The 195,850-nt window shown below is 63.6% G+C and carries 183 protein-coding genes and 3 tRNA genes; 99 read left to right on the plus strand and 87 right to left on the minus strand.

Annotation, left to right across the window (positions count from 1 at the left end; all coding sequences use genetic code 11):
- Window positions 1–244: 244 nt before the first annotated feature.
- The 3 genes from J3E64_RS14025 to J3E64_RS14035 all read right to left on the minus strand — a co-directional run bounded on the left by J3E64_RS14025 (window position 245) and on the right by J3E64_RS14035 (window position 1,548).
- Window positions 245–436, minus strand: coding sequence for a helix-turn-helix transcriptional regulator (locus J3E64_RS14025; RefSeq protein WP_253343649.1), 192 nt, complete (start codon window positions 434–436; stop codon window positions 245–247).
- Window positions 433–1,023 carry a hypothetical protein gene (locus J3E64_RS14030; RefSeq protein WP_253343650.1) on the minus strand — a complete coding sequence of 197 codons (591 nt, stop codon included), beginning with the start codon at window positions 1,021–1,023 and terminating at the stop codon, window positions 433–435. Before J3E64_RS14030 ends, J3E64_RS14025 begins: the two co-directional genes overlap by 4 nt.
- Before the next feature lie 90 nt (window positions 1,024–1,113).
- The gene (locus tag J3E64_RS14035; RefSeq protein WP_253343651.1) at window positions 1,114–1,548 is read right to left on the minus strand and encodes a biopolymer transporter ExbD; all 435 of its coding nucleotides are present in this window, start codon (window positions 1,546–1,548) and stop codon (window positions 1,114–1,116) included.
- Window positions 1,549–1,716: 168 nt separating this feature from the next.
- Between J3E64_RS14035 and thrS the strand changes: the two genes are divergently transcribed.
- From thrS to J3E64_RS14050, 3 genes are all read left to right on the plus strand, one after another.
- Window positions 1,717–3,705, plus strand: coding sequence for a threonine--tRNA ligase (thrS, locus tag J3E64_RS14040; protein WP_253343820.1), 1,989 nt, complete (start codon window positions 1,717–1,719; stop codon window positions 3,703–3,705).
- Window positions 3,706–3,835: 130 nt separating this feature from the next.
- Entirely contained in the window at window positions 3,836–4,369 is a 534-nt protein-coding gene (infC, locus tag J3E64_RS14045; protein WP_253343652.1) for a translation initiation factor IF-3, read from the plus strand.
- A 139-nt stretch (window positions 4,370–4,508) separates the two neighbouring features.
- Window positions 4,509–4,802, plus strand: coding sequence for a hypothetical protein (locus tag J3E64_RS14050; RefSeq protein ID WP_253343653.1), 294 nt, complete (start codon window positions 4,509–4,511; stop codon window positions 4,800–4,802).
- A gap of 16 nt (window positions 4,803–4,818) precedes the next feature.
- On the opposite strand, the gene msrA is transcribed toward J3E64_RS14050, so the two are convergent.
- From msrA to pabB, 5 genes are all read right to left on the minus strand, one after another.
- Window positions 4,819–5,490 carry a peptide-methionine (S)-S-oxide reductase MsrA gene (gene msrA, locus J3E64_RS14055; RefSeq protein WP_253343654.1) on the minus strand — a complete coding sequence of 224 codons (672 nt, stop codon included), beginning with the start codon at window positions 5,488–5,490 and terminating at the stop codon, window positions 4,819–4,821.
- On the minus strand, window positions 5,477–5,629 hold the full coding sequence (locus J3E64_RS14060; RefSeq protein ID WP_253343655.1) for a hypothetical protein: 153 nt from the start codon (window positions 5,627–5,629) through the stop codon (window positions 5,477–5,479). The genes msrA and J3E64_RS14060 overlap by 14 nt, the downstream gene beginning before the upstream one ends.
- Window positions 5,630–5,899: 270 nt before the next feature.
- On the minus strand, window positions 5,900–7,102 hold the full coding sequence (locus J3E64_RS14065; RefSeq protein ID WP_253343656.1) for a pyridoxal phosphate-dependent aminotransferase: 1,203 nt from the start codon (window positions 7,100–7,102) through the stop codon (window positions 5,900–5,902).
- Window positions 7,103–7,206: 104 nt separating this feature from the next.
- Window positions 7,207–7,830: an aminotransferase class IV gene (locus J3E64_RS14070; protein WP_253343821.1), complete on the minus strand. Its 624-nt coding sequence runs from the start codon at window positions 7,828–7,830 to the stop codon at window positions 7,207–7,209.
- A gap of 33 nt (window positions 7,831–7,863) precedes the next feature.
- Entirely contained in the window at window positions 7,864–9,033 is a 1,170-nt protein-coding gene (gene pabB, locus J3E64_RS14075; RefSeq protein WP_253343657.1) for an aminodeoxychorismate synthase component I, read from the minus strand.
- Between the two features lie 93 nt (window positions 9,034–9,126).
- On the opposite strand from pabB, the gene J3E64_RS14080 reads away from it, so the two are divergent.
- Window positions 9,127–9,510, plus strand: coding sequence for a DUF983 domain-containing protein (locus J3E64_RS14080; protein WP_253343658.1), 384 nt, complete (start codon window positions 9,127–9,129; stop codon window positions 9,508–9,510).
- A gap of 4 nt (window positions 9,511–9,514) precedes the next feature.
- Here J3E64_RS14080 and J3E64_RS14085 read toward each other — a convergent pair whose 3' ends face one another.
- Window positions 9,515–9,952: a thioesterase family protein gene (locus tag J3E64_RS14085; RefSeq protein WP_253343659.1), complete on the minus strand. Its 438-nt coding sequence runs from the start codon at window positions 9,950–9,952 to the stop codon at window positions 9,515–9,517.
- A 262-nt stretch (window positions 9,953–10,214) separates the two neighbouring features.
- On the opposite strand from J3E64_RS14085, the gene J3E64_RS14090 reads away from it, so the two are divergent.
- The 3 genes from J3E64_RS14090 to J3E64_RS14100 all read left to right on the plus strand — a co-directional run bounded on the left by J3E64_RS14090 (window position 10,215) and on the right by J3E64_RS14100 (window position 15,230).
- Window positions 10,215–12,524, plus strand: coding sequence for a TonB-dependent receptor (locus J3E64_RS14090; protein ID WP_253343660.1), 2,310 nt, complete (start codon window positions 10,215–10,217; stop codon window positions 12,522–12,524).
- A 3-nt stretch (window positions 12,525–12,527) separates the two neighbouring features.
- Window positions 12,528–13,862 carry an alkaline phosphatase family protein gene (locus J3E64_RS14095; protein WP_253343661.1) on the plus strand — a complete coding sequence of 445 codons (1,335 nt, stop codon included), beginning with the start codon at window positions 12,528–12,530 and terminating at the stop codon, window positions 13,860–13,862.
- Window positions 13,863–13,967: 105 nt separating this feature from the next.
- The gene (locus J3E64_RS14100; RefSeq protein ID WP_253343822.1) at window positions 13,968–15,230 is read left to right on the plus strand and encodes a YceI family protein; all 1,263 of its coding nucleotides are present in this window, start codon (window positions 13,968–13,970) and stop codon (window positions 15,228–15,230) included.
- Between the two features lie 62 nt (window positions 15,231–15,292).
- Here J3E64_RS14100 and J3E64_RS14105 read toward each other — a convergent pair whose 3' ends face one another.
- On the minus strand, window positions 15,293–15,955 hold the full coding sequence (locus J3E64_RS14105) for an OmpW family protein (RefSeq protein WP_253343662.1): 663 nt from the start codon (window positions 15,953–15,955) through the stop codon (window positions 15,293–15,295).
- Window positions 15,956–16,083: 128 nt separating this feature from the next.
- On the opposite strand from J3E64_RS14105, the gene hemN reads away from it, so the two are divergent.
- The 4 genes from hemN (at window position 16,084) to J3E64_RS14125 (ending at window position 19,566) form a co-directional block, all read left to right on the plus strand.
- Window positions 16,084–17,391 carry an oxygen-independent coproporphyrinogen III oxidase gene (gene hemN / locus J3E64_RS14110; protein WP_253343823.1) on the plus strand — a complete coding sequence of 436 codons (1,308 nt, stop codon included), beginning with the start codon at window positions 16,084–16,086 and terminating at the stop codon, window positions 17,389–17,391.
- On the plus strand, window positions 17,381–17,596 hold the full coding sequence (locus J3E64_RS14115; protein WP_253343663.1) for a hypothetical protein: 216 nt from the start codon (window positions 17,381–17,383) through the stop codon (window positions 17,594–17,596). The genes hemN and J3E64_RS14115 overlap by 11 nt, the downstream gene beginning before the upstream one ends.
- An 87-nt stretch (window positions 17,597–17,683) precedes the next feature.
- The gene (locus tag J3E64_RS14120) at window positions 17,684–18,067 is read left to right on the plus strand and encodes a Rap1a/Tai family immunity protein (protein WP_253343664.1); all 384 of its coding nucleotides are present in this window, start codon (window positions 17,684–17,686) and stop codon (window positions 18,065–18,067) included.
- Between the two features lie 128 nt (window positions 18,068–18,195).
- Window positions 18,196–19,566: a class II 3-deoxy-7-phosphoheptulonate synthase gene (locus J3E64_RS14125; protein ID WP_253343665.1), complete on the plus strand. Its 1,371-nt coding sequence runs from the start codon at window positions 18,196–18,198 to the stop codon at window positions 19,564–19,566.
- Between the two features lie 393 nt (window positions 19,567–19,959).
- On the opposite strand, the gene J3E64_RS14130 is transcribed toward J3E64_RS14125, so the two are convergent.
- Window positions 19,960–20,745 (minus strand): TerC family protein, encoded by a 786-nt coding sequence (locus J3E64_RS14130; protein ID WP_253343666.1) that lies wholly within the window; start codon window positions 20,743–20,745, stop codon window positions 19,960–19,962.
- A gap of 129 nt (window positions 20,746–20,874) precedes the next feature.
- On the opposite strand from J3E64_RS14130, the gene J3E64_RS14135 reads away from it, so the two are divergent.
- Window positions 20,875–21,789 (plus strand): hypothetical protein, encoded by a 915-nt coding sequence (locus J3E64_RS14135; RefSeq protein ID WP_253343667.1) that lies wholly within the window; start codon window positions 20,875–20,877, stop codon window positions 21,787–21,789.
- A 95-nt stretch (window positions 21,790–21,884) separates the two neighbouring features.
- Window positions 21,885–22,901: a class 1 fructose-bisphosphatase gene (locus J3E64_RS14140; RefSeq protein WP_253343668.1), complete on the plus strand. Its 1,017-nt coding sequence runs from the start codon at window positions 21,885–21,887 to the stop codon at window positions 22,899–22,901.
- A gap of 18 nt (window positions 22,902–22,919) precedes the next feature.
- On the opposite strand, the gene J3E64_RS14145 is transcribed toward J3E64_RS14140, so the two are convergent.
- On the minus strand, window positions 22,920–24,077 hold the full coding sequence (locus J3E64_RS14145; protein ID WP_253343669.1) for an N-acetyltransferase: 1,158 nt from the start codon (window positions 24,075–24,077) through the stop codon (window positions 22,920–22,922).
- A gap of 147 nt (window positions 24,078–24,224) precedes the next feature.
- Here J3E64_RS14145 and J3E64_RS14150 point away from each other — a divergent pair, with 147 nt between their 5' ends.
- Window positions 24,225–25,292, plus strand: a complete 1,068-nt coding sequence (locus tag J3E64_RS14150) for a fatty acid desaturase (RefSeq protein WP_253343670.1) — start codon at window positions 24,225–24,227, stop codon at window positions 25,290–25,292.
- Between the two features lie 172 nt (window positions 25,293–25,464).
- On the opposite strand, the gene lptG is transcribed toward J3E64_RS14150, so the two are convergent.
- Both lptG and lptF read right to left on the minus strand, forming a co-directional pair.
- A complete protein-coding gene (gene lptG / locus J3E64_RS14155; RefSeq protein WP_253343671.1) occupies window positions 25,465–26,562 on the minus strand; it encodes an LPS export ABC transporter permease LptG in 1,098 nt (365 codons plus the stop codon).
- Window positions 26,563–26,565: 3 nt separating this feature from the next.
- Entirely contained in the window at window positions 26,566–27,774 is a 1,209-nt protein-coding gene (gene lptF / locus J3E64_RS14160; RefSeq protein WP_253343672.1) for an LPS export ABC transporter permease LptF, read from the minus strand.
- A 130-nt stretch (window positions 27,775–27,904) separates the two neighbouring features.
- Between lptF and J3E64_RS14165 the strand changes: the two genes are divergently transcribed.
- Both J3E64_RS14165 and J3E64_RS14170 read left to right on the plus strand, forming a co-directional pair.
- Window positions 27,905–28,399, plus strand: coding sequence for a DUF2141 domain-containing protein (locus J3E64_RS14165; RefSeq protein ID WP_253343673.1), 495 nt, complete (start codon window positions 27,905–27,907; stop codon window positions 28,397–28,399).
- Between the two features lie 9 nt (window positions 28,400–28,408).
- Window positions 28,409–29,377 (plus strand): diacylglycerol kinase family protein, encoded by a 969-nt coding sequence (locus tag J3E64_RS14170; protein ID WP_253343674.1) that lies wholly within the window; start codon window positions 28,409–28,411, stop codon window positions 29,375–29,377.
- A 4-nt stretch (window positions 29,378–29,381) separates the two neighbouring features.
- On the opposite strand, the gene J3E64_RS14175 is transcribed toward J3E64_RS14170, so the two are convergent.
- The 7 genes from J3E64_RS14175 to J3E64_RS14205 all read right to left on the minus strand — a co-directional run bounded on the left by J3E64_RS14175 (window position 29,382) and on the right by J3E64_RS14205 (window position 36,003).
- Window positions 29,382–29,903: a DUF2239 family protein gene (locus tag J3E64_RS14175; protein WP_253343675.1), complete on the minus strand. Its 522-nt coding sequence runs from the start codon at window positions 29,901–29,903 to the stop codon at window positions 29,382–29,384.
- A gap of 64 nt (window positions 29,904–29,967) precedes the next feature.
- Window positions 29,968–30,744 carry an exodeoxyribonuclease III gene (xth, locus tag J3E64_RS14180; RefSeq protein WP_253343676.1) on the minus strand — a complete coding sequence of 259 codons (777 nt, stop codon included), beginning with the start codon at window positions 30,742–30,744 and terminating at the stop codon, window positions 29,968–29,970.
- Between the two features lie 79 nt (window positions 30,745–30,823).
- Entirely contained in the window at window positions 30,824–31,150 is a 327-nt protein-coding gene (locus J3E64_RS14185; protein ID WP_253343677.1) for an iron-sulfur cluster assembly accessory protein, read from the minus strand.
- A 76-nt stretch (window positions 31,151–31,226) separates the two neighbouring features.
- The gene (locus tag J3E64_RS14190; RefSeq protein WP_367398634.1) at window positions 31,227–31,940 is read right to left on the minus strand and encodes a M23 family metallopeptidase; all 714 of its coding nucleotides are present in this window, start codon (window positions 31,938–31,940) and stop codon (window positions 31,227–31,229) included.
- Between the two features lie 108 nt (window positions 31,941–32,048).
- A complete protein-coding gene (locus J3E64_RS14195) occupies window positions 32,049–32,858 on the minus strand; it encodes a ferritin-like domain-containing protein (RefSeq protein WP_253343678.1) in 810 nt (269 codons plus the stop codon).
- Window positions 32,855–33,316 (minus strand): peroxiredoxin, encoded by a 462-nt coding sequence (locus J3E64_RS14200; protein ID WP_253343825.1) that lies wholly within the window; start codon window positions 33,314–33,316, stop codon window positions 32,855–32,857. The genes J3E64_RS14195 and J3E64_RS14200 overlap by 4 nt, the downstream gene beginning before the upstream one ends.
- The gene (locus J3E64_RS14205) at window positions 33,316–36,003 is read right to left on the minus strand and encodes a bifunctional [glutamine synthetase] adenylyltransferase/[glutamine synthetase]-adenylyl-L-tyrosine phosphorylase (protein ID WP_253343679.1); all 2,688 of its coding nucleotides are present in this window, start codon (window positions 36,001–36,003) and stop codon (window positions 33,316–33,318) included. The genes J3E64_RS14200 and J3E64_RS14205 overlap by 1 nt, the downstream gene beginning before the upstream one ends.
- A gap of 67 nt (window positions 36,004–36,070) precedes the next feature.
- Between J3E64_RS14205 and J3E64_RS14210 the strand changes: the two genes are divergently transcribed.
- Both J3E64_RS14210 and J3E64_RS14215 read left to right on the plus strand, forming a co-directional pair.
- On the plus strand, window positions 36,071–36,280 hold the full coding sequence (locus J3E64_RS14210) for a hypothetical protein (protein ID WP_253343680.1): 210 nt from the start codon (window positions 36,071–36,073) through the stop codon (window positions 36,278–36,280).
- Between the two features lie 78 nt (window positions 36,281–36,358).
- Entirely contained in the window at window positions 36,359–36,703 is a 345-nt protein-coding gene (locus J3E64_RS14215) for a hypothetical protein (protein WP_253343681.1), read from the plus strand.
- Window positions 36,704–36,706: 3 nt separating this feature from the next.
- Here the strand turns inward: J3E64_RS14215 and J3E64_RS14220 are convergent, their stop codons facing one another.
- The gene (locus J3E64_RS14220) at window positions 36,707–37,573 is read right to left on the minus strand and encodes a neutral zinc metallopeptidase (protein ID WP_253343682.1); all 867 of its coding nucleotides are present in this window, start codon (window positions 37,571–37,573) and stop codon (window positions 36,707–36,709) included.
- Between the two features lie 145 nt (window positions 37,574–37,718).
- Here J3E64_RS14220 and J3E64_RS14225 point away from each other — a divergent pair, with 145 nt between their 5' ends.
- The 3 genes from J3E64_RS14225 (at window position 37,719) to J3E64_RS14235 (ending at window position 41,169) form a co-directional block, all read left to right on the plus strand.
- Entirely contained in the window at window positions 37,719–38,912 is a 1,194-nt protein-coding gene (locus J3E64_RS14225; RefSeq protein WP_253343683.1) for a patatin-like phospholipase family protein, read from the plus strand.
- Window positions 38,909–39,700, plus strand: a complete 792-nt coding sequence (locus J3E64_RS14230; protein ID WP_253343684.1) for a 3-hydroxybutyrate dehydrogenase — start codon at window positions 38,909–38,911, stop codon at window positions 39,698–39,700. The genes J3E64_RS14225 and J3E64_RS14230 overlap by 4 nt, the downstream gene beginning before the upstream one ends.
- A 116-nt stretch (window positions 39,701–39,816) precedes the next feature.
- Entirely contained in the window at window positions 39,817–41,169 is a 1,353-nt protein-coding gene (locus J3E64_RS14235) for an amidohydrolase (RefSeq protein WP_253343685.1), read from the plus strand.
- A 26-nt stretch (window positions 41,170–41,195) separates the two neighbouring features.
- Here J3E64_RS14235 and J3E64_RS14240 read toward each other — a convergent pair whose 3' ends face one another.
- The 4 genes from J3E64_RS14240 to J3E64_RS14255 form a co-directional block, all read right to left on the minus strand.
- Window positions 41,196–42,185 (minus strand): nucleotidyltransferase family protein, encoded by a 990-nt coding sequence (locus J3E64_RS14240; RefSeq protein ID WP_253343686.1) that lies wholly within the window; start codon window positions 42,183–42,185, stop codon window positions 41,196–41,198.
- Window positions 42,182–43,045: an HprK-related kinase A gene (locus J3E64_RS14245; protein ID WP_253343687.1), complete on the minus strand. Its 864-nt coding sequence runs from the start codon at window positions 43,043–43,045 to the stop codon at window positions 42,182–42,184. The genes J3E64_RS14240 and J3E64_RS14245 overlap by 4 nt, the downstream gene beginning before the upstream one ends.
- Window positions 43,042–43,329, minus strand: a complete 288-nt coding sequence (locus J3E64_RS14250; RefSeq protein ID WP_253343688.1) for an HPr-rel-A system PqqD family peptide chaperone — start codon at window positions 43,327–43,329, stop codon at window positions 43,042–43,044. Before J3E64_RS14250 ends, J3E64_RS14245 begins: the two co-directional genes overlap by 4 nt.
- 94 nt (window positions 43,330–43,423) lie before the next feature.
- Entirely contained in the window at window positions 43,424–43,858 is a 435-nt protein-coding gene (locus J3E64_RS14255) for a hypothetical protein (protein WP_253343689.1), read from the minus strand.
- Between the two features lie 100 nt (window positions 43,859–43,958).
- Between J3E64_RS14255 and J3E64_RS14260 the strand changes: the two genes are divergently transcribed.
- The 7 genes from J3E64_RS14260 to phoB all read left to right on the plus strand — a co-directional run bounded on the left by J3E64_RS14260 (window position 43,959) and on the right by phoB (window position 51,285).
- The gene (locus J3E64_RS14260) at window positions 43,959–45,218 is read left to right on the plus strand and encodes an ATP-binding protein (protein ID WP_253343690.1); all 1,260 of its coding nucleotides are present in this window, start codon (window positions 43,959–43,961) and stop codon (window positions 45,216–45,218) included.
- Between the two features lie 142 nt (window positions 45,219–45,360).
- On the plus strand, window positions 45,361–46,416 hold the full coding sequence (locus J3E64_RS14265) for a substrate-binding domain-containing protein (protein ID WP_253343691.1): 1,056 nt from the start codon (window positions 45,361–45,363) through the stop codon (window positions 46,414–46,416).
- A 10-nt stretch (window positions 46,417–46,426) separates the two neighbouring features.
- Window positions 46,427–47,821 (plus strand): phosphate ABC transporter permease subunit PstC, encoded by a 1,395-nt coding sequence (pstC, locus tag J3E64_RS14270; protein ID WP_253343692.1) that lies wholly within the window; start codon window positions 46,427–46,429, stop codon window positions 47,819–47,821.
- Complete coding sequence (pstA, locus tag J3E64_RS14275; RefSeq protein WP_253343693.1) at window positions 47,821–49,068, plus strand: phosphate ABC transporter permease PstA; 1,248 nt, start codon at window positions 47,821–47,823, stop codon at window positions 49,066–49,068. Before pstC ends, pstA begins: the two co-directional genes overlap by 1 nt.
- A gap of 5 nt (window positions 49,069–49,073) precedes the next feature.
- Complete coding sequence (gene pstB, locus J3E64_RS14280; RefSeq protein WP_253343694.1) at window positions 49,074–49,862, plus strand: phosphate ABC transporter ATP-binding protein PstB; 789 nt, start codon at window positions 49,074–49,076, stop codon at window positions 49,860–49,862.
- Between the two features lie 23 nt (window positions 49,863–49,885).
- Window positions 49,886–50,581: a phosphate signaling complex protein PhoU gene (gene phoU / locus J3E64_RS14285; RefSeq protein WP_253343695.1), complete on the plus strand. Its 696-nt coding sequence runs from the start codon at window positions 49,886–49,888 to the stop codon at window positions 50,579–50,581.
- A 2-nt stretch (window positions 50,582–50,583) separates the two neighbouring features.
- Complete coding sequence (gene phoB / locus J3E64_RS14290; RefSeq protein WP_253343696.1) at window positions 50,584–51,285, plus strand: phosphate regulon transcriptional regulator PhoB; 702 nt, start codon at window positions 50,584–50,586, stop codon at window positions 51,283–51,285.
- Window positions 51,286–51,297: 12 nt separating this feature from the next.
- Here phoB and J3E64_RS14295 read toward each other — a convergent pair whose 3' ends face one another.
- The 3 genes from J3E64_RS14295 to recR all read right to left on the minus strand — a co-directional run bounded on the left by J3E64_RS14295 (window position 51,298) and on the right by recR (window position 52,927).
- On the minus strand, window positions 51,298–51,666 hold the full coding sequence (locus J3E64_RS14295; protein ID WP_253343697.1) for a DUF4214 domain-containing protein: 369 nt from the start codon (window positions 51,664–51,666) through the stop codon (window positions 51,298–51,300).
- A gap of 47 nt (window positions 51,667–51,713) precedes the next feature.
- The gene (gene def / locus J3E64_RS14300) at window positions 51,714–52,244 is read right to left on the minus strand and encodes a peptide deformylase (protein WP_253343698.1); all 531 of its coding nucleotides are present in this window, start codon (window positions 52,242–52,244) and stop codon (window positions 51,714–51,716) included.
- Between the two features lie 86 nt (window positions 52,245–52,330).
- On the minus strand, window positions 52,331–52,927 hold the full coding sequence (gene recR / locus J3E64_RS14305) for a recombination mediator RecR (protein WP_253343699.1): 597 nt from the start codon (window positions 52,925–52,927) through the stop codon (window positions 52,331–52,333).
- 53 nt (window positions 52,928–52,980) lie between these two features.
- Between recR and fmt the strand changes: the two genes are divergently transcribed.
- Together fmt and truA are read left to right on the plus strand one after the other, a co-directional pair.
- Complete coding sequence (gene fmt, locus J3E64_RS14310; RefSeq protein ID WP_253343700.1) at window positions 52,981–53,889, plus strand: methionyl-tRNA formyltransferase; 909 nt, start codon at window positions 52,981–52,983, stop codon at window positions 53,887–53,889.
- 18 nt (window positions 53,890–53,907) lie between these two features.
- Window positions 53,908–54,684 carry a tRNA pseudouridine(38-40) synthase TruA gene (gene truA / locus J3E64_RS14315; RefSeq protein WP_253343701.1) on the plus strand — a complete coding sequence of 259 codons (777 nt, stop codon included), beginning with the start codon at window positions 53,908–53,910 and terminating at the stop codon, window positions 54,682–54,684.
- Here the strand turns inward: truA and J3E64_RS14320 are convergent.
- On the minus strand, window positions 54,657–55,544 hold the full coding sequence (locus J3E64_RS14320; RefSeq protein WP_253343702.1) for a GGDEF domain-containing protein: 888 nt from the start codon (window positions 55,542–55,544) through the stop codon (window positions 54,657–54,659). The genes truA and J3E64_RS14320 overlap by 28 nt on opposite strands.
- Before the next feature lie 130 nt (window positions 55,545–55,674).
- A complete protein-coding gene (locus J3E64_RS14325) occupies window positions 55,675–56,394 on the minus strand; it encodes a queuosine precursor transporter (protein WP_253343703.1) in 720 nt (239 codons plus the stop codon).
- A 69-nt stretch (window positions 56,395–56,463) separates the two neighbouring features.
- Here J3E64_RS14325 and J3E64_RS14330 point away from each other — a divergent pair.
- Window positions 56,464–56,540 (plus strand) — tRNA-Arg (locus J3E64_RS14330).
- A gap of 98 nt (window positions 56,541–56,638) precedes the next feature.
- Here J3E64_RS14330 and J3E64_RS14335 read toward each other — a convergent pair.
- Both J3E64_RS14335 and fsa read right to left on the minus strand, forming a co-directional pair.
- Window positions 56,639–56,977: an antibiotic biosynthesis monooxygenase gene (locus J3E64_RS14335; RefSeq protein WP_253343704.1), complete on the minus strand. Its 339-nt coding sequence runs from the start codon at window positions 56,975–56,977 to the stop codon at window positions 56,639–56,641.
- Between the two features lie 70 nt (window positions 56,978–57,047).
- Window positions 57,048–57,701 carry a fructose-6-phosphate aldolase gene (gene fsa, locus J3E64_RS14340; RefSeq protein WP_253343705.1) on the minus strand — a complete coding sequence of 218 codons (654 nt, stop codon included), beginning with the start codon at window positions 57,699–57,701 and terminating at the stop codon, window positions 57,048–57,050.
- Window positions 57,702–57,821: 120 nt separating this feature from the next.
- Between fsa and J3E64_RS14345 the strand changes: the two genes are divergently transcribed.
- The 3 genes from J3E64_RS14345 to J3E64_RS14355 are packed head-to-tail and all read left to right on the plus strand — an operon-like array spanning window position 57,822 to window position 60,856.
- Window positions 57,822–58,475 (plus strand): DUF2490 domain-containing protein, encoded by a 654-nt coding sequence (locus J3E64_RS14345; protein WP_367398635.1) that lies wholly within the window; start codon window positions 57,822–57,824, stop codon window positions 58,473–58,475.
- 45 nt (window positions 58,476–58,520) lie between these two features.
- Window positions 58,521–60,689, plus strand: coding sequence for a primosomal protein N' (locus J3E64_RS14350; protein ID WP_253343706.1), 2,169 nt, complete (start codon window positions 58,521–58,523; stop codon window positions 60,687–60,689).
- The gene (locus tag J3E64_RS14355; protein ID WP_253343707.1) at window positions 60,689–60,856 is read left to right on the plus strand and encodes a DUF1289 domain-containing protein; all 168 of its coding nucleotides are present in this window, start codon (window positions 60,689–60,691) and stop codon (window positions 60,854–60,856) included. Before J3E64_RS14350 ends, J3E64_RS14355 begins: the two co-directional genes overlap by 1 nt.
- Here J3E64_RS14355 and J3E64_RS14360 read toward each other — a convergent pair.
- Both J3E64_RS14360 and ada read right to left on the minus strand, forming a co-directional pair.
- Window positions 60,813–62,342 (minus strand): DUF1570 domain-containing protein, encoded by a 1,530-nt coding sequence (locus J3E64_RS14360; RefSeq protein ID WP_253343708.1) that lies wholly within the window; start codon window positions 62,340–62,342, stop codon window positions 60,813–60,815. The two genes, J3E64_RS14355 and J3E64_RS14360, sit on opposite strands and share 44 nt — an antisense overlap.
- Before the next feature lie 79 nt (window positions 62,343–62,421).
- The gene (gene ada, locus J3E64_RS14365) at window positions 62,422–63,483 is read right to left on the minus strand and encodes a bifunctional DNA-binding transcriptional regulator/O6-methylguanine-DNA methyltransferase Ada (protein WP_253343710.1); all 1,062 of its coding nucleotides are present in this window, start codon (window positions 63,481–63,483) and stop codon (window positions 62,422–62,424) included.
- Window positions 63,484–63,595: 112 nt separating this feature from the next.
- Between ada and J3E64_RS14370 the strand changes: the two genes are divergently transcribed.
- From J3E64_RS14370 to J3E64_RS14400, 7 genes are all read left to right on the plus strand, one after another.
- On the plus strand, window positions 63,596–65,143 hold the full coding sequence (locus J3E64_RS14370) for a S1C family serine protease (protein ID WP_253343711.1): 1,548 nt from the start codon (window positions 63,596–63,598) through the stop codon (window positions 65,141–65,143).
- 184 nt (window positions 65,144–65,327) lie between these two features.
- Complete coding sequence (locus J3E64_RS14375) at window positions 65,328–65,882, plus strand: F0F1 ATP synthase subunit delta (RefSeq protein ID WP_253343827.1); 555 nt, start codon at window positions 65,328–65,330, stop codon at window positions 65,880–65,882.
- Between the two features lie 12 nt (window positions 65,883–65,894).
- On the plus strand, window positions 65,895–67,424 hold the full coding sequence (gene atpA / locus J3E64_RS14380; RefSeq protein WP_253343713.1) for a F0F1 ATP synthase subunit alpha: 1,530 nt from the start codon (window positions 65,895–65,897) through the stop codon (window positions 67,422–67,424).
- A 54-nt stretch (window positions 67,425–67,478) separates the two neighbouring features.
- A complete protein-coding gene (locus tag J3E64_RS14385; protein WP_253343714.1) occupies window positions 67,479–68,363 on the plus strand; it encodes a F0F1 ATP synthase subunit gamma in 885 nt (294 codons plus the stop codon).
- Window positions 68,364–68,484: 121 nt separating this feature from the next.
- Window positions 68,485–69,930 carry a F0F1 ATP synthase subunit beta gene (gene atpD, locus J3E64_RS14390; protein ID WP_253343716.1) on the plus strand — a complete coding sequence of 482 codons (1,446 nt, stop codon included), beginning with the start codon at window positions 68,485–68,487 and terminating at the stop codon, window positions 69,928–69,930.
- 48 nt (window positions 69,931–69,978) lie between these two features.
- On the plus strand, window positions 69,979–70,233 hold the full coding sequence (locus J3E64_RS14395) for an ATP synthase F1 subunit epsilon (RefSeq protein ID WP_253343717.1): 255 nt from the start codon (window positions 69,979–69,981) through the stop codon (window positions 70,231–70,233).
- Window positions 70,234–70,325: 92 nt separating this feature from the next.
- A complete protein-coding gene (locus J3E64_RS14400; RefSeq protein WP_253343719.1) occupies window positions 70,326–71,813 on the plus strand; it encodes a hypothetical protein in 1,488 nt (495 codons plus the stop codon).
- 87 nt (window positions 71,814–71,900) lie between these two features.
- Here J3E64_RS14400 and J3E64_RS14405 read toward each other — a convergent pair whose 3' ends face one another.
- Entirely contained in the window at window positions 71,901–72,887 is a 987-nt protein-coding gene (locus tag J3E64_RS14405) for a glycosyltransferase family 2 protein (protein ID WP_253343720.1), read from the minus strand.
- A 119-nt stretch (window positions 72,888–73,006) separates the two neighbouring features.
- Here J3E64_RS14405 and J3E64_RS14410 point away from each other — a divergent pair, with 119 nt between their 5' ends.
- The 15 genes from J3E64_RS14410 (at window position 73,007) to J3E64_RS14480 (ending at window position 88,501) form a co-directional block, all read left to right on the plus strand.
- Window positions 73,007–74,566: a YfhO family protein gene (locus J3E64_RS14410; protein WP_253343828.1), complete on the plus strand. Its 1,560-nt coding sequence runs from the start codon at window positions 73,007–73,009 to the stop codon at window positions 74,564–74,566.
- Window positions 74,563–76,089 (plus strand): CpaF family protein, encoded by a 1,527-nt coding sequence (locus J3E64_RS14415; protein ID WP_253343721.1) that lies wholly within the window; start codon window positions 74,563–74,565, stop codon window positions 76,087–76,089. Before J3E64_RS14410 ends, J3E64_RS14415 begins: the two co-directional genes overlap by 4 nt.
- A 110-nt stretch (window positions 76,090–76,199) precedes the next feature.
- Entirely contained in the window at window positions 76,200–77,012 is an 813-nt protein-coding gene (locus J3E64_RS14420; RefSeq protein ID WP_253343722.1) for a class I SAM-dependent methyltransferase, read from the plus strand.
- Between the two features lie 52 nt (window positions 77,013–77,064).
- The gene (locus tag J3E64_RS14425; protein WP_367398636.1) at window positions 77,065–77,982 is read left to right on the plus strand and encodes a DMT family transporter; all 918 of its coding nucleotides are present in this window, start codon (window positions 77,065–77,067) and stop codon (window positions 77,980–77,982) included.
- A gap of 92 nt (window positions 77,983–78,074) precedes the next feature.
- On the plus strand, window positions 78,075–78,440 hold the full coding sequence (locus J3E64_RS14430; protein WP_253343723.1) for a PRC-barrel domain-containing protein: 366 nt from the start codon (window positions 78,075–78,077) through the stop codon (window positions 78,438–78,440).
- A gap of 151 nt (window positions 78,441–78,591) precedes the next feature.
- Window positions 78,592–79,248: an alpha/beta hydrolase gene (locus J3E64_RS14435; RefSeq protein WP_253343724.1), complete on the plus strand. Its 657-nt coding sequence runs from the start codon at window positions 78,592–78,594 to the stop codon at window positions 79,246–79,248.
- 99 nt (window positions 79,249–79,347) lie between these two features.
- Complete coding sequence (locus J3E64_RS14440) at window positions 79,348–79,536, plus strand: YezD family protein (RefSeq protein ID WP_253343725.1); 189 nt, start codon at window positions 79,348–79,350, stop codon at window positions 79,534–79,536.
- Window positions 79,537–79,698: 162 nt separating this feature from the next.
- Window positions 79,699–82,098: a TonB-dependent receptor gene (locus J3E64_RS14445; protein WP_253343726.1), complete on the plus strand. Its 2,400-nt coding sequence runs from the start codon at window positions 79,699–79,701 to the stop codon at window positions 82,096–82,098.
- 126 nt (window positions 82,099–82,224) lie between these two features.
- On the plus strand, window positions 82,225–83,097 hold the full coding sequence (gene panB, locus J3E64_RS14450) for a 3-methyl-2-oxobutanoate hydroxymethyltransferase (RefSeq protein WP_253343727.1): 873 nt from the start codon (window positions 82,225–82,227) through the stop codon (window positions 83,095–83,097).
- 69 nt (window positions 83,098–83,166) lie between these two features.
- Window positions 83,167–83,868, plus strand: a complete 702-nt coding sequence (locus tag J3E64_RS14455) for a tetratricopeptide repeat protein (protein ID WP_253343728.1) — start codon at window positions 83,167–83,169, stop codon at window positions 83,866–83,868.
- 15 nt (window positions 83,869–83,883) lie between these two features.
- Window positions 83,884–85,227, plus strand: coding sequence for a PQQ-binding-like beta-propeller repeat protein (locus J3E64_RS14460; RefSeq protein ID WP_253343729.1), 1,344 nt, complete (start codon window positions 83,884–83,886; stop codon window positions 85,225–85,227).
- A 117-nt stretch (window positions 85,228–85,344) separates the two neighbouring features.
- Window positions 85,345–86,712, plus strand: a complete 1,368-nt coding sequence (gene der, locus J3E64_RS14465) for a ribosome biogenesis GTPase Der (RefSeq protein WP_253343730.1) — start codon at window positions 85,345–85,347, stop codon at window positions 86,710–86,712.
- On the plus strand, window positions 86,699–86,920 hold the full coding sequence (locus tag J3E64_RS14470) for a sulfurtransferase TusA family protein (RefSeq protein ID WP_301287296.1): 222 nt from the start codon (window positions 86,699–86,701) through the stop codon (window positions 86,918–86,920). The genes der and J3E64_RS14470 overlap by 14 nt, the downstream gene beginning before the upstream one ends.
- Before the next feature lie 82 nt (window positions 86,921–87,002).
- Window positions 87,003–87,443 carry an Hpt domain-containing protein gene (locus J3E64_RS14475; protein WP_253343732.1) on the plus strand — a complete coding sequence of 147 codons (441 nt, stop codon included), beginning with the start codon at window positions 87,003–87,005 and terminating at the stop codon, window positions 87,441–87,443.
- Between the two features lie 44 nt (window positions 87,444–87,487).
- Entirely contained in the window at window positions 87,488–88,501 is a 1,014-nt protein-coding gene (locus J3E64_RS14480; RefSeq protein WP_253343733.1) for an LLM class flavin-dependent oxidoreductase, read from the plus strand.
- Here the strand turns inward: J3E64_RS14480 and J3E64_RS14485 are convergent.
- Window positions 88,488–89,570: an acyltransferase gene (locus J3E64_RS14485; RefSeq protein WP_253343830.1), complete on the minus strand. Its 1,083-nt coding sequence runs from the start codon at window positions 89,568–89,570 to the stop codon at window positions 88,488–88,490. The genes J3E64_RS14480 and J3E64_RS14485 overlap by 14 nt on opposite strands.
- Window positions 89,571–89,850: 280 nt before the next feature.
- On the opposite strand from J3E64_RS14485, the gene J3E64_RS14490 reads away from it, so the two are divergent.
- Window positions 89,851–91,434 carry an ATP-binding protein gene (locus J3E64_RS14490; RefSeq protein ID WP_253343831.1) on the plus strand — a complete coding sequence of 528 codons (1,584 nt, stop codon included), beginning with the start codon at window positions 89,851–89,853 and terminating at the stop codon, window positions 91,432–91,434.
- On the opposite strand, the gene J3E64_RS14495 is transcribed toward J3E64_RS14490, so the two are convergent.
- From J3E64_RS14495 to J3E64_RS14525, 7 genes are all read right to left on the minus strand, one after another.
- Window positions 91,435–92,886, minus strand: a complete 1,452-nt coding sequence (locus tag J3E64_RS14495) for an MATE family efflux transporter (protein ID WP_253343734.1) — start codon at window positions 92,884–92,886, stop codon at window positions 91,435–91,437.
- A gap of 39 nt (window positions 92,887–92,925) precedes the next feature.
- Complete coding sequence (locus J3E64_RS14500; RefSeq protein ID WP_253343735.1) at window positions 92,926–95,787, minus strand: valine--tRNA ligase; 2,862 nt, start codon at window positions 95,785–95,787, stop codon at window positions 92,926–92,928.
- Window positions 95,788–95,832: 45 nt separating this feature from the next.
- Window positions 95,833–96,519 carry an NnrU family protein gene (locus J3E64_RS14505; RefSeq protein ID WP_253343736.1) on the minus strand — a complete coding sequence of 229 codons (687 nt, stop codon included), beginning with the start codon at window positions 96,517–96,519 and terminating at the stop codon, window positions 95,833–95,835.
- A gap of 60 nt (window positions 96,520–96,579) precedes the next feature.
- Complete coding sequence (locus J3E64_RS14510) at window positions 96,580–98,607, minus strand: S9 family peptidase (RefSeq protein ID WP_253343737.1); 2,028 nt, start codon at window positions 98,605–98,607, stop codon at window positions 96,580–96,582.
- Window positions 98,608–98,708: 101 nt separating this feature from the next.
- Window positions 98,709–99,182 carry a DUF2497 domain-containing protein gene (locus tag J3E64_RS14515; RefSeq protein WP_253343738.1) on the minus strand — a complete coding sequence of 158 codons (474 nt, stop codon included), beginning with the start codon at window positions 99,180–99,182 and terminating at the stop codon, window positions 98,709–98,711.
- A gap of 28 nt (window positions 99,183–99,210) precedes the next feature.
- Entirely contained in the window at window positions 99,211–100,680 is a 1,470-nt protein-coding gene (locus J3E64_RS14520; protein ID WP_253343739.1) for a TolC family outer membrane protein, read from the minus strand.
- Window positions 100,681–100,696: 16 nt separating this feature from the next.
- Complete coding sequence (locus J3E64_RS14525) at window positions 100,697–101,329, minus strand: protein-L-isoaspartate O-methyltransferase (RefSeq protein ID WP_253343740.1); 633 nt, start codon at window positions 101,327–101,329, stop codon at window positions 100,697–100,699.
- 189 nt (window positions 101,330–101,518) lie between these two features.
- Here J3E64_RS14525 and J3E64_RS14530 point away from each other — a divergent pair.
- Window positions 101,519–101,592 (plus strand) — tRNA-Cys (locus J3E64_RS14530).
- Window positions 101,593–101,710: 118 nt separating this feature from the next.
- On the opposite strand, the gene J3E64_RS14535 is transcribed toward J3E64_RS14530, so the two are convergent.
- Both J3E64_RS14535 and J3E64_RS14540 read right to left on the minus strand, forming a co-directional pair.
- The gene (locus J3E64_RS14535) at window positions 101,711–103,585 is read right to left on the minus strand and encodes a TonB-dependent receptor (protein WP_253343741.1); all 1,875 of its coding nucleotides are present in this window, start codon (window positions 103,583–103,585) and stop codon (window positions 101,711–101,713) included.
- Window positions 103,586–103,626: 41 nt separating this feature from the next.
- Entirely contained in the window at window positions 103,627–105,714 is a 2,088-nt protein-coding gene (locus J3E64_RS14540; protein WP_253343742.1) for a TonB-dependent siderophore receptor, read from the minus strand.
- Between the two features lie 156 nt (window positions 105,715–105,870).
- On the opposite strand from J3E64_RS14540, the gene J3E64_RS14545 reads away from it, so the two are divergent.
- The 3 genes from J3E64_RS14545 to J3E64_RS14555 are packed head-to-tail and all read left to right on the plus strand — an operon-like array spanning window position 105,871 to window position 109,294.
- Window positions 105,871–106,608, plus strand: a complete 738-nt coding sequence (locus J3E64_RS14545) for an ABC transporter ATP-binding protein (RefSeq protein ID WP_253343743.1) — start codon at window positions 105,871–105,873, stop codon at window positions 106,606–106,608.
- Window positions 106,605–108,047 (plus strand): DUF3526 domain-containing protein, encoded by a 1,443-nt coding sequence (locus J3E64_RS14550; RefSeq protein WP_253343745.1) that lies wholly within the window; start codon window positions 106,605–106,607, stop codon window positions 108,045–108,047. Before J3E64_RS14545 ends, J3E64_RS14550 begins: the two co-directional genes overlap by 4 nt.
- The gene (locus tag J3E64_RS14555; protein WP_253343746.1) at window positions 108,044–109,294 is read left to right on the plus strand and encodes a DUF3526 domain-containing protein; all 1,251 of its coding nucleotides are present in this window, start codon (window positions 108,044–108,046) and stop codon (window positions 109,292–109,294) included. Before J3E64_RS14550 ends, J3E64_RS14555 begins: the two co-directional genes overlap by 4 nt.
- Window positions 109,295–109,327: 33 nt before the next feature.
- Here the strand turns inward: J3E64_RS14555 and J3E64_RS14560 are convergent, their stop codons facing one another.
- The 5 genes from J3E64_RS14560 to J3E64_RS14580 all read right to left on the minus strand — a co-directional run bounded on the left by J3E64_RS14560 (window position 109,328) and on the right by J3E64_RS14580 (window position 116,063).
- Window positions 109,328–111,157: a CocE/NonD family hydrolase gene (locus J3E64_RS14560; RefSeq protein WP_253343832.1), complete on the minus strand. Its 1,830-nt coding sequence runs from the start codon at window positions 111,155–111,157 to the stop codon at window positions 109,328–109,330.
- Between the two features lie 134 nt (window positions 111,158–111,291).
- Window positions 111,292–112,116 (minus strand): class I SAM-dependent methyltransferase, encoded by an 825-nt coding sequence (locus tag J3E64_RS14565; protein ID WP_253343747.1) that lies wholly within the window; start codon window positions 112,114–112,116, stop codon window positions 111,292–111,294.
- A 1-nt stretch (window position 112,117) separates the two neighbouring features.
- Complete coding sequence (locus J3E64_RS14570; protein WP_253343749.1) at window positions 112,118–114,172, minus strand: S46 family peptidase; 2,055 nt, start codon at window positions 114,170–114,172, stop codon at window positions 112,118–112,120.
- A 74-nt stretch (window positions 114,173–114,246) separates the two neighbouring features.
- Complete coding sequence (locus J3E64_RS14575) at window positions 114,247–114,843, minus strand: DUF1826 domain-containing protein (RefSeq protein ID WP_253343750.1); 597 nt, start codon at window positions 114,841–114,843, stop codon at window positions 114,247–114,249.
- Window positions 114,840–116,063 carry a GTP-binding protein gene (locus J3E64_RS14580; protein ID WP_253343752.1) on the minus strand — a complete coding sequence of 408 codons (1,224 nt, stop codon included), beginning with the start codon at window positions 116,061–116,063 and terminating at the stop codon, window positions 114,840–114,842. The genes J3E64_RS14575 and J3E64_RS14580 overlap by 4 nt, the downstream gene beginning before the upstream one ends.
- A gap of 85 nt (window positions 116,064–116,148) precedes the next feature.
- Between J3E64_RS14580 and J3E64_RS14585 the strand changes: the two genes are divergently transcribed.
- Entirely contained in the window at window positions 116,149–116,544 is a 396-nt protein-coding gene (locus J3E64_RS14585) for a MerC domain-containing protein (RefSeq protein WP_253343753.1), read from the plus strand.
- A gap of 72 nt (window positions 116,545–116,616) precedes the next feature.
- On the opposite strand, the gene J3E64_RS14590 is transcribed toward J3E64_RS14585, so the two are convergent.
- Together J3E64_RS14590 and J3E64_RS14595 are read right to left on the minus strand one after the other, a co-directional pair.
- Window positions 116,617–117,342, minus strand: coding sequence for a class I SAM-dependent methyltransferase (locus J3E64_RS14590; protein ID WP_253343754.1), 726 nt, complete (start codon window positions 117,340–117,342; stop codon window positions 116,617–116,619).
- Between the two features lie 305 nt (window positions 117,343–117,647).
- Complete coding sequence (locus J3E64_RS14595; protein WP_253343755.1) at window positions 117,648–117,947, minus strand: Plug domain-containing protein; 300 nt, start codon at window positions 117,945–117,947, stop codon at window positions 117,648–117,650.
- A gap of 551 nt (window positions 117,948–118,498) precedes the next feature.
- On the opposite strand from J3E64_RS14595, the gene J3E64_RS14600 reads away from it, so the two are divergent.
- Window positions 118,499–120,622, plus strand: coding sequence for a TonB-dependent receptor (locus J3E64_RS14600; RefSeq protein WP_253343756.1), 2,124 nt, complete (start codon window positions 118,499–118,501; stop codon window positions 120,620–120,622).
- 472 nt (window positions 120,623–121,094) lie between these two features.
- Entirely contained in the window at window positions 121,095–121,505 is a 411-nt protein-coding gene (locus J3E64_RS14605; RefSeq protein WP_253343758.1) for a Fur family transcriptional regulator, read from the plus strand.
- Window positions 121,506–122,145: 640 nt separating this feature from the next.
- Here the strand turns inward: J3E64_RS14605 and J3E64_RS14610 are convergent.
- Window positions 122,146–122,826, minus strand: coding sequence for an SDR family NAD(P)-dependent oxidoreductase (locus J3E64_RS14610; protein WP_253343759.1), 681 nt, complete (start codon window positions 122,824–122,826; stop codon window positions 122,146–122,148).
- A gap of 444 nt (window positions 122,827–123,270) precedes the next feature.
- Here J3E64_RS14610 and J3E64_RS14615 point away from each other — a divergent pair, with 444 nt between their 5' ends.
- Entirely contained in the window at window positions 123,271–124,158 is an 888-nt protein-coding gene (locus tag J3E64_RS14615) for an enoyl-CoA hydratase-related protein (protein ID WP_253343760.1), read from the plus strand.
- Window positions 124,159–124,189: 31 nt separating this feature from the next.
- Here J3E64_RS14615 and J3E64_RS14620 read toward each other — a convergent pair whose 3' ends face one another.
- Window positions 124,190–125,386 carry an acetyl-CoA C-acetyltransferase gene (locus tag J3E64_RS14620; protein WP_253343761.1) on the minus strand — a complete coding sequence of 399 codons (1,197 nt, stop codon included), beginning with the start codon at window positions 125,384–125,386 and terminating at the stop codon, window positions 124,190–124,192.
- 217 nt (window positions 125,387–125,603) lie between these two features.
- Window positions 125,604–125,735, minus strand: a complete 132-nt coding sequence (locus J3E64_RS20705) for a hypothetical protein (RefSeq protein WP_301287299.1) — start codon at window positions 125,733–125,735, stop codon at window positions 125,604–125,606.
- A 92-nt stretch (window positions 125,736–125,827) separates the two neighbouring features.
- On the opposite strand from J3E64_RS20705, the gene J3E64_RS14625 reads away from it, so the two are divergent.
- The 4 genes from J3E64_RS14625 (at window position 125,828) to J3E64_RS14640 (ending at window position 130,674) form a co-directional block, all read left to right on the plus strand.
- Entirely contained in the window at window positions 125,828–126,763 is a 936-nt protein-coding gene (locus J3E64_RS14625; RefSeq protein ID WP_253343762.1) for an NAD-dependent epimerase/dehydratase family protein, read from the plus strand.
- Between the two features lie 86 nt (window positions 126,764–126,849).
- Window positions 126,850–127,869, plus strand: a complete 1,020-nt coding sequence (locus J3E64_RS14630) for an aldo/keto reductase (RefSeq protein WP_253343763.1) — start codon at window positions 126,850–126,852, stop codon at window positions 127,867–127,869.
- A 111-nt stretch (window positions 127,870–127,980) separates the two neighbouring features.
- Window positions 127,981–129,153, plus strand: coding sequence for a thiolase family protein (locus tag J3E64_RS14635; RefSeq protein WP_253343764.1), 1,173 nt, complete (start codon window positions 127,981–127,983; stop codon window positions 129,151–129,153).
- A 195-nt stretch (window positions 129,154–129,348) separates the two neighbouring features.
- Window positions 129,349–130,674, plus strand: a complete 1,326-nt coding sequence (locus J3E64_RS14640; RefSeq protein ID WP_192667260.1) for an amidohydrolase family protein — start codon at window positions 129,349–129,351, stop codon at window positions 130,672–130,674.
- Window positions 130,675–130,869: 195 nt separating this feature from the next.
- Here the strand turns inward: J3E64_RS14640 and J3E64_RS14645 are convergent, their stop codons facing one another.
- From J3E64_RS14645 to J3E64_RS14655, 3 genes are all read right to left on the minus strand, one after another.
- Window positions 130,870–131,292, minus strand: a complete 423-nt coding sequence (locus tag J3E64_RS14645; protein ID WP_253343765.1) for a PaaI family thioesterase — start codon at window positions 131,290–131,292, stop codon at window positions 130,870–130,872.
- A gap of 54 nt (window positions 131,293–131,346) precedes the next feature.
- Window positions 131,347–132,579: an MFS transporter gene (locus J3E64_RS14650; protein WP_253343766.1), complete on the minus strand. Its 1,233-nt coding sequence runs from the start codon at window positions 132,577–132,579 to the stop codon at window positions 131,347–131,349.
- 334 nt (window positions 132,580–132,913) lie between these two features.
- The gene (locus J3E64_RS14655) at window positions 132,914–134,401 is read right to left on the minus strand and encodes an aldehyde dehydrogenase (protein ID WP_253343767.1); all 1,488 of its coding nucleotides are present in this window, start codon (window positions 134,399–134,401) and stop codon (window positions 132,914–132,916) included.
- A 130-nt stretch (window positions 134,402–134,531) separates the two neighbouring features.
- Here J3E64_RS14655 and J3E64_RS14660 point away from each other — a divergent pair, with 130 nt between their 5' ends.
- Window positions 134,532–135,068 carry a TetR/AcrR family transcriptional regulator gene (locus J3E64_RS14660; RefSeq protein WP_192667264.1) on the plus strand — a complete coding sequence of 179 codons (537 nt, stop codon included), beginning with the start codon at window positions 134,532–134,534 and terminating at the stop codon, window positions 135,066–135,068.
- A 106-nt stretch (window positions 135,069–135,174) separates the two neighbouring features.
- On the opposite strand, the gene J3E64_RS14665 is transcribed toward J3E64_RS14660, so the two are convergent.
- Both J3E64_RS14665 and J3E64_RS14670 read right to left on the minus strand, forming a co-directional pair.
- Window positions 135,175–136,401: a CaiB/BaiF CoA-transferase family protein gene (locus tag J3E64_RS14665; RefSeq protein WP_253343768.1), complete on the minus strand. Its 1,227-nt coding sequence runs from the start codon at window positions 136,399–136,401 to the stop codon at window positions 135,175–135,177.
- An 81-nt stretch (window positions 136,402–136,482) separates the two neighbouring features.
- Window positions 136,483–137,397 (minus strand): SDR family NAD(P)-dependent oxidoreductase, encoded by a 915-nt coding sequence (locus J3E64_RS14670; protein ID WP_253343769.1) that lies wholly within the window; start codon window positions 137,395–137,397, stop codon window positions 136,483–136,485.
- A 345-nt stretch (window positions 137,398–137,742) separates the two neighbouring features.
- Here J3E64_RS14670 and J3E64_RS14675 point away from each other — a divergent pair, with 345 nt between their 5' ends.
- Complete coding sequence (locus J3E64_RS14675; protein WP_253343770.1) at window positions 137,743–138,531, plus strand: SDR family oxidoreductase; 789 nt, start codon at window positions 137,743–137,745, stop codon at window positions 138,529–138,531.
- An 89-nt stretch (window positions 138,532–138,620) separates the two neighbouring features.
- On the opposite strand, the gene J3E64_RS14680 is transcribed toward J3E64_RS14675, so the two are convergent.
- The 11 genes from J3E64_RS14680 to J3E64_RS14730 form a co-directional block, all read right to left on the minus strand.
- Complete coding sequence (locus tag J3E64_RS14680) at window positions 138,621–139,352, minus strand: SDR family NAD(P)-dependent oxidoreductase (RefSeq protein WP_253343771.1); 732 nt, start codon at window positions 139,350–139,352, stop codon at window positions 138,621–138,623.
- Entirely contained in the window at window positions 139,349–140,467 is a 1,119-nt protein-coding gene (locus J3E64_RS14685) for a glycerol dehydrogenase (protein WP_253343772.1), read from the minus strand. Before J3E64_RS14685 ends, J3E64_RS14680 begins: the two co-directional genes overlap by 4 nt.
- Window positions 140,468–140,632: 165 nt before the next feature.
- Window positions 140,633–141,139, minus strand: a complete 507-nt coding sequence (locus J3E64_RS14690) for a 2,4'-dihydroxyacetophenone dioxygenase family protein (protein ID WP_253343773.1) — start codon at window positions 141,137–141,139, stop codon at window positions 140,633–140,635.
- Window positions 141,140–141,480: 341 nt separating this feature from the next.
- The gene (locus J3E64_RS14695) at window positions 141,481–142,641 is read right to left on the minus strand and encodes an epoxide hydrolase family protein (RefSeq protein WP_253343774.1); all 1,161 of its coding nucleotides are present in this window, start codon (window positions 142,639–142,641) and stop codon (window positions 141,481–141,483) included.
- Window positions 142,642–142,765: 124 nt separating this feature from the next.
- Complete coding sequence (locus J3E64_RS14700) at window positions 142,766–143,920, minus strand: thiolase (RefSeq protein WP_253343775.1); 1,155 nt, start codon at window positions 143,918–143,920, stop codon at window positions 142,766–142,768.
- Window positions 143,917–144,309, minus strand: a complete 393-nt coding sequence (locus J3E64_RS14705) for an OB-fold domain-containing protein (protein WP_253343776.1) — start codon at window positions 144,307–144,309, stop codon at window positions 143,917–143,919. The genes J3E64_RS14700 and J3E64_RS14705 overlap by 4 nt, the downstream gene beginning before the upstream one ends.
- 24 nt (window positions 144,310–144,333) lie before the next feature.
- Window positions 144,334–146,463, minus strand: a complete 2,130-nt coding sequence (locus J3E64_RS14710) for an acetate--CoA ligase family protein (protein WP_253343777.1) — start codon at window positions 146,461–146,463, stop codon at window positions 144,334–144,336.
- A gap of 224 nt (window positions 146,464–146,687) precedes the next feature.
- Window positions 146,688–147,491, minus strand: a complete 804-nt coding sequence (locus tag J3E64_RS14715) for an enoyl-CoA hydratase/isomerase family protein (RefSeq protein WP_253343778.1) — start codon at window positions 147,489–147,491, stop codon at window positions 146,688–146,690.
- A gap of 33 nt (window positions 147,492–147,524) precedes the next feature.
- Complete coding sequence (locus J3E64_RS14720) at window positions 147,525–148,679, minus strand: acyl-CoA dehydrogenase family protein (protein ID WP_253343779.1); 1,155 nt, start codon at window positions 148,677–148,679, stop codon at window positions 147,525–147,527.
- A gap of 12 nt (window positions 148,680–148,691) precedes the next feature.
- Entirely contained in the window at window positions 148,692–149,879 is a 1,188-nt protein-coding gene (locus J3E64_RS14725) for an acyl-CoA dehydrogenase family protein (protein WP_253343780.1), read from the minus strand.
- Window positions 149,880–149,908: 29 nt separating this feature from the next.
- Window positions 149,909–150,679: an enoyl-CoA hydratase/isomerase family protein gene (locus tag J3E64_RS14730; RefSeq protein ID WP_253343781.1), complete on the minus strand. Its 771-nt coding sequence runs from the start codon at window positions 150,677–150,679 to the stop codon at window positions 149,909–149,911.
- A gap of 279 nt (window positions 150,680–150,958) precedes the next feature.
- On the opposite strand from J3E64_RS14730, the gene J3E64_RS14735 reads away from it, so the two are divergent.
- Window positions 150,959–153,100, plus strand: coding sequence for an acetate--CoA ligase family protein (locus J3E64_RS14735; protein ID WP_253343782.1), 2,142 nt, complete (start codon window positions 150,959–150,961; stop codon window positions 153,098–153,100).
- Between the two features lie 127 nt (window positions 153,101–153,227).
- On the opposite strand, the gene J3E64_RS14740 is transcribed toward J3E64_RS14735, so the two are convergent.
- Together J3E64_RS14740 and J3E64_RS14745 are read right to left on the minus strand one after the other, a co-directional pair.
- A complete protein-coding gene (locus J3E64_RS14740; RefSeq protein WP_192667278.1) occupies window positions 153,228–154,061 on the minus strand; it encodes a metal-dependent hydrolase in 834 nt (277 codons plus the stop codon).
- 75 nt (window positions 154,062–154,136) lie between these two features.
- Window positions 154,137–156,332: an acyl-CoA dehydrogenase gene (locus tag J3E64_RS14745; RefSeq protein ID WP_253343783.1), complete on the minus strand. Its 2,196-nt coding sequence runs from the start codon at window positions 156,330–156,332 to the stop codon at window positions 154,137–154,139.
- Between the two features lie 350 nt (window positions 156,333–156,682).
- On the opposite strand from J3E64_RS14745, the gene J3E64_RS14750 reads away from it, so the two are divergent.
- Both J3E64_RS14750 and J3E64_RS14755 read left to right on the plus strand, forming a co-directional pair.
- A complete protein-coding gene (locus tag J3E64_RS14750) occupies window positions 156,683–157,528 on the plus strand; it encodes an SDR family NAD(P)-dependent oxidoreductase (protein WP_253343784.1) in 846 nt (281 codons plus the stop codon).
- 141 nt (window positions 157,529–157,669) lie between these two features.
- On the plus strand, window positions 157,670–158,482 hold the full coding sequence (locus J3E64_RS14755) for a hypothetical protein (protein ID WP_253343785.1): 813 nt from the start codon (window positions 157,670–157,672) through the stop codon (window positions 158,480–158,482).
- 52 nt (window positions 158,483–158,534) lie between these two features.
- Here J3E64_RS14755 and J3E64_RS14760 read toward each other — a convergent pair whose 3' ends face one another.
- The 3 genes from J3E64_RS14760 to J3E64_RS14770 form a co-directional block, all read right to left on the minus strand.
- Complete coding sequence (locus J3E64_RS14760; protein WP_253343786.1) at window positions 158,535–159,788, minus strand: CoA transferase; 1,254 nt, start codon at window positions 159,786–159,788, stop codon at window positions 158,535–158,537.
- An 8-nt stretch (window positions 159,789–159,796) separates the two neighbouring features.
- On the minus strand, window positions 159,797–161,197 hold the full coding sequence (locus J3E64_RS14765) for an amidohydrolase family protein (protein WP_253343787.1): 1,401 nt from the start codon (window positions 161,195–161,197) through the stop codon (window positions 159,797–159,799).
- A 124-nt stretch (window positions 161,198–161,321) separates the two neighbouring features.
- The gene (locus tag J3E64_RS14770; protein WP_253343788.1) at window positions 161,322–162,206 is read right to left on the minus strand and encodes an IclR family transcriptional regulator; all 885 of its coding nucleotides are present in this window, start codon (window positions 162,204–162,206) and stop codon (window positions 161,322–161,324) included.
- 532 nt (window positions 162,207–162,738) lie between these two features.
- Here J3E64_RS14770 and J3E64_RS14775 point away from each other — a divergent pair.
- A complete protein-coding gene (locus J3E64_RS14775; protein ID WP_253343789.1) occupies window positions 162,739–163,899 on the plus strand; it encodes an acyl-CoA dehydrogenase family protein in 1,161 nt (386 codons plus the stop codon).
- A complete protein-coding gene (locus tag J3E64_RS14780; protein WP_253343790.1) occupies window positions 163,896–164,942 on the plus strand; it encodes an acyl-CoA dehydrogenase family protein in 1,047 nt (348 codons plus the stop codon). The genes J3E64_RS14775 and J3E64_RS14780 overlap by 4 nt, the downstream gene beginning before the upstream one ends.
- 25 nt (window positions 164,943–164,967) lie before the next feature.
- Here the strand turns inward: J3E64_RS14780 and J3E64_RS14785 are convergent, their stop codons facing one another.
- The 3 genes from J3E64_RS14785 to J3E64_RS14795 all read right to left on the minus strand — a co-directional run bounded on the left by J3E64_RS14785 (window position 164,968) and on the right by J3E64_RS14795 (window position 167,846).
- The gene (locus tag J3E64_RS14785; protein WP_367398637.1) at window positions 164,968–165,657 is read right to left on the minus strand and encodes a TetR family transcriptional regulator; all 690 of its coding nucleotides are present in this window, start codon (window positions 165,655–165,657) and stop codon (window positions 164,968–164,970) included.
- Between the two features lie 51 nt (window positions 165,658–165,708).
- Window positions 165,709–166,953: an acetyl-CoA hydrolase/transferase C-terminal domain-containing protein gene (locus J3E64_RS14790; protein WP_253343792.1), complete on the minus strand. Its 1,245-nt coding sequence runs from the start codon at window positions 166,951–166,953 to the stop codon at window positions 165,709–165,711.
- 119 nt (window positions 166,954–167,072) lie between these two features.
- Window positions 167,073–167,846, minus strand: coding sequence for an SDR family NAD(P)-dependent oxidoreductase (locus J3E64_RS14795; RefSeq protein ID WP_253343793.1), 774 nt, complete (start codon window positions 167,844–167,846; stop codon window positions 167,073–167,075).
- 135 nt (window positions 167,847–167,981) lie between these two features.
- Between J3E64_RS14795 and J3E64_RS14800 the strand changes: the two genes are divergently transcribed.
- Entirely contained in the window at window positions 167,982–168,974 is a 993-nt protein-coding gene (locus J3E64_RS14800) for an enoyl-CoA hydratase/isomerase family protein (RefSeq protein WP_253343794.1), read from the plus strand.
- Window positions 168,975–169,059: 85 nt separating this feature from the next.
- On the opposite strand, the gene J3E64_RS14805 is transcribed toward J3E64_RS14800, so the two are convergent.
- A complete protein-coding gene (locus J3E64_RS14805) occupies window positions 169,060–170,226 on the minus strand; it encodes a thiolase family protein (RefSeq protein ID WP_253343795.1) in 1,167 nt (388 codons plus the stop codon).
- A gap of 89 nt (window positions 170,227–170,315) precedes the next feature.
- The gene (locus J3E64_RS20710; RefSeq protein WP_301287302.1) at window positions 170,316–170,717 is read right to left on the minus strand and encodes a Zn-ribbon domain-containing OB-fold protein; all 402 of its coding nucleotides are present in this window, start codon (window positions 170,715–170,717) and stop codon (window positions 170,316–170,318) included.
- 230 nt (window positions 170,718–170,947) lie between these two features.
- On the opposite strand from J3E64_RS20710, the gene J3E64_RS14820 reads away from it, so the two are divergent.
- Window positions 170,948–171,376: a thioesterase family protein gene (locus tag J3E64_RS14820; protein ID WP_253343796.1), complete on the plus strand. Its 429-nt coding sequence runs from the start codon at window positions 170,948–170,950 to the stop codon at window positions 171,374–171,376.
- A gap of 122 nt (window positions 171,377–171,498) precedes the next feature.
- Here the strand turns inward: J3E64_RS14820 and J3E64_RS14825 are convergent, their stop codons facing one another.
- Window positions 171,499–172,323, minus strand: a complete 825-nt coding sequence (locus J3E64_RS14825) for an enoyl-CoA hydratase (RefSeq protein WP_253343797.1) — start codon at window positions 172,321–172,323, stop codon at window positions 171,499–171,501.
- Window positions 172,320–172,526 (minus strand): hypothetical protein, encoded by a 207-nt coding sequence (locus tag J3E64_RS14830; protein ID WP_253343798.1) that lies wholly within the window; start codon window positions 172,524–172,526, stop codon window positions 172,320–172,322. The genes J3E64_RS14825 and J3E64_RS14830 overlap by 4 nt, the downstream gene beginning before the upstream one ends.
- Before the next feature lie 67 nt (window positions 172,527–172,593).
- Here J3E64_RS14830 and J3E64_RS14835 point away from each other — a divergent pair, with 67 nt between their 5' ends.
- From J3E64_RS14835 to J3E64_RS14910, 16 genes are all read left to right on the plus strand, one after another.
- A complete protein-coding gene (locus J3E64_RS14835) occupies window positions 172,594–173,733 on the plus strand; it encodes an acyl-CoA dehydrogenase family protein (protein ID WP_253343799.1) in 1,140 nt (379 codons plus the stop codon).
- Window positions 173,730–174,758 (plus strand): acyl-CoA dehydrogenase family protein, encoded by a 1,029-nt coding sequence (locus tag J3E64_RS14840; protein ID WP_253343800.1) that lies wholly within the window; start codon window positions 173,730–173,732, stop codon window positions 174,756–174,758. The genes J3E64_RS14835 and J3E64_RS14840 overlap by 4 nt, the downstream gene beginning before the upstream one ends.
- Before the next feature lie 23 nt (window positions 174,759–174,781).
- Window positions 174,782–175,555 (plus strand): carboxymuconolactone decarboxylase family protein, encoded by a 774-nt coding sequence (locus tag J3E64_RS14845; RefSeq protein WP_253343801.1) that lies wholly within the window; start codon window positions 174,782–174,784, stop codon window positions 175,553–175,555.
- A 26-nt stretch (window positions 175,556–175,581) separates the two neighbouring features.
- Window positions 175,582–176,337: an SDR family NAD(P)-dependent oxidoreductase gene (locus tag J3E64_RS14850; protein WP_253343802.1), complete on the plus strand. Its 756-nt coding sequence runs from the start codon at window positions 175,582–175,584 to the stop codon at window positions 176,335–176,337.
- A 129-nt stretch (window positions 176,338–176,466) separates the two neighbouring features.
- Window positions 176,467–178,566 (plus strand): 3-hydroxyacyl-CoA dehydrogenase NAD-binding domain-containing protein, encoded by a 2,100-nt coding sequence (locus J3E64_RS14855; RefSeq protein ID WP_253343803.1) that lies wholly within the window; start codon window positions 176,467–176,469, stop codon window positions 178,564–178,566.
- A gap of 251 nt (window positions 178,567–178,817) precedes the next feature.
- Window positions 178,818–179,114, plus strand: coding sequence for a hypothetical protein (locus tag J3E64_RS14860; RefSeq protein ID WP_253343804.1), 297 nt, complete (start codon window positions 178,818–178,820; stop codon window positions 179,112–179,114).
- Between the two features lie 16 nt (window positions 179,115–179,130).
- Complete coding sequence (locus J3E64_RS14865) at window positions 179,131–180,639, plus strand: class I adenylate-forming enzyme family protein (RefSeq protein WP_253343805.1); 1,509 nt, start codon at window positions 179,131–179,133, stop codon at window positions 180,637–180,639.
- Window positions 180,640–180,777: 138 nt separating this feature from the next.
- Entirely contained in the window at window positions 180,778–181,575 is a 798-nt protein-coding gene (locus J3E64_RS14870; RefSeq protein ID WP_253343834.1) for an NAD(P)-dependent oxidoreductase, read from the plus strand.
- 90 nt (window positions 181,576–181,665) lie between these two features.
- Window positions 181,666–182,727: a GDSL-type esterase/lipase family protein gene (locus J3E64_RS14875; protein WP_253343806.1), complete on the plus strand. Its 1,062-nt coding sequence runs from the start codon at window positions 181,666–181,668 to the stop codon at window positions 182,725–182,727.
- A gap of 686 nt (window positions 182,728–183,413) precedes the next feature.
- Window positions 183,414–185,723 (plus strand): TonB-dependent receptor, encoded by a 2,310-nt coding sequence (locus tag J3E64_RS14880; protein WP_253343807.1) that lies wholly within the window; start codon window positions 183,414–183,416, stop codon window positions 185,721–185,723.
- Window positions 185,724–186,377: 654 nt separating this feature from the next.
- The gene (cofE, locus tag J3E64_RS14885) at window positions 186,378–187,160 is read left to right on the plus strand and encodes a coenzyme F420-0:L-glutamate ligase (RefSeq protein ID WP_253343808.1); all 783 of its coding nucleotides are present in this window, start codon (window positions 186,378–186,380) and stop codon (window positions 187,158–187,160) included.
- Complete coding sequence (locus J3E64_RS14890) at window positions 187,157–187,294, plus strand: hypothetical protein (RefSeq protein ID WP_253343809.1); 138 nt, start codon at window positions 187,157–187,159, stop codon at window positions 187,292–187,294. Before cofE ends, J3E64_RS14890 begins: the two co-directional genes overlap by 4 nt.
- Before the next feature lie 4 nt (window positions 187,295–187,298).
- Complete coding sequence (locus J3E64_RS14895; protein WP_253343810.1) at window positions 187,299–187,883, plus strand: DUF2924 domain-containing protein; 585 nt, start codon at window positions 187,299–187,301, stop codon at window positions 187,881–187,883.
- Window positions 187,884–187,951: 68 nt separating this feature from the next.
- Complete coding sequence (locus J3E64_RS14900) at window positions 187,952–188,284, plus strand: hypothetical protein (RefSeq protein WP_253343811.1); 333 nt, start codon at window positions 187,952–187,954, stop codon at window positions 188,282–188,284.
- A 353-nt stretch (window positions 188,285–188,637) separates the two neighbouring features.
- Window positions 188,638–189,786: a hypothetical protein gene (locus J3E64_RS14905; protein WP_253343812.1), complete on the plus strand. Its 1,149-nt coding sequence runs from the start codon at window positions 188,638–188,640 to the stop codon at window positions 189,784–189,786.
- A 1-nt stretch (window position 189,787) separates the two neighbouring features.
- Entirely contained in the window at window positions 189,788–190,141 is a 354-nt protein-coding gene (locus J3E64_RS14910; RefSeq protein WP_253343813.1) for a hypothetical protein, read from the plus strand.
- Window positions 190,142–190,325: 184 nt separating this feature from the next.
- On the opposite strand, the gene J3E64_RS14915 is transcribed toward J3E64_RS14910, so the two are convergent.
- Window positions 190,326–190,416: transfer RNA gene (locus tag J3E64_RS14915), tRNA-Ser, on the minus strand.
- A 139-nt stretch (window positions 190,417–190,555) separates the two neighbouring features.
- Here J3E64_RS14915 and J3E64_RS14920 point away from each other — a divergent pair.
- Window positions 190,556–191,446 (plus strand): peptidylprolyl isomerase, encoded by an 891-nt coding sequence (locus J3E64_RS14920; RefSeq protein ID WP_253343814.1) that lies wholly within the window; start codon window positions 190,556–190,558, stop codon window positions 191,444–191,446.
- On the opposite strand, the gene J3E64_RS14925 is transcribed toward J3E64_RS14920, so the two are convergent.
- A complete protein-coding gene (locus J3E64_RS14925) occupies window positions 191,443–191,904 on the minus strand; it encodes an Lrp/AsnC family transcriptional regulator (protein WP_253343815.1) in 462 nt (153 codons plus the stop codon). The two genes, J3E64_RS14920 and J3E64_RS14925, sit on opposite strands and share 4 nt — an antisense overlap.
- 153 nt (window positions 191,905–192,057) lie before the next feature.
- On the opposite strand from J3E64_RS14925, the gene ald reads away from it, so the two are divergent.
- The 4 genes from ald to J3E64_RS14945 all read left to right on the plus strand — a co-directional run bounded on the left by ald (window position 192,058) and on the right by J3E64_RS14945 (window position 194,928).
- Complete coding sequence (ald, locus tag J3E64_RS14930) at window positions 192,058–193,173, plus strand: alanine dehydrogenase (RefSeq protein WP_253343816.1); 1,116 nt, start codon at window positions 192,058–192,060, stop codon at window positions 193,171–193,173.
- Between the two features lie 157 nt (window positions 193,174–193,330).
- Window positions 193,331–193,753 carry a DUF350 domain-containing protein gene (locus tag J3E64_RS14935; RefSeq protein ID WP_253343835.1) on the plus strand — a complete coding sequence of 141 codons (423 nt, stop codon included), beginning with the start codon at window positions 193,331–193,333 and terminating at the stop codon, window positions 193,751–193,753.
- 85 nt (window positions 193,754–193,838) lie between these two features.
- Window positions 193,839–194,597: a serine protease gene (locus J3E64_RS14940; protein WP_301287318.1), complete on the plus strand. Its 759-nt coding sequence runs from the start codon at window positions 193,839–193,841 to the stop codon at window positions 194,595–194,597.
- Window positions 194,598–194,652: 55 nt separating this feature from the next.
- On the plus strand, window positions 194,653–194,928 hold the full coding sequence (locus J3E64_RS14945; protein WP_253343818.1) for a DUF3297 family protein: 276 nt from the start codon (window positions 194,653–194,655) through the stop codon (window positions 194,926–194,928).
- 39 nt (window positions 194,929–194,967) lie between these two features.
- Here the strand turns inward: J3E64_RS14945 and J3E64_RS14950 are convergent, their stop codons facing one another.
- A complete protein-coding gene (locus J3E64_RS14950; RefSeq protein WP_253343819.1) occupies window positions 194,968–195,711 on the minus strand; it encodes a CHAP domain-containing protein in 744 nt (247 codons plus the stop codon).
- Window positions 195,712–195,850 lie beyond the last annotated feature (139 nt).

Raw genomic sequence — 195,850 nt, forward strand, 5'->3', positions numbered from 1 at the left:
AGCGGATCGCTGCATCGGAATCGGCACTACCCGCCCGCTCGCGCCTTCTCCTGCGTCCATCAGGACATAATCCGACGGTTCTTCGAGGTGTCCAGTTGGTAAAGGCGATCGGTGCATAGTCCCGCCAATTGCCTTCAAAGGCGAAACCGTCCCGCCCGACCTGTTCTTCGTCCATGACACCCCCGGAATATTTCCCGGACAACAGAAGACAGGGAAGCATCGCCCCGGTCAAGCCGACAACAACTTAGTCACGTATGAAAATCTCCTCGATCGTCAGGCCGAACAGGTCGGCGATACGAAAGGCCAGCGGCAGAGAGGGGTCATATTTACCGGTCTCGATCGCATTGATGCTCTGTCGGGAGACGCCGAGTTGGACAGCAAGATCGCTCTGGTTCCAGTCCCGCTCAGCGCGCAATATCTTGAGCCGGTTCTTCATGCTCGCCCGCCTGGAAAAAGAGGCGCCAGGAGCAGGCCAAGATTCCAGAGGATGAAGGCAGCATAGGCCGGCGCATGAGGCGCTAAGCCCGATCCTTCGAGCAGGCCCCAGACGGTGGTTATCACCAGCATGAAGCCGGACGCGATCAGCGCGCGCCGGGCATGGACCATGCGCAGATATTCATCCGTCTCCTCAACCAACAGGCGCCCCATCGCCCAGATGAAGCCGATCAATGGCGGCGCGGGTAGCAATGCCAGCAGCACCGCCCAGATGCCCGTCGGATGCCATTCACGCTGGATCGTGATGGCAGCGACCACGGTGACGACATTGGCGACGAGCAGCGGTACGACCCGGCTGATATAGCGGGCAATGGCCGATCCTGGAATGCTACGCGCGAGACGCAACGCTTCCCACATCAGCCAGCCAAGCGCCAGCAGGCCGGGGACCATCAGCGACAATTTGCCATTGCCGTGAATGGTGAGGATGTTGGCGGCCACCCCCGCTCCGATCATCAACAGGGTGAAGGCCGCAGCGGCGCAGATCATGCGCCAGGGAAGGCGGAAAGCGGGTTCGGGTTGCATGGACATTCAAGCCTCCTGTTCTGCAAGGTCAAGTACCCTTTACAGAAACAGAAGGCAGAGAGTCAATGACACTTTACATTTTGTCTTTAGTACTTGTCAAAACTGACCATAGCGCTCGTTACCGACAAAGCCGAGATTGGTTATGCCCGCGCGCTTAATGTCGGCCAGCACTGCGTCTACAGCCACATAGCGGGCGGCTGCGTCCGGCTGGAACTGGAGTTCCGGTTCGACCGGCATTCTCAGCGAGGCGGCCAGATATTGCCGCAAGGTCAGCCTGTCGATCGCCGCGCCGTTCCAACGGATCACGCCATCCGCATCGATCCCAACCTTGTTCTTGATCGGGTTCATCTCGAAATTGTCGGGAATGGGTCGCGGTAAGTCCACACCTACGCTGTGCGTCTGCACCGGGATGGTGATGATGAACATGATGAGCAGGACCAGCATGACGTCGATCAGCGGGGTCGTGTTCATCTCGCCCAGCGGCCGGTCGGCGTCCGTGCGGGCTTCGGGCTGCGAAATGGAAAGCGCCATGACATCCTCCTCAATGATGTGTTATTTTATATCGTTATGTTATTCTATTTCACGCTTCGAACGCAAGAGGGCTTCTATTGACAGTGCGGACGGCCCATTTAAGGGGAACAGGCGGCGTTCCGTGCCGCGCCATCTGCCCTTTCACAAGAGAGTCCGTCCGTGTCCGCCATGCTCAAGATCACCCTGCCCGACGGTTCCGTGCGCGAAGTCGCGCCCGGCACGACCCCGGCGGACATTGCGGCGGCGATCGGGCCGGGGCTGGCGAAGGCAGCGATCGCCGCGCGCGTCGACGGCGAACTGCGCGACATCACCCGTCCGCTGGAGGCCGACGCGCAGCTTGCGCTGGTCACCGCGCGTGACGAGGCGGACGCCTTGGAACTGGCGCGCCACGATTTCGCGCATATCCTGGCCGAAGCGGTGCAGGCCCTCTTCCCCGGCACGCAGATCACCTTCGGCCCCGCGACCGACGACGGCTTTTATTATGACGTGATGGCCCCGGCGTCGCGCGATCCCTTCTCGATGGACGATCTGCCCGCGATCGAGGAGAAGATGCGCGACATCATCCGCGCGGACAAGCCCTTGCGCCGCGAGGTGTGGAGCCGCGAGGATCTGATCGCCAAGTGGCAGGCGGACGGTGAAAGCTTCAAGGCGGAATGGGCGGCCGAACTGCCCGAGGGTGAGGAACTGACCGTTTACTGGTCGGGCAGCGACTGGCTCGACATGTGCCGGGGGCCGCATCTGGCCTCCACCGGCAAGCTCGATCCGCAGGCGTTCAAGCTGATGCGCGTGGCCGGCGCCTACTGGCGCGGCGACCAGAAGAATGCGCAGCTCACGCGCATCTACGGCACCGGCTGGCTCAACAGGAAACAGCTCGACGCGCACCTGACGCGCCTCGAAGAAGCGGGCAAGCGCGACCATCGCAAGCTGGGCGCGGAGATGGACCTGTTCCACCTCCAGCAGGAAGCGCATGGCAGCGTCTTCTGGCATCCCAAGGGCTATGTCATCTGGCGCGCGCTGGAAGCCTATATGCGCCGCGCCATCGACGAGGCGGGCTATCGTGAGGTCAAGACGCCGCAGGTGATGGACGCGCGCCAGTGGGAGCAGTCCGGCCACTGGGGCAAATATCGCGAAAATATGTTCGTCATCCCTGACGAAGTGCCCAATGTCGATGACGACGGCCCGCTGGTGTCGGACGATGCCGACTGGATGGCCTTGAAGCCCATGAACTGCCCGGCGCATGTCCTGATCTTCCGTCAGGGGATCAAGAGCTATCGCGACCTGCCGCTGCGCTTCTATGAAAACGGCTGCTGCCACCGCAATGAGCCGCACGGCGCACTGCACGGCCTGATGCGCGTGCGCCAGTTCACGCAGGACGACGCCCACATCTTCTGCCGCGAAGACCATATCGTCGAGGAAGTCCGCGCCTTCTGCGCGCTGGCCGACCGGATCTACAAGGATTTCGGCTTCACCTACTCCATCAAGCTGGCGCTTCGCCCGGAAAAGCGCTTCGGCACCGAGGAGATGTGGGACAAGGCCGAGGAGGAATTGCGCAATGCCGTCGCCGCCGCCGGTCTCAACACGCCGGAATATGGCTGGGAGGAATTGCCCGGCGAAGGCGCCTTCTACGCGCCCAAGCTGGAATGGCACCTGACCGACGCGATCGGCCGCACCTGGCAGGTCGGCACGATCCAGTCCGACCGCGTGCTGCCCGAACGGCTCGACGCATCCTATGTAGGCGAAGACGGCGAACGCCACCGCCCCGTCATGCTCCACCGCGCGATCTTCGGCAGCTATGAACGCTTCATCGGCATCCTGATCGAACATTATGCGGGCAAATTCCCGCTCTGGCTCGCCCCGGTGCAGGCCGTTGTTGCCACCATCGTGTCCGACGCGGACGATTATGCGAAGGCGGCGGTCGAAAAACTGCGCGCGGCCGGCATCCGCGCGGAAATCGACATCCGCAACGAGAAGATCAACTATAAGGTGCGCGAGCACAGCCTGGCCAAGGTGCCCAACCTGCTGGTCGTCGGCCGCCGCGAGGCGGACGAGGGCACGGTCGCCCTGCGCGCACTGGGCAAGGACGGGCAGAGCGTCCTTTCGCTGGACGATGTGATCGACCGTCTTGCAAATGAGGCGCGGGCACCCGATATGCAGTGAGGCAGAAATGCCGCAAGGGTGCGTGATTCCGTTACGACGGAAGCACGCACCCCTTTCGGCTTTTCGCAAAAGCCGTTAAGAGCCATCCGTTCTTGCAACGACCACAGGAGATATTGCTATACGTCCCCCGATGATGCGCCGCCCGCTCGCGCCGCCGCCGAAGTCCGGCCCCCGCTACAACGAGTTCATCAACGTGCCCAAGGTGCGCGTGATCGATGACGAAGGCGAAAATCTCGGTGTGATGTTTACGCAGGAGGCGATTGAACAGGCCTATGAGGTCGGCCTCGATCTGGTCGAGGTATCGCCGAACGCCGATCCGCCGGTCTGCAAGTTCCTGGACATCGGCAAATACAAGTACGAAGCCCAGAAAAAGGCGAACATCGCCCGCAAGACCCAGAAGACGCAGGAGATCAAGGAGATCAAGATGCGTCCGAACATCGACGATCATGACTATGATACGAAGATGAAGAAGGTCCATGATTTCATTGGCGAAGGCGACAAGGTGAAGATCACCTTGCGTTTCCGCGGTCGCGAACTCAGCCACCAGCAGCTGGGCATGAACCTGCTCCAGCGCGTGGCTGAAAATGTCCAGGAAATCGCCAAGGTCGAAGCCTATCCGCGCATGGAAGGCCGCCAGATGCTGATGGTATTGTCGCCGAAATAACGGGCACGCTGCCACGCCATCGACAAGGAATGAAAGCGGGCCCTCTCGGGCTCGCTTTTTTCATGTACGCGCGCCGCCCGGACTTGGCGATCAATCTGGATCAACCTGTCTTTGCTTCCGGAACCCGCCGATCGGCGGCGTGATCGCAGGGCAGGACTATCATTATGAACGGCGCTATTCGAACATGGGCACGCTGACGCTCGACCCCAGGGGCAGCTACCGTACCGCCAACGGAACGGGCAGCTTTCGGGGCGAAGCGGGCGACGTGATCCGGCTGACATCCGGCCCCTTCGCCGGTGCGATCGGCCATTTGCAGCCCGACCGTTCCGGCCAGCCCGCGGTCTATTTCGAACGGGATGAAAATCGCGACGCGCGCGATGTCCACATTGTCGCTCCGCAGCGGACCAGTTGCACGGTGGCGCGCGGGAATTGATCAGGCGCGCCGCGACTCAGGCCGACGGCTTTTCCTGATACAGGTCCGGAAACATCTGCCTGAACGCGTCCAGCTTGGGCGCGTCCCAGCGCATGATATAGGGGTGGCGCGGGTTCTTGCGCATGAAGTCCTGATGGTCGCTCGCCGCGTCCTGAAATCCGGTGAACCGCTCCACCTTCGTCACGACCGGGTCACGCCACAGGCCGCTCTTGCTCAACTGGGCCAGATAGGCGCGCGCCGTCTTGTCCTGCCCCGCATTGAGCGGAAACAGCGCGCTGCGATACTGGGTGCCATGGTCCGGCCCCTGGTAATTCAGCGTGGTGGGATCGGCGATCACCGAAAAGAAGACGCGCAGCAGCGTGCCGTAGCTGACCACCTTGGGATCGTAGGTGACGCGGACCGATTCGGCGAAGCCGGTATCGCCTTCGCTCACGCGCGCATAATCTATCCGCCGCGAGTTGGGGCCGCCGGCAAAGCCGGACACGGCCAGATGCACGCCCTTCACATGCGACAGCACGCCTTCGACGCCCCAGTAGCAACCGCCGGCGAACACGGCCGTTTCCAGCTTGCGGGTCGCGGCGGCCTCGACATCGGGCGCGGGTGCGCGCACCACCCGTTCGGCGCGCACGGGCGCGGCGACGACAAGCGCCGCCAGGATCGCCAGGGCTATGCCGTCAAAGCGCCGCATCGGCCGGCTGCGTTGCGGCGACGGCGGTCGAACCGAACATCGGCGGTTCTTCGGGCTGCAACATCACCATGCCCACGGCGCCGATCGCGAAACCGCCCAGAAAGCGGAGGAACAGGTCGGATTTCAGAAAAGCCTTCATGGCCAATGCCTTTCACTTCGTCTTTGGCCCTTTGGCCCCTGGCTACGCTCCGCTTGCTTGCCCCTGTCTGAACCGCCCTCGCGGCGAGAGCCGCTTTCGACCAACGCAGGGATAATAACGACGAAAGCGATTTTGCCTTTAATCAGTTTCTATTCGCAACGGGGATATACGTCTCATCGCGCCGATCGCAAGACGGCACGGGTCGAAAAGAACCGTTTCCATTTTTGATGCTGACGGACCGCGCGCCGGGATGCGCGGTCCGCCACAGCGTCATTTCAGCGCGGCGCAGGCTTCCTGAATGCGCGTGCACGCCTTTTTCAGGACCTCGTCGGAGGTTGCGTAGCTGATGCGGAATGCGGGCGACAGGCCGAAGGCCGCGCCATGGACGGCGGCGACCTTGGCCTCGTCCAGGAAATATCCGATCAGCGCCTCGTCGCTGTCGATCACCGCGCCCTTGGGCGTCGTCTTGCCGATGACGCCGCTGGCATCGGGATAGACGTAAAAGGCGCCTTCGGGCGTCGGGCAATCCAGGCCGGGCGCGTCGTTCAGCATGGCGACCACCATGTCGCGGCGCTTCTTGAACACGGCGTTGCGCTCTTCCAGAAAATCCTGCGGGCCGGTCAGCGCGGCGACGGCGGCCGCCTGGCTGATCGAGCACGGATTGCTGGTCGACTGCGATTGCAGCTTGCCCATCGCCTTGATGATCCATTCGGGGCCGCCCGCGAAACCGATGCGCCAGCCGGTCATGGAAAAGGCCTTGGAACAGCCATTGACCGTCAGGGTGCGCTCGTACAGCTCCGGGCACACCTGCGCGATGGTGGCGAAGGGGGTGGCCGCATACCAGACATGCTCGTACATGTCGTCGGTCATCACCAGCACGTGCGGATGGCGCAGCAACACTTCGGCCAGCGCCTTCAGCTCGTCGGCCGCATAGGCGGCACCCGACGGGTTGGACGGGCTGTTGAGCATGACCCACTTGGTGCGCGGCGTGATCGCCGCCTCCAGCTGTGCTGCGGTGATCTTGTAGCCCTGGCTGGCGGGCGCCTCGATGAACACCGGGGTCCCGCCCGCGAAATTCACGATGTCGGGATAGCTGACCCAGTAAGGCGCCGGGATGATCACCTCGTCGCCTGCATCGACGGTCGCGACCAGCGCATTGAACAGGGTGTGTTTGCCGCCCGAATTGACGCTGATCTGGCTGCGCTTGTAGATCAGGCCATTGTCGCGCTTGAACTTGAACGCGACGGCTTCCTTGACGTCGGCGGTGCCGTCGACGTCGGTATAGCGGGTCAGGTTCTTGCGAATGGCGTCGATTCCCGCGTCCTTCACGAAGTCCGGCGTATCGAAATCGGGTTCGCCCGCCGACAGGCCAATGACGTCGACGCCTTCGGCTTTGAGCGCATTCACCCGCGCGCTCATGGCGAGCGTGGCGGAAGGCTGGATGCGTCCAAGGGCGGCGGAAGTCTGGCTCATGGCAATAATCTTTCTGAAATGTCCCCAAGTCCGCAACGGCAGCGGACGCCGCGTCCCTTAGTGCGCAACGGCTCCGGGGGCAACCGCCACATCGTCCCGACTGGCTATCGTGCCAGCGTCGCCGCCACCATGCCGCGCGCGGCATTGCCGATGAAAAAGCCGCGCTCCAGGTCGTGCGGCCGCAGGTCGCCCTCGACCGCCTCGCCCATGTCCAGCAGGCTCTGGCGCAATATGCCCGGCAGCAGGCCGCGCTTGAGCGGCGGCGTCACCAGCTTGTCGCCGCGCTCCACGAACAGGGACGAAAAACTGCCTTCGGTCAGAAAGCCGTCGGCATCCACCAGCAACACCTCATAGGTGCCGCCGCGCCGCAGGGCATCGCGATACAGGCTGCGATCGGTGGTCTTGTGGTGCAGGCGTCCATCGTTCGCGGGCGTATGGCGCGGCACCAGGGCCACGGGGACGATCGCCTGCGGCCAGGTCCGGTGCGCCCGCACCTCGATCGCGACGAAACCCCGGCGCGACACCAGCAGGCGCACGCGGCTGCGCTCGCGCAGGCGAAAGGTCGCGGCCTGAAGCTCGTTGCGCACGTCATGCCGGTCGAAGGCGAAGCCCAGCGCCTCCGCGCTGGCCTTCATCCGCGCCAGATGCAGATCGAGCAGCCTGACCCCCTCCAGCGGGTCGAAAGCCATGGTCTCGAGCAGATCGAACCGTCCATCACCCCATGCCATCCCTGTCATTCCAAGCCCTTGCGCCCGCCCAAGTCAAGCCGGAGAGAGAAATCGCCCCTTGGCCAGACATTCCGCCCATTCCGCCCCGACATCGGAATCCGCGACGATGCCCGAACCCAGTCCTATCCGGCCCGCTTCCGCACCGTCTTCGATGCAAACGGACCGGATGGCAACATTGAACGCCGCATCGCCTTCCGGGTCGATCCAGCCCATCGTCCCGGTATAGACCCCGCGCGGGTACGGCTCGACCATGTCGATGATCTCCATCGCCCGCAGCTTGGGCGCGCCGGTGATCGATCCGCAGGGAAACAGCACCCGCAAGACATCCACGGTCGACAGGCCCGGCAGCATCCGGGCGCGCACGGTGGATACCATCTGGTGGACGGTAGGGTAGCTTTCCACCTTGAACAGGTCGGGCACCGTGACGCTGCCCGCGCGCGACACCCGCGACAGGTCGTTGCGCAGCAGGTCGACGATCATCAGGTTTTCGGCGCGCTGCTTGACATCCCGGGCCAGCTGGCGCGCCTGCGCCTCGTCCTCGCGCGCATCGACGGCCCGCGTCGCGGTTCCCTTCATCGGACGGGCCGTCAACTGCCCGCGCACATGGGTGAAGAAAAGTTCGGGCGAAAAGGACAGGATCGTGCGTTCGCCCGTCCGGACAACACCGCCATAGCCCGCCGCCGCGCGGGGCCGGATCGCGGCATAATGGGCCAACGGATCGCCCGGCAGGTCGATCTCGCAGGGGAAGGTCAGATTGACCTGATAGATGTCGCCCGCCCCGATCAGATCCTGCACGCGCGCGAAAGCGGCCCGATAGGCCGCTTCGGTGATCATCGGGCGCAGCGGGCCCGGCCGGTGGCCGGCACCGTCGGGCAGCAACCCCGGCAGCTCGCCCGGCGCCAGGAAGCGCACGCCCTCGAACAGGCCGAACCACAGCAGCGGCCCGGCAGGGCGCGACCGTTTCGCCATCATCCTGCCCAGACGCGGTTCCAGCGCGTAGCCGGCCTCATAGGCCATGAAACCGGCGACGTGCAGCCCCGCTTCCCGCGCATCCGCGATCCGGTCCAGCGCGGACTGCACATCGGCCGGATCATGGGCCGTTACCGTTCCTACAGGGTCGCGATACAGGCGCGCGGGCGCCCCGCCCCGGACGCGCGCATCGTCGAACAGGACATAGGCTTCGTCGGGGCCGGGCAGCTGCATCGGGCTGTCTTAACAGGCTTTCGGCGCGGCGAAAGGGCGATGAACGGCCCGCAACGGTTGCGCGCCGCCGCGCAAGGCCCTAGCGGACGACACATGACCGACCCCCTGTCCGACACCGTACCCGACCGTCCCGCGATGGACGCCATCAAGCATGGCCTGCGCGGCCGCTGTCCCGCCTGCGGCCAGGGGCGGCTGTTTGCCCGCTTCCTGAAGCCGGTATCGTCCTGCCGCCAGTGCGGCACGCGCATCGACCTGCATCAGGCGGACGATTTCCCGGCCTATATCGTGATCCTGCTGCTCGGCCATATTCTGGTCCCCCTGATGATAGAGGTGAACGCGGCGCTGGCCATTCCGCTGGGCTGGCAGGCGGTGCTCTGGCCTTTGCTGGCGGTGATCCTCGCCACCGCGATGATCCAGCCGGTCAAGGGCGCGGTGATCGCCTTTCAGTGGAGCCGCAGGCTGGCGGGCTTCCGCTGACCCGTCAGGCGGGCTGCTTGAGGAAATTCAGTTCCATCGCCTCGCGCAGCGAATCGTCGATGCTGCGACGCCCCTCCACGCCGTGGGTCACGACCGTCGTGTCGCAGGTCGCGACGCATTCGCCCTTCTGGAACGCGGCCGAACTGATGGTCCAGCTGGTGCGTCCGATATGGCCGATGGCGCAGCGTATCTCGAACGGATAGGGGAAATGGGATTCCTGGATGAAGTTCAGCGACACCGCCGCCACCAGCCAGCGCACGCCCTGTTCCTGCGGATGCCGCCCCAGATGATGGTGAAAGCGGATGCGCGCCGTCTCGAACATGGCGGAAATCGCCACATTGTTGATATGCCCCATCGTGTCCACGTCCTGGAAGCGCGTATCGATGCTTGTGACGAAGCTGTAGGCATCGGGACCGAGCCGCCAGGATTCGGGTTTCGCCATGTCCTGCTTCCCCTGCAAAGATAACGCCCTCCCCATAGCCCGGATGGCCGGCGATGCAATCGCCTGCGCGAAATTGGCGATGGCGTGACCTTTTTGACACAGGCGAATGCAGGCGTTGCGCCATCCGCATCGATCATGACAATGCTGTCACACACTGGACGCGAAATCGTCAGCAATGTCTCATTGCACCGCAACATGACACGCTTAAGCGCCCCTCGCCGAACCGGATCATCCGGACCGGTTCAAAGGGGAAATCACCGTCATGCGTTCTCTCAACGCCCTGTTGCTCGCATCCACCATGCTGGCCGCGACACCTGCCCTCGCGCAGCAGACCGCACCCGCCGCCGATGACGCGGCCAGTGCCGACATCGTCGTGTTCGGCCGCGGCGAAACCCGCCAGGTGCAGGAAATCACCGGCCGCGACATCGTCACGCTCACGCCCGGCACCAATGCGCTCAAAGCCATCGAGAAGCTGCCCAGCGTCAATTTCCAGTCGGCCGACCCGTTCGGCAATTATGAATGGTCGCAGCGCGTCACCATCCGCAGCTTCAACCAGAACCAGCTCGGCTTCACCTTCGACGGCATTCCGCTGGGCGACATGAGCTATGGCAATCATAACGGCCTGCACATCACCCGCGCGGTCAGCAGCGAGAATATCGGCAGCGTGCGCGTCAGCCAGGGCGCGGGATCGCTCGGCACCCAGTCGACCGGCAACCTCGGCGGCACGGTCGAAACCTTCTCCGCCGACCCGGCCGACTATCTGAGCGGCGGCGCGTTCGGGGCGCAGGGCAACCTGACCTATGGCAGTAACGAGACGTGGCGCGCTTTCGGCCGGCTGGCGCTCGGCACCCGCGACGGCATTCGCGGCTATGTCTCCTACGGCTATGGCGCGACCGACAAGTATAAGGGCACCGGCACGCAGGACCAGCATATGGGCAATGCGAAGGTCGTGATCCCGGTCGGAGAGGCCACGGTCGACGGCTGGCTCAGCTATTCCGACCGGCGCGAGCAGGATTATCAGGACATGTCGATGGGCATGATCCGTCGCCTGGGCTGGGACTGGGACAACACCTATCCCGACTATGCCCGCGCGATCGACTATGCCAGCCGCCTCAACGACGTGGACAAGATCAGCAACACGGGCGGCTCGCCCTTTCCCGACGGCCGCTTCGACTACAGCGGCGCGCCGGTTGCTGGCGGGCAGGTCTATCCCGGCAATGTCACCAGCGCCGACGACGCCTATTATGACGCAGCAGGCCTGCGCAAGGACTGGCTGGGCGCGGTCGGCGTAACGACGCCGATCGGCGACGCGGTGACCTTCAAGATCAAGGGCTATTATCACCACAACAGCGGTATGGGCCTATGGGGCACGCCCTATGTCCCCAGCCCCAACGGCGTTCCCATGTCGGTGCGGACCACCGAATATGAGATGGATCGCTATGGCGCGTTCGGCAGCCTGGACTTCACCCTCGGCATCCAGACGCTGAGCGTTGGCGGCTGGTACGAGAATAACAGGTTCAACCAGGCCCGCCGCTTCTATGCCTTCGCCAGCCGCACCAAGCCGGGCCTTTCCTTCCGCGACTATCCCAAGAACCCCTTCTTCACCCAGTGGGAGTTCGATTTCACCACCGACACGTTCCAATATCATGTTCAGGACAAGATTGACCTGGGCATGGTGACGCTCAACGTCGGCTGGAAGGGCTTCAAGGTCACGAACAAGGCCGAGGCGGTGGTGCAGGCGAGCTTTCCGCAGGGCAAGATCGACGCGACCGACTGGTTCCAGCCGACCGCCGGCTTCGCCGTGGAACTGAGCCCGCAAGCCGAAATCTACGGCGGTTTCAGCCAGTCGACCCGCGCCTTCGCCTCGGCGACCACGACCGGCCCCTTCTCCACCAACCAGGCGGGCTTCGACGCCATTCGCGGCAGCCTGAAGCCCGAAACGTCCGACACGTTCGAGGCGGGCTTGCGCTACCACAGCCCGGTTTTCAACGGCACGCTGGGCGCCTATCTGGTCAACTTCAAGAACCGGCTGCTGGCCGTTCAGGTCGGATCGGCGATCCAGGGCAACCCGTCCGCGCTCCAGAATGTCGGCGACGTGCGCGCTGTCGGTATCGAGGCGGCGGGCGACGTGAAGCTGGGCAGCGGCTGGGGCGTCTATGGCTCCTACACCTATACCGACGCCACCTATCGCAACGATGTGCGCGACGGCAACGGCGTGCTGGTCGCGGCGATCGACGGCAAGACGGTGGTGGACGCGCCCAAGCATATGGCGCGGGGCGAGCTATATCTGGACGATGGCAAGCGCATCGCCCGGATCGGCGTCAACTATATGTCGCGCCGCTACTACAGCTACACCAACGACGTGTCGGTCCCCGGCCGGGTGCTGGTGGATGCGACCATCGGCTATCGCTTCACCGACCGGGTCGAAGTGCAGTTGAACGCCACCAACCTGCTCGACAAACGCTATGTCAGCACCGTCGGATCGGGCGGCTTCGGCAATAGCGGCGACGGGCAGACCCTGCTGGTCGGCGCGCCGCAGCAATTCTTCGCCACCTTGAAGACGGGGTTCTGATCCATGGGCAAGGCCGCGCTGCTCGCCGCCGTTCTCGCGCTCGCGCCCGTACCGGCGCTGGCGGAGCCGCTTCTCCTGATCTCCATCGACGGGTTGCGGCCCGGCGACGTGACGGATGCGGACACGCGCGGCCTTGCCATCCCCAACCTGCGCCGCTTCCTGACGCAAGGCGCCCATGCCAGCGGCGTCACCGGCGTGCTGCCGACGCTGACTTACCCCAGCCACACGACGCTGATGACCGGCGTCGCCCCGGCGGCCCACGGTATCTGGTCGAATACGACGTTCGACCCCACGGGCATCAACCAGGGCGGCTGGTATTGGTATGCGCAGGACGTCAGGGTCCCGACCCTGTGGGAAGCGGCCAGCAAGGCGGGACTTTCCACCGGCAATGTCCACTGGCCCGTCAGCGTCGCCGCGAAGGGCGTGACCTGGAACCTGCCGCAAATCTGGCGCACCGGCCATGCGGACGACGCCAGGCTGCTCGACGCGCTGGCGACGCCGGGCCTCAAGGCGGAACTGGAGGGGGTGGTCGGTGCGCCCTATGCGATGGGCATCGACGAAAGTCTCGCTGCCGACGAAAATCGCGGCCGCTTCGCCGGCGCGATGATCGCCGCGCACAAGCCGCAATTCCTGACCGTCTATCTCGCCGCGCTGGATCATGAGGAACATGCGACCGGCCCCGGATCGCCGCAGGCGAAGGCCACGCTCGAACGGATCGATGCGATCGTGGGCGATCTGGTGGCGGCGGAATTGAAGGCGCACCCGGACGCCGTGATCGCCCTGGTCAGCGATCACGGCTTCCAGGCGACCCACACCGCCGTCAACCTCTACCGCCCCTTTCTGGACGAAGGGCTGATCACGCTGGGCAAGGACGGCAAGGTCGATTCGTGGCTGGCCATGCCGTGGCTGTCGGGCGGCTCGGCCGCGATCATGCTCGCGCGCCCGGACGACGCGGCGTTGCGCGACCGGGTGAAGGCGCTGCTCGACAGGCTGGCCGCCAATCCCGCGCACGGCATCGCCCGGGTCATGTCTCCGCGCGACATCGCCGCCATGGGCGGCAACCCGCGTGCCGCTTTCTTTATCGATCTCGCGCCCGGCTTCGTCACTGACATCTTCCGCGGGGCCGACGCGCCCATGCTCTCGCACAGCCCGGTCAGGGGCATGCACGGCTACGCCCCCGGCCCCGCCGCCCTGCAATCCACGCTGATGCTGATCGGCAAGGGCGTGGCGAAGGGCAAGGATCTGGGGCAGGTCGACATGCGCGCCATCGCGCCGACGCTGGCGAAGCTCATGGGCGCGACGCTGACGGGCGAGCAGGCGCCGATCGACCTGCGGTAGCAGGGCCGGTGGTAGCAGGGCCGCAATCCGGCGTTTCGGTCCGGGCGGTGGACTTGTGCCTGCATGCGACCTAGCGTCGCGCCCGACATCAGCCGGGGACCGTCCATGCCGCAGCGATACAGCCTGTCCGCCATCATACTGCACTGGGCGATCGCTGCCCTGCTCGCCTTTCAGATCGCGGTCGGATGGGCGCTGGAACATCTGGGCGCGCGCGGCTTTTCGCTGTTCCAGCTCCACAAGTCGGTCGGTATCTCCATCCTGGCACTGACGCTGCTGCGCATCGCCATCCGCTACTGGAAACCGCGCCCGCCCAAATCGGAAAAGGGCTGGCAGGCTATGCTTGCCTCGACGGTGCATTTCGGCCTCTATCTCTTCATGATCGGCGCGCCGCTGACCGGCTGGGCGCTGGTGTCGACGGCGAAGGTCAAGGTGCCAACCCTGATCTTCGGCGTCCTGCCCCTGCCCCACCTGCCGCTGCCCGCCGGCGCCCACGATCTGGCGCAGGGCAGCCACGGCCTGCTGGCCTGGATCGGCATCGCCCTGTTCCTGCTGCATGTCGCGGGCGCGCTGCGCCATCATCTGCTGATCGGCGACGGCCTGATCTGGCGCATGGTGCCTGCGCGTTCGCCGATCCTGCTCGCGCTCCTGCCCGCGCTCGTCCTCGCCGCGTTCGTGCTCGGCCGGGCCATCCTGCCTGCACCGGCATCGACACCGGCATCGGCCGAGGTCGCGTCGCCGGCTCCCGCGAACCAGAGCGATGCGGCGGCCGATCCCGCCAACGGGACCGAAGCGGCGGCGGTCAATGCCGCGGAACCCACGGCCGCCGCCAATGCCGTCGCGCCGCCGCAGCAGGATGAGGCGGCGGCGCCCGCCGGCCCGCCCCCGGCATGGACCGTGCAGCCCGGCGGCCGCATCGGCTTTTCGATCGGCAGTGACGGGGAAAGGATCGGCGGCACCTTCGCCAAATGGACGGCGCGGATCGCCATGGACCCCGACCATCCCGAAAGTGCCGCCATCCAGGTGGTGATCGACATGGCCTCGGCCAGCGTGGGCGACGCCTACAAGGACGGGATGCTGCCGGGCGAGGAATTTTTCGCGACCGCCGCCCACCCCACCGCCACCTTCACCGCCACGGGCGCGGAAAGCACCGGCCCGGGCCGCTACCGGGCGCGCGGCACGCTGGCGCTGAAGGGGGTGACGAAAGCGCAGACCATCCGCTTCACCCTGTCCGGCTCAGGCTCGACCCGCAAGGTCAGCGGCAGCGCGACCGTCACGCGCGGCGCCTTCGGCGTCGGCAACGGCGACAGCAGCGGCGGCCTCGCCCCCGATGTCGCCGTGGATTTCGCCTTCACCGCGCGCCGGCAATAGGGCGGACGGCCGGGGCGCGGGACATGGCCCGCGCCGTCGCCGCCTTCCTGTCGGCCGCCGGTTCAGAATTTCATGCCGACGCCCACGCCGAACACGAACGGGTCCAGGCTGACCTTCACGCTCTGCGTGCCCGCCGCCGTCGTCGTCAGCCGCGCCCTGGTGTCCATGTCGATATATTTGACGTCGAAATTCAGGAACATCCTGTCGGTCAGGTCGATGTCCAGCCCCACCTGCCCGGCCCAGCCGAAACTGTCGGACAGATGCACCTTGGTCTTGCCGACCGCCGCCACCAGCGCGTCGGACGCATTGTTGTTGAAGAACAAGGTGTAATTGATGCCCGCGCCGACATAGGGCCGGACCTTCGCGCCGGGCGCCAGATGATATTGCACGGTCAGCGTCGGCGGCAGGGCGTTGGTGCGCACCAGTTCGCCCAGCGATCCGGTCGTCCCCGTCCGGCCGCTCACCGTATGCCGGCTGGTCGCGGCGATCAGTTCGAACCCGACATGGTCGGTCGCCATGTAGGTGACGTCGATTTCGGGCGTGATCGTGTTGTTGACCGACACCTTCTCGCCGGGAAAGCCGGGCAGGACGCTGCCGCTCTTTTCGTTGGGCGCCACCATGATGCCGCGCAGGCGGACGAGCACGTCGCCCTGGGCGGCCTGGGCGGGGGCGGCGGCCGCGCCGGTGACGGCGGCGGCGGCGATCAGGATGGTGCTGGTTTTCATGATCGGGGGTCTCCTTGGTCTGACCCCTTCCCTCTGCGCTGCCCCGGCGCGGCCCGCATTGACGCGGCGCAAGCAATATTTTGACCTCGCGCAATGCGGCGGGCCGTCCGGAATGCAATCCCGGCGCCATGTGGACCTATCATCCTGACCTGCTCGCCCGGCCGGTGCCCCGCTACACCAGCTATCCCACCGCCGCTCAGTTCACCGGCGATGTCGGCCCCGCCGACATGGCGGCCCGGCTCGACGGCATCGCCGCGCGGGACGCGCTCTCGCTCTATGTCCACATCCCCTATTGCCACGACATATGCTGGTATTGCGGCTGCAACACGGGCGCTGCCAACCGGACGCACCGCCTGTCCGCCTATGTCGAGGCGCTGGAGCGGGAGATCGCGATGATCGCCGCGCGCCTGGCCGGACGCGGGCGGGTGGCGCGCATCGCCTTTGGCGGCGGCAGTCCCAACAGCCTGCCGCTGGTCGACTTCATCCGCCTGATGCAGCAGATCATCCTCTGCTTCGACGCGCACCATGCCGACGTTTCCGTCGAACTCGACCCGCGTCGGCTGGACGCGCAATGGATCGACGCGATGGGCGCGATGGGGATCGGTCGCGTCAATCTGGGCGTCCAGACCTTCAGCCCCCATGTCCAGACCCGCATCGGCCGCATCCAGCCGATCGACATGGTGGAACGCGCCGTCGATCGGCTGGGCGCGGCCGGCGTCGCCACCGGCTTCGACCTGATGTACGGCCTGCCCGGCCAGTCGATGGACGACCTGATCGCGACACTGAACGCGACGGTCCGGCTTGCTCCGGCACGCATCGCGCTGTTCGGCTACGCGCATATGCCGCGCCTGCTGCCGCGCCAGCGCCGCATCGACGCGGGCGACCTGCCCGATGTCGCCGCCCGGTTCGCCATGGCGGCGGCCGGCCACGGTCTGCTCACGGGGGCGGGCTATCGCGCCATCGGCTTCGACCATTTCGCCCTGCCCACGGACGGGCTGGCGCTGGCGGCGGCGGACGGACATCTGCGCCGCAATTTCCAGGGCTTCACCGACGATCCCGCGTCTGTCCTGATCGGCCTGGGCGCCAGCGCGATAAGCCAGTTTCCCGATCTGCTCGTCCAGAACGAGAAACAGGCCGGTCCCTATCGCGCCATGGTCGAGGCCGGGCATCTGCCCGCCGCACGCGGCATCGCGCGCACGGCGGAGGACCGGCGGCGCGGCGCCATCGTGGAATCGCTGCTGTGCCGGGGCATGGTCGACCTGGCCGATGGCGATCCGCTGCCGGACCTGTCGCGCTTCGTTGATCGCGGCCTGGCGCGGGTAACCGGCCGCCGGATCGTCCTGACCGCCGCCGCCCTGCCCTATGCGCGCAGCATCGCCGCCGCGTTCGACGCCTATCTGGCACCGGAGGAAAACAGGTTCAGCCATGCGGTCTAGCGCCGCCCTGCTGGGCACGTTCGCCTGCGTCCTGCTGAACCTGCCCCCCGCACCCGGCGCGGCATCGGCCTATTATTGCGGCGGCGCGTCGCTGCCCGCCGACTGGGTGCCGCCCTGGCTGCCGCGCCCCGGTCCCGGCCGCCACGACCTCGCCTGCCACCTGATGGCAGGATGCCGGCGGGAAGCAGGGGACGACGGCGACTGAACCGGCCGGGCGCGCCCCGCCGGGGGATAGACGGATCGGGCGCGCCGCGTCATTGTCCCGCGATCCAGCCCAACGAACGAATCGTCCATGCGCGCGCCTGTCCTCGCCCTGACCGCAACATTCCTTGTCGCATCCGTCCTTGCCGCAGCCCCGGCCGGCGCCGCCCCGCCCGCGGTCACGAGCGGCGCCTTCATGTTCGAAACCGGCACCAGCCTGCGTGCGAAATGCCGCAACAAGGCGCCCGAATATGCGCTTGCCTGCACCGCCTATATCGTCGGCGTGGTCGACGGCATCCGCAAGGACGTGTTCATCGGCCGCACGCACCCGGTCTGCTGGCCCGACCGCATGAGCGCGGACGAGGCGCGCCGGACGGTGCTCGCCTATCTGGAACGCTGGCCCGATCAACGGACCGCGCCCGCTTCCGTGCTGGTCAGCGTGGCGCTCAACGAACGCTGGCCCTGCCAGAAATAGACACGTCCGATCAGCCTGATCGCGACAATTGCTTACGCGATTCCACCCCGCGACCGCTATAAACTTGCCTTGAAAGCGCCAGACGCGTAGGTGCGGCGCCTATTTTATCTGTTCGAAGGAGACTCGACGTGGCGGCGAAGTGGACGCCGGAAAGCTGGCGGAGCCAAAAGGGCATCCAGATGCCTTATTATCGGGACGCGGAGGCGCTGGCCTCGGTCGAGGCCCAGCTTGGCCAGTTTCCGCCGCTCGTCTTTGCGGGCGAGGCACGCAACCTGAAGGCCGACCTGGCGAAGGTCGTCGCCGGCGAAGCCTTCCTGCTCCAGGGCGGCGACTGCGCGGAAAGCTTTGCCGAATTCCACCCGAACAACATTCGCGACACCTTTCGCGTGCTGCTCCAGATGGCGGTGGTCCTCACCTTCGCATCGAAGCTGCCGGTGGTGAAGGTCGGCCGCATGGCGGGGCAGTTCGCCAAGCCGCGTTCGGCCGATACCGAAACGGTGGGCGGCGTCGAACTGCCCAGCTATCGCGGCGACAATGTGAACGACATCGCGTTCACCGCCGACGCGCGCGAACCCGATCCGTCGCGCATGATCCGCGCCTACAACCAGTCGGCGGCCACGCTCAACCTGCTGCGCGCCTTCTCGACCGGCGGTTACGCCAGCCTGGACCGCGTGCATGGCTGGATGCTGGATTTCATGGGCCGCTCGCCCTGGGCCACGAAGTTCGAGGCGATGGCCGACCAGATCGGCCAGGCGCTCGACTTCATGCGCGCCTGCGGCCTGGACGCCGAAAGCGTGCCGCAGCTTGGCGGGACCAGCTTCTACACCAGCCACGAAGCGCTGCTCCTGCCCTTCGAACAGGCGCTGACCCGTCAGGACAGCCTGACCGGCGACTGGTACGACACGTCCGCGCACATGCTGTGGATCGGCGACCGCACCCGCTTCGAAGGGTCGGCCCATGTCGAATATCTGCGCGGCATCGGCAACCCCATCGGCATGAAATGCGGTCCCAGCCTTGAACCGGACGCGCTCATCCGCCTGCTCGACGTGCTGAACCCGGCGCGCGAGGCGGGCCGCATCACGCTGATCACCCGCTATGGCCATGACAAGATCGAATCCGGCCTGCCCAAGCTGGTGCGCGCGGTGATGCGTGAAGGCCATCCGGTCATCTGGTCGTGCGACCCGATGCATGGCAACGTCGTCAAGGCGGCCAATGGCTACAAGACCCGCCCCTTCGACCGCATCCTGGCCGAAGTGCGTGGCTTCTTCGCGGTCCACCGTGCCGAAGGCAGCTTCGGCGGCGGCATCCATTGCGAAATGACCGGCCAGAATGTGACGGAATGCACCGGCGGTGCCATTGCCATCACCGACGAAGGGCTGGCCGACCGCTATCACACCCATTGCGACCCGCGCCTCAACGCGGCGCAGAGCCTCGAACTCGCCTTCCTGCTCGCGGAAATGCTGAACGAGGAACTGAAGGAACGCCGCGCCGCGGCCTGATATTTTGCGCAGGGGCGCCGTGCCGATCATGGCGCCCCTGACAAATGGCAACAGCGTCCTTCCAATGTAGGATAATCTCTGGTCCATCCTGCCGGATGGAACCGGCCTTCCCCACCCGTCGCATCCACCTTCTCAGGGGCTACCCCGCCCCCGTCCGGCGCGCGCTCATGACCCGGGCGCCGCGCCCCGATGATCCTGCCGTGATCCGGGCGTGACCTGGTCGTGACCCTGCCCTTGCCGCGCCATGACCCGACGATGACCCGCGGCCGGATCGGGCGATGGGCGGCCGCGACTTTTGCGGCATCGGCCGGCGGCGCACGGTGCGCACAGGGCGACGACAGCGTGAACTTCGACCCGATGACCCTGGCGCAACCCGCCCGGCACGTCGTCGGCCTATTGCGTCCCGCGTCTTTTCTGTGCCCGGCGCGCGAAGATGTTGAGGCATTCGACCACCGTCGAAAAGGCCATGGCCGCGTAGATATAGCCCTTGGGCACATGCACGCCGAAGCCGTCCGCGATCAGCACCGCGCCGATCATCAGCAGAAAGTCCAGCGCCAGCATCACCACGGTCGGATTGCGCGCGATGAAGTTGGCGAGCGGGTCGGCCGCAACCAGCATCACCGTCACCGCCACGATGACGGCGATGTACATGACCGCCAGATTGTCGGTCATGCCGACCGCCGTCAGGATGGAATCCAGCGAAAAGATCATGTCGAGCAGGATGATCTGAACGATCGCGGCGCCGAACGTCATGGTCGCCACGCTCTTGCGGTCCAGCACGTCGTCGCCGCCATAGGGGTCGACATTATGATGGATTTCCTTCGTCGCCTTCCAGATCAGGAACAGGCCGCCGCCGATCAGGATCATGTCGCGCCAGGAAAATTCGGTTTCGAAGGTCGGCGCGCCATGGGCGCCGGGCGGCCCGCTGATCCCCAGGTCGAACACCGGCCGGGTCAGCCCCACGATCCACGCGATCATCGACAGCAGGACGAGGCGCATCACCAGCGCCAGCGCGATGCCGATCCGGCGTGCACGGGGCCGCTGCGCCTCGGGCAGCTTGTTCGTCAGTATCGAAATGAAGACCAGATTGTCGATGCCCAGCACCACTTCCATGACCACCAGCGCGATCAGCGCGGCAAGCGCGGCCGGGTCGGTGAAGGCGGTGATCAGGCTGTCCATGGCTTTCCTCTTGTTGATCTTGTCGACATCGTAACGAAACAACCGCGAAACTTTAGGCCGTCCCTATTGCCACTTGATGCCCGCGCCGACAATTTCTATTGCTGCGCACGATATTCGGGGGATTTTTCAATGCGTTTCGGTTTTTATTTGGGGGCGATCGCGCTCGCCGCGCCGGCCCATGCCGAAACCTTCGACATGGTCGGTCATTTCCCGGCGCCCTATCGCGACGTCAGCCTGGCGCGCAGTTTCGGCATCGACCGCATATCCGGGCGCGACGGTGCGGCGCTGGCGGTGGCGATCGAGGACCGGCTCGCCCATGACGGTCCGGACGGACGGCCCTATTACGACCTGATCGCGCTCAGCCGGCGGGGGCCGGACGCCGATGCCATCCTGTCGGGAACGGCCGACGCCACCATTCGCGAAAGCGACGTCAAGCGGAAGGTCGACCAATGCGTGGAGCAGGACGGGGATCGCTGCAACCGCAAGGAAAAGGTAGAGGCGACCTGCCTTCAGGAAACGGTCAGCTTCTCGTCCACCCTGCGCGTCGCGCGGGGCGAGGACGGCCGCATCCTCTACAGCCAGTCCCGGCCGCAGACCGAAACGCTGACGACATGCCCGGGCGACAAGGGCAAGCGGACGCCACGCGAAAGCATCCGCCGCATGGTGAAGACGGCCGCCGACCGGTTCGTCGCGGACATCGTGCCGCGCCATGAAAGATACAAGGTCCGGCTGCGCGAGGGGCGCGAAGGCATGGACAAGCCGACCGGCGAGGCGTTCAAGGCCAGCGTCAAGCTGTCGCAGCGCGACCCCGATGCCGCTTGCGCCCAATGGGGCGATATGGACGGCGCGCAGCCCGGCCAGCCTTCGCTGCTGTTCAACCTTGGCCTCTGCGCCGAACGCACGGGTGCCTATGGCAAGGCCGAACGCTTCTATGCGCAGGCCGGACAGGCGCTGGGCCGGGGCGACTTCAACGACGACATGAAGCGCGTTCGCGACCTGACGGTCGGGCGCGACGACGCCGCCGCACGCATGGCCGGAGATTGATCGCCAGCGGCTGGACTTGGCCGCCGACCTTGCCTAGCGAAGACCTCGACCCACCGGAACATCCCGTTTCGACCCGCCCCTGGAGAACAGACCCCATGGCCCGCACCACCCTTACCCGCTTCCTGATCGAACAGCAGCGCCAGGCCGGCATCCTGCCCGCCGAGCTGCGCCTGCTCATCGAAACCGTTGCGCGTGCGTGCAAGGTGGTTAGCTTCTCGATCAGCAAGGGCGCCCTTGGCGAGGTGCTGGGCAGCCTGGACAGCGAGAATGTGCAGGGCGAGGTCCAGAAGAAGCTGGACGTGATCGCCAACGAACTGCTGCTCGACGCCAATGAATGGGGCGGTCATCTGGCGGCCATGGCATCGGAGGAGATGGAAACCCTCTATCCGATCCCCAACCGCTATCCCAAGGGCGAATATCTGATGCTGTTCGATCCGATCGACGGGTCCAGCAACATCGACGTCGACCTGTCGGTCGGCACCATCTTCTCGGTGCTGAAGGCGCCGGAAGCCTGCGCCGGGCGCGATGTGACGGAGGAGGATTTCCTTCAGTCGGGCCGCCATCAGGTCGCGGCGGGCTACGCCATCTACGGGCCGCAGACGCTGCTGGTCCTGTCGGTCGGCACGGGCGTCTACGAATTCACGCTTGACCGGGAAGTCGGCAGCTGGGTCTTGACCGATGCCGACATGAAGATGCCGCAGGGCAAGTGCGAATTCGCGATCAACATGTCGAACCGCCGCCAATGGTCGCCCGGCATCCTGCGTTATGTAGAGGAACGGGTGCAGGGCGGCGAAGGTCCGTGCGGCAAGGACTACAACATGCGCTGGACCGCATCGATGGTCGCCGACATCCATCGCATCCTCAAGCGCGGCGGCGTTTTCATGTATCCCTATGACGACCGCACGCCCGGCAAGGCCAAGCTGCGCCTGATGTACGAGGCGAACCCGATGAGTTTCCTGATCGAACAGGCCGGCGGCGCGGCGAGCGACGGCTTCGGGCCGATCATGGACATCGCGCCCACCGGCCTGCACCAGCGCGTCGGCGTCGTCATCGGCGACCGCGCCGAGGTAGAGGCGGTGGTCGCCTATGGCCGGGAAGCGGTGGCGGCCTGACCGCCCCCGCACCGTCGGTTACAGCGGCTTTTCGTAGATCTGGTAGACCTTGTTGACCTTGCTCTCGATCGCGTCGGCGATCGCGTTCATGCCCTGATTGTCGTCCAGCACCCAGCCGATCTCGCCGCGCGTCGCGCCATAATGGGCGATGGCGTTGCGGCGGATATATTCGATCATCATGAAGGCGAGCTGGCTCGCCATGCGCGACGATTGCAGCCGCTGCACCACCCCCATCAGCGGCACCCGCATGGTGCGGCCATTTGGCTTCTTCAACCATTTCAACAGCTTGATCCAGCCGAACGGGAATAGGGTGCCGTTGAGCGGCGCGATCGCCTCGTTCAGGTCGGGCAGCGTCATCATGAAGGCGACCGGCTCCCCGTCCAGTTCCGCGATCATGATCAGATCCTCGAAAACGATGGGCTTCAGCTTCTTGCCGGTATGCGCCACCTCCTCGTCGGTGATCGGCACAAAACCCCAGTTATTGCCCCAGGCATCGTTCAGGATGGACAGCAGGATCGCCGCCTCCGCATCGAATTTGCGCTTGTCGACCTTGCGGATGCGGATGCGGTCATTCTTCTCGCCGGATTGCACGATACGCTGGATCAGCGGCGGGAAACCGTTGGTGATGTCCAGATCGTAGGTTTTGAGCTGCTTGACCGGAACATAGCCGGCGCCTTCAATCATCGCCTGATAGGCGGGGCTGTCATGACCCATCATGACCGTGGGCGGATGGTCGTGCCCCGCGATCAACAGACCCGGCTCCTCCCAGATGGACAGGGAAATGGGTCCCAGCACGCGGGTCATGCCCTTGGCGCGCAGCCAGTCCTCGGCCATGGCGATCAGTGCCTTTGCGGTTGGCTCGTCCTCCGCCTCGAACATGCCGAAATTGCCCGTGCCCGGCCCCATTCCCTGTTCGACCGGCTGCTCCAGCGCCAGATGATCGATATGGGCGGAAATGCGTCCCACCACCGTGCCGCCGCGCCGGGCGAGGAAATATTGCGCTTCGGCATGGCCGAAAAAGGGGTTCTTGCCGGGTGTCAGCAGTTCCTTCACCTCCGACTTGAGCGGCGGCACCCAATTGGGGTCGTTGGCGTAGAGACGCCAGGGCAGGTCGATGAAGGCCTTCATATCGGCCTTGCCGGAAACGGGGGTGATCACCAGATCATTTTGTGCCACGGGCGCCGCCTTGGAAATGTACGATGCGGTGCAGTTCGGCCCTTGTTTGCGCAATGTCAATCACGCGCGCGGACGCGGGGATTATCATGGTGAATATGTCATGGTGCTGCCATGAATTCAGCGCATTTGGAGACTAGGACCGCCAGCATGACAGTGCACGATCCCATTCTGGCCGCCGCGCAACGGGCGCGCGCCGCCATTCCCGACGATGCCGCCATGCTGCGCGCGGCGGCGGATCTGGCGCGCGAATATGCGGTCGCCAATCCACGCATCTTCTGGCCGGACATGCTGGCGTCGGCGCTGATCGGCTGGTCGGCGCTGGCCGCCGCGATGCTGGTCGGCAACATCGTCGTGGCGGTTGCGTGCGGTATCGTCGCGATGCTCGCGCTCTATCGGGCCGCCAGCTTCATCCATGAGCTGACCCATATCCGCAAGGGTGCCCTGCCCGGCTTCCGATTCTGCTGGAACCTGGTCGTCGGCGTGCCGCTGATGATCCCGTCCTTCCTGTATGAGGGCGTCCATACCCAGCATCATGCGCGGACCCGCTACGGCACGGCGGACGATCCGGAATATCTGCCGCTGGCGCTGATGAAGCCATGGTCGCTGCCGCTGTTCATCATCATCGCCTCGCTGGCGCCGGCAGGCCTGATCCTGCGGTTCGGCGTGCTGACTCCGCTCAGCCTGCTGGTCCCGCCGCTGCGTGCCAAGGTCGTGGCGGAATTTTCCGCCCTGTCCATCAATCCCGCCTATCGCCGCCGCGCGCCGGAGGGCGATTTCGCCCGGATGTGGGCGTGGCAGGAAGCGGGTGCCTGCCTGGTGGCGCTGGCCCTGATCGGCAGCGTGTTCGCCCTGGGCTGGAAACCGCTGCTCGTCTACATGGCCGTCCATTCGGCGATGACCGTCATCAACCAGTTGCGCACGCTGGTCGCGCATCTGTGGGAGAATGAGGGCGAGACGATGACGGTGACGGCGCAGTATCTGGATTCGGTCAACGTCCCGCCGCCTGGCATTCTGCCCTATCTCTGGGCACCGGTGGGCTTGCGTTATCATGCCCTGCACCATTTGCTGCCCAGCGTGCCCTATCATGCACTGGGCAAGGCCCATCAACGGCTGATGGCCCGGCTGGATGCGGATGCAGTCTATTATCGAGGCAATTATGCCGGGATGCTCCCGCTGGTCGGCAAGATCGCGCGGAGCACGATGGCGGCACGCTGACTTTCTGGGCCGGCCGGCATTTATTTTTGGGTTTCGGCTTGAAACCCGATAGGCGCGGGCCATATGCCGGATGTCCCGGCCACTTCCCCCTCCCCCTCATGGCCGGGACGCCCCCTTGCTGGACCCTGGCGGCATCCTTTGCCGCCGGGGTTTTTTGCCAAAGGGCGCGCGGCTATTCCTCCGTCCTGAACAGAACGGTTTCCCCGACCAGCAAAAACAGCAAGAAGGGCGCCCACGCCGCGAGAAAGGGGGGATAGGCGCCCAGATTGCCCATCGCGAGCGAGAAATTGTCCGCCACGAAATAGGCGAAGCCCAGCGCCATTCCCGTAACCGCGCGAATGAACAGCCGCCCCGACCGTGCCAGCCCGAAGCCCGCGACCGACCCCAATATCGGCATCAGCAGCGCCGACAGCGGCCCGGCCAGCTTGTGCCAGAGACTGCCTTCCAGCTCGGCCGTCGGTCGGCCGGCATCACGCAGATTGGAAATTGCATCCCGCAATTCGGCAAAGGTCATCGCATCGGCATCGACCTTGGCCAGGGTAAACTGATCGGGCCGGATGTCATGGCCGAACCGGACGGTGCCCACATCCCGCGCCGTTCCGCGCGCCACGTCGAACTGGCGCGCGCCTTCCAGCAGCCAGCTGTGCGTGGCCGCGTCATAATGCCCCTTGGGCGCCTGAACGATGGTTGTCAGGCTGTTGTTGACGCGATTGTAGATCTCGACCTTTCGCAACTGAACGACGTCGCCCCGGCCCGCGACGATAGCCGCATTGACCAGATTGTTGCCGTCGCGGACCCACGGGTTGGTCTTGACCCCGCTGTCCGTCGGGATCGGACCGTAATCCACCGCCTGCCAAGCGCTCAGCATCGCCGTCGCGCGCGTGACGATCCGTTCGTTGAAGGTAAAGCTCAGCATCGAAACGCCCAGCGCAGCAAGGATCAATGGCGCCAGAATCTGGTGGGCGGACAATCCCGCCGCCTTCATGGAGATGATCTCGCTATTCTGGTTGAGCGTCGCCAGCATGATGAGCGTGCCCAGCAATACCGAGAAGGGCAGGAATGTGGCAACGATCTGCGGCGCCCGCAGCGAGGCATAATGCCATAATTGCGCATCGCCATTGCCCGGATAGGCAAGGACGTCGCCCGATTCGCCGAGCAGATCCAGCGTCAGCAGGATGACCACGAGCATTGCCAGCACGGCAAAGGTCCGCGTCAGGAACAGACGCATCATGTACCAGCTGATCTGGCGGGACGGAAAAAAGTCGAACATCGATCAGGCCGCTCCTTCCGCCGCCGCCCGACGCCGCCCGAACCGCAGCAGGCGCAGAAGCTGCTTGCCCAGTTTACCGAACGCATATTCCAGCGCGGCGATGGGTTGTCCGCCCGGGCGGTGGGCGATGACATGATACATCCACAGGATCAGGCCGGACGCGAGCAGGAACGGCCCCCACAGGGCGATGATCGGGTCCACCTTGCCCAGGGCGGCGACACTTTCGCCATATTGGTTGATCTTGTGATAGGTGACGATGAACACGATCGACAGGAAAACGCCCAGGGCCGAGGTCGATCGCTTTGGCGGTACCGCAAAGGCCAGCGCCGCCATCGGCAACAGGAACATCATCACCACTTCGGCCATGCGAAAATGAAAGTTGGCGCGCACTTCATGCCGCAACTTTTCAGGCGTCGACGGGTCATGGCCCATGACCAACAGTTCCGGGATCGTCTTTTCCCGGTCCACATCCCGGCCGCGAAACTTTTCGATCTGCGGCAGGTCGATGGGAAGGTCATGGCTGGAAAAGGACAGGATGCGCGGACTTTTATATTTGGGCGAATCATTGACGAGCACGCCGTCGCGCAGGCGGAAGATGATCGTGTCCGGATCGTCCGTGGCCAGGAATGTCCCCTGCGCGGCGGTGACGGCGACCGATTGTCCGTCCTTGCCCTGCGCGCGCACGAAAATGCCCTGGAGATTGCGCCCTTCGTCCTTGCTGCGTTCGATCCGCAGGGTCATGCGCTTGCCCAGCGGCGTGAATTCACCGACCTTGATCGACGCGCCCAGCGCACCCGACCGCAGTTCGAAACGCAGCGCCTCATAGGCATGGCGCGACAGGGGCTGGACGAAGCCGACAATGCCGAAATTGATCAGCGCCAGCGCGATGGCGTAGAGATAGGGTACCCGCAAAAGCCGCCCGTAGGACAGGCCGACCGCCCGCATGACGTCGAGTTCCGAGGACATGGCGAGCTTGCGGAAGGCGAGCAATATGCCCAGCATGAGCCCGATCGGTATCGCCAGCGACATATATTCGGGCAGCATGTTGGCCAGCATTTGCCAAACGACGCTGACCGGTCCGCCTTCCGCCGCGACGAAATCGAACAGGTTCAGCATCTTGTCGAGCATGAAGAGCATCGCGGCGATCACCAGCGTGCCGATGAGCGGCAGGGCGATCAGGCGGGCAAGATAGCGGTCCGTAGCGGTCAGCATTTCAACTTATCGTCGTTCCATCACCATGTTTTGGCCGCAAACCAGACCCATATGCGAGTCAACAGGTTGCGGGGCGAACAGGGGCTCGCCGCCCGGTCCATGCCGGTCGGCTATAGCTTCCAGGAGTCTGATGGTCATGTTTAAAGTTGCAATGGGTCTGATGGTGGGAACGACGCTGTTCGCGGTCGCGCCGGCTATGGCCCATGGCCAGGAAATCGCCAATGATTTGTCGCGCTGTTCGGCCGATGCAAAGGGACCGGCGGTGCTGGTCGACGTGCGCGGTTTTACCGCCGCGGCCGGCAAGGTGCGTGTCCAGTCCTATCCCGGCACCAAGAACGCCTGGCTGTCGAAAGGCGAATGGCTGAACCGCATCGACGTGCCCGCGCGGCCGACCAACGGGGCCATGCGCTTCTGCATGCCCATGCCCCGGCCCGGCACATATGGCATTGCCGTGCGCCACGATAAAAATGGCAACGGCAAGACCGATATATCGAGCGATGGCGGCGGATTTTCCAACAATCCGTCGATCAGCATCTTCAACCTGGGCAAGCCGAGCGTGAACAAGGCAGCGTTTCAGGTCGGCCCCGGCGTGACGAAAATCACGATCAATCTGAAATATATGTGATCGGAAAAAATGGTCTGCGTCGCGCTTCTGTCCAATCCCAAATCGACGGGCAACCGGCAGTCGCTTCCGCGCGTGCGCAGCTATTGCGCGAGCAATCCCGACATCTTCCATTATGAGGTGGAGCATGTCGACCAGATCGGCCGGGCGTTCCAGACGATCGCTCGCGTCGATCCCTCCGTCATCGTCATCAACGGCGGCGACGGCACGGTGCAGGCGTCGCTGACCGAACTCTATCAGGGCGAACATTTCACCGGCCGGGTACCGCCGATCGCGGTACTGCCCAACGGCAAGACGAACCTCATCGCGCTGGACCTGGGCATCCACGGCGACCCGATCAAGGCGCTGGAACGGATCGTCCAGATCGCCAAGGCCGGGGTCGACGATCATGTGGTCGCGCGCGAACTGATCGCCCTGTCGGACGGACAGGCGGGTTCGCGACCGGTGCTGGGCATGTTCCTGGGCGGCGCCGGCCTTGCGGACACGATGCTCTATTGCCGCAACCAGATCTACCCGCTGGGCCTGTCCAACGGAATCAGCCACTTCATCACCGCCATCGCCGTGATCTTATCGCTGCTGTTCGGCGTGCGGGCGCGGTTCCTGCCGCCGGCGAGCAAGCCGGTACGCATCTCGCTGATTCGCGACGGCGAACTGGCCGGGCGGTTTTCGGTGCTGATCGTCACCACGCTCGAAAAACTGCTGTTCGGCACGCGCACCGGCGACAGCCGGCGCGGGCAGATGAAATTGATGGCGGTCGACCAGAATGTACCCGCACTGCTGCGCCTGGTCTGGGCCAGCCTGTTCAAGCGCGTGGGCAAGGCCAAGATGCAGGGCATTCACCTGGAACAGGGCGACATGATCCGCATAGAGGGCGACCATAGCAGCGTCATTCTGGACGGCGAACTGTTCGAGGCATCGGAAGGCCGGCCGATCGTGCTGCGGTCGACCGAGCCGGTGCCGTTCCTGCGTTTGGCGGCCTGACGATTCAGGCTGAGAAGGCCGGGGCCGCCAGCGCTCGGGCATGATCGCGAATGCCGGAGGGCCACTGCCCCGAAAGGGCCGCGAACAACGCGCCATCCTTCGCATAAAGGGCACGGATAGCCTCTTCGTAACCGGGCCGATCACCCGCCATCACCGTGACGAAATGATAGGCGGCATCCATCGCCCCGCGTGGCGATGGCGTATCGGCGCTGGTCTTGCGCGCGGCATCGACAAGCCGGCGCAGCACGGCCGACGCGCCCCCGGGCTGGGCAGCGAGCCAGTCCCAGTGGCGGGGCAGCAACGTGACCTCCCGCGCCTGCACGCCCAGTTTCGGGCGTCCCCGGCCGCGTGGCGGCGCATCGGCCGATACGCGCAGGTCTATGTCCAGTTGCTTCCCGGTGCCGTCGTCGAACAGCAGAATGTTCTGCGCATCGTCCCCCATTGCCCGAACGGCGTCGCGAATCTCGCCTTCGTCACCCGTCGCGATCCACAAATCGCCCGCAAAGGCCGTCAATGTCCGTTCCATGCCGATACTCCTTGGAGGCGGCATTATTACCCGGATTTTATTAAGTCAATAACATCCGGGTAAATTATTGCGGTCGCAATTCCACCCAGGTCGGCGCGTGATCGCTGGCCTTTTCCCGGCCCCGGAATTCCTTGTCGACCTGGGCGTCGATCAGCCGGTCGGCGGCGGCGGGGCTGAGCAGAAGATGATCGATGCGGAATCCCGCGTCGCGCGGCCAGGCGTTCATCTGATAATCCCAATAGGTCCAGACGCCCCCGGCGGGATGACGGCTCAGGACCGCGTCGGTCCAGCCGTCGGCCAGCATGCGTCGATAGGCAGCCCGGCTTTCCGGCTGCATCAGCGCATCGTCCGCCATCGCCTTGACCGAATAGACATCCGCGTCGCGCGGAATGACATTATAGTCACCCGCCAGGATCGCCGGCACCTCTTCGGCCCAGATTTCCGCCGCACGCGCCCGCAACCGCTTCATCCAGCGCAACTTGTAATCGAATTTCGGTCCGGGCTGGGGATTGCCGTTGGGCAGATAGATCGACGCGACGCGAACGCCCTTCACATCGGCTTCCAGATAGCGGCTATGTTCGTCCTCCGGTTCGCCGTCCAGCCCGCGGCATATTTCCACCGGATTTTCGCCCCGCGCCAATATGGCGACACCGTTAAATCCCTTTTGCCCGTGCCAGATCGCGCCGTAGCCCGCCTGTTCAATGTCCTTTACGGGAAAGGTCTCGTCGCTGGTCTTGATCTCCTGAAGGCAGGCGACGTCGGGACGCGTTTCGTCCAGCCATTCCAGCAGGCGCGGCAGGCGCGCCTTTATGCCGTTGATGTTGAAGGTGGCGATGCGCATCGAAACTCCCTCGGCCTGTCCATCTCCTTTGGCGAATGGCAAGCCGTTCGACAAGGGCGGCCCCGGCGGTCGGGCAGGATCAGACGGAGAAGCTGGTCCCGCAGCCGCAGCCGGCGGTTGCGTTGGGATTGGTCACCTTGAACGCAGCGCCGCCCAGATCGGACACGAAATCGACCGCAGCGCCGCGCACCAGGTCGATGCTGACATCGTCGACCACCAAAGTCACTCCATCCCGCTCAACGGCGAGGTCGTTCGCTTCCACATTGTCAGCGAGGCCAAAGCGATACTGGAAGCCCGAACAGCCGCCCCCTTCGACCGCGAGCCGAAGGATCGCGGGCTTGCCCTGCTTGATGGCGATTGCCGCGACGCGCGCGGCGGCGGAAGGAGTAAGGTCGATGTCGGCCATGCTGCCTAGATAGGCATAAGCAAATGGCCCGGCAAGCGCTTGCCGGGCCATAATCGAACTAGATAGGGGTTAGCGTTCAGTCCGCCGCCTTTTCCTGCGCCTTGGTCGGGCCGCCCATGGCAACCGGCGGCTTCGTGTTCATCGCCACCAGATAATCGGGACCGGCGACGAACGGGATGGGATTGATGGCCGCGCCGTCGACGCGGACTTCATAATGGAGATGACTGCCGGTCGAGCGGCCGGTCGAGCCCATAAGGCCGATCAGCTGGCCCCGCTTCACATAGGTGTTGGCGGCGACAAGCAGCTTCGACATGTGGCCGTAGCGCGTTTCCATGCCGCTGCCGTGGGTGATCTGGACGAGATTGCCGTAGCCCGAAGCCCAGCCGGCGCGGCTGACCACACCATCGGCCGTGGCGTAGATCGGCGTGCCGATCGGGCCGGGAATGTCGATGCCCTTGTGCATCCGCGCCCCGCCGTTGAACGGATCGGACCGGATGCCGAAGTTGGACGTCAGCGAAAGCTTGGCGACCGGCCGGCCCGAGGGGATGTAGGCCGACGCCTTGGGCTGGCCGTCCAGCCGCTGCATGCTGGCGAAGAGATTGGAAAAGCCCTGATCGACCTGGGCGGATTGTGCGGCCGGCACATCGCCATAGGGATCATCGTCGTCGGTGGAAGCCAGGGCCGGCGCCGCGGCGCCGAGAGCCACAGCCATTCCGAGCGCGCCAAAAAATTTCATCGCGGACTGGAACCCGAACGATCCGCGCGCATTGACCATATTAAGAATTGACATGCAGACCCCGACTTATCCGCCGGAGACCATTATCCCTCGGCGATATTCTTGATTTATGTTTGGCGACCGTGATCGCCCCCGCTGAGAACGCAGACTGCAAATCGGGGCTCAGCTTGCAAGCGCGACGTAGAATTCTTCCGTTAAACCGGCCTGTCGACGCGCCGAGTCGTTGAACGGCGGCTTAACCGCACCCCTGAAGTGCTGCCTGACCAGCATTTGGTAATGTTGCGGCGCGTCAACGCCCAATCGGTTCGTCTCTGCGCAAAACCACCTCGTCCCCGCCGATACATGGCGAATCTCATCGGTCATGATCCGTCGCAGCATCATCGCCGACACATGGTCTCCCACCCCCTCGAACCGGGCGACCGTCGCCGGGGTGATATCCAGCGCCCGGGCTTCCAGCACCATCGGCACGACCGCGAGCCGCGCCGCCGCATCGCCCGCCGTCGCTTCCGCGGCCTGCCAGAGACCATCATGCGCCGGACATGCGCCGTAATGGCTGCCAAGCTGTCGCAGACGCCGGTCCAGCAGCGCGAAATGCATGGCCTCCTCCGAACCGACACGCAGCCAGTCATCCACGAAGGCGGCGGGAAAGCCGTCGCCGAACCGCCCCACAAGATCAAACGCCAGGTCGATCGCGACAAATTCTATATGCGCCAGCGCATGCAACATGGCGATCCGCGCCCGGTCCGATCCGATCCGCCCGCGCCTGGGCATGCGGCCGGGCGGCAGCAGTTCGGGCAATGGCGGTCGCGCCGGCCTGTCCGGCATGGCAGCATCGAACCTGTGCGCCAGCCGCCCGAGGCGCCAGTCCCGCGCCACCGCGCGCGCTGCCATCAACTTGGCGCGCGGATCGGCGGTCAGCAGAACATGGGCGCAGGCAGCACCCACGTCCGTCACTTCAACCGGCAGGGTCAAAGCGCCTTCACCGCCTCCAGCACCTCGGCGGCATGGCCCTTCACCTTGACCTGAGGCCAGGCGCGCAGGATCGTGCCGTCGCCGCCGACCAGGAATGTCGCCCGCGCGATCCCCATATAGGCGCGTCCATACATTGATTTTTCGATCCAGGTGCCGGACGCCTCGCACATCGCTCCGTCCTCGTCCGAGGCCAGAGTGACGGCGAGGCCATATTTGTCGGCGAATTTCGCGAGCTTCGCGGGCTTGTCCCGGGAAATGCCGACCACCGCGACACCCGCTGCCGCAAAGTCGCCGGCCAGCGCGGTAAAATCCTTCGCCTCGTTGGTGCAGCCGGGCGTATCCGCCTTCGGATAGAAATAGACCACCACGGGATTGCCGCGATAGCGCTCCAGCGTGAAAACGACGCCGTCGGCATCCTTCATCGCCACGGCAGGGATGGTATCGCCCACGTCCAGCATCATTCGTCCTCCTGATAGGGCGCGGCTAGCGCGGCCCAGGCCTGGCCGACGCTTTGCCGCGCCCGCGCATAGCTTTCAAGCAACCTGTCCCAATTGTCAGCGCCGCAGGCCCGCGCGACGAGCGGGCGGGTCGCCGCCGGCGGTTCGGTGGACCGGGGCGATACCAGGCGCGAGACGATGAGGAAGCGCGTGATCAGGTCATGCGCGGAAAGCAGGGCGCCGGGCAGATGCCCGGCCGCGACCAGTTCCGCCAACGCAACCGAAAGGTCCGGGGCAAAGGCCATGCCATGGCGGAATTGCGACACATGGATCAGAAATTCCAGGTCGACCAGCCCGCCGGCCACCAGCTTGGCATCCAGGTCCCCGGCCGGCGGCTTGTGGCGGGCGATGTCGCGCCGCATGCGTACCGCTTGTCGCGCCAGATCGTCCACATCGCGCGACCGGTTCAGCGTCTCCGCCAGAATGCCGTCCAGCGCGGCGCGCGCCGTCGCCGATCCGTAGATCGGCCGGGCGCGGGTGAGTGCCAGATGTTCCCAGGTCCATGCCTCTTCCCGCTGGTATCTGGCGAAACTGTCCAGGCTGACGGCCAGAAGCCCTTGCGCACCGGACGGTCGCAGCCGGGTGTCGACTTCATAGAGCGGGCCTGCCGCCGTGGCGACGGACAGGGCGTTGGTCACGCGCTGGGCCAGCCGATTGAAATATTGCGTCGCCCCCAACGGCTTTGGCCCATCGGAATCGGCGAGGAAGTCGCCGGTGAACAGATAGACGAGGTCGAGATCGGACGCATGGGTGAGCACGCCGCCGCCCAGCCGACCGAGCGCCAGGATCACCAGTTCGCCACCGGCCACCCGGCCATGAGCCGCCTCGAAGGCGGCAATGGTCGCGCCGGTCAGCGTCTCTATCGCGGCTTCGGCGACGCGCGCATAGCCACGCCCTGCCTCGATAGGGTCGCCGCCGCGAATGATCTGCACGCCCAGCGCGAAACGCCGGTCGCCGACCCGCTGCCGCACGCGGTCCAGCAGCGCCTCATAATCCTCGCCCGGTTCCAGCACGGCGAACTGGCGGGCCAGCGTCGCCACGCCGGGCGGCGGATCGAAGGCGGTGGCGTCGATCAGCCCGTCGAGCAGCTCGGCCCGCCGCCCCAGCGCATCCGCGAGAATGGGGGCGTGGCTCAGGATTTCGGCGAGCAATGCAACCAGCGCCGGGCGCGCGGCGAGCAGCTTGAAGAAGTTGATCGCGGTCGGCAACCGGGCGATCATGTCGTCCAGCCGGTTAAGCGCCCGGTCCGGATCCGGCGCGCCCGCAAGCGCCGGCATCAGGCCGGGCAACAGATCCTCCAGCGCCTCGCGCGAAGCCGCGCTGCGCAACGCCCGGATAGTGCCTGCGCGCCAGCGTGCGATGCGTGCAAGCGGGGTGTCGACATCGACAAAGCCCATGTCGAGCAGTTGCTGGCGCAGCCTGTCCGCGTCGTGCGAGAGGCTGCTGTCGGGCTTTTCGGGGGTCAGGCGGTCATAGTTGCGACCGACCCATTCGACCTGCGGGCGGAGCAGGTCGAGCAGAGCCGCCCCGTCGGTCAGACCATGCAGCGCCGCCACATTGTCCAGCGCCGGCTGCGTCCGGGGCAACTCGTGCGTCTGGCGGTCTTCCACCATCTGAAGCCGGTGCTCGACGGTGCGCAGCAGGACGTAGGCGGCATCGAGACGGGCTGCCGTATCCGCGTCGAGAACGTCGGCGGCGACAAGCGCGGCAAGCGCCTCACGCGTGTTGCCCGAACGCAGCGAGGGATCGCGTCCGCCGTGAATAAGCTGATGGACCTGTGCGAAAAATTCCACTTCGCGGATGCCGCCGCGCCCGCGCTTGAGGTCATAGCCCGGGCCGAAGGCCTGACCCTGCGCATAATGATCGCGAATGCGGCGCGATATGTCGACGATGGCATCGATGGCGCCGAAATCGAGATTGCGGCGCCAGATGAAGGGGCGGATCTGGCGAAGGAAATACTCCCCCAGCGCCATATCCCCGGCGGCCGGGCGCGCCCGGATGAAAGCCGCCTGCTCCCACCCGAGGGCCGTCGATTCATAATAGCCGATGGCCGCTTCCACCGGCAGCGCGATCGGTGTCGCCTCGGGCGACGGGCGCAGGCGCAGGTCCACCCGGAAAACATAGCCGTCGCCGTCGCGCACGCTGAGCAATTCGCTGACCCGGCGACCGATGCGCACGGCTGCGTCGGCGACATCCTCCCGCGCACCATGGGGAAGGGTGGCGGGATCGTAGAGCAGGATGGGGTCTATGTCAGAGGAGTAGTTGAGTTCGCGGCTGCCATGCTTGCCCAGCGCGAGCACGACGAAACCCTGTGGCGCATGGTCGGGGTAACGTTCCGCGAAGGCGGCGGTCAGGGCGGCGGTCAGGGCCGCGTCAGCGAAGTCCGACAGGGTGCGCGTCACGCGGTCCAAATCCCACGCGCCGGAAAGGTCCGCCGCCGCCGTGACCAGCGCGATCGCTGCGCGCCGCTGGCGCAGCGCCCTCGCGACGCCGTTTTCCATCACCCCGGTCGACCATGCCTGCGACAGGGCCTCATCCGCATCGCCGTCGGCCAGCCGGGCCGCCAGGTCCGGAAAGCGATCCAGCGTGCGCGTCAGAAATGGCGAATTGGCACGGATGCGCGCCAGCGCTGCGGGCCAGTCGGTCACGGTAATCTCTCCTTCTGGCGGCGGTATCGCGTTACAATGAGACGAATGCCAGAAACTTTTGAAGCGCATGACCGTTCTTCAGGATATGGAAATGCAGCGCAAATGGACCGGCCGATCGGCACGCAGCATGGACAGTCGCCGACCCTCGATTGTTCATGTCGGCTTGCCCATGCCCTATGAAGGCGTCGGCAATGCGCTGCGGTCGACCTTTGCACCGGCAAAGGACGCGCTTCCGGAAGACATGCTGGATTTGTTGAGCAAGCTCGACCGGTCCTGACCGAAATGAAGGCAATTATTTACCCTTTGTCGATAAGAGCAGGCCGGATCAGATAAATCGCAACGGGTCGCCGCATTCATGCCTTATCGCAAGTTCGCCATCGGGACATTGATCGCGACCCCCCTTATCGTGATGGCTGTTCAGCAGTTCCTGCCGTCACCGCATGCAAAGGATGTCGGCAGCGAGAGCGTGTCGCCTCAGGACGCGCCGCCGCCGCCGATCGTCCTTCCCCAGGCACCGCCCATCGGCACACCGGCGCCAGCCAACGAGGTAGGCGACCTGGGCCAGCCACTTGCGGGCGCGGGTCAGCCGACGCTGACGCCGGGCAACGGCCTGCCCGACACATCAACCCCGCCTATGGTGGCAATGGGCACACCGGCCGTTCAGGCCACGGCGCCGGCGGGATCACCCAACGCCGAATAGGCGCTAGATCGCGCCGTTGAACGTATCGCACTGATCCGGATCGCCGGTGGACAGCCCCTTGCGCAACCACTGCATGCGCTGGGCACTGCTGCCGTGGGTGAAGCTTTCAGGCACGGGTCGACGCCCCGCGGCCTTTTGCAGAGTATCATCGCCGATCGCTTCGGCCGCCCGCATGCCTTCTTCCAGATCGCCCGGCTCCATCAGGTTGGTGTCGCGCGCGGCCCATACGCCGGCATAGCAATCGGCCTGCAATTCCATCTTGACCTGAAGGGCGTTGCCCTCGGCTTCCGATGCGCGTTGCTGGGCCTTGCGGATGCGATCCGCTTCGCCGGTAACGGTCTGAATATGATGTCCGACCTCGTGCGCGATGATATAGCCGATCGGGAAGTCGCCCGGGGCGTTGAAGCGCGTCTCCATCTCGCGGAAGAAATCGGTGTCCAGATAGATGCGCTGGTCGGCGGGACAATAGAAAGGCCCCATCGCCGATTGCGCGGCGCCGCAGCCCGATTGACCGTTCTGGCTGTAGAATACCAGGGTCGGTGGCGGATATTGTTGCCCTTCCGCCTTGAATATGTCGGCCCAGCGACGTTCCGTCGATCCCAGCACCTTGAGCGAGGTGCGCTGGACATCGGTCAGTTCGCCGGTCGAGGGCCGTTCCGTCTGCGCCGGTTGCCCGCCGCCTCCGCCGACCAGGCTGAGCGGATTGACGCCCATGACAACCAGAATGATGAGAACGACAGCGATGCCCCCGCAGCCGAACCGGCTTCCGATCAGCGGCAGCAACATGCCCAGGCCACCGCCGCCAAGGCCGCCGCCACGCCCGCTCTGCACTTCGAAATGACTGCTTTCCTGTTCGTCGTCGAGCCGCATGTCCGCCCTCCCTGCCTTCCGGTCTGCCTACGCCATCGCACGGCAGGATAAAAGCTTCCGGCAGGCGGAGAGTTGCGACGGACGGGAAATTAACCGTCAAGTTTGCGTTGGATCGGCGGCGGCATAACCTATATTGCACTGCGACATGGCTGAGAGCGAACCCCAACATTTCGAGGCACGGCCACCGCGCCGCGCCCGCACACCCCTTCCCCTTCCCCGCGAAGTCGCGCTGCTGTTGCAGGGCGGCGGGGCTCTTGGGTCCTTTCAGGCGGGGGTCTATGAACGGCTGGACGAGCTGGGCGTGGACGTCAGCTGGGTCGCCGGCATATCGATCGGCGCGGTCAATGCCGCGATCATCGCCGGCAATCCCCCGCACAAGCGGATGAGCCGGCTACGCAAATTCTGGTACACCGTCTCGGGCGGCATGCCGAACATGATCCTGCCGGAAATCGACCATATCCGCGAATTCGTGCATCTGATGGCGGCAGGCACCGTCGCCACGTTCGGCGTGCCCGGCATGTTCCGCCCCCGTTTATGGCCCACGCCGCTGATGCCGGAGGGCACTGCGGGCGCGATCAGTTTCTACGACAGCGCACCGCTCCGCGATACACTCAACGCCTGCGTCGACTGGGATCTGCTGAACGACGGACCGGTCCGGCTTTCAGTCGGCGCGGTGGATGTGGAAAGCGGTAATTTCGCCTATTGGGACACGCGCGGACCGGGCGGGAACACGCGGATCGATGCCCGACACATCATGGCGTCGGGCGCCCTGCCCCCGGGCCTGCCCCCGATCGAGATCGACGGGCGCTGGTATTGGGATGGCGGTATCGTGTCCAATACACCGCTCGCCCATGTGCTGGACCATCAGAAGGAGGACATGCTCGTCTTTCAGGTCGACCTTTTCCCGGCCGAAGGTCCGATGCCCCGGCAGATAACCGATGTCTATTCGCGCCAGAAGGATATTCAATATTCCAGCCGCACCCGCCAGGTCACCGACCAGTATCTGCGTCTGCGCCGCGAACATGCCGCGATCAAGGCCCTGCTGGACAAGCTGCCGGAAGACATGCGCGACGACGCGGACGCGCGCAGGCTGCGCCAGATTCTCGATTGCGGGTCGGTCAATATCGTTCACCTGATCTATCGCTCGCGCAACTGGGAAAGCGGCGCGCGCGATTTCGAATTTTCCCGCTCGACCATGCTGGATCACTGGAGCCAGGGCCGTGACGCCGTGGAGGAAGTGATGCACAAGGGTGACCTGATCGCCCGCAACATCCTGGACGGCAAGAGCGCGACCTTCGACCTCGACGCCCCCGATCACCTCAAGGAGAAAATGGCATGAGCACGTCCTTCGCCGGCAAGACCGCCCTGATCACCGGGTCAACATCGGGCATCGGGCTGGCCTATGCCAAGCTGCTGGCCGCGGAAGGTGCCAACATCGTCATCAACGGGTTTGGCGATGCGGACGAGATCGAAAAGGAACGGCTGGAGCTGGAGAAGGCGAGCGGCGCGAAGGCGATCTATTCGGGCCACGACCTGACGAAGGTCGAGGAGATCGAGGCGATGATGACGGAGGCGGCGGACGCTTTCGGCGGCGTCGACATCCTGATCAACAATGCCGGGATGCAGCATGTCGCCCCGGTCGAGGAATTCCCTGTCGAAAAATGGAACCTCATCATCGCGCTCAACCTGAACAGCGCGTTCCACACTACCCGGCTGGCCGTGCCCTATATGAAGGAAAGGAAGTGGGGTCGCATCATCCAGACCGCGAGCGCCCATTCGCTGACGGCATCCCCCTTCAAGAGCGCCTATGTGACGGCGAAGCACGGCCTGGCCGGCTTCACCAAAACCATCGCGCTGGAACTGGCGACGTTCGGCATCACCGCCAACTGCATTTCGCCCGGCTATGTGTGGACGCCTCTGGTCGAAAAGCAGATCCCCGACACGATGAAGGCGCGCAACATGACGCGCGAACAGGTGATGAATGACGTCCTGCTGGCGGGGCAGCCCACCAAGCAATTCGTGACCGTGGACCAGGTCGCGGCGATGGCGCTGTATCTGTGCAGCGACGCCGCCGCCAATATCACCGGCGCGAACATGAGCATCGACGGCGGCTGGACCGCCCAGTAAGAAGCCCGGCAAACGGCGGGTCCGGAAATGCCCCGGGCCTGTCGATGCGCCGCAATACCCCCTTTCGCACGCATTAAATCTGCCTATGCTTGGCGGCGACAAGGGAGAAAATGCCTATGCGCCATGCACTTGCGGCCCTGTGTGCCGCTGCCAGCCTTACGTCCGCCGCCGCACAGACGCCGCCGGCTGAACAACCATCGGACGTTACGTCGCGGAGCGCGATCGGGACGGCAATCGACCGCGACATGGACGGGCTGATGGCCCTGTATCGCGACCTGCATGCCAATCCGGAATTGTCGCTGCGGGAAGTGAACACCGCCGCAAAGCTGGCCCGGCGTCTGAAGGCCATGAAGTTCGACGTCACGGAAAAAGTGGGCGGCACCGGTGTCGTCGCCGTGATGAAGAATGGCAACGGACCGGTGCTGCTGATCCGGGCGGACATGGACGGCCTGCCGGTGGTGGAGCAGACCGGCCTCCCCTTCGCGTCGAAGATCCGGACCACGACGCCCGAAGGCGTGGAAACCGGCGTGATGCACGCATGCGGGCACGACACCCACATGACGGCCTTCATCGAGACCGCCCGTCTGCTGGCCGACCGCAAGGACGAGTGGAAGGGGACGCTGGTGATGATCCTGCAGCCGGCCGAGGAAGTCGGCAAGGGCGCGCGCGACATGCTGGAGGACGGGCTGTACACCCGTTTTCCGCGACCCACCCATGCCATCGCCTTCCATGACGCCGCCAATCTATCGGCCGGGACGATCGGCTACACCCCCGGCTACGCCCTTGCCAACGTCGACAGCGTGGACATCGTGGTCAAGGGCGTGGGGGGGCATGGCGCCTATCCGCAGACCGCCCGGGACCCGATCGTCCTGGGATCGCGCATCGTCACCAGCCTCCAGACGCTCGTCAGCCGGGAACAGGACCCACAGGACCCAGCCGTGGTCACGGTGGGCAGCTTCCAGGCGGGGACGAAGCATAATATCATTCCGGACGAGGCGAAGCTGCTGCTGACGGTGCGCAGCTATTCGGACGAGACTCGCGCGAAGCTGATCAAGGGGATCGAACGGATTGCCCGGGGCGAGGCGATCGCGGCAGGCATGCCCGACGACCGGATGCCGGCGGTCAGCGTGAAGGACGAATTTACCCCCTCGACTTACAATCCGCCCGAATTCGCACAGCAGATGGGCGGATTGCTCAAGGCGCATTTTCCCGCCGGCCGCGTGATCCAGACGCCGCCGGTCATGGGCGGCGAGGATTTCGGGCGTTTCTATCGTGCCGACAAGAATATCCAGAGCTTCATCTTCTGGGTTGGCGGCGTGCCGGCCGACAAAATGGCGCAGGCCGATGCGGGCAAGATCAGCCTGCCATCCCTTCACAGCCCCTTCTGGGCGCCGCAGGCGGACATGGTGATCGCCACCGCCAGCGAGGCCATGACGGTGCTGGCGCTGGACATATTGAAGAAGGACTGAAAGGGCGGGCCGGTCAGGCGGGCCGGTCAGGCGGGCCGGTGGCCCTTGCGCCATTTGGTCCAGAGGTGCCGGGCCAGCATCAGGGGCGGCATCCGCAGCCAGTGGGACCGCAGGTAGAAGGCGAAGACCAGCGCCTTACGCGTTTCGCGGCCCCAGCCATCGCGCGCCAGAAACCGGGCGACGATGATCCGGTCCCATGGGGTCAGGCGACTGCCCGCGCCATAAAGACCGGCCGCCAGCCGGCGTGCCTGACGCACATGGGCCAGCAGGCCGTGGCGGACCGCGCGTGCCTCCAGCCGCGCGGGATCGACATCGGCCAGCAGGCAGTGAATGTCCCAAAGGTTGCGAAGCCCCCCCTGAAGGTCGCCGTCCGCCAGCAAATGGGCGACGGCGTGGACGACACGATCCTCCGGCGACAACACGGACAGCCCGCCACCGATGTCCACCGCGTCGGCGATCAGCGCCGCCGCGTCGGGCGTCGGGCGGGCGGTGAGTGGCAAGATGGTGTGATGCACGTCGATCATCCGGTCGCGTTCGGCATGGATCATCGGCGGCAATTCATGCATCCATCGCCGGTAATAGGCGTCGTCATAGGGATCGGGCTTGGCCCATTCCCATCCGGCCGCCATCAGCCGGGCCTCCACATCGTCCAGGGCATCGCGCGGGACGAGAATATCGAGATCGCCGATGAAACGCCCCTGCCCGGCCGCCAGCCGGGCCGCGACATAGGCCGCTCCCTTGAGCAGGACCGGGCGCACGCCGCTGCCATGCAGCGCGGCGGCCGCGCGATCCGCTTCCCAGAGCGCCTGCTGCGCCTCGCGCGCCGCGTCGGCCCGTGCATCCGCCAGGACGGGTCCGGCAGCGCCGGGGACGGGCTGCCCCTCCAGCCGGAAGGCAAGCGCGCCGGTCAGCCGTTCCGCCTTCGCGGCGGCGAGAAGCCCGTTCCATCCAACGGCGTTGAGCCGCGCCGCGCCGGCAGGATGACGCAGCACCTCGACCAGCAGAGCGGCACTCATGCGCGCTCGTCCCACAGTCGCTCCACCATCGCGATGGCTTCATCGCCCGAGGAGAAGTCGACCGCGCGCGCGGGAACGTCGGCAACGAAGCGGGTCAGTGCGCGGAAGCCCGCTTCCCCCGCCGCCACATAGTTGGTGGACGCCTGCGTCAGGCGCATGAACACCTCGCCCTGCCCCACTGCTCGCTCTTCCGCCCGGTGGCCGAAGCGTGGAAACAGCAGCAGGCGCGGCGTCGCGCCCTCATCCATGCGGGAGACGGCGCCGTCGCGCGGGATCATGTGGCGAATGTCGCCCTTCGCGGTGGCGCGCAGCAACGGCCCCATACGCGCTTCACCCACTGCGTCGGCCACCACATCTATCGCGCCATTCTTCAGGCTGACGAGACGGGGAAAGGGCAGGATCGCGCCGCATTCGAGGTCGAGCAGGGCAAATTCGTCGCCCATCAGCCGCCAGCCGCGTTCTCCCAGCAAGGCGGCAAGGGTCGATTTGCCCGAACCGGATTCCCCGGTCATCACGAGCGCGCGCCCGTCCTTTTCCACGCTGGAGGCATGGAGTAACAAATGACGGCGCCAGCCCAGCGCCATCTGGAGATTCATGCCCATTTCCGCCGCCAGCAAACCATGGGCCAGACTCATCGGCGCGGCGTCGGCCAGGCCATGGTCGCCGGTGATGAAGATCGAGGGCCGAACCCAGCGACGCAGCATATTGGTGGGCTGTAGCCGGACCGTGAAATCGGCGATCGCGCCCTCGACCCGCGGATAGGCGGCATAGAGATGCGCGATCTGTGCCAGCGGCGCGCGCCAGGCCGACCCGATACGGAAAGTCGCCGGGCCGATGCGCAGGGTCAGCGCGTGCCTCATGCCGGACGGACGAGCCCAAGCGACGCCAGCGCATCGAGATGCGCCGCGATTTCGGCCTCTGCCGCGTCGCGCGGACCCAGATCATAGTCGCGCGCCAGGCAGTCGTGCAGGTCGCCTGCCGTCATGGCAACGCCATCTGCCATACAGGCCAGCAATTCGGGCACCGGGCTGATCACCATGTGCGTCTGGCCGGAGGCGTGGTGATACAATAGCGTCAGATCCTCCAGCGTGCACGGCGTCACCCGGTCCGCTGGATCGCGGCGGTAGGTCTTTTGCGCGTCCACTGTCCCGAACCCCTGCTGCACTCACCCCGCTCTATCGCAAAAGGCGTAGCCAAGTGCCTAACGCATCAGGACAAGGCTGGCGACCCGGCGCGAATCAGCGCGGCATCTGCAAGGAAGCGTAACAGGTGAAGCCGCTGGTACCGCGCTGCAGGCGGCGGATATAATTCAGATAGGCCTGGTTCTGATCGTAGCTGGTGCCCGGCAGCGGGCGGCCGCGCAACGCCTGCTTCACCTGTTCGCCGGTGAAGGAACGTCCGGTTCCGGGAAAGGCCCCCGGGGTGCCCGCCGGCACCAGCTGTCCGCTGGGCGCGATATAATTGCCGGCATGCCCCTGGTCGGGCACCGGAATGGTGCAATTGAGTACGGAAGCAGCGGTATTGGCCAGAGCGGGACGAATCGACACGATGGCCGATGCGGCTGCGGCGCCACCCATCAGCAACTGCCTGCGGGAAGGCATTGCGATATCGTCCTCGCACGACTGGCCAGCAGAGGGCAGCGGGCCTTCCTGTCCGTCAATCGGTTCGTTCATATCCGTCCTATCCGCATTGGGCTCTTGCCAAAACGTAATGATTGCACGCTATTAGAGCCAGACATCGCAGCAATTGCGCGACAAATCCAGCGCGGTAACCATGAATCGACTAAGTGCGTCCCAGATTACAGCGTCGCTGGCCATGCTGTTGCTGGGCACCGGCGGCGCATTGATGCTGGGCGCCGATCCGCTGATGATCGCCCTGCCCGTCCTCGCCGGACTGGTCGTTCTCGTCATCACGGCCGGTGACGGCGGGAGGCATGCGGCCGAACCCGACCTGCCGGTCGATCATCCCGACCTGATCGATCATCCCGATTTTGCCAGCTTGCTGGAAGGGGTGGCCGACCCTGTACTGCTGGTGGAAAAGGGCCGGATCGCACGCGCCAACCGCGCTGCGCAGCGGCTTTTGGGCGCGCATATCGAAGGCGAGGACGCACGCATCGCCATTCGCCATCCCGCTGCCGCCGAGCGGCTGGCCAGCCAGGCACCGCTGGCCGAGGCCGTGACGGTCGAACTGGTGGGACTGGGCGCCCGCGACCAGCGCTGGCAGATGCGGGTGGCGCCCGTGGGCACGGTGGCGTCGATGCGGCGGCTGGTCCATCTGGTCGATCACAGCGCCACCAATGCCGCCGAACGCATGCGCGTCGATTTCGTCGCCAACGCCAGTCACGAACTGCGCACGCCGCTGGCCGGCATATTGGGTTTCATTGAAACGCTGGGCGATCCCGAACTGGGCAAGGACGGCGAGACGCGTAACCGGTTCCTCAAGATCATGGACGGGGAGGCGCGGCGGATGCAGCGCCTGATCGACGACCTCATATCCCTGTCCCGGATCGAGGCGGACAAATATCGCGCACCCGACAGCGCTGTCGACGTATCGGAACTGGTCGCCGAAGTTGTCAGCATATTCCGCGCCAGCCATGGCGAGCGCGGACGCGACGTCGAAATGGAGATATTGCCGGGGCTGGCGCCGGTGCGGGGCGACCGAGCCCAACTGTCCCAGCTGCTCCACAACCTGATCGGCAATTCGATCAAATATGGTCGCCCGGGCACCGCCATCCGCGTGATGCTGAACGAAGGACCGAGCGGCATGACGAGGCTGGTCGTCGCCGACGAAGGCGAAGGCATCGGCCCGGACCACCTGCCCCGGCTGACCGAACGATTCTACCGCGTCGATTCGGGGCGAAGCCGCGCCATGGGCGGCACCGGCCTGGGCCTGGCCATCGTCAAGCATATCGTGGAGCGGCATCGCGGCCGCATGGACATTGCAAGCACGCTGGGCAAAGGGACCACCATCACCGTCCTGATGCCGCCTGCCGCCGACGACGGTGTCGCAGCAGGCGCTTCAGCCGCCATATGACCAGGCCTCCGGACTTTTTCCTGGCCTATGTCATCAAAGTGAAACGCGACTGTCACAAATGCGCGACGAACCGCGACTAGGCCGCACATCCATGAGGGCGGCGACTGCATGCGATCGCGGCTTTAGCTGATTGGAGGTTTCCGTGAAAAAGATCGCCCTGCTCGCCATGACAGCCGCGAGTGTCTTCAGCCTTGCCGCGTGCGGCGACCAGTCCGGCGGCGGCGCCGGCGGCACGCGCGACCAGATCCGCGCGGTGGGATCCTCGACCGTCTATCCCTTCGCGACCGCGATCGCCGAAATGTTCGTGCAGGGCAATCCCGGCATGAAGTCGCCGATCATCGAATCGACCGGCACCGGTGGCGGCATGAAGCTGTTCTGTGCAGGCGTCGGCGCTCAGCACCCCGATATCGAGGATGCATCGCGCCGCATGAAGAAGTCGGAATTCGACCAGTGTCAGGCGAATGGCGTCAAGGACATCATCGAAATCCAGGTGGGTGTCGACGGTCTGGCGTTCGCTGAATCGAAGAAGGGCCCCGGCCTGAAGCTCACCCCCAAGATCGTCTATGAGGCGCTGGCCGCCAATCCCTATGGCAAGGGCCCCAACAAGGCCCAGACCTGGAAAGATGTGGATCCCAGCCTGCCGGCGATCCCGATTTCGGTCTTCGGTCCGCCCTCGACCAGCGGTACCCGCGATTCGCTTGCCGAACTCATCCTGGAAAATGGTTGCCAGACCGACGAGTCGATGAAGGCGCTCAAGGAAAAGAACGAGGACGAATACAAGGCGACCTGCACCCGCATCCGCGAGGACGGCAAATATGTCGATTCGGGCGAGAATGACAATCTGATCGTCCAGAAGCTGGGCGCCAACCCCAACGCGGTCGGCGTCTTCGGCTTCAGCTTCCTCGAGGAAAACAAGGACACGTTGCAGGATGTCCCCATCAACGGCATCCAGGCGACCTATGAAACCGTGTCGACCGGTCAGTATCCCGGCGCCCGCCCCCTCTACATCTACGTCAAGAAGGCGCACATGACGGCGGTGCCGGGTCTTCAGGCCTATCTCGACACCTTCGCCGCCAACTGGGGACCGGACGGCGCGCTGACCAAGCGCGGCATGGTCGCGTCGCCCGACGAGGTGCGCAAGGCCAGCGGCGAAACGATCAAGTCGCTGACCGTGCTCGACGGCTCGGTCCTCAAATAAGCGAGAGACAATGACCGGACCTGCCATCTTCCTGCTGCTCGCGGGCCTGGGCGCGATCGCCTGGGTCAGTGCCCGGGCGCGCGCCATGCGGCTTCAGACCGTCGCGCGCGCCACCGGGCGGCGCGATGCCGTCCACTCGCTGCCTGCCTATCACGGCTGGTATGTGGCGTTGTGGACGTTGATACCGGCCGGTATCTTCCTGGCCGTGTGGGCCAATATATCGCCCGGCCTCGTCACGCAGGCGGTATTGGCGGATCCGGCCGCGCAGGCCCTGCCCGCCGACGGCTTCGTCCGTTCCGCCATATTGGGAGAGGCGCGGTCGATCGCCGCCGGGTTGCAGTCGGGCGCCTTCAATCCGGCGTCGCAGGCGCTGGTCGAACCCTATCGCGCGGCCATGACGGAATATGGCGTCATCGGCGCGGTGCTGGCGCTGGTCCTCGCATTTGCCGGCGGTGCCTATGCCTTCACCCGCGTGCGTCCCGACTTTCGGGCGCGCACTCGGGTCGAACGGCTGGTCATGGCGACGCTGCTGGTCGCATCGCTGCTGGCGATCGTCACGACAGTGGGCATCGTCGCGTCGCTGCTGTGGGAAAGTTTCCGCTTCTTTTCGATGGTGAACCCCATCGACTTCCTCTTCGGGCTGAAATGGAGCCCGCAATCGGCCGCCATGGGTTATGGCAACGACGATGCCTTCGGCGCCGTCCCGCTGTTCTGGGGCACCATCTTCATCGGTGCGATCATCGCCATGATCGTGGCCATTCCGCTCGGCCTGATGAGCGCGGTCTATCTGACCCAATATGCCAGCCCGGCCGTGCGCCGCTGGATGAAGCCGATCCTTGAGGTGCTGGCTGGCGTGCCCACCGTCGTCTACGGCTATTTCGCGGCGCTGACGGTGGCACCGGCGCTGCGCGATCTGGCCGTAGCCGTCGGCATCCACGGCGCCTCTTCGGAAAGCGCGCTGGCCGCAGGGCTCGTCATGGGGGTGATGATCATCCCGTTCGTGTCCTCCATGGCCGACGACAGCATCGCAGCCGTGCCGCAGTCGATGCGCGACGGCAGCCTGGCGATGGGCGCGACCACCAGCGAGACGATCACCCGCGTGCTCATCCCCGCCGCCCTGCCCGGCGTCGTGGGCGGCGTGCTGCTGGCCGTCAGCCGAGCCATCGGCGAAACGATGATCGTGGTGATGGCGGCAGGCCTTGCCGCGAACCTGACGCTCAATCCCTTTGCCAGCGTGACCACGGTGACGACCCAGATCGTCCAGTTGCTGACCGGCGACCAGGAATTTGACAGCGCCAAGACGCTGGCTGCCTTCGCGCTGGGGCTGGTGCTGTTCATCGTCACCCTGCTGCTCAACATCGTGGCCCTGCGGGTCGTGAAGAAATATCGCGAGGCTTACGAATAATGAGTGCCGCAGAACGTCTGCCGACCGACTGGAAATCGCACGCGATGCGCCGCCGCATCGCCCGGCGCTATGCCGCCGAACGCCGCTTCCGCCTGCTCGGCCTGAGCGCGGTGGTGCTTTCCGCAGCCTTTCTCGCCTTCCTTCTGGTGACGATGATGGGCAATGGCCTGCGCGGTTTCACCCGCACGGAAATCGCACTGCGGATCGATTTCCCCGCGTCGCCGATGTTGCTCGATCCGAACGCTATCACCGATGCGGCGCTGGCCAACGCCAACCTGCCGATGGTGACGAACGAAGCCGCCAGGAAGGCGCTGGGCGCCGATGGCGACGCGCTGCTGTCGCCCACCGCCTGGGTTACCGTTCGCGATGCGATCAAGGCCGACCCCACCATTTTGAACCGCGCCGAGACGGTGCAGGTTCCCGCTTCGACCGGAATCGATCTGGCCGCAAAGAGCGAGGGATCGCCCGAGGCCGAGGCCGCCGTCGAGCGACTGGACCGCGCCGGTATCCTCACGACCGGTTTCAACTGGAATTTCCTGTGGTCCAGCGACGGAACCGATCCGACCCAGGTCGGCATATGGGGGGCGTTCAAGGGTTCCCTCCTGACGATGCTGGTGACTCTGCTGCTCAGCTTCCCGGTCGGTGTGGCCACGGCGCTCTATCTGGAAGAATATGCTCCCAAGACATGGTGGACCGATATCATAGAGGTATCGATCAACAATCTGGCGGCCGTTCCGTCCATCATCTTCGGCCTTCTCGGCCTGTCGATCTTCCTCAACTTCCTGCACCTGCCGCGGTCGGCCGCGCTGGTCGGCGGCCTGACGCTGGCGCTGATGACCATGCCGGTGATCGTCATCGCGGGCCGCAACGCCATCAAGTCGGTACCGCCCAGCATTCGCGATGCTGCGCTCGGCATCGGCGCCAGCCCGGTGCAGGTGGTGTTCCAGCACGTGCTGCCGCTCGCCCTGCCGGGCATATTGACCGGTACCATCATCGGCATGGCGCGCGCGCTCGGCGAAACGGCGCCGCTGCTGATGATCGGGATGCGCGCCTTCATCGCGACGCCGCCGGAAGGGATCACCGACCCGGCTACTGTGCTGCCGGTGCAGATTTTCCTATGGTCCGACGAAGTCTCGAAAGGCTTCGTCGAAAAGACATCGGCGGCGATCATCGTTCTGCTGGTCTTCCTGCTGACCATGAACGGCCTCGCCATCTACCTGCGCAACAAATTCGAGAGACGGTGGTAACCGACATGACCGAAGAACAGCAAAGCCTTGCCCCCGCCAACCCGAAGATGACCGCGCGCGACGTCAAGGTCTTCTACGGGCCGAAGGAAGCGATCAAGGGCGTGTCCATCGACGTCGCCATGGACAATGTCACCGCCTTCATCGGCCCTTCGGGCTGCGGCAAGTCGACCTTCTTGCGAACGCTCAACCGCATGAACGACACGGTCGCATCGGCACGGGTCGAAGGGACGATCACGCTGGACGGCGAGGACATCTATGCCCCGTCCATGGACGTGGTGCAGTTGCGGGCCCGTGTCGGCATGGTGTTCCAGAAACCCAATCCCTTCCCCAAGTCGATCTACGAGAATATCGCCTATGGGCCACGGATCCACGGCCTGGCCGCGTCCAAAGCCGACATGGATGTCATTGTCGAAAAATCGCTGCGGCGCGCGGGCCTGTGGGAAGAGGTCAAGGACCGGCTCCAGGACAGCGGAACGGCACTGTCGGGCGGACAGCAGCAGCGCCTGTGCATCGGCCGCGCCATCGCCGTCGAGCCCGAGGTGATATTGATGGATGAGCCCTGTTCGGCGCTCGACCCCATAGCCACGGCGAAGATCGAGGAACTGATCCACGAACTGCGCGGGCGTTATGCGATCGTGATCGTCACGCACAATATGCAGCAGGCCGCGCGCGTATCGCAGCGCACCGCCTTTTTCCATCTGGGCGACCTGGTCGAATATGGCGTGACGTCCGACATCTTCACCAATCCGCGCCAGGAGCGGACCAAGGACTATATCACGGGTCGCTACGGCTGATCCGGCGCGGAGAGAGACGAGACATGGCAGAACATACGATCAAGGCGTTCGACGACGAAATGGACCGGCTGCGCGGCCTGATCGCCGAAATGGGCGGACGGGCCGAAGCGGCGATCGAGAGCGCGATGCTGGCCCTGCAACGCCACGACCGGAACCTGGCGGCGCAGGTCGTCGCCGACGACCGGAAGATCGACGCGATCGAGGCCGAGGTCGAGAAACTGGCTATCGAGATCATCGCCTTGCGCGCGCCGATGGCCAACGACCTGCGCGACGTGATCGCTGCGCTCAAGATCGTGAGCGTGGTCGAACGAATCGGCGATTATGCGAAAAACATCGCCAAGCGCGTGCCGTCGATCGCCACCAACAGCCGGACGATGGAGCCCATATCCCTTCTGCCGTCCATGGGGCAGGTGGCGTCGGAAATGGTGCACGATGCACTCAATGCCTTTTCGGCCCGCGATGCGGAACTGGCGCTGGCAGTGATTGATCGCGACACTGTGGTCGACGATTTCTACAACAGCGTGTTCCGGACACTCGTCACCTTCATGGTCGAAAATCCCAAGACAATCAGCGAATGCGCGCACCTTTTGTTCATTGCGAAGAATATCGAGCGTATCGGGGACCATGCGACCAATGTCGCGGAGATGGTATATTACGCCGCGACCGGCCAGACCCTGCCCGACCGCGACCCCAGCACCACCCCCGCGACGGAGGATTGAACATGGCACGGGCCAAGATGCTGCTGGTGGAGGATGACGCCGCGCTCGCGGAACTGCTGATCTGGCATTTCAAGCGCGAGGATTTCGAGGTCGCGCACACGGTCGATGGTGAGGAAGCGCTGCTGATGGCGCAGGAAAATGTGCCCGACATCGTGCTGCTCGACTGGATGGTCGAAAGCCTGTCCGGTATCGAGGTATGCCGGCGCCTTCGCCGGATGACCGGCACCGCCAACGTGCCGATCATCATGCTGACCGCGCGCGGCGAGGAGGAGGACCGCGTGCGCGGCCTGGAAACCGGTGCCGACGATTATGTGACCAAGCCTTTTTCTCCCCGAGAACTGGTGGCGCGCGTCGGCGCGGTGCTGCGGCGCGTGCGGCCGGCGCTGGCCGGCGAGACGCTGACCTTCGCCGATGTCGAGATGGACACGGTCGGCCACAAGGTACGGCGCGGGGGACAGGTCATTCCGCTTGGCCCCACGGAGTTCCGTCTGCTCAAGCATTTTCTGGAGCATCCCGGCTGGGTTTTTTCGCGCGAGCGGCTGCTCGACAGCGTGTGGGGCCAGGACAGCGACATCGAACTGCGCACGGTGGATGTGCACATCCGTCGCCTGCGCAAGGCGATCAACGCCGACGGGCAATATCAGGACATCATCCGCACGGTCCGCTCCGCCGGCTATGCCCTCGACACTGACGGCGTGGCCTGACCGAGCGGGGGGTCAGTGCAGGCGGGGAGCCGGCAGGCGCTTGACCGGCGCGCTCCCCAGCAGCCAGCGATAGACCGGCCCGATCACCGGCGCACGCTTGAGCGCCGCGCGGCGCACCGCGGCTTCCAGACCCGGCAGATGGAGGCCATAGGCGCGTCCCTCCGGCGAACGGCTGATCTGCTTGAGCACGCTGGTCTTGGTTTTCCCTTCACCCATCCGGCGAAGGTAGAAAGCAAGCCCTTCCTCCTCGGGCAATCGGCCGAGCAGGGTGACATAAGCCCAGCGCACGAATAATTCCCCATCCGTGCGCATCAATTGCTGTGCCGACTGCGCCGGACGCGTTGCAACGAAAATATCAATCTCGGAATGCCGACTCGCCATGGCCACGCCCTCCCGAGTCGAAGAGCGTAGACCGTTACACGATCGACTCAAGCCGCCTTGCGCGCCTTGCTCAGCTTTTTGAGCAGCATGTCGCGTTTCAGGCGCGACAGATGGTCGATGAACAAGATCCCCTCCAGATGGTCCATCTCATGCTGGAGGCAGGTGGCGAGCAAGCCGTCGAGCTGCTGCTCGTGAATGCGCCCTTCCCGGTCCATCCAGCTTGCACGGATGGAGGCGGGACGCTCCACCTCGGCGAACTGGTCCGGCACCGAAAGGCAGCCTTCATTATAGACCGACAGGTCTTCGGAACCCTTGAGAACCTCCGGATTGATGAAGACCATCGGTTTCTTGACCGGCGGCGCCCCCTCCTCGTCCGATTCCGGTTCCTGCAGGTCGATGACCAACACCCGCTTGGGCACGCCGACCTGGATGGCGGCCAGGCCGATCCCGGGCGCCGCGTACATGGTTTCGAACATGTCGTCGATCAGCTGTTGCAGGTCGCCGTCGATCGCGTCGACCGGCGTCGAAATGGTGCGCAGCCGAGGATCGGGCGCTTCAAGGATCGGTAATATCGCCATGGCCCGAACATAGGCGGAACGCAGCGCGATATCAAGCGATCCGCATATCCCCGGCGATGCCCGGCGGACCGGTTTCCCGCGCTGTGTCAGCCCACGGGCCGGCGTGCACGCAGGGCCTGCGCCAGCGTGCCTTCGTCGAGATAATCCAGCTCTCCGCCAACCGGCACGCCATGCGCCAACTGGGTCAGGCGCACCGGGAATCGCTCCAGCCGTTCGGCAAGGTAATGGGCGGTGGTCTGCCCCTCCAGCGTGGCGTTCATGGCCAGCACGACCTCGTCGATGCCGCCTGCCTCGACCCGCGCGACGAGCCCGTCGATGGCAAGATCCTCCGGTCGCACGCCTTCCAGCGCCGACAGGCGGCCGCCCAGCACATGAAAGCGACCCGGAAACAGGCGCGACCGATCCAGTGCCCAGAGGTCGGACACATCCTCGACAACGCACAGGGCACGACCATCGCGCCGGGAATCGGCACAGATGCCGCAGGGATCGACCGTGTCCACATTGCCGCAAACCCCGCAGGTGACCAGTCGGTCGTTCACCTTTTCCAGCGCACGCAGCAACGGTTCCATCGCGGCTTCGCGCCGCTTCAGCAAGTGCAGCACCGCGCGCCGCGCGGACCGGGGGCCAAGGCCCGGCAACCGGGACAGCGCCTGCGTAAGCGCCTCTATTTCGGGTGAAGCCATGGACCGAGATAAAGTGTTGCAACTGGGAGAGACAAGGGCTTTGAGGGCATATCATGCGTATTATCTACATGGGGACCCCCGAATTCGCCGTGCCGGCGCTCGACAGTCTGGCCAGGGCGGGCCACGACATCGTCGCGGCCTACAGCCAGCCGCCCCGTCCTGCCGGGCGCGGCAAGGCGCTGCGCCCTTCGCCGGTGCAGGCGCGCGCCGAGGAACTGGGCATCGAGGTACGCACGCCCGTGTCGCTCAAGGACGCCGGGGTGCAGACCGCGTTCGCCGCGCTGGACGCCGATGTCGCGGTCGTCGCGGCCTACGGATTGATCCTGCCAGGCGCGATCCTTGCCATGCCGCGCCATGGCTGCATGAACATTCATGCGTCCCTGCTGCCGCGCTGGCGCGGCGCGGCGCCCATCCAGCGCGCGATCCTGTCGGGTGACAATGTGACCGGCGTGACCATCATGGATATGGAGGCAGGGCTCGACACCGGGCCGATGCGCGCCAAGCATGTCACGCCGGTCGAGGACAAGACCGGCGGGATGCTGACCGCCGAACTGGCGAAGGCGGGCGCCCAACTCATGCTGGAGGTACTGGAGGACCTGTCGCTTCACCCGCCCATGACGCAACCCGACGAGGGCGTTACCTATGCCGCCAAGATCGACAAGGCCGAAGCCCGGATCGATTTCACCCGCGACGCGCATCAGGTCGAGCGCCAGGTGCGTGCCTTCAATCCCTTTCCCGGTGCCTTTTTCCAATATCGCGGCGAGCGTTTCCGGATCCTGGCCGCCCATGTCGAACATCATGCAGGCACGCCGGGCACGTTGCTGGACGACAGCCTGCTGATAGGATGCGGCCATGACGCGATCCGTCCCACGGTCATCCAGCGGGCGGGCAAGGGCGCGATGAACGCGGGCGAATTATTGCGGGGCTATGACATGCCCGCGGGGAGCCGGGTGGATGACTGACGGCTGCCGGATGCCCGCATGAGCCGGGTCGCCTTCACCGTCGAATTTGACGGCCGACCCTTCATGGGTTGGCAGCGGCAGGCGCATGGGCCGAGCGTGCAACAGACGATCGAGGACGCGATCTTCGCCGTGACCGGGGAACGGGTCGCCGTGCATGCGGCCGGACGCACCGATGCCGGGGTCCACGGCCTTGCGATGCGGGCTCATGCCGACATCGACAAGGATTTAGCCCCGTTCCGGCTGATGGAGGCTCTCAACGCGCGGATGCGCCCGCATCCGGTTGCGATCCTTGCCTGCGACGCTGTGCCCAAGGACTGGCATGCCCGCTTTTCCTGCACCGGCAGGTCCTATGTCTACCGTATCGCCAACCGACGCGCGCCGCTTACCTTCGAACAGGGTCTGACATGGCGCGTGATCCAGCCGCTCGACGCGGATGCGATGCATCGAGCCGCGCAACTACTGGTAGGGCGGCACGATTTCACGACCTTCCGGTCGGCCCATTGCCAGGCGGACAGTCCGGTCAAGTCACTCGACAGGCTGGATGTCGCCCGCGAGGGCGATCGGGTGATCATCCACGCCGCCGCCCGGTCCTTCCTGCACCATCAGGTCCGGTCCATGGTCGGGTGCCTGGCAATGGTCGGCATGAACCGCTGGAGCGCGCATGATCTTGGCGATGCGCTGGAAGCGCGCGATCGCAGCGCGCTGGCGCTGAACGCGCCGCCCGACGGCCTGTATTTCGTGCGCGCCGACTATCCCGAGCATTGCCTTCAGATGAAGGCCGCAACCCAGAGCTGATTCTTGCCGGCCCGTTTCGCCGCGCGCATGGCATCGTCGGCGCAGGCAATCAGGCGATCGAGGTCGGCGGGATCGGGTGCTTCCATGGACACGAGGCCGAAGCTGCCGCTCACACCCATGCCGTATGCGGCGAGCGTCTCGCACACCCTTTCGCCGATGATCTGCGCGTCCTGTTCCGCGCGCTCCGCCAACAGCAGCAGAAACTCATCGCCGCCGATCCGCGCCGCGATGTCTCCGGCATGGACTTCGGCCTCCAGCAGCCGGGCCACGTCGATCAGGCACATATCCCCGGCCGCGTGACCCAAAGTGTCGTTCAGCACCTTGAAGCCGTCCAGGTCCAGGAAAAGGAGGCTGGCACTCCGCCCGGCGCGTGTCGCCGCGGTCAGCATATCCTTGGCGCGCGCGGCAAAGCCGCGCCGGTTGAGCAATCCGGTCAGCGGGTCGTGGATCGCCTCGAAACTGGCCTGGCGCAATTCCGAGAGATCCTCGATCACGGCGAGGTAAAAATCGGGGGCACCATCCTCGTCGCGCACCATGGCGACCGTCAGGTTGATCCAGATCATCGTGCCATCGGCGCGGATATAGCGCTTTTCCATCGAATAGCGCGCGATTTCACCTGCGTTCAGGCGCACGAGCAGCGCCTCGTCGGCCGTCAGATCGTCAGGATGGGTAATCTGCTGAAAGCCCGTGCGTATCAGCGTGTCCGCATCATGTCCGCTGATCTCACAGAAGCGCGGATTGACGAGGAGGAACTCACCATTGAGCCCCACATGGGCGATACCGACCGGCGCATGGTCGAAGGTTGCGGCGAAGCGCCGTTGCAACCGTGCAAGGTCGGCTGCCATTTCCGGATCGGGCATGGACGCCGGTCGAAAGACGCTGCGTACCGACGACGGAGAAAACTGCCAATGTGACTGCCTGCTCATGTCCCCCATTGTGGAGAAAAAGGTAAACAGGCCTTTACATTGATCCGCCTTCAATCATAATTTTTCAAAGGCTTGCGCGAAATGGCGTGAAATTGGTGCCATGATCGTAAATGTCGAGCCCCTCGCGCCGCTTGACGAAACCGACCACCGCATAGGTGACCGGTGTCAGCACAGCCTCCCAGCCGACCTTGAGCGCCCAGTTGGTGACCATCACGGTCAGCACTTGCCCGTTGCTCCACACCCCGTAAAAAGCGAGCGGATAGAAGATCAGGCTGTCCGCGCCCTGTCCGACGATGGTGGAGCCGATCGTGCGCATCCACAGATGCCGGCCCTCCGTCAGCAATTTCATCTTCGACAGGACGAAGCTGTTGGCGAATTCCCCGGCCCAGAATGCGGTTACGGAAGCGAAGACGATACGCCAGGTGGCGCCGAACACGGCCTCATAGGCGCTCTGGTCGGGCCAGCCGATCGCCGGCGGCAGCGCGACCACGACCCAGCTCATCAGGGCCATGAACAGCATAGCCGCGAAACCGGCCCAGACGCAGCGACGCGCGCGGGCATAGCCATAGACCTCGGTCAGCACGTCGCCCAGTACATAGCCCAGCGGGAAGAAGAGGATGCCGGCCCCGAAGGTGAAGCCACCAAGCGTCGAAAGCTTCGCCGCACCGATAAGGTTGGACAGCAGCAATATGGCGACGAAGGCCGCCATGAAGAAGTCGTAATAGCGCAGCGGACGCGCCCCCAGCGCAACCGCATCGACCCGATCAATAGCCCCTTCGCTCATGCCATCCTGCTTATCGGTTGGCCGAACGATTGCAAGCGGCCCGATGCCCCGCTATCGCCGCACCCGCACGGCCCCGTAGCTCAGCCGGATAGAGCATTCGCCTTCTAAGCGAATGGTCGCAGGTTCGAATCCTGCCGGGGTCGCCATTCTCAGCCGCCATAGACCACGACAACGGCCAGGCCGATGACGGTCAGGAGCAGCGAAAACCACAGGAATCCGAAATCCGGCTTGTCTGGATCGCGGCTCAACGGGGAACATCCTTTCCGCCGCGGTCAAGCAGGTCGTCGGTCACCGTCATGGTGAAGATCGGATCGGCATCGGGCGGCACTTCACTGACGGCATCGACAAAGGCGGCGCGCGTCTCCGGATCATCGTACACCATCTTGCGGTCGAATGCCGCGCGCCACGTCGCCTCGTCCGGCCATTCGGCATATCCCACGAAGCGGCCGTCGCCGTCGCGATGCAGCCGCGATCCGTAGCTGCCATATCTTTCCCGTATCAGTTCGGTGCCGCGTCGCCATGCCGCGCGAAACTGCGCTTCCTTGCCGGGGTGGACGCGCCACCAGTAGACCGCAACGAACATCGGCTCTCTCCTCTTCATACGGGAGAATAGGCCGGGTCGGGCGCGAGTTCCAGCGCCCGGCTAGCGCGGTTCAGAGGATGGTCTGGCCGGTCTTCGCCCAGTCGGCGGCGAATCCTTCCAGCCCCTTGTCCGTCAGCACATGCCGGGACAGCATCTTGATGACCGCGGGGGGCGCCGTCATCACGTCCGCACCGATCTTGGCGCATTCCAGCACATGGATCGGGTGGCGCAGCGAGGCCGCCAGGATTTCCGTCTCGAAGGCGTAATTGTCGTAGATCAGGCGAATGTCCTCGATCAGCTTGATCCCGTCGAAGCTGTTATCGTCATGGCGGCCGACGAAGGGCGAAATGAAGCTGGCCCCGGCCTTTGCGGCCAGCAGCGCCTGGTTGGCGGAAAAGCAGAGCGTCACGTTGACCAGCGTGCCATCGTCGGTCAGTGCCTTGCAGGTCTTGAGGCCGTCGATGGTCAGCGGCACCTTGATGCAGACATTGTCGGCGATCTTCCGAAGGATGTCCGCTTCCTTCATCATCGTCTCATGGTCCATGGCGACGACTTCGGCGGAGACGGGACCATCCACGATGCCGCAGATTTCCTCGACCACTTCCATGAACTTGCGGCCCGATTTGTGAATCAGGGACGGGTTGGTGGTGACGCCGTCCAGCAGGCCGGTCGCGGCCAGCTCACGGATTTCGGCGGTGTCGGCGGTGTCGACGAAGAATTTCATGGGATGCTCCGGATAGCGAGTCGGCTTCCTTTAGCCGCTGGCGCCCGGATTCGCCAATGCAGCGGCGATTGCCTCCTGCGCGAGAGCAGATTAAGGCGCCTGCACCTTTCCAAAGGATAAATGATGCGTATCCTTGCGTTGCTGTGCTGCGTTTCGATGCTGGCCCTTCCGCCTGCCGCGCACGCGGCCACCGAGGATGTGCAGGCATGGCTGTCGGAATCGATCAGCATCAAGGCTAGCGACACAGATACCGTAACGATCGACGCCAGCCAGCGAGCGCGTTCGGATACAAGCAGCGGCGGCGAACAGTTTCTGCAGCGCGTGACGTGGGATCACGAAATCGTGCCGAAAGTGCAGATCGGCGGCGGCTTCGCCTATGTGAAGAGCGAGGCCGACCAGGAAATGCGCTTTCATCAGCAGCTAACCGTAACCCATGGCCCTTTGCAGAGCCGCACGCGGCTGGAACAGCGTTTCTTCGACTATGCCGACAACGCCGTCTGGCGCCTGCGCGAAAGGGTGCAACTGACGATCCCGCTGAACGGCGCGAGGACATGGTCGGCCGTGGGCGCGGGCGAGGCCTTCTTCAATTTAAACCGCGCCCGGCCAGGCGACAGGACGGGGCTCGCGACGTTCCGCCTGCAAGCGGGCCTGCGCCGACGGCTGAGCAAGACTCTCGACGCCCAACTGCTCTACATGCGTCAGCAGAATATCCGGGACGGGCGGCCCGACACCGTCAATCACCTGCCCTGGCTCTCCTTCAACTGGCGGCTCTGATCCGCGCCATTTGCCAGCGCCGCGCGAAGGGCTAAGGACGGACGCATGGCCCGCGCCCGTGTCCTCCTGCTCAACGCCGCCCTCGGCCCGCTCGACTATCGCGTGCCGCACGAGATGCGGGTAGAGCCCGGAAGCATCGTCGTCGCGCCGCTTGGTCCGCGCCAGATCATCGGCGTGGTGTGGGAAGAGGACAGTTTTCCCGACGTCGACACGGTCGGCGACAACAGGCTGCGCAACCTTGTCGAGGTGGTCGACGCGCCGCCCCTGGCCGGGTCGCTGCGCCGCCTGATCGAATGGACGGCGGACTATTATCTCGCGCCGCCCGCCGCCGTGCTGCGAATGGCGCTTTCTTCCATGGCGGCGCTGGAAGGCGCACGCACCGTCATCGAATATCACGCGACCGGCGCGCTGCCCGACCGGATGACCGAGCAGCGCGCGCAGGCGCTGGAGCGGATCGGCGAACGCCAGGGACTGATCCGCGAACTGGCCATGATCGGCGGCGTGAGCGACGCGGTGATTCGCGGCCTGATCAAGCAGGATATTTTCGAGCCGGTGGAGGTCAGCGTCGACACGCCCTTCCCCATGCCTGATCCGGACTACGCACCGCCCCGCCTGTCCGACGCGCAGTCCAACGCCGCGACCACCATGGCCGATGCCGTGCGCGCGGGCATGTTCGCGCCGTTCCTGCTCGACGGCGTCACCGGATCGGGCAAGACGGAGGTTTATTTCGAGGCGATCGCCGCCGCCATCAGGTCCGATCGGCAGGTACTGGTCCTTCTTCCCGAAATCGCCCTGACGGAGCCGTTTCTCGAACGGTTCGAGATGCGCTTCGGCACGGTTCCGGTAAGCTGGCACAGCGGCCTGCGCCAGTCCGAGCGGCGGCGCGCCTGGCGCGCCATCGCGTCGGGGCAGGCGCGGGTCGTGGTCGGCGCCCGGTCCGCCCTGTTCCTCCCCTACCCCGACCTGGGACTGATCGTTGTCGACGAAGCGCATGAAACGAGTTTCAAGCAGGAAGACGGCGTCCATTACCATGCCCGCGACGTGGCGGTGATGCGGGGCCTGATCGAGCAATTTCCGGTCATATTGGCATCGGCGACACCGGCGATCGAAACGCGGCACCAGGTGGAACTGGGGCGCTATGCCGAAATCCGCCTGCCCGCGCGCTATGGCGGAGCGGAAATGCCGGACATTCACGGCATCAACCTGCTGACCGACCCGCCCGAGCGGGGCCGCTGGATTGCGCCGCCGCTAGTCGCGGCGATCGAGGAGACGATGGCAAGGGGCGAACAGAGCCTGCTGTTCCTCAACCGCCGGGGCTATGCCCCGCTCACGCTGTGCCGTCATTGCGGCTATCGCTTCCAGTGCCCCAACTGCACCGCCTGGATGGTGGAACACCGCCTGACCCATCGCCTGGCCTGCCATCATTGCGGACATGTGGTTCCCGCGCCGCGCCGCTGTCCGGACTGCAAGGAGGAGGATTCGCTGGTCGCCTGCGGCCCGGGCGTGGAACGCATCGCCGATGAGGTGAAAACGCTCTGGCCACAGGCGCGCACCGCGATCGTGACGTCCGACACATTGTGGTCGCCGGCCCGGGTGGCCGATTTCGTCAAGTCGGTGGAGGCCGGCGCGATAGACATCATCATCGGCACCCAACTCGTGACCAAGGGCTATCATTTCCCCAATCTGACGCTGGTCGGCGTGATCGACGCGGATCTGGGGCTGGAGGGTGGCGACCTGCGCGCGGCCGAACGCACATTCCAGCAGATCATGCAGGTTGCGGGGCGCGCGGGGCGCGGCGAGAAACACGGACGCGTCTTTATCCAGACCCGCATGCCCGAGGCGCAGGTCATCAAGGCGCTGCTGGATGGCGACACCGAGAGATTCTATGCCGTCGAAACCGAAAATCGCCGCCGCGCCAACGCCCCGCCGTTCGGCCGCTTCGCCGCCATCATCATATCCAGCGAGGATGCCGACGAAGCCGCGCAGACCGCCCGGCTGATCGGCAAGTCCGCACCGTTGATCGACGGGATGCGCGTCTATGGCCCCGCCCCCGCCCCGCTGGCGGTGCTGCGCGGCCGCCACCGCCATCGCCTGCTGGTGCACGCCACGCGCCAGATCGACATCCAGTCCGCAATCCGGGATTGGCTGGGCGACATCCAATGGAAATCGGGAACCCGCGTCGCCGTGGACGTCGATCCCTACAGCTTCATGTGATGGAAACGCCGTGCCGCAACCTCTGCGCGCTCGACGCGGCGCGCGGGCACTGCACCGGCTGCGGCCGGACCATAGAGGAAATCGTGCATTGGCGCGGCATGACCGACGCGCAGCGCGCCACCGTCATGGCGCGGGTGCGGGATTTCCAGCCGCTTCGCCGGCCTTGACCGCATCCCTTGCCACATCCTTGCCGGCCGCCTGCGCGTCGAAGGCGGCCTTCATCTTGATTGCCGCTTCGCGCATGCCCGAGGCATGCGGCGAATAGGCAATGGGATCGAGCAGCCGCGATGCCGCCCGGTAATCGCCGCGCGCGGCCACCGCCTGGGCGAAGTTCATGCGATAGGTCGGATTCTGCGGCAGCAGGGTGAACGCCTTGTAGAGCCCGTCATAACCAAGGTCGGGCATCTTGCCGCCGCGCATCGCATTATAACGGTAGAACAGGGCGAGCGGCACCGGGTCCTCGGTATCCGCGCGGTTCGCCTTCACGATGGCGCTCAATGCCGCCTTCCAGTCGACATCCTTGTCGCTGTCATAGGCGCGCTCCAACAGCACTTCCGCGCGTGTCGCATAAGCGCGCGACATGGCCGGGTCGATCGCGATCGCCCGGTCGGCGTCGGCCAGCGCCGCATCCTTACGCTCGGCCTCCCATTCCGCATCGGCCAGCAGGGCAAAGGCATAGGCACTTGCCGGATATGTCACCGTCACAGCACGAAAACCATCGATCAGGGCAGGCAGCTCCTCTGCCGTGGGACGATAGCGCAGCCGCAGTTCGTCCTCGATCAGCTCTCCGCGTGCAGGATCGACCGCCGTTATCGCGATGGCCCCCAATGTCATGTCCCTGGGCGTCAGACGAGATGCAGTCAGGCGCTGGCGCATATAGGCCTTCACGTCCTTTTCCAGCCCGTCGAGGCCACCAGCGAAATATGTGTCCGGCTGCACGTCCGCCACGCCTTTGGCCAAATCGTTGAGATATTTAATAAATTCCTGTCTTCGTTCCGCCTTCCCATATTGGAAATAATGGGTCAGCAACCAGGCCGTGCCATAATAACGGTCGCCATCGATCCGGTTCAGGCCTTCCGTGTCGCTTTCGAACAATTTCTTGAGCGGATAGGGCGAAGCCAGCACCAGGCCGGGCACCCGCGCCATCGGCACATTGCCGAAGTCGATCGATCCGTCCTTGGCGAACTTCACGACCGAGAAAAACTCCGCGAAACCCTCGATATACCAGGCCGGATAGGCGGCAGGGAAATGGTGCAGCATGAAGTGATGGGTATATTCGTGAAACAGCACTTCCTCGGCGCCGAAGTCGAACTTGCCCGACTTGCTCTCGCGCGACAGGACGGCATAGGCGACGCGATCCGACGTCGTGTAGAAACCGGCCAGATTAGGATTGCGCGCCAGCTTCTTCACCCTGGCGTCGTTCGACAGCAAAAAGACCTCGACGGGGCTGTCCGCTTCGGGATCTTTCAGCCCGGTGACCTTGCGCAGCAGGAAGTCGAATTTTTCCAGCCGCTCGGCAAAGTCCCTGAGCTTCTCGTCATTGCCTTCGCTGTAGACGGTGAAATGGCGGCTCTGCGCCTTCCACCAGGCCGCCTGTGCCGGCACGGCGGCGAAAAGCGCCAGTCCGGCCGCCGCGACTATCCGAAACCCCATTAGCCGCATCGTCACCCCACTTGACCCCGCGCCTGTTGTGACTGAGCGCGATGACGATGAAAAGACTCTTATTTTCCGTCTATTGCTCCTCTCGCGCCAGCAAGGTTCGCTTGCGCTCCACGCCCCAGGCATAGCCACCCATGCCGCCGTCTCCACGCACGACACGGTGGCAGGGGATCACTATGGCCAGATGGTTGCTCCCGCAGGCCGTGCCGGCGGCGCGCACCGCGCCGGGTCGTCCGGTTGCCGCCGCTATGTCGCCATAGCTGCGCGTTTCGCCAGGCGGGATCGCGCGCAGCGCCGCCCAGATCGCCTGCTGGAAGGCGGTGCCGCCCACATCGACCGGCAAGTCAGCGCCCGCCGCCGGATTTTCCACCAGCGCGGCGACGGCACCCGCCAGCGCATCCAGCGCCGCATCCGCCGGTTGCAGGTCCGCATGGGGGAAACGGGAGCGCAGGTCCGCCCCGCCCTCGTCGAAGCTGATCCGGCACAATCCCTTGTCAGTCGCCGCGACCAGTATCGGCCCCAGGCTGGTGGAGATGATGCACCAGCGGATGCGAACGCCGCGCCCCCCGTCCTTCCATGCGCTGGGCGTCATGCCCAGATGCCGTGCCGCATCGGCATAGGCGCGGCTGGGCGCGTTATAGCCCGCCTCGTAGATCGCGGCGGTGACGCTGCCACCCTCGCTCAGCGCGTCCTTCAGCCTTTCGGTGCGGATCGCGCGGGCGAATGCGGCGGGAGTCAGGCCGGTTTCGCGCTTGAACAGGCGGTGGAAATGATGGGGCGCATAGCCGACATGAGCGGCCAGCGCTTCCAGCCGCGGAGCATCCTCCGCCGCCTCGATCAGGGCGACCGCCGCCTGCACCGCCTGCCGGTCGCGTCCCTGTTCGTCGGGGCGACAGCGCAGGCAGGCGCGATAGCCCGCGGCCCGCGCCGCCGTGCCGTCCGGCAGGAAGCGCATATTGTCCCGCCTTGGGTGGCGCGCGGGGCAACTGGGCTTGCAATAGATGCCCGTGGTCGACACGCAGCCCACGAACCGCCCATCCATCGTCCGGTCGCGGCGTAGGAATGCCTGCCAGCAAGTGTCCGGGTCCGGCATCGGCGGCGTGGAGGAGGGCGCAAGGCGGGTCATCTGGTTCATGCAATATGGGCTAGACCGGATGCCAAGGCCATGCTTCCCGTGTCTTGCTGTCAAAAGGATTCACCTTTTCCTGATTGCGCTTGCTCCGCCTTTCAATATCTATGCGCGACCTATGGTCGCCCTGCTTCGTCGCCTCGCCCTGCTGATCGCGCTGATCGCGCCAGCCATCGTCCATGCCGAACAGCAGGATATCGCCGCCGCCGCGCGCGGGGTGGTGCGCGTCGTGCTGGTCGCGACCGACGGGACCGATGCCTATTTCGTGGGCCATGGCAGCGGCTTCGCGGTCGCGCCCGACAAGATCCTGACCAACGCCCATGTCGTCGAACTGGCACGCGAGGAGAAGAATCTCGTCATCGGCATCATCCCGTCTGAAGGGACGAAGACCTATGGCGGGCGCATTATGGCCTATTCGCCTGGCAACGACCTTGCCCTCGTGAAGCTGGACGAGGGAAGCCTGCCGGTCAGCACATTCTACGCCGGCGCGATCGGCGACGGGCAGCATGTCACGGCCATCGGCTATCCCGGCACGGTCGACCGCGCGCAGGGCCTGGGCCTCAAGCAACTGGTGGAGCCCCTGGCTACCGTAAAGACCAGTGGCACCGTCTCTTCCGGCCGGGCCAGCCGGAATTTCGAAACGGTGCTCCACACCGCCCCCCTTGCCGCCGGCAACAGCGGCGGTCCGCTGGTCGACGATTGCGGCCGGGTGCTGGGCGTCAACAGCTTCGGGTCGGTCTCGGACGGCAACGACGCGGAATTCGGCTTCGCCGTGTCATGGCGTGAGATCGCCTCCTTCCTGCGACAGGCGGGCGTTTCCTCGCTGCACAGCGTCGTTCCCTGCCGCTCCATCGCGGAAGCGGACGCCGCAGAAGCGGCCATTACCCAGCGCGAGGCCCAGGCGAGCGAGCAGAAGAACCGCGCCAGTGCTGACGCGCGCGAACAAGCTGTGGGACGCGCACGCGACGCCGCCGAACGCGAAGTCATCACCGCACGCGAAAATGCAATGGCGGGCGCAGCGGTGCTGCTCGCCCTCGCGGTGCTCGGCCTCGGCGCGGGCGGCCTGTTCTACAGCCAGGGCCGCGAACGGCATGCGACATGGTTTCTGGCCGGCGGCGGCATATTCCTGTTCGCGGCGCTAGGCCTGTTCTTCCTGAAACCCAGCTTCGCCAGCGTCGACGAGCGCGTGAAATTGCCTGAGGACAAGAGCATCGTGGGGAACGGCGCCTTTGCCTGGGATGGCGACAATGTTTGCAAGGTCGACCAGAATCGCAGTCGCCTCACCGTGTCCCAGCCCAGCGATATCGGCTTTGGCTGGGCGGAGGGCGGCTGCGTCGATGGCGATACGCAATATATATCCGTTGGCCAGCAATGGGCGCGCACCCTCGTCCCGGCCGACGGCAATTTCGTGTCGAAAAGCCAGTTCGATCCCGCCACAGGCATTCTGCGTGTCCAGCGCTGGCTGCCCGATCTCGGCACGATGGACAAGATCCGCGCCCTGGCGAAGGACAAAGAGACAAAGGGATGCGGCGCCGACACGGACCGGTTGACCCGTATCGCGGGACTGGAATCTGACATCGGCGCGTTGCTGACCGCCCAACCCAACGAACGCATAGTATATCATTGCCAGAAAGGCCGGCTTGCCCCCGCCGATGCGGCCGGATAACCGATTCGCCAGGCGAAAGCAGACGGTCAAATCTCCGCAATTTAAGACTATCGACGGAATCGTGTCACATGACTTGCATAGTCATAAGGTGACTGCTAACCGGCCGGGCAACAGGGGTTCGGGACGGCATCAGACCGGGCCCTCTATTTGCATGACCGGCAATCAGATGGAGGACGGTAAGCGCGTGGAGACTACCGGCGGTATTCAGGCCAGCCTCAGCGGCCGCTATGCGGTGGCGCTGTTCGAACTGGCCCGCGACGCGAGCGCACTCGACGCGGTGGCGGAAAGCCTGGCCGCGCTGAAGGCGGCGCTGGGCGAATCGCGCGACCTGCGTGACCTCATCAACAGCCCTGTTCTGAGCCGGGACGCAGCCGGCAAGACGATTGCCGCCGTTGCATCTTCCATGGGCCTTGATGCACTCACGGCGAATTTCCTGGGTGTGCTGGCGCAGAACAGGCGCCTCGCGCAGCTTCCCGCCGTCATCCGCGCCTATGAAACGCTATTGTCCAATCATCGGGGCGAAGCCCGCGCCGAAGTGACCAGCGCGCGTCCGCTCACCAAGACCCAGATCACCGCCCTCGCCAAGAGCCTGAAGGCACGCGTGGGGCGCGACGTCGCGGTCGATGCGAAGGTCGACCCGGCGATCCTGGGCGGGCTGGTCGTCAAGATCGGCAGCCAGATGATCGACAGTTCCATCCGTACCCGACTGAACTCGCTCGCCACGGCGATGAAAGGCTAAGAAGGCTTAATCATGGATATCAACGCCGCAGAAATTTCGAAGGTCATCAAGGACCAGATCGCCAATTTTGGCACCGAAGCGCAGGTCAGCGAAGTCGGGTCCGTGCTGACCGTGGGTGACGGCATTGCCCGCGTCCATGGCCTCGACAACGTCCAGGCGGGCGAAATGGTCGAGTTCGCCAACGGCGTGCAGGGCATGGCGCTGAACCTGGAAGCCGACAATGTCGGCGTCGTGATCTTCGGCTCGGACGCCGAAATCAAGGAAGGCGACACCGTCAAGCGCACCGGCACCATCGTCGACGTCCCCGTCGGCAGGGGCCTGCTTGGCCGTGTGGTCGACGGCCTCGGCAACCCGATCGACGGCAAGGGCCCGATCCAGTACACCGAGCGCAAGCGCGTGGAAGTCAAGGCGCCGGGCATCATCCCCCGCAAGTCGGTGCACGAACCTGTGCAGACCGGCCTCAAGGCGATCGACGCCCTCGTCCCCGTCGGCCGTGGCCAGCGCGAGCTGATCATCGGTGACCGCCAGACCGGCAAGACCGCCGTCGCGATCGACACCTTCATCAACCAGAAGGGCATCAACGCGGGCGATGACGAGAGCAAGAAGCTCTACTGCATCTACGTCGCGATCGGCCAGAAGCGCTCTACCGTCGCGCAGATCGTCAAGCAGCTCGAGGAAAATGGCGCGATGGAATATTCCATCGTCGTCGCCGCGACCGCGTCCGAGCCCGCTCCGCTCCAGTATCTGGCGCCCTATACCGGCGTCACCATGGGCGAATTCTTCCGCGACAACGGCATGCACGCCGTGATCGTCTATGACGATCTTTCCAAGCAGGCCGTCGCCTATCGCCAGATGTCGCTGCTGCTGCGTCGTCCTCCGGGCCGTGAAGCCTATCCGGGCGACGTTTTCTACCTGCACAGCCGCCTGCTGGAGCGTGCCGCGAAGATGAACGACGCCAACGGCGCAGGCTCGCTGACCGCGCTGCCGATCATCGAAACGCAGGCGGGCGACGTGTCGGCCTATATCCCGACCAACGTGATCTCGATCACCGACGGCCAGATCTTCCTCGAAACCAACCTCTTCTATCAGGGCATCCGTCCGGCCATTAACGTCGGCCTGTCGGTGTCGCGCGTCGGCTCCGCCGCGCAGACCAAGGCGATGAAGAAGGTGTCGGGCTCGATCAAGCTGGAGCTGGCGCAGTATCGCGAAATGGCGGCCTTCGCCCAGTTCGGTTCGGACCTCGATGCGTCGACCCAGAAGCTGCTGAACCGCGGCGCGCGTCTGACCGAGCTGCTGAAGCAGGCCCAGTTCTCGCCGCTGCCCTTCGAGGAGCAGACCGCGTCGATCTTCGCGGGCACCAACGGCTATCTGGACAATGTCGCGGTCAAGGACGTGACGCGCTATGAAGAGCTGATGCTCGCCTATCTGCGCCACGACCATGCCGATATTCTGGCTGCCATCCGTGACAGCAAGGATCTTGGCGACGATGCCAAGGGCAAGCTGAAGACCGCGCTCGACAGCTTCGGCAAGACCTTCGCTTGATATATGTGACGCGCCGTCCCGGCCGGTCCGGGACGGCGACTTGAAGGGTTCGAAATGGCCAGCCTCAAGGAACTGAAGATCCGCATCGGGTCGGTGAAATCGACCCAGAAGATCACCAAGGCGAAGCAGATGGTCGCCGCCGCGAAGCTGCGCAAGGCGCAGGCCGCTGCGGAAGCGGCCCGCCCCTATTCGGGTCGCTTGGAAGCGGTCGTCGCCAGCCTGGCGTCGAAGATCGCGGGCGGATCGGGCGAAGGCGCTTCGCCGCTGCTTGCCGGCACCGGCAAGGATGACGTCCATCTGCTGGTCGTCGCCAATTCCGACCGTGGCCTTGCCGGCGCGTTCAACGCCAACATCGTGAAGGCAGCGCTTGCCAAGGCACGCGCGCTGGAACTGGACGGAAAGAAGGTGCAGTTCTACCTGATCGGTCGCAAGGGCCGCCCGGTGATCAACCGCACCTATCCCGGCAAGATCGTGGCGCAATATGACACCACTGGCGTCAAGGAACCCGGCTTCAATCAGGCGCAGGCGATCGCGCATGAGCTGACCGACATGTATCTGAACGGCAAGTTCGACGTCGCGCATCTCTTCTATTCGCGCTTCAAGTCGGCGCTGGCGCAGATCCCGACCGAACAGCAGATCATCCCGGTGAAGATCCCGGCCGACGCCGACCGCAACGCCATCGGCGCGACGGTGGAATATGAGCCGAACGAGGAAGCGATCCTGGACGACCTGCTGCCGCGCAACGTGACGGTGCAAATCTTCAAGGCGCTGCTGGAAAACAACGCATCCGAACAGGGCGCGTCGATGACCGCCATGGACAATGCGACCCGCAACGCCGGCGACCTCATCAACAAGCTGACCATCCAGTATAACCGCAGCCGTCAGGCCGCGATCACCACCGAACTGGTCGAAATCATCTCGGGCGCGGAGGCGCTTTGACCCTATTCGTCATGCCAGCGAAGGCTGGCATCTCAGGCGGATGGGCAGGACATTGAGGCACGAGACCCCAGCCGTCGCTGGGGTGACGGCCGAGAGACGAAGAAGGCAAGGAAACGAAGTCATGGCAACCACCAACAATGTAGGCCGCATTTCGCAGGTCATCGGCGCTGTCGTCGACGTGACCTTCCCCGATGCGCTCCCGTCGATCCTGTCGGCACTGGAAACCAGCAACAACGGCCAGCGGCTGGTGCTGGAAGTCGCCCAGCATCTGGGTGAAAACACCGTCCGCACCATCGCGATGGACTCGACCGACGGTCTGACCCGCGGGCAGGAAGTGACAGACACCGGCGCGCAGATCAGCGTTCCCGTCGGCCCGGCCACGCTCGGCCGCATCCTGAACGTCGTGGGCGAGCCGATCGACGAGCGCGGCCCGGTCATGACAGAGCTCAAGTCGCCGATCCACGCCAAGGCTCCCGAGTTCGTCGACCAGTCGACCGAAAGCTCGATCCTGGTCACCGGCATCAAGGTCATCGACCTGCTCGCCCCCTATGCCAAGGGCGGCAAGATCGGCCTGTTCGGCGGCGCGGGCGTCGGCAAGACCGTGCTGATCCAGGAACTGATCAACAACATCGCCAAGGGCCATGGCGGCACCTCGGTCTTCGCGGGCGTGGGCGAGCGGACCCGCGAGGGCAACGACCTCTATCACGAATTCCTCGACGCCGGGGTCATCGCCAAGGATGCCGACGGCAATGCCATCTCCGAAGGCTCCAAGGTTGCGCTGGTCTATGGCCAGATGAACGAGCCCCCGGGCGCCCGCGCCCGCGTCGCGCTGTCGGGCCTGACCATCGCGGAATATTTCCGCGACGTCGAAAATCAGGACGTGCTGTTCTTCGTCGACAACATCTTCCGCTTCACCCAGGCGGGCGCGGAAGTGTCCGCTCTGCTCGGCCGTATTCCCTCGGCCGTGGGCTATCAGCCGACCCTGTCGACCGACATGGGCCAGTTGCAGGAGCGCATCACCTCCACCAACAAGGGGTCGATCACCTCGGTGCAGGCCGTGTACGTTCCCGCGGACGATCTTACCGATCCGGCGCCGGCGACCAGCTTCGCGCACTTGGACGCGACGACCGTTCTCAACCGCGCCATTTCGGAACTGGGCATCTATCCGGCGGTCGATCCGCTCGACTCCACCAGCCGCGTTCTGGAGCCGCGCACCGTGGGTCAGGAACATTATGACACCGCCCGCGCCGTCCAGTCGATCCTGCAGAAGTACAAGTCGTTGCAGGACATCATCGCCATTCTGGGCATGGACGAGCTGTCCGAAGAGGACAAGCTCACCGTCGCCCGCGCGCGCAAGATCCAGAAGTTCCTGTCGCAGCCCTTCCACGTCGCCGAAGTCTTCACCGGCATCAGCGGCAAGTTCGTCCAGATCGAGGACACGGTGAAGTCGTTCAAGGCTGTGGTCGAAGGCGAATATGACCATCTGCCCGAAAACGCCTTCTACATGGTCGGCGGCATCGACGAGGCGATCGAGAAGGCCAAGAAACTGGCCGCCGAAGCCGCATAAGACGACACTCTCCCCTCCCCGTCCACGGGGAGGGACAAGGAAACGGACATGGCACTGCATTTCGAACTCGTGACCCCCGAAAAGCTCTTCCGGTCGGAAGAGGTCTATCAGGTGGTTGTCCCCGGCACCGACGGCGACTTCGGCGTGCTGGAAGGCCATGCGCCCTTCATGTCGACGGTGCGCGACGGCGCCATCCAGATTTTCACCAGCGCCGGCTCGGCCCCGGAAGTCATTCCGGTTCAGGGCGGCTTTGCCGAAGTGAATGAAAAGGGCCTCACCGTTCTCGCCGAAAAGGCGGGCTGAGGCATCGTTTCGCCCTTCGCGCAGGGCGAAGGGAAGACGGAATGAAAGGGGCGCTTTTCGCGCCCCTTTTTCTTTGCCATGAGGCCTGGGACATGATCGCGCCCGCCGCCCCTTCGCCGCCCGCCGGCCGCTTGACCGGCGGCATGCTGCTCGCGTTTCTCACTGCCTGGCTCGGCTTCGACCAGTTGCTGCTTTGGTGCTTCCTCGGCCTGCCGTCATGGGCCTGCGGACTGGGCCTGGTCCTGTTGGCCGGTCTGTGCGTCTGGGTGGCCCGGGTTGCCCGTCCGCTTCGCGGCCCCACGCCCGGCGCGCTGCTGCTCTGCCTCGCCGTCGCTTTCATCCTTATGCTTCTGGGTGGCGAGGGGCGCTTTTTCTACGCCAATATCGACTGGCAGGTGCGCTTCGCCGTGATGCGCGACATGAGCGTCAACCCCTGGCCGTTCGTCTATACCGTTCGCGCCACGCCCGACTTGCTGCGGGCGCCGATCGGCATGTTCCTGGTCCCGGCGGCGACGGCCAAGATCGCCGGTCTGCGCGGTGCCGACATCGCGCTGCTGGTCCAGAACAGCCTGCTCATCGGCATCCTGCTCGCGCTCGGCTCCGCGCTGTTCGACAGCCGCCGGGCGAAGCTGACCGCCCTTGCCGTCATCCTAGCTTTCAGCGGCCTCGACGCGCTTGGCCGCTTGCTGTTTCGCGGCGGCCTGTCCGACCATCTCGAAAACTGGGCATTCCTGCAATATAGCTCCACCGTCACCCTGGCCTTCTGGGTGCCGCAACATGCGCTGGCAGGCTGGGCGGGGGCGCTCGGTTTCCTGTTGTGGCGGACGGGAAAATTGCCGCTTGGCCCCTGTCTGGTGCTGCTACCGCTGACCGCGCTCTGGTCACCGCTCGGGCTCATGGGTGCCATGCCCTTTGCGGCACTGGCCGGATTGCGAGCCCTGCTTGCCCGCGCCATCCGGCCGCCCGATATTGCCTTGCCCGCCCTGTCGACCCTGCTGTGCCTGCCCGGGCTGCTTTATCTGGGCGCGGCGGGCGACGGCGTCGGCGCGCGACTGATGGCGGTGGCGCCGTTGCAATGGGGGCTGTTCGAACTGCTGGAGGTGCTGGTCTATGTCGTGCCGCTCCTCCTGCTTGCCCGGCCGCGTCTTGGACGCGACACGCTGGCGCTGCTGACGATATGGCTGCTGGCCATCCCGTTCGTCCAGGTCGGCTGGTCGATCGACTTCATGATGCGCGGTTCCGTGACCGCGCTCACCATATTGGCGGTCATGGTCGCGGACGCGCTGGTCATCGATGCTCGCGCGCGCCTGTGGCTGGTCGCACCGCTTTTGATCGGGTCGATCACCGGCCTTTACGAAATTCGCCGTGCCTTCGCGCATCCGCCCGCGCCGCAGGTGCGGTGCAGCTTCTTCAAGGCGTGGGACCAGAGCTTCTGGTTCACGCCCAAGGACAGCTATCTTGCCCCTATCGGCCGTGTGCCTGCCCCGATCCGTCCCGCCGATCCGGCACGGGTCAGCCCGGCGGAACCCGCGCGCTGCTGGGACGGTCACTGGTATCACCCCAACGAGCGATATATCTAATGTAGTGGATTTGAATTACGCCACATGATGGCGGTTAGTCGGGGAGCGTATTTCAACTCCGTAAACCACACTAAAATCATGTATTTGCTAGGCGCGCAGTCGTTCGACCCCGGCCACAGGCTGGGCCGCGCCGTCCTCCGGCGCCTTGGCCAGCACATAGAGCGGGCGCTGCCGCACCTCGCGGGCCACCCGGCCCAGATATTCGCCGATGATGCCCAGGCTCAGCAGGTTGAGGCCGCCCAGCATCAACACCGCGACCATGATCGAGGCATAGCCCGGCACGTCGACCCCCGTGACCATTGTGCGGACCACCAGCCAGGCGGCATAGGCCATCGCCATCAGCGCTACCGCGCCCCCGACATAGGACCAGATGCGCAGGGGCATGGTGGTCGATGCGGTGATGCCGTCGATTGCCAGCGACCATAGCTTGCCAAGCCGCCATTTCGTGACGCCGGCCTCTCGCGGCGCGCGGGCATAATCCACCGTCGCGACGCGGAAGCCGATCCAGGAAAACAGACCCTTGTTGAAACGGGCCTGTTCGCCGAGCTGCTTGACAACATCCACCGCCTGCCGGTCGAGCAGCCGGAAATCGCCCACATTCTCGGGAATGGGATAGTCGGACAGCCGGTTCAGGAGGCGATAGAATCCACGCGCGCTCCAGCGCTTGAACCAGCCGTCGCTGGAACGGTCGACGCGGCGGGCATTGACCACCTGCGCCCCGGCCAGCCATGCCTGCACCAGGTCGACGATAACCTCGGGAGGGTCCTGAAGGTCGACATCGATCGGGATGACCGCATCGCCGGTCGCATGGTCGATCCCGGCCGCCAAGGCTGCTTCCTTGCCGAAATTGCGCGACAGCGACAGATAGCGCACATCCGGATTGAGACGGGAGAGGATGGCGAGGATGTCGGCGGTCCTGTCCGTGCTGCCGTCGTCGACGAACAGATAATCCGCGCGCGCGCCCGGTCCGATCAGCGCCAGCGCCCGGTCGACCGCGGGCCGCGCAGCGTCCAGGAAAAGCGACAGGCCCTCCTGTTCGTTATAGACCGGAATGACAATCGATACGGTCCGCATGACGCGTCCAGCTTCTCCTGGAAAACCCACGCTCCGCTATCGCGTCCAATGGTTAACGGACGGTAAGCGGGCCAGGCGCGCTCATTGTTCCTTTACCATGATCTGGCATCGGTGCCGTGATGGCCGCCCCCTCCCCATTGCGCAGTCCCGCCTGCCTGCTGACCCTGCTGGCACTCGCGCTGATGCTGCCTGCCATGCTGTGGGGACCGGGCACAACCCATTCCTATCAATATAATATGCTGTGGACGCAGCATTTCGGCGAGCAGATGGCGGCGGGCCACCTGTATGAACGCTGGTTACCCAGCAGCTTCGAAGGGCTGGGCAGCCCGACCTTCTATTTCTATCCCCCCTTCGCCTACTGGATCGCCGGCGCGTTCCGGGCCGCCGGTATCGGCCTGTTCGCAGCGATTAATCTCACGGGCTTCGTCCTGCTGGCGGCATCCGGCCTGTCGATGCATCGCTGGCTGGCGTCGCGCGGCACGCGACCGCTGCTGGGTGCCGCGCTCTATATGATCGCGCCCTATCATCTCTACGACATCTATGTGCGCGGCGCACTTGCGGAGGCCGCAGCCTTCGTCTGGCTGCCCCTGATCGCGCTGGCCATCGATCGCCTGCCTGAACGGCGCGGCGCCCTGCTGCTCGCCTGTGCCTATGCCGGGCTGCTGGTCAGCCATCTGCCGCTGGCGATGCTGACGGGCCTCTTCCTGATCGTGCCGATGATCGGGCGCCGGCTGTGGCATGGCGGACGGGTGCTGCCGTCGGCTGCCACGGCCGGAGCCATGGCTTTTGCCCTCGCCGCCTTCTACCTGCCGCCTGCCCTGACGCTTCAGGACCATGTCTCCACCGCGATGCTGTGGGGTGCGGACTATCGCGCCACCGACTGGTCGGTCTGGAACGCCAGCTTCGAACTGTTCCCGTGCCTGGCGATCGGGTGCATATTGCTGGCCTGGACCGGCAGGCGCGGATTCTGGGGGCTGGTCGCGATCCTGACCGCGCTCGGGTCGATCCGCCTCATCCCGTTCCTCTGGGACGTACCGATCCTCGACAAGGTGCAGTTTCCCTGGCGCGCCTTCGCCCTGGCAGAGTTTGCCACCGTGACGGCCTTGATGGCGGCGCGTCCGCGTCCTGCCCTGTCGATCGGCGCGGCTGTGTTGCTGTGCTTTCCCTATGCATTCGGCGCTTTTCAGACAGCTGCCTTCCTGCGTCGCCCGGTCGACCGGGCCATGGTGATGCGCATCGCCCCGGATGCCCCGGAATATCTGCCGCAAGGCTTCGACCTGTCGAGCGTGCGCAGCGACAACCACTGGACCGACCTGAGCCGCTGGCGCGCGCTGCCGCGCGGCAATGCCGTCGTCGTGACGCGCCCCGGCCCCGTGACACTCGGCCGGGGCGCCTTCCCCATCTGGCAGGTGAGCCGCGACGGCCGGCCGGTCGCCAGCACCGGACCGCTGATCCATTTCATGGCGCAACCCGGCCTGTATCGGATCGAACGCCGCCGCCTGTGGCAGGAAAGCACCGGTGCGGCGGCCAGCGTCGCTGCCGCGCTGTTGCTCATCCTGTGGACAGCGATGCACCGCATTAGCCTTTTGTCAAAGTTTCCAGCCTATTCACCTTTTTCAGCCCTTTCTGGCCGTGCCCTTTCGGGCGGACGGCCGCGACATATCGGCGGAGAATTATGAGCGCCTTTGGACGGAAGAATGGACCTGCGGGGATGAAGCCTGGCTTCGGCGTGGCACGACCGATGCACGGTGGCGGCGCCACAGAGGAGGCGCGCGGCGGCGAGCAGTTCCCGCCGCTCGACATCGCATCCTTGCCGGGCGAAACGCCGTTCGATCCGCTGTCCGCGCCCACGGGCCAGATGCAGCGCAACGCCGACGCCATGGCGCGCCTGTCCGACCGCGCCAATGCCGAACATGTGCCCGATGCCGGGCCGCAGGGCTTCGAAGCATCGGTTCACAAGATCAAGGAGCAGGTTCTCCCCCGCCTGCTGGAACGCGTCGATCCCGAAGCGGCCGCAACGCTGACCAAGGATGAACTGGCGGAAGAATTCCGCCCGATCATCATGGAAGTGCTGGCGGAACTGAAGCTGACCCTCAACCGCCGCGAACAATTTGCGCTGGAAAAGGTGCTGGTCGACGAATTGCTGGGCCTTGGTCCGTTGGAGGAATTGCTGAGCGATCCCGACGTGACCGACATCATGGTGAACGGCCCGGAGCAGACCTATATCGAAAAGAAGGGCAAGCTCCAGATCGCGCCGATCAAGTTCCGCGACGAGGAACATCTGTTCCAGATCGCCCAGCGCATCGTGAACAAGGTCGGCCGCCGCGTCGACCAGACGACCCCGCTGGCCGACGCCCGCCTGCCCGACGGCTCTCGCGTCAACGTCATCGTTCCGCCGCTGTCGCTGCGCGGCACCGCCATCTCGATCCGTAAATTTTCCGCCAAGCCGATCACCATCGACATGCTCGCCCAATGGGGCGCCATGAGCCCCAAGATGGCGACGGCGCTCAAGATTGCGGGCGCCTGCCGGTTCAACATCGTGATTTCAGGCGGCACCGGTTCGGGCAAGACGACGATGCTCAACGCCCTGTCGAAGATGATCGATCCGGGCGAGCGCGTGCTGACCATCGAGGACGCGGCCGAACTGCGCCTGCAACAGCCGCACTGGCTGCCGCTGGAAACGCGTCCGCCCAACCTGGAGGGGCAAGGCGCGATCACCATCGGCGACCTCGTCAAGAACGCGCTGCGTATGCGCCCGGACCGCATCATCCTGGGCGAAATTCGTGGCGCGGAATGTTTCGACCTGCTTGCCGCGATGAACACCGGCCATGACGGCTCCATGTGCACGCTGCACGCCAACTCCCCGCGCGAGTGCCTTGGCCGTATGGAAAACATGATCCTGATGGGCGACATCAAAATCCCCAAGGAAGCGATTTCCAAGCAGATCGCCGACTCGGTCGACCTGATCGTGCAGGTGAAGCGCCTGCGCGACGGGTCGCGCCGCGTCACCAACGTCACCGAAGTCATCGGCATGGAGGGCGACGTCATCGTTACGCAGGAATTGTTCAAGTTCGAATATCATGACGAAGATGACAGCGGTAAGATTGTGGGCGAATATCGCTCCATGGGCCTGCGCCCCTATACGCTGGACAAGGCGCGGATGTTCGGGTTCGACCAGCCTTTCCTGGAAGCCTGCCTGTAAAATCCCTTTGTAACTTTATGTTGCTGGCGGGGCCGACGCCCCGCCACCCCCCTTGCGCCGCCGAAGCCGCCAAGGCACACCCGCCTCTCCCCCCAGGAGAGAGGATTCCCATGCGCCGTCTCGCCCCGTTCACCCTTGCCCTCATGGGCCTTGCAATCCCGTCCGTTCCGCTGCTTGCCCAGCATCAGGGACATATGGACCACAGCCAGGCCGGCGACCCGCTGGCCACCGCAATCGCCAATCCCACGCGCAAACCCGCCAATGTCGCCCGTGACGTCTACCGCCATCCGGCCGAAACGCTCGCCTTCTTCGGTGTCACACCGATGCAGACAGTGGTCGAATATGCCCCGAGCGGCGGCTGGTACACGGAAATTCTCGCCCCTCTGGTGCGCGGTCACGGCACCTTTTACGCCTTGCAGCCCAGCGGCAACTACATGGAAGGCTACAAGAACTTCCTGGCGTCCGACCCCGTCTACGACCAGGTCAAGCTGGTCGCCTATCCCGAGGAAACCGCCAGCATTCCCGCCGGCAGCGTCGATACCGTGCTGACGTTCCGCAATGTCCACAACATGGTGATGGGCGGCACCGAAGCTGCAACGTTCAAGGCATTTTTCGATATGCTCAAGCCCGGCGGCACATTGGGTATCGTCGACCACCGTCTGCCCGAAGACCGCGACAGCGCCCTTGAGAAAAAGAGCGGCTATCTCAAAGTGTCGACCATTCGCGCCATCGCGCAGGCGGCGGGCTTCGAATATGTCGGCGCTTCGGAAGTCAACGCCAACCCGAAGGATACGGCGGATTGGGAAAAGGGCGTGTGGACGCTGCCGCCGACGCTGCGACACAAGGATGTCGACAAGGACAAATATCTGGCGGTCGGCGAAAGCGACCGGATGACGCTCAAATTTCGCAAGCCCGCCGCTTAAGAACAATAAGCGCTGTACTTGAACTGGCGACGAAGCGGGTTAAGGCGAGCGGGTGAATTCAAAATCCCGCCCGCATCGCCCGCTCCTCGCCATTGCCCTTCGTCTCGTCGCCGTTCTGTGCATGGCGATTATGTTCGTGACGGTCCGGCTTGCCGCGGAACGGGGCGTGCATCTGGTCGAATCGCTGTTCTATCGGCAGCTGTTCGCCGTGCCCGTCGTCCTGGGCTGGATCGCCATGACCGGCGGCCTGCGGACGATGCGCACCGACCGCATAAGCACCCATATCAGCCGTACCGTCATCGGCCTGTCGGCCATGGCATTGAATTTCCTGTCCTATATCCTGCTGCCGCCGGCCGAGGCTACCACCATCGGCTTCACGATGCCGATCTTCGGCGTCGTCCTGTCGGCCCTGATATTGAAGGAGGAGACCGGGCCGCATCGCTGGGCAGCGGTCATGGCCGGCTTTGTCGGCGTGCTGGTCATGGTCCGGCCCGATGCCGGCCACTTCCCGCTGTCCGGCGTGAGCGTCGCCTTCATCGCCGCCTTCATGACCGCCGGCGTCAGCCTGCTGCTGCGTGAACTGAGCCGGACCGAACATGCGGGCGTCATCGTGTTCTGGTTCACGCTGCTGTCGCTGCCCCCTCTCGGCATAGCAATGCTTTTCTTCGGACAGTTGCATGATCTTCATACCTGGCTGTTGCTGGCGCTACTGGGCACCGTGGGCGGCATCGCCCAGTTTTGCCTGACCTCCGCCCTGCGATGGGCGCCGGTGTCGACCGTCCTGCCGATGGATTACAGCTCGATCATCTGGACCACGCTGTTGGGCTGGATGATCTGGGGCATATGGCCGCTGGCAACGACATGGGTCGGCGCGGCCCTCATCGTGGCGAGCGGCCTGTACATCGCCTGGCGCGAGCATATGCGGGCCAGGCGCCCGGTCGTCACCTCGGCGGTGCCGCCGCAGGACTGATCCGGCACGCCGAAATTCCCGGCCCCGAAGGAGGAACTCCCGCGCGCGCACCTTGTTGCAACAGAAGGAGCAACAGAACGCAGGAGAGTGGCATGATCGACATGACAACGGACAACCACGGCGACCTGATCGCGTCGGACCGGGTGGAAGGCACGGCCGTATATAACCGCCAGGGCGATCACCTGGGCAAGATCGCCAATTTCATGGTGGAGAAACGATCGGGCCAGGTCCGCTATGCGGTGATGGCGTTCGGCGGCTTTCTGGGCCTGGGGAACGACCATTATCCCCTGCCCTGGTCGATCCTGACCTACGATACCGACAAGGGCGGCTATGTCGTCGACCTCGACAAGCAACTGCTGGACGATGCACCCCGCCACGCGCCTGACGGCCGGCCGGACTATGACGACAGCTATGGCCGCAACGTCTATCAATATTATGGCCAGATCTATCCCTGGTAAGTCGGCAAACGGATCGCGGTAAAGGGGGCGTGCATCACAGGATGCGCGCCCCTTTTTTCCGTCGGTCGAACACGCGGCACAATCCGTCGCTTGCCGTTTGTCTACTTAATAGGTAGATTTATAAGTGACTCGTCTCAAGGAGGATCGAATCATGGATCGATTTCATACCGAACATCAGCCCCTGGTGCTGACGGTTCCCGGTCTCGACAATAGCGGACCCGGCCATTGGCAAAGCCTGTGGGAAGAAACGCGTCTCGATTGCCACAGGGTCGACCTGGGCCGCTGGCACAATCCCAATCGCAATGCCTGGGTCACTAGGCTGGACGCGGCCATCCGCCAGATTGACGGGCCGGTCATCCTTGCCGCGCACAGCCTGGGTTGCATCGCCGTCGCCTGGTGGGGTGCGCTGCAGAACCAGGCCTATGGCTGGCCGGTGGTTGGCGCATTGCTGGTTGCGCCGCCGGATTGCGACCGGTCGGAAACGCCAGACAGCATCGGCGGCTTCGGTCCGATCCCGCGATCGCACCTCCCCTTCCCGTCCATATTGGTCGCCAGCCGGGACGACCCCTATATCTTCTTCGAACGGGCACACAGTCTCGGCAAATATTGGGGCAGTAGCTTTGTCGATGCCGGTCATTGCGGACATATCAACGCTGCATCCGATCTTGGCGAGTGGGCTTTCGGCCAGCAATTGCTCGAACGGCTGATCGCGCAGGACCAGCGGTCCCTGTCACGCGATCCGGCGGCACGCAGCGCCATGCACTGGGCCGCACCTGCCCGTGCCGCGTCCCGGACCGCGCATCCCTGAACCGCCGCGGGTGGGACAAGTTCAACTTGACCGCCCATTATTTATCCTTTTTTGTCTATTTATTTAGTTGAGATAAAGCGAAGCGAAGGGAGACACGGTATGACCGATCATAGAATAGAATATTTGCGAAACGGTCGATCGGACGGCCATCGCGCGGACATCGGCGCCTGTCTGGACAAGGTGCGGGACGTGCTGGACGGCCTGCGTTTCGGCGCCATCACCCTTACCGTCCATGATGCACGGGTGGTGCAGATCGACGTCACCGAAAAAACCCGCCTTTCCGCCTGACACGGGCGCGGCGACACCGATCAAGCAGGGACCGCATCTGCGGTCGCGCGGCCAGGGGGGCGGCCGCGCGCTAAGCCTGACATTCCCATATCATCGGCTTTGACCGGACCGCCGGAAATGCCGCGATCATCAACTACCGGACAGCCGGAAAGGGACCTGTCAATGATTGCGCGTTTTCTGCTGCTCGCGACCGTCGCGAGCACATCCTTCGTCGCGCCTGCCTTCGCGCAGGCGCCCGCCGACCAACAGCCCGCGGATCAGCAGGCCGAATCGGGCACCGACATCGTCGGGGGTGCCATCGTCGTCACGGCACGCCGCCGCGCCGAAGCTTTGCAGGACGTTCCGCTGGCCGTGTCGGTGCTCAACAGCGAAGCGCTGGAGCAGACCGGCAGCTATAACATCCAGCGGCTCACACAATTGCAGCCGACCCTGCAATTCTATTCCACCAACCCGCGCAACAGTTCGATCAACATTCGCGGCATCGGCGCCCCGCTGGGCCTTACCAACGACGGCATCGAACAGGGCGTGGGCATCTATATCGACCAGGTCTATTACAACCGGGTCGCGGCCGCGACGCTGGACTTCGTGGACATAGAGCAGGTGGAAGTGCTGCGCGGACCGCAGGGCACGCTATACGGCAAGAACACCACCGCCGGCGCGATCAACATAACCACCCGTGCGCCCAGCTTCAGCTATGAGGGGAAGGCGGAGATTTCCGTCGGCAACCTCAACTTCAAACAGGCGAAGGCCACGGTGTCCGGGCCGATCACCGACCGGCTGGCGATCCGCATCGGTGCGTCGGTGACGGACCGGCAGGGCACGATCTACAATGTGGCCACGAACCGGCACGTCAACAGCCAGGATTTCCTGGGCCTGAAGGGATCGCTGCTGTGGAAGGCGACAGACACGCTCTCCATCACGCTGGCGGGCGACTATAATCTTCAGAACCCGGTCTGCTGCGCGCAAATCTATGCCGGCTACGGTCCGACGCAGCGCGCCACCAATCGGCAATATCCCGCGTTGAGCGCCGCGCTCGGCTATCAGGTGCCGAGCACGGACCCGTATGATCGGCTGACCGACCTCGACGCGCCGCTCAAGGCCCGCAACGAGATGGGCGGGGCATCGCTGCGCGCCGAATGGGACCTGGGCACCGGCACGCTGACATCCGTGTCGGCCTATCGCTACTGGGACTGGCGTCCGTCGAACGATCGGGACTTCACCGGGCTGGACGTCACCACAAAATCGCAGAACCCCACCCAGCAGAAGCAGTGGACTCAGGAACTGCGTTACGCGCAGGAAGGCGACGCCATCGACTTCGTGGCCGGCGCCTTCGCGTTCCACCAGACAATCCACACGACCGGCAGCCAGGTACAGGGCGCCGATGCAAGTGCCTGGCTGCTCAACCCGACCAGCCCGCTGTCCAGTATCCCGGCGGTGCTGGAAGGGCTTACCGCGGACAACGACATCCGGCTCAGGAACAGCAGCGCCGCCCTGTTCGGACAGTTGACCTGGCACGTCACCGACCGGTTCGATATCCAGCCCGGCCTGCGGCTCAATTATGACAGGAAGCAGGGCAGCTATGCGTCGGTCGTGACCGGCACGGCATCCGACGGCACGCGGCAGAGCGTCAGCTTCGCCAGCACCGATCCCTGGATCGTTGCCCAGCGCGGCGTGCTGGCACCACAGGCGTTCAACGCGAAATTCAGCGACTGGAACCTGTCCGGGGACATAACCGCGTCCTACAAGGTCAGCGACGACATTCTGGCCTACGCCACCTTCGCCCGGGCTTTCAAATCGGGGGGGATCAACCTGAACGGCGTGCCGCTCGATGCCACGGGGAATCCGCAGCTGAATGTCGCGACGGTGAAACCGGAAAAGGTCAACCATTTCGAGGTCGGCCTGAAAACCCAGTTCTGGGACAAGCGCGCGACGCTCAACCTCACCGGCTTCTGGACCGAGATTTCCGACTATCAGGCGATCGTGAACAACGGCCAGAACAGTGTCCTGCGCGGTTATCTGGCCAATGCCGACAAGGTGCGGGTGCGCGGCATAGAGACGGAATTCTCGATCCGTCCGTCCGACCGGGTCAACGCCTATGCCAGTGGCGCCTGGACTGACCCGAAATATGTCAAATTCAGCAATGCGCCCTGCCCGCCCGAACTGTCGGGCGGATCGGCCAGTCCGGCCACGTGCGACATTTCCGGACGGATCTTGCCGGGCGTTTCCAAATGGGCCTTGTCCTACGGCGTCGAATTCAATGTGCCGACCGCGCTGCTGGGCGGCGACGGGCAATTCTACATTGGCTGGGACGGCAGCTACCGTTCCTCCTTCTCCTCCAATGCCTCCCCCTCGGCCTACATGAATATCAAGGGTTACAGCCTCGCCAATCTGCGGCTGGGCTTTCGCAATGACGACGGCTTCAACATTTACGGCTGGGTCCGCAACCTGTTCGACCGGAATTACATGGAAGTGCTCGCCACCACCCCCGGAAACACCGGCCTAATCGCGGGCCAGCCCGGCGATCCGCGCACATACGGCCTGACCATCAAGGCCGATTTCTGACGAGGCTCCCCCCGTGGACGTGCTCCCCCCACGTCCACACCCGAAAGGTGGCGGCGCGGCGCAACCATGCCGCGCCGCCACCGCTGGCATTTGCGCCTTGTTGCGCGCTGCGGTAGAGCACGTTCCATGTCCACCACCTTCACGCTCGACACCGCGACCAGCCGCGCCAATCCCACGCCCGCGCCGATGAAGCGCCTGACCGTGCCCGCCATCCAGCGTCGGAAATTCGAGGGGCAAACGGGCGAACCGCTGGTGATGCTGACGGCCTATACGGCGCGGCAGGCGCAACTGCTCGATCCGCATTGCGATATGCTGCTGGTCGGAGATTCGCTGGGGCAGGTCATCTACGGCCTGCCTTCGACCCTTCCCGTGACCCTGGACATGATGATCGCCCATGGCGCCGCGGTGGTGCGCGGCAGCTATCACAGCCTGGTCATCATCGACATGCCGTTCGGCAGCTATGAAGCATCCCCGCAGCAGGCTTTCGCCAGCGCCAGCCGGATCATGGCGGAAACCGGCGCCGCCGCCGTCAAGCTCGAAGGCGGGCAGGCCATGGCCGAAACCATCGCTTTTCTCAGCCAGCGCGGCATTCCGGTGATGGCGCATGTCGGGCTGACGCCGCAGGCGGTGAATGCGCTCGGCGGCTATGGCGCGCGCGGCAAGAGCCAGCAGGAACATGCCAAGATCATCGCCGATGCCCGCGCCGTCGCCGACGCCGGTGCATTCGCCATGGTGCTGGAAGGCGTGATGGAAGAACTGGCGGATGCGCTGACCGCCAGCGTCGACGTGCCGGTGATCGGTATCGGCGCGTCGGCCCGATGCGACGGGCAGGTGCTGGTAACGGAAGATATGCTGGGCATGTTCGAACGCGTGCCGCGCTTCGTCAAGCGGTTCGAAAATATCGCGGAAACGATCGACTCCGCCGCCGCGCGTTACGCCGCCGACGTGCGCGCCCGTGCCTTTCCGACCGACGATCAGGTCTATCGCCCGAAAAAGTGATTTGCCTGTGGCATAAGCGCCGCTATTGATCGCGCCTTCTGTCCGACGTTCCTTTTTTCGGAGAATAGCGTGGCCCTGACGCCGCAAAACAGCGAGGCCTTCATGCGGGAGGTCGACGACGCGGTCCGCCAGGACCAGCTTCTGACCTTCTGGGAGCGCTATGGCCGCTGGCTGGCCATGCTGCTGGTGCTGATGCTGCTGGCGTTCGGCGGCTGGCTCTACTGGCAGCATTACAGCAGGACGCAGTCGGAAGCCGTTTCCGAAACCGCCGATACGGTGCTGGATGCAGCCATGGGCGGCGGGACACCCGATGCCAAGCAGATCGATGTCCTGTCGCAGGCCAGCCAGCCCGGCTATCGCGCGACTGCCGCCCTGGTGAAGGCAGGCATCGCCGCCCGCAAGGGCGATGCCAAGGCGGCGGCCGCCGCCTATGGCGCCATGGCCGCCGACACGAAGCTGGACCAGCCCTATCGCGACCTGGCTCTGATCCGTCAGACCGCGCTCGAATATGACAGCCTGAAGCCGCAGCAGGTTGTCGACCGGCTGAAGCCGCTGGCGGTCGAAGGCGCGCCATGGTTCGGCAGCGCGGGGGAACTGGTCGCGCTCGCCTACATGAAAATGGGCAAGAAGGACCTTGCAGGCCCGATGTTCGCCGCCATGGCGAAAGACCAGAATGTGCCCCAGACGATCCGTTCACGCGCGCGTCAGATGGCGGGCGTCATGGGGATAGATGCGGTCGAGATCGCGACCGAAGAGCCGACCGAAGGGTGAATTAAGCGGATGGGGATGGACAGCATGAAGAGCTTCACGCCGCTTGGCCGCGCGCTTACCATGGCAACCATGGTCGCGTTGCTGGCCGGTTGCGGTATCATCGGCGGCAAGAAGGGCGGCCCGAAAACGCCCGTGGTCGGCAACCGCGTTTCGATCCTGAGCAACGAGCGCGGGATCGAGGTCGACCCGGCGCTGGCCGACGTGCCGGTCAGCCTGCCCGCGCCCTATGTCGATGAGGCCTGGTCGCAACCGGGCGGCGATTCGTCAAAGGCAATCGGCCATGTCTCGCTGGGCGGTTCGCCTTCGCAGGTCTGGAGCGCGTCGATCGAGGGCAGTTCGCCCCGCGCGCGCCTGGCGGCATCGCCCGTCATCGCCGGCGGCAAGCTGTATGTCATCGATGCAGGTGCCCATGTCCTTGCGTTCGACGCGGCGAGCGGGTCGAAATTATGGCAGGCATCCCTGCCCGCCGAAGGCAATGGCCGCGCCCTGTTCGGCGGCGGCGTAAGCGTGCTTGGCGATCGGGTATTCGCCAGCACCGGTGTCGGCGATGTCGCGGCGCTGAATGCGGCGGATGGCACGATGCTCTGGAAAAAGCATCCGGGCGGCCCGCTGCGCGGTGCCCCCACGCTGGAAAACGGCCATGTCTATGTCATGAGCCAGGACAATCAGATTTTCGCGCTCAACCAGTCGGACGGCGAAACCCAGTGGACCGAAAGCGGCACGCTGCAAGCGACCGGCATCTTCGGCGTCGCCGCTCCGGCGGCGGCTCAAGGCACCGTCGTTGCCGGGTTCAGCTCGGGCGAAATCTACGCCTATCGCTACGAAAACGGGCGCAGCCTGTGGGGCGACGCGCTGTCGCGCACCAGCATCTCCACGGCGGTCGCAACCCTGACCGACATCGATGCCGATCCGGTGATCGACCGGGGCCGCGTGTTCGCCATCGGTCAGGGCGGCCGCATGGCGTCCTATGAACTGACCAGCGGCCAGCGCCTTTGGGAAATCAACATCGCCGGCATTTCCACCCCGTCGGTGGTGGGCGAATGGGTGTTCGCCGTCACCAGCGATGCCAAGCTGCTGTGCATCGCGCGCGCCACGGGCAAGATTCGCTGGATCAGCCAGCTCCGCCGCTGGCAGAAGGAAAAGAAGAAGGACAAGGCAATACGCTGGACCGGACCGGTGCTGGCCGGCGGTCGCCTGATCGTCGTGTCGACGCGCGGCGAGATGGTCTATGTCGATCCGGCGACCGGCAACGTCCAGGCGACGGTGGACATGGGCAAGTCGATGTCCCTGTCCCCGGTGGTAGCCAACAACATGCTCTATGTCCTGGCAGACGACGGGAAGCTGACCGCGTTCCGCTAAGGTCGCGATTTATGTTAGGCGTGCTCCTGCGGGGGCAGGACCCCGGTGCCGAGTTCGGGCCGGGCTCCTGCCTCCGCAGGAGCATTGCGTTTTTTTTGAAGTGGAAGGAAAATGGGCATGCTGCCCACGGTAGCGATCGTCGGACGACCCAATGTCGGCAAGTCCACCCTGTTCAACCGCCTGGTCGGGAAAAAGCTGGCACTGGTCGACGATCAGCCCGGCGTGACGCGCGACCGGCGCGAGGGGCAGGCCCATTTGCTGGGTCTCGACTTCACCATCATCGACACCGCCGGCTATGAGGATGAAGATCCGCAGTCGCTGCCCGGCCGTATGCGCCTCCAGACCGAAGCGGCCGTCGAACATGCGGACGTCGCCTTGTTCGTTATCGACGCGCGCGCCGGCATCACCCCGCTGGACGAGGAGATCGCCCGGTGGCTGCGGGCCGGAGACGCGCCGGTCGTGTTGATGGCCAACAAGGCAGAGGGCAGGGCCGGCGACGATGGCGTGATGGAGGCATTCGGCCTCGGACTGGGAGACCCTGTCCCCTTTTCCGCCGAACATGGCCAGGGCCTTGCGGACCTGTTCCAGGCGCTGCTGCCGCATATCGACCGCGATGACGAGGAGGTCGAGGAAGGGCTGTCGGACGACGACATCGAATCGGCGCCTCTCAAACTGGCCATCGTCGGCCGCCCCAATGCGGGGAAATCGACGCTGATCAACCGCTTGCTGGGCGAAAACCGTCTGCTGACCGGGCCGGAAGCCGGCATTACCCGCGACAGCATCGCCGTCGACTGGGCCTGGACAAGTCGCGACGGCGTGGAGCGTCCCGTGCGCCTGATCGATACGGCGGGGATGCGCAAGCGCGCGAAGGTGCAGGACAAGCTGGAAAAGCTGGCCGTTTCGGACGGCCTGAACGCCGTGAACTTTGCCGAGGTCGTCGTGCTGCTGCTCGATTCGACCCGGGGACTCGAAGCCCAGGACTTGCGCATCGCCGACAAGGTGCTGGAGGAAGGCCGCGCCCTGGTCGTGGCGCTGAACAAATGGGACACGGTGGAAAATGGATCGGCCCTGTATCAGGGCATCAAGCAGGCCCTGTCCGACGGGCTGGCGCAGGTGCGTGGCGTGCCGATCATGACCGTGTCCGCCGCAACCGGAAGAGGGCTGGACGATCTGGTCCATGTCGCCTTCGAAACCCGCACCGCCTGGTCGCAGCGCATCTCGACAGGCGTGCTCAATCGCTGGTTCGAACGCGCCCTTGAGGCCAACCCCCCTCCGGCTCCCGGCGGCAAGCGCATCAAGCTGCGCTACATCACCCAGAACAAGACGCGACCCCCGACGTTCGTGCTGTTCGGCACGCGTCTCGATGACCTGCCGGAGAGCTATCGCCGCTATCTGGTGAACGGCATTCGCAAGGAACTGGGCTTTGGCGCCGTTCCGGTGCGCCTGACGCTGCGCAGCGCCAAGAATCCCTATGGCAACAAATGAGGGGGACGCCTGGCCCGTGAATGCCCGGGGCATGAAGTGCCCCTGGCCTGCGCTGCGCGCCGCACGGGCCATGCGCAATCATCCGGCTGTCCTGGTGGAGGCGGACGACCCCGTGGCGCCGCGCGAACTGGAAGCGCTGGCTGGCCTGAATGGCTGGCAGTTCGAAAGTCCAGGCGGCGGGCGTTTCATTCTGCGCCGGAAAGAATGACAAAGATTGCAAGGGGCAACACTTTAACCCCGTGTTTACGTCCAGAGCCTATTTCTCTTATGGCATGGAAGGAGTGGCACGGGTGCCTCATCAACAGACCGAGCTGGTTAGCTGGAACGAGTTTGCACGGACCCGGTCCGAACTGGGATCGGCATTCTTGCGCATTCTGGGATATTTCCGCGAAGATGGCATAAAATCCATCGCCGCGGTCGAGGACGCTTTTCGCGCGCGGAACGCCGCTGCGCTTGTCACCCCTGCCCACACACTGAAAGGCGAATCGGCACAGTTCGGCGCGTTGCGGCTGAGCGCCATGGCCGAACAGATCGAAATGACGGCGCGGCGCTGCGTAGAAAGCCGGGAAGGGCCCGACGAACTGATCGAAACCGTGGTCGCGTTGCGCCCCTGCTTCACCGAAACCATGGCCATGCTCGATCGGGAAGCTAACCCGCTGGTGGCACGCCGGCCGACGACATTCGGCCGCCGCGCCGAAACACCGCCTGCCACATTTGGCCGGGCCGTCTGATCCAGTCTTGAACTGAAACCAATCATGCCCCCATATGGCGAGGCATGGTCCGTTTCTCCCTTCTCGATCTCGTACCCGTGCGCGAAGGCGCCGATGTCGCCGATGCCCTGTCGGCCGCCGTCGACCTCGCCGTGCATGCCGAACGGCTTGGCTATCATCGCTACTGGGTTGCCGAACATCACGGCATGGCCGGCATCGCTTCTGCCGCGACATCCGTTGTCCTCGCCCATGTCGGTAACGCGACCCGCAACATTCGGATCGGTGCCGGCGGCATCATGCTGCCCAACCATGCACCGCTGATCATCGCCGAACAATTCGGTACGTTGGCGGCGTTGTTCCCGGGCCGCGTCGATCTGGGTCTGGGCCGGGCCTCAGGCTCCGACCAGCGGGTCGCGCAGGCGATACGCCGCACGCGGGCTGGCGGAACCGACGAATTTCCCAATGATGTGTTGGAATTGCAGGCCTATCTGGCCGGAGACGAGCGCATGGGCATCCGCGCGACACCGGGCGCGGGCGAGGATGTGCCGCTATGGATCCTGGGTTCCAGCCTCTATGGCGCGCAGTTGGCGGCCTTGCTTGGCCTGCCCTATGCCTTCGCGTCGCATTTCGCGCCGGCCGCCCTGGACCAGGCGATTGCCATCTATCGCCGGGATTTCCGGCCCTCCGCACAATTGTCCGCCCCTCATGTCATGGCGGCCTATAACGTGTTCGCGGCCGACACCGCCAAGGAGGCGGAACTGCTTGCCAGTTCGATGCAGCAGGCGTTCGTCCGGCTGCGCACGGGTCAGCCTGGCAAGCTTCAGCCGCCTGTGGCAGGCTATTTCGATTCCCTGCCCGTATCGGCCCGCTCGATGCTGGCCGACGTCCTGAGCGTCTCGAGCATCGGCACGCAGGCAGATGTCGAAAGGGATCTTGCCGCGTTCCTGCATCGCACGCAGGCCGACGAACTGATGCTGACAGGCCAGATTTTCGATCCTGATGCCCGCAAGCACAGCTTCGCCATCGCCATGGCGGCGGCGCGCAATCTGGAAAGTGCACCGATGGTCAGCGCGCCCTGAGCCGCCCGCCGCTGAGCAACGCCGCCGTCCCGGGCACCAGCCGAACCAGCAGCCTGCCGATGAGCACCGTCAGCGCCAGCACGATAAAGGGCTGGGCAACCAGATAGACGGGATAGAACGGCGATCCCATCCTGCCGAATATATGGCCCAGCAACGGCCCGCCCAGCCAGATCAGGATCAGGTGAAGGCAGAAGAGGAAGAAGGCGTACGGCTCGATTCGAAGAATCGGGACGCGCAGACGCGTTCCGGCCAACATCCACGAAAAGCGCCAGAAAGCCATGGCGGCCGCCATCCTGACGGCCAGGTCGAGGCCGCGCTGCGCCATGGGCCAATCCCCGTCCGCGATCATGATCGTGCGATATAATTGCGTCACCATCAGCAGCAGGAACGGTGCAAGAGCGAGAAGGACCGGCATTCGCGCAACCCGGTCCGCGATATCGCCACGCCGGGCCAGAATGCCGATGACGAAGAACAGCAGGATCGACGCGCGCATCAGCAACGGCGGCCCGATCCCTGCGACGTGCGCCCCTGCCGCCAGCATGGCAACGACCGCAAGCGCCCATGCGGGCAGGCGAACCAGCAGCGGCGCCGCGACCATGCACAGGAACAGGTCGCGCAGGAACGGCATCTGGACGTTGATGTCCGGGTTGCGGGTCAGGATCAGCACCTCGTCGACGACCCACCATGGCGATGGCGGGACGGGTGCGGCCAGCCCGAACAGCAGCGCCGCGCCCGACACGAACAGAATTGCCAGCAAATTCCACAGGATCATCGGCAGCAATATGGTCCGCGCCTTGCGCCCGACGTGGCGACGCCACGCCCGCGTCCGGTCCGAACCGGCGACCAGCCAGCCGGAAATGAGCCCGAGCAGCGGCACTGCGCTGCGTCCGAAAATTTCCATCAGCGTCCAGCGCAGATTATCCTGTGTCGTGCCGTGCAACTGGGCCAGCGCCTCGCCGTTGAGGCCGGTCCATGCGTGCACGTAGACGACGCCAAGGATACAGATGACGCGGGCAATCGCGATGGCGTCGGAACGGCGCGCGCCGTGGGCGGATAATGGTTCGGGCACGCAGGCATCCTGATGGGGTTCGCGGCTCAATGCGTCGGCGGAACCGATGTTCCCCGCCGACGACTGGTCCGTTACGGAGATGAGGTAAAAGCTGCTTAACAATACGCGGCTTATGGCGCGCGTCCTTGCATAAGCCAATATTTACCTCTCGCTTCTAGAAGGCATCCGTTAGGCCGGATCCTCCGGTCAATGGGACGATCACGGACTCATGACCGAAATGCCGGCCGCACACCAATTTTCCTCCGTTACCGCGTCCGCACATTCCTCTCTGGGCGCACCGATGGGCATGGTGTTCCAGATCGCGGGCTCCAGTTCCAAGATATTGATCGACGCGGCGCGGCTGGCCGTGCTGGCCCAGAGTGACGATCCCTGCATCGCCATGGCCGGACAGGTCGGCAGCCAGGTGAAGATGCGCGTCGGCAATTGCTGGCTCGTCGCCAGTGTCCGCGCGATGGCACTGGACCAGGCCAGCCAGGGGATCGTCGCCGACATCGATTTCCTGGGCGAGGGCGACGAGGAAAAGCTGACCGGCCGCATCTATCGCTTCCGCCGGGGCGTCACCCGTTATCCCACACCGGGCACGGACATTTTCCCCGTGTCGGGGCTCGACATGAAGCAGATCTACGCGGCGGACGACCGCGCTCATGTGCAGATCGGCACTGTCTATCCAACGACCGACACGCGCGCCGCGCTCTATGTCGATTCGATGCTGGGCAAGCATTTCGCGCTGCTCGGGTCGACCGGGACCGGCAAGTCGACCAGCGCCGCGCTGATCCTGCACCGCATCTGCGACCTTTCGCCGCAGGGTCATATCGTGATGATCGATCCGCATGGCGAATATGGCGCCGCCTTCACGGGTAACGGCGCGGTCTACGATGTCAGCAACCTGGCGCTGCCCTACTGGCTCATGAATTTCGAAGAGCATTGCGAGGTGTTCGTGACCTCGCAAGGCGCCGACCGCACCGTGGACAGTGACATCCTCGCTAAATGCCTGCTCGCCGCCCGGTCGAAGAATCGCCTGGCGGAAAGCATCGGGCGGCTGACGGTGGATTCGCCCATCCCCTATATGCTCTCGGACCTCACCACCATCCTCCAGAACGAGATGGGCAAGCTGGACAAGGGCACGAACTCGCTGCCCTATATGCGGCTCAAGACCAAGATCGACGAGATCAAGGCCGACCCACGCTACAGCTTCATGTTCTCCGGCATGCTGGTGGCCGACACCATGCAGGATTTCATCGCGAAAATCTTTCGCCTGCCTTCCAACGGCAAGCCGATCTCCATCATCGACGTGTCGGCGATGCCTTCGGACATCACCTCGGTGGTCGTTTCCGTGCTGTCGCGTCTGGTGTTCGACTACGCGATCTGGGCGCGGGACGAGCCGCAGCGCCCGATCCTGCTCGTCTGCGAGGAAGCGCATCGCTACATCCCCAATTCGACGGTCGGCGCCGGTCAGGCCGTGCGCAAGATATTGGAACGGATCGCCAAGGAAGGCCGCAAATATGGCGTGTCGCTGGGCCTCATCACCCAGCGGCCGTCCGATCTGGCCGAAGGCGTGCTGTCACAATGCGGCACCATCATCTCTATGCGACTCAACAACGACCGTGACCAGGCATTCGTGAAGGCGGCCATGCCCGAAGGCGCGCGCGGTTTCCTCGATTCGATCCCGGCGCTGCGCAACAGGGAGGCGATCATCTGCGGCGAAGGCGTCGCCGTGCCGATCCGGGTCAGCCTGGACAATCTGGAAGAACATCGCCGTCCCGCGTCGAGCGATCCCAGCTTTACCGAATTGTGGCGCCAGACCGGCGGCGAAATCGACATTCTGGACCGCACGATCACGCGCTGGCGCAGCCAGGGCCGCTGATCAGCCGGTGGGCGTCAGGCGTCCGGCCGGTTCCGCCTCGCTGTTCACGCTTTCCCGGCATTCCTCGCTATGGACCGGCACCATCAACCGTGCCTTGCGCCAGCCGCCATGCGCGTAGACGGCCCATGCCAGCAGCAGCGATATGACCGACCCGAGCGGGAAGCTCAACCACAGCGCGGACACCCCCAATGCGGGATAGGCCAGGTGATAAAAGCCCAGGCGCACGCCGAACAGGGTGAAGGTCAGGATGATGAGCGGGGGCAGGACCACGCCGTTGGCCCGCATCACGCCGAACAGGATCATCGTGACGCCGAAGAAGAAATAGCTCCACGTCGCCAGCAACTGCATATCCCATGCGGCATCGATGGCCGGCTGGTTGGCGCCCAGGAACAGCATCAGCAGCGGTTCGTGGAACAGCAGGATGCCGCCGATCATCAGCCCCGTCACCGGCAGCAGGAAACCGATGCCATAGCCTGCGATCCGGCCCACCCGGTCCCAGCGGCGCGCACCGATATTCTGCGCCGCCATGGCGCTGACCGCCGCGCCGATCGCCATGGCCGGCATCTGGAGATAGGTCCATATCTGTTGCGCGGCGCCGTAGGCCGCCGTCACCAGCAGCCCCTCGCGGTTGACCAGGCCGATCATGACCAGCCCGGACAGCGACATCACGATCATCTGTAGCCCCATGGGCAAACCCTTGCCGATCAGGATCCGCAACTCGGCGCGTGCGGGCCAGAGCCAGGCAAGTTCGTGGCCCCTCAGCCGCAGGGGCAGGTCCCTGGCATAGGTGAAGATGACGATGCCCAGCAGGCTGATGACCCCCGCCGATGCCGTCGCGGTCGCGGATCCGGCGATACCCATCGCCGGGAACGGACCCAGCCCCAGGATCAGGACCGGATTGAGGATCAGGTCGATCGCGACGCTGACGATCATGAAGATCAGCGGCGTCCGGGCGTCCCCCGCCCCGCGCAGGCCCATCGACATCATCACCGACAGCAAGGTGGCGGGCATGGCGATGAAAATCACCCGCAGATAGACCAGCGCCATGTCGAACGCCGCATCGGGCGTCGCCAGCAGCCGCAGCAGCGCGGGCGACCCGAACCATCCCGCGATCGCAGTCGCCATGCCAAGCAGCCAGCAGAAGCCGACCGCCGTTCCGAAGGCGCGGCGCGCATCCTCGATGTTTCGCGCACCGACGGCCTGCGCGATCATCACCGTCGATGCCATGCCGAAGCCGAACACGACCGAAAAGAGAAGGAACATGATGATATTGGCGTTCGCCGTGGCGGCAAGCGCCTGCGCGCCCAGGAAGCGCCCCACCCAGATCGCGTTGATCGATCCGTTGAGCGACTGGAGGATATTCGCCACCAGCGTGGGCACGGCGAAAAGCAGCAGGGTCGATGCGATCGGCCCCCGTGTCAGATCCTTGCCACCCGCGCCACCTGCCGCCATCGCCCTGCCCCCTGTTCGTTCGACGCTATGCGCCCGTCCTCAGCCGAGTCGATCGAGCGCGGCTTTCAGCCGTTCCGCTTCGGCGCTCTTTTCGGCGTGGTCCTCGCGCGCCTTGGCCACGGCTTCGGGCTTGGCCTTCTCCACGAAACTGGGGTTAGACAGGCGACCGCCCAGCCCGTCCCGCTCCTTCTCTGCCGCAGCCAGCGCCTTGGCAAGGCGGGTCTTTTCCGCCGCAATGTCGATCACGCCTTCCAACGGCAGGATGAAGGTCGCCTCATCCACCACGATCTGCGCCGCGCCGCCGGCCGGCGGTTCGCCGAAGGTCAGGCTTTCGACCCGGCCAAGCCGCGCCAGCGCCGCGCCCTGCCGGTCGAGCCGGCGCTGCGTCGCTTCCGCGGCATCCCGCACGATCACCGGCAGCTTCGCGCCCGGCGGCACGTTGAGTTCCGTGCGCGCCGTCCGCATCGCGCTGACAAGGCGGATCAGCCAGTCGATCTCGCCCTGCGCGTCGGTGTCGACGGCGGCGAGCGCCTGGGGCCAGCGCGCGACGATCAGTTCGCTCGCGCGGTCGCCGGTCAGGTGCCACAATTCTTCGGTGATGAAGGGCATGAAGGGGTGCAGCATGACCAGGATCTGGTCGAAGGCCCAACCCGCGACGGCGCGCGTTTCGTCGTCCATCGCACCCTTGGTCAGTTCGATATACCAGTCGCAAAACTGGTCCCAGACGAAATGATAGATGGCATTGGCGGCCGCATCGAACCGCAGTTCCGCCATGGCCGTATCGATCGCCTGAACGGTCGCGACCGTTTCGGCGATGATCCAGCGGTTGACCGGCAGTGCGGCAGGAGGCGCTTCATGCGCGGTCGAAGCGGTGACGCCGTTCGACTGGAGAAAGCGCGCCGCGTTCCACAGCTTCGTCGCGAAGTTGCGATAACCCTCGACCCGCTTCTCATCCATCTTCACATCGCGGCCCTGGCTTTCCATCGCCGCCATGAAGAAGCGCAGCGCGTCCGCGCCGAATTTGTCGATCAGGCCGAGCGGATCGACCACATTGCCCTTGGACTTGGACATTTTCTGCCCGTCCGCGGCGCGGACCAGGCCGTGGAGATAGAGCTTGCGCCACGGCACCTGCCCCATGAACTCCATCCCCTGCATCGCCATGCGCGCGTCCCAGAAGAACAGGATGTCGAAGCCGCTGATGAGCAGGTCGTTGGGATAGTGACGCTCCAGCGTCTCCGACTGTTCCGGCCAGCCCAGCGTGCCGAAGGGCCAGAGCGCCGAGGAGAACCAGGTGTCTAGCACGTCGTTATCTCGCCACACCGGCAAATGCGTATCTAGATTAAAGCCGGGCTGTAGGAGCACCGTCATCGCTTCCGATGAGGAGTCGCAAACTACCAACTCGCGATGGCCAAGTTGGGCGTAGTAATCAGCTAGCTGCGCCAGAGCGTCTGCCTCTGTTTCCGCGACAACCGCATAATCGGGTTCAGACGACTTCGTCGCAAATTCAGGGTCGTTGGCAAAACTAAAAGCTGGCTTCAAACCTTCGAGCGTACTGATAATTCTTGGCCCAAACCACGCCGGAATCCGGTGTCCCCACCAGAGCTGGCGCGACACGCACCAGGGCTGGATATTCTCCATCCAGTTGAAGAAGGTCTTTTCCCAGCTCCTGGGCACAATCTCGATCGCGCCGTCGCGCACCGCCTGCATCGGGGCTTGGGCCAGCGTTTCGGCGTCGACATACCATTGATCGGTCAGCCAGGGTTCGATCACCACGCCGGAACGGTCGCCATAGGGCGTCTGGATGGTGCGGGGCTCGAAGTCGGCGGCGACCTCCTCACCCTCCTTGTCCTTCGTGACATGCGGCACCAGGAAGCCCAGCGCCTTCATCTCCTCGACCACCGCCTTGCGCGCATCGAAGCGGTCCATGCCGAGATAGGTGTCGGGCACCTTCCCGTCGGCGGTCTGCACCACCTTGGCATCGGCATCGAACATGTTGAGCATGTCACCGGCCTTCATGCCCGCGCGCTTGCCGACCTCGAAATCGTTGAAGTCGTGGCCGGGCGTGATCTTGACCGCGCCGGAGCCCAGTTCCGGGTCGGCATGTTCGTCCGCCACGATCTTGAAGCGGCGGCCGGTGATCGGCTGGAGAATATCCTTGCCGATGACATCGCGATAGCGCGGATCGTCGGGATGGACCGCGACCGCCATGTCGGCCAGCATGGTTTCGGGCCGGGTGGTGGCGACGACGATATGATCGCTGCCGTCAGCAAGGCGAACCCCGTCCGCCAGCGGATAGCGGAAACGCCAGAAGCCGCCCTGCGTTTCCTTCGTCTCCACCTCAAGGTCGGAGATGGCCGAGCGGAAATGCGGGTCCCAGTTCACCAGACGCTTGTCGCGATACAGAAGTCCGCGCTTGTGCAACTCCACGAACACCTTGATGACGGCCTTCGAAAAGCCTTCATCCATGGTGAAGCGTTCGTTCGCCCAGTCCATGGAGCAGCCCAGACGGCGCAGCTGGCGCGTGATCGCGCCGCCGCTTTCCGCCTTCCATTCCCAAACCTTCGCGATGAAATCCTCGCGGGTGAAATCGGTACGCTTCTGCTGCTGCGCGTTGAGCTGCCGCTCGACCACCATCTGCGTCGCGATGCCGGCATGATCGGTGCCCACGACCCACAGCGCATCCTTGCCGCGCAGCCGCTCGTAGCGGATGATGATGTCCTGCAACGTGTTGTCCAGCGCATGGCCAATATGCAGGCTGCCCGTCACGTTGGGCGGCGGGTTGACAATGGTGAAGGGCGTCGCGTCCGGGCGTTCGGGGCGGAACAGCCCCTTTTCTTCCCAATGGGCGTACCAGCGGGATTCGATGGATGCGGGGTCGAATGTCTTGGGCAACTCGGTCATGGAAGCGCCCTTAAAGGCCCTTCCCGTTCCATTCCAGCGAAACTATCAGGGGACCCAGCGCCAGATTCCCGCCGCCCATCCCGCCAGCGGGATATGTGCCCATGTCGCGACCAGCCAGACCAGGACCCCGCCCGCCAGCGTATGCGCGCCGAACCGGCCGAACCGCGCGCGCCCGGCCACTATGGCGGCGAAAGGCCAGTAGCTGGTGCGCGCTTCCCACTCCCGCCAGAGCGCCGGTTTGAGAGCTTCCTTCTTGCGGTCCTGCAAGGCCGCACCGGCCAGCGCCAGGACCAGCATCGCCAGCGCGACGATGATGCCGGCGGCCATGGGATAGACAAGGATGTGGCTGATGCTCCACAGCGCAAAACTCCACATCATCGGATGGCGGGTGATCGCATAGACGCCCCGCGCCTCCGCCGGCGCCGTGTTCCGGCCGGTCGGATCGGGCATGGCGGGATTGCCAACGAACGATCCCATGAGCAGGATTGCCGCCAGCAGCATGACAAGGGTCGCGACCGCCCAAAGCGCATCGCCGACAGGCCACAGCATCGCCGTTTCCGGCGCGGCGCGATAGGCCATCGCCAGCCAGCCCAATGTCGCGAAGGCGACCAGCGAATAAAGGCCCAGAAATGCGGCTTCGCCCGTCCTTCCCACGATGGACGCACGCAGCGGATGCGACAGGATGAAATGGCTGCCCACAAAGGCGATCGCCGCGATCAGCACCATCGTCATGCCGCCCCTCCATAATCGTCAGGCGGCACCATAGTAGCAGGATCACGGCAGGGCGTCAGCCTATTTGCCGGTCCATCTGTCCAGCCAGCCCAAAGCCTCGCCATACCATTGCAACGAGTTTTTCGGCTTCAGCACCCAATGATTCTCGTCCGGGAAGACGAGCAGTTTCGAAGGGATGTCACGGCGCTGGAGCGCGGTGAAGGCTGCAAGTCCCTGCGTGTAGGGGATGCGGAAATCCTTTTCCCCCGTCACCACCAGCATCGGCGTCTTCCATTGGTCCACATGATTGACCGGGTTCCATTTCTCATATTCCCCCGCCTGCTCATAATAGGGGCCGCCATGTTCCCATTCGTCGAACCACAGTTCCTCGGTTTCATAGGCCATGGCGCGGGCGTCGAACACGCCGTCATGCTGGACGATGCACCTGAACCCGTCGGTCCACTGACCCTCGATCCAGTTCATCATATAGCCGCCATAGCTGGCGCCCAACGCACAGGCATTGCCCGCGTCGATATGGGCATCCCTGGCCGCGGCGGCGGCAAGACCCAGCTTCAGATCCTCGAGCGGCTTGCCACCCCAATCCTTGTTGATGCTATCGACGAAAGCCTGGCCATATCCGGTGGAGCCATGGAAATCGATCGTAACCGCCGCATAGCCATGTGCCGCGAAAGCCTTTGGGTTCCAGCGGTAGGACCAGGAATCGCCGAAGCTGCCCTGCGGACCGCCATGGACCAGGAAAGCGACGGGCAGCTTGCCGGTCACGCCTTTGGGCTTGACGATCTGCCCCCACACTGTGTCTCCGGCCGCGCCCTTGAAGCTGAACCGTTCGACCGAAACGTCATCGACCCCGGCGAGCTTCGCCGCATTGACATCGGTCAGGCGGACGGGCCTGCCCTTCACGGGCATCTTCCAAAAGTCCGCGGGCGACTGGATGCTGTCGAGCGCATAGACGAAACCGCCCTGCGGTAACGGCACCACGCTGCCCGCATGTCCCTTCTCCGTCAGCCGGGTGACCTTGCCCGATGCCGCGTCGACCCGGAATACCGGGTTGTCCAGCACGTCATTGGCCGTCACCAGCAGCGACTTGCCGTCCGCCGCCCAGGCAATCGAGCCGACCGACCGGTCCCAGCCCTGCGTCAACGCCCTTGTTTCCCCGGTCGCGATGTCGCGCAACGTCAGCACCAGCCGGTCGCTCTCATAGCCCGGCCGCTTCATCGCGGCATAGGCCAGCCACTTCCCGTCGGGCGAAACCACCGGCAGCGTGTCCGTGGCGTCGTTCGCATCGGTCAGGTTGGTCGGCGCGGCACTGCCGTCGGCGGGAACCGAGAATATATCCAGATTGGTCGACAGCGGCTCGATCCGTCCAGCCTCGCGCAACGCGAAGAACAATGTCTTGCCGTCCCTGCTCCAGGCGATTTCCTCGCCACCGCCGAAGGGCTTGGACGGGGTATCGCCGACCAGCGCGCCCATTACGGACACCGCCGGGCCACTGGCCAGCGGCATGACGAATATCTGCGATCGCTGGCCGTCCGACCATGTGTCCCAGTGGCGCACGAACATCTTGTCATACACGCGACCGCTGCCCGCATCAGCAGCCGCATCCGCCTTCACATCGTCCAGCGTCTTCGCGCCCACCGGCCGGTCGGCCCACAGAACGACCCGCGACCCATCGGGACTTAACAGGAATCCGGTTATGCCGCCCGGCGCCTTGCTGACCTGCACCGGATCGCCGCCGGACAGCGCCGCGCGCCACAACTGGTCGTCCCCGCTGGCATTAGACTGGAAATAGAGCGCCGTGCCGTCCGCCGAAAAGGCCGGCGATGTTTCGTTCTTGTCCGGCATCGACGCGATCAGGCGCGGACTTTGCCCGGCCTTGCCGATGTGCAGAAGATACAGGTCGATCCGCCCCTTGTTCGCGCTCAGGTCCGTGCTGCGAAGCTGGTAGGCCAGCCATTTACCGTCCGGCGAGACCGCAGGTGCGCTTGCACGGTCGAGCGTGACCATGTCGGAGGGCGTGAAGGGGCGCGCGACAGCGGGTCCGGCGGCCAGGGCCATAGCCCCCAACCCGGCAAGCAGAAAAGTCTTCATGAAATCACCTTCGGTATCGGGCAGGCGACGCGCCGCATCGGGCTAACGTCGTCGGGATGCGAAGGGTCTAGGACGGCCAGGAAGTCGCCGCAAGGGGCGGCCTAGCGGCCAGTGATGCGCGCAATTTCCTTTGCGACCATTTCCTCGACCAGCGCGGGCAGGCGCGAATCCAGCCAATCCTTGAGCATGGGCTTGAGCATCGAGCGCACCAGCCCTTCCAGCGTGTTGTCGCCGCCATCCTGTGGCGTCACCAGCATGGACGACAGGGCCGCAAGCGAATGGCGCGCCGCCACCTCGCTCTCGACCGACAGTATGCCGTCATTTTCCACCGGCGCCGTTGGCTTCGGGGCGACTTTGGGAGCGGGCATGGCAGTCTCCACCGCGATCTCTTCGGTCAGTTCCAGTACTTCTTCCACGGCGGCCGGGTCCAACGGGGCGGCTTCGACAGGCGCCTTTGCCTCCGGCCGGCTACGACGCGGCGCAGACTGTATCGCCTCCTCGCCTTCCTCGGCGATGATCCGCTTGATGGAAGAGAGGATCTCCTCCATCGAGGGCTCCTTGCTCATATCGCCCATGACCGTCCCCTGAACCGGCAACCGGCCGTCATTGTGCCGCTGCGGGCTCCACATTGGCGTTTTGCGGCACGCTGTCAACGGTGCGCGTCGCCTTGGCGGTCGGCGCGGGGTCGAAGTCCCAGTCGAACCATTTGTCCTTCACGCGGTCATAATTGACCATCGGGTCGTACAGGGTTCCGTTGTCCAGTCCCAGATCGTCCGCCTCCGCATGACCCATGGCGGCCAGCAGGCTGAAGCCGGCTACATAGGCGTTGCGCCGGGCGGACACCAGTTCGACCCGTGCGATCAACGCTTCCTGCTCGGCGTTCAATATGTCGAGGATGGTACGGCTGCCGACCGAGTTTTCCGCGCGGACGCCTTCCAGCGACAGGCCCGTGGCATCGACCGCCTTCTTGCTCGATTCAATCGTCTGCAACGACGCTTGCCAGCTGGCGAAGGCCGCGCGCGTCTGCGCGATCACGCTGCGCTCCACCTCGATTTCCTGTTCCATCGACTGGGATTCGAGCGCCTGGCTGCGGCGCACCTGCGCGGCCGGCCCGCCTCCCTGATAGAGCGGTATATTGAGCTGGACCCCGGCTGCGGCCTGCTTGTTGATCTGCGACCCGCCGCCCGATGCGCCATTGTCCAGCGTGTCGAGATAATTGGTATAGCCCGCCTGGGTGAAAGCCGACACCGTCGGCATCACCGAACCCCGCGCCGCCTTCACATCATACCGGCGCGCCTCGCGTTCCTTCTGCGCAGCCAATATGTCGGGATTGTCCTTCAACGCGACCTGAACCGCCGTTTCGGGATCGGCCGGAAGTCCCGGCAGCGCCGGCGGCGGCTCCAGCGCATCCGGCGCCTCGCCGACCAGCGCGATGTAATTTTCGCGGCTGGCAATCAGCGTCGCTTCCGCCGTCTGCAAGTCCGACCGCGCCAATGCCAGCCGGGATTCGGACTGAGCGACGTCCGTGCGCGTCAGGTCACCGACTTCGAACCGGTCGTTCGATGCCTGGAGATTGACATCCAGTACTTTGACGTTGGCCCGATTCAGCGCGACGATCGCGCTGTCGCGGATAACGTCCATATAGGCCGCGACCGTTTGTGAAAAAATGCTGGCTTCCGTACCGCGCAGATTTGCCTGCCCCGCCTCGACCCGCGTCTTGGCCGCCTTGACACCATTGCGCACCGTGCCTCCGGCGTAGATCGGGACACTCAACTGGGCCTGTGCGTTCACCGTGCGCTGGGGCGAGGTAAAGCTGATCGTGGGTTTCAGGATGCTTTCGCTATAGCTGCCAGTGACGTTGAGCGCCGGGCGACCATCCGCCTTGCGGATTGGGACATTCTCGTCGGTGGCGCGCAGGCCGGCGCGCGCGCCGGTCAGGGTCGGGTTGAAGGCATAGGCCTTGGCCAACGCCCCCTGTAGCGTCTCGGCCCGGGCCTGCACGGCAGCGAGCAGGGAAACCGACAGCAAAGCCGTGGCGGTCACACGCCGGATGGAAGATCGCTTCGCTGTCATGTATCCCCGTCTACAATCAGAATGTGAACCGCGCCGGGGCGGCAAATCCGGGCAGCGTCACCATTTCGGTGTCGGTCAAGCTGGACAGGCCCAGCACGCCAGCGACCACACGCCCACTGCACAGCCGTGTCACGCCCCGATCGACAATGCCCGTCACCACCCGTCCTCCGTCGACAAGCTGCTGGACGAGCGCGGCGGGAACTTCCTCTACTGCGCCATCGACGAACAACAGGTCATAGGGCGCGCCAGCCGGCGCACCGGCCGCCAGCGAACCGCGCACAACGGTCACGCCCTGCACCATGATCTCCGCGCCGCCATCTTCCTCGACTGCGGTGACGGCTGCGCCCAGCTCGGCCAGCAGCGCGGCGCTGTAGCCGGTGGCCGCACCGATCAGCAGCACCCTGTCGCCCTGCGCGACATGCGCTTCCTTGAGCAAGCGCCCGGTAGCGAGGGGCGGGTTCAGCGCACGCCCTGCGGACAGCGGGACGGAACGATCGACATAGGCCATAGCCCGGCGATCCGCCGGCACATAGGCTTCGCGCGGCACGCGGGCCATGACGGCGATCACGCGCGGATCGTCCACGTCGCTGGTGCGCAACTGGCTTTCAACCATGGCGTTTCGCATCGAAGAAAAATTCTGCTCGGTCACGACGGGTCCTCGCTTGGCACAACTGTATTGGCAATGCAATACACTATGGAGATACTCGGACCTCTAAATCAGCGGACGGTTCGCGCCAAGCGGCTTTGCGCTTCGATCCTCAAGATTCTCGCGGCCGGTTTCCGGCCTCATCTTGACTTTGGCCGCAAAGCCGCACATTGGGGCCGCCCACCACCGGATGGCCCGATGGCGGAGTGGTGACGCAGCGGACTGCAAATCCGTATACGCCGGTTCGATTCCGGCTCGGGCCTCCAAAATCCTGTTTGGCGACGTCTGCCAGCAGTGGAAAAATCCCTGATTCTGTTAGTTTATGGGTAATCGCTAGTTGTCAGCGACTGCCCTCATTTGCCTGTAGCCGCAGACGATGGGGGCCTAGATGTCCATGGTAAGGGCTGCGGCCAGTCTTCGCCCGGGCAAGAGGGTATACCCCCCGCCGCCCGACACCTTCCAACCAAAGACATCCGTCACATTTTTGGCCTGAAGCCTCACCAGCGTCGGAATTCCGCCTATTGTTGTGCGATAGCGCGCGCCCAGATCGATAACCGCCTGCGCCGGCAAGGTCGCGCTGTTCGCGGCGTTAGCGACCTTCTCGCCCTCGTAAAGCAGATGCATGTCGAACGACAGCGCCGGCATGTCAGGCAGGCGATAGTCGAGATTGGCGTCGATGGTAAGGTTGGTGCGGCCGATCGGCTTTCTGCCCAGGCGCCCCTCATCGACGGCCTGTCCCGTCACGCGGGGACGCAGATAGACTGCGCCGATCACCATGTTCATGCCGGCGAAGGGCTGACCGGCAAGGGAGGCTTCAAGGCCGCGATGCCGTACATCGCCCAGTGCGCGATAATAGCCGTCGCGGCTGTCGATGTCGAAATAGGGTTTGCGCAGGTCGAAGAGCGCCGCGACCAGCTTCATGCCGCCGGGCAGTTGCTGGCGCAGGCCGATTTCCTTTTGCCGCGTGCGCAGGGCAGGCAAGGCGAGGTTGCGGTTGACGGCGTTGGCGGGCGCCACGCCGCTTTCCTCCAGCCCGCGGGTCATCGCGCCGTAGAATGTCGTCGTCGCGGTGGGCGTGACGGCGATCGCCGCATTCCAGAGCCAGGGGCGATCATGCACCAGTTCGGCGGGAAGGCCGGGCTGCGCGACCGTCTTGCGATAATCGGCACGGGTGATGCCCAGGTTGAATTCGCCGACACCGCGCCAGCGCGCTTCATAGCCTGCCGAGTAATTCATCTGCCGCACCCGGTCACGGGTCCGTTCGCCGAAGGCGAAGGCGGGCTGCGCCTGAGGATCGGGGACGCCGATCGTCGCCTCTCCCAGATCGATCGTGTCGAAGCCGCCATAGCGCGCTTCCGCCCTGCGTCCCCGTGCCGACAACAGCAGGCGGTGCACCAGCGCGCCACTGCCCAGGGTGCGGCTCAGCCGGGCCTCCCCCGAAGTCGATCGATTGCTCTGGTCCTGTCCGACCAACAGCGTCGAACGGCCCAGCCCCTGCGCATCCACGCCGGAATAATAGGCGGACGCATAATCGTCTTTGGTGAAGCGGCTGTCGAACAGGCCCATGGCGATTTGCCACCGGCCCAGATTCGCCTTGATCGTGCCGCCGATATTGCGATTGTCGCCCGCCCAGTCGGCCCAGTCCTGCCCGAAATAGCGGCGGCGCCTGATGCGCGGCGGTGGCGCGCCGTCGGCCGTATAGATGACCGGCGCCTGCTCCTCGTCGCCATAGCGATAGCCCGCGACGAAGGCGGTGGCCTCCACCCCCCGAACGGGACGATAGCGCAGCACGCTGCCATAGCTGACGAACCAGGCGCTGGCGCCGCTGACATATTCGTCATCATAGAGGCCAAGGTCGAGATTGACGTCGAGCTTCTCCGTCACCGGCACAGCGGCGTCGATCACCAGGTCGGTGCCCAGATAGTCACCACTGTTGATTTGAACGCTGACAACCGGCTTGTCGCCGACCCGCCGGAGGTCGGCATCGACGATGCCCGTCGGCGCCGGGAAGGGATAGCCGAAGGATGTGAGGCCGACCCTGACCGTGGAGCCACGCACGATCACGTTGCTGATCTGGCCCGCCTTGTCGAAATAGAGGCCCTCGACCCGGTTGTTGCCGGCGTCGCTGGCCGAAAAACCCCGGACATTGCCGCTGGCGTAGATGCCGACAGAATCGCTGCCGACGCTTTTTCCGAAGCCATCCTCCGCCTCACGCACCGCATTTTCGTCAGTACGCTGGGCGGTAGCGGGATGGCTCAACAGGAGGGCCGAAAGGATGAGAGGGCTGCTATGTTTTCCGATCACAGCGACAGCACCAGTCTTCCGCGGACGGTGCGGGGCGTGCCGGGCGTGATCCAGACATTGCTGTAGCTGCTTTCCAGATAATAGGCGTCGAACAGGTTTTCCGCATCCAGACGCAGGCCGACATGCTTGCTGACCTGGTAAGAAAGGTTCAGGCGCGCGGTGACATAGTCGGGCAGTCGGAAACCGCTGTTCACGTCATCGCCGGGCCGTTCGCCGACATAGGTGAGACCCGCGCCCAGACCGATCGATCCGGGATTGGCGGCATCGGACTGCCAGTGGCCATAAATGGCGCCGGAATGACGCGGGACGTTGCTGAGCGCCGATCCCAGCAGCGCGGGCCGCGTGTCCCTGGTCACTTCGGCATCGGTGTAGGCATAGACGGCGGTGAGATTGAACCGCTCATCGAGCGCATAATTGAGGTCGAACTCGAAGCCCCGGCTACGCGCTTCGCCAGCCGCGATTGAAAAGCCGCTGCTGGTGCCGTCGCTCACCAGCACATTCTTCTTGGTGATGCGGAAGAGCGACAGCGTGCCGGTCAGTTGCTTGTCGAGCAGGGCATATTTGACGCCGCCCTCCAGCGCCTCTCCGCGTTCCGGCGCATAAGGGTCCGAATTGGCATCGACGCCCTGATTGAAGCGGAAGGATCGCCCCCAACTGACATAGGCGGACAGCGACTGGCTGGGCGCGTAGGTGAAGGCCGCGCGCGGCGAGGTGACGGACGGGCTTTGCCGATCCACCGCCCCGCTGCGGTAGTTGTTGACGCGCTGGCGAATCCAGTCGTGCCGGACGCCGAGCAGCAGGCTGAAGCGGTCGTCGAGGGTCAGGAGATCCTGCGCATAGAGGCTCTCGCCACGCTGCTGCTCCAGCAGGTTCTGGTTGAGCGTCGCAACCGGCTTGGGCTGGCCGTAAACCGGATTGAAGATGTCAATGTCATAGGGATTGGCCGCCGTCGGGCTGAAGCGGTAGAAGACGCGGCGCTGGTCATAGCGATAGGCATCGGCGCCGATCCGGATCTGGTGTCCGACACCACCCAGCGTGCGATTCGCGCTCAGTTCGATCCGGCCCGACAGATCCTGCCAGTCATAATCGTGAATGCGCAACTGCCGCCGCAGGCGCGTGCCGACCAGCGCGCTGTTGTGCGTCGACTGACCCTGCATCACGCCGTCGCGATATTGCACGCCGGCCTCCAGCGCCACGCCATCGGCAAGGTCGATCGTCACGCTGCCCTGATGCTGCCCCGTGCGCTGGAGCATCTGCCCATCATTGGGCTCACCCAGGAAGCGGCTGCGCGGCAGCGCCTTGCCATCGCGATTTACCGCGACAAGCCCGCGATCATGGGTGAAGTGCACCAGATTATATTCAAGCTGGTAGAGAAAGCGCACGCTCTCGCTCGGCTGCCAGGCGATCGAAGGGGCCAATAGCAGGCGGTCGCTTTCGTTGAAGTCCCGGAAACTGTCGCCCTGCTGATAGACGGCGATCATCCGCGCCGAGATGGTCCCGGACGCGGGGCCGCCGAAATCGGCGCTGGCCCGGACCGTGTCGTAACTGGCGTAGGATAATTCGGTCGAGGCATGGAAATGGTCGAGCGGTGCCTTGGTGACGATGTTGATCGAACCGCCCGGTTCCCCCTTGCCCGACAGGGCGGAGGCCGGTCCCTTGAGCACCTGGAAGCTTTCGACCGTGGCGACGTCGCGCCGCGCGTTGAAGCCGCGATTGGCGTTGAAACGATTGAGCAGCAGGTCCGGTCCCTGGTTGATGTCGCCGGAAAAGCCGCGAATGGCATAGGCGTCCCATGCGCCGCCAAAGCTGTTCTGCCGCGCCATGCCGCCTGCGAGGTCGAACATCTGCGACAGGTCGGTAAAGCCTGCCTCGTCGATCAGATTGCTGCCAAGGATGCGCACATTTTGCGGAAGCAACAGGGGATCGACGACCAAGCCGTTGATGCTGGCGCTCGCCTCGCGCGAACCGGTGACGAGGATGTTGGGTTCGCTCTCACCCGGCACGGTTTGCTGCGCCAGTGCAGACGGCGCGATAGCGGAGATCGCAGACGCGAGCAGTGCGAACCGCAAAGAAAAAACAGTCATGATTGCCCCCTGTTGCGTCAATGATACACTATATCACTGATCGCTCGCCCTCTAAGGCGATGACCCAGCGCGCGCAACTGAAAATGTTATATCGTCCCATTGACAGATTGCTGCATTGGCGAAATGCTTTGGGGCAACAGCCAAGGAGCCTCATTCATGTCCCTGACCGCAACCGGCCAGCGCATCCTCTTGTCCGACGTCAACCTCTCCTACGGTAACCATCCTGTGCTGCGCGGCCTCAGCCTGCATGTCGATGCCGGTGAGATCTATGCGCTGCTGGGCGGCAATGGCGCAGGCAAATCGACGACCATGTCTGCGTTGCTGGGCTTTGCCCGGCCCGACAGCGGCACCGTGCTGGTCGCAGGCCATGATCCGGCAGCAGCGCCGGACAAGGCGCGAGAACAGATTGCCTATGTGCCCGAAAATGTCGCCCTCTATGAGCATCTGACGGCACGGGAAAACGCCGCCTATCTCTTGGCTCTGGCGGGCCGACAGCCGACTGGAGACGCCATCGATGGCGCGTTCGAAGCGACCGGCTTGCAGAATGCAGCCTGGGACAAGCGGCTTGGCGGCTTTTCCAAGGGGATGCGGCAGAAGGTGGCGATCGCCATCGCCCTGCTGCGCGAAGTGCCGGTGCTATTGCTGGACGAACCGTCTTCCGGCCTCGACCCCCGCGCCACCGCCGACTTCAACCGGCTGGTCCATGATGTCGCGCGCAAGGGCGCGGCGGTGCTGATGGTGACGCATGACCTGTTGTCGGCCGCCGACATCGCCGACCGCATCGGCTTTCTGGAGTCCGGCCGTATCGTCGATGAAGCGTCGGCGCAGGGCGAGGAACGGTTCGATGTGCGCGAATTGCACAGGAAATTCGCGCGCGAGGTGGTCGCCGCATGAGCGCCGTCAGCCTGATCGCGCGGGATGAATTGCGCCTGATGCGGCGCAATCGGGTCGCCGTCATCGCCTTTGCCCTGCTGGTTCTGCTGACGCTGGCGGCGGCGCTCATCAGTTGGTCCCACCAGCGCTCCATCGCCGAAACCCGCGCCCGCTTTCAGGCGCAGGCCAGCGAAGCGTTCGAGGCCCAGCCCGATCGCCACCCGCACCGGATGGTCCATTATGGCAATTTCATCTTCCGCCCGCTGGGGCCGCTCGCCGCCTTCGATCCGGGCGTGGACGCCTTCACCGGCAACAGCATGTTCCTGGAAGGCCATCGCCAGAACAGCGCCAATTTTGGCGATGTCCGCCAGTCCTCTCTGCTCGTCCGCTTCGGCCAGTTGACGCCGGCCTTCGTCTTGCAGGTGATCGCGCCGCTGCTGCTGATCTTCCTGGGCTATGGCGCGGTGGCACGCGAACGCGAACGCGGCACATTGCGCCAGATGCTGGCGCAGGGTGTGTCCGCCCGCGCATTGATCCTGGGCAAGCTGCTCGCGCTGGCCCTCGTAGCGGCGCTGGTCGGGCAGCCCGCGATGATCGCTTTCCTGCTGATCGCGGGGCAGCCCGGTGCGCTCGCCGGCCCCATGCTGGTGATCGCGCTCGGCTATGCCGCCTATCTGGCGCTCTGGGCGATCATCACCATCCTTGTTTCCGCGCTGGTCAGGCGCGGGCGCGATGCGCTTCTTGCTCTGCTGGCGCTGTGGGCGGTCCTCGTGATCCTGGTGCCACGGGTCGCGCCGGACGTGGCCTCGCAGGCGCACGCGCTGCCCACGCGGCTGGAGACCGACATTGCCATCGCGCATGACCTGCACAAGCTGGGCGACAGCCACAATCCCAACGACCCCTTCTTCACCGCGTTCAAGGAAAGGACGCTGCGCCAATATGGCGTGACGCGTATCGAAGATCTGCCGGTCAACTATAAAGGGCTGCTGGCGGTGGAGGGCGAAAAGCTGACATCCAGGCTGTTCGACGATTATGCGAACCGCAGTTTCGCCGTCCAGCGGGCGCAGAGCGGGTTGAACGACGGGTTCGGCGTCGTCAGCCCCGCCATTGCGTTGCGACGCTTGTCGATGGCGGCGGCCGGCACCGACCTGGAAGGCCATCGCCGTTTCCTGACGCAGGCGGAAGCCTATCGCTATGACATGGTGCAGCGGCTGAACCGGCTTCAGGCCGATGCCGTGAGCTACGCCAATGACACCGCGAGCGACGCGGGCGCTGACCAGCGCAAGCGTATCTCCGCCGGGCACTGGCATGAAATCCCGCCCTTCCGCTTCAAGTCCGCCGATGCCGCCGATCTGGTGAAGGCCAGCGTGCCCGGCCTTGGCCTGCTGCTTGGCTGGCTCATCCTCGCCGGGCTGGCCCTGCTGCCCGTCGCGCGTCATCTTCAGAAAGCCCGTTCATGACCCTGATCGCCCACGAACTGCGCCTGCTGCTGCGGTCGCGCATGGCCGCGCTGGCGCTGCTGCTCGTCGCTCTTCTGTCCTGCGCCGCCGTGGTCGCGGGCATGGCCGAGATAGACCGCCAACGGGATGTCATCGCGCGTATCCAGCCCAAGCAGGCACAGGATATCGCCAGCATCGCCCAATGGGTGGACAAGGAAAAGGATGCAGGGAGCGCCGCCTATTACAGCTTCCATGCGACCTGGGACACGCCGGCGCCGCTGGCCTTCGCGGCGCTCGGCCTGCGCGATGTCGCGCCCTATATCCTGCGGGTCCGCGCGCTGGGGCTGGAAGCACAGCTTTACGACGGCGAGGCCTTCAACCCAGAGCTGGCTTTACCCGGCCGCTTCGATTTTGCGTTCGTTCTCGTTTATCTGACGCCGCTGTTCGTGATCGCGCTGTTTCACGACCTTGTGTCGGGCGAACGGGAAGCGGCACGACTGCGGATGCTGGACGCCCTGGCGGGATCGGGGCGTCATCTCTGGGCGCGCCGCGTGGGCTTGCGCGGCGGGTTGCTGTTCCTTGCACTTGCCCTGCCGCTCTCGATCGGCGCGATCCTGTCGCATGTGCCCGTCGGTCAGCTGCTGGCCGTGCTGGGTCTGGTCGCTCTTTACCTTGCTTTCTGGATCGGCGTCACGCTGCTGATCGGGCGTATGCGCTGGAGTTCGGTCGCCAATGCCGCGACGCTGGCGGGACTGTGGCTGGTGCTGACGCTGGTCCTGCCGACCATTGCCCATGTCGCGATCAACCGGGTGATCCCGGTCGGTCAGGGCGTCGAAATAAGCCTGGCCCAGCGGGAGGCGGTGAACCGCGCCTGGGACATTCCGCGCGAGGACACGATGCGCGCCTTCTACGCCAACCATCCCGAATGGAAGGACAGCCCGCCCCTGACGGCCGCCTTCCACTATAAATGGTATCTCGCCTTTCATCAGGTGGGCGACGAAAGCGTTGCGAAGAAGGTCGCCGACTATCGGAACGCCATAGAGTCGCGCGACGCGGCCGCCCATGCCATCGGCTGGCTACTGCCTTCGGTCGGGGTTCAGTCCCTGCTCACTCGCCTGGCGGATACGGATATGCAGGCCCAACTCGCCTATCAGGACCGCATCCGCGCGTTCCACAAGCGGTTGCGCAATTTTTACTATGGTTATCTGTTCACCGACAAACCCTTCGGTAAGGCCGACTTCGACAAGGCACCGAAGTTTGAAGGCTGAAGGGAGAGTGGGTGTAGGGCTTAAGCGCCGCCGCTAATCCTGGACGATCGGCAGCCAGACCGCGCTGGCCGCATCGCCGCCCCTGTGGATCGTCTCGGTCGCCTTCACATAATCGGCGGGCTTGGCCTCCATGATCGAATCCACCCAGCTTTGCGGATTGCGGTCATAGAGCGGGAACAGGCTCGACTGCACCTGCACCATGATCTTGTGACCCGGCAGGAACACATGATCGACATTGGGCAGCGACCATTGGAAGGCATAGGTCTTGCCCGGCTCCAGCGGCGCGGGGGTGGAGAAGCCGTGGACATAGCGACCGCGGAAAATCTCGATGCCGATGCCAAGCTGGTAGCCCGCCATAACGGGGTTGGCCGCATTCTCCTGCGGATAGACGTCGATCAGCTTCACGACGAAATCGCTGTCGCGACCGGTCGTTGCGGCCCGCAGGTCCACCTTGGGCGCGCCCTTGATGTGCACCGGCTTGTCGAGCACCCCGGTCGTGTAGCTCAGCACGTCCGGACGCCCGTCGACGAAACGCTGATCGTGCACCAGCCAGGTGCGCCATTCATCCCCCTGCATATGGACCGGGCGGGGCAGCATCGGCACGGGCTTGGCGGGGTCGGAGACATAGCTGTCGCTGCCCGTTTCCGGCTTGGTCCAGGACAGGCCGAAATTGCCGCCGAGGTAAAGCGGCGTCGGCGTGCCCGCCGGCCATTGCTGCGACACCTCCCACTGATTTGCGCCGGTCGCATAGGTCAGCACGGGAGGAGTAGTGCATGGCGGCGGATTGGATTTGAGATGGCAGTCCAGAAAAGGCTTCATGTACCGCGTGCGGAACTGCAGCCCCGTGTCGCCTTCCCATTGCAACGGGCCAAGGGCGCGGGCTTCATAATTAACCTGGCTATGCCGCCAGGGGCCGATGACGAGGCTGACCATGTCATTGGCCGCGTCCTGCTTTTCCAGCGCCCGGTAGACAGCCGGGGCGCCATAGCTGTCTTCCTGGTCCCACTGGCCGACGACCAGCATGGTCGGAACCGTCAGCTTTCTCTTCTCCAGCAGCTTGTCGACCGCCTGCCCCTGCCACCATGCGTCATAGCTGGGATGCTCCAGCACCTTGCGCACCACCGGCAGGTCCAGCAGGCCGTATGCGCGGGCATAATCTGCCGCCGAACCCGCGTCCAGATAGGCGCTATATTCGTCGCCCGTCCCCTTGGGGACCGCCCCGCCCCCCTTCTTCACCGTCTGGCCCAGGTCATAGTCGAAGCCGAAGGTGCGGAACGCGCCGTTGTGGAACCAGTCGTCGCCCATCCACCCGTCGACCATCGGGCTTTGCGGCACCGCGGCCTTGAGCGCCGGATGCGGGTCGATCAACGCCATGAGCGACGTGAAGCCGAGATAGGAGGAGCCGGTTATGCCGACCTTCCCGTTGCTCTCCTTCACATTCTTCACCAGCCAGTCGATCGTGTCATAGGCGTCGGTGGCGTGATCGACCTTGGTCGGGTTGAGCGGGCCGCGCAGCGGGCGGTTCATGACATAATCGCCCTCCGACCCGTCGAGGCCACGCACGTCCTGATAGACCCGGATATAGCCGTCATTGACGAACTCCGCGTCCATTACGGGCAGGATCTCCTCGATCTTCTGGCTGCGGTTGCGGCTGGTCGATTTGTCGGCATTATAGGGCGTGCGGCTCAGCAGGATCGGCGCATCGCTCACGCCCTTGCGATACACGATGACGGTGTAGAGCTTCTTCCCGTCGCGCATCGGGATCATCACCACTTTGCGCACATAGTCGGCCTGCGGGCGAACCCAGTCATAGGCCTTGACCTGCTCGTTCATCATCGTGTCGGTCAATGGCGGCCGCTGCATCGGCGCTGCGGCGCCCCCCAGTACCCATCCGCAAAGGGACAGGCATAGTGCGCCGGCCAAGCGGTGACGAAAGGAAACTTTCAAACTGTTGTTATGCATCATCTTTTGCTGTCCTTCCGTCACGATGCGCCATCTTATGCGGCTTCTCGCCCCTTATTGCCCGGCTTGGTCGCGACCGCCAGATGCGCCGTCCCCGGCATGCGGATGAGATCGCCATCGCGCCAAGGACCCAGCATGGTTTGCGCCTGCGCGATGACGGCGCGGCGCTCGCCTTCGCTCAGCCCGGCGATCAAAGGGTTTGACCCGATCATCGCGCTGTCATGGGTCAATATGCCCGCTGGCAGCACGATGTCATGGGTCCGGCTGTGCAGCGTGACGTGCGCCAGCCCTGCTGCTTCGCACGCGGCAATAATGCAATCGCCCTCATGCAGCGCCATCATGCCAGGCATATCCATGTCGATCGCAATGTCTGGCCATAGGGCCAGCCGCGCCTGCGCCAATAGCTGGTTCGGACCAAATCCATAGGGATTAGCCGCTACCCCAAGGACGGCGAGGCCGCCGGGGCGCAGCACGCGCGCCATTTCGGCAAGGCCCGCTCGCCAATCGGGAAAAAGCGGCACACCGAATACCGAGCAGACGCGGTCAAACGAGTCTGAGGGCAGATCGAGCGCCTGACCGTTCATCTGCCGCGCCGTAATGGCAAGTCCATCAGACCGGCCAGCGAGCCGATCAATCATCGTCGCGGAAAAATCGATGGCGGTCACCTGCGCGCCTTCTGCTGCTGCGGCGAGCGCCAGCGCGCCGGGCCCCGTCGCGATATCAAGCAGGGACATGCCCGTTTCGATCTCGGCCAGCGCCACGGCATCGCGGCAAAATTGTGCGGTGAACGGTTCCGCGCCCACGATGTAGGCATCCGCCGTCTCGTCCCAATAGGCAGCGGTTTGAATGGGTTGCGTCACCTCAGCGCGCCTTGAGTTCAGCGACCAGAGCGGGCGCGGGATAGAGTTTTTCCAGCGCCTCCTGCACCGCATCGGCCGACACGACCACGGTGCGGTTCAACACCGGATCATATCCATAATTGCCGCCCAGCGAATGGATGTTGCCGTCAAAGGCCGCGCCGATCACCGCACCGCCGCGGTCGATGACGGGACTGCCCGAATTCCCGCCGATAATGTCGTTGGTGGTCACGAAATCATAGGTCGTGGCGGGATCGATCGCCTTGCGGTTGGCGGCGAAGGCGGTCGGCAGGTCGAACGGTGCGTTCCCGGTCGCGCGGTCGAATGTACCGCCCATAGTCGTGGCATAGGGCACGGCCTTCCCCCGTTCGGTCCAGCCTTTCACCTGACCATAGCTGATCCGCAGAGTGAAGGTCGCGTCAGGGTAGAGCGCGTTGCCATAGGCCGCAAAGCGCGCCTCGGCGAGCTTGCCGCCGGCAGCCGTCAGCGGCCCCTGATAATTTTCGTCCACCTGGCGCTTGAGAGCGCGCTGGCGCGGTTCGAGCTTGAGGGCATATTGGATCAGCGGATCCTTTGACGCCTCAATCGCCTGCAACCCGCCTTCCCATAGCTGGCGACGATAGTCGGGATCGGCCAGGCGCGTCTTCGACACCAGCCGCTCGGCCAGTTGTTCGGGACTTTCCTTGCCCAGCAGCAACTGCGTGTCCGCATCGTCCACGCCCAGATATTCGCGCGCCTTGGACAGGCTCCAGGACAATTGCAGCTTTTCCAGCCAGGGATAGAGCGGGCGCTTGTCCAATATCTGCTTTTCCAGCAACGGCAGCGCGCTGTCGGTATAGCCTGGCAGGCGCTCTTCGTTGGGCTTGGCCTTTTCCTTTGCCGCCATGACCAGAGCCTCGGCATAACCATAAAGATCGCTAGATGGCGTTATGAACCGATAGGGAAGATAGAGCGGGCGATAGGCCTGCACCGCCGCACTCACATCCGCCCATGGGTCGCCAATCGCCGCATTGCCGCCGCTGCGCTGGCGGAGGTCCGCTTCCGCCTTGGCAAGCCTTCCGGTAAAGTCGGGGTCATTGAGCGCCTTGGTCCGGCCAATATAGACTTTGAGCGAATTTTCGATGCCGTTCAGCATGTCGAGGCCTTCGCGCTGTCGTTCCGGGCTGGCTTCCATCGCGGCGATCAGCCGCCCGCGCAGTTCGGACAGGATAGCCACCGTGATCGGCAGGCGCACTTCGCGCTCAAAGGCGAACTGGCTTTGCGTCCACAGCCGCGCCGTCGATCCCGGATTGCCGACAACGAAGGTCAGCTCATCCTGCTTGGGCGCGCGCGGGCTCCATGTGAGATGATCGGACGGCACGACCGGCTTGCCGTTTTCATAGGCCCGCAGGAAACTGGCATCGAGCGAATAGCGGGGAAAGTTGAAATTGTCGGGGTCGCCGCCAAAAGTCGCTGCCCGATCCTCCGGCGCCCATACCAGCCGCACGTCGGAATATTTGCGATAGGTGTAGAGCTTATATTGCCCGCCGCCGAACAGGGTCACGACCTGGCACCGCATCGTCTTGCGATCCGGGCAGCCATCGGCTTCTATCTTGGCGATGGCCGCGTCGCGCGCGCGCGTCAGCGCTTCGCCCGTCATGCCCTCATAGGCTCCCTGCACAGTTCCGGTGACATCGGCGATGGCGGTTACGATTTCCGCCTGCTGGCCCGGACACGACTTTTCATCCTCGCGCCGCGCCGCGATGAAACCCTTGTCGAGCAGATCGGCCTCGGCGCTGCTGTTGTCGAATAAGCAACTGGCGACGCAATGGTGATTGGTGAGGATCAGTCCCGCGCCTGAAACGAAGCTTGCCGAGCAGCCACCCGTCAGGCGAACCGCCGATTTTCGAACATGGTCCAGCCAGGCCTGATCGGGCGCCCAGCCATAGCTGTCGCGCATGGCCTTGGTGGGAAAGGCGTCGAAGGTCCACATTCCCTCCTCCGCAGCGGCGGGAGCGGCGGCCATGGCCGCGAGCGCAATGATAGCGCAAGACCGCGCCAATATGTGAAGGGACGTCATGCACCTGCCTCCGGTCTGAATCTGATCTTGGGATAGTTGTGCGTTGATGATCGAAGGTCGAGCAAAAAGTGCCGTCAGGCGTCGTCCTGTCGTTCGACCGGGCTCAGCGCGAAAAGCAGGCGGGTCTCACCGGTTGCCGCGACAGGCGGCGACCGGTGGAGAATGCGCGGTGCCTCGGTCCATTTCCAGCCCTTGAACAGCCCGACCTCACCCGGTTGCAGCGCCTGAACAATGTCGTCATCGCCAGTATGAACCCATTGGGTGCCCGGGCCCACCAGAGGCATCAACAGACGCGCGGAAACATTGTCGGCATGAAATTTGCGGCATGCATCGGTTTCGACGACCTCCAGCCGCAATTTCATCTGGGAGCAATCCATGATGGCGGCGAAACGCGCGCACAGCGGCACCAGCTCGTTTGCCAGCGCTTGCGTCAAGCCCGCATAGCCCGCTGCCTCAAGATAAGCAGGGAGGTCCGCTGCCACTGTCTCGCGCGACACTGGCTCATCGATATCGTCAATCTGTTCCCAATCAAGCAAGGCGAGCGGCGCCAGGCTGTCGGACAGCGATCGCCGCCAAAGCGCCAGATGCACGTCCGGCTCCCATATCCGTGCCAGGATATTGGCGTTGTCGTCCTCTACCATCGCATCGCTGCGCGCTGCCAAAATGGTCATTCCGCTGCCTCCATCTGCGGCTCCCAGCTTGGGAAAGGATCGCGCAGGCCCGTCCACATGTCCGGCGTGAAGCGTGTGACCGGGAGCAGACAGGCGCCGAGCCGGGCGCGGATGCGCGTTTCGTCCATGCCGATGCCGATGAACACCAGCTCCTGCCGCCGGTCGCCCCAGGTCCCGTCCCAATGCTCCGAAACGAAGCGCTCGAAGCGATCATCGTCGGGCCAGTGGTTCTTGGGTATTGAGGCCCACCAGCGCCCCATGCGCGCCGTCATCGTCTGCGCCCCGGCGACCGCCAGTTCGCCGACCCAGTCAGGCCGCGTCGCGATCCAGAAATGCCCCTTGGCGCGCACCACATTGTCGAGCCCGCCATCGGTCAGGAAGGCATGGAGCTTCGCCGGATCGAAGGGCTGGCGGGCGCGATAGACGAAGCTCTCGATCCCATATTCCTCGGTTTCGGGCTGATGGCTGGCATAGCCGTAAAGCTCCTTGGCCCAGAGCGGATGCTGCGCGGCCTTTTCTTCGTCGAACAGGCCGGTGTCGAGCATGGCGTCAAGCGGCACCTTGCCCTGATCGCAGGTCACGATCCGCGCGTCGGCATTGAGCGAGGCGACGAGCTTCTTGACGATGGCAAGCTGCTCCGGCGACACGGCGCTCGCCTTGTTGATGACGACCACGTCGGCAAACTCGATCTGCTCGACCAGCAAGCCGACCAGGCTGCGGGTATCGTCCTCGCCCAGGCTCTCGCCACGGTCGGCGAGAAAATCCTGGCTCGAATAGTCAGCGAGCAGGTTGAGCGCATCGACCACCGTGACCATCGTGTCGAGCCGCGCGACATCGCCCAGGCAATTGCCATCCTCGTCCCGGAAGGAAAAGGTCGTCGCCACCGGCAGCGGCTCGGAAATGCCTGTGCTCTCAATCACCAGCGCATCGAACCGGCCCGCCTCGGCGAGCGCACGCACTTCCTTCAGAAGGTCATCGCGCAATGTGCAGCAGATGCAGCCATTGGTCATCTCGACCAAGGTCTCCTCGCTACGCGCCAGCGCCGCGTCACCACCGCGCACGAGATCGGCGTCGATATTGACCTCCGACATGTCATTGACGATCACGGCCACGCGCCGCCCCTCGCGATTGGCGAGAATATGATTGAGCGTCGTTGTCTTGCCCGCGCCCAGAAAGCCGGACAGCACGGTGACCGGGAGCCGATTGTCAGCGGAAGCCATATTCTACCCTTGACCTTTATGTTACGGTATATCATATCCGATAAAGATATACGCGACGCCTGTCCAGCGTCGATCGGAGAATGTCATGAAGGCCTTATCCTCCAGGCAGCAGCTTTTTGACGGGCTGGCGATCGGCGCATCCTTTATCTGTCTTATCCATTGTCTGGCCCTGCCGCTGCTGATCATGCTGTTACCCGCCTTGGCGGCCTATATGGTCGTACCGGATTCCTTCCATGTCTGGGCGCTGGTTTTCGCTGCCCCGGTCAGCCTGCTGGCGCTGTCCGCCGGGTATCGACGTCATCGGGGTGCCAATCCCCTGCTCATCGCCCTGCCCGGGCTTGCTCTGATGGCAATCGGCGCACTCGCAGCACCATCGCAATGGATGGAAACGGCGCTCACGGTCCCTGGCGTGCTATTGCTGGCGATCGGTCATGCGCTGAACTGGCATAAGTTGCGCCTTGCAGGCCAAATCCGGAGCTGAGGTGCCTGAACAGCGTTCTCACCGGGGTTTCAGTCAGGCGCACCCCTGATCACAATATTTTCAGTGAATCGATCAGCCTGTCTCGGCCGCGATGACATAGTCGAACCCATGGCGCAGCCCGCCTTCGCGCGCGATGAAGGCCAAAGCACCCTGTCGCAAGGCTTCGCCGCGCGCGTGGAGCGCTGCGGCCAGCGCCCGATCCTCAAGCCTGGAAAGCCGCGACGCACACATGTCGATCTGGCTGTTCACAAATCGCTGTTGATAACGGATGGGGAAACGATGCGCGCTGACGACGCGAAACCCTGATGCCGTCATCTGTTCCAGCACCCATTCCATCGGAAATTCGCGGTAGGGTCGCTCGCCCGCGTGCAGCAGCACGGCGTCGCGCCATCGTCCGATGTCACACAGGATCTGGCCATCCGCCGTCTCCACTCTCTCAGCAACATAGGGTTCAAGACCGACCAGATAGAGCCGTCCGCGCGTCAATGTCCGTAGCCGGGCGAACAACCGTTCCTGAAAATAGGGCGCGAAGCCCTCAACCGCCCCGATCAGATAGTCGGCCAGAATGGTATCGAAACTCTCGCCTGCCAGCAGCGTCGGGTCGGCCCAATTACCAACGATGATCCTGTCCTGGGCTCGGCGAACGCGATCAGATGCGTCACGCTCCTGGACGGCGTCACCAGTCGCGCCGGTGACGGCGACCCAGCGCTCGGTCGCGAGCCCCGACACCCAGCGGATCGAATTGGTGCCCGTCCCCGCGTCGAGGAAAGCGCCCCAGGGCCGATCGCCCTGGAGCACCTCGATATGGCGGAACAGCGCGGACGGTCGCCGCGCTGTTCCATCCGTCCTGCCACCAGGCTGCGCTCGTCGTCGCCTGTACCCAGCCGCCCTTCCGCTGCGCCGGTGATCCCCCCTTCCGGAACGAAGATCGGCACCTTTTCGTCCAGCAGGTTGACCGCGCCGTCGATTGCGCCGCTGCCATAGAGCAGGGTCGCCGGACCGCGCAGCACTTCGATTCCGCGCAGCAGCAGTGGTTCGCCTGTGACATTATGGTCAGGCGAGATGACCGAGGCATCCTGCACATTGGCGCTGTCGCTCAGCACCTACACGCGGGGCGAGGATTGGCCGCGAATGATCGGACGGCCGGCGCCGCCGCCGAAATTTTCGAAATTGATCCCCGGCTGACCGGCCAGCGTCTCGCCCAATGTCGCGGCGCGGCGGTGGATCAACTCTTCCCCCGTGAGGGTCACGACCGGCGTAGCGGTCTCATCCGCCTTCTGACCCAAGGGAGCAGCGGTGACGACGATGTCACGCTGACCATGCCCGCCCACTTGGGCAATGGCGATGCCGGGGGTGATCGCAATGATCGATACGGCGCACAGATGGTGAAGGTGATTTCTCACGGCATGTCCCCTGATCATGTTCTGGGATGCCGACCTGATACGTAATATCATATCATTACACAAGCCTGGAACTGAAGAATGTCGTCCGCAATAATACAACATTTCCATATAGTTACATAATGTTTCTGCGGCAGCCACGCATGGCGGCGAGGCCCTGACCGCCCGACCAACTTTGACACGTCGTTACCAACAAGCGGTCGATTTCACCGAAATTTCCCATGAAACAGCGCCACCGGATAAAGGAAAGGCGACCACGGCTCGTGCCTGAGCGAGAACGGAATTATTGCGAACATCAAACTTACTGGCGTGGCCGGTGACCAGGCAGGCCGGAGCATAACAGGAAACCATCACGCCTGCGGGGCGTGAGCACGGCAAGCAGGCTATGGTTGAGGAGTAACGCGGCTAGCACACACTCGGCAATATTTTGACATGAACTGTTTATGATATATTGTATCGCGCGATAAAGGCGCATAAGAGAGCGGCGACAGGGGAAAGCGCCAAGAGCGCATTCAGGAGAGGATCCGAGGGTCGGATCACAAAAAGGGTACCCCATGCGCATCAGTTTGCTTCTATCGACCTGTTCAGCCATCGCGGTCTTGACGCTCAGCCATCCCGCTCTGGCGGAAGATGAGGGGGCTGAGAAAGCCGCACCGCACGAACAGACGCCTTCCAATATCATCGTCACTGCGCCGTTCCAGCGTGATCGTTCTGACATCCTTTCGGGCGCGTCGGTGCTTCAGGGCAGCGACCTTACCCAGGCGATACGCCCGTCGATCGGCGAAACCCTCCAGCATACCCCCGGCGTGTCCGCGACCTCCTTTGGCCCCAGTGCGTCCCGCCCGGTCTTGCGCGGACTTCAGGGGGAGCGCGTGCGCGTCCTTGTCGATGGCATAGGTTCCATCGACGTGTCCAACACCAGCGTCGATCACGCGCCCGTGGTCAATCCATTGCTCGCCGAACGTATCGAGGTGCTGCGTGGTCCCCAGTCGCTGCTCTTCGGTGCGTCGGCGATCGGTGGCGTGGTCAATGTCATCGACAAGCGTATCCCCCGCAGCGTGCCCGACGAGCCCGTCCATGTCGACGCGATTGCCACCTATGGCAGCGCAGCCGACGAGCGCAGCGGCGCCGGTTCGGTCGATGTGCCGCTGGGTGACAAGTTCGTCGTCCACGCCGACGGCAGCTATCTGCAATCGGACAATATGCGCATCGGTGGCTACGCCCTGTCGCCCAGCGCCCGCGCGGAAGCACTGGCATCCAGCCAGCTTCCCGCGGAAGATCCGGAAGAAGGCGAGGAAGCCATCGACTTTGCCGGCAATGCGGCGATCCGGGGCAAGCTGCCCAACAGCCAGTCCAAGACCTGGACCGCTGGCGTTGGTGCGGCCCTGATTACCGAGACCGGCAATCTGGGCGTATCCTACAGCCATTATGACAGCCTCTATGGCGTGCCTGTGCGCTATGCGACCCGCCCCGGTCAGGAGCAGGAGGCCCCTCGCCTCGATCTCGCGCAGGATCGACTGGATCTGCGCGCCGAAGTGGAGACCGGCAGCGGCTTCCTCAAGGCCATTCGCGCGCGCGCCAGCTATGCGGACTATAGGCATTTCGAACTGGAAGAGAGCGGAGAAGTCGGCACCGCCTTCTACAACAAGGGTATGGAAGGCCGCATCGAACTGGTGCAGGCCGATCATGGCCCCTGGCAGGGCGCAAGTGGCGTCCAATATTATTCGCGGAACTTCAATGTGGTCGGTGAAGAAGCCTTCCTGCCGAAAAATGATACGCAGCAGTTCGGCGCCTTCACACTTCAGACGCTCGACTATGGCGCGGTCAAGCTGGAAGCGGGCGGGCGCTATGAGCATAGCGAATTGCAGGCATTGCCGCTTGAGGAACAGGATCAGTTCTTTTCCGGCAAGCGGACCTTCGACACCTTCTCCTTCTCGGGCGGCGCGTCCTATGGCTTCATCCCCGAGTGGCGCCTGGGCGTCAATCTCTCCCGTTCCGAACGCGCGCCTTCAGCAGAAGAGCTGTTCGCCAACGGTCCGCATGCCGGGACGCAGGCGTTCGAGGTCGGCAATCCCAATTTCAAGACCGAACGCGCATGGGGTCTGGAAGCCGTCCTGCGCGGGAAGGGCGACAATTACAGTTTCGAGGCCTCGGCCTATCATAACTGGTTTTCCAACTTCATCTATGAAGGGCTGACCGGCGAAGAAGAGGATGGTCTGCCCGTCTATCAGTTCAGCCAGGCCAAGGCGCGCTATTACGGGTTCGAGGCGCAAGGGTCAGTCACCCTCGCCACATTCGGCGAGATGAAGCTCGTCGCCGACGCGCTGGGCGACTATGTTCACGCGCAGATCGTCGGCGAAGGCCCCGCGCCGCGCATTCCGCCGCTTCGCCTGCTGGGCGGTCTTGGCGTCACCAGTTCCAAGGTGGATGTGCGCGGTGAGGTCGAATGGACCGACGACCAGAAGCGGGTGTCCGACTTCGAGACGGAGACGAAGGGCTTCACCCTCGTCAATGCAGAGGTCAACTACCGTCCCTGGGGTACCGAGCGTCCTCTCAGCTTCGCGCTGTCGGCGAACAACATATTCGACGTCGTTGCCCGCCGCCATGCTTCTTTCCTGAAGGACTTTGCGCCATTGTCGGGACGTGACATCCGCGTGACCGCCCGCGTCAGCTTTTGACGCCTTATGTCCCGCCGGGGGAAACTGCGGCGGGACGCAATGGCAGCGCCTGTGGCAGGCGTGACGCGGGCGGCAGTTGAAGAGGGGACCGCCGCGTCACGACCAGTCTCCACGGCACCTAAGAGATGAGAAGACAATTGAGCCGGGAACTCTTTCTTGCTTAAATTCATTATGAAGGAGTAATGTTACAACATATCTATTTTATGAGGTTTTTCATGGTCACAAGCTTTGGTTGGCCGTTGCGCGGGGGCAGCTTGCAGGTCAGGAAAATGAGTCCGCTATCCATAGACAGGTGTTGTATTGCGGTAGGGACGCCAGCAAATTCGAGAACCGCCGGCATAATTGGACTAGACGCGATCAAGGGAAGATCGCCGGGCAATCCTCCTCGCGGGCCGCTGAACCATGGTAGCGCGTGGCGCGGTCAGGATCAGCATCTTAAGACGCATGCCAGGCTGCACGGGGAGGTCTGACCATGACCATGAGCGTATCGGCATATCCCCGCGAGAAGCGCAATCCGGCAGACATTGATGCACTTGTACTGGCAAGCCTTCAGGCTTCGGCGACTGCTCTGAGCGCCTACCAGATTGCCGACCTGCTATCGGCTTCGGGGCATAAATTTACGGCGACGCAGGCATACCGCACTCTGGCGCGCCTGATCAGTCGAGATAAAGTAAGACGAGTCGAGACATTATCAGCATATGCGGCAATGGACGAAGTTTGTGATGTTATGATGATATGCAAAAGTTGCGGCGCGCTGCAGTCAATGGCTGAGCCGACGCTCAAGCGGCAGATCGAAAATTTCGCCAATGCGCACCACTTCGCAATGGATCGCGTAGCCTTGGAACTCGTGGGAAACTGCCTACAGTGCCGATCGGAGGACTGATCCGATCAGGCGCCGGCTTCTGAGGGAAACGAAGGTTGATCGCTCACAAAATGAACGACAGGACTTGGCCGTAATAGGAAGCCAATCGGACGGCAACCAGTTTGTCATAAGTGCTCCGAACCAAACATTCCGCAATGTCATTTGCGAAGCAACGAATAGACAGCAGCGCAATATCTGACGATGAGCAAGCCAGACGTCGGAGGGGGACGGTTCCCTTTTTGGTCCGGACAACCCAACCATGTTCATTGTCCGTTCCAATATGTCGAGCATTGTGATAAGTAACTGGAAATTCAATGTGATTCCCGATTCCAGCAAGAACGAACTGGGGCTTTTTTGGGGGCCCGTTTGCACATTTGATTTCCAACATATATTTGAAAATAAACACGGAACTGGTGCGAGTTCGATTCCGGCTCGGTCTGGCGACGTCTGCCAGCAGTTGAGAAATTCCTGATTTCCGGTCCTTTATGGGCATTCACCGATTGTCAGTGGATGCCCTTGATTGCCTGCAATTGCGGATGATGGGGCCTGATTTGGGTGAGCCGCCCCGGTATTGCCGCAGGCCATTTGATTTAAATGACGCGGCCATGGGTTTGTCGTCCAGCATGGCGTAGTATCGTTCCGGGACATCCACCCCATCAGTTCACACAGCCTTTTCGTCCGAGCCCATGGTGAGCTTGATGCTTGAACCAGATATGGCAGCGGCTTGATCGGAGAGGAGAAAGGCGATCACAGTTGCAACGTCATCAGGCTGCACCCAATCTGTTGTGTCAGCACCCGGCATATCTCGCCTGTTCGCAGGTGTGTCGATGATCGTGGGCATCACTGCGTTGACGCGGATCCGACGCGCCCTCAGCTCGTCAGCCAAGCTTTCTGTCAACGCCAGCACGCCGGCTTTTGAAGCACCATAAGGCGCCATTCCAGCCGACGGATTCGCAGCCCCGGCGGCGCCAACATTGACGATCGCCCCCCTTTTCCCTTTCATATGTTCCAAAGCAGCGCGGCACGACAGCACCGTGGTCCGCAGATTGATGCGGTACATACGATCCCACGCTTCAACAGATCCGCCAACCAAAGGCTGCCAAATGAAGCCACCGGTCAAGTTGACCAAACCATCGACCGATCCCAAACGCGTGGTGGCGTCTGCATAGGCTAGAGCTACGGCCCGCTCATCAGCCAGATCCACCCCTCCAATCGCCGCAGAACCATAATGGGATACAGGTGCAAGATCGACAACGATGACCTGATTGCCATTGCTGACAAGTCTGCGAAAAACTGCTGCGCCTAATGCACCAGCACCGCCAGAAACAATGATGTTAGCCATATACTCCACCTATTTATACCGAAATATATTTCAACAAATACGCACGGTTCTAAGATATAATACATGGAACCATTCACATGTTTAATATTAAATCTCATTTACATATACCAAACAAAGATCATTCAGCATCTTTAATATCCGGCGTGTTACGCGCGCAGTGTCGAAATGCACCCTCGATAGGGGTTTTTAGCAATTGCCAAAGTGTTTTGGTCGGAAGGCGCACATCCTTGATGGATTCAGTGAAGGATGTTTTCGCCAGTGGACGAAGCTCGCAACTCGCCGGAAATATAGGGTAATGTGCACGCGTAAGAGCGTACATTGAGACAGAAATGAGGACATTGTCGGATGTCGATACCATAGGTGATCTTGAGGCAGGCCTAGGCGGGCTACCTTCCAGAATAGGAAACGCCGCCATGGTTCCCAACACTCAGTGTCAAAGCTGTTTTGGCACGATCTGTCTCCCTCGCCAAAAGCAGCGAAATCCCGCGAAAAGCTTATGACCTTAGGACGAACATGACGTCACCTCTAAATCAAGATCCGGTTGTACTGCAGGTCGAAAAGGATGGGCCTCTTGCCATCCTGACGATCGACGATCCCAAGACCCGCAACGCGCTGAGCCCTGCCCTGGCGCGTCAGATCGTCGCTGCATGCAGCGATATCAATGCCGACATCGGGATCAAATGCGCCATCCTGACGGCTGCAGGAAGTGTATTTTGCGCTGGTGGCAATCTGAAGGATATGTACGCGCGGACGAGCCATTTTGCTGGCAACGCGGCGGAGATTAGACGCACTTACCTGACGGGCGTGCAAACGATCGCCCGGGCGATCCATGATCTGGAAGTACCTATCATCGCTGCGGTGAATGGCGCTGCCATGGGCGCAGGCATGGACTTCGCGACCATGTGCACCCTGCGCATCGCGTCGGAAAAGGCGAAGTTCGCGGAGAGCTTCATCAAGCTGGGCCTAACCTCTGCTGCGGGCGGCGCATGGTTTCTCACCCGCGCGATCGGCCGGCAGCGCGCCGCGGAACTGACTCTGACCGGCGAGACGATCGACGCCCATCTGGCGCTCGAGCTAGGACTGGTTCTCCGCGTCGTGGCCCACGAAAATCTGATCGAAGAAGCACGCGCGCTGGCCGCCCGGATTACCTGCCATCCCGCGCACTCTATCCGGCTGAACACGCGCCTGCTGCGCGAATCCGCCAAACTGGACCTCCCCTCCGCGCTGGAGATGGCGGCCGCGATGCAGGCCATCGTGCAGCAGACCGATGACCAGTATGAAGCCGTCGCGGCCGCGGTTGAAAAGCGGGCCCCGATCTATACCGGCAAATAGCTGATCCAGCCGCGCCCGCCGGGACCGGGACTCAGGGCCGCTCGAACAACGCGGCGATACCCTGGCCGCCGCCGATGCACATGGTTTGCAACGCATAGCGGCCTTTGCGGCGATCCAGTTCGTTCAGCATCGTGGCCAATATCCGCCCCCCCGTCGCACCGATAGGATGGCCCAGGGATATGCCGCCGCCATTGACGTTCAGCCTGTCGTCGTCCCGCCATTGCCAGGCGCGCAGGACGGCGAGAACCTGGGCAGCGAAGGCTTCGTTGACTTCGACGATATCCATCTGGTCCAACGACAAGCCTGTTTTGCGGAATAGCTTCTCCGTCGCTGGGACCGGACCGATACCCATCCGCGAAGGCTCGCATCCGGCGACCGCCCAGTTGACGAAAAAGGCGCTCGGCACAAGTTGCAACTCATCCAGCAGGTCCTCCGCGACGACCAGGCAAGCGGAAGCCGCGTCGTTTTGCTGGCTGCTGTTGCCCGCTGTCGTAACCCCGCCGGCATGGACCGGACGCAGTTTTGCCAGGCCTTCCATGCTGGAATCGGCTCGGATGCCTTCGTCGCGGTCAAAAAGGATCGGATCGCCCTTACGCTGCGGCACGGGCACCGGGACGAGTTCGTTCGCGAACGCGCCGCTGCCCCAGGCCGCGGCGGCGCGCTGCTGGCTCCGCAGGGCATAGGCATCCGCCTCCTCGCGACTGATGCCGTAATCCGCCGCCAGATTGTCCGCCGTTTCCATCATGCTCTGGATCACGCCGAAGCGCCATTCCGGCTGGGAGCGGACGCGCCCACGCTCCAGCCGGTCATGCAACGTGACGCTACCCAGCCGAGAGCCCCAGCGCTGCGTCGTCGAATAGAATTCGCAATTGCTCATCGACTCCGCACCGCCGGCGATGACGACGTCGGCCGCGCCCGTCTGAACCATCATCGCGGCCGTGGAGATGGCCATCATTCCACTGCCGCAGCGTCGCTCCATCTCCATCCCCGCGACGCTGATCGGCAAGCCGGCATTGAGCGCGCACCAGCGGCCCAGAGCGGGCGCCTCGCCACTGCCATAGGCATGACCGAATATCACGTCATCGATCCGCGCGGGATCGATGCCGGTCCGCTCCACCAGCGCCTTGATAATGATGGTGCCCAAATCCTCCATCTTGAGCGCCCGCAACGCGCCGCCAAAGCCGCCGACGGCCGTTCGCAAGGGGGAAACAATTGCCGCGCGTCTCAAATCTGTGATCTCCTGAAACCCGCGAGAAGGGACGAGGCGCTGACGCGCCGTGCGATCCGCTCGCCGGCCCCTCCATACATGCTCGGCGCCAAAACGGCCTGCGCGCCGTCACATGATCACATAGTCGATGACATGACGGGCAGGTGCAAATCCGCGCGACCGTGCGCGACCGCCCTGACCATCGGCGCCGCACCCCGGCCAAGACTCAAGAACGATGTCAGACGAAGCGCGCTTCATCGCCCATCTGATACTGCCGGGGCGCCCATGGCGTTCGGCCCGACATGTGGCGCAGTATCGCGCCAGTGAGCCATCGCACGACCGCAAATCCGTTCAGGACGGCGGGCGTCACCGTGAAACTCTACCGCTAACGACTTGGATCGCATGTCGGGCGCTGGTGCAAACCTCGGCCCGATTGCGCAAGTGACAGCTTAAGGCATGACGATGAAACTGCTTGTTTGCGGCGCCACCGGATATCTAGGCAGCCATGTCGCCGCGGCGGCCAGGGCGCGCGGGCATGAAGTCCTGGGTATGGCCCGTAGCGTGTCCAGCGCGGCGAAGCTGCGCGCCGCAGGCATAGAGCCGGCGTCGGGCGACCTGATCGACCTTTCGTCTATTGTGCCCCTGATCGACCGCGTCGATGCCGTCATCTTCATCGCCCAGCTCATGCTGGAAGAGGAATTTGCTGCTGCAAACGCGGTTCTCTCCCGGATGGAGGGGACCGGCAAGACCTTCATCTTCACCTCCGGCACCGGCCTGATCTCGCAGAGGACCGATGGCGACTGGAGCGAGGACAGTTTCGCCGAAGACGATCCGTTCGTGCCGTCCAAATATATCGGCGCACGTCTCGACACCGAGTTGATGGTTCGCGGCTTCGCGGAGCGGGGCGTGCGGGCCATGGTCGTGCGGCCGCCCCTCATGTGGGGCAATGGCGGATGCCGCACGATCGAGCATCTCTACAGCTCCGTCGCGAGGACCGGCGCGGTCTGTTATCTCGGCGCCGGGTTGAACCTGTACTCCAACGTCCATGTCGATGATCTGGCCGACCTGTTCATGCTGGCGCTGGAGAAAGGCGTAAGTGGCGCGCTCTACCATTGCGTGTCCGGCGAAGAGAATTATCGATCCATGGCCGAAGCGATCGGTCGCCATCTGGGTGTTCCGACCCGCAGCGTCTCCTTGTCGGAGGCCATCGAGATTTGGGACAAGTTCACGGCATTGATCGCATTCGGAGTGTGCAGCCGCTCCCGTTCGCCCCGCGCCCGGCGCGAGCTTGGCTGGACGCCCAGCCCCGACAGGCTCGATATCCTGACGGAAGTCGTCAATCCCGCCTATCGCGAGCGGATGAACCAGGCATGGTGCCCCCCATCGGCCTCCGCATGATATCATATGGCTGATGCCATTGGTGCTGAAAAAGCGACCGGCAATAGCTAAGTCAGCCGCATAAGTTCGCTATGGGAGAAAAGTCGGTGCGTTATGCGCGTTTGGGAAACAGCGGCCTGATCGTGTCGCGCATGGCCTTTGGCACGATGACGATGGGGTCGGGCATGGCCGCCGCCCTAGCCCGGCTCGACTCTTCGGAATCGGACCGCCTCATCCACAAGGCGCTGGATGCCGGAGTCAACCTGTTCGACACGGCGAATTTCTATCATGGCGGCGAGTCCGAACGCATTCTCGGGGCGGCACTGGGCAGACGCAGGAACGAGGCCATCGTCGTCACCAAAGTCGGCATGCGGATGAGCGGACGACTGGACGACGTCGGATTGTCGGCCCGGCACGTCAGCCAGTCGCTGGATGCAAGCCTTGAGCGGCTGGGCACCGATCATGTCGATCTGTTGCTCTGTCATCGCACTGATCCGCTGACGCCGCTTGAAGAGACGCTGTCGGCGCTGGACCGCGCCGTTCAAGCAGGCAAGGTCCGCTATATCGGCTTTTCCAATTGGCCGGCCTGGCTCGCGGCGAAGGCGGTCACGCTTCAAAAGGCGAACGGATGGGCACCCTTTGTCGCCGGGCAGATGTATTATTCCCTGCTCGGCCGTGAGCTTGAACATGACTATGTGCCCTTCGCGCTGGATGCAGGTATCGGCACGATGGTGTGGAGCCCGCTGGCCGGCGGTTTCCTGTCCGGCAAATATAGCCGGACGGATCCGACCGGCGGCAACGGCCGCGTCAGCGCCGTCAGGGTCGTCTCCTTCGATGAGGAACGTGGTTACGACATCGTCGATATCGTGCGGCAGATCGCGGACGATCGCGGCGTGCCCCCGGCCGCGGTAGCCCTTGCGTGGCTGGCCGACGCGCCCGCGGTTTCGACCGTCATCATCGGCTTTTCCAACGAAGACCAGATGAAGCAGAATCTGGAGGCTTCGGATCTTGTTCTCACGGTTGAGGAGCGCGCGCGGCTGGACGCTGTGTCCACGATCAATGCGCCCTATCCTCACTCTTTTCTGGCTCAGTTCGATGCCGACCCCGCACTGGAGGCGACAGGCTGACAGACAGCGGCATTTCTCCGCCACGTGCGCGCGCAAGCCTGCGCACGATCCCCGGTGGCCAATGGCGCCATTTCATCTTCCCTCGATTTTCCCAGATATAGTGAGGCCTTCATGTCGTCAGCCGTCATCCTCAGCGCCGCCCGCACCGCGATTGCCACCGCGCGCAAGGGTTCGCTCGCCAATACCAGCGGAGAGGCACTCGCCTCGACGATCCTCAAGGCCTCTATCGACCGCGCAGGCATCGACCCTTCCCTTCTGGATGACGTGATCTTCGCCGAATCCCTCTACGGCGGCGGCGCACTGGCGCGCCATGCCGCGGTGGAGCTGGGTTTGTTTCAGGCTGGCGGCGTGGCGCTCAACCGTCACTGCGCCGGCGGCCTGACCGCGGTGGGTTTCGCGGCCGGGCAGGTTCTCTCGGGCATGGAGCGGCTGATCGTGGCGGGCGGCGTTCAATCGATTTCCACCGGCCCCGTAATGAGCCGTCGCATACCTGGAACCGAGGAAGTGGAACAGGATTGGATGCCGCCGACCCACCCCGATTCGGAAGAAGCGCCGAACCGGGACATGTCGATCTCCGTCGGCTGGAACACGGCCAAGGCGGCCAATTTGAGCCGCGAGGACATGGATGCGTGGGCCTTGCGCTCGCACCAGCGGGCCATAGCGGCCATCGACGCAGGGAATTTCCGGGACGAGATCGTCCCGATCCAGGCCCTGCAAATGGACGGCACCTACAAGATTTTCGAGGTCGACGAGCATCCGCGGCGCGACAGCACGGCGGAGAAGCTGGCGACGCTGAAAGTGCTGCACCCGGAGATCGAGGGCTTTTCGATCACCGCCGGCAATGCCAGCGGCGTGAACGACGGGGCTGCCGCTCTGACCGTCAGCAGCGCCGACTTCGCCAGGGGCGAGGGTCTCTCTCCCATCGCCAGGATTCTCGGCTGGACCGCCAAAGGCGGCAAGCCGAGCGATTTCGGCCTGGCTGCGGTGACGACGATCCAAAAGCTTCTCGAACGCACGGGACGCTCCACGAGCGACATCGCCCTTTGGGAAATAAACGAGGCCTTCGCCGCCGTCCCGTTGGCTGCCTGCCGCATGCTGGGCATATCCGAGGACATCGTGAACATATCCGGCAGCGGCTGCTCCATCGGTCACCCGATTGCCGCGTCGGGCGGCCGCATGCTGACGACCCTGATCCATGATCTGAAGCGGCGCGGGGGCGGTCTTGGCGTAGCCGCGATGTGCGCGGGCGGCGGCCAGGGCGGCGCGGTCCTCATCGAAGTCTGACCGGCCTTTCTGCCTGGCCGTAACGCCAGAGGCGACGTCGAAGAGATCGGACCCCGCGGAGCCGGGGATGACGATCCTTTCGGAAAAGCCAACGCCCATGTCGCGGATTGAACCCGCTCAAGACCGCGAAATCGCTTGCAAGCCTCCACTCACTTACATATTGTAAGTTTTGAGAGATGCGAAAGGAGTCATGCTATGAAACTTGAAGACATGGTGATGGTGAGCGTCGACGATCATATCGTCGAGCCGGGCGACCTGTTTAAGAACCACCTGCCGTCCGAATGGCAGGCACGGGCGCCGCGGATGAGCAAGGACGCCAATGGCGCGGACTTCTGGATTTTCGACGGCAAGCGCGCCGGGGCGATTGGCCTTAACGCCGTCGTCGGTCGTCCCAAGGAAGAATATGGCTGCGAACCTGCCGCTCTCGAGCAGATGCGCGGTGGCGCCTATAATATCGACCATCGCATCGATGACATGAACGTCAACGGCATTTTGTCGTCGATCAACTTCCCTTCGGTCGTGGGCTTCGACGGCAGCCGCTTCATGCAGTTCGCCGATCCGGCCGAGGGCCTGCGCATGCTGCAGGCCTATAATGACTGGCATATCGACGAATGGTGCGGCGCGCATCCGGGCCGCAACATTCCGTGCGCGATCGTGCCCTTCTGGAACCCCGAGGAAGCGGCGAAGGAAATCGAGCGCACCGCGAAGAAGGGCGCGCGCACTATCAGCATGTGCGACAACCCGACCTATCACGGCCTGCCCAGCATTCACAACGCAGTCTACAATCCGATGTGGAAGGCGCTGGCCGACAATAATGTCGTCATCAGCAATCATATCGGCAGCGGTTCCCCCGCGCCGCACGCATCCGATGAATCGCCGATCGAGGCCTGGATCGTGACCATGCCGATCGCGATCGCGAACTCCGCCGCCGACTGGCTGAACCTGAAGGCGATCCGCGACTATAATCTCAAGGTCTGCCTGTCGGAGGGCGGGATCGGCTGGATCCCCTACTTCCTGGAGCGTGCCGACTTCACCTTCCAGCAGCATGGTGCGTGGACGCATTCCAGCTTTGGCGGCATGAAGCCGAGCGAGCTGTTCCGCAAGCACTTCATGACCTGCTTCATCGACGACGAATTCGGCCTGCATAATGTCGACTGGATCGGTGAGAACAATATTTCCTACGAGTGCGACTATCCGCATTCCGATTGCCTCTGGCCGGAAGCGCCCGAGCGGCTGTACGAGACGATCAAGCATCTGCCGGACAGCCAGATCGACAAGATCACGCATGAAAACGCATTGCGCTTCTTCGACTATGACGCCTTCGGCAAGCTGGGCGGTCGCGAGAATTGCACGGTGGGCGCGCTGCGGGCAATGGCTGCGAATGTCGATGTGACGCCGCAGTCCTTCGGCGGTCCGGCGCCGCTTGCTCCCGGCGTCGAACCTCGCCCCGTCACGTCCGGCGACATCCTCCAGATGTTCGGCGACGTCGCAAAGGCCGACGGCGAGCTGGAGAAGGCCTGAGACTTCTCGAAAATGAACGATGGATGCCCCCGAATCACATTCGGGGGCATCGTGCGTTTCGGCCATCGCCAAGATGCATGCTCGGCGATGCCCGCTCGACTGCATTGCGATCAACGCGCAGTCAAAACAGCTTCACCCGTTGCCTAGACGTTCAAAAATCATCTTCGGAAATTTGGCAGCCGGGCCGTGTGTCGTTCACGCGCCGACGATCTTCTGCACGGATGTAGCGGTAAAGACCAGCTTTCCGTCCGACTCCGCCTGGCATTGCGTGAAGACGAGCGAGCGCGTGCGCTTGGTCAACTGGCCATGCACCACCAGCCATTCATTCAGCTTGGGCGCGGCGATGAACTGGGTGGATAGCTCTATCGCCACGACGGGCGGACCGCCCTCTTCGTACCCAGGTCCGGCGCATCCGATTTCCGCCATGCCGGCCATGAATGACCCGTGCGCCAGGCCCCAGCTGTTGACGTGATGTTCCTCGACCCTGATGGCGCTCGACACTATTTCGACGCCCTCGGCCGTGGTGCTGCGGCGGGTGTAAAGCTTTCCCATGTGATCGACATAGGCACTGGGAGATGGAGAATAGGTGAAACCCGGTGGCGGTGTGTCATCGGCCATGTGCCAAACCTCTCAATAACGTCCGAAAATATATGACACGCGAAAGATAAATCTTCACGACGCTGAAGATGGGACGCTTCGCCTGTGGAGGCGGCTGTGCCCACCCAGAGCGAGGGCAGTCAGGACCAATGTCGCCGCGAGTGCGATGAAGACGCCGGCGGGCGCGGCCACCATTTGAACGGCGCTGACGAAAAAGGGCGCCAATAGTTGCGAGCCGAACAGGACGCCATTCGCCAGGCCGATAACGGAGGAGGCATGAACGGGCGAACTATGGGCGAGCGCCACGGCATTGACGTGGGGCGTCAACAGACCAAACATGAAACCACTCACCATCATCGCTATGGAAAACAGGATCAGGCCGTCTGCTGCTCCGGCGAGTGCGAATGCGACAGCAAGGCCTCCCAACGCCAAAATCATAGTCGCGTCGGAACCGACGCGGCGATAAACAACGCCGTAAAAGGCCGCCGCGATCGGCGAGGCGACCGACCCCAATGTACTGGGAATCGCCAGCAGACGTGTGTCCGTGACGCCGAGGCTTGAAGCGAGATACAGCGGCGCAAAAAGACCGCCGATAAATATGGAGATCCCGGCAAGGGCCGCAATAATCAAGAGGCCCACAAGCGACCTGTTGAGAAATGGCTCCGTCGCCCTGCCAACATTCGCCACGGCCGCATGCGTTGATCTGCCCAGGCTGGCCGGTATGGTGATCAGGATGGGGAGCACGGCTATGCCGATCAAATACACCGTGAAACCCATGCGCCATCCGTATTTTGCGAGTTCGGCGACCGTCGGGAACAGGACCAGCGCCGCGATCCCGCTCGTGACCGACAAATAGCCGAAAAGCCTCTGGCGTTGCCTGTCGGGCAACTGGCCAATGGCAGTGAGGGCGCCGGTAAAGATCCCTGCGACGGCCAACCCGACGACCGCTCGGGTGGCGACGATCAGCGACAGATCATCGATCAGCATGGGCGCTACGCCCGAAACAGTGAAGAGGACGACTGATGGCAGGATGACGGCGCGGCTCCCGACGCGACCAATAATCAGGCCGGCGAGAGGCGAGCCGATTGCAAAAAAGAAACAGGTGACGCCGCCGATCAACTGGGTCAGCAAGGAGGCATTGTGCTCGACGGCGAACGCCCGCTCGATCTGGGGCAAGAGCAGCGCAGGGGCAAATAGCCCGATCGTGAGGAAAATCCCACAAGCCAGTAACGCGGCGAACGCGACATTGCTTGTAGCTGGGCTGATTTCCGGCAGGCCATCCAAAGCCAGATCGTTTCTACCGTTCACTGTTCATTTCCTTGGATCGCTTGTCAGCCTTCGCACGTCAGCACTGTCAGGCAGATACGTACGATGCGCTACTTGCCGGCATTCCCGCTCTTGCCGCGCCCGCGCGTGAAGCGGCAGGCGCGCAACGCGAGCGCCGGGAGATAAGCATGACCGGATCGCGCGCCGCAAACGAAGAAAGGGGGATTACGGCCGCGGTCCGAATCCATCAGGTAACGGATGGGATGCACCGGTCGGGACATCGGCGGGGGCTTCAGTTGCTTCGCTTCGGTGTTCCGTGGCCGAAGACGCACCTGCTTGCCCCGCAAAAAACGCGACAAGCAGGTCGATCGCATTATCAATCCTTCAGACGCTTGATGGTGACCGTCTTGTAGTGGATGAATTCCTCTATGCCGGCGCGTCCGCCTTCCTTGCCGAAGCCGGAAATGCCGATGCCTCCGAACGGCGTATAGGTGTTGACCTGGCTGCCGCCATTCACATAGACGCCGCCTGAAAACAGACGTTCGGAAAGTCGAAGCACCCGTTCGACGTTGCTCGACTGGATATAGGCCGCCAACCCATATTCGCTGTTGTTGGCGATAGCGACGGCCTCGTCTTCATTATGGAATTTGGAGACGATAAGGGCGGGACCGAAAATCTCGACCTGGCTGATTTCATGATTGGGATCGGCATCGACGATCAAGGTGGGCTCGATGTAATTGAGGCCGGCGAGGTCGCCGCCACACCGCTTGCCGCCGAGGAGGAAGGTCGCCGCGTTGTCCGCGCGGGCGCGATCGAACATGGCTTCGATACGATCGGCGGCGGCCTTGTTCATCACCGGGCCCACGATGGTGTCGGGCTCGGCCGGATCGCCGACCTTCAGGGTCGACATCAACGCGCGGACCTTCTCCAGGAATTCGTCATAGATGTCGGCATGTACGATCGCGCGGGTCGGCAGCGCGCAACCCTGTCCGGCGCCGAAGAAGAACACGCCGAACACGGACAGCGCGACGGCGGCGTCCATGTCGCAATCGGGAAAGACGAGATTCGCTGATTTCCCGCCCAGTTCCATGACCGCCGGCTTGATCTGCTCGGCGCACATCGCAAGGATCTTGCGCGCGGTGGCGGGACCGCCGGTGAAGCTGATCTTGCGAATTTTCTTGTGGCGGATGATCGCTTCGCCGGCCTCGGCGGTGCCATGGAAGGACGACAGCACGCCGTCGGGTATCCCCGCCTCCTTGCAGACGCGGGCGAACAGTTCAGGCACATAGGGGTTGAGTTCGGCCGGCTTGCAGATCACGCAATTGCCCGCAGCGAGGGCCGGGATCACCTTCATGCCCATCGAAATGAGCGGACCGTTCCAGGTGATGATGATGCCGACGATGCCAATCGGCTCGGGCGCCGTATAGGCGAACTCGCCGCGCGTATCCATCGTGCCGATCAACTCGCCGGACAGCTTGTCGCACCAACCGGCATTGTAACGGCAGGACTGCACCACGAAATCGACCGTATGATGGCCGGCGGCAGCGGTAAGGCCGTTGTCCAGGCGCGCGGCCTCGACGAAAGCATCACGGTTCTGTTCGATCAGTTCGCCGAGGCGAAGCAGCAGGTCGCGCCGTTTGTCGGGAGCCAGCCTGCGCCAGCTTTCCTGAACCGCCTGCGCCCGCTCGACGGCTTCGTTGACTTCCGCCACACCGGCGAGCGGAACGACAGTCTGAACCTTTTGCGAATGCGGATTGAGGTGCTCGTGACTGCCGCCAGTGCCTGTTTCGCGACGTTCTCCGCCTACGTGCAGGTGGATCTGGGTTTGCACAACTGCAGACGATGCTGCTTCGACGGTCGCCATAGGGTCTCTCCGACAGGGCTGTTATAGCTGGACATAGCGGACGGTTTCTTTGAAATTGGCGTCGCGATGTTGTCATGAAGTAAACGAGTGTTTATACGCCTTGTCAATGCCGAATTTAGAAGCCCGCTCCGTGAAGGATGCACAACGCACGCGCCAAGCCATCCTGTTGGCGGCCCAGGAAGCCTTTTCGACCGGCGGATACCAGAATACCGGCATCCGCGATATCACGGCCCGCGCGGGTGTGAGCGTGGCGCTGGTCAATCGCTACTATGGCAGCAAGGAGCGCCTGTTCGAGGAAGCTCTGGCGGACACCATGACCCCGCTGACCATCAAGGACATTCCTCGTGCGGAATTCGGATCGCGCATGGTGTCGCTCCTGCTGGACGGCGTCGGCCTCAGGCCGCCGCCCTTGCCCATGATGGTGCTGGCTTCGGGAGACCCGGGGGCGCGTGCCGTCACCCAACGCCTCTTGACCAAGTTCGTCTACGAACCGATGGCCCAGTGGCTCGGACCTCACGAAGGCCATGCGCGCGCGGCGCGTTTCATGATGCTATCGGCCGGACTGGTGCTCTATTCCCGCATCTACCACCTCGACGTGCTGGTCCCCGAAGCCGATCCGTCCATGCGGCAATGGCTGCTGGAACAGTTTCAGGCTATGGTGGACTGATCTATCGCAGCCTTCGCGTGCGACAAGGGATCGGCTGGCCGTACTTCCTCCCGTGTCTGAGGCCGGCATGCCGGGCGCACCCGCGCCCAGCACGTCGGCCCCATAGTCATGCAACCGCGCCAATCGCCTTCAATTGCTCGATGCGCTCCCACTCTATGCCGAATTCCATCAGAACGACTTCGGTATGTTCGGAGGCTTCGGGCGACCGGCCTGGGCGGCTCGGTTCGTGGTTGAACTGTACCGGCGCAGCCGCCAGCCTGATGGGAGCCCCGCCGTCGGTGGCCTCCACCTCAACGATGATGTCGTTCGCCAGGACCTGGGGATCCTTCATCACGTCCTCGAGCGACTGGTAGGGCGCCCATTGTCCGCGAAGCGTCTGGAAGCGATCGATCCAGTAGGACAAGGGCTTGCTCGCAATTGCTCGCGTCACCTCCACGCTCCCCTCTACCCAGTTCGCCATCAGGGCCTCCACAGTGTTGAACCGCTCGTCCTGCATCAACTCGGGCTTGTCGAGGTGAGTCCATGTGTCCTCCAGATAAGGTCCGGGGGTCAGCACAGTCAGGTTCAGATGCCGGCCATCCGCCGTCTGGAACACCCCGACGAAGGGGTTCCCCTTCATGCCGCCGGATTGCGGCATGCGGGGCGGCGCCATCGGCCCGGACTCCATGGTCATCGCCAGCCCCATTCCCACCGACCACACGCCCGATGCCAGGAGCGATACGTCCAGTTCCACCGCTTCGCCGGTCCTTTCGCGATGGAACAGGGCCGCGCTGATGCCGCCGGCGATGTTGGTGCCGCCGATCGTATCGCCATAAGCCGGCCCTGGTTGCGTCAGCGGCCCGCCAAGTTCGGGCGGCGTGATGCACATGGACGACCCGCCCCTGGCCCAGAACGCGGTGGAATCAAAACCGCCCTTCAGCCGCTCCGGCCCCTTGTCGCCCAGGGCGCTGCCCCGGGCGTAGATGATGTTGGGGTTGGCCGCGCGGATATGCTCCACGTCGATTTTCAGCTTCTGACGCTGGGCGGGAAGATAATTGGTGAGGAAGACGTCGCATTCCTTCGCCAGATCGTAGATCAACTGCTGGCCTTCGGGCGTGGATACGTCGATGCCGACGCTTCGCTTCCCCCGGTTGGGGTGCGCCATCATCACGTTGCGATCAGGATTGACCGGCGTGCCTTCCAGATTGATGAAACCGCGCTGCGTGTCGCCGCGTACGGGATGTTCGATCTTGATAACGTCCGCTCCCCAGTCAGCAAGGATAGCACCTGCGACCGGAACAAACGTGAATTGCGCGACCTCCAGGATCCGCACGCCGTCCATGACTTTGACCATTTCATTCCCCTCCTCGGCGCCAACGCGCCAAATTACACTGTGTAAGCTATGACCGCAGAGCTAGAGAGCGCGCCGCCTTTGTCAAGCTGAGTCCGCCCCCGCCCGTGACGTCGAAGAAGACCCTTCTTGTTGCTTCGATGCACTTGCGAGCATGTCGACAATCTCCTGCGTGGGCGTATTCATCCACCCCTGATCCGGCCAGTTGAACCAGCCGCTGGACGCGTAGGTGCCGCCGTCGACGTGTAGTGTGGCGCCAGTGACGTACGACGCCAGGTCGGACGCCAGAAACAGCACGCACCCTGTAAGATCGTCACCCTCGCCATAGCGCCCCATAGGCACCGATATGGTGCGCTCCAGTTTTCCCTGGGGCGATTGGGGATCGAAGGCAGAGCCACCGCTGTTGGGCGTCGGGAAAATGTCCGGCGCGATGCAGTTCACCCGAATGCCATCTGCGTGGAATTCCATGGCCAGCGTCTTGGCGAGATGCGCTACGGCTGCCTTCATCGAACCATAGATCGCACGATTTGGCACACCGCGATGCGCTTCGATCGAGGTGATGTAGATGATTGAACCGCCCTGTCCTTGGGCAATCATGCGCCGTGCAGCCTGTTGCGTGGTGTCCAGGACGTAGAAAAAATTCTGACTGGCCACCGCCTGCCAGCCCTTGGGCCGCGTTTCGAGCAGCGGCGCGACAAACCCGCCGCCGGGGACATTCACCAGAATGTCGATCCGGCCGAATTCGCGATCGATCTCCTGAAAGAACGCGTCCATCGCCACGCTGTCCCGAACATCCGCGAGGCGCAGCAGCGTCTTGACCGACGCGGATTGCATCTCGCTGGCGATGGCTTCGATTGCGGCCGCGTCACGATCGCAGAGGGCGACCTGAACCCCGGCCTTCATGAAATCGCGAACGATCGGCCAGCCCAGCCCGCCGGCTCCGCCGGTCACGACCGCCACTTTCCCGCGCAGGTTCGCCCTGTCATCCAGATAGGTCATCCCGGCTTCCTTCATAGCTTATGTGCCGGCGCTTATTCATCGCACGACCGTGCGTGGTGAAGGATAAAGGCTTCCAGTATCCTCACATAGGCAGCAACCCTAAGCCATCATATACGGAATGGTTGTTCCCAAACCCTCGGCTAATATCCCGGTGGCGCGGTTTTGCGATATTGCCGACGCGCGACGAGGCGGCCTGACGGCGGCGATCCTGTTTTGATCCATGCACGGGTTTCACTGCCTGGCGGACGGCCCCTCGCCGCGAGATTGACTTTGCATATAAACAATCGTTTACATATGCCCGCCGTCTCGCGATCTTGACCCGCGATGATGCAGAGAGGATGAGCAATGGCTGACTTCACAAATCAAAATTTCGACCTTGCGGGCAAGGTGGCGATCGTCACCGGCGCGGGCGGACGCGGTAATTCGATCGGACGCGCCTATGCCGTCGCGCTCGCCAATGCAGGGGCCAGCGTCGTCGTGGCGGACCTCAATGGCGAAGGCGCCCAGCGCGTCGCTGACGAGATCCAGGCTACCGGCGGAAAGGCGATCGCCGTGCAGGTCGACATCACGGATACACCATCCGCCCAAGCGATGGCCGACGCTGCCGTAGATGCCTTCGGCGGCGTCGATATCCTCGTCAACAACGCAGCCCTCATGGTCGAAATGGGTGCGGCGGCGACCATCTCTACCGACAGGGCGGGCTTCGAACGCTTCATGGCGGTCAACGTCTGGGGCGCAATCAACTGCAGCCAGATCGTCGCGCCGCTCATGGCTTCGCGCGGTGGCGGCTCGATCGTCAATCAGTCGTCGGCCGGCGCCTTCCCTGCCCAGAGCTTGTACGGCATCACCAAACTCGCCCTGGTTGCGGCGACGACCACGCTGGCCACCGAACTGGGCAGCCAGAACATCCGCGTCAATGCCATTGCTCCCGGCATGACCAAGACCGACGCTGGCTCCTCCATGACGCCGGACGACAATCCCTTCGTCCAGTCGATCATCGCTCGCTGTCTGGTGCAGCCCCGCGATACGCCCGATGCGCTGTGCGGCGCACTGCTGCTTCTGGTTTCGGAAGCGGGCCGCTGGATGACCGGCCAGACCATCAATGTCGATGGCGGCTGGGTGCTGCGTTATTGACCATGAATTTGGGGGCCGCCTTCGACCTGGCAGCCCCCTTTTCAATCATCACCCATCACAATCCGCCCCTTTTGATGGGCCGTGGGCAATCAATAAGCCAGGTAGCCACCATCGACGGGCAGAATGACCCCTGTCACCCAGGCGGCTGCGGGCGATGCGAGGAAGAGCACGGGCCCGGCAAGATTTTCAGATTCCCCCCAACCCGCCATGGGCGTGCGAGCGACGATCCTTGCGGAAAATTCCGGCTCATGCACAGCATTGGCGGACATCGGCGTCCTGATCCATCCGGGCGCTACTGCGTTCACGCGGATGCCCTTGGGCGCCCAGGCGATCGCCATGCTCTTGGTCGCCTGCGCCACGGCGCCCTTGGCGGCGGCATAGGCCGGCGACGTGCCGCTGCCCAAAAAGCTCATCATCGAGGCGGTGTTGACGATGGCGCCCGATCCGCTGGCTTCCAGATGCGGAAGAAAGGCATTGCACATGCGCAGAGTGCCCAACATGTTGATGTCGTAATTGCGCTGGAACGTCGCGACCTCGAACGGCCGGTCGCGCGCGGAAATACCGGCGCAGTTCACCAGCACGTCGAGCGACTGCGTAGCGTCTGCCAAAGCTTCGACCGCCGCATCGTCGCCCACGTCCAGTTCGCGAATGTCGATGCCGGCAAAGGCGGGATCGCTGCGCCGGGCATCCAGTTCGGCGGCGCCCCAGCCGGTCGCGATCACCGACGCACCAGCATTTGCGAAAGCGGTGGCAACCGCCCCGCCGATGCCGCCGGTCCCACCCGTGACCAGCACCGTCTTGCCGGAAAAATCGAGCATCATGCGCTCTCTCCTGCACTGTTCCGGAACCGCATTTCCGTCGCTTCCATCGCCGCGACCAAGGCATCGGCATCGTAGCCGACGACGAGATACGCCCCCTTGGGCGCGACGGCGGTGTTTTCGGCGATCGCCCGCAGCACGTCGGGCGTCGCCTCATCGAGGCCAAGCTCGGTCAAGCTGCGTGGCAAGCCGATCCTTTTGTAGAATCCGGCAAGATCAACGATATAGGCGTCTGAACGGCCTTCCGCCGCAAGCTGAACCAGAACGCCATAGGCGATGTGGTACCCGTGCGGCGCGCGATCGACGTGCGGTGTGCGAACCAGGCCGCGCGTCAGCCCATGAGCGAGGCTCAGCCCCATATTCTCGAAGCCCAGGCCGGCCATCAGGATATTCGCCTCCACCACGGCCTCGAACGCCTCGTTCGGTACGCCGCTGCCGGCGGCTGCCATGGCTTGCTCCCCGAACGCACGGATCGTCTCATAACAGCCGTTGGCGATGTAGGCCCCGGTCCGAAGCTGGCGGGTATAGTGCGCGTTCAAGCCGCCAAACGCCTGCGATCCTTCGCCCTCGAACTTCTTGGCGATCGCATCGCCGATCCCGGCCAGCAGGAACTGCGCAGGCGCCCCGGCGACAAGTTGCGTGTCCACAACCACCGCTTCGGGATTGCGCCCAAGGGATTCCACCGCGACCATGCGATGATGCTCGTCATAGACGGCGAGCGCGCTGGCCGCAGGGCTGTCGTTCGATGCCACGGTCGGCACGGAAACGAAGCGCGCGCCGATCCGGATCGCGCACCCCTTGGCCACGTCCAGCGTCTTGCCGCCGCCCATGCCGACGACGAGATCGGCGCCGGCGGCGCGCGCCCGGCCCGCCAGCTCGTCCATCAGATTCACCGTCACCTCACCGCGAAAATCGGCGACCTGATGGGGCCGCCCCGCGAAGAGCTCCACAAGGCGGCTCTCGACCAGCTTCCGAACATCAGCATCGACGACCAGAAACGGCAGGCGGCCGATATCCGCGCAAATGGCGGGCAGCCGGTCGAGCGCGCCAGGCCCCTGATAGTAGCGATGCGGGCTGCCGAAGACCCTGATGTCAGGATCGGGCCGGGTATCTGGCATCTTGATGCTCCGAATATGATTGTCGCATCAGCGATGCCGTGATCGGCCCGGAAGGTCCAGATCGTGTGCCAGCTATGACCGGGCCGGACGGACAGCATCGCATATATGTTGCCACTATCCGCGAACGCGCGCTCGTTGGCAAACGAGCCAGGCCAGGCGGAAGAATTAGCGAATAAACTGTTTTATATAATCCTCGCCCAGCCCGTGATCGCGATACCACTGATCGCAATAGGATAGAAGGCTGAGGCAATTGTCATAGGCGATCGGCTTGTCGTTTTCGTCCACGGAGACGAGACCGCCATGCATGACGTAAAGCGCCATCATCTTGTCGGCCGACACGGTCAGGGTGTGGATATCGCCGGTCGGTTCCCACACGAAGCTGCCGGCTTCCGCCACCCAGTCATGCTCGGGATAATACCAGCTGCCCTCGATCGTGTAGGAATAGACGGGTCCGTCATGCACATGGCGGCCGACGATGCCCGGCTTTTCATAGCGCATGACGTTGACCGTCACCCCGCCGGCGACGTCGAACATCAGCGGCAGATACCAGTGGCCCGCAGGCCGCTTCACCCATTGCGGATGACCGGGCTCGGGAATCTTGTACACCACATCCTTGGGGAGGTGCAGGCTTGCCAATCCCTCAGGCTTGAACTCCTTAACGAGACCGCTCATTCCATTCTCCTTGGTACGCTGTCTTTATCGCCGAGCCTTATTTGAGATGAACTCGGCACAGGTCGGCAGGGCATATCCGAGAACCAGTCAGGCCAACATAATCGGCCCGTCGCTTACATATTGAATTTTTCTTCAACACAGCGCGTGACTCTGGTCAATGCCAAAAAAGGGGCAGTTGCCAGGCAATGCGTTGTGAAAAGTCAAAGGCGATGGGTAAATCCGCTCCCCTTCCTCATGGCGGATCATGTCGGCGATCCGCAAAGGCGTCCGCGCCGCGCGCCCGCTCGGACCGGCATCGGCCGGACACCCAAGGCAGCATGATGATCGGGACGCATTGATGATCACCGGGCCGCAGATGGCCAGAGCTTGTTCGCCCAGTCCACCACATCGGCGGCGAACAATTCCGGCTTTTCCATCGCTGCGAAATGGCCGCCGCCAGGCATGTCCGTCCAGTGCATCAGTTTGGCGGCAGTGAGTTCGACCCGGCTGCGCGGAGGCACGGGCAGCAGTGCGTCACACGGGAACGCCGCGATGCCCAGCGGAGTCTCGCACTTCTCGCCTTCCGCCAGTTCAGGCACGCCTTCCCGCACCATGCCGTTGTAGTAGAGTATGGAAGTTTCGAAGCTGCCGGTCATCACATAGAGCATGATGTTGGTGATCAGGTGATCGATGCCATAGACCGTCTCGAGATCGCCTTCCGACAGGTCCGACCAATCGTGGAACCGCTCAAGGATCCACGCGGCCTGTCCCAACGGGTTCCCGGCCGCCGCGTAGCTCAGCGACATCGGCTTCATCATCTGCACCATGCTGTAGCCGCTAAGCATCTGATACGCGATCGCGGACTTCTGCGCCCATTCCTGTTCCGCGTCGTTCTGGGGCGGCAGGGCCGAACGCAGCGCCACCGGCATGTTGAGGTGGATGCCCTTAACCGTGTTGCCATGGTTCAAGCCCAAATTGGCCGTGACGATGCTGCCCCAATCGCCGCCCTGCGCCAGATAGGTCGGATATCCCAGGACCTGCGTCATCAGCTTGTCCCACAATATCGCAGTCGCGCGAGGGCCCATGGGCTGCGCCGGCTTGCCGCTGAAGGCGTAGCCCGGCAGGCTCGGCAGCACGAGGTCGAACGCGTCCACGGCATTCCCGCCAAAGCGCGAGGGGAAAGCCAGACGATCGATCACGTCCCAGAACTCATAATAGGACCCCGGCCACCCATGGGTCATGATCAAGGGACGCTTCGTCGACCCTTCGCCCTTCACATGGATGAAGTGAACCGACAGCCCGTCAATCTCGGCGGTGAACTGGGGGTAGCGGTTGAGCGAGGCGACCGCCGCCCTCCAGTCATAGTCGTGGACCCAATAATCCCTGAACCGGATCAGGAAGTCCCGATCGCATCCGAGCGACCAGCCCGCTCCCTCCGGGGCAGCGGGCACCACCGCATCGGCGAGACGCTTATGGAGGGCGTCAATCTCCGCCTCGGTCCAGTTCACGCTGAAAGATTCCATGAACTTCCCTCCTCATCAATCCGCACCGCTCAATGTCGTCATGCCCTCCGGCGCGACGATCCCGAGCCACTCGACCTTCTTTCACGCAAGATGCCCCAACTCGCCCTTGCTTCAGGGAGCAAGCCTAGAGCGTCTCTTCTGTACCCCAGATCGTCACCGCCTGGCTCGACAGAACGCCCCCGTTGCCGTGCGCCAGGGCCAGTTTTGCGTCCGCGATCTGCCTGTCACCCGCCACTCCGCGCAACTGTGTGACGGCCTCCACCATCGTGAAGAGACCATACATGCCGGGATGGACGCAGGATAGGCCGCCGCCGTTGGTGTTCACCGGCAACCGACCGCCAGGGGCGATCGCCCCGTCAGCGACGAACCGCCCCCCTTCGCCCTTGGGACAAAAGCCGAGATCCTCCAGGAAAAGGATCGTGTTGATGGTGAAGGCATCGTAGAGTTCGACCACGTCGATATCGGCAGGCTTGACGCCGGCTTGAGCAAAGGCGCGTGGAGCGGCGTCGCTGGCGGCTGTCAGCGTGACGTCCTTCAAAGTCGAGATATTGCGGTGCCATGTCGCGTCGGCGGCGCCCAGCAGATAGGCGGGCCTGTTTGGCAAATCCCTCGCGCGATCCGAGCGGGTCATCACCACCGCCGCGGCGCCATCCGTCACCAGGCAGCAGTCCCGGACCGTCAGCGGATCGGACACCATGCGCGCATTCATCACATCGTCGATGGACAGTGGGTCGCGCATATAGGCATCGGGATTGAGCTGGGCCCATTTGCGCGCCGCCACCGCCACTTCGGCCAGTTGCTCGCGGGTGGTGCCATATTCGTGCATATGCCGCTTGGCCACGAGAGCATAAGAGGTCGTCGGATTGCGCGGCTTGTAGGGCGCCTCGAACGGGAACGGCGCTCCGCCACTGCGCACCAGGCCGCCGGCGCCCGATCGCTGATTGCTGCCGTAGCAGATCAGTACGGCGTTGCAGAGGCCGGCATCCAGCGCCAGCGCCGCCCACATGGCCTGGATCTGAAAGGCTGAACCGCCCGTGCGTGTCGTTTCGACGACGCGCGGCCGGATGCCGAGATATTCCGGTACGCTCATGGCGCTGAAGGGGTCTTCCGGAAGCATCGAAAAGACCGCGTCGATATCCGAGGGTGCGAGCCCGGCATCCGCGATGGCCGCGAACGCGGCCTTGGCGAGTAGCTCGATCGCCGAGTAGCCCGGTTTGGAGTCGATGCCGAAGGTCGCCGCGCCGACGACGGCGGCGCGCCCTCTTGGAAAGCCGGTCATGCCGACGCTCCTTCGACAGGTTGAAAGAGCACGGCCGGGACGCCGTCCACATCGCCTATTCTGGCCTGGAGCGGCATGCCGATGGACAAGGTTTCCGGATGGCAATCGATGAGCCGGCTCATCATGCGCACCCCTTCGTTCAGGTCGACGAGCGCAATGATGTAATCGGCCGCCGGCGGCTTGTTGCGGACCACGGTGAACGAATAGAGCGATCCCGCGCCAGACGCCTCGACCCACTCCAGATCGTCCCGGCCGGTAACCGGCTGCGCGACGCGCGGGAAAAATACCGCCTCGCCGGTCGATGCCGAACGCTGCACCATGAACCGCCCCTCCGCAAGGAAGGCGGCATATTCCGCTTCGGGATGGACGGATTTGATGGGTATGGTCACGCTCCCTTCCTCATGCCGGATCGATCAATGGTGATCATGGGTGACGGCGTGCGCGTTGGGATCGATCGCCACGGCAAGGGCATCGACGGCGACGACGCCATCCCCTTCAGGATAGACGAACACCGGGTTGAAATCGATTTGCTCGATCCTGGTCTCCGTACGGGCGAGTTCCGAAACGCGGGAGACGAGCTTGGCGAGCGCATCGATGTCCGCCGCCTTCTGACCGCGAACACCCTTGAGGATCGCCGCGGTCTTCAGGCTGAGTATCAGGCGTCTGGCTTCATCGGGGCTGATCGGCGGCGGCGCGAACACCACGTCCTTCAGCACTTCGAGATAGATTCCGCCCGAGCCGATCATCACCAATGGCCCGAAGTCGGGATCGCGGATGACGCCGATCACCACTTCGTGACCCTTGGGCATCATCTTCTGGATGAGTATCCCCTCGATCTTCGCCTCGGGATCATAGGCTTCGGCGTTCGCCATGATCTCGTCGAAAGCGGCCTCGACTTCGCCTTCGCGCACGCCGAGCCTGACGCCGCCCGCCTCGGTCTTGTGCGAGATATCGGGCGACTGGATCTTGAGCACGACCGGAAAGCCCATGGCGCTTGCTTCGCGCGCTGCCGCATCACGGTCCTTCGCCAATGCCGTAGGCGGAATGGGGATGTCATAGGCGGTGATGAGCGCAGCGGTGTCCGCTTCGTCCAGAACGCCTGGCTTCAACGCCACCAACTGGGGCGCGGCAGCAGGCGGGATCGCGCCGCGCCGCTGCCAGTCGGCCTGGAAGGCGGCATAGCGGCCGATGCCTTTCAGCGCGGCCGCGCAGCCGGTGTAGCTGTGGAAGCCTTGCCCGCCCAGATCGGCCAGCGCCGCCATATTCTCCGCTATCGGAACGATATGCGACGTGAACAGGATCGGCTTTCTGGCCCGGGCGAGGACGGGGCCTAGGATGTCCGCGAGCTTGGCAATGCGATTGGAAGCATGAAGGCCGATGTTGACGATGAAAGCGTCCACCTCGTCGCTATCCTGGAGCCGCTCCAGAACATGAACAAGTGGGACGCCGCCCGCCTCGACCGCATTCGCCGTCACGTCCACGGGATTGGCGGTGGAACCGAATTCGGGAATCCATTGCGACAGGTCGGCCTGCAACGCCTCGCTCAGGACGGGCACGTCAAGACCGGCGATTCCGCACAGGTCGGCCGCCCAGCCGCCTGCGCCGCCGGACGTCGAGACGATCGCCACCTTGTCGATCGGCACGTGGGGGAAACGCGCCAGCGCCGCCGCCACGGACAGAAGCTCCTCCTGATCGAACACGCGAATGACGCCATACCGTTCGAACACTGCATCATAGGCCGTATCCGCCCCCGTCAGATGCGCGGTGTGGGAAACGGCCGCCCGCTGGCCCGCCTCGGAACGACCGATCTTCATCATGACGATCGGCACGCCCTTGTCGGCGGCCTTGCTCGCCACCTCGGCGAAGCGGGCCGGCGACTTCAGTCCCTCGATGAACATGATGAGGACGCCGGTTTCGCCCTCGTCGAGAAGATGATCGACGAAATCGAGACTCTCAAGATCGCCCTCATTGCCTGTCGTGACGACTGCGTGGAAATCCAGATTTTCGCGAATGCCGCGCCCGAAAAGCGCGAAGCCAAGGCCGCCCGACTGCGAGACGATCGACACCTTGCGGCCGGGCCGCCTTGGCGGTCGTCCGGCGGCCAGCGCAGCGTCTGCCACTGCCGCAAAAGTCGCGGCGGCTCCGTCGAGCGCGATATAGCCCTCGCAATTGGGACCCATATAGCGAAGGCCGCTATCGCCGATGGCGTCGGCCAGTTCGTCCATGTCAACGCCGGACGACAGAATGACCGCCGCCTTCGCACCGGCACTCACCGCTTCGCGCACTACGCCTGGCACCGTCGGGCCTGGCGTGGCGATCATCACGAGATCGGCGCCGCCGGGAATCTGCGTCAGATTAGTGTAAGCCGTCTGTCCCTGAATGATCCCGCCCTTGGGATGCACCGGATGGACCGGCCCGGCATACGCGCTTGCCAATGTGATTTTCAAAAGCTTGCCGCGCATCTTGGCCGGATCGTCCGCCGCTCCGACAACGGCGATACTGCGGGGATTGAAGAAGCTCTGAAGCACCGATGTCTTTTCCATCTCTAAATCCAGATGGCCTGTTCCGTGCAGCCATCGCCTAAGACAAGCAGAGCCGCCATAGCATCACATATGCATTGCCGAGCCGGGCGACGACCCGGGAGTGGCGCAGGGTTGATCGCGGTCCGTTCGGTTAAGGCGCACAGCAATGGGGGGTGGACTTCGTCGGAATCATCCGACCTGGACCATCATCCGCTATGGAGCCAGTGCGTCACTGCATCGCGTGCTCAGTCACCCGTGAAGCTGGGCGCGCGCTTGGCCAATATGGCATCGATCGCCTCGGCATGGTCGCGGCTGATGTTGGAGAGGCCTTCATAGGCCATGCCGGCATCCATCATCGACTGCGCAAGCTGGCGCAAAGGCTGATTGATCGCGGTCTTGGTGCCGTAGATCGCATTGCTGGCCGACGAAGCCAGCTTGGCCACCCAACGCTCCGCCACGTCCTGCATGGCTTCGAACGTGGGCGCGGATTCGGCGATGAGGCCCAGCTCAGCCGCTTCCTTGCCCAGGATCGGATCCCCCAGCAGCAGGAACTTGCGCGCCTTCGCATAGCCCATCTGCTGCGGCCAGATCAGCGAGCCGCCATCGCCGGCCACCAGGCCGATATTGACGTGCGGATCGGCGATCTTGGTGTCGTCGGTGGCGACAACGAGGTCACACAGCAGCGGCAGCGTTGCCCCCAGGCCCATGGCCGCGCCGTGCAGCTTCGCGACCGTCGGCTTGGGGCAATCGAGAACGGTGTAGACCAGCCGGCGCGAACCCCAGAGATTCCTGAAGAACTCGCCCGGATCGTCGACCTTGCGCTTCATCTGCGCGAAATCGCCGCCGCCGCAGAACACCTTGCCCTCGCCCGCCAGCACGACCACGCGGACGCGATGGTCGAAACTCGCGGCCTGGAAAGCGTCCGAAATCTGTTCGTTCACCGGGTCTGTGATGATGTTGCGCTTCTCGGGATTGTTGAGCGTGATGCGCAGGACGGCGCCGTCTAGCTCAACCTTGATGAGATCGAAGCGCGAATAATCGGTCGTCATGGGGTAATCTCCAAATGGGGGTCAAGCCAGAACCTAAGCAGCCGCCTGATCGGGAAGCGGAGAGGTCAGCGCGCCGAAGCGCCGGGCGTGGAAGGCCGTGTCGCCAAACAGCTGGTTGATGACATTCAGGCGAATATAGTGATGGCCGATGTCCAGCTCCTCCGAGACGCCCATGCCGCCGTGCAACTGCACGGCCTGATAGCCCACGAATTTGGCGGAGCGCCCGACCTGCACTTTAGCGGCCGAAGCCATCCGCCTTCGCTCGATTGCGTCGCCGTCAAGCGACATCGCCGCCACCAGCGCCATCGACTTGGCTGTCTCGGTCTGAATATACATGTCGGCCATGCGGTGCTGGAGAACCTGGAACTTGGCGAGCGGAGCACCGTACTGAATACGGGTGCGGGTATATTCCGCGGTTGCGGGGACCAGATACTCCATAGACCCGATCGCTTCGTTACACACCGCGACCACGCCATGATCGAGCGCGGCCTCGACCAGGGGGACCGCATTGTCTACGGGGCCGATCAGGTTGTCGCTGGAAAGGGCAACATTCTCCAAAACCAGCTCGGCCGCGCCGAATGCGTCGATCGTCCGCAAGGCCCGGCGCGATACTCCCGCCTTGCCTGCATCGACGAGGAACAGGGTCACGCCCTCCCGGTCGCCTACCGCGCCGGCCGTCCGCGCCGCGACGATGAACCGGGTCGCCCGGTCGCCATTGAGAACCACGGGCATGCGGCCGGAAACCAACCAGTCACCCCCGCTGCGCGTCGCGGCGAAGCTGGTGTCCTGCGGACTATGCATCAGGTGCGTACTGCCCGCGGCAAGCGCCAGTTGCGCTTCGCCGGCGATGACGTTCGCGATCGCCGCTTCCCGGCTACCGCCTTCCATGCCGCCGGCCACAATCCGCCCGCCTATGATCGCGGTATAGAGATAGGGCTGGGTAACCAGATGACGGCCCAGGCGGTTCATGACGACCATCGCATCGACCATGGAGGCGGCAAATCCCCCCTCCTCTTCGGTGAAGGCCGCGCCCATCAGGCCCAGTTCCGCCATTTCGCGCCAAAGCGCAGCCTCGGCGGCGGGATCTTTCAGCAGCTTCTCCCGCGTCGCAAGATCATGCTTGTCCGAGAGGAAGCGATCGACCGTATCGAACAGCATCCGCTGATTGTCGTCGTAGTTGAAATCCATGACCCTACCCCCTCAGACGTTAAGCACGCGCCGAGCGATGATGTTGCGCTGGATTTCCGAACTGCCGCCGTAGATCGTCAGCTTGCGCTTGTCGAAAAACTGCTGCGCCATGTGCTCCAGCTCGACCGGCACCACAGGCGGGCCGCCTTCGGGCAGATGGTAGGGATGCACCATGCCTTCGGCCTCGGCCATCTCCATCAACAGCTCGGTCAAGGCCTGCATGATCTCGCCGCCCCGTACCTTGATGACGGACACTTCCGGTCCCGGTGCTTTGCCTGAAAGTTCGTCCGAAAGGACGCGATAGGTCGTGTAGCGCAGCGCCAGCAGGTCGGTCTCCACCTCGGCGACGCGCTGGGCCAGCACGGCATTCTCGCTGCGGGGACGTCCATCAGGGCCGGTCTCGTTCAGCCGAGCGCGTACTTGGCGGGCGAAGGCCATGTTGACGCCGATCCACGCGCCCATCAGCCGCTCGTTGCCGAGCAGGAACTTGGTGATGTCCCACGCGCCGCCTTCGCGTCCGACCAGGTTGGTGACCGGAACGCGCACATCCTCTATCTGCACTTCGTTGACCGACAATGAGTGGCCGAGCGTGTAGATCGGGCTGATCGTCACGCCAGGCTGCTCCATATCGACCAGTAGGAAGGAGATGCCAGCCTGCTTGGGGCCATCCGTCGATGTCCGGACGAGGCAGAATATCTTGTTCGAGACATGGGCGTAGCTGGTCCAGAGCTTGGTCCCGGTCACGACATAGTCGTCGCCGTCGCGCACCGCGCGCATCTGCAGATTGGCCAAATCGGAGCCGGCCTGCGGCTCCGAAAATCCCTGACACCACCAATCCTCGCTCGACAGGATGCGCGGCAACAATTCCGCCTTCTGCTCGGGCGTGCCGAATTCGATGAGGACCGGACCCAGCAGGTCCTGCGACACATGGTTGAGGCGCGGCGCGCCCGCAAGACCCGATTCCTCTTCCCAGATGAACCGTTCCATCGGACCCCAACCGGGACCACCATGCTCCTTGGGCCAGAGCGGCACATGCCACCCCTTCTCCTTCAGCAGCGAATGCCAATGGATATGCTCTTCCTTGGAGAGCTTGTCGCCGGCCAGCGTCTTGCGGGCATAGTCCGCTGGCAGCTTTTCCGCGAAAAAGGCGCGGATCTCTGCTCGCAACGCTTGCACCTTGTCGTCCAGGACCAAGTCCACGTCCGTAACACTCCTTGATTGATCGCGCCCTACAGGCCCCGGAATACCGCCGGCCGCTTCTCACGAAAGGCGGCGCGACCTTCGGCATAGTCCTGTGAAAGTGTAAGCTGGGGCTGCTCATGGGCTTCGGCTTCAAGCACCGCGTCGAGGGAGGTCTTTCCGTCCAGCAGGCGCTTGGTCGCCGCGAGCGACAGCGGCGCCGTGGCGGCGTAACGCTCGCCCGCGGTCAGGGCATGCTGGAGCGCCGTTCCGGTCGGCACCAACTGATCCACAAGGCCGATGGCCAGGGCTTCTTCGCTATCAACGTCGCGGCATGTCAAAAGGATGTCGCGCGCGCGCGCGGCGCCCACGCGCTGCGGCAACGTCCAGCACAGACCCGCGTCCGCCATCAGGCCAACCTTGCCGAACGAAGCGCCGAAGCGCGCGCTTTCGGCCGCGACCACATAATCGCAAGCCGCGGCAAGCGAGAAGCCGGCGCCAAAAGCGATACCCTCCACGGCGGCTATCGACGGCTTGGGACCCGCGTAAAGCAGCTTGGCGATCTGTTGGAGCACCGCCACGTTCCGCCGGGTCCGCTGGGGATCGGGCTCAGCATCGGGCTTGAGGCGTCCGCCCGAGCAGAAGTGCCCGGCAGCGCCGGTCAGGACGACCAAGCGACAAGCCGCCTCCTCGCTGACATCCCGCAGGTGAGCCAGCAACGCCTCACGCATCTCCACGGAGCAGGCGTTGCGAAATGCTGGTGCGTGAAGCGTCAGGATCGCGGCACCGTCCCTGTCCTCGCGGAAGACCGCGTCATTCATGTCTTGATAAACAGATATCTCGCTTACCCCGCCTATCCCGTTAATCGGTCATCACGCGCTGATGGTTGCCAAGAACATGGCACCCATGCCGTCGGGCGATCGATTATCGAACCTCCGCAGGGTCGTATATCTCGGCTCTGGGCTTAGCATATATGTGCTCCTTCACTGTGTGAATATTGGCTTGCGACGAAGATGCGGTCAGTGCCGCCCGGCGGCGCACGGTCAAGCGAGCGCCCGTTGACGCGGACGGACTGGCCCATGAAGGATTGTCGAACCGAGATGAACACGCCTCTTTCTCCGATCTCAGCCACGGACGATCATACTCTCGACGCCCTTTTCGCGCCCAGGTCGGTCGCGATCGTCGGAGCATCATCCGACCAGCGGCGCTTCGGAGGTCGGCCGATCCAGTATCTGCTGGAAGCAGGCTTCGACGGGCCCATCTATCCGGTCAATCCGATGCGGGACGAAATCCAAGGCCTCAAGGCCTATAAGTCAATCAACGACTTGCCCGGTCCCGTCGATCTTGCGCTGTTGGCCATCGGCGCGGACGTCACCCAGACAACGGTCGAGGACTGCATCGCGCGCGGGGTAAAGGCGGCGATCTGCTACGGCGCAGGCTTTGCCGAAGTGGGCGGAGAAGGCGAGGCGCGCCAGGCGAAGCTCGTCGAGACCGCGCGCGCGGGTGGCCTGCGCCTGCTTGGTCCGAACTGCATGGGCGCGCTGAATGCGCGTACCAAATTTTACGGCACGTTCGCGTCCGCCCTGGAGGACGGCGTTCCCGAAGCCGGACGCATTGCCATCGCCAGCCAGTCGGGCGGCTATGGCGGCTATCTCCTTCGCCACCTGTTCCTGCGCGGCCTGGGCGTGTCCCAGTGGGTCACGACCGGCAACGAGGCCGATATCGACGTGGGTGAGGCGCTGCACTGGATGGCCGGCCAAGACGACAATGATGTCCTTATCGCCTATATTGAGGGCCTGCGCTCCCGCGACAGCCTGATCGCCGCCTTGCGCCGGGCGCGCGAGAACAAGAAGCCGGTCGTCGTGATGAAGGTCGGCCGCACGGCGGAGGGCAGCGCCGCCGCCGCCTCGCACACGGCCTCGCTCACGGGTCAGGACAATGTCTATGACGCGCTCTTCGAGCAATATGGCGTCCATCGTGCGCGCACCACCGACGAATTGCTCGATGTCGCCTATGCCTTGTCCCGCCGCTCATTGCCGAAGGGTCCCCGCGTCGGCGTGATCAGCATTTCGGGCGGCGTCGGCGTCCAGATCGCGGACTTCGTGTCCGACGCTGGCCTGGAGATGGGCAAGGTCCCGGCCGAAACGCAGGACAAGCTGCGCGCGCTCGTCCCGCATTGCAGCCCGAATAACCCGATCGACATGACGGGGCTCGTCACCACCAATCACGACATCATGGAAAAGACGCTGGACGCGGTGTTCGAAGCGAACGCCTTCGACGCCACGCTGATTTTCCTGGGCATAACCGGTGCCGCCCCCTCCATGGCGCGTCCTCTCCAGCAGGCGATCGCGAACGCCCATGCCCGCGCGCCCAATCAGCTGGTCTTCGTGTCCGTCACCTGTCCCCCCGAGATGATGCGCGAGTATGACGCAAAAGGCATGTTCGCCTTCGAGGATCCCTCGCGTGCGGTGAGCGCGCTATCCGCGCTGTGGCGGTTCCGCCAGACATTCGACACGCCGGCTCCCGTCTGCATTACCCTGCCCGCTGCCGAGCCGCTCGCGGTGCCAGAAGACGGCAAGCTGAACGAAGCGACCGCCAAGGCGCTGCTCGCAGGCTATGGCATCCGCTCTCCCCGTGAGGGTTTGGCGAGGGATGCCGCTCAGGCCGCGCAACTGGCCAGCGAAATCGGCTTCCCCGTGGCGGTGAAGGTCGTTTCGCCCGACATCCTGCACAAGACCGAGGTTGGCGGCGTCGCGCTGGGCCTTGCCGACGCGGCCGCTGTAAATGCGGCGGTGGCAAAGATGGCCGACACGATCCCCGGTCGGGTGCCGGACGCGCGTATCGACGGCTATCTCGTGTCGGAAATGGTCAAGGGCGGCGTGGAGTGCATTCTGGGCGTCACGCAGGACGAGGCTTTCGGCCCCGTCGTGACCTTCGGCCTCGGCGGCACTTTGGTCGAGTTGCTCAAGGACACGGTCTGCGCGATCGCGCCCGTCAGCGAGGAACAGGCACGCGCAATGATCGCGAAGGTACGGACCGCGCCGCTGCTGACGGGCTATCGGGGGGCGCCGCCGCACGATATCGATGCACTCGCCCGCGCGATAGCAGGCGTTTCCACGCTCGCAGCGCAGCATGAAGGCACGATTGCGACGATCGAGATCAATCCGCTCGTGGTGAAGCCCCACGGCGGCGGCGTCATCGCGCTCGATGCGGTGATCGAGACGATCAAGGCACAGATTTGATCGCGCGCAGGCCTGCCGCGCAGCGGCACCGACCTTTCCCGATGTGGCGCTTTCCGGCGTGAACCATGAAAAAAGGCCGGGGCAGTTTATGCCCCGGCCTTTGTTAAAGGTTGTTTTGATCGACGGGTCAGGCCGCCAGAGCAGCAGGCCTTTGCTCGAATTCCTGCAGAAATTCCTGCAGGCCTTGCGGGTCGCGCCGTTTCGCGGGATCGTAGAAGGGCGACAAGACCTTCAACAGCTTGGGCACAGCGGAACGCTTGATCCTGGCGACCAGGACTTTCTGCCGTTCAAGCGAAGCCTCCAGCTCCTCGGGCGTCATATTCTCCCGATCCTTCGCCAGAAGGTAGCTGGCGGCCGCCTTGTTGAATGTCCCCAGATGCTTAACCGCATAGATGAAGCCGTACACGCGATAGAAATAACGCGCGATCGGGTTGAGGCCGCTCAGTTCGTGATACACGTCCGAACAGACCGTACGATGCTCGAATTCCTCGGCAAGATGCCAGCGCCACAAATCCGCGACCGCTTGATCAGCACCGACCAGCAAGTCGCCAAATTGCTCGAACCAGGCTTCGCAGGCGCCCGCGCTCATCGACTCGAACCCCTCGCAATAGGCGAGATTGAAGCGCAGGGAGCGGTTCTTCAGCCAGTCATCATATTCCGCCGCGATCTTGTCCTCGAGCGGCTTCAGCCCCTCATAGCCCTGGCTGCGAAAAATCTTGTTGTAGGCGATATGATGCTTGCAATGCTGCATCTCCTGCTTGCAGAAGATATCGATCTCTTCGATCAGGCGCGTGTTGGCTGGGTTTACCTTCTCCCGCGCGATCCGCATGACCTTGAGCAGGAACGGCTCGACATAGGCCGGGATCAACGACGACGCGTTGTAGCTCTGCGCAAACTCTTTATTCGGCGCCCAATGGGCGCGCACGTTCGAAAAGTCGAACTTTGGAAAGCGAGCCTTCATGATGGCCTCCTTCTCCTAAAAGCGATCCGGCTGCACGATAGCAAAATTACAGACTGTAAGCAATCTTGCTGCGGATCATCGCGATTTAGGCATGCCCAGCGATTTTTCCGCTATGAGACTGCGGTGCACCTCGCTGGTCCCGCCATATATCGTCATCGCGATGCCGCGCCGCATCGACACCTCCACGATATCAAGGTCGTGATCGATTCCACGGACCAGGGAAATCGGCGCTGCGGCTTCCACGATGGCCGAACCGTCAAGATAGAGGCATTCCGTCGTGAAAACCTTTGCCATGGGCCCCCAGGAAATTTCGTGGATTCCCTCGACCGTCGCCCACTCCTGGCGGCGGCAAAGCACGTCGGCGACCTCGTCGCGGACTGCGGCGCGGGCCAGGATGCGGCGCATGTCCCGGTCGTCGATGGGGCGCGTGCCATCCTGACCGGTCTTGCGCGCCCAATCCGCGGCGCGACGGACCATGGCCCTCTGGGCCGCCTGATATCCCGAACCGCCATGCTCAAAGCTGAGGCCCGACGTCATCACCCGCGCGCCGTCGTTCACCTCGCCCAGGCGATAGCGATCAGGCACCCGGACGTCCGTAAAGTAAGTAATGTTGGTCTTTTCATCCTGGAGCGTATGAACCGGATGCAGTTCGATGCCGGGCAGGTCCATCGGCAGGATGAACATGGTGAGCCCTTCATGCTTTTTGCCGCTGGTGTCGGTGCGCGTGAGCATCAGGATGTACCGCGCATTATGGCCGTTGGTCGTGAACATCTTCTGACCGTTCAGCACCCATTCGTCGCCGTCACGCACCGCGCTGAATTTTGCGCCGAAGATATCGGAGCCCGACTGCGGTTCGGAGAAGCCAAGACATCCCAGCGCGTCACCTGACAGGATCGCTCCGAGAATCTCCGCCTTCGCCTCCGGCTGGGACCAAAGATCGGCCATGCCGGCGACGAACTCCGTCACCGCCGACGGCGTGCGCGTCCAGCCCATGTCTTCCCACATCGGCGTGGCGGCCATCACTTCATATCGACTGAGCTTGGGCTGACCGTCCAGGGCGAAGTCGGGGAAAGCATAACCCGCTTCCGCCATCTTCTTGTGAAAGCCAGCATGATAGCCCGATGTAGAGTGATGGATCTTTGCCCGCACATCGTCCGTCAGGTTCGCCTCGACAAAGGCCCGGACATCGGCCGCATAGGCCTCGGCCCGCTCGCCCCATTCAAAATCGATGGCGACTTCTCCGGCCGGCGGCAGGTCGGCGCTCACGCCCGCCCAAAGACGATCGGCTATCTGATCCAGCACTGTCCCCGGGTCGCCTGCGACGAGCGCCAGAAACTTGGCTCGCCGGAAGTATATCTGCACGTCATATTCGAGGCTGACGCCGTAGCCGCCGAACGTGCGGACCGCATGCTTGACCGCCTGATCCACCGAATGCGCTGCCCACCAATAGGCCATGGCCGCGCGTGCACCCGCGCGCTCGTCGCCGGCCGCGATGGAGGCGATCGCGCGCCAGGCGAGCAGCCGCGCACCATCCATGTTGGTGGCGCCGTCGGCCATAGGGTGGGCGATTGCCTGGAAACTGCCGATCGCCTTTCCATAGGCAAAACGCTCGTTCGAATAAGCCGCGGCCAGTTCCAGCGCCCGCCGGCCCAGCCCTGCGATCGACGCGGCGGTCAGAATGCGCCATTCCTCGATAGCGGCGTCGTAGAGCCTCTTCGCGTCGGCGCCGGATGCCAGAACATGCCGTTCGCCCCCAGCATCCGCAATGTCGATCATCGATAGCGACATGTTAGCGATATTGCGGACCTGCGCCCCGGCCGCACCCGACAGGGCGATCAGTTTGTCGCCTTCAAGCGCCAGAATGACATGCGCCCGGGAGCCGCCCGGTACGACCTGCCGTTGCCCGGGCAGAGCAGGCCTCAGCATCAGCGTCGCGAGCGCGCCGCCTTCGACCGCAGATCGCAGTTCCGCAGGGGCATCCGCCCGCGCGAGCAGCGCCGAAGCGACGATGGCTTCCACCAGCGGAACCGGCGCCACATATCGTCCGGCCTGCTCAGCCACCAACGCGGCATCCATCAGGGACATGCCGCTATCATCGGGCGCGGCGGCCCGCATGCCAACGATGCCAAGCTCGACCAGCTTGTCCCACAATAGCGTGTCGAACCCGGTCTCTTCCGCTTCGCGCAGACGCGCTGATGTCACCTCGTCGGAAAAGAGCCGCGCCACGGTATCCTGCAAAAGCGTTTCGCTGTCCGTCAGGTGCAGTTGCATATCAGCGTCTTTCCAAAAATATCCGTGAGCGCTGCTATGGCGGAGGAATCCGCAACGACAAGGCGCCTAGGGTAGAATTCAGAAATGCGATCAATCACTGTCCTTTGGGGCATGGGCCCAAGCGCTGCCTGTCGGCAACGCAGCAGATGTGCCCCGTTGTTGATGCCGTTCTTCCTAGCTAGTCCTCTAGCCCATGGTTGGTCGGCATGATTGAACCCATATAGCCCTTCCCATATCGCATGCTTGTTAATTGTCGGATCCCGCTTCAATCCCGATCGCCCAGCGGCAACTAGGTCGATCAGACCGATATGCCGATACCGGCACCGGATGGCTGACGTGCGATTTCGCTCATGCACCGCATTGAAGCCAGCGATGCCTACATGAAGAAGGATCAAGACATGACCCAGTATGCTCTGGTGACAGGCGCCGCCTCAGGAATGGGCCGAGCGTCCGCAGACGTGCTTCAGGCTGCCGGCTGGTCGCTCTTGCTGGTCGATCTCGATGCAGGCAAGCTTGAGACAGCAAATGCGGGATTGGCCGGAAAGGGGGCCGTCAACTGGCTCGCGGGCGATTTGACTGACGTCGACTTCGTCTCGCGCCTTTCAGACAAAATTGCCGGGCTCACCGTCTCCGCCGCCGTCCACTGCGCCGGCATTTCGCCCGGCATGGGAAGTCCGAGCCGGATACTCGACGTAAATCTGGCGGCGTCCATCGCGCTTGTGGATAAGCTGGTCAATGTGATCGCGGATGGGGCGTCGGTGGTTTTATTCGCCTCGACCGCAGGCCATATGCTGGGGAGCGTCTTCGACCAGCAGATCGCCGAGGCGGTCGGCGAACGCGATCTTGCGCAGCTGCGTGACCTGGCAACCTCGCCCGAAATCGCCTATGCCCTGTCCAAACGGGGGGTACAGTTTCTCGCGCGGAACATGGCGCTGGCGTTCGGGAAGAAGAACGGGCGGATCAATTCAATTTCACCGGGCATCATCGATACGCCGATGTCACATGCGGAAATGGCGCAGCAACCTTTAATGAAGACGATTGTGGAAAATTCCCCCCTGCCCCGTCTGGCCCAGCCACGCGAGGTCGCGGAAGTAGCGGCGTTTCTATGCAGTCCCGCGGCCAGTTTCGTCACCGGAACCGATATTCTGGTTGATGGAGGCTCGCTGACGACCTTTACGCACAATATCGCAGAGTGAATGAGGTCGTGCCCTGTCTCGCGCGAACGGGCAAGGAACCGCCTCTGGGATTACATGGACCCCGATACCGTTCGTTGCGGGACCGTAGTTCAGTGCCTCATGCGATATCCTGTTTGCGCATTTTTCTTGATCGGAGGCGTCATGGCTGACCGCTTCGCTCCAAAAATCCATGCATTCCATATCCGCCCTGGCGAACCGGGTATTCGGCGCAACCAGTTGATCGCCCCTCGCTCCGGTCAGGTCCGCGCGGATGTGGAGGACGAGTTCCATCATTTCTGGGTCGAACTGGATCACGATGGCGAATATGTTCTCGCGATCCGCACGAAAGCTGTTCGCCAGCCCTGGACGACCTGCGGTGCTGCGGGGACTTTCCTTGGCGCACGTTTTACCGGAAAGCGGCTGTCCGAACTGGCCAGTCTCGACAGCCCGCTCGTCCACTGCACCCATCAATATGATCTGGCTTTGCTGGCTGCGGCCCATGCGCTCGACGAACATCCTACGCTCTACAGCAGTTATGCCAACGACAGGCGCGATCCGGTGCAACATGCCGAACTCTATCTGAACGGCGAGCTCGCCCTGTCCTGGGACGTGGCGCAAAGCGAGATCCAGTCGGCGGGGATTGGTCAGGGGCAATCGCTTCGCAAGCTGAAACAGTGGGAGGGCCAACTCACGCCCCGGGAAAGGGAGATGGCACACGTTCTGCGCCGTACGATCTTCATTTCCGGTGGCCGGAGCCATGATTATGACAGCATGCCGACGGCCGACAAGGTGTTGAGCTCGGTGGGAGCATGCTTCACCTTTCAGCCCGATCGAGCGCCGCACGGCCGCTACACGCATGATCGCCACAATTTCGATGACGGCAGCGTACCGCTTGCCGAACGCATCGAAGCGGTAAGACGGGAAGTCGACCGGACTAGAGCGATTTCCAGTCAGATGGGATCATCTGACGGTTAAGAAATCGCGGCAAACAAACAGCTTAGAGCGGCGATCTGATCCAATCAGATGGTCAAAAAGGATAAAGCGGCGCGCCATCCGCTTCGGCCAGGCGCTGCCATTCCCGTGCTTGCTTTATGTCCGTCGCACCGTAGCGGCATGCGAAACGAACGACATCGGCCAACGCCAGGGAAATCAGCCCGCCCCCTCCCGTCATCCATCCGCTCCACGCCAACAGGGCGGCCAGTATGCCGGTCAGCGGATCGGCGATGGCATCTCCAGCGAACAGCGGCTCGTTCCAAACCGCCGCCATTGCCTGCCCCAGCCCCCCTGACATCGCGGCGTCATCCCCGAAGCCGATTCTGTGCGCCTCGATCCCGTAGCGCCCATGGGCGGTAATCGACACCCAGGTCGCGCCCTTCGCCGCCACCTCCTCCGCCTCGATACCAAGCTGGCGCAAGGCCCGGGGTCGGGAACTTTCAATGACGATATCAGCACCGTCTATCAACGCCCTAAGCTCCGCCCGTCCCGTGTCGGAGGTGAAATCGATCCATCGCTCCGCCTTGCCGCCGTTGAGCGATGAATAGAAGCCGGCATGGCCCTTCAGTGCGCCATCCGGGCGGCCGATGCTTTGCACCTTGACGACCTGCGCGCCGCAGGACGCCAGCAAGGCGCCCGCCAACGGCCCGGCCCAAAGCACCGACAAATCGACCACGACCGGACGCTCGCGCCCTTGCCGACCGGGGAACTCTCCCGCTCGACTATGGGCGACATGAAAGGGGGCTGTCTCGAGCGATGGCGCGACGGCGGCGCAGGCAAGGCCAAGCATGCCGGCACGGTCCACCAGGATTTCCGAAGGCCGCGTGATCACCGATCGCGCGACTTCATCCCAGTTGCCGGCCCCGTCCCCGTCAAGAAACGCGGGTATCAAGTCCCAATCGTCGGCGCGAGGCAGGTTCAAGGCTATATGCCCGTCGCCGCATTGCAATATGCGGCAGCTTCCATTGGCGGAGACGGCGCCACCCCGGCGCAGCCCCATCATGCGCGCCCGCGCGCCCAGCAACTGCGCCCCGCACGCTATTCCGCTGTTCCTGCCAGACACGGTTTCCAGCAAGGAGAGGGCGCTGTCCGCCAGCGTCGTGAGCGCGACAGGCGCGATCAGCGGCTTGCCCTCCGAGCGCCCCGTAATCGCCATCAGACCCGAGCGCCGCCACGCCAGCGCCGGATGATCCCCCAGCGCTTCAGGCTCCAGCGGCAAGCCGAATTCCTGCGCAATGAGCGCCGCAAGAGCAGAGGGCAGGTCTCGCCAGGATCGTTTCGGCAACATGACGCTCGTCATGGGCGAGTGTACCGGGCATCATGGACGATAGCGCCGTCGATAATGGTCAAACACACATGATCGGTCTTCAGATCGTCCCGCAGCGCCACCCAGCCCGCCTTCAGCAGGCACAGATCCGCCGACATGCCCAACTGAACCGCTCGGCTCTGGCGAATATCAAGGGGATCGGCCAAGTAGAGCGCGAGAGCCTGCGCCGGATCGAGCGCCTCGCGGTCTCCCAGTACAGCCCCGCTCGCCGTCCGGCGGCTGACGGCCGCCGCCATGCCCGCCCACGGATCGAAGCCTACATAGGGGGCATCGCTGCTACCGGCGAGGGCAACGCCGGCATTCAGAAATGCCCGCAGTCGGTAGAGATGCGGCCAATCGTCCGCGTCGACATCCCGCAGATAGGCATCGCCGCGTTCGACCACGAATGATGGCTGCGTCACGACGCAAAGACCCAGCGCCCTTATCTGGTCGAGCAGACCATCGGTCGTGATCGAGGCATGTTCGATCCGGTCGTCGGGACTGCAACCAGCCTCCGCCATGGCGGCGAGCGCGAAGACGAGTTCCGTCTCGGTTACACAATGGACGGCCACGCCGCGCCCTGCATCATGGGCGGCCGTGATCGATCGGACGGTCCGGTCATAAGGGGGCAGATGTCCCTCGTGCAGATGCAGCTTGACCGGGCCAAGAGACAGCCGCGCGTCATAATCCAGCGCCGACAACTGCGGAGTGCCGGCAAGCACGACGCGCTGGAGCAAGGCGCCTCGCCGTTGTTCGGCACGAATATGGGCATGGTCGACGGCCATGTTCGCCACGCTCATGTCGGTGATGCCGGTAATGCCGTGCCGTGCAAGATCGAGACTGATCGCCTCCAGCGGCGGCGGCGCGCTGCGCAACGCCGCACGCAGCCAGACATCCTCATCAAATAATTGTCCCGTCCGGATGTCCAGACCCGCCGGCGCTTCCGTCCCGTCCGTCAGCAGGGCTTCGATCGCCGCACTGTTGAGAAACCACATGCGACCGCCCCGGTGCTGGACGCGAACCGGGCGATGCCCCGTGACCTTGTCCAGCCATGACCGCTCGAGCATGCCCGCAACGCTTTCATGATAGCCCAAGCCCCGGACCCAGCCTTGCGCAGGCTTGCTGAGCGCCTGCGCCAGCATTTCCTGATCGAGGACATCCGGTGGGCCGCAGCGCACCGAGCTATAGGCGGCAGCAGTCGCGGCAAGATGCAGGTGATGGTCGTGCAAACCGGGGATCAGCAACCCGCCTCGTGCCTCAATGCATGGCTCGCCGGGCGAAGCGGTCAACTCCCCGATCGCGGCCAGGCGCCCTCCCCGGATGCGGACATCCAGTCGCTCCCCGTTCAAGAGTTCGGCATCGCGGATCAACATGGACTGCTTCGCCGTCATCCCACACGCTCAACTGGCTTGCCACAGTGTGGCATAGCCGACCGGCGGGTTTGATCGATGCTGCATTTCACGACGTTCGGTATCTTGCAGATGCATCGCCGCCGGCTGCGCCGCAATGCAGGGATTATAGCGCAGCCTGCATTCGAGCCCGCATGATGGCCAAAGGCAGAGGATCAGTCACCGCCTCCATCTTCGCCTCCAGATAGGGCGCTTGTGGACCAAAGCGCTGCTCGATCTGCTTAATCAAGGCGCTCGCCAGAAATTCCTCGCGCTGACGCATGACTTCACTGATGCCCCCGATCCCCAGGACCATCTGCGGCTGACCGGCCATTTTCGGCAGTGGCGCGGCAATCATCCCTCCCCCCGGAGTCACCATGTCGCAGGTGAAAGCATAGCCCTTCCGCCGCACCTCAGCGATCTCATCCATGACCTCACGCGCCTTGAGCAGCGGCGTGCCCTCTTCCGCTTCTGCGTTCGCGCGCATCACGATGCGCGTGATTTCGGCATCCCTCAGAGTAGCCAGGACCGCATAGCCTGACCCGGATGCCGCAATCGGCCGGACAGTTCCCAAGGTCATGTGAAGGCGAGCCGGGCTGGTCGCCTGTATCACATGGATGTACTGGATGTGCTGGCCGTTGCGCATACCGAGCACGACGGTGTCATGCGTCTGCTCGTTCAACTCCTTCATCATCGAGATGATGGCGCCTTCCGCAAAGAAAGGCGAATTCACCCAGCTGCCAAGCAGCGCCACGCGACTGGACGTGATATAGGTGCGATTGCGCGCATCGTAGTTGAGATATCCCGTACTGACGAGGCTGCGCAGCAGCGCGGACGTGCTGGACTGAGGGAATCCCAAAGCGTCGGCAATCTCCATCACGGAGGAGTGGCGTTGCAGATCGTCAAAATATTCCAGAATCTCAAGAACGCGGCCAGCGGATTTGACCAGGTTATTCTCAACGGGCAGCTTCGCGATGATCCGTTCCCTCGATGCGGTTTTGCGCCTTGCCATGATCCTGCTCCCAATTCCGCTTATGATTGTTGGGTTTTCCTAGCACCATCACCCATCTGATGTCCAATGCCCGTTCGCGACGAAAGGCCCCCGAATCTCGCGGAACCCGTTCTCTTTGCGACGCACAATTACTTTCCATCCTGATTTATTTGTAACATTATAATTTTATTATTAATATATTATCAAATAAATATCCGACATAAATGCGTTATAATACCAAAAAGTTTTGCTATTTTCAGTTTCAGAGAAAATTGAAATTGTTACTATAACGATAGTAATTATGATTTATTCATAAATTCTACGTGTTATGTTTCGACATATTCTTGTTTTTATTGATTTTTAATTAATTTAAATTTAGACAAATCGAAATTTTTGTGTTAATAATTGTCAGCTGCATCTGCATCATGAATGTGATGGATGGTCAAGCGCCGTTAGACAGTCTTCCTTCGCAATCCTAACGCTGTCCCGACTTCGGTGATACTCTAGGAACGATAATGACAGATCGCCCCGCCCCGGACAGCCGGAGGCGTCCATGAAAGCTGCCAACCTGCATCTGGAGCTGCCGACACTCACGCCCAAGGCTGAAGCGTTGCGCCAGGAGGTTCGCGCCTTCATCGCCGAAGAGCGGTCATCCGGCCGGCTTCCGCCCCCTCGCCGTATCGGCCTGGGCTTTGACAAGGACATGAGCCGACGCATCGCGCAAAAGGGCTGGATCGGCCTCACCTGGCCGAAACAATATGGCGGTCAGGAGCGGAGCGCGCTGGAGCGCTACGTGCTCAACGAAGAACTGCTTGCCGCCGCGGTGCCGGTCGGCGCCCACTGGGTAGCCGACCGTCAGTCCGGCCCGGTCCTGCTGAAGTTCGGCACCGACGCACAGCGCCGCTTCTATCTCCCGCGCATCGCTGCCGGTGAACTGACGTTCTCGATCGGCATGAGCGAGCCGGAATCCGGCTCCGACCTGGCGTCCCTGAAGGCCCGGGCCGACAAGGTCGACGGCGGCTGGCGGCTCAACGGGCGCAAGATCTGGACGACCAACGCGCATCACGCCCAATATATCATCGTGTTGGCGCGCACATCGGTGGCGGAAGGTTCGCGCCATGAAGGGCTGAGCCAGCTGATCGTCGACATGACGTCGCCGGGAATCAGCATCAGCCCGATCGTCTCCATGGCGCACGAGCATGACTTCAACGAGGTGCTGTTCGAAGACGTCTTCGTTGGCGACGATGCGCTGATCGGCAAGGAAGGCAATGGGTGGAACCAGGTCTCGGCTGAACTCGCCTTTGAGCGGTCCGGCCCTGAACGCTGGCTTTCCAGCTTCCGTCTGATCAGCGAGCTGGTCGACGTGCTCGGCCCCGATGTCCGGCCGTCCAGCCTTGAAGAGCTGGGCCGCCTGATCTCGCACCTGCTTTCGCTGCGCCAGCTGTCCATGTCGGTGGCCAGCATGCTACAGCAGGGCAAGTCTCCCAACATGGAAGCCTCGATCGTCAAGGATCTGGGAACCAAGTTCGAGCAGGAGGCCGTTCGCGTCGTGCGCAATATCGTCAGCGCCGAAGACCTGATCGCCAACGGACGGGCCGAACGGCTTCGCGCCCTCCTCATCCATGCGCAGCAATATGCGCCCGCCTTCACCATCCGGGGGGGCACCAATGAAATTCTGCGTGGCATCATCGCCAGAGGGATCGGCTTGAGATGAGCGAAAACCGGAGCTTCTTTCGCGACACCGTCGAGCGGATTCTGACGGATACGCTGGACAAGGCCGATATCGACCTGGCCGAGGAAAAACGTCTTTTGCCTGCCGCGCTGCACGACGCGCTGGTCGAAAACGGCATCACCTTGATGCTGGTGCCCGAGGAACAGGGCGGCATCGGCGCGAGCCTGGGCGACGCGGCGGCGATTTTACGACTGATCGGCGATGCCGCTGCGCCCGGTCCCATCCTCGAAACCATGCTCGGCCAGAAGCTGCTGGCCGATGCAGGCTTCGACCTGGCCGATCGGCTCGTCAGCCTCGTCTTCGCAGAGACTGTGGCGCTGCCTGCTGCGAACGCCACGCAGTGGGACGAGGCGGCACTTTATGATGTGCCCTGGGCGCAGGCGGTGGACCATATTCTCGTCATCGCGCGCGAAGGGGACGCCGCCCGATTGATCGTCACAAACGCCGGCGATTGGACTGCCGCCCCGCTGGCCGATGCCGCGGGCGAGCCACGCGACAACCTGTCCGCCGCCTCGATCACGATCAGGTCCGCGTCGCTCCCGAACTATGACGCTCTGCTTCGAACTGCCGGCATCCTGCGCGGTGCGCAAATTCTGGGCGCCATCGAGTGGTCGTTCCGCCGGACCGTGGAATATGCCGGTGAGCGCAAGCAGTTCGGCCGAGAGATCGGCAAATTTCAAGCCGTCCAGCAGATGCTGGCGGAACTCGCCGCGCATTTGCTAGCGAGTGCCAGTATCACAGAAGCGGCGGCGGAGGGACAATCGCCCGGGCTCGTCGCCGCGTCGCGGTCTCGGCTCGGCGATGCGGTCGATGCAACCATCACGATCGCACATCAGGTTCACGGCGCGATGGGCTTCAGCCTCGAATATGCTCTGAACTCCCGCACCCGCCGCCTGATGGCCTGGAGGGATGACTACGGGAGCGTGCTTCATTGGCGCCGGGCGCTCGCCGCGAACTTTACCGAGCTTGACAGAGAGACGTTCTGGTTGGGCGTGTCGGACGCGGGATTGGCTCAGGCAACGTGACTGGTTTCGCAGCGGATTCGAAATCTCACCCTTCTTTGGGGGTGAAAAGCAGCGTCAGAATGTCGATCTCGGCTTCCCGCAGGTCGACATCTTCGTAGCCCGCCGGTTCATATTGCGGCGCGCCGCTTCGCGCTGCAAGCCGCTCCATGGCGAGATAGACAATGACCGCACGGGAAATCGCCTGGCCCCGGGTCAAAGACGGCGATGCGGCGACCTTTATCCTGTCGGCGATCGCGATCAACATGGGCATGGTGGCTTCCTGGCGCAGTCGCAGGAAGTCCATGTTGCCGCTATCCGCTATATAATTGCGCGCGTTGAGGATGGGTCGGTTGCGATCCCAATATGCGCTGAAGGCATCGACCACCGTCTGGCTCAGCAGTTCGGGGGCGGAGCCGGGCGGGGCTTGCCGGATCAGCGTCACGATCTGCTCCATGTCCCTGGCGGCGTCGCTGGACAAGGCGAAGATGACTTCCTCGATATCCTTGAAATAGAGATAGAAGCTTTGTGAGGCCATCGACGCGGCGCGTGCGATGGCGCTGGCGCTGAGTTTGTGGATCGATCCCTTGGCCAACAATTCTCTTGTCGCGTCAAGCAGTCGCCGGCGGCTCTCCTCGCCCTTCCGCCCCAACGCCTGTCCCTGCTTGTTGAAACGCGTACTGATTTCGCTTCCCCTTCTGGCGGGACGCTGATCATACAGAAGACGGACCGGAGTCAATGATGAAGGCGAAGGCCCTGGCCACCTGCAATCCTTTGCGGAATGCGCTGTTCAGCCGAAGTTCGCACGCATCCGGGCCCAGTCGTTTGCCAGTTGATCTCGAAATCCGGGCGCTGCAATGCCGATCAACGCCTCGGCGCGCGCGTCCAAGCTCCTGTTCCGCAGTTCAGCGACCCCGAATTCCGTCACGACCGTATCGATGTCCGATCGCGCGATCCCGATGCTCGGCTTATCCAGCCGACAAACGATGCGGGACAAAGCTCCGCCCTTCGCCGTGGCTGGCAGCGCGATGATGGAACGCCCGCCAGTCGATGAAGCCGCCGCCCGCATGAAATCCGCGCCGCCCCCTACCCCGCTCGACAATTTGTTACCCTGCCATTCGACATTGACCTGCCCGAACAGGTCCACTTCCAGGGCGCCGTTGATGCTCGTGAGGCGAGGAACATCCGCAAGCGCCAGCAAGCCATGCGTTTCCAGCGTCGTTGCGAATCCCACAAGGTCCGACCTTGCCAGATAGTCGTAGAATGCCGTTGATCCGTAGGCGATGCCCGCCATGTGCCCCCCGCCCAGGGATAGAGCGCCGGCCTCCGCCAGATCCCTTAGCCAATCATTCGCCATGCCTGAACGCAGGACAATATCGCGATGGTCGCGCAGATATTTCCACACAGCGCCGGGCGCGCCGCCGATGCCGGTCTGGATATGGGCGCCATCGGGGACCAGAGCCGCGACCTTGGCCGCGATCGCTTCGGCTTCCGCGTTCGGCGCCGCCGGGGCCGCTTCCACGAGGGGGCCGTCAAGCGTCACTACCAGGTCTGCCTCCGACAAGGACAATGACAGCGCACGGGGGATGCACGGCATGGCGGCGTTGACGATCAGGACACGGCGCCTTGCCCGTCGCCAGACAAGCGTCGCAAAGTCGCTCGCGATCCCCAGCGAACAAAGTCCCTGCTCATCGGCGGGGCCGACATGCGCCAGCGCGACATCGCATGGCGTCGCCAGCAATTGGCGCGCAATGCCCCAATAGGTGTTGGGGATCAGGCTTACGCGGCCTTGCATGAAGCTGCCGCGCATGCAGGACGGCAGCATGAACGTCGTCACCTGCGCGGCGAGCGAGCCGTAGTCCGCCGCCTCGTTCATTCCCGGCACGAGGCAGCTCAGGATGTTCACCCCCGCCACAGGCTCCGGATCGTCGCGTAGCACCTTCGCGAGCGCCAGAGACTCGCCCGACGCTCCGGGCAGATAGATGGTCTGGCCGGGCCGAAACTCCCGCCACAAGGGCTCAAGCGAAGAGGTCATGAAGTTTAACCATCGCTCCTAGAGCGATTTCCAATCAGATGGAATCATCTGATGGCTCGGAAATCGCGTAAAACCAATAATCGCTCTGGGTCGGTCGTGATGCCACGACAAAACAGTGTTCACTTGATCCCGAAGCGCTGGGCGCCGTCGATTCGGATCGTCGTGCCGTTCAGAAAGTCATTTTCGACGATATGAGTGGCAAGGCGGGCATATTCGTCGGGGTCACCCATCCGCTTGGGATTGGGAACACCGGGCCCCCACTGAGCCTGAATTTCGGCTGGATCCGCGTCTCCGAAAGCCGGTGTCAGGAACGTGCCGGGCGCGATGCACATCACGCGAATGCCAAGGGGGGCCAGGTCGCGCGCCGCCGTGAGCGTCAGGCCAATCACGCCACCCTTGGCCGCCGAGTAATCGCTCTGGCCCGCCTGACCTTCAAAGCCGGCGATCGATGCCGTGGTGATCACGACGCCGCGCTGATTGTCGGCCAGCGGATCGTTCGCCGCCATCGCCTCGGCCGCGATGCTGAGGACATTGAAGGTGCCGTTCAGGAATATGTCGACCGTGCGACGGAATGTGGAGAACGGATAACGCTTGCCGTCGCGCCCGATGATCCGGGCACCAGCAGCGGGACCGCCATGGACGACCACCGCCGCACGCAGCGGGCCGAGCCCAGCCGCGACCGCAACGGCTGCGGAAACGGAGCCCTCGCTCAGCACGTCCGTTTTGCAGAATCGTGCGCCGCCTCCCAGTTCCCGGGCGAGAGCGGCGCCCTTCTCCTCCGCCATGTCGGCGATCACGACCTGCGCGCCGGCTTGCGCGAGCCGGCGCGTCGTCGCGGCACCGAAGCCGCCGGCACCGCCGACGATCAGCGCTGATGCACCCTTCATATCCATGCTGACGCCCTTCCTTCCAACCTTGTTTCATCACACCGCGAAGCTTGATCACGCCGCGAACGCGACCGCCATCTACGCATCGATGACATCATATGGGGGATGGCTGCGCCGCCGGGTCGATGCCATGGTCCCAAAATGAAGATAGACGCCACTGGCCTGGCCACAGGATTCGCTGCCTACGACCCTCTTTCGCTGGGCATCGAGCCAGGCGAGGCGGTGCTCGTCGATTTCAATGGATTTGACGGAGACGCCATCAGCTTGGCGGCGATGGTCGAAGATTGGCTGCTGCGACTGCCCTGTCCGTCCATTGCGCTGATGCCCGTGCCCACAAGACTCCGCGGCTTTGATCTTTGCGTTTCGACCCTTGAGGAAGCTGAGCGCCTGACCGCCATCGTCGAAGCAAATCCTGTCGCTTCCACCATATTGATGCAAGCCTTGAGAATTATCGAAATTGTCCCGCCCCAACGCGGTTTGGTCATCGAATCTCTCGCATTTGCCACCTTACAACAGGGAGATGAATTCAAAAGATGGCTGCGCGCACGACCTGCCACCCCCTGCCAACCGCATCCCGTTGCGACAGATGCGCCGCCGGTTCTGACGGAGCGACGCGGTCGGGAACTCACGATCACTCTCAACAGGCCGGAAAACCGCAACGCGATTGATACCGAGATGCGTGACGCGCTATTCGATGCATTTTCCCTGGCCGCGATGGAGCAGGAGTCGGAGCGCGTGCACGTACGGGGCGCCGGCGACAGCTTCAGCATAGGTGGGGCGCTCGGCGACTTCGGAAAGGTCGACAACGGAGCATCAGGGCACGTCATCCGCACCACGCGCCTGCCCGCCCGCATGCTGGCCGATCATGGCCAGAGATACCACTTCCATCTTAAAGGCGCATGCGTGGGAGCGGGCGTGGAGATCGCTGCGTTCGGAGGCTTTGTCTCGGCCACGCCCACCACCTTCCTACGCTTGCCCGAAATTTCGATGGGACTGATCCCCGGTGCGGGAGGCTGCGTCAGCGTCACGCGCAGGATCGGCAGACAGGCGGCAGCGTGGATGATGCTGACCGGCGCACGGATCAGTGCGCGCACCGCTTTGAAATGGGGCCTGATAGATGCCATAGAGGCCTGACCGCGCCCTTGGATAAACATACTGCGTGGAAACGGCCTGCAATCCTGGCGGGTGGCTTGACACCGGCCAGCCCGGGACCGGTGGTTCAGTCGCGGGCGAGCAGCATGGCCATCGCCAGCGGTCCGCCGCCAGCGCCGGTCACAGCGAGCTTCAGGTCGCGATCGACCTGCGTCTCTTCCGCCTGGCCCCGCAGTTGCCGCACGGCTTCGCGGACATAGCCAAACGCGTGGGTGCGGCCGGCGGCGATCTGCCCGCCATTAGTGTTGATGGGGAATACGCCATCCCGCGCGATGCGATGGCCGCCTTCCAGATAGCGGCCGCCTTCGCCGACGGGGCAAAAGCCCAGCGCCTCGATCCACTGTAACGTCAGAAAGCTGAATCCGTCGTAGAGCTGGCCGATATCGACGTCCTCCACCGTGAAGTCGCTCAATTCCCAAAGGCGCTTGCCTGTGGGATAGCAGGCCGCCTCGACGGGCTGGTCCCAGCTGTACCGGCCCGGCAGGCTCTGCGCGATGGCATCGATGCGGATCGGGACATTCTTAAGGTCGGCGCCGGTTTCCGCTGCCGACACGATGATGGCCGTGGAAGCGTCGGACAGCGTGTCGCAATCAAACAGGCATAACGGCGAGGAGATCATCCGGGCCGACAGATAATCCTCCATCGTGATCGGATCGCGGAAAATCGCTCTCGGATTGAGGGCGCCGTTGCGCCGCGCGTTGATCGCGACCTGGCCCAGCTGCTCGCGCGTCGTTCCATAATCGTGGAAATGGCGCGACGCCATCTGCGCCGTCCAGTTCGCGGCGGAATAGGCATGATAGGGGATGATGTGCTCCATGCCCCCGGACAGCCCCGCGGGCTGGACCGAGGGAAAGAGTTCCGGTTTCCTGCGCGCGGAGCCCTGGCAAACCGTGCGAAACACGACGACATGGCGCGCCCAGCCTTGCTGGACGGCAGCAACGGCGCCTGCAATCGGGCCGTACTGCGCAGCGCTTTCAAACGCCCCGTTATACCAGGTGGCCTTGATGCCCAAGGCGTCGATGACCCCGTCGCAGCCGACCGGCCCCATGTCGAGCATCGTCTCTACTCGACCGGGCCAGGTCGCGACCCCGTCGATGTCCCCGACCCTCAGGCCCGCATTGTCCAGCGCATCTTTGATGGCATCGATGGTGAGAAGTAGCGGCAAGCGGTCGACGAATTTGCCGACGGCGGATTGACCAACGCCTGAAATGATCGGGTCAGATTTGCTGGACATGTTTCATCCTCGGTTCAAGCGTGCGGTGCGCGATCGGAGGTTCGGCGGGCGTCTTTCCGATCCGGCCCTGCCAATGCATCGGCCGCGCCTCATCGCGAATGCGTGAACAGGGGGAACCAGAGCCCGTCCTGCTCCTCGAACGTCACGTGCACGGCATCGCCGATCCTGCTTTCCAGCGCCCGTTCGCCAACGATATTGGTCGTGAGCAGAACATCGTCCACGCCATCCAGTGAAACGCGGGCGATGACATAGGGCACCTTCAGACCGGGCACCCACGGCTGATGATTCACGGTGACGCTGTACACGGTGCCGGTACCCGAAACCGTTTCCGGCGCCACCTCCTCACTCAGACATTTCGCGCAAATCGGACGAGGCGGATGCAGCCACGTCCCACATGCTTGGCAGCGCAAGATCTGCAGTTGCCCTGCCTTGCCCGCTTGCCAGAAGAACTGGTTCACGGGATCGACAAGGGGACGTGGGCGAGGAGTCATTGCAGGAACCGTCCTTCAAAAGGAGGCGAGGGTCATCATGGCGATAGAGCAAAAGCCAGTGCGACAGGGCAAACCATCACAGGTAGGATGTTGCCGCAAATCGCTGTCCCGGCTTTGGCCAATTGCCGCTGAAAGCTAAAGATGGTTACGATAACCTCTGCTATATGAGGTGCGCCATATAAGATAGCAGAAGTTGAATACGACTTCTCAAAAATTCAGGGTATATAGTTATGTATAATGAATCAATACCAGAGAAATTTTATGCAGAAACTACGATTAATGTCAGATTTTCTGATACGGATATGCACGGACACGTCAACAACTCCAACATTTCCACTTATTTCGAGATAGGTCGCGACACCATATTACGAGACAAATTCGAATTAATGTCCGTTGAAAACCGAAGTTTCGTTTTGGCGCAATATGGCGTCATCTTTTCAAGAGAAGTAAATTTCCCAGGATATGTGAAAATTATTTCAAAAGTGAGAAAAGTTGGAAGATCATCAGTAACTTTAGAACAAGTTCTTTATCAGGACGATGTCATTTGTGCAAAATCAGATAGCACCATAGTATATTTCAACACAGAAATTCGGCGTTCAGAACATTTGCCTGACTGGATGGTGACATTGTTGAAAGGAGCCATCTCCGACACAGAATGAATTGGTTGTTCCGAGCTTTGCTGAGGCGATCTCCTATGTGGCGCCTGTTGCCGTAACCCCTTCGGCGCCAGCCGGCCGGACTTCATTCGGAATGCCGATGCGCCCCCTTCTCGCTCCACCTGCTATTCGCCTTTGCGGTTGGCCTGTGCCATTTCGGCCAGGCCGGCGGTCGTGACCTGTCCATGGGTGGCCCATGCGTTTGCATGGCCGAGTGAATGGGTCTGGAAGGCGAAATCGAGGGCAGAGTGCATGCCTTGGGCGTCCAGCGTCGCGTTGACGGCGCGTTTGGCCATGCGCATGGCATGGGGCGGCATTTGCGCGATCTGGCTGGCGAGGGCAAAGGTCGCTTCGTCCAGTTCGGCGCGAGGAACGATGCGGTTGACCATGCCCAGACGATGCGCTTCCTCCGCGCCCATCCATCCGGCGGTGAACAGCATTTCCTTGGCCTTGCGAGCGCCCCATTCCCATGCGTGACCCTGATATTCGACCCCGCCAATGCCCATCCGGGCGACAGGATCGCAGAAGCGGGCATCGTCGGCGGCGACGATCAGGTCCATCGGCCAGCACAGCATCAGGCCCGCCGCCACGCAGGCGCCCTGGACTGAGGCGATGGTGGGCTTGGGAATGTCGCGCCAGCGCCGGGAATAGCCGAAATAATGCTGGGACTCCCAGTCGTACATGCGCAGCAGGCCGGTCTGGGAGACGTCGTCGAACATGCTCTTCCACGGCTCCTGCTCCAGTACTGCAGGAGCGATGTCGTGGCCGGTGGAGAAATGCTTGCCTTCCGTGCGGAGAACGATGACCCGTACATCTTCATCCGACACCGCTTGCGAGAAGCGGCCGTCAAGTTCTTCAAGGAGAGCCGCGTTCTGGGCGTTCCCGGCGTCGGGCCGATTTATGGTGACCAGAGCGACGCGGTCGCGCACCTCGTAAACAATATAGCTCATTCCCATACTCCTCGAATCTCGCGGCCCGGCACCTTCATGAATGCGGGCGCAACCGGCGCCCCGCGTTCGCGGCCGGATGTCTGATCTACGTCAACCCATACAGAATCAATCGCGCCATTGTCTTTCCGAAAGATCCGCATCGCACTCATCGCATCTGCGATTGGTTGCGCCTTCTTCTGGCAGAGTGAGTCCGCATCGGCCATCTGAGCGGCCGGTTTCAGACGCATGCCATTCGGGCATGCCGGCAGCCCCGCCAACAGGGATGGCTTAGTGCAGACTTTCACGTTCAAGCCGTTTGACATGCCTGCCAATGCGGCGGCGCTGCGCGAGCAGGTGCGTGCCTTCATTCGCGACAATATGACCGATGGCGACATCGCCCGCCGCGCCAATTGCTGGCAGGTCAATGATCCCGATTTCAGCCGCGCCCTCGGCAAGGCGGGTCTGATAGGCCTGTCGCTGCCCAGGCAATATGGCGGCCACGACCGTAGCGCGCTGGAACGATACATCGTCCTGGAGGAGCTGCTCTCGGTCGGCGCCCCGGTGGGTGCCCATTGGATCGCGGATCGCCAGACTGCGCCTTTGCTGCTGCGCTACGGCACCGAAGAACAGCGCCGTCGCTGGATACCGGGCATCGCCGCAGGCGAAGTCTATGGCTGCATCGGCCTTAGCGAACCCAATGCCGGCTCCGATCTGGCATCCGTCCGTTCTTCGGCCCGGCGCGATGGTGATGGCTGGGTGTTGAACGGCCAGAAGATCTGGACCACCAACGCCCATATCGCGCACATCATGATCGGCCTCTTCCGCAGCGAGGAGGGGTCCGAGCGCAATGCCAGACTTAGCCAGTTCCTCATCCCGCTGGACACCCCCGGCATCACCATCCGCCCGATCATCAATCTCACCGGCGAACATGACTTCAACGAGGTCTTTTTCGACGACGTGAAGCTCCCCGCCGATGCGTTGATCGGTGAAGAGGGGCAAGGGTGGGCACAGGCCACAGCGGAACTCTCCCTAGAGCGCTCAGGCCCCGAACGCTATCTGTCCAGCATGGTGCTCGTCACGGAACTCGTCCGCCATGCCGCCAAGAGCGGCGATCCCGCCGCGATCGCGCTGGCGGGCCGCTTTACCAGCGAAGCCTGGACCCTACGCCAGATGTCCCTGGCCGTGGCGGGGCGGATGGCCATGGGCGAGGACCCGGCGCTGGAAGCCACGATCGTCAAGGACCTTGGCAACAGTTTCGAGCAGGCCGTTCCCCAACTGGTGCAGCAGGTGATCGAACTTGATCTGTCGTCGGACGATCCGCTGGCGCTGCTTGCGGCGCAACTGCTGCAAGTTTCGCCCAGCTTCTCGCTGCGCGGCGGGACGCGCGAAATCCTGCGCGGCATCGTGGCTCGGGGGCTAGGCTTGAGATGAATGAACAGCAGACCATGCTGGCCGACATGGCCAGCGCCCTCTTCGCCGACCTGTCGCACGGCGCGACGCTCGCGGCGGATTGGGGGCGGATCGAGGACATGGGCTTTACCGGCCTTCTCCTGGCCGAGGAATCCGGCGGTTTCGGGGGCGGATGGGCGGATGCGGCCATCCTGTTCCGCCTGGCGGGCTATCATGCCCTGTCGCTGCCGCTGGTCGAGGCGGTGGTCGCCGCGCGCCTGGCGAACGACGCCGGCTTCGCGCAGCATGGCTTCGGCACGATCGCGGAGAAAGCGGAAGGGCAGTTCGAGCAGGGACGCTTCACGGGGGTCGTGCGCGGTGCGGCATGGGGCAGGAACGCGGCATTCGTGGCCGCGCCGGCGCCCGGTGGCGGTGCGATGCTTCTCTCCGTGGGCGACGCAAAGGTGGAAGAGCGCGAAAATCCTGCCGGTGAGCCGCGCGATATACTGCATTTTTCAGGTGCGCCCGCGGCAACCTTGACCGTTGACCTGTTCGCGCTCGGGGCGGCGGCCCGGTCCATGCAGGCTGCGGGTGCGCTCGACGCCGCGCTCGCTCTAGCGGTCGGTTATGTCAATGATCGCAAGCAGTTCGGCAAGCCGCTCGGCAAGCTTCAAGCCGTGCAGCAGGCGCTCGCGGTCTTCGCGTGCGAGGCCGCCGCCGCGAACATCGCGGCGACCGCCGTCGCGCAAGCGCTCGATCGCGGCGATTTCGATTATGAAGTCGCCGCGGCCAAGATCCGGACGAACATCGCCGCAGGGATTGGCACGGCGGTGGCGCATCAGGCGCATGGCGCGATCGGCTTCACGCATGAATATGGGCTTCATCCGCTGACGCGAAGGCTTTGGTCCTGGCGATCCGAATTTGGAAGCGAGCAGCACTGGTCGATGATCCTTGGCCATCACGTCACTACGGCCGACGCTGATCATTACTGGGCCGACATGACCCGGAGATCCGACGCGACCACGCCATCATCGCCGGGATGCGCCGGTCCCGGCGAGCAGGCATGACAGGACAATGAAGGAGAGTAGCGATGCAAGCTGATCCGGATCCGCGGCGTGCCGTCGGTACCAGGACCATGGAAGAGGTTGTCCGCAAACGGCCCCCTGAAAGTCCTACGTTGCTGGAAGAGACGATCCGGGATTTCGGCTTCGCCGAAATCTGGACCCGTCCAGGGCTGGACCGGCGCTCCCGATACTGGATATCGATCAGCGCCTCAGCGGCCACGGCGCTAACGGACCCGCTGGAGGATTATGTCCACGGCGCGCTGCGCAGCGGCGAGATAAGCCTGGCTGAACTGCGCGAGGGCGTCCTGCACTTCGCCGTCTATATGGGGTGGCCGCTGGGGCGCCAGTTCGACCGGATCGTTACGAAAGTCGCAGACTCCCTGGGCCTGAGCGCGGACGTGCCGAACCTGCGGGACAGACCATGGGATCCGGACGAGCGGTTCGCGTTCGGCAAGGCGAGCTATATCGACATCATGACATTCCCCAGCCCGGAAGGGCCGACACCCTTCTACGACGCGGGGATCAAGAATTTCGTGTTCGGCGAAATGTGGATGCGCCCCGGACTCGATCAGCGCGCGCGTCGCTGGATCACGCTGGCCTGCGTCGGTGCGTCGGATTCACCGAACCCGATCGCCACCCATGTCTACGCCGCCATGAAAACGGGCGACGCAACCGTCGATGAAATGAAGGAATTCGTTCTTCATTACGCGTTCGAGCTCGGCTGGCCGAAGGGATCGGTCATGCAGACCGCGGTGGAAACCATGGCCGACAGGATCGCGCGAGGCCTTGAGTGGATGTGAGCGGATCAGGCGCGAACCGAAACGCCATGCGCTGCAGCCATGAAGGCAAGGCCTCGATCGTCACGGGCGCGGCTGGCGGGCTTGGCCGCGAGGTAGGCCTGGCGATCGCCCGCGCTGGCGGCGAGGTGTTTCTGGTGGATCGCAATCCGGAAGGGCTGGCGCAGACCCAGGCCTTGATAGGAGAGGCTGGTGGCCGCGCACATGTTCATGTCGCCGACCTGTCGGATCCGGATGCTTGCCGTCGGGCCGTGGAAGCCGGCCGGGCGGCCATGGGCGGGATCGACTCGCTGTGCAACGTGGCGGGCGTCATCTTCTTCGCTCATGCGACCGAGATGAGCGCGGAACAGTGGCACAAGACGCTGGCGATCAATCTCAGCGCCCCCTTCTTCCTGTGCCAGGCCGCGATTCCCCACCTGATCGAGCGCAAGGGCGCCATCGTCAACGTCGCGTCCTCGGCGGCGTTCGTGGGGCAGGCCTATGTTGCCGCCTACGCCGCCAGCAAGGCGGGACTCGCGCATCTGACACGGTCCCTGGCGATGGAATATGTGCGGGCGCCGATACGGATCAATGCCGTCGCTCCCGGCGGCATGGCAACGCCGATGGGCGCGACCGTGTCCATGCCGGAGGGGATAGACATGACACTGGTCGAGCGGTTCAGCGGCATGCGAGGCTTCGTCGAGGTTCCGGATGTCGCCGACATGATCTGCTATCTGGCATCCGACGCGGCGCAGGGCTTCCATGGCGCCGTCATCAACATGGATGCGGGGATTACCGCGGGGTGATCTTGGGCCGGGTGACAAGCCGCGACGCGACCCCTGCATTACCCCTTTGGCCCACCGCATCGCCGGCCTGGGCAAGCCACTCATGCGCATGACCTGCGCTTCATCCGTTCGGAAATTTGGAGATAAGGTGTGACGATCAAGCCGGAAGATGCCGTCCGTTACGAGCTTCGCGACGGCGTTGCCCTCCTCACTATCGACTTCCCCCCGGTCAATGCCTTTGGCCAGCCCATGCGCGAGGGGATGATGCTCCGGCTGGACCAGGCCGTGTCGGACCCCGTCGCCGAAGCGATCGTGATCGTGGGCGCGCATGACCGTTTCATCGCCGGCGCCGACATTCGCGAGTTCGGAAAGCCGAAGGTCGGGCCGGAACTTCATCAGATCTTCGAGCGCATGGAGCAATCGCCCAAGCCCATCGTCGCGGCCATCGACGGCCATGCGCTGGGCGGCGGGCTGGAATGCGCGCTGGCCGCGTCCTACCGGGTTGCGGCCTCCCGTGCCAAAGTCGGCTTGGTCGAAATCAATCTGGGGCTGCTCCCCGGCGCCGGCGGCACGCAGCGGCTGACCCGTCTGGCCGGCCCGCAGGTGGCGCTCGACCTCATCCTCAATGCCCGGCATGTGCCCGCCCCCAAGGCCAAGGACCTGGGCATCATCGATGCAGTGACGGACGGCGACGTGACGGCGGCGGCGATCGCCTTCGCCAAGGCGAGGCTCGCACAGGGTGGTCCCTGGCCTCTGGCGATCGAGCGCACCGACAAGATCCAGAATGTCGATCCTCGCATCTTCGAGGAGGTGCGTGCGAAGAACGCCAAGAAGTGGACGGGCCTGGTCGCGCCGTTCGAGATCGTCAAGTGCATCGAGGCGGCAACCACGCTGCCCCCGCGCGACGGTCTCGCCTTCGAACGGGAGGCGTTCAAGGTCTGCCTGGAATCGCCGGTCCGTGAAGCGCAGATCCACCTCTTCTTCGCCGAGCGCGCCGCCGCCAAGGTCGAGGGATCGGACGGAGTGAAGCCGCGCACGATCAAGTCCGTCGGCATCATCGGCGCGGGCACCATGGGCGGCGGCATCGCCATGAGCATCGCCAATGCCGGGCTGGAGGTGAAGCTGCTGGACATGTCGCAGGAGGCGATCGACGCCGGCCTGGCGCGGGTCCGGAAGAATTACGAGACGTCGGTCTCCCGGGGCTCGACCACGCAGGACAAGGTCGATGCGGCGCTCGGCCGGATCGATGGTGTGCTCGACTATCAGGCCTTTGCCGATGTCGATCTGGTGATTGAGGCGGTGTTCGAAAGCATCGAGGTCAAGCATGACGTGTTCACGAAGCTCGACGCCGTCTGCAAGCCGGGTGCGATCCTGGCGTCGAACACCTCGGCGCTGAACATCGATCGCATCGCCGAGGTCACCAAGCGGCCCGGCGACGTGATCGGATTGCACTTCTTTTCCCCGGCCAATGTCATGAAGTTGCTGGAGGTGGTGCGCGGCGACCTCGCGTCAATGGAAACGGTGGTTTCAGCGATGGCCTTCGCCAAGACGCTCGGCAAGGTGCCGGTGCTGGCCGGCACCTGCTTCGGTTTCATCGGCAACCGCATCCTGCACCGCTACGGCTCGGAAGCGGATGTCCTGCTGATGGAGGGGGCAACGCCGTCTCAGATCGATGACGCGCTCAAGGCCTTCGGTTTCCCGATGGGCATTTACCTGATGCGCGACATGGCGGGTCTTGATGTGAGCTACCGCGTCCGCCGCAACAAGGCCGCCGTGGGCGAACTCGACATGAACTCCATCTTCTATAATCCAATTGCCGACCGGCTGTGCGAGGATGGGGATTATGGGCAGAAGACCGGCAAGGGCTATTATGCCTATGAAGGCCGCAACGCGACCCCGCGGCCCGAACTGGAAGAAAAGCTCAGGATCATCTCGCAGGAGAAAGGGATCGAGCGCAAGCCGATGACCGATGAGGAGATCGTCTGGCGCATCCTTTCAGCCATGGTGAACGAGGGCGCCAAGATCGTCGAGGAAGGCTATGCGCAGCGGGCCTCCGACATCGATGTTGCCTATGCGTTCGGCTATGGCTTCCCAAAATATCGCGGCGGACCCATGTTCTGGGCACAGCAGCAAGGTCTGGCGACGGTCTTTGCCAAGGTGAAGGAATATGAGGCGCGGTATCCCGAACGCTGGAAGCCGGCGAAGCATCTGGAAGAGCGCGCGCAGGCCGGCGCGGGCTGGAACAGGTGATGGCGCAACCATAAAGGTGGCGCGGGCTCGGCCAGCGACGCGGAGGCGCTGTTTCTGACAAACATTTGAGTGGGCACATGTCGTGCAAAGCAGGCGTCAGTGCATCGCATGCGTGATGTCCTGTCCCGCGACGCCGTTCGGCATTCGGAAAAATTCGGTAGTTCCGATAAACGGTACGCTATGGTCGTGCACGGCGGGTCACCAGTGAGGTGAATGCCGTTGTGCGCAGTGCGTATGGGAAAGAGAGCGACATGCAGTTGAAAGCGGGCACGAAGTTGTACAGCGGCGCGTGCGACACCGAAGTCATGGTGATCAAGGGCAGCGGCGAGGTCCAGCTCACCTGCGGCGGGCGCGAGATGGCGATCGTGCGTGCTGCTTCCGGAGAAATCGATGCGGCCCTTGCCGAAGGCACGGCTATGGGCAAGCGCTATCAGAATGAAGACGGCTCGATCGAGCTGCTGTGCATCAAGCCCGGCAAGGGAACGCTGGCGATCGATGGCGTTCCGCTGACAATCAAGGCAGCCAAAGCCCTCCCCTCCTCCGACTGACGGATACGCGGCAGCGATGAACATCTCTCTTGTCCTCCAGATGGCGGCCGACACCTTCCCGGATCGGATCGCGCTCACCTCTGCAGACGTACATTACAGCTATGGCCGGCTTAGCAGCTCCGCTCAGGCCGCAGCCGAGCTGATCGCGCGCAGTGGAGCAAGCTATGTCTCCTATTTGGGAGAGAGCAGTGCCGCCACTGTTGTCGCATTATTCGGGGCAGCTATGGCCGGGGTGCCGTTCGCGCCGTTGAACTATCGGCTTACCCCAGCCGAGACGAACCGGCTGCTGGAGCGCCTGAACCCCGTCTTCCTGATCGCGGACGAGGACAAGGTCGGCATCGTTGCGGAAGGTGTGTCGGCGGCGCTGATGACCCCCGCGCAATTTATCGAGGCTACCGCCCAGGGCGCGTCGGCCGAGATCGAGGTTCCGGAGGATCCGGAAGCCGTCGCCGTCCAGCTGTTCACCAGCGGTACGACGGGTGAACCCAAGGCGGCATTGCTGCGCAACCAGAATCTGCTCGGCTATATTCTGGGCACGATTGACTTCGCCTCCGCGGACGAGGAAGAGGCGATGCTGATGTCGGTGCCGCCTTATCATATCGCTGGCATTTCCGCGATCCTCAGCTCGATCTACGCCATGCGCCGCATCGTCCAGCTGCCGCAATTCTCGCCGGCGGAATGGCTGCGGCATTGTGCCGAGCAAAGCGTGACCAATGCCTTTGTCGTGCCGACGATGCTCACCCGCATCATCGCCCATATCGATGAAACCGGCGCGCAGCCGGAACTGCCGGCCCTGCGCGCGCTGGCTTTCGGCGGCGGTAAGATGCCGCTGCCGATCGTGCAAAGGGCGCTGACGCTCTGGCCCACGGTGTCGTTCACCAATGCATATGGCCTGACGGAGACAAGCTCGACCATCGCCTTGCTGGGGCCGGACGATCATCGCGAGGCGCACAACCACTCCGACCCCCTCATCGCGCGGCGGCTGGATTCCGTGGGCAAGCCGCTGCCGACCGTAGAGGTGGAGATCCGCGCCGAGGACGGCACGGTGCTCGGCCCGAACGAACTGGGCGAAGTCTATGTCCGCGGTCCGCAGGTTTCCGGCGAGTATCAGGGCCGCAAGTTGACCGACGACGACGGCTGGTTCCCGACGCGCGATTCCGGCTTCATCGACGATCATGGCTTTCTCTTTCTGGCCGGCCGCATCGACGACGTCGTGGTAAGGGGTGGCGAGAATATCTCTCCCGGCGAGGTCGAGGCGGTGCTGCGAGAGAGCGATGGCGTCGAAGACGTGGCTATCGTCGGTGTTCCTTCCGTCGAATGGGGCGAGACGCTTGCCGCCGCCGTCGTTCGCAAAGCGCACGCCTCCGTTACCAAGGAAGCGTTACAGGCGCTTGTCCGTGGCAAATTGCGCTCATCGCGGGTGCCTGAGCATATCCTGTTCATCGAAAGCCTCCCCTACAACGATCTCGGCAAGCTGCTGCGTCGCGAGGTCAAAGGTTTCTTTCCGGGCGATGTGCCCGACTGAGCACAAGGCGTGCCTTCGCATGGAGGCCGCTGAAAACGCGCGATGATCGCCAATTTCCGTGACGGATGATTGAGCGGCCCTACCGTCTCTCTCGGTCATTCCTTGCAGAAGGCTTCAGGCAGAAACGGAGACTCGTTTATGAAATGTGGCTTTGTCGGACTGGGCGATCAGGGCGGCCCAATCCCCTATCGTTTGCAGAACGCAGGGCATGAAGTAGCCGTGTGGGCACGCCGCCCCGAGGCGACCCGGCCTTATGCTGAAGCGGGAATCCTGGTGTCGGAAGACCTGCCCGCGTTGGCGCGGGCGTGCGACTGGATCGGTATCTGTGTTTTTGACGACGCCGGCGTGCGACAGGTTTGCGCCGAACTCATGCCGCACATGCGCCAGGGCGGAATGATCGTCGTTCACTCAACGATCCATCCGGAGACCTGCCGCCTGCTCAGCGAGCATGCCTCTGCTCACGGTCTCGAATTTGTCGATGCCCCCGTAAGCGGCGGAAACGTGCGGGCGAAGGATGGCACGCTGACAATCATGATCGGCGCAAGCGATGAAGCCTTCGCCAAAAGCGGGCCGATCCTCGAGGCTTATGGCAGTGTGATCGTCCGGGTCGGGCCGCCCGGGGCTGGCCAGACTGCCAAGCTGGTGAACAACACCCTGCTGGTCGCGCACGCGGCAATCGCGCAGGCGGCCATCGAGGCTGGGAAGCAACTGAACCTTGATCCTGCCAGCCTGGTGAACATCGTCAATGCCAGTAGCGGGCGCAGCTACGGCTTCGAGCTGTTCGGCGCCATTGGCGCCGAGGGATTTGGCCGCATCACGCAGCTTCTGAACAAGGATGTGGGCCTGCTGCGGTCGATCGCCCCGGCGGATGCGCCGATACAGCGCTATATCGAGCTTACCGACGACTTTCTGGCCACCTTGCCGAATCGGCAATGATGTCGACCTGGCAGGGTGTGTAAGCGCGATCCATTACGGCGCTCCTTCGCGGAAAATCAGTGGCTTGGATGAATTGGAATAGTTGTAGAGATGCAGAGCATTGTCCTCGACCAGATTGCGCCCCTCATCTGCGGTGCCCTTGGCCTGATCGAGGCAGAAGGCAGCTTGCACCCGGTCCGGCTTCCGCCAGGCGACTTGCCGCTCCATCATGTGGCAATGCGCTCACCGATGACGGCGTTCAGCCCGGCTGGGGTGCGTCTGCGGTTCCAGTCGGACACGGATTGCATCAGTCTGGACGTCGAGCATGAGCCGATGGAACGTCTGACGCCCGACATGCCATTGCCGCCCTGCGCCTATGATCTTGTAATGCCGGATGGTCGCATCCTGCGCAGCACGCCGGACGGCGAACGCGGCCCCGCCCAGATCAGCTTTCAGAGCCTCGGTTCCGACGAGAAGCTGCTCGAAATCTGGTTGCCGCAGGGTACGGCCGTACGGCTGCGCGGTCTCGCAATCGCAGACGGAGCGCGCATCGCGCCCGCATCCGACGATCGCCCCCACTGGGTGACCTATGGCAGCAGCATCACCCATTGCGCATGGGTGGACGGGCCTACGGACACATGGCCGTCCATCGTCGCGCGGCGGCTCGGCTGGCGGCTGACCTGCCTCGGCTTCAACGGCGCCTGCCACTTCGATCCGCTGGTGGCGCACGCGATGGCAAGCCTGCCCGCTGACCGCTTCACGCTCAAACTCGGCATCAATGTCCACAATGCGCAGACGCTGCGCGAGCGCACCTTCGCGCCACTGGTGCACGGCTTCATAGCCACCCTGAGAGAGCGCCACCCGGCCACGCCGATCACGATAATCTCGCCGATCTTCAGCCTTGGGCGTGAGGATTCCGCCGTAACGGACATCCCGATCACCTTCGGCGGCGTTCCGTTGGCAGGTGATCTTACGCTCAACGACATGCGGCAAAGACTTGCCGAAGTGGTCGACCTCCGTCGGGCGCGCGGCGACAAAACAATCGAATATCTGGACGGCCGCGCGTTGTTCGGGGAAGCCGACGCCGATCTACTGCCCGACGGCTTGCACCCCAGCCCCGCAGGATACGGGCTTATGGGCGAACGGTTCGCAAGGATTTTCAATCAGGGTTGACCCTTGCTGGATCGAGATCAGGGGGCGTTTCATTCCCGGTGCGACATATGTCGGATTATCTCGGTCGCCGCACGGTGGATGCGGCGTGTGCTCGCCGAACCTACCTTATACCCCGCCAACATAACGGCCTGGATGGCGCCGCGCGGATCAATACCGATCCCGATTGCGCCATCGCCTCGCCCATCGGCTAAAGCCCGTGCACGGCGCAACATTCAATCGAATATTTGCTCGACACACCCATGGCCTCATAATTTAAGCCAAATGGCCTCCGGCAATCCCGGGGCGATTCAAACCTTTAGCGTCCTGGGGAAAGAATTCGAATACCGCCGCTACCAATAGCTCGCCATCGAAAGAGACGGATCTGACCTGCGGCGCAATCTGCGGGTGCACAGCCCCATCCAGCAAAAAAGAACACGTAGGTGTTTTGATGTCGTTCCGGCACCGAGTCCTCTTTGCACGCGCGCCGGGGATGCTATTCCAGCAACGAACGCTGAAGAGCAGATGGTCGACATGGGGGCAGGCGCCTTGGTGCCGTCGGTCACGCGAAGCATATGCCTAATAAAACTGGTGCGTCGCAGAAGTAACGGATGTGAGAAAGCTATTCCAGATGCTTGCTACATTTTGAAATTGCTGTGCAACGCCCACTAAAAGGGAGAGAAAAGTTGAAATCGATTAAACATCCTTGGATGTTGGCTGCCTCGACCGTGGCGATCGCGGCCTCCGTGCCGGCCTTTGCCAATGCGGACGTCGCTGACCAGCCGCAGGCCGCAAGCGTGGAACGCGGGGCAGACGACATCGTCGTCACCGCTCGACGCAAGGAAGAAAGCATCCAGTCCGTTCCGGTCGCGGTGCAGGCCTTCAGCAGCGAAACGCTGATCAAGCTGAATGTTCACGACACCAAGGACCTTCAACGTCTGGTTCCGGGCGTGGTGTTCAACGGTTCGGGGTCCGAACTGAACACCACCTTCACCATCCGCGGACAAGGTCGCGCCGTTGTCGGCACGATCTCGCCGTCGGTGCAGTCCTACGTCAATGAAGTAGCATTGCCGAACTGGGGCGCGGTGATCCCGACATATGACGTCGCGAACGTCCAGGTTCTCAAAGGTCCGCAAGGCACGCTTTTCGGTCGCAACACGACCGGTGGCGCGGTTCTGGTCTACAGCCAGGCGCCCCAATATGATTTCGGCGGCTATGCCTCCGCGACGCTGGGGGATTATAGCTGGCACGAAGTAGAGGGCGCGATCAACGCGCCTCTCGTGCAGGAAAAGGTCGCGTTGCGCGTGGCCGGGCAGTACCGCAAGCGCGACGGCTACATCCGCGCGGGCGTCCTGGGTCAGCCCGACGGCCAGGGCCTGAACAGCCGCGCCTTCCGCGTGTCCTTGCTGGTGGAGCCTGTCGATGGCGTGAAGAACACGACCGTATATGACTATTTCTGGAGCGACACGGCCGAGGTTCAGACGCCGACCGAACTGTCGAACGGAGTCACGCTCGATACCCTACCGTTCCCGCCGGCCGCCATCCCGTTCTTCAAGCCGATCATCCAGGGCATCCTGGACAGGCAGAAGGCTGTTGGTCCTTACGTCTATTTCAGCGACTTGGTGCAGCGCGCCCACGCGCAGATCCAGGGTCTGACGAATACGACCGAACTCAACCTCGGCGACTTCAACGTCAAGAACATCTTCGGCTATCGCAAGTCTCGCATTTCCAACATCTCCAATACCACCGCGTCTGAGTATAACTTCACAGGCTGCTATCTGTGCGCCCATGCCGACGACCAGATCAGCGACGAATTGCAGGTCAGCACGAGCGCGCTGCAAGATACGATGTCGATTCTGCTGGGTGGGTTCTATCTGCGCAATAAGCCGAAGGGCGTGAACGCGCTGGGGTTGGCCTTTACGACGGCTAAGAACCTGACGATCGACGAGATGCGTGCCGGCGGCGTCATGATGGACCAGCAAGACGACAGTTCGACCAAGGCGATCTTTCTGAGCATCGGCCAGAAGCTGGATTCGGTTCTTCCGGGGCTTAAGCTGAACCTGTCTGGCCGCTACACCTGGGACCAGTCGAGCACCTGTGCGGACGGTCGCGCGGGCACGGCCACGCCGTACAGCAGCTTTGAAAGCTGCATCGCATCGCCAACATCCTCCACACCCAAGTCCAAGTTCAAAAAGTTCACCTGGTCGGCCGGCCTCGATTATCAGGCGACCCCGGACTTGTTCTTCTATGGCGTGGCGCGCACGGGTTATCGCGCGGGCGGGGCGAATACCCCGATCCTCGGGGCCTCGCTCCAGCCGTACCAGACGTTCGCGCCGCAGACGGTGACGGACTTCGAAATCGGCGTGAAGGCTGACTACAGCATTGCCGGTGCCCGTGCGCGGACAAACATCTCCGCTTACGCCTCGAAATATAAGAGCTTGCAGCTCAGCGCCAGCGGCATCCCGCCGGGCATTGACGGTGACACCGACCCGCTCAACGATCCGACATTTGCCTCGCTCAATCTGAACGTGGGTTCGGCAGTGGCGCGCGGTGTGGAGATCGACGGCTTCATCACACCGATTGAAAATCTCCGCCTGAGCTATGCCGGCAGCTACTTCTACGGGAAGATCGACTATGCTCCGATCGGCATCGGTGCGATCGACACGAGCAATCCGCGCTTCAACTATGCACCGTCCACCAGCGTCACGCTGGCTGCGGATTATTCTGTCCCGGACGTGCTTGGCGGCGACCTGAACTTCAACGTCAACTGGTACCGCATCTCCAATTTCCGCGTCGATCGCGCGCAGAACGCGGGCTATAATCTGTTGAATGCAAGCGTCGAACTCGGCAATATTGCCGGATCCGGCTTGACCGTGCAACTGTTCGGCCAGAACCTGACTAACCGGGCATATTATCTCAATCCCAACTCTACTGGTAACTTCCCCGGCTATCAGACCTGGACCGCCGGTGCGCCACGCATGTACGGCGTGCGCGCGACCTATCGGTTCGGCGGCAACTGAGGAGGTCCCGCCTTCTTGAACACCGCGTAATTGATCTAGCCACCCTCGTGCATGGTACGAAGTCGCCATGGCGCTTCAATGCAGGAGGGTGGCCGATTATGATTATGCAGGATGGGATGTGCGTGACAGGACGACACATATCTGCGTGGTCGATGTCGACGGCAAGGTGTTGCGACGCGATGTTGTCGCAAGCGATCTCGAGGCGCTTGCCAAAATGCGCCGACGTCGGACGCTGACCCAGCGAATGATCTGCCAAACAGAGACAAGTTGCGTTTAGACTGACAGAACGCCGGCAACCGAAGCGCGCTTGGCCGCCTCGCGCGACGTGTCTCCCTACACTGTGAAGGCGAGGGTTGCTCGCAGGGGCCGAGCCGATCCTCATCCCAGGAGGACGAGCCATTTTGCATTCTACAGAAGCTTTCGTCAGAATCGATGTGGCAAAGGCGCGGAACGCGATTGTCGGTACTAAAAGAGGGAAATGGTCCGCTCGATCAGATTGGCCAGGCTGATCATACGATTGTCGAGCCCAATTCGAATCCGTGGCGTGACTATCGAAATTCTCCAACAGCGGTATCTTGAAACTTTCCTTCCTATCTCAAGGATCTTTCGGCTAGCGTCCAATGCCCTGAACTCTCCCATAACCGGGCTCCAAGCATGACGATAAGCCGGACTTTGTCGATCCACACACTCGGCGGACTGCCATTATTTACCGAGCGCATGTCTGTTGCGCACGAACTTGTCGCCGCCATACAGGCCAGTGGACACAGTCTTCAGGATGGTGATGTCTGCGTCATTGCACAGAAGATCATATCGAAAGTCGAAGGACGGGCGCTGAACCTTTCAGATGTCAGCGTCGGCGAGAACGCCAGGACTTTGGCTGCGTCCACGCGGCGGGACAGCGCGCTGATGCAGGCCATTTTGGACGAGAGCCGCGAGATATTACGCTCCAGCCCGGCCGCGGTCATCGCGCGTCATCGCACCGGACATGTACTGGCGAACGCCGGGATCGACGCATCGAATGTTTACGGCGGCGACGAGGACAAGGTGCTCCTTTGGCCGGTGGAACCGGACGCGTCTGCGCGGAGCATAAGGCGCGAAATTCGGCACCTCACAGGAGCCGCGGTCGCAGTCATCATTGCCGATTCCATGGGACGGGCGTGGCGTATCGGCACGACGGGCCACGCAATTGGCTGCGCGGGGCTTGTCGTTGTCGAGGACCGTCGCGGCAAAGCCGAAGATCTTTATGGCCGTACCCTTCAGGCAACGCAGATTGCGGTGGCAGATTCGCTCGCGGCGATGGCCGTCCTGGCCATGGGCGAAGGTGACGAAGGTACGCCCGTCGCCATCATTCGGGGCGCGGAGCTATGGGTGACGCAGGAGGATGGTCCCGGGGCCGTGGTCGGACTTCGCCCGACGGAACAGGATATGTTTCGATGACCATTATCCGCGCCTATGTCATCGCTGACAACCGGCTGGCGGAGAATGCGGGCTGGGATCGGGAGCTGTTGGGCCTCGAACTCAAGTATCTGTCCGAACTCGGGGGTTCTCGACGCGCGGCTGGAGGAGCTTGAGGCGATGGATCTCGAGCAGTTGCGCGACGCGTGGCGGAGGCAGCTTCGCACCACGCCACCCAGGGTAAGCGCCGGTCTGCTCCGGCTGGCGATGGCTCATGCAGCCCAAGAAAAAGCATTAGGTGGGCTGCCAAACGCAACCCGGCGACGGCTGCGCGAGACCGCTAGCACCGGTCGGCCGTTACCATCCATCCTGCCCGGCATGCGGCTGGCGCGGGTCTGGCAGGGAACAACCCACAAGGTCCGCTATCGCTACTATGTCAGCCGATCGCTCCAGCACAACGGCGATGCCCGGAAGACCGGCGGCGTGCGTCTACCTGCCCGCGAGATCGAGACCCTGGTGATCGAACAGCTATGGCGTGCCGTCAGTGATCCAATCGCACTGTTGGCTTGTCGCCATCATCACCGGTTAGCCGGGATGTTTCGAGGCTGGTCGAAACGGCGCGGGAGCTGGCCACACTGCTGCGCAACGGTCGGGGTGGCTTGGTCCAGACGCTGGTCGGAGACATTGTCGATCGTATCGAAATCACGCTTTCCGAAGTGCGTATTAGGTTGGACCCCATGGGCCTCAGCCGTCATCTCGGGATGACGATCGATACGCAATCGTCTGCGCTCCTCATTACCACGCCAGCGACTCTGAAGCGGTCAGGACGGGGCATGCGGATGATCCTCGAGACTGGCGAGGCAGCGACTAGCCGGGAGCCGGACGCCGGGCTGATCGGCGCCATCGCCAAGGCGTATCGCTGGTGGAACCGTCTTCTCGAACAACCGAATTTCACCATCACCGACCTTGCTCAATCCGAAGGCGTTACCTCATCCTACATGACTAGGGTCATCCGGCTTGCTTTCCTTGATCCGACGATCATCACCAGGATTGTCGAGGGCAAGGCGCCCGCCGGCATCGACACCAAGCGCCTGACCCAGGCCGATGCGATCTCGATCGCCTGGAGCGAACAGCGGCAAAAGCTCGGCTTTTCGTCCCGCCATTAAGCTCGGCGATCCGCCTGCGTTTGCTCCCTCCCCGCATAACCAATCCCGTACCACGCAAAGGCGCCGCTGAGAAAAGGCGCCGAAAAGCGCGGAAAGCGCTGGGCATACCCGGCTCTCTCGGTGACGAGAGTGACCCGAAAAGCCGGCATTTTCGGGCAATGGAACGCGATATTATCAAGCTATTACAATGAGTTAGAAGTAGGTGGCGGACCGAAAGATATTCGAACCATCGATATGGTCTCTGTTTCCGCCATTTCCGCAGGTCGCATAGTGCCGACACAACCCATTTGGTTATTTCCGTTGACATGTTGGAAATGTTCATGAATTGTTCTCATGCCAGACGAGGACAGAACATGCCCGATCAACAGCCTGTCACCGAAACAAAGTCAGCTGAGCGGCTGGTTTTTGAACATTATCTTCGGACTGGACAGCGCCTGTCGACCCAAGCGTGGGTTCAAGAGGTTGAGCACAAGTTCAACCCTTATCACGACCCGCGCAATGGCCGTTTCACTTTCGCGCCGGGCGGTCCGCGCTCGCTAAGTCATGTCATCGTCTCGGACCGCCGTGGATTGCATAGGACACCGCAACAAGATTGGGGAAGCATGGCGGCGGTCGGTGCGAGGGCTACGCCCGCACCGACCCATCCGGTACAAACCGTCTCGACAAGCGAAGCGGTCTACCGGCCCTCCGAAGCTTCCGCGTCCATCCAACCTGCACAGTACCGCCCCAATCCCCGAGCGCGCATGGGCGGCAACGGCGGTCCGCCGCTGAACGACCCGCTGACTCTCGAACGGACGTTCCCGGGTTTGGCCAATGCACCGGGCGGCTCATTGGTGGCGCTTGCCGACAATATCCTCGATCTGACCGGCCCGGCCAATCGGTTGACCACCGGATTGGCGGAAGATCATGTCAACATGCTGATACAGCAGATCAGAACCATCGATCCGAAATATCGCCAGGACACGCTTGGATTTCCGACAACCCTTGAAGGGCAGGTAAATCTGATACGCCAGCTTCGCCTTGATCGAGCCGTGGCCTTCTATCGCGTGAAGGGTGAGACTAGGCCGCTGCAAGTTGAGACACTGCGTATAATGCAGGAGCGCGCGGACAGCGCATACGCTGAAGGACAAGTCCTCTTCGATGCGGGGCGCCTGCAGCCGCGCCTCTCTCGCGAGGAGGCGATTGGCAATTACGTCGATCGCGCGGTAAGGCGTGAACTGCGCGAGTTATACAACGTTCGAGGAATCGATTATTCCAAGGGACAGCAAATCAGGGTGATTGGCAGGGAATATGACACCTCAAGGAGTGATCCCACATATAGGATTCCCGATGCGCGTGTAGGCAATATCGCGTTCGATGTCACGCTCAGCCCCAAGACCCTCGCGACTCCACAAGTCCGGGGATTTTTCAACAGTGATTTCAAGCCGGACGCAGTGCTTATCGTTCGGCCGACCCAACTTGTTTCGAACAGCACGTACGCCATTTCCAGTCCGAGGAAGTAATATGTTTAGTTCGAGCTACCGTTCCACTAAGCCCTACATCCCCCAGGGTATCAGTGAGACATGGGACTTTCTGGGGGCGATGATGCTCTCGGCGCCGAAGTTCAAGGACAAGACCGGATACTTCCCGGATCGCAACATCGATACCGAATTCTTCGCGCTCAACGAGGGCCTGAAAACCATTCGCAAGAAGGTGGGTGAGGAGAATTATCAGGCGCTCGTCGCGCTGTCCGACAAAATGCGGGCGCATTTCGAAGCCGATCCCGAAGACAAGACCGAAGACGGCACCAAGGGACGGAATTGCATTGTTGAAATGGAGGCTATCCTGAAGGCCAGCACTCGGGGCAAGTCACGCTGATTTCGAGCTTTTTGCCCTTCCCAAATCCGGTAGCACGCAAGAGGCCAAGAGAGAAAGCCGACCGAAAATACAGGATTTATCCATTATTCGGCGGTTCTCCGGTGTGTGAATGACTCCAGAAAAGGCCGGAACCCGCCCCAAAAACAGAAAATATATCCTTTTTTATCAATAACTTACAATGAAATGGCGGAGCGGGAGGGATTCGAACCCTCGATACGCTTTTGACGTATACTCACTTTCCAGGCGAGCGCCTTCGACCACTCGGCCACCGCTCCGCAAAAACCCTTCCGTCGCTGCAAGCGGCGTGAATCGGGTCCCTATTCCATCGCACTGGAAGGCGGCTCCCTATCGCGCGACAGACGGCTAGGCAAGGGGATGCTTTACTTTCCGCCGACATCGGGTTTTGATCGGGTCATGATCCGCCCTCTCGCCCTTTCCTGCATCGTCGCAGGCATGGCCACCAGCGCGCTGGCCGCCGACCCTCCTGCCACGCCCGCCGCCCTGGTGGCGCAGGCACCAGCCCACGCATGGAAAACCATCGCCCCCGACAGCTTGCTGGTCATGACCCTAGAGGGAGGCCGGCGGGTTATCGTCCAGTTGGCGCCGACCTTTTCGCCCAGTCACGTCGCCAATATCCGGGCCCTTGCAAGGGCGCATTGGTGGGACGGAACCAGCATCAACCGGGTGCAGGACAATTATGTCGTGCAATGGGGCGATGTGACGGAAAAGAAACCGTTGCCCAAGAATCTTTCGCCAACCAGCCCCGCCGATTATTCCCGGCAGCGCGCAACACTGCCCATACACATCACGCCCGCGCCTTCGGCAGATGCCTATGCGCCGACAACCGGCTTCAGCGACGGCTGGCCGGTGGCGATGGACAGGGAAGCCGTCTGGTTGCCGCATTGCTACAGCTTCGTAGGGGTCGGCCGCAACCTTTCGCCCGATGCCGGCACGGGGGCCGAGCTTTACGCCGTCATAGGGCAGGCACCGCGCCAACTGGATCGCAATATCGCCGTCGTCGGCCGTGTTGTGGAGGGCATGGCGCTTCTGTCCAGCCTGCCGCGCGGATCGGGCGAACTGGGATTCTACACCCCGCAGGAACACGCCATATCCATCGTGTCCGTCCGGCTTGCCAGCGACCTGCCCGAAGCGGAACGCCCGCGGTTCGAGGCGATGGACACCGCATCGCGGACGTTCGCGGACTATCTGCGCCTGCGTGCCAACCGGAAGGATGATTTTTACGACCGTCCGGCGGGCGGCGTCGACCTTTGCAACGCGCCTGTGCCGGTGCGCGCCGTGCCCTAAAGGCCGCGCACCCTGTATCCGCGCCAGTCGCGAATTCGGCGGATGGCGAAACTGGTGCGGATGTCCGACACGCCGGGCAACCGTGCCAGGCAATCGCGATGAACCCGGTCGAACCCCTTGAGGTCGGCAGCCGCAACCCGCAGCAGATAATCGGCCTGGCCCGCCATCAAGTGGCATTCCAGTATCTCGGGGAAATCGGCCACGGCCGCCTCGAACCGCTCCATGGTTTCGCGGCTCTGGCCGGTCAGTGAAATTTCGACGAAGGCGTGCAGCGCCAGGCCCAGCGCTTCAGGATCGAGCCGCGCCGCATAGCCCGCGATCAACCCGGCCTCCTCCAGCGCGCGCACCCGCCGATGGCAGGCGGAGGAAGACAGGCCCACCAGATCTCCCAGATCGGCCATGGAGCGGCGCGAATCGTGCTGCAACGCTTCCATCAAGGCAATATCGAAACGATCCATGAAATTTCATCCTGCAATAGCGACATTATGTGAAATACCATCCCTTTCGATGCAGGCAATATGTGCAACAAAGGGAACTTTCCCCGCGGCTGTCGCGCTATCCTGTCGCGCGCAGGCCGCGCCACGGCGTGCAGCGCCAATCGGAGAAACAGGATGATCGTCGGCACCGTCAGAGAAATCAAAAACCACGAATATCGGGTTGGACTGACGCCCGAGAGCGTGCACGAACTGGCAGCCCATGGGCACAAAGTGCTGGTCGAAAGCGGCGCGGGCGAAGGGATCGGCACGCACGACGCGCAATATGAGAAGGCCGGCGCGCAGATCGTCGCGACCGCGGCGGAAATCTTCGCCAGTGCCGAGATGATCGTGAAAGTGAAAGAGCCCCAGTCGCAGGAACGCGCCATGCTGCGCCCCGGGCAGATATTATACACCTATCTGCACCTGGCGCCCGATCCGGAGCAGACGGGGGACCTGATCGCCAGCGGCGCGACGTGCATCGCCTATGAGACGGTAACCGACGCGGGTGGTGGCCTGCCCCTGCTCAAGCCCATGAGCCAGGTCGCGGGCCGCATGGCGATCCAGGCCGGTGCCACCGCCCTGGAAAAGGCTCATGGCGGGCGTGGCGTGCTGCTGGGCGGCGTGCCCGGCGTGCTGCCCGCCAAGGTCGCGGTGATCGGCGGCGGCGTCGTAGGCTTCAACGCGGCACAGATGGCCGCCGGGCTGGGTGCGGACGTCACTATCCTGGACCGCAATCCGGAGGTGCTGGAAAAGCTGGGCATGTATTTCGAGGCACGGGCCAAGACCCGCTTTTCCAACAAGGCCAACCTGGCCGACTGCGTGGCGGAGGCCGACTTGGTTGTCGGGGCCGTGCTGATCCCGGGCGCCGCGGCGCCCAAGCTGGTCAGCGCCGACATGCTCAAGACGATGAAGAAGGGCGCAGTGCTGGTCGACGTCGCGATCGACCAGGGCGGGTGCTTCGAAACGAGCCATGCTACCACCCACGCCGATCCCACCTACATCGTGGACGGCATCGTCCATTATTGCGTCGCCAACATGCCCGGCGCCGTGGCCCGGACCAGCACCTACGCGCTCAACAACGTCACCCTGCCGCACGCGCTCCGCATCGCCGAACTGGGTTGGAAGGAAGCGTTGCGCCGCGACGTCCATTTGCGCGCTGGCCTGAATGTCTGGAACGGCAAGATTACCTACCGCGCCGTCGCCGAGGATTTGAACCTGCCCTACACGCCGGTCGAGGATGCCATCGCCTGAACGGCATCTCCGTTCCATTCCGACCCGCCCCTTCCCCTTGGGGGCGGCGCGGCCCGGGCGGCTCTCCCCTTCCCTTCGCCCGGGCCGTGACAGGGGGGGCATACGTACCGCGGGACGGCCGTTGATCCACCCGACGGCTTCCGGCATGGTTACCGCCATGACCGATCCGATGCCCGTGATCCAGAGCCTGCTTGCCGGCCTGCCCATCCTGCTGCTGCATCTCGCCAGCGCGACCCTGGTCTGGCTGGGGGCGCTGGCGCTTTACATGTGGATCACGCCGCATGACGAATTCGCGCTCATCAGGGCAGGAAATGAAGCCGCAGCGATTTCGCTGGGGGGTGCTGCGATCGGCCTTGCCGCGCCACTGGGCTTCTGCCTTGCCGGATCGGTCAATGTCTGGGACGTGCTGATATGGGGCAGCGTCACGCTGGTCCTGCAACTGATCGCGTTCCGGGCGGTCGACTTACTGCTGGGCACACTGCCGGCGCGGATCGAGGCCAATGAGCGGTCGGCCGCGATCTTCCTGGCGATGACGAAGCTGGCCATCGCCTGCCTGACCGCCGCTGCCGTCGCGGGCTGACGCGGAGGTGGCCGAAAAGCGCGGCTGCGGTTGCCTGCCCTTCGCGCTCGCGGGGCTCTTGCTGCTGGCCTGGACGATCCGGGATATGGGCGTCCCACCACTGGAGATCGAACAATATGACCCGCGGTCGCCGCGTCGCCCCATGCCTCAATGGAGCGATGAGCAGTTCGTGATCGAGGACAGGCCCGGTGGTCCGGCCGATTCGATGGGAACGGCCTTCGCCGTGGACCGCGACGGCGCCTGGTTGACGGCCGAACATGTGACCCATGGCTGCACCCGCATCGGGCTGGAAAATGGCGCGTTCGCCAGACCGGTATCGCGGGTCATCGAAAGCCGGGAGGGCGACGCGTCATTGGTGGCAGATGCGCTGACCAGCAGCGCGGCGCTACCCCTGTCCGACCGGATGCCCGCGCCCGGATCGACCGGCTATCATATGGGATTTCCAGCCGACGTCCCGACTCTGGTGCAGTCCGTCCTGATCGGCGCGGCCAATGCGCGGCGCGGACGGACGGAAGACAGCCAGCCGGTGCTGGCCTGGGCCGAAGAGGCCAGGATTCCGGCGGGAGAAGGAACGCTTTCGGGGATCAGCGGCGGACCGACCTTTGCCGAGGACGGGCACGTCGTAGGCGTCAACAGCGCGGCGACGGACCGGCGGGGCCGGATATTGACTACCGCACCCGACGCTGTGATGCGGCTGGCCTTGGCGAGCCGGGTGGTCGACGACCGGCCCGTCGCCTATCCGTTCCAGGGACTGGCGGATGCGCAGCGCCGCTTTGTCGCCTGGCTGGATCAGGGCGTGATCCGCCGCATCTTCTGTGACGTGGACGAACCGGCGGGCGGTTGACGGCGGCCGGCCGCAGCGGCTAGGCGCGGCCATACCGTTTCCAAGGATCAGCACCATGAGCGACACGCCGCCCGACCGGCTTTCCACCAATCCGCGCAGCCCTCATTTCGACATGGACGTGCTCCAGCGCGGCATCGGCATCCGTTTCAAGGGCCGCGAGCGCAAGGATGTCGAGGAATACAGCATTTCCGAGGGCTGGATCCGCGTCGCCGCGGGCAAGACCCGCGACCGCCAGGGCAATCCGCTGACCATAAAGCTGAACGGTGAGGTCGAGGCCTGGTTCGAAACACCGGCCGAAGGCGATACGGAAACCGCCACCCAAAGCGAATAGACCTGATGGGATGGGCGTCGCGATGACGCCCCTTGCCCGTCAGTTCAGCATCGTTTCGCGTTTAACGTCGGCTATGATCGCACTCAGCGTGCGCTGCGACGGGTTGGCGTCGGCATATTCCACGATGAAGGGGTCGGTTTCCATTCGGGGCGCCTTGTGTCGCGCAACGACGTCCCTGGTCGATGCCATGGCGAGACCGCCGCGCGGGCTCGCTGCCGGCGGTGCGACGCGCGCGACGCGAGCAGGCGCCCACTGGTCATCCCAGCGCCGCGGATCGACACTGGCGAACCGGACACTGCTGCCCAGCGACGGATCAGGCGTGAAATCGTGCAGCCTTGCCTTAGCCGGGTAGATGAATCCGAAGGCCGGATTGGTCCGGGCGCCCATCTGCCCGGTCGGGCTGTGCCATACCCGCACCCGGCTCCAGTCCCCCTCGTCGGACACGTCAACCGCCATCACATCCTCCTCGATGGAGCCGGGGACGGACCAGTTGGCGTGTCGGATGAGTATGCGGCGATCGTCCAGAACCTTGCTGACGACCGCGACATGCCCCAGCGTCATGGGACCGAACGCGCGAAAGGCCAGCACTGCACCCTTTTTGGGCTTGTGACCGCGCTTATATTGCCCGTCGGCCTGATCCCACCAGGTCAGGGCGTCGCCGCGAATTTCGACGCCGGACACGATACGGGCATAAGGCACGCATTGCAGAACCGTCGCGCCGAACGAAGGCGCGGCCAACAGACCGGACAGCAGCAGCGCCGCCCAGCAAAATTTTCGAACCATCCACGCGATCCCAAGGATTCGAGAATCGCCCCACCAGCGCCAACCCTAGGCTCAGGACTCATTGATCGAGCCAGAAGATGACGGTTGCGGCGATGCAGATAGCGGACATGAAGGTGTGCGCGCAGCGATCGTAGCGGGT

The organism is Sphingobium sp. OAS761, assembly GCF_024168485.1.
In the GTDB taxonomy this organism is placed as follows: Bacteria; Pseudomonadota; Alphaproteobacteria; order Sphingomonadales; family Sphingomonadaceae; genus Sphingobium.

What these genes read in the sequence shown, in the direction of transcription:
- J3E64_RS14255 (WP_253343689.1), bottom strand. Translation starts at nt 43,858, where the DNA reads ATGAACGAACCGATTGACGGACAGGAAGGCCCGCTGCCCTCTGCTGGC.
- J3E64_RS14800 (WP_253343794.1), top strand. Translation starts at nt 167,982, where the DNA reads ATGAAGATAGACGCCACTGGCCTGGCCACAGGATTCGCTGCCTACGAC.
- xth (WP_253343676.1), bottom strand. Translation starts at nt 30,744, where the DNA reads ATGCGCATCGCCACCTTCAACATCAACGGCATAAAGGCGCGCCTGCCG.
- J3E64_RS14500 (WP_253343735.1), bottom strand. Translation starts at nt 95,787, where the DNA reads ATGACCGAGTTGCCCAAGACATTCGACCCCGCATCCATCGAATCCCGC.
- J3E64_RS14175 (WP_253343675.1), bottom strand. Translation starts at nt 29,903, where the DNA reads ATGGAACGGACATTGACGGCCTTTGCGGGCGATTTGTGGATCGCGACG.
- J3E64_RS14945 (WP_253343818.1), top strand. Translation starts at nt 194,653, where the DNA reads ATGAGCGACACGCCGCCCGACCGGCTTTCCACCAATCCGCGCAGCCCT.
- J3E64_RS14400 (WP_253343719.1), top strand. Translation starts at nt 70,326, where the DNA reads ATGATCGCGCCCGCCGCCCCTTCGCCGCCCGCCGGCCGCTTGACCGGC.
- J3E64_RS14230 (WP_253343684.1), top strand. Translation starts at nt 38,909, where the DNA reads ATGAGCACGTCCTTCGCCGGCAAGACCGCCCTGATCACCGGGTCAACA.
- J3E64_RS14870 (WP_253343834.1), top strand. Translation starts at nt 180,778, where the DNA reads ATGAAATGTGGCTTTGTCGGACTGGGCGATCAGGGCGGCCCAATCCCC.
- atpA (WP_253343713.1), top strand. Translation starts at nt 65,895, where the DNA reads ATGGATATCAACGCCGCAGAAATTTCGAAGGTCATCAAGGACCAGATC.
- J3E64_RS14080 (WP_253343658.1), top strand. Translation starts at nt 9,127, where the DNA reads ATGACCGACCCCCTGTCCGACACCGTACCCGACCGTCCCGCGATGGAC.
- J3E64_RS14950 (WP_253343819.1), bottom strand. Translation starts at nt 195,711, where the DNA reads ATGGTTCGAAAATTTTGCTGGGCGGCGCTGCTGCTGTCCGGTCTGTTG.
- J3E64_RS14655 (WP_253343767.1), bottom strand. Translation starts at nt 134,401, where the DNA reads ATGGCGACCGTCGAAGCAGCATCGTCTGCAGTTGTGCAAACCCAGATC.
- J3E64_RS14395 (WP_253343717.1), top strand. Translation starts at nt 69,979, where the DNA reads ATGGCACTGCATTTCGAACTCGTGACCCCCGAAAAGCTCTTCCGGTCG.
- J3E64_RS14640 (WP_192667260.1), top strand. Translation starts at nt 129,349, where the DNA reads ATGAAACTTGAAGACATGGTGATGGTGAGCGTCGACGATCATATCGTC.
- J3E64_RS14830 (WP_253343798.1), bottom strand. Translation starts at nt 172,526, where the DNA reads ATGGCCGATGCGGACTCACTCTGCCAGAAGAAGGCGCAACCAATCGCA.
- pstA (WP_253343693.1), top strand. Translation starts at nt 47,821, where the DNA reads ATGAGTGCCGCAGAACGTCTGCCGACCGACTGGAAATCGCACGCGATG.
- truA (WP_253343701.1), top strand. Translation starts at nt 53,908, where the DNA reads ATGAGCCGGGTCGCCTTCACCGTCGAATTTGACGGCCGACCCTTCATG.
- def (WP_253343698.1), bottom strand. Translation starts at nt 52,244, where the DNA reads ATGGCGATATTACCGATCCTTGAAGCGCCCGATCCTCGGCTGCGCACC.
- J3E64_RS14745 (WP_253343783.1), bottom strand. Translation starts at nt 156,332, where the DNA reads ATGCAACTGCACCTGACGGACAGCGAAACGCTTTTGCAGGATACCGTG.
- J3E64_RS14685 (WP_253343772.1), bottom strand. Translation starts at nt 140,467, where the DNA reads ATGCCAGATACCCGGCCCGATCCTGACATCAGGGTCTTCGGCAGCCCG.
- J3E64_RS14460 (WP_253343729.1), top strand. Translation starts at nt 83,884, where the DNA reads ATGGACAGCATGAAGAGCTTCACGCCGCTTGGCCGCGCGCTTACCATG.
- J3E64_RS14515 (WP_253343738.1), bottom strand. Translation starts at nt 99,182, where the DNA reads ATGGGCGATATGAGCAAGGAGCCCTCGATGGAGGAGATCCTCTCTTCC.
- J3E64_RS14415 (WP_253343721.1), top strand. Translation starts at nt 74,563, where the DNA reads ATGAGCGCCTTTGGACGGAAGAATGGACCTGCGGGGATGAAGCCTGGC.
- ada (WP_253343710.1), bottom strand. Translation starts at nt 63,483, where the DNA reads ATGAACCAGATGACCCGCCTTGCGCCCTCCTCCACGCCGCCGATGCCG.
- J3E64_RS14220 (WP_253343682.1), bottom strand. Translation starts at nt 37,573, where the DNA reads ATGCGGCTCGACGACGAACAGGAAAGCAGTCATTTCGAAGTGCAGAGC.
- J3E64_RS14115 (WP_253343663.1), top strand. Translation starts at nt 17,381, where the DNA reads ATGCGGTCTAGCGCCGCCCTGCTGGGCACGTTCGCCTGCGTCCTGCTG.
- J3E64_RS14690 (WP_253343773.1), bottom strand. Translation starts at nt 141,139, where the DNA reads ATGAGCGGTCTCGTTAAGGAGTTCAAGCCTGAGGGATTGGCAAGCCTG.
- J3E64_RS14545 (WP_253343743.1), top strand. Translation starts at nt 105,871, where the DNA reads ATGTCCCTGACCGCAACCGGCCAGCGCATCCTCTTGTCCGACGTCAAC.
- J3E64_RS14130 (WP_253343666.1), bottom strand. Translation starts at nt 20,745, where the DNA reads ATGGACAGCCTGATCACCGCCTTCACCGACCCGGCCGCGCTTGCCGCG.
- J3E64_RS14840 (WP_253343800.1), top strand. Translation starts at nt 173,730, where the DNA reads ATGAATGAACAGCAGACCATGCTGGCCGACATGGCCAGCGCCCTCTTC.
- J3E64_RS14780 (WP_253343790.1), top strand. Translation starts at nt 163,896, where the DNA reads ATGAGCGAAAACCGGAGCTTCTTTCGCGACACCGTCGAGCGGATTCTG.
- J3E64_RS14100 (WP_253343822.1), top strand. Translation starts at nt 13,968, where the DNA reads ATGCCGCAGCGATACAGCCTGTCCGCCATCATACTGCACTGGGCGATC.
- J3E64_RS14820 (WP_253343796.1), top strand. Translation starts at nt 170,948, where the DNA reads ATGTATAATGAATCAATACCAGAGAAATTTTATGCAGAAACTACGATT.
- J3E64_RS14245 (WP_253343687.1), bottom strand. Translation starts at nt 43,045, where the DNA reads ATGAGGCACGCGCTGACCCTGCGCATCGGCCCGGCGACTTTCCGTATC.
- fsa (WP_253343705.1), bottom strand. Translation starts at nt 57,701, where the DNA reads ATGAAATTCTTCGTCGACACCGCCGACACCGCCGAAATCCGTGAGCTG.
- J3E64_RS14350 (WP_253343706.1), top strand. Translation starts at nt 58,521, where the DNA reads ATGGCCCGCGCCCGTGTCCTCCTGCTCAACGCCGCCCTCGGCCCGCTC.
- J3E64_RS14325 (WP_253343703.1), bottom strand. Translation starts at nt 56,394, where the DNA reads ATGAGCGAAGGGGCTATTGATCGGGTCGATGCGGTTGCGCTGGGGGCG.
- J3E64_RS14670 (WP_253343769.1), bottom strand. Translation starts at nt 137,397, where the DNA reads ATGACCTATCTGGATGACAGGGCGAACCTGCGCGGGAAAGTGGCGGTC.
- J3E64_RS14385 (WP_253343714.1), top strand. Translation starts at nt 67,479, where the DNA reads ATGGCCAGCCTCAAGGAACTGAAGATCCGCATCGGGTCGGTGAAATCG.
- J3E64_RS14405 (WP_253343720.1), bottom strand. Translation starts at nt 72,887, where the DNA reads ATGCGGACCGTATCGATTGTCATTCCGGTCTATAACGAACAGGAGGGC.
- J3E64_RS14135 (WP_253343667.1), top strand. Translation starts at nt 20,875, where the DNA reads ATGCGTTTCGGTTTTTATTTGGGGGCGATCGCGCTCGCCGCGCCGGCC.
- J3E64_RS14320 (WP_253343702.1), bottom strand. Translation starts at nt 55,544, where the DNA reads ATGCCCGATCCGGAAATGGCAGCCGACCTTGCACGGTTGCAACGGCGC.
- lptF (WP_253343672.1), bottom strand. Translation starts at nt 27,774, where the DNA reads ATGCTGACCGCTACGGACCGCTATCTTGCCCGCCTGATCGCCCTGCCG.
- J3E64_RS14360 (WP_253343708.1), bottom strand. Translation starts at nt 62,342, where the DNA reads ATGGGGTTTCGGATAGTCGCGGCGGCCGGACTGGCGCTTTTCGCCGCC.
- J3E64_RS14355 (WP_253343707.1), top strand. Translation starts at nt 60,689, where the DNA reads ATGGAAACGCCGTGCCGCAACCTCTGCGCGCTCGACGCGGCGCGCGGG.
- pstB (WP_253343694.1), top strand. Translation starts at nt 49,074, where the DNA reads ATGACCGAAGAACAGCAAAGCCTTGCCCCCGCCAACCCGAAGATGACC.
- J3E64_RS14140 (WP_253343668.1), top strand. Translation starts at nt 21,885, where the DNA reads ATGGCCCGCACCACCCTTACCCGCTTCCTGATCGAACAGCAGCGCCAG.
- J3E64_RS14940 (WP_301287318.1), top strand. Translation starts at nt 193,839, where the DNA reads ATGGGCGTCCCACCACTGGAGATCGAACAATATGACCCGCGGTCGCCG.
- phoB (WP_253343696.1), top strand. Translation starts at nt 50,584, where the DNA reads ATGGCACGGGCCAAGATGCTGCTGGTGGAGGATGACGCCGCGCTCGCG.
- J3E64_RS14635 (WP_253343764.1), top strand. Translation starts at nt 127,981, where the DNA reads ATGTCGTCAGCCGTCATCCTCAGCGCCGCCCGCACCGCGATTGCCACC.
- J3E64_RS14605 (WP_253343758.1), top strand. Translation starts at nt 121,095, where the DNA reads ATGACCATGAGCGTATCGGCATATCCCCGCGAGAAGCGCAATCCGGCA.
- J3E64_RS14625 (WP_253343762.1), top strand. Translation starts at nt 125,828, where the DNA reads ATGAAACTGCTTGTTTGCGGCGCCACCGGATATCTAGGCAGCCATGTC.
- J3E64_RS14735 (WP_253343782.1), top strand. Translation starts at nt 150,959, where the DNA reads ATGAACACGCCTCTTTCTCCGATCTCAGCCACGGACGATCATACTCTC.
- J3E64_RS14410 (WP_253343828.1), top strand. Translation starts at nt 73,007, where the DNA reads ATGGCCGCCCCCTCCCCATTGCGCAGTCCCGCCTGCCTGCTGACCCTG.
- J3E64_RS14750 (WP_253343784.1), top strand. Translation starts at nt 156,683, where the DNA reads ATGCACCGCATTGAAGCCAGCGATGCCTACATGAAGAAGGATCAAGAC.
- J3E64_RS14825 (WP_253343797.1), bottom strand. Translation starts at nt 172,323, where the DNA reads ATGAGCTATATTGTTTACGAGGTGCGCGACCGCGTCGCTCTGGTCACC.
- J3E64_RS14335 (WP_253343704.1), bottom strand. Translation starts at nt 56,977, where the DNA reads ATGTTCGTTGCGGTCTACTGGTGGCGCGTCCACCCCGGCAAGGAAGCG.
- J3E64_RS14790 (WP_253343792.1), bottom strand. Translation starts at nt 166,953, where the DNA reads ATGACCTCTTCGCTTGAGCCCTTGTGGCGGGAGTTTCGGCCCGGCCAG.
- J3E64_RS14920 (WP_253343814.1), top strand. Translation starts at nt 190,556, where the DNA reads ATGATCCGCCCTCTCGCCCTTTCCTGCATCGTCGCAGGCATGGCCACC.
- J3E64_RS14025 (WP_253343649.1), bottom strand. Translation starts at nt 436, where the DNA reads ATGAAGAACCGGCTCAAGATATTGCGCGCTGAGCGGGACTGGAACCAG.
- J3E64_RS14420 (WP_253343722.1), top strand. Translation starts at nt 76,200, where the DNA reads ATGCGCCGTCTCGCCCCGTTCACCCTTGCCCTCATGGGCCTTGCAATC.
- J3E64_RS14225 (WP_253343683.1), top strand. Translation starts at nt 37,719, where the DNA reads ATGGCTGAGAGCGAACCCCAACATTTCGAGGCACGGCCACCGCGCCGC.
- J3E64_RS14260 (WP_253343690.1), top strand. Translation starts at nt 43,959, where the DNA reads ATGAATCGACTAAGTGCGTCCCAGATTACAGCGTCGCTGGCCATGCTG.
- J3E64_RS14200 (WP_253343825.1), bottom strand. Translation starts at nt 33,316, where the DNA reads ATGCTGGACGTGGGCGATACCATCCCTGCCGTGGCGATGAAGGATGCC.
- J3E64_RS14470 (WP_301287296.1), top strand. Translation starts at nt 86,699, where the DNA reads ATGGCAACAAATGAGGGGGACGCCTGGCCCGTGAATGCCCGGGGCATG.
- J3E64_RS14030 (WP_253343650.1), bottom strand. Translation starts at nt 1,023, where the DNA reads ATGTCCATGCAACCCGAACCCGCTTTCCGCCTTCCCTGGCGCATGATC.
- J3E64_RS14715 (WP_253343778.1), bottom strand. Translation starts at nt 147,491, where the DNA reads ATGACGACCGATTATTCGCGCTTCGATCTCATCAAGGTTGAGCTAGAC.
- J3E64_RS14090 (WP_253343660.1), top strand. Translation starts at nt 10,215, where the DNA reads ATGCGTTCTCTCAACGCCCTGTTGCTCGCATCCACCATGCTGGCCGCG.
- J3E64_RS14105 (WP_253343662.1), bottom strand. Translation starts at nt 15,955, where the DNA reads ATGAAAACCAGCACCATCCTGATCGCCGCCGCCGCCGTCACCGGCGCG.
- J3E64_RS14170 (WP_253343674.1), top strand. Translation starts at nt 28,409, where the DNA reads ATGGTCTGCGTCGCGCTTCTGTCCAATCCCAAATCGACGGGCAACCGG.
- J3E64_RS14905 (WP_253343812.1), top strand. Translation starts at nt 188,638, where the DNA reads ATGCCCGATCAACAGCCTGTCACCGAAACAAAGTCAGCTGAGCGGCTG.
- thrS (WP_253343820.1), top strand. Translation starts at nt 1,717, where the DNA reads ATGCTCAAGATCACCCTGCCCGACGGTTCCGTGCGCGAAGTCGCGCCC.
- J3E64_RS14700 (WP_253343775.1), bottom strand. Translation starts at nt 143,920, where the DNA reads ATGACCGGCTTTCCAAGAGGGCGCGCCGCCGTCGTCGGCGCGGCGACC.
- J3E64_RS14585 (WP_253343753.1), top strand. Translation starts at nt 116,149, where the DNA reads ATGAAGGCCTTATCCTCCAGGCAGCAGCTTTTTGACGGGCTGGCGATC.
- J3E64_RS14095 (WP_253343661.1), top strand. Translation starts at nt 12,528, where the DNA reads ATGGGCAAGGCCGCGCTGCTCGCCGCCGTTCTCGCGCTCGCGCCCGTA.
- msrA (WP_253343654.1), bottom strand. Translation starts at nt 5,490, where the DNA reads ATGCGGCGCTTTGACGGCATAGCCCTGGCGATCCTGGCGGCGCTTGTC.
- der (WP_253343730.1), top strand. Translation starts at nt 85,345, where the DNA reads ATGCTGCCCACGGTAGCGATCGTCGGACGACCCAATGTCGGCAAGTCC.
- J3E64_RS14445 (WP_253343726.1), top strand. Translation starts at nt 79,699, where the DNA reads ATGATTGCGCGTTTTCTGCTGCTCGCGACCGTCGCGAGCACATCCTTC.
- J3E64_RS14730 (WP_253343781.1), bottom strand. Translation starts at nt 150,679, where the DNA reads ATGAATGACGCGGTCTTCCGCGAGGACAGGGACGGTGCCGCGATCCTG.
- J3E64_RS14740 (WP_192667278.1), bottom strand. Translation starts at nt 154,061, where the DNA reads ATGAAGGCTCGCTTTCCAAAGTTCGACTTTTCGAACGTGCGCGCCCAT.
- J3E64_RS14575 (WP_253343750.1), bottom strand. Translation starts at nt 114,843, where the DNA reads ATGACCATTTTGGCAGCGCGCAGCGATGCGATGGTAGAGGACGACAAC.
- J3E64_RS14540 (WP_253343742.1), bottom strand. Translation starts at nt 105,714, where the DNA reads ATGACTGTTTTTTCTTTGCGGTTCGCACTGCTCGCGTCTGCGATCTCC.
- J3E64_RS14190 (WP_367398634.1), bottom strand. Translation starts at nt 31,940, where the DNA reads ATGTCAATTCTTAATATGGTCAATGCGCGCGGATCGTTCGGGTTCCAG.
- infC (WP_253343652.1), top strand. Translation starts at nt 3,836, where the DNA reads ATGATGCGCCGCCCGCTCGCGCCGCCGCCGAAGTCCGGCCCCCGCTAC.
- J3E64_RS14480 (WP_253343733.1), top strand. Translation starts at nt 87,488, where the DNA reads ATGGTCCGTTTCTCCCTTCTCGATCTCGTACCCGTGCGCGAAGGCGCC.
- J3E64_RS14935 (WP_253343835.1), top strand. Translation starts at nt 193,331, where the DNA reads ATGACCGATCCGATGCCCGTGATCCAGAGCCTGCTTGCCGGCCTGCCC.
- ald (WP_253343816.1), top strand. Translation starts at nt 192,058, where the DNA reads ATGATCGTCGGCACCGTCAGAGAAATCAAAAACCACGAATATCGGGTT.
- J3E64_RS14430 (WP_253343723.1), top strand. Translation starts at nt 78,075, where the DNA reads ATGATCGACATGACAACGGACAACCACGGCGACCTGATCGCGTCGGAC.
- J3E64_RS14295 (WP_253343697.1), bottom strand. Translation starts at nt 51,666, where the DNA reads ATGGCGAGTCGGCATTCCGAGATTGATATTTTCGTTGCAACGCGTCCG.
- J3E64_RS14845 (WP_253343801.1), top strand. Translation starts at nt 174,782, where the DNA reads ATGCAAGCTGATCCGGATCCGCGGCGTGCCGTCGGTACCAGGACCATG.
- J3E64_RS14510 (WP_253343737.1), bottom strand. Translation starts at nt 98,607, where the DNA reads ATGAAGACTTTTCTGCTTGCCGGGTTGGGGGCTATGGCCCTGGCCGCC.
- panB (WP_253343727.1), top strand. Translation starts at nt 82,225, where the DNA reads ATGTCCACCACCTTCACGCTCGACACCGCGACCAGCCGCGCCAATCCC.
- J3E64_RS14895 (WP_253343810.1), top strand. Translation starts at nt 187,299, where the DNA reads ATGGATCTCGAGCAGTTGCGCGACGCGTGGCGGAGGCAGCTTCGCACC.
- J3E64_RS14570 (WP_253343749.1), bottom strand. Translation starts at nt 114,172, where the DNA reads ATGACGTCCCTTCACATATTGGCGCGGTCTTGCGCTATCATTGCGCTC.
- J3E64_RS14860 (WP_253343804.1), top strand. Translation starts at nt 178,818, where the DNA reads ATGCAGTTGAAAGCGGGCACGAAGTTGTACAGCGGCGCGTGCGACACC.
- J3E64_RS14520 (WP_253343739.1), bottom strand. Translation starts at nt 100,680, where the DNA reads ATGACAGCGAAGCGATCTTCCATCCGGCGTGTGACCGCCACGGCTTTG.
- hemN (WP_253343823.1), top strand. Translation starts at nt 16,084, where the DNA reads ATGTGGACCTATCATCCTGACCTGCTCGCCCGGCCGGTGCCCCGCTAC.
- J3E64_RS14805 (WP_253343795.1), bottom strand. Translation starts at nt 170,226, where the DNA reads ATGTCCAGCAAATCTGACCCGATCATTTCAGGCGTTGGTCAATCCGCC.
- J3E64_RS14035 (WP_253343651.1), bottom strand. Translation starts at nt 1,548, where the DNA reads ATGGCGCTTTCCATTTCGCAGCCCGAAGCCCGCACGGACGCCGACCGG.
- J3E64_RS14560 (WP_253343832.1), bottom strand. Translation starts at nt 111,157, where the DNA reads ATGCAGCGGCCGCCATTGACCGACACGATGATGAACGAGCAGGTCAAG.
- J3E64_RS14910 (WP_253343813.1), top strand. Translation starts at nt 189,788, where the DNA reads ATGTTTAGTTCGAGCTACCGTTCCACTAAGCCCTACATCCCCCAGGGT.
- J3E64_RS14060 (WP_253343655.1), bottom strand. Translation starts at nt 5,629, where the DNA reads ATGAAGGCTTTTCTGAAATCCGACCTGTTCCTCCGCTTTCTGGGCGGT.
- J3E64_RS14925 (WP_253343815.1), bottom strand. Translation starts at nt 191,904, where the DNA reads ATGGATCGTTTCGATATTGCCTTGATGGAAGCGTTGCAGCACGATTCG.
- J3E64_RS14185 (WP_253343677.1), bottom strand. Translation starts at nt 31,150, where the DNA reads ATGGCCGACATCGACCTTACTCCTTCCGCCGCCGCGCGCGTCGCGGCA.
- J3E64_RS14680 (WP_253343771.1), bottom strand. Translation starts at nt 139,352, where the DNA reads ATGATGCTCGATTTTTCCGGCAAGACGGTGCTGGTCACGGGTGGGACC.
- J3E64_RS14085 (WP_253343659.1), bottom strand. Translation starts at nt 9,952, where the DNA reads ATGGCGAAACCCGAATCCTGGCGGCTCGGTCCCGATGCCTACAGCTTC.
- pstC (WP_253343692.1), top strand. Translation starts at nt 46,427, where the DNA reads ATGACCGGACCTGCCATCTTCCTGCTGCTCGCGGGCCTGGGCGCGATC.
- J3E64_RS14120 (WP_253343664.1), top strand. Translation starts at nt 17,684, where the DNA reads ATGCGCGCGCCTGTCCTCGCCCTGACCGCAACATTCCTTGTCGCATCC.
- J3E64_RS14710 (WP_253343777.1), bottom strand. Translation starts at nt 146,463, where the DNA reads ATGGAAAAGACATCGGTGCTTCAGAGCTTCTTCAATCCCCGCAGTATC.
- J3E64_RS14775 (WP_253343789.1), top strand. Translation starts at nt 162,739, where the DNA reads ATGAAAGCTGCCAACCTGCATCTGGAGCTGCCGACACTCACGCCCAAG.
- J3E64_RS14795 (WP_253343793.1), bottom strand. Translation starts at nt 167,846, where the DNA reads ATGGATATGAAGGGTGCATCAGCGCTGATCGTCGGCGGTGCCGGCGGC.
- phoU (WP_253343695.1), top strand. Translation starts at nt 49,886, where the DNA reads ATGGCAGAACATACGATCAAGGCGTTCGACGACGAAATGGACCGGCTG.
- J3E64_RS14875 (WP_253343806.1), top strand. Translation starts at nt 181,666, where the DNA reads ATGCAGAGCATTGTCCTCGACCAGATTGCGCCCCTCATCTGCGGTGCC.
- J3E64_RS14440 (WP_253343725.1), top strand. Translation starts at nt 79,348, where the DNA reads ATGACCGATCATAGAATAGAATATTTGCGAAACGGTCGATCGGACGGC.
- J3E64_RS14770 (WP_253343788.1), bottom strand. Translation starts at nt 162,206, where the DNA reads ATGGCAAGGCGCAAAACCGCATCGAGGGAACGGATCATCGCGAAGCTG.
- J3E64_RS14600 (WP_253343756.1), top strand. Translation starts at nt 118,499, where the DNA reads ATGCGCATCAGTTTGCTTCTATCGACCTGTTCAGCCATCGCGGTCTTG.
- J3E64_RS14070 (WP_253343821.1), bottom strand. Translation starts at nt 7,830, where the DNA reads ATGGCATGGGGTGATGGACGGTTCGATCTGCTCGAGACCATGGCTTTC.
- J3E64_RS14065 (WP_253343656.1), bottom strand. Translation starts at nt 7,102, where the DNA reads ATGAGCCAGACTTCCGCCGCCCTTGGACGCATCCAGCCTTCCGCCACG.
- J3E64_RS14900 (WP_253343811.1), top strand. Translation starts at nt 187,952, where the DNA reads ATGCGGATGATCCTCGAGACTGGCGAGGCAGCGACTAGCCGGGAGCCG.
- recR (WP_253343699.1), bottom strand. Translation starts at nt 52,927, where the DNA reads ATGGCTTCACCCGAAATAGAGGCGCTTACGCAGGCGCTGTCCCGGTTG.
- J3E64_RS14695 (WP_253343774.1), bottom strand. Translation starts at nt 142,641, where the DNA reads ATGGAATCTTTCAGCGTGAACTGGACCGAGGCGGAGATTGACGCCCTC.
- J3E64_RS14765 (WP_253343787.1), bottom strand. Translation starts at nt 161,197, where the DNA reads ATGACGGCGAAGCAGTCCATGTTGATCCGCGATGCCGAACTCTTGAAC.
- J3E64_RS14505 (WP_253343736.1), bottom strand. Translation starts at nt 96,519, where the DNA reads ATGACGATGGTGCTGATCGCGGCGATCGCCTTTGTGGGCAGCCATTTC.
- J3E64_RS14240 (WP_253343686.1), bottom strand. Translation starts at nt 42,185, where the DNA reads ATGAGTGCCGCTCTGCTGGTCGAGGTGCTGCGTCATCCTGCCGGCGCG.
- J3E64_RS14850 (WP_253343802.1), top strand. Translation starts at nt 175,582, where the DNA reads ATGCGCTGCAGCCATGAAGGCAAGGCCTCGATCGTCACGGGCGCGGCT.
- J3E64_RS14210 (WP_253343680.1), top strand. Translation starts at nt 36,071, where the DNA reads ATGACCGTTCTTCAGGATATGGAAATGCAGCGCAAATGGACCGGCCGA.
- J3E64_RS14370 (WP_253343711.1), top strand. Translation starts at nt 63,596, where the DNA reads ATGGTCGCCCTGCTTCGTCGCCTCGCCCTGCTGATCGCGCTGATCGCG.
- J3E64_RS14435 (WP_253343724.1), top strand. Translation starts at nt 78,592, where the DNA reads ATGGATCGATTTCATACCGAACATCAGCCCCTGGTGCTGACGGTTCCC.
- J3E64_RS14580 (WP_253343752.1), bottom strand. Translation starts at nt 116,063, where the DNA reads ATGGCTTCCGCTGACAATCGGCTCCCGGTCACCGTGCTGTCCGGCTTT.
- J3E64_RS20710 (WP_301287302.1), bottom strand. Translation starts at nt 170,717, where the DNA reads ATGACTCCTCGCCCACGTCCCCTTGTCGATCCCGTGAACCAGTTCTTC.
- J3E64_RS14150 (WP_253343670.1), top strand. Translation starts at nt 24,225, where the DNA reads ATGACAGTGCACGATCCCATTCTGGCCGCCGCGCAACGGGCGCGCGCC.
- J3E64_RS14165 (WP_253343673.1), top strand. Translation starts at nt 27,905, where the DNA reads ATGGTCATGTTTAAAGTTGCAATGGGTCTGATGGTGGGAACGACGCTG.
- cofE (WP_253343808.1), top strand. Translation starts at nt 186,378, where the DNA reads ATGACGATAAGCCGGACTTTGTCGATCCACACACTCGGCGGACTGCCA.
- J3E64_RS14495 (WP_253343734.1), bottom strand. Translation starts at nt 92,886, where the DNA reads ATGGCGGCAGGTGGCGCGGGTGGCAAGGATCTGACACGGGGGCCGATC.
- J3E64_RS14215 (WP_253343681.1), top strand. Translation starts at nt 36,359, where the DNA reads ATGCCTTATCGCAAGTTCGCCATCGGGACATTGATCGCGACCCCCCTT.
- J3E64_RS14890 (WP_253343809.1), top strand. Translation starts at nt 187,157, where the DNA reads ATGACCATTATCCGCGCCTATGTCATCGCTGACAACCGGCTGGCGGAG.
- J3E64_RS14555 (WP_253343746.1), top strand. Translation starts at nt 108,044, where the DNA reads ATGACCCTGATCGCCCACGAACTGCGCCTGCTGCTGCGGTCGCGCATG.
- J3E64_RS14345 (WP_367398635.1), top strand. Translation starts at nt 57,822, where the DNA reads ATGATGCGTATCCTTGCGTTGCTGTGCTGCGTTTCGATGCTGGCCCTT.
- J3E64_RS14720 (WP_253343779.1), bottom strand. Translation starts at nt 148,679, where the DNA reads ATGGATTTCAACTACGACGACAATCAGCGGATGCTGTTCGATACGGTC.
- J3E64_RS14865 (WP_253343805.1), top strand. Translation starts at nt 179,131, where the DNA reads ATGAACATCTCTCTTGTCCTCCAGATGGCGGCCGACACCTTCCCGGAT.
- lptG (WP_253343671.1), bottom strand. Translation starts at nt 26,562, where the DNA reads ATGTTCGACTTTTTTCCGTCCCGCCAGATCAGCTGGTACATGATGCGT.
- J3E64_RS14675 (WP_253343770.1), top strand. Translation starts at nt 137,743, where the DNA reads ATGGCTGACTTCACAAATCAAAATTTCGACCTTGCGGGCAAGGTGGCG.
- pabB (WP_253343657.1), bottom strand. Translation starts at nt 9,033, where the DNA reads ATGCAGCTGCCCGGCCCCGACGAAGCCTATGTCCTGTTCGACGATGCG.
- J3E64_RS14550 (WP_253343745.1), top strand. Translation starts at nt 106,605, where the DNA reads ATGAGCGCCGTCAGCCTGATCGCGCGGGATGAATTGCGCCTGATGCGG.
- fmt (WP_253343700.1), top strand. Translation starts at nt 52,981, where the DNA reads ATGCGTATTATCTACATGGGGACCCCCGAATTCGCCGTGCCGGCGCTC.
- J3E64_RS14755 (WP_253343785.1), top strand. Translation starts at nt 157,670, where the DNA reads ATGGCTGACCGCTTCGCTCCAAAAATCCATGCATTCCATATCCGCCCT.
- J3E64_RS14665 (WP_253343768.1), bottom strand. Translation starts at nt 136,401, where the DNA reads ATGGTCAAAGTCATGGACGGCGTGCGGATCCTGGAGGTCGCGCAATTC.
- J3E64_RS14880 (WP_253343807.1), top strand. Translation starts at nt 183,414, where the DNA reads ATGTTGGCTGCCTCGACCGTGGCGATCGCGGCCTCCGTGCCGGCCTTT.
- J3E64_RS14490 (WP_253343831.1), top strand. Translation starts at nt 89,851, where the DNA reads ATGGGCATGGTGTTCCAGATCGCGGGCTCCAGTTCCAAGATATTGATC.
- J3E64_RS14610 (WP_253343759.1), bottom strand. Translation starts at nt 122,826, where the DNA reads ATGGCTAACATCATTGTTTCTGGCGGTGCTGGTGCATTAGGCGCAGCA.
- J3E64_RS14645 (WP_253343765.1), bottom strand. Translation starts at nt 131,292, where the DNA reads ATGGCCGATGACACACCGCCACCGGGTTTCACCTATTCTCCATCTCCC.
- J3E64_RS14760 (WP_253343786.1), bottom strand. Translation starts at nt 159,788, where the DNA reads ATGTTGCCGAAACGATCCTGGCGAGACCTGCCCTCTGCTCTTGCGGCG.
- J3E64_RS14235 (WP_253343685.1), top strand. Translation starts at nt 39,817, where the DNA reads ATGCGCCATGCACTTGCGGCCCTGTGTGCCGCTGCCAGCCTTACGTCC.
- atpD (WP_253343716.1), top strand. Translation starts at nt 68,485, where the DNA reads ATGGCAACCACCAACAATGTAGGCCGCATTTCGCAGGTCATCGGCGCT.